The organism is Exiguobacterium sp. s40, from assembly GCF_018617905.1.
GTDB lineage: Bacteria > Bacillota > Bacilli > Exiguobacteriales > Exiguobacteriaceae > Exiguobacterium > Exiguobacterium mexicanum_A.
In genome coordinates, this window is record NZ_JACSLC010000005.1 from 1 (window position 1) to 229,074 (window position 229,074).

The following is a 229,074-nucleotide window of genomic DNA, read 5'->3' on the forward strand; positions in this document are numbered from 1 at the left end:
GAATAGGTTCATTATAGCGATTCGTGCGCACACGAAAAACCCCGAGTGAGGCACTTTTTTCAAGTGTCCATCATTCGGGGTTCAGTTCACAAGTCGCTCCCGGGGGCCTCTTTGTTATAAATCTACTGAGTTATGTCCCAGCCTCTTATTTTTTCTGCTGCTCATCTTCGGTGATGCGGCGGTTAATCTCCTCGTAATCGAGCACGATGTCGTCTTTGTTGTCTTTGTAGGCGTATCCTTTTTGAATGACGACGATCGAGGCAATCAAGACGAGCAAGATAATCAAACCGCTCACTGCAAAAATCCATCCCATGGGCCATTCCTCGCTTTCGTACTTCTAGTATGCCAAAAACGAAAGAGATTCTCCATCTTTCGGGTACTTCGAACTGTCACAGCATTGAAATACCTAATGAGGCGATTAGATATGATACAATAATATGCAGAAGAACACTGACAGAGAAAGTAGGGATGACTATGGCGATTTTGATTGTGGACGACGAACCGGTCAATACGATGGTTCTCGAACAATTATTGCATCAACATGATTATGAGACGATTTCGGTCTCAAGTGGTGAAGATGCGCTCGCGCTCCTGACGGATCCGCAAGCCCCGTCGCTATACGACCTTGTCCTGCTTGATGTCGAGATGCCAGGGATTTCTGGGATTGAGACATGCAAACGGATTCGACAGATGACCGGTTACGAGGAATTGCCCGTGATCATGGTCTCGGGCCGCACCGAAGAAAAGCAGATTGCGGAAGGACTTGACGCTGAGGCGTCCGATTATACGACGAAACCGATTAAAATCACGGAACTGCTCGCACGAATCCGTTCGGCACTTCGCTATAAAGCAGCCGTGGATGAACGGAAGAAATATGAGGCACTTCTTCAATATGACCTCGATCTCGCGCAAAAGATTCAACAGAGTGCCTTGACCCCACCGATCAGTAACGATGAGATTGACGTCCGGGCCTTGTATTTGCCGTCTAAAAAACTGGCCGGTGACATGTATGCCTGGTTCCAGGTCGCACCTGATCGCTACGGCGTCATCATCTTTGATGTGATGGGGCATGGCGTGTCGTCGGCGTTGATTACGATGGGCATTCGTTCGATTTTACCGGGCCTCGTCGGCAACGTCCAATATCCGGTCGATGTGATGAGCGAGTTGAACCGCCAGATGACGTTCTTGTTCTCGGGAGAGGACATGCAGAGCTACTTCACGGCCGTATACTGCTATATCGATACGACGAAGCGTCAAATCGAGTACGTCAACGCCGGACATCCGCCGGTCATCGTGACGTCTGATACAGGCGTCACGCGCCTCGAGACGACCGGAGTGCCGGTCGGTATGTTCGAGGAGCCGAACTATGAGTCAAACGTGATTGACATCGAGCCGGGTATGACGATGCATATGTATACGGATGGGCTGATGGAATGTTACAGCAAAGATATCGATGACGGCATCCGTTGGCTCGAGAAGGACATCGCGTCCTACGGGCTCGACTACGCGCGCCATGTCGCCGAACAGCTCGTTCCTAAAATCGAGATCGACGATGACCTCTGTCTCGTCACGGTCAAATTGATGTAAATAAGAGGGTGTCACCGTAGCCGGCGACACCCTCCTTTTCTTTAGAAATAACGCTTACGCCACAAAATATAAAAGGCGAGGCTTGAGAAGCCGACCATCATCGCGAGTGCGAACACGAAACCGATCGATTGGCCTTCCCATGGGACTTGAACGTTCATCCCGAATATCCCAGAGATCATCGTCGGGATGCTCAGCACGATTGTGATCGAGGCCAAGAACTTCATGACGAAGTTGACGTTGTTCGAGATGATCGAACCGAAGGCGTCCATTTTAATGCTGATGATGTCGTTATAGATCGACGCCATCTCCATCGCCTGGCGGTGCTCGACGAACACGTCTTCGAGCAATTCCTCGTCTTCCTCGTGCTTCTCGAGGCTCGGTGTCTTGACGATGCGGTCGAGGACGCTGTCGTTCGCTTTAAGTGAGGTCATAAAATAGACGAGCGACTTCTGTAAGTTCATCAATTGAAAGATTTCCTGATTTCGCATCGAACGTTGCAACTCTTGCTCGAGCTCGTCCATGCGCCGGTCGATTTGGCGAAGGAAACGCAAGTACGTCATGCTGACTCGATGCAAAATCTGGAAGACGAACCGGCTCCGATAGTTCGTTCGGAACAGCCGGGCTTTTCCGTTGGCGAACAGGTTGAGCACGTCGAGGTCTCGTGAGCAGACGGTGATGAAATGGCGGCCGGTGACGATGATACCGAGTGGAATCGTGTTGTAGGCGCGTCCCGTATCATCTTCTTCCACGTACGGTACGTCGATGATCATGAGGAGCCCCTCATCATCTTTTTCAAATCGTGGTTTTTCTTCAATATCAAGCGGGTCGTAGACGAAGTCTTCAGGAATGCCGGAGGCGGCGATGACTTGATCAGCCTCATCTTTCGTCGGATTGACGAGTTGGATCCAGCTTCCTTTATCAAAGTCGTCGATTTCGTCGACACGCCCAGATGCGTCGGTACGGTAAATCGTTAGCATAATGTTCCTCCTACCTTAGCTCAACCTAATTATAGGTAGGCGATTGAGAGAGTGCAATCGGAAAAGGAGGAGTTTTTTTGTTTTTTCTCGAAAACATGCTACAGTGGGAAAGAATGGCAGTAGGAATGAGTCAAAGGAGGGATGAAGTTGTCACAAACGCCCCAAAATGCTCTGTTTAACGAAGAAAAGTTGGCGGAGCTCCATCAAATCGCTAGCGGAAATAAAGAATTCTTGAAAAAGATTGCCGATACGTACGTGCGTCAATTCGAGGCGAAGTTCCCTGAATTGAAACAGATGGTGCATGAACGAAATCACGAACAAATCGAACAACTTGCCCACTTGTTGAAAGGGGCCTCTTATTCTGTCGGGCTCGACGAGACGGCCGCTCGATTCCATCAGCTTGAAATGGCTGGGGAGACGAACGAGACGTCGAACCTCGAACCGATTCTCGATGAGATTGAAGCCGATATGCATCGCTTCGATCAAGAATGGGACGCCCACTTGAACGAGTTGCCATAGGAAAAACGGGATTCCGCCGCGAGGCGAAATCCCGTTTTTCAAATCAAGCTAAAAATTCGTCGAGTGTGGCGATCAGCATGCCAATCTCTGGTTTTGTGATCTGGGCGTTCGCCCCGACCGCGTCGCCTTTATGCTTCAAATCATCCGAGATGAGTGAAGAGAAGATGACGATCGGCAGGTCGGCGAATTGGTCCATCTCACGGAGTCGTTTCGTCAAATGCAAGCCGTCCATTTGCGGCATCTCGATGTCGGTGATGAGAAGGTCGCAATGAACGTCGCTCTGTTCGAACGCATCGAGCGCTTCCTTTCCATTGTTGAAGATCGTCGTGTTGAAGTAGCCGGCATCGTCGAGCGTGTCGATGATGAGCGTCCGTAACATCTCTGAATCTTCCGCGATCCACACTTGTTTGTTCGACCGTTCCCGGGCACCGAGCCGTTTGACCGATTCGCGGGCCATGATATCCTTTCGTGACAATTCGAGCGCAATCCGCTCGTAATCGAGAAGGATAATCATCTGGTCTCCCGTTTTGACGACCCCGTTCGTGATGCCTTGCATGCCGCGCGCGAGATCGGACGGCGTGTCGATCTGTTCCCATGAGATTCGTTTAATTTCGGTCACTTGGTCGACGCGGAGCACCGACTTTTCTCCGTTGAACTCACAGACGATCAAGCGGTCGTTCTCTCCAACGTCACGCGGGTGACCGATGACCATTGGTAAATCGATGACGGTCATGACCTCGCCGCGAAGCTCGATGAGCCCCATGATCGCTTCCGGGGTACCCGGTAGCGGGGTGAGGGGAAGCATCGTGATGATTTCACGTACTTTCATGACGTTGATCCCGAAAATGAACGGGCCAGATTGGAAAATGACGATTTCTAATTCGTTCGTGCCTGCCTCAAGTAAAATATTATGATCCATGCTCACTGGTGGTCCCTCCTAGTTCACGTACTCTCTTCCTTTCTATCGGTCGATTTGATGAACATCTACAGTTGAAAGTGTCAAAGTCGAGGCGGAATTGACAAAAAATTGACGAGTAACCGTTTACATTACATAAACTGAATCTTTATAGTTGTTCTACCGATTTGATTTTGCATACAATGGGGGTGGCAACGAGATATCAAAGCTTACTCAGGAGGCAGATAGAGATTATGAGTATGAACACGTATCCATATTTAATTAATGGACAATGGCAGGAATCAACAACGAACGAAACAATCGAACTCGTTTCACCTTATACAGAAGAAGTCGTCGGACATGTCCAGGCGATGTCTCGTGATGAAGTCGATGAGGCAATTCACGGCGCGAAAAGCGCACAACAGGAATGGGCGGCGCTTCCTGTCAACAAGCGTGCCGAACTGTTGTACGCTTGGGCGGACAAACTCGAAGAGCGCGTAGATGAGATCGGTCAAATCATCATGCGCGAAGTCGGGAAAAACTTGAGCGATGCGAAGAAAGAAGTCGTCCGGACAGCAGAAATCATTCGCTATACGGCGGAAGAAGGACTTCGCTTCACAGGCGGATTCATGCAAGGCGACTCATTCCCGGGCGGTTCGAAGAACAAGATGGCGATCATCAAGAAAGAAGCACTCGGTGTCGTCCTCGCGATCTCGCCGTTCAACTATCCGGTCAACTTGGCAGCAGCCAAAATCGCACCGGCTCTTATCACTGGTAACGCGGTCGTGTTTAAACCAGCGACACAAGGCGCTATCAGCGGCGTGAAAATGGTCGAGGCGCTTCAAGATGCAGGTCTTCCGAGCGGTCTATTGAACCTCGTCACAGGACGCGGGTCGGTCATCGGTGACTACTTGACGTCACACCCTGGCATCGACATGATCACGTTCACAGGTGGTACCGGGACAGGTCAACACTTGTCACAACAAGCATCGATGGTACCTGTCGTGCTCGAACTCGGCGGGAAAGATCCGGCCCTCGTCCTCGAAGATGCGGACCTCACCCTGGCGGCCGATCAAATCATCAGCGGGGCGTTCTCGTATTCAGGACAACGCTGTACGGCGATCAAGCGCGTGTTCGTGCTCGAACATCAAGCAGACGAACTCGTCGGTATGTTGAAAGAACGTGTCGAGAAGCTCACGGTCGGCTCACCGGTCGATAACAGCTTTATCGTCCCACTCATCGACAAGAAGTCGGCAGATTACGTCCAAGGTTTGATTGACGACGCCGTCAACAAACAAGCGACGGTCGTCCACGGAAACGAGCGCGACGGCAACCTCCTTCATCCGACGCTCCTCGACCACGTCACGCGTGAGATGCGCGTCGCTTGGGAAGAGCCGTTCGGACCGGTGTTGCCGGTCATCCGCGTCAAGTCGCTCGACGAGATGATTGAACTCACGAACGAATCAGAGTTCGGTCTCCAAGCGAGCGTGTTCACACAAAACGTGAACAACGCCTTCACGGTCGCCGACAAGCTCGAAGTCGGTACAGTCCAAGTGAACGGTCGCACAGAACGCGGCCCTGACCACTTCCCGTTCATCGGCGTGAAGCAATCAGGCCTCGGGGTCCAAGGGATTGGACGCAGCCTCGAGACGATGACACGCGATAAAGTTACCGTCATCAACTTATAAGTGATTGGAGAGGAGAAATCCTCTCCTTTTTTTGTGTGATTGAAATCCGTTCTGATCGACAGGTATAATGAGTGAAGATAGGTGGAAGGGGTTGTGGGGACGTGGCGAACTGGATTTCAAGCCAACTGGCAAGACTCGATATACCGACGCCGTTCGAGGTCGGCAACGTGAACGTCTATGTCGTCGAACATATGAACCGTTTCTTCATGGTCGATTGTGGACCAGACACGGAAGAGGCGTGGACTTCATTGACGACACAATTGGCCGAGCTCGAACTGAATCTCGCGGATATTGATTTTTTATTTTTGACGCACCATCATGCCGACCATGCGGGGCAGGCCTGGCGTTTGCGTGACGCCTCGATCCCTGTATATGGACACGAGAAGCTCGTTCGCTATTTGGAACAGACACCGAACTTCATCAAACGGGGCAATCAGTTCTTACACGACCTGGCGCACTGGTTTGGTACACCAGAGTCGATTGTGAACAAACTGCCTGATTATCGGGAAGCGTTGCGTTGGATCGGTCCGACGACCGTCACGATGACGTTCGAGGACGGTCAGGATGTGACGAGTGACGGGGCATGGAAGACGATCCATCTGCCTGGTCATGCGAGTGACCAGCTCGGTCTGCTTGGTCCAGGCGGTGTCTTGATCGCGGGTGATCATTTGATCGATACGGTCGAACCGAACCCGCTCATTGAACAACCGTACGAGGAGGAAGGGTTTGCCTCACCGGTCGTCCTGTATCTCGATTCGCTCCGAAAACTTCAAGACGTCGATTTGAAGCTCGTCGTGAGCGGGCACGGGGAACCGATTCAAAAACCGCGACCGTTGATCGAGACGCGCATCGCCCAGCGTTATGAACGGAGTGAGTTGCTGCTCGCCGATTGGGTCGACGGGTTGAGCGTGTTCGATTGGTCGATGCGCCTCTATGGCCGCAAGATGCGTCGGGCGATGCCGCTCGTCTTCAGTGAGGTGTTCGCGCGCTTGACATTGCTCGAGGAACGTGGCCGCGTCGTCAAACGGTTGACGGACGGGAAATGGATCTATATGAGAGCGGAGGAATTTGTGGAATGAGACATATTGTCATCACGGGTGCGTCGAGCGGCTTTGGGGCCGCGCTGGCGCATTCTTTTTATGAGTCGGGTGCCCGATTGACGTTGATTGCACGAAGTGAGGACCGTTTGCGTGAACTCGGCACGAAACTATCGGCCGATTGGCTCGTCGCCGACGTCTGTACCGAATACGAGACGCTCGTGGCAAACGTCGAACGAACATACGGGCCGATCGACGTCTGGGTGAACAATGCCGGTATCGGTGAGTTCGACCGGGTCGTCGATCAATCGACCGACGTCATCGAGGAGACGATGCGCTTGAACGCGATCGCCCCGATGATGCTCGCACGTGACTGTGCCCGGTCGATGCGCCGCGGCAGCACGATCATCAACGTCTGCTCGCAAGCGGCGAAAGTACCGACGCCGAAGTCGGCCGTCTATGCCGGTTCAAAGGCGGCGTTACTTCAGTTCTCGAACGCGCTTCGGTTGGAACTGAAGCCGGAAGGGATTCATGTGTTGACGGTCAATCCGGGTCCGATCGCGACACCGTTTTTTCTCCGGGCCGACAAGAGCGGACGTTACGAGGCGAGCGTGAAATCGATTATGCTCAATCCCGATCATCTCGCGAAACGTGTCGTCGCGGCGTGTGAGGCGTCGAAACGTGAAGTGAACGCCCCGTGGTGGATGGAACTTGGCGCGAAACTGTACGCAATGTGCCCGGTCATGTTCGAACGGCTCGCAAAACGGGGATTTGACAGAAAGTAAATGCGCCAACATAGAGAAAAAAGGGGGAGACACGATGCGCCGATTGAAACAATTTGGCTTGATGCTGTCACTCATCTTCCTCGCTGCCTGCGGGACGACGCGCGCCGAGATCGCACCGACGTTCGAACAGGCAGCCGAGAAAGCGAAACAGTCGACGGTCAATTTTTATATGTGGGGAGGCGATGACGGCATCAATCGCTACATCGATGAGTATGTCGCGCCCCGCCTGAAACAGACGTATGACGTGGAGTTGAACCGCGTCCCGATGGACACGGCCGAGTTCGTGCGCCAATTGTCGCTCGACAAGCGGGCAAATCGAGAAGAAGGGACGATCGACCTCATGTGGATCAACGGAGACAATTTCCGTAACGCCGCCGAGGCGGAGTTGCTCCAAGGCGACCTGCTCGACAAAATCCCGAACGCCGCGCTGTTGAACGAAGAAGCCCAGGCAACTGATGCGGGCACCCCGACCGACGGGCTCGAGGTCGCCTGGGGGAACGTGCAGTTCGTCATGCACTATGATGCGGACAAAGTGAAAAATCCGCCGACGACGTTCGACGAATTACATCGTTGGACCGAAGAAAATCCGGGCCGTTTCACGTATCCTGAAGTGACAGACTTCACGGGCAACGCGTTCGTCCGCCATCTGCTCTACGCCGAGTATGGGACTGCGGCCGGTGACGGAGAGATTCCAGACGCGTTCTGGGAGAAGCTTGCGACGTGGTCGCCGACCCTTTGGAAACAAGGGTCAACATATCCGAAGTCACTCGCCCAACTCGACCAGTTGTACGCCGCAGGTGACGTCTGGATGACGATGGGCTTCAATGAGCGCCGGGCCGAGGCGGAACGCAACGACGGCGTGTTCCCGAAGGGGACACGGGCACTCGTGCTCGAGCATTCAATCGCCTCGACGCATTTTCTCTCCGTTCCGTTTAACGCCAAAAATCCGAACGGTGCGCTCGTCGTCATCAATGAGTTACTGTCACCAGAAGCCCAGCTCGCCAAACAAGACGCGACGTATTGGGGGGACGGGACATCGCTCGATTTGACGAAACTCGATGCGGCCGACCGTGACGCCTTCTTGAAGCTCGATGACGGTGTCACCTATCCTGATCCGGAACGTCTCGCCGAACGATCGATTCCCGATTATGGGCCGGCCGTGATTGATGCGATTCGTGAGGAGTGGGATCGTGTCGCGAAGTAGTCTATGGCTTAGTTTAATCGTTTTGGCATTGCCATTCACCGGCGTCGCCTTCCTGCTCTATGAGACCGTCGGATTTGACTGGTCTGAGTTGAACGAGGCGGCGTGGCGTGCGAGCCTGACGGTGACGTTGTACGTGACGCTCACATCGACGTTCCTCTCACTCGTGATTGGGACGTGGCTTGCCCGGACGATCTATATGAGGCGTTCGATGTGGCTGGCATCACTCCTCAAATGGCCGATGTTCGTGCCGCACGTCGCGGCCGCGTATTTATTTTATGTCTTGTTCTCGAGTGGCTTCCCGTTCTATGGGGTGGTGGAGGCGAACGAACGTCACCACCTCGTCGTCATTTTGACGTACGTTTGGAAAGAGGTGCCGTTCGTGTTTTTGATGGTAATCGGGACGTATGCCCAACTGAATCGGGGTTACGTCGACATGGCGAAGACGCTTCAACTGACGCCGTTCGAACAATTTAAAGTGGCCGAATGGCCGTTCCTCGTCAAACCGCTCCTCGACTCGTTTTGGGTGCTCGTCGCGTTCATTTCGTTCGCTTATGAAGTGCCGGCCTTATTGGGGGTCACATTCCCCGAACTGCTCGGGGTGCTCGCGTATGAACGGTTGACGACCGGGCTGTTTTTAAATGCATTCGAGTCGTATGCGGTCGCGCTCGCTTGGACATTTTTCATCTTCAGCGGCGTCATCGCATCCTACGCTTTGACGGCTAAGCGGAGACGCCGAATCGAACGGGGGGTGAGACGATGAGTCGACTTTTCGTCGCTTGTTTCGTCGTCTTTCCATTCGTCGGGTTGTTTTTGACGTTCCCGACGTCGCTCACGTGGGACGAGGCGATTTTGAACACGGTCGTCTACGTGGTCGCCGTGGCGCTCATCAACGTTTGGCTCGGCATCGGGACGGCCTGGTGGCTCTTGTTCACCGAGTCGAAATGGAAGGCGTGGGTCGAATGGCTCACGTTTCTGCCATTGTTTATCCCCGTCTTGGCGAGCATGTTCGGCATGTATATCGCCCTCGCCCAAGTCGGACTCATCGGGACGTACACGGGGGTCGGGCTCGTCCTACTCGTCACGACGTTGCCGTATTCGATTCGATTGGCATACAACGCCATGTACGTGATCGGGAGACCGCTCCTCGAACAGTCACTGACGCTCGCGCCGCTCACCCGGATCGGGTTCGTCCTATTCCCGCTCATGAAAGAGTCGGTCCGGACGATCGTCTTGTTCTCGACCGTCATCGTGTTGAGTCAATTCGTGCTCGTCCAATTGATCGGGGCCGGACTCGTCCCGACGGTCACAACGCGACTGTATCAGGCCTACGCAGGCAATGACGTCTCATTGGCGTTACAAAATACATGGGTGCTCGTCTCGTTGCCGGTCTTATTTTATATCGGGCTCGGTGCGATGTTTGGCATCTGGATTAGATTGGTGAAGGGGCGTTTGCAATGAGCTTGGTATTGTCAGGAATACAAAAACGTTTTAAAGACCGCAATGTGTTGTGCGGCATCGATCTCACTATCCCGAACGGAGAAATCCATGCCCTCGTGGGTGTGAGCGGTTCCGGGAAGTCGACACTGCTCCGCATCGTCGCCGGACTTGAGACGCTTGATGCCGGGTCGGTGACGTGGGAGGAGATACCGCTCGATGGGGTACCGCCTCACTTGCGCCGGATTACGATGTTGTCCCAATCCCCGCTCTTGTTCCCGCATCTGACAGTCGGCGAGAACGTGACGCTCGCCACGCCGAACCGGTCACGGGAAGAAGCGGAAGCGTGGCTCACCCGAGTCAAGCTTCCCGGCCGATACGACGCTGAAATTCATGAATTGTCTGGAGGGGAACAGCAACGCGCGAGCTTCGCCCGGGCGCTCGCGGCCGCGCCTCGCCTCATTCTGCTCGATGAGCCGTTCACGAACCTCGACCCCGGTCTCAAATCCGAGTTGCAACGACTGATTCGTGACCTCGTCCGTGAACTCGAGTTGACGGCGCTCCTTGTGACCCACGACCGGGAAGAAGCGATGCTCGTCGCCGACCGGGTGACATTGCTCGAGACGGGCCGGGTTCTGGTGACCGGTACGCCGGGACGTTTATCCGAGACGGAGTCGACGTTCGGTGACTTTGTCGAAGTGAGCGGTACGCTGCTTCCGTCGACCGATATCGACGTGTCGACAGAGCCGACGTCCGATTCGATCGTGCTCGTCCGGACGTTCATTCGCTTCGGGCATCATTTCGGCGAGTATCGACGCCCGACCGGGGAATATGTCATCTTACCGCGGAGCAAATCGTTCAAAGTCGGCGAGACGTATTATTTGCGACAGAAACAAGGAGGAATTTGATGTTAGACACATACGGTAGCCGCTTCGTCCGTCCCGTCATCGAGCGCGGGGCCGATCGGCTTTTGAAATGGAACTTTACCCCGAACGAAGTGACGATCCTCGGAGGCATCATCGGTGTCTCGGTCGGTCTGTTCATTTATAACGATATGTTGTGGACGGCCGTGTTGCTGTTATGGGTGTCGGGTCTCTTCGACGTCCTCGATGGGACGATGGCCCGGCGCTCCCAAAAGACGGGGTTCGGCACGGTGCTCGACCTCGTCTTCGACCGCATCGTCGAGATTGCCGTCGTCATCGCGCTCGCGCTACGACATCCTGAACATATGCCGATCTTCCTGCTCTTGCTCGGGTCGTTCGTCGTGGCGATGACGTTATTCCTCGCCGTCGGGGCGAGCAGCTCACGCCGTTCAGAGAAATCATTTTATTATCAGCCTGGTATTTTGGAGCGGACGGAATGTTTCATCTTGTTCACGCTCATGATTCTTTTCCCGACATGGATCGGCGTCATCGCGACGATTTTCCTCGTGCTTGAAGTGTTCACGATCCTCCAACGTTTGTTTGAAGCAAGGCGGATTCTAAGATGAAGCCGCGCCTTGTCTTGGTCGGGCTCGGTCATGGGCAGCTCGAGATTCTAGAACACCTCGATGCGCTTAACGAAAACTACGAAGTGTCGTATATCGGTGGACGAGAGGCGATTTATACGGGTGCGTTTCCTCAAGTGATCGCTGGCGAGATGGAATCGGCGACGACGCGGTTGCGTCGTGACGTCTCTCCCGTCGCCGAGCGCCTGATCGGTCTCGATCCGGATGCGCGCCTCGTCGAAACCGATCGCGGCCACGTCGCATATGACATCCTCGTGCTCGCGACCGGTGCGAAGAGTCGTGGGATCGGGAACCGGTTAAAACCGATGACGACAAACATGCTGGACGAGATTTTACAGAGTGACGCGATCACGATCGTCGGCGGGGGCAAAGCCGGAGTCGAACTCGCCTTCGCTTGCATCAGACAGAAGCAACGCGTGACGCTCTATGCTCGTGACATCTTACCCGAACTTCCCCGTCATGTCGGGCGACAGATGGCGCGGCGTCTCGTCCGCAGCGGCGTGATGCTCATTCTGACGTCGTTCCAACTAGGGACTCAGACAGAGGGACTCGTCTTAGACGCGACCGGTGTCGTTCCTGATGAGTTTTGGTCTGAGGCCGGACTTGCGGACGATGGGGCGTTCATCGACACGGAAGACGATTTGCGACACCCGGTCTACCGCGAGATTTATATCACCGGGGATATGGCGGCCCGATTGAACGGTGGTGTCGATGCCGTCCGTTCGGGTCGGCATGTCGCCCGTCAACTGCTCGGTACGCCACGCCGGTTCAAATCGCGGACGTCGCTCAATATTTTGTTGACGACCCCAGGACGGGCACTCTTGACGTTCGGGAAGCTGACATGGCACGGTCGTCTGCCGTTTTGGCTAAAGCGGCGCATCGACCGGCGTTATATCGAGCGCTTCAAGTGAACAAAAAAAGACGACCACGACGGCCGTCTTTTTGTTTACGCGTTCAACGTATCCAGGAACGAGCGGATTTGCATCTCCGTCTTGGCGTTCGCCGAGTGGAGGTGTTCTTGTTTGACGCCTTCTTGATAGAAAAGAAGTGAGGGGATGCCTCGGACTTCTTGCGCGTCCGACAGTTCAGGCAACTCGTCGCGGTCGACGACGTACCAGTTGAACTGCGGATAATCTTTGACTAGTTCGTCGACGTACATATCAAGACGACGGCAGTCGGGACACCATGATGTCGTAAAGATGACCATACCTTTATCTTGGATGGCCTCTTGGAATTGTTGATCAGATTGGATCGGTTTCATAAAATCTCTCCCTTCACATATATTGTCTGTGTATTCGCAACGGGCGTCAACCGATTGGCATTCTCGGTCGCATGGCAATATGTGATACACTTATAAAAATAGAACCGCAAGGGATAGGTGATGGTTATGGCGTTACGTCATGCACTACTCGGGTTATTGACCCATCAACCCGCTACCGGCTATGCCTTGAACGCGACGTTCAAAGCGCAAATGATTCATTTTTGGCACGCCCATCATACACAGATATATCGCGAACTGTTAAAGATGGAAGACGAGGCACTCGTCTCCTCTGAGCACGTCGCCCAACATGATTTACCGGATAAAAAGATTTATTCAATCACTGAGGCGGGACGTCAAGAATTGATCGATTGGCTGCGGCAACCGACCTCGTATCAACCGAAGATGAAAGACGAGAACTTGCTCCGGGTCAGCCTGTTGCAGTTGCTCCCACTCGATGAGGCGATCCGTTACGTCGAGGAGACGAAAGCGCACCATGAACAAGTCGCTCACCAGATTCGGGCGTTTCAAACAGCCCATCAGTCCGAGACTGACACGCTCGGTTATTTACTGACGAGCGAGTACGCGATCCGGATGATGGAAAATTACGCCGGTTGGGCCGATTGGGCCATCGAACAGATGAAACAGCGAGACAAACATGCGACCTGACGTTCAGGTCGCATGTTTTGTGTAGGGTTGGAGCGGCAGCCGGTTCAACAGATCGTCGAGTTTGTGCGAATCGACGCCGTATTGATGAGCGGCGATCAAGTCGTTCAATTGGTCGACCGAGGACGCGCCCGGTAGGACGACGGCACATGTCCGCTCCGCGGCTGCGAGGGCGTACGCTTGAATCGGTTCGGGAATCGTCGGCATCAAGTCGCGCAACTCCGCTTCAGTCCAAGATTCAAAGCCCTTCTCTGACAAGCGGGCAGACCATTCGTCGGTCAGTATGCCTTTGGCGAGCGGACCGCGCCCGACGATCGGGATATCGAGTTCGAGCATTTCGATGCGGCGGTCGAGCAGGGAGTACGGGGTCATCAAGACATCGAGCTCCCCGTGCTCGAGCCAGTAGCGGATGACGTTCGGACGAATCGAGGAGAGGCCGATTTGTCGGATGACCCCGGCTTGTTTTTGCCGACGCATGAAATCGATTGTCGCGTCCAGGTCGTCTTCCATCGTACCACCATGAACGTAATATAAGTCCAAATAATCCGTCTGTAAGCGTTCGAGAGAATCGTGTAGGGCCTGTTCTAAATAGGAGGGGGCTGGATTCCAACGCATTCCGTCTCCTGTCCATTCATTCCCGCCTTTACTGGTCAAGAACAGTTCGTTCCGGCGTCCGGCGAACGTCGAGCCGACAAGACGTTCCACTTCGAAATGGTCATAGACGTCGGCCGTATCAAAGTGGCGGATGCCAGTCGCATAGGCGGCCTCTAAAATCTGTCGCGCTTCCGCCTCGCTATGTTTCAAAATCGACATAGTTCCTAATCCTAACTCTGCCATTGATAATTCCTCCTTGTTCCGTCTGTCAATATGAATCATAATTACAGTATATAGGAAAAGGTGAGGGGTACATACAATGGAAGAGAAAACGATTGAACGGGAAGTCATTTACGAAGGAAAGATCTTTAACGTGGAGAAACACGTCGTGTCACTCCCGAACGGAGGGACGTCGGTCCGCGAACTCGTCTATCACAACGGGGCCGTCGCCGTGCTCGTCGTCGATGAAGACGATCGCATCGTCCTCGTCGAACAGTACCGGAAAGCATTCGAATCGATGTCGCTCGAGATTCCGGCCGGAAAACTAGAAGTCGGTGAGGAGCCGCTCGCGAGCGCGAAACGTGAACTTGAAGAAGAGACGGGCTATACGGCCGAGACGCTCGAAAAAATCTTCTCGTTTTACGGTGCGCCAGGCTTTTGTAGCGAACGGGTCGACGTCTACGTCGCGCATGGCTTGACTTCGGGCGCAATGAACCTCGATGAAGACGAATTTTTACAAGTCCAGCGCTTCACGTTCGATGAGGCGGTCGCGTTACTCGCGAGCGGACGCATCACCGACGCGAAGACGATTATGACGATTCAATGGTGGCAATTGTCTAAATTAAAATGATTCTAAACTAGAGTGACATATGTTACACTTACATAGGAATCATTTTAACTAAATTAGGCGAGAATTCTCCCTCCTCTAAGCGTCTCGGGGCGAAGCCCAGCGTAGGTGGGAGATGAATCGCCCGTCTTGGCAGGATTACAATTGTTTGATACGATCAGTGTGACCAATCAAAAGGACTGATAGATCAATGAAAATGGATACAAATAAACATTCAGTCTTCCTTCTGAATTACCACCTCGTCTTGGTAGTCAAATCCAGACGCAAGGTGATTGACGACGCCGTCTCGGAGTTCGCGAGACAGACGTTCGAACGGATCGGCGCGTCATACCATATCACACTGACCGAATGGAATCATGACGGCGATCATATCCATGTGTTGTTCAAGGCCCACCCGAACACAGAGATGTCGAAGTTTCTGAACGCCTACAAGAGCGCCAGTAGCCGACTGATCAAACGAGACTTTCCACACGTCAAGAGACGACTGTGGAAAGAGATGTTCTGGTCTCGAAGCTACTGCCTCGTGACGACCGGCGGTGCGACGACCGACGTCATCAGGCAATACATCGAAAAACAAGGAAGGGAGTGAGCACTTTGCTGAAGGCGTACAAGTTTCGACTATATCCGACAAGGCCACAACGAGAATACTTCGTGAAGACGTTCGGCTGTGTGCGTTTCGTCTACAACAAGATGCTCGAAGAGCGCGTCCGGTTGTATGAGGAGTCGAAACTGAACCCCGACGCGAAGCAGAAGCTCCCGACCCCCGCGAAGTATAAGCCCGAGTTCCCTTTCTTGAAAGAGGTCGACAGTCTGTCCCTTGCCAACGCCCAGATGGACCTGAACGAGGCATACTCCAACTTCTTCCGCGACGAGTCCGTTGGTTTCCCGAAGTTCAAATCGAGGCACAGCGACCGCGCCTCCTACACGACCAACAATCAGAACGGGAGCGTCCGGATCGAGGACGGGAAGGTGAGACTTCCTAAGATCGGCTTCGTGAAGTTCAAACAACATCGCTTTTTCGAGGGTGTCATCAAGTCCGCGACGATCTCGATGACGAGGACGGGCAAGTTCTTCGTCTCCATCCTTGTCAATCAAGACGAGGAAAAGAGGATTCCTGCTCAAAACAAGATCGGGATCGACCTTGGGTTGGAACACTTCGCCATCATGACAAATGACGAGATGGTGTCTGAGAAAATCGACAACCCTCGCTTCCTTCGCAAGTCGGAAGAGAAGGTCAAGAAGGCACAGCGAGCCTTGTCTCGTAAGAAAATCGGAAGCAGGAACAGAGAAAAAGCCAAGCTGATTCTCGCCAAAAAGCATGAGAAGATCGCAAACCAACGTAAAGACTTTCTTCATAAGTTGTCAAAACGGATCGTTGACGAGAACCAAGTCATCGTCGTGGAGACATTGAAATCGAAGAACATGATGAAGAACCACAAGGTGGCGAAATCTATTGGAGACGTAAGTTGGTATGAGTTCGTCCGACAGTTGGAATACAAATGTAAGTTCTACGGACGGAAGCTCATCAAGGCAGACCAGTGGTACGCATCGACACAAATCTGTTCTTCTTGCGGCGAGAAAGGCCAGAAGAAGACGATGGACGTCCGTGAATGGACGTGCACTTGTGGCGCCCATCATGATCGAGATATCAACGCGAGCATCAACCTGTTGATGTTGGCCGACTAAAAAACCTTCAGGGCAGGGACTTGCCCGACGAGCTTGGTCAATAAACGTAGCTAGTAAGAGTACGTTCTTCCCAAGAAGCTCCCACTTCAATTTGCGAAGCAAATAAGTGGTGAGTAGTTCACTTTGAAAAACCGGACAAACTTCGGTATGCTTTGAATAGTGAATTATGTAAAGAGGGGGCGCCTTATGGAAACGCGAATTGAACGGATCAAACAGCAATTGAGCGCCAAAGGATATAAATTGACACCGCAACGAGAATCGACGGTCCGCATCTTACTTGAGAATGAAACGGATCATTTGAGTGCGGAGAACGTGTTCATGCTCGTCAAAAGCATCGCACCGGAAATCGGGCTCGCGACGGTTTATCGGACGCTCGAGCTGTTGACCGAGCTCGGTGTCGTCGACAAAGTCAACTTCGGTGACGGCGTTGCCCGCTTCGACCTCAGACCAGAAGGCGCGAACCATTCGCACCATCACCTCGTCTGTGTCGAGTGCGGTTCGGTCGAGGAAATCATGGAAGACTTACTCGTCGACGTCGAGAAAAAAGTCGAAAGCAAATACGAATTTTTAATCAAAGACCATCGTTTGACGTTTCACGGCATCTGTAAAGTGTGCCAAGCCAAAGGCGTCACGCTCGAGGGTCATAAAGCAGTCATCAACGGATAAACCAAGACGGGCAGCCTCTCAAAGGCTGCCTGTCTTTTGTATGTCGTCACCTCGTCAAGTAACGGGACAAGACGGTGGCGATGCCATCGTGATTGTTCGACAGCGTGATTTCGTTCGCAATAGCCTTGATGTCTTCGACGGCGTTGTCCATCGCGACCCCGATGCCGGCATACTCGATGATGGAGCGGTCGTTATGGCCGTCCCCGAACGCGATGACGTGCTCGCGGTCAATCCCAATCTCCCGGAACACGTGATCGAGTGCCCGGGCCTTGTCGATTCCGAGATCCGTGAACTCATAGTACATGGCTGCCGTGAACATGCCCGTCACGCGGTCCGTGAATGGTCCGGCGAGCAAGTCGGCATGGGCCTGTAGATAGTCCGGCTGTCCGGCGACGAGGATTTTATAGATCGGGAAGGTGATGGCGTCGGCGAGTAGCGGCTCTTCCCGCAATTGGAACCGTCCGCCGCGCGACTCATATTCGATGATATTGAACGGCTTACCATTTAACTCGAGCATGCCGCTGAAGACGTCATTAACGTACATATACGTCTCGTCATTGATCATCGGGATGACGTCGAATCCGGTCAAATGATCCAAGATGGCAATCGCGTCGTCTTGATCGATGGCCTGTTTGAACAGCGTCTCGTTCGTTCTGGCATCGGTCACACATGCCCCGTTCGAGGACACGAGGAGACCGCCATACTCGTGGAGTCGGAGCTCGTCGGCGAACGGTTCGATGCCCCGTTTCGGTCGGCCCGAGGCGAGGACGACTTTGACACCCTCGTCCTGCAAATCGAGGAGCGTCTGTTTCGTTTGGGGTGAGATGAGTTTTTGATCGTTCAATAGCGTTCCGTCGAGGTCTAATAAGATGGCTTTGATCATGGTGTCGTCTCCTCATATGGTCAATTCGAGTTTGTTTTGTTCCGGATCGAGGAAGACGCTCTCGTAATAGCCGTCCCCGGTCGTCCGCGGACCATCGACGAGTGGGTAGCCGTCGGCCTCGAGTCGTCGCGTCAAGCTGTCGACCGCTGCTTTGCTGCCGAGTGCGAACGCGATATGTGCGTAGCCGACCGTTTCACGAGGTGTGCCTTGGATGTCCGGGCGGCGCATCAACTCGAGTCGGCACGTCGAATCAGGGAACGTCAGGAAATACGATTCGAACTGTTTCTGTTCGTTCGTATACTTGTCGTTCGCCGTTGCGCCGAGGTACGTCTCGTAGAAGCGGCGCATTTGTTCAAGGTCGTTCACCCAGAGGGCGACGTGTTCAATCTTCATGTGGATTCCTCCTTTGATTGTTGCTGCATGATGACATTCAAGCGTTCCGTGTTCAAGAGCATCCCGACCATGATCAAAACGGCCACGAGCGGGAATAGACCGAGCGATGTCTGGGACACGACGAGACCGAATAGCGGTGGCAGGAACGTGCTGCCCGTGTAGGCGAACGCCATCTGGAAGCCCATCAAGCGTTTGGCCCGTTCCGCACCGAACCGCTGCGGCGTCTCATGGAGCATGCTCGGGTAAATCGGAGCTAGCCCGAGACCGATACAAATTAAGCCGATCAACATGGTTTCAGTCGTCGGAATGAGAAATACGAGGCTACCGATTAAGGCGAGGGTTTGCCCGAGTCGGATCATCTGTCGATTCGTGAAGCGGAATGACAGGAACCCGCTCAAGAAACGCCCGAGCGTAATGCTGCCGTAATAGATCGATACCCACGTCGCGGCCGTCGCGACCGAAAACTGTTTCATCTGGACGAGGTAACTGCTGGCCCACAGTCCGATGAGCGCTTCAATGCCGCAATAAAGCAGGAACGTGGCTAGTGCATACGAGACGCCTTTCGGCAGTTTTCGATCGAGCGCGGTCACGGCCGTCTCTTGTCGTTCGAGCGAGGAGGGTTCCGTTTTGACTTCGCGCTTCCAGAGCGGGAACGACAGGAGCAAGATGAAGGCGAGCGCGAACTGAATCAACGCGACAATCAAATAGCCATCGCGCCAACCGTTCTCCGTCAAGACGCCGGCCATGACGAGCGGTCCGCCCGTCGCTCCTACGCCCCAAAAACAATGGAGCCAGTTCATATGGTGCGCCTTATAGTTTTCCGCGACGTAATGGTTGAGCGCGGCATCGACCGCGCCGGCGCCAAGTCCGAGCGGAATCGATAGGACAAACAGCCAAATCAAGGACGGGGCCGCGTAAAAACCGAGCAGGCACAGAGCAGTCACGAGCCCGGAGCCGAATGTGACTTGTTTCGTATCGAACCGTTCGAGCAATCGGCCACTGAGCAGGCTCGATAAAATCGTCCCCGCGGCGATGGTCATAAAAATCCATCCGGCCATCGAGATCGGGGCGTTGAACTCGACGTGCATCAACGGCCAACCGACACCGAGCAAGGCGTCGGGCAGACCGAGACTGATAAAAGCGATGTAAATCACGGCCAATAATAAAAATCCTGTCATGGTACACCTCTTCAAATTGATTCAAGCATCAACCCGACGCAACGTCGAGCCAAGCCTGCAAAATAATCTTCCTCCCAGTTGCCAATCAATAAATCTGGCATGTGAGCCACCGGAATGTGACGCTGGCAAGCATGCCTGATTGCCTCCAACTCAGGATCGACGAGATCGACATCCGAAAAAATGATGGCGTTCGGATTCAGCGTCGCGGTGAACGTCGCGACAAGCCGACCGAGCGCACCGAAAGCGGAATCCGAAAGCGGGGCCGCTCGCTCGCTCTCCATCCGATTATGAAACGTCGAGTCGTCGTAAAGGGGTAAAAACGAGATTTCCCCGCTGAATCCCGTCTTGCCGCGGATGAGCTGTCCGTTGATGAGAATCCCGGCACCGGGTCCGTTCTTTCCTAAATAGATGTAGACGATAGATTGGTCACCGGCGAGTTCGTGCGTGTGTCCGTATCCATAGACGGCAGCGTTCATATCGTTCTCGATGACGGCAGGGCGATTGGAACGCGACTCGACCCAACTTTTCAAGTCGAGGTGTGCGAACGTCGGATAGTCCGGGGCGAAGATGACCGTCCCATCTGCGACGGCCGCTGCGACACCGATGGAGATCGCGCTCATATCGGGGGTTCGGTCCAACTGTCGGTCGAGCACCGAGCCGAGCGCACCGAGATGGTCCCCGTTTAGAATCTCCTGCGTCCCGTCGTCAATCGTCGTACCGATGCTATCGATGACACGATAGCGGACGACCGACTTCTCGACGTATAGCGTCAATCCGTGCGTGAACCACTCATTATAGATGTAACGTTTGGCTGGGCGACCACCGCGTGAATCCTCAAAACCTTGTTCAAACACTTCACCGGCCTCCATCAACTGCTCCAACTGCTTCTTGACGGTCGGAAAACTGAGCCGGGTCGCTTCTGAGATGGCGGCGATGGTCGAATGACCGGATAAGACGAGTTGACGTCTGACGGCGACCGTCAGATTAGTAATGGTCTGGTCCATGGACGACTCCTTTCAAACTTTTTAAATCATTTTAATAAGTCGACTTGAGTGTACCAAATCATGATGAGATTTGTAAGCCCTCAATCGAAATATATGCGTGAAAACCTCACCAATTCCTGTCACAAAAAAGCTTTAAAAAAATGAGGTCAGACGTCTTCACAACGGTTTACATAAGTGATATGATGTAAGCGTATTCAGGTGTAGCGAGGAAGGAGGGGGATGTCATGCGTTCGCAAGTCGAGTCATTTTTGCAGTACATGACGGTTGAAAAACGAATGTCCACGAACACGAGACAAGCCTATGCGAGCGATTTGACCCAGTACTTATCGACACTCACCCAACTCGGGGTGACAGAATGGAATGAAGTCACGCGGGCACACATCGTCAAACATATGGAAGAGTTATCGCAAGCCGGTCGGGCTGCTTCATCACTCCGACGGGCCGTCAGTTCGATTCGGACGTTCCATCATCATTTGAAGATGACAGGTGGTGCAACGACTGACCCGGCACTTTATTTGGAGACGCCGAAAGCGGAACGGCATCTGCCGGACACGTGGTCTCAAGATGAAGTTGAACGGTTGCTCGACAGTGTGCCGACGTCAGACCCGCTCGCGCTCCGCGATCGGGCCATGCTCGAACTGCTCTACGGAACGGGCATGCGCGTCAGCGAACTTCTTGGGCTTGATTTGGATGATTTACAGTTCGAATTGGGGTATCTACAGTGTGAAGGCAAAGGCGAGAGCGCCCGGATCATCCCGGTGTCGTCTGTCGCCCAAGGTTTTGTCGAACGCTATATCCAACAGGCCCGTAACGGGCTCGGCGGTCGGGAGACCGAGGCGTTGTTCTTGAACGGGCGCGGCGGAAGGCTCAGCCGTCAAGGGTTCTGGAAGATGATCAAACGACGGGCCAAAGAGGCCGGCATCCAAAAAGAGATCACGCCACACGTGCTCCGTCATTCGTTCGCGACACACTTGCTCGAGAACGGGGCCGATCTTCGGGCCATCCAACAGATGCTTGGGCATGCCGATCTCTCCACGACTCAAATCTACACACATGTCAATAAGGCACGACTCCACGATGTCTATCGAAAACATCATCCGCGTGCGTAAAGACACTAAAGGAGGAACTTTTTGTGAAGAAATTTAAACGTATTTTCTTGGTCGTCATGGACTCGGTCGGGATTGGGGAAGCCCCAGATGCCGACCAGTTCGGAGACGTCGGTTCAGACACGCTCGGGCATATCGCTCGTGAACACGGTGGGTTGAACATGCCGAACATGGGCCGCCTCGGGCTGTCGAACATCAAGCCGATTGACGGCATCGAAGTGTCGACGACACCGAGCGCCTACGGACGCATGGAAGAAATCTCGGCCGGGAAAGACACGATGACTGGCCACTGGGAGATCATGGGCCTTCATATCGATACGCCTTTCCGCGTGTTCGAAGAATTCCCGGACGATTTGATCGACCGGCTCAAAGAGTTCAGCGGCCGTGACATCATCGGCAACAAGCCGGCATCAGGGACAGAGATCTTGGATGAGCTCGGCGAAGAGCATGTCAAAACAGGTGCCTTGATCGTCTATACATCAGCTGACTCGGTGCTCCAAATCGCGGCGCACGAAGAAGTCGTCCCGCTCGACGAGTTGTACCGCATCTGCGAATACGCCCGTGAAATCACGCGCGAAGACCCGTACATGCTCGGCCGCATCATCGCCCGACCGTTCCTCGGAACGCCTGGCGCGTGGGTCCGGACATCTAATCGTCACGACTATGCGCTCAAGCCGTTCGGCAAGACGGTCATGAACACGCTCGAGACGGCAGGGAAAGATGTGATCGCTCTCGGGAAAATCAGCGACATCTATGACGGCGAAGGTGTCACGAAAGCGATTCGGACAAAATCGAACATGGATGGCATGGACAAACTCGTCGAATCGCTCGATGAAGAGTTCGAAGGTCTCTGCTTCTTGAACCTCGTCGACTTCGATGCGCTCTTCGGTCACCGCCGTGACCCAGAAGGCTATGCGATCGCGCTTGAAGAGTATGACGCCCGTCTACCGGAAGTAATGGAGAAGTTGCGTGAAGACGACTTGCTCATCATTACGGCCGACCACGGGAACGACCCGACGGCACCGGGAACGGACCATACGCGTGAATATGTGCCGCTCATCGTCCATCATCACGGTTCGACAGCGGTCGACCTCGGCATCCGCGGAACGTTCGCCGATATCGGCGCCACAGTGGCCGATAACTTCGACGTCGATGCACCAGCACACGGAAAGAGTTTCTTAAACGAAATTTGAGGAGGCATTACTCATGGTAAATTGGAACGAAACAAAGGCATTTTTACAGGAACGCATGAACGGAACACCAGAAATCGGACTCATTCTCGGCTCAGGTCTCGGCGTCCTCGCGGATGAAATCGAGAACGCGGTGAAAATCCCTTATGAGGATATCCCGCACTTCCCGGTATCGACCGTCGAAGGCCACGCCGGCCAACTCGTCTTCGGGGACCTCGAAGGAAAACGCGTCGTCGCGATGCAAGGACGGTTCCACTTCTATGAAGGCTACTCAATGGAACAAGTGACGTTCCCGGTCCGCGTCCTCAAATTGATCGGTGTCGAAACGCTCATCGTCACGAATGCGGCTGGTGCTTGCAACGAGTCGTTCAACCCGGGGGACTTGATGATCATTACGGATCACATCAACTTCTTCGGTACGAGCCCACTCATCGGTAAGAACGCGAGCGACTTCGGAACACGTTTCCCGGACATGTCAGAAGCGTACGATAAGGAGCTCGTCACATTGACGGAAGGCGTCGCCACAAAACTTGGACTTTCTGTTCAAAAAGGCGTCTACTTCGGGAACACGGGTCCGACGTATGAGACACCGGCCGAAGTGAAGATGGCTCGCCTGCTCGGAGGCGACGTTGTCGGCATGTCGACGGTGCCTGAAGTCATCGTGGCCCGTCACTCAGATATGCGAGTGCTCGGCATCTCGTGCGTATCGAACATGGCAGCCGGGATTTTAGATCAACCGCTCAACCATGAAGAAGTCATCGAGACGACAGAACGCGTCCGCCAAGACTTCCTTTCACTCGTACGCGGCACGATTCAAAGCATGTAACCACTACCCAATTAGGAGGACGAAACTTATGCGCATGGTCGATTTGATTTTGAAAAAACGTAACGGTGGCGAATTGAACGAAGAGGAGATTCGCTTCATCATCGAAGGCTTCACGAACGAGACGATTCCTGATTATCAGATGTCGGCCCTTTCGATGGCGATTTACTTTAACGGCATGACAGAGAAAGAGACGGCGGCCTTGACGATGGAGATGGTCAAGTCTGGTGACGTCATCGATTTGTCGAACATTCAAGGTAAAAAAGTTGATAAACACTCGACTGGCGGCGTCGGTGACAAAATCAGCTTAATCGTCGCTCCGCTCGTCGCGTCAATCGGGATTCCGGTCGCGAAGATGAGCGGTCGCGGTCTCGGCCACACGGGCGGGACGATCGATAAGCTTGAATCGTTCCCTGGCTTCAACGTCGAGTTGACGGAAGAACAGTTCACGAAGCAAGTAAACGATATCAAGATGTCAATCATCGGTCAGACGGGCAACTTGACGCCTGCCGACAAACGTCTTTACGCACTCCGTGACGTGACGGCGACGGTCGATTCAATCCCGCTCATCGCGAGCTCGATCATGTCGAAGAAAATCGCGGCCGGTGCCGACAGCATCGTCCTCGACGTCAAGACGGGTTCAGGCGCGTTCATGAAGTCGTTCGACGACGCGAAAGCGCTCGCTGAAGAGATGGTCGCCATCGGTAAGAACGTCGGCCGTAAGACGGTCGCCGTCATCACGGATATGGATCAGCCGCTCGGTTTCGAAATCGGGAACGCCAATGAAGTGAAAGAAGCGATTGAAGTCCTCTCGGGCAAAGACGTGACTGACTTGAAGACGATTGCCCTCACGATTGCCGGTCATATGGCGGTACTCGGCGAGTTCTATCAGACGTTCGAGGAAGCGTACGCTGACCTTGAGAAACGGATGGCCGACGGTCATGCCCTCGAAGTGTTCCGTCAGTTCGTAGCGGCACAAGGTGGCGACGCGTCGCTCGTCGATGACTTGTCGAAACTTCCGCAAGCGAAGTATGAGACGACGTTCGTCGCGAAACAAGCAGGTTACGTCGAGTCGATTATCGCTGACGAAGTCGGTGTGGCAGCGATGCTCCTCGGCGCAGGTCGGGCGACAAAAGATGATCAGCTCGACTTCGCGGCCGGTATCACGCTCGAGAAGAAAGTCGGTGACAAGGTCGAGGCCGGTGACGTGATCGCCGTGCTCCGTTCGAACAAAGAAGACATGACATCTGCGCTCGAGCGGATGGACCACGCGTACACGATCGGTGCGACAGAGCCGACGGCGCGTCCACTCGTCCACGCTGTCATCCAGTAAGCGGCAAGTCAGAACGTCTGTTTCCACAAAATAGTGGAGACAGACGGTTTTTTTTGATAGAATGGGCAATGTGTGAGTGAGAATGACAATATGAACATAAAGGGGTAACTTTTCATGAAAAAAGGATCTATGAAATTAGAGAACGGCGAAATGATCGAATTCGACTTGTTCCACGATGCGGCACCGATCACGGTCGACAACTTCGAGGAGCTCGCGAACAGCGGCTTCTATAACGGTTTGACGTTCCACCGGGTCATCCCAGGTTTCGTCAGCCAAGGCGGTTGCCCAGACGGGACAGGCATGGGTGGTTCAGGCAAGACGATCCCATGTGAGACATCGACATCGTTCCCATACAAACATGATTCGGGTTCGCTTTCAATGGCACACGCCGGACGCAACACGGGCTCGTCACAGTTCTTCATCGTCCATGAGCCACAACCACATCTCGACGGTGTCCACACGGTCTTCGGAAAAGTGACGTCTGGCCTTGAGCACGCGGTCAAACTTCGTCAAGGCACGAAGATGGCCGAAGTTAAAGTTTGGGACGAGAATTGATTTCTGCCTGAACGTTATGGCACAATGAGCCATGTCTCTCACGTGTTCACTTAGTGAAACATGAATGACTAAAGGTGGTGAAACCAGCAATGCTGGTGAAATACAAACAATCGTACGAAAAGACGGCGATGGGCTTGCTCGCGTTCTCATGTAGCGACAAATCTCCGCTCGCCTTGCTCGAACTCGTCCGGTCCTACGAAGAAGACCCTGCCAAATTCCTTTATCTCTGGAGAGTCGGGGAAGACTTCGTCGGGATCATCGGGATGGAGCAACAAGAGACGACGATGTTCATCCATCATATTGCGCTGTCTCCGTCGTTCCGTGGCGAGAAACGTTCCTATGAACTGCTCGATGAGACCCGGAACTTATTGCCGCTCGACTTGAAGCTCGTCGGTCAAGGCAAGACCGGGGACTTGCTCGATAAATGGAATCAAGTCGTCATCTAAAAAAGCTAGGCTCAGCGCCTAGCTTTTTTGCGTGCCTCGAGCGCCCGGAGCCGCTCGGTGACGACCGGTGTCCGGTCTCGATACATATGTTTATGGACGAGCTCGTCAAACGTGAGCGCGGTCGGTTCGAATGTCGGTTTCAAGCGCTCGATTTGTCGGCGCGTCGATTTGTCGAGCGGCAGCGTCTCGGGGAGCGGCCAACACTCCAAATCCTTGGCGAACGTTTCCACATCGATACCGTGCCCCTCGAGCTCGGTCGCGGCCAGCCCAAGCTTCTGTTGTAACGCCGCGATGCTCTTTTTCGCCCCGGCCATATTGCCGCGGCGGGCATGGTAATGGGCGACGGCGTACTGAATCAAGGCGGCGTAACCTAAATCTTGACGGCCTCCGTCTTGCCATGCTTCCTCGAGCACTTCGTGGCATTCGAAATAATCGGCATGACATTCAAATAAGAGCGTATACTGGATTAAAGGCGTTGACATCAAATTTCTCCTTTCGTGGTCACGGTACTACAAAACATGTTATACTAAAGCGCAAAAATGTAAATGGCAGGTGTCTCTATGGAAGCGTACAACGTCAAAATCGATACGTTCGAAGGTCCGCTCGACTTGCTGCTCCACTTGATCGGCAAGATGGAGCTCGACATCGCGGACATCTCTGTCTCCGAGGTCACGGACCAGTATGTCGCCTTTATCCGGACGATGCAAAAATTTGAGCTCGATGTGGCCAGTGAGTATTTGGTCATGGCGGCGACGTTGCTCCAATTGAAGAGCAAGCAACTGTTGCCACCGGTTCCAGTTGAAGAAGATGACATTCCCGACTTTGGGGAAGAACCGACCCGAGAAGGGTTGATTCGACAGTTGATTGAATATAAGGCATATAAAGAAGCGGTCGTATTCATGCGCGAGCAAGAAGAGTCTCGCCTCGAACTGTATAGCCGTCCCGGTGAGGATTTGACGCGCTACATGTCCGATCTCGTCCAGCCGTATGACGGTCCACTCAACTTTGCTGACTTATTGCACGCCTATTCGAAAATGGTCGAACGCAAGCGGTGGAAAGAGCGTCGCAAAAAGACGATCAAACGTGAAGAACGGACGCTTGAAGAACAGATGACACGGTTGCACGATTACGTCTCGGCAAAGCGGACAACATCGTTCTTCTCGTTTTTTGAGGAACGTCCCGATGTGTCGGACCTTGTCGTCACGTTCATGGCGCTACTCGAATTGATCAAGTTGCGCGTCGTTACGACCAAACAGGAAGAGCGAGACATTCAAATCTCGTTCGTCGAATCGTCAAAGGAAAGGGATGAAGCCGTTGCTGTCTTATGAAACGATTATTGAGAGTCTATTGTTCGTCGTCGGCGAAGAAGGAATGGAAGTGCGGGCCCTCGCGGACACGCTCGACATTTCGGAAGCCGCTGCACGCGAACAGTTGAGCAAACTAGAAGCATCGTTCAAAGATTCGGGTCGTCCGTTCCAACTGATTGAATCCGCGGGCGTGTATAAGCTCGTGACGATTCCTGAAGTGTCGGAGTACATTCAACGTTACGTCGGCACGATGGCCGAACAGGCGTTATCACGTGCTGCGATGGAGACGCTCGTCATCATCGCGTACAAGCAACCGGTCACCCGGGCCGATATCGAGGAAGTCCGGGGCGTCAAAGTCGAACGTGTCATCCATACGCTGTTGTCTAAAGGATTGATTGAAGCGGCCGGCCGGGCCAAGACGATTGGCCGGGCCAAGTTATACCGGACGACCGAACATTTCCTGGACCATTTTGGATTCAATTCACTCGATGAATTGCCCCCATTAACGTTTGAAGACGAGCTCTCGGACGAAGGCGATTTGTTCTTCGGCCAGCCGTCTGCGATTACGCAAGATAGATTGGAGAATGAATAAATGGAACGTTTACAAAAAGTGATTGCCCAAGCAGGTGTCGCCTCACGGCGTAAAGCCGAAGAAATGATTTTAGATGGACGGGTGCGCGTCAACGGGAAAGTCGTGCGCGAACTCGGTACGAAAGTCGGTCCAAAGTCTGAAGTCGAGGTCGACGGTGTGAAAATCGAACAAGAAGAGCATGTTTATTATGTGCTCTATAAGCCGAGCGGTTACGTCTCGACGGTCGAAGATGATAAAGGACGGAAAGTCATCACCGATCTCGTACCACCTGGATCGCGTGTCTTCCCGGTCGGACGTCTCGACTATAACACGACGGGACTCATCATTTTAACGAATGACGGTGAGTTCTCGAACATGATGACCCATCCGAAGTTCAAGATCCCAAAACGTTATGTCGCGAAAGTGAAGAACATTCCTTCGTATATCGCGATCAAACAACTCGAGTCGGGTGTCGAACTCGATGATGGCTACAAGACGGGTAGCGCCCAAGTGAAGATGAAGACGGTCGACCATAAGAAAAACTCGGCCATCTTAGAAATCGTCATCTCGGAAGGCCATAACCGTCAAATCCGCCGAATGCTCGAAGCAGTCGGTTCAGAAGTCATCAAACTGAAACGCGAACAGTTCGGTTTCTTGACGCTCGACGGTCTCACGACGGGCGAATGGCGTGAACTGTCACGCAAGGAAGTATCGAAGCTACGTGAGCTTGCCAACCCGACGGTACCACCCGTACAACGGGGCAAGAAAAAGAAAAAATAACAACTAAAAAATCGTCCTGAGATAGGATGATTTTTTAGTTTGTGGAGATTGTGTGACAAAAAGATGAAAAAAGTCTGTTAATGTGCGTTTTTGGTGTTTTTTCAGTACAATAACAACTGAAGGATGGTGTGAACTCATGACGAAAGAAACAAAGTCGGGTGATCGCATGAACCAGGCGATGGCCCATAAGAAAAAACGGTCATTTTGGCGGCTCATGATCATGACGATGGTCCTGTTCGCAGGAGCGGTCGTTATCATGCAATTGTTTGAACAAGCCGGCAACGACGGACGTGTCGAGGCCGGTGACGATGCGCCGAACTTCAAGCTCGTCAGTCTTGACGGGACGACGATGGTCGAGCGAGACACATACGACGGTAAAGGGTTGCTCTTGAACTTCTGGGGCACATTCTGTGAACCGTGTGAGAAAGAGATGCCGGTCGTCCAGGACAACTATGCCGCACTCCAAGACATGGGCGTCGATTTTTGGGCGGTCAACGTCGGCGAGACACCGCTTCGGGTCGATAACTTTGTGAACGACCTCGGCGTCAAGCTCGACTATCCGATTTTGATGGACACGCGCAGCGAAGTCGAGAAGGCGTACGGGATTTATAACTTGCCGGTCACGTTCGTCATCGATGCCGACGGCAAAGTGATTGAAAAGTACGAAGGTGAACTCACGAAAGAGAAACTGATGGAGTTGGCCGAGAAGTCATTGTAAGCGAACGGGGGGCGCACAAATGCTAGATATGAAATACGACGGCGCCGATTTACGATCGAAGCGCCGTCCACGGTCATGGATTGACCGGGTGTGGAGCTTTTTTGCATCGGTCAAGGTCGGTCTATGGCTCATCGGGCTCATCATCGTCGGGTCGGCGATCGGAACGATTTTCCCGCAAGAGATGTATATTCCGCAACAGTTGCCGGCGAGCCAGTATTACACGGACGAGTACGGGACACCGGGTACGATTTACTATACGCTAGGATTCCACAACCTCTATACATCGTGGTGGTACATCACGTTGATCGTGATGCTGACGTTATCGCTCATCGTTGTATCGATTGATCGATTTTTCCCGCTGTATAAAGCGTTGAAATTTCAACCGGTCCGACGAACCGATCGCTTCATGCGCGGTCAACGTTTGATTGGTGAGGGAAAAGGGACGGACGAACAAATCGATGCGTTCGGAGAGGCTTTAAAAGCCAAGCGTTATCAAGTGAAGCGTGACGGGGATGCCTTACTCGCCGAGAAATATCGGTTCGGGCGCTGGGGTCCATACGTCAATCACATCGGGCTCGTCATCTTCTTCATCGGGGCGATGCTTCGCGTTTTCCCGGCATTCCATACGGATACGCTCGAATGGGTGCGCGAAGGCGATACAGTTCCGCTCGAAGCGACGGATGATGAATATTATCTTCGCAACGATCAATTCATCTTAGAGATGTATGATCCGGAAAATAACGCGGAAGATGCGAAATTTGCCGAGGCGATCGAGAAAGCGGGCGCAGTCCCAAAAAACTATGAGACGGAATTGACGCTGTTCAAGAAGACCGGAACGAACGAGGACGGATCGCCGCAACTCGAGGAAGTCGACGCCGGTTCGACGAAAGTGAATCATCCGTTCAAGTTTGAAAAGTACGAAGTATATCAAGAACAGTATTCGAGTCGACCGGAGTTTTTATCGATGTCCTTTAACGTCGCCGATAAAGAGACGGGCGACGTGTATGGACCGTTCACGGTCGATTTGACGAATCCGGAGACGACGTACGACCTCGGTGATGTCACGGTCAAACTGAACGACTTGTATCCAGATTTCGAGGTCAAGGACGGTCAACCGAACACGAAATCGCCTCGGGCGCTCAATCCGGCGTTCTTCATGGCGATCGACACACCGGAAGGCACGACCGAATCGAACTTGATCGGCATTCGTTTAAACGTGGCCGATGAGGAGAATCGCTACGTGATCCAATTCGCGGGGACGGAGATGGCGAGCACGAGCGGTCTTCGCGTCAAGAGTGATTCGACGTATCCGATTTTGATCGTCGGTGGGGTCATCTTCATGGTCGGAATCGTGATGGGCATGTATTGGCCGCATCGTCGTATCTGGATTCGCCGACACAATGAGACGGACGTGATCATTGCCGGTTTCACGAACAAGAACCCGTCATCCCTTAACCGCGAAATCACACCGATCCTAGAGAAACATGGCCTGCCGATCTGGGAAGATCAGGCACGGTTTGAAAAAAAGACGGACGACAACTCAACCAATGAAAGAGGGGAATCATAATGGAGTGGATTCAGTGGAGCAGTCGTTTGCTCTTTATCGCGTTCATCCTGTATGCGGTCGCGACCGTGTTGTTTACGATCGCGGTCAGCGGGATGCGTAAAGACCGCAACGTCAATCGCATTGCCTACGGCAAGTATGCGTTCATTCTGGCGGTCATCGGCTTTATTGCCCAAATGGGATATTTTATTTTACGGTGGGTCGGGGTCGGCTATGCGCCGGTATCGAACCTGTACGAGTACACAACGTTCTTCGGTATGATGATGGTGCTCGGATTCCTCGTCGTGTATGGCATTTATAAAAATGACGTGCTCGGCTTGTTCGCCATGCCGGTGGCGTTGCTCGTCATCGCTTTCGCCTCGATGTTCTCGAGCGAAGTGGCACCGCTCATCCCGGCCTTGAACAGCGTCTGGTTGAAAATCCACGTCACAACGGCCGCGCTCGGCCAAGGGATTCTCGCCATCAGCTTCGCGTCAGGTCTCATTTTCTTATTGAACGAGACGTCGATGCGGGAACAGTCGAAGTCGCGGACGTGGCTTGAAGTCACGATGTTCGTCCTCATATGTACGCTCGGCTTCATCCTCGTCTCGATGCTCTTCAAGGCGATCGGTGCCGGTGGCGTCGTCGAGTTCACGAACGACCGCGGGACACAAGAGTCGTACGAGTACTTCATGCCGATGTTATTCGTACCGGAAGGGGCTCAGCTCCTCTCTGGTGCGAGCGGACTGTCACTCGAGTTGCCAACGTTCATCAATACGTTGAAGTTGAACACGCTCATCTGGTCGGTCATCGCCGGCGTTGTGATTTATGTGGTGCTCCGTTTCGTCATCTTGCGGAAGCGGATCGCCGAGGCGTTACAACCGCTCGCGAAGAAGGTCGACCTCGACCTCGCTGATGAGATCAGTTACCGCTCGATCGCGATCGGCTTGCCGGTGTTCATTCTCGGCGGACTGATTTTCGCAATGATTTGGGCTCAAATCGCCTGGAACCGTTTCTGGGGCTGGGACCCGAAAGAAGTGTGGGCGCTCATCACGATGCTCATCTATATCTACTATTTACACATGCGCATCCAACGTGGTTGGACGGGGACGAAAGCAGCTTGGTTATGTGTCGGCGGCTTCGCCGTCATCATGTTCAACTTGGTGTTCGTCAACCTCGTCATCGCCGGTTTGCATTCATATGCCTAAACAAAGAAGTCACTTCGGTGGCTTCTTTTTTCATGCCGCTGTCAACTGAACGTTGTGAAGCCAAATAATAGAGTGGTATAGTTATGAAAGAGAGCGAAATGTTCACAAATGTGCAACATTCGCTACATCTTGTAATGGTTCTTTAGGAGGTTTAGTGGATGGCTAATAAAACACAAATTTTAGTGGTCGACGACGAGGAAAGAATTCGCCGCCTATTAAAAATGTATTTGGAGCGGGAACAGTACGTGATTGTCGAAGCGACGAACGGGGAAGAGGCGCTTCAACTTGCCCTTGAGCATAACTTTGATGTCATCCTGCTTGATTTGATGATGCCAAAAATGGACGGGGTCGAAGTATGCACCGAGCTTCGGAAATCGAAGGCGACACCGGTCATCATGTTAACGGCGAAAGGCGAAGAAGTCGATCGTGTCCAAGGGTTCGAGGTCGGAGCGGACGATTATATCGTCAAACCGTTCAGTCCGCGCGAAGTCGTCTTGCGCGTCAAGGCGCTCCTTCGACGCTCGGGCTCGACGAAATATTTGCGGACGGCCGAAAAATCAAAAGACTTGATCGTCTTCCCGCATTTGACGATTGACAATGATGCCCACCGCGTCACGGTCGACGGGGAAGAAATCGCACTCACGCCGAAAGAGTATGAGCTCTTGTTCTTTTTGGCCAAGCAAGTCGACAAAGTGTTCTCGCGGGAGCAGCTGTTGAAAGAAGTTTGGAACTATGAATTCTTTGGAGACCTTCGAACGGTCGACACGCACGTGAAACGACTCCGGGAGAAGTTGAACCGGGTCTCTCCAGAAGCCGCGCACATGATTACGACGGTATGGGGTGTCGGTTACAAGTTCGAAGTCGTCAGTGAGTGATGATTCGGCGGAATAGCATCGTCACGAAGCTATGGTTGACGATTCTCGTATTGGTCAGTCTCATCTTGTTCATCGTCTCTGTATTGATGCTCGAGTTTTTCAACTCGTTCCATATCGACCAGGAGCGGGGCCACTTGGCCAAGCTTGGCGGGCAAGTCCAGTCGGTGTTGCTTCAAGAAGGCGACGCGTCACGGACGGTCGACCAAATCATCGAAGTGTACGGCGCGAACTATATATTAGAGAACGGGACGGTCCGTTCGAACTTTGGAACGGAAGTCGACGGACTCATGACGGAGCTCGGACGTCAGGACTGGGAGACGTACCAGGCGGTCGGTGAGACGGCGATTGGAAACTTTTCGTCGTTTGATGATCAGGCGGCACTCGCATACCAGACGACGTTCTCACTCGAGACGGGCGAATACACGCTTTATTTAATCGAACCGCTCGACGCGATCTCAAGTGCGAACGAAGGGGCCCGGACGATCATCTTTTGGACGGTCGCGTCGGCCATCATCGTCACGACCGTGTTCGCCTTCTTCTTATCGACCCGGATTACGGCACCGCTCCGCGAGATGCGTGACGCCGTCAACAAGACGGGAGAAGGTCAGTTCGACTTGCGTCTCGTACAGAAGTCGAATGATGAGATCGGGGAGTTGGCCAGTTCGTTCAATGCGATGAGCAGTCAACTGTCGACGTATGTAAACGCGCTCGATCGGGAACGGCTCCAACTCGCCTCGATCTTAAGGTCGATGGCCGATGGGGTCATCACGCTCGATCGTCATGCGAACGTCATCGTGACGAATCCGCAAGCCCGGCCACTCCTAATCGACGAGCAACCGCATGAAGTCGTCCTGTCTCTCTATGAGGACGTCGTTGCCGGGGCACCGGAGAAGACGATTGAAGTGAAACAAGACGATCATTATTATACGTTGACGGTGACCCCGCTTCTCGGCGAGGACGATTTTGAAGGCGCGGTCGTCGTCATCCGTGACACGACCGAGAGCCATCGACTCGACAAGATGCGAACCGATTTCGTTGCCAACGTCAGCCACGAGCTACGGACCCCGCTCGTGACGCTCCAAGGGTATTCCGAGGCGATTATCGACGGGATGACCGAGAGTGACGACGCGACGAAAGAGTTCGCGTCCATCATCTATGACGAGTCGCTCCGACTCGCCCGTCTCGTCAACGACTTGCTCGACCTGGCACGAATCGAATCAGGCAAAGAGACGATGCAGTTCACGACGTTCGACTTCGGTGAATTTCTTCCGCGCGTCATGCGCAAGTTCAACCAGATGGCGAACGAAAAAGGCATCGAACTCGTGACAGAGGCCCCTCGTCACGCCATCGAGGCAGACGGGGACCGCTTGGAACAAGTGTTCACGAACTTGATCGGCAACGCCATCGCTCATACCGATTCGGGATCGATTCGGCTCGAGGCGAGCGAGGAAGCGGCCGGCTTCGTGATTCGTTTGTCAGACACAGGCGGCGGCATTCCGAAAGAAGATTTGCCGTTCGTATTCGAACGGTTCTACAAAGCGGATAAAGCTCGGACGAGCGGCGGCAAGACGGGTACCGGCATCGGACTCGCCATCGTTAAAAACGTCATCGATGCCCATCACGGAACGGTCGACGTCTCGAGCGCGCTCGGGGAAGGGACGACGTTCACGATTCGTCTCCCTTACACGCAACCGCACACATAACGACAATGGTGACTCCTATGGGTCACCATTTGTGGCATAGAGGAGGAAATGACATGAAGTTGTACACTCGAGGCGGGGACAAAGGCGAGACGTCGCTCATCGGCGGTCGCGTCTTAAAAGTCCATCCGCATATCCAGGCGATGGGGCTGTTAGACGAATTGAACAGCCAAATCGGGCTCGCACTCGCTCATCAGACGGACGAGACGCTCCGGACCCAGTTGACGCGAATCCAGCATGACTTGTTCGACCTTGGCTCGGAGCTGATGTATAAACAAGACCCACCACAACAAGTCGATATGACAATCGTCACCGAGCTCGAGACGTGGATCGACGAACTCGAGGTGAAATGCCCCGAGCTCGTCCGCTTCATCTTGCCTGGGGGCAGTGTCGGTGCGGCGAGCCTGCACGTGGCGCGCACCGTCTGTCGCCGTGTCGAACGGGAACTCGTCAATGTCGATGCGGCCGTCCGTCAATTACCGTACTATAACCGGTTGAGCGATTATTTGTTCACGGCGGCCCGTTACGCCAACGTCGTGGCCGGCGTGCCCGACCAAGAATACGCCCGCGGTGCGGACGTGTTCAAAACGAAAAAGAAAAAGGAGTAGATCAACTTATGAAAGGAATCGAACAATTCCAACAACGACTGCACTATTCGGTCTACCCGACCCAAAAATTCAAGACGACGACATGTCTCGTCTCATTCGCGGCTCCGCTGTCGGCCGAGACGATCGCCGACCGGGCCTTATTGCCGTATGTGATGGAGAAAGCGACAGAAGCCTATCCGTCGATCGAATTGTTTCACACGCCGCTCGAACAATTATATGACGCGAGCCTTTACGCCGGAGCGTCGAAAGTCGGCAAAGAACATGTCATCCAGTTCCAGCTCGAAGTCGTGAGCGATGCGCTCGTCGGCGAACCGGTGCTCAGTGAGGCGATCAAGCTGCTCGAAGAAGTACTCCTTCGTCCGAACGCCTATGACGGGGCGTTCCAACCGCTCATCGTCGAACAGGAGGCCCGTCTCCAGCGTCAGCGCATCGAATCGGTATACGATGACAAGATGCGCTTCGCCCAGCAACGTCTTCAAGAACTGCTCGGCGGCGAACTCGCCATCCAGTCGCTCGGTAAACTCGAACAGTTGGAGCACGTGACGCCTAAGACGCTCTTTGATGCCTATACCTCGATGATCCGTCACGATCGTGTCGACGTCTACGTCGTCGGCGACGTGAGTCGTGAGCAAGTGACTGCCGCGTTCGCGCCGCTCGAAGGGCTCGGGGAACGACTCGTCCGTGAGTATCCACAGCCGGTCGACCGTGAGTTTCAGCGTCTCGAGGAACATCAAACGATCAATCAGAGCAAATTGCACCTCGCCTATCAAGTCGACGTCGACCCGCGCAGTGAAGACGCTGTCCGGATGCAAGTCGTCAATGGACTGTTCGGCGGCTTCCCGCACTCGAAACTGTTCATGAACGTCCGGGAGAAAGAGAGTTTGGCCTACTATGCCGCCTCGCAGTACAGCTCACTCAGCCGGATGTTATTCGTCTATGCCGGGATCGATGCCTCGAACCAGGCGAAGACCGAGGCGATCATCGCCGACCAACTCGCCGACCTCCAGGCCGGGACGTTCGAGGACGAGACACTCGAACAGACGAAAGCGATGCTGTACCATCAACGTCGTCAACTCGGGGATAACCCGCGCCAATTGATCGCTTGGATGAGCGGCTCGGACATCCGTCCGTTCTCGCTCGAGGAAGAGATGGCCATCATCGAACGGACCTCGCGGGATGATGTGGCCGCACTCGCGAACCAATTGACGCTACAGGCCGTCTATTGTTTAAAGGGGGGAACTGTATGAAACTCGATTTTCCAAACGTCGGAGAAACGCTCCATCACACCGTCCTCGAGAACGGATTGACGGTCTATTTATTGAAGAAGACCGGTTATGAGAAGACGTATGCCACGTTCACGACGAAATATGGTTCGATCGACCGTCGCTTTAAAACGGAAGATTGGGTCGACGTGCCGGACGGGATCGCCCATTTCCTTGAGCATAAGATGTTCGAGAAAGAAGACGGCGACGTGTTCCAACAGTTCGGACGCCTCGGCGCGTCGGCGAACGCGTTCACGTCGTTCACCCGGACGGCATACTTGTTCGGTGCGACGTCGAACCTCAGTGAGAACTTGAAGACGTTGATCGACTTTGTCCAAACGCCGTACTTCACGGAGGCCTCGGTCGAGAAAGAGAAAGGGATCATCGGCCAAGAGATTCAAATGTATCAGGACAATCCGGGCTGGCGCCTCTACTTCGGTTTGATTGAGGCGATGTATGCCGAACATCCGGTCAAAATCGATATCGCCGGCACGATCGAATCGATTAGCGCCATCACGGCCGACGATTTATATCGCTGTCACGAGGCGTTTTACCATCCGAGCAATATGGTGCTGTTCGTCGTCGGCAATATCGACCCTGACGCTGTCCTTGCCGAGATTACCGCCAATCAGGCGGCGAAGACGTTTGATGCGCCGCTATTGACGGCGCGTGAGGTGGTCGAGGAGCCCGAGACGGTCCATATGACGGAACGGGTCATCGAGATGGACGTCTCGGTCCCGAAAGTGATGATCGGCTATAAAGATACGCCACGCCCCGGCAAAGAGGGCATGAAGCAAGAGCTCATCGTCGAGCTCCTCATGCACGCCTTGTTCGACACGACGGCACCGCTCTATGCGGAACTGTACGCCGAAGGATTGATTGATGACGCGTTCTCGTTCGACTATACGTCAGAAGAGACGTTCGCCTTCGCCGTCCTGTCAATGGAGACGCCACACGTCGAGACGTTCGTCGACCGGATCACGTCCGCTCTCGAGCGTCCGCTCGAACTCGGCGGCGAGACACTCGATCGCAAGAAGCGCATGATGAAAGGACAGTTTTTGAAGGCGCTCAACTCACCAGAGTTTATCGCCAACCAGTTCTCACGCTACGCACTCAGCGGCGGCAACATGTTCGACATCCCGGACTTGCTCGATGCGATTACGCTTGACGACCTGTATGCGGCGTACGACCGTCTGTTCCAAGCCGATCATCGGACGGTCTGTGTCGTCAAGAAACCGTGACGACGCTCATCACGGGAGCGAGCGGAGCGATTGGCCGTGCCGTCGCGCTAGCGTTTCGAGACGATGCACTCATTTTGCAGGCGCATTCGCAAACGGAGTCGCTTCGTGCGTTCGTTTCACACGAACAGTTGACGGCCGACGTCGTCACGTGTGACCTCGACGATGAAGCCGGACTCGAAGCTTGGCTCGAGACGCTCGGACCGGTCGACCGCCTCATCCATGTCGCCGGTAATCATGCCTACGGTCTGCTCGTCGATCAGTCACTCTTCGAGCTCGACCGGCTGTATCGCATACATGTCCGCTCGATGGTCCGTCTCGTCCAGCACGTTGTCGGGCTGAAACCGTATGACCGCCCGCTCGACATCGTCGTCGTCTCGAGTGTCTGGGGCGAGGTCGGTGCGGCCGGAGAAGTCCTATATTCAACGGTCAAGGCCGCCCAGCTTGGATTCGTCAAGGCGTTCGCGCGTGAGGCCGGACCGTTTCACGTCCGCATCAACGCGGTCACGCCGGGGTGGATTGACACCCCGATGAATGATACGGTAGAAGAGACGAAACAAACGGCACGCGATGAGATTCCGCTCGGCCGGTTAGGGGGGGCCGAGGAAGTGGCGGCGACGATTCGCTTTCTCTGTTCTCCGGCCGCCTCGTACATGACCGGCACCGTGCTCCGAATCGACGGCGGTTGGGTGTAAAACTTTGTCAGCTCGGTTGAAACGAGTTCTTTTCAATTCTTCTAAAATAATTTAGAATGAACAAGGTAGCGAGCACACATCAGAAAGGGTGGACGAGATGGATCATAAGTTCGAAGAATGGTATCTCGAATATGAACTTTGCCAAAATCGACCCGGTATCCTCGGGGATATCGCCTCACTGATGGGGATGCTTCAAATCTCAATCGTGACGATCAACGGCGTCGATCTACAGCGCCGCGGCATGCTGTTAAAGGCACCGGCGGCCGATCACGTCCATCGTTTGGAACATATTTTGCGCAAAATGGAAGCCATCGTCGTCATCAAGCTCCGGCGCCCGAAACTCCGGGACCGGATCGCAATTCGACACGGACGTTACATCGAGCACGATAACGATGACAAGAAGACGTTTCGTTTCGTGCGTGAGGACCTGGGTGTCCTCGTCGATTTCGTCGCCGAACTGATGAAAGAAGAGCGGCATTTGTTGATCGGCGTGCGCGGTAACCCGCGTGTCGGAAAGACCGAGTCGATTGTGGCAGCGAGCGTCTGTGCGAACAAGCGCTGGCTATTCCTGTCCTCGACGCTCATGAAGCAGACGGTGCGGACTTCGCTGTTCGAGGAAGAACGCGAAGGAGACCACGTCTACATCATCGACGGTGCCGTCTCGACGCGGACGATGGATGAACGCCATCGGCAATTGATTCGCGAAGTCATGCGACTTCCGTCTGTCAAAGTCATCGAGCACCCAGATCTTTATGTGCGCAACACCGACTGTGTGTTCGAGGATTTTGATTACATCATCGAACTACGGAACTCACAAGATGAGGAGATCATTATTCCTCAAGAGACACATCGTGAGGCAGAATGGTTTGAATAACTACTTGAATGGAAGGTGTGGACCCCTGTGACAGAATTAGGGACTTTTTTGAAACAAAGGCGTGAGGCGAGCGGTTTGACGCTCGACCAAATCCAGCAGACGACGAAGATTCAAAAACGCTATATCATCGCGATCGAGGAAGGTGATTACAAAAATCTCCCTGGCTCGTTCTATGCACGGGCGTTCATCAAAACGTACGCGGAATCGTTAGGGCTTGATGTCGATGAACTGTACGAGACGTATGCGAAAGACTTGCCGAAAATCGAGCCGCAGCCGACCGTTCAATTGTCGCGAAAACAAACCTACTCGAAAGCCTCGGAAACGTCGAGCCGTGTCTCGCGTTGGGTACCGAAAGTCATGCTTGTGCTCGTCGCCTTCCTCTTGATGACGGCCGTCTATTACGTCGTCCGAAACCTTGATTTTGGTGATCAAAACGCGTCACCGGCCGAGCCGTCGAACTCGGGTGTGACGATTGACCAAAATAAGGATGTCCCGAAAGAGGAACCGGTTGAAGAAGAACCGGTCGAGGAAGAGCCGGTCGAAGAAGAGCCTGCTGAAGAGACGGGGCCGATTGCGGTCGCGTCGACGAGCGGAGCTGATCTCACGTACGAGATTGCGACAGCCGATAAGTTGACGACGGAGATCCATGTGAAAGAATCGCCGGCGACGTATGTCGGCGTCCGAGATACATCACTCGAAGGACCGTTCCTCGCGCCGGAATATCCGAACCAATCGAAACAGAACCCGATTGTCATCGAGGACGCGGAGACGGATACACTTCGCATCCGCATCGGCCTGATCGGTGGGGTCGAGAAAATTGTTGTCAATGGCCGCGAGCTAGAACTTGCCGACTCGCCGGTCACACAAAATATATTTGTAAAGAGAGTCGACGCAGAATAAGTTGACTCTCCTTCTAGAGGAGGAGTTCTCGATGAACCTACCTAACCGCTTGACGATGTTACGGGTGTTGCTCATCCCTGTTTTCGTCGTCTTGCTCGCCGTAGATTTTGATTGGGGAGACATCGCTTTCCTCGGGGCGGACGTACCGCTCCATCAATTCATCGCCGCGGTCATCTTTACGATTGCCGCTATCACTGACTGGCTTGACGGACATCTCGCCCGCAAGCACAACTTGGTCACCAACTTCGGGAAGTTCATGGATCCGCTCGCTGACAAACTACTCGTCACGGCGGCACTTGTCCTGCTCGTCGAGATGGACCTGGTCGCGGCTTGGGTCGTCGTCGTCATCCTATCGCGTGAATTCGCGGTGACGGGGCTGCGTCTTGTGGCTGCCGATGAAGGCATCGTCGTCGCGGCCGGAAAGTCGGGCAAAGCGAAGACATGGGTCCAACTCTTTGCCATCATCTTCCTGTTGTTCGGTAATCCGATTTTCAGCTATGTCGGCATCCCGTTCGGTGAATGGGCCATGTGGCTCGCGCTCGTCTTGACGATTTACTCAGGGGCCGAATATTTTGCACAAAATTACAAGATCATTGTAAAGTCGATGTAACCGTCGGCACAGACGAGTTGTTCAGCTTGGCCGAACAGCTCGTTTTTTTATTTGGGGGGAGGAATTCGGATGAAACGGACCGAAATCATTGCGGTAGGCTCTGAACTGCTCTTAGGGGAAATCACCAACACGAACGCCCGTTACTTGTCAGAACAGTTATCGAAATACGGACTGTCCGTCCTGTATCATGTAGTCGTCGGGGATAACAGGGAGCGCCTGAAAGCGACGCTCGAAGAAGCGAAAGCCCGGAGCGAGCTCGTTATCGTCACTGGCGGACTTGGCCCGACGGCCGATGATATCACGAAGACGACGCTTGCCGACGTGCTCGGCCGCCCACTCGTCCGTGACGAGGCCTCGCTCGAGACAATTCGTCGTTTTGTCGCCTCGCGCGGACGGACGATGAACGAAGGAGATGCTCGTCAGGCCGACGTCTTATCCGGGTCCGAAGTACTTGACAACCCGGTCGGTCTTGCGCCCGGCATGTGGATTGAAGGGGAGACGACATGGCTCTTACTGCCTGGCGTACCGTGGGAAATGAAAGCGATTGTCGAGTCGACGTTCCCGAACAAGTTCACGGGTGCGACGATTCATTCCGAGTCGCTTCGGTTTTATGAAATCGGCGAGTCCGCGTTAGATGAGGCGGTGGTCGATTTAACGACCGGTGCCAATCCGACTGTCGCTCCGTATGCCGAGTCAGGCGAGTCACGGCTTCGGATCAGTGCTCGGGCCGAGACGGAATCCGAGGCGCGGCAAATGGTCAACCGGGTCAAACGCGACATTTTAAATCGGGTCGGCCGGTATTACTTTGGTTCCGATGAGGAGACGCTCGCTAACCATTTGATTCGAGAGTTGCAAGCGCGCAAGGCGACGCTGTCGATTGCCGAGTCGCTTACGGGTGGTCAAGCCCAAGCGATGCTCACGGCCGTCCCGGGGGCGTCCTCGGTGTTCAAGGGCGGGGTCGTCACGTACTCTGACGAGCTAAAAAATAGGTTTTTAGGGGTGTCCCTTGATACAATTGAGTCACACTCGGTCGTCTCAAAAGAAGTCGCCTTTGAAATGATCCTCGGTCTGACGCGTCAGACCGGGACGGATTATGGACTGGCGTTCACCGGCGAGACCGGCCCGACTTCAAGTTCGGGTCAACCGGTCGGCAAAGTGTTTATCGGTATCCGGTCACCGGCCGGGATTGACGTGATTGAACGCAACTATCCACATCAAGAGCGGCATGTCATTCAAGCCCGGGCTACGAAAGACGGAATGTGGGCGCTCCTGCAACAAATGAAAAAAGGCGAATAAACGTTCGCAAAAAACTTGTGTATCGTCTTCGCTTCGCTTATAATGAAAGTATCAATCAAAGGAGGCTCATTAATCTATGAGTGATCGTAAACAAGCGTTAGAAATGGCATTACGCCAAATTGAGAAACAATTCGGTAAAGGCTCAATCATGCGCCTCGGTGAAAATACAGATCAGCAAGTTTCGGTGACCCCGTCAGGCTCAATCGCCCTCGACATCGCCCTCGGTGCAGGTGGTTATCCACGTGGTCGTGTCATCGAAGTGTACGGACCTGAATCGTCAGGTAAGACGACGGTAGCGCTTCATGCCATCGCTGAAGTTCAAAAGCGCGGCGGACAAGCTGCCTTCGTCGACGCTGAGCACGCGCTCGACCCGAAATACGCCCAAAACCTTGGCGTCAACATCGATGAGTTGCTCTTGTCTCAACCGGATACAGGGGAACAAGCCCTTGAGATCGCGGAAGCCCTCGTCCGCTCTGGTGCGGTCGATATCCTCGTCGTCGACTCGGTTGCGGCACTCGTTCCGAAAGCCGAGATTGAAGGGGAGATGGGTGACTCACACGTCGGTCTTCAAGCCCGCCTCATGAGCCAAGCGCTCCGTAAATTGTCTGGTGCGACGAACAAGTCGAAGACGATCGTCATCTTCATCAACCAAATCCGTGAGAAAATCGGAATCATGTTCGGTAACCCGGAAACGACACCTGGTGGTCGTGCCCTCAAGTTCTACTCGTCGGTCCGTCTCGAAGTCCGTCGTGCTGAAACGCTCAAACAAGGCCAAGACATGGTCGGGAACCGGACGAAAATCAAAGTCGTCAAAAACAAGATTGCGCCTCCGTTCAAGACGGCGGAAGTCGATATCATGTACGGCGAAGGCATCTCGCGTGAAGGCGAGCTCATCGACATCGGGGCCGACCTCGATATCGTTCAAAAGAGCGGCGCGTGGTACTCGTACAACGAAGAGCGTCTTGGTCAAGGCCGTGAGAACGCGAAGCAGTATATGAAAGAGAACCCGTCGGTGGCCGCATCGGTCGAAGAACGAATCCGCGACCACTACGGTCTCAACGGTGAAAAGACGGTCACAGTCGAAGCTGACAACGATGACGTCCTCTCACTTTTAGACGAAGAGTAAGCAACGTTTCTCGCCTGACATGGTTCAGGCGAGATTTTTTTAGTATAATTTTTTTGATGAATTGGTAGTTCTATCCTGTCCGTGCATTGCATTCTAACAGGTAAATAAGTACAATAAAGCTATACGCGGGCTCGCTCGCGTTTTCATTCATGAAAAAATAAAATAACCTTGCGAAAGGGAGGTGAACATGATGGAATGGCTATTAGAGCTTATTCTGATCCTCCTTTTGCCGATAGCTTTTGTTGCAGGTTTTTTTGTGCGTAAATCGATCGCCGAAGCGAAGATTCAAGGTGCCGAGACGGAAGCGACCAAGATTGTAGAGCAAGCGCGACAACAATCGGAAGCGATGCAAAAAGAAGCACGGCTTGAAGTAAAAGAAGAGATGATTCAACTTCGCAATGAAACCGAACAAGAATTGCGCGAACGACGTGAAGAGCAGAAAGTGAAAGAAAATCGTTTCGTCCAAAAGGAAGAGCTTCTCGACCGGAAAGCAGACATGCTTGAACGGAAAGAAGACGCCTTGGATGAACGTGAGGCTGCACTCGCGAAACGGAAGCGTGAAGCGGAAACGCTCGAGAGCAAAGTGGAGGAATTATATGAGGAGGCACGCCAAGAACTAGTACGCGTGGCAGCCTTGTCGAAAGAAGAAGCACGGACCATCATCATGGACGAAGCGAAGCAGGAAGCGCTTCACGATGCTGCTCTCCTTCAAAAAGAAATCGAGCAAAAAGCAAAATTAGAAGCTGATAAAAAAGCGAAACACCTCTTGTCTCTCACGATGCAACGGTACGCGGCCGAACACGTCGCCGAGACGACCGTATCAGTCGTCAACTTGCCGAGTGATGAGATGAAAGGACGCATCATCGGACGTGAAGGACGTAACATCCGCACACTCGAGACGCTCACCGGAATCGACCTCATCATCGATGACACACCGGAAGCGGTCATCCTGTCAGGATTCGACCCGGTCCGTCGTGAAATCGCCAAGATGACGCTCGAGAAACTCGTTCAAGACGGCCGGATCCATCCGGCCCGCATCGAAGAGATGGTCGAGAAGTCGCGTCGTGAAGTCGATGAGCGCATCCGTGAATACGGAGAAGAAGCAACATTCTCAGCAGGCATCCACGGTGTCCACCCGGACCTCGTCAAGACGCTCGGTCGAATGCGTTACCGGACGAGTTACGGTCAAAACGTGCTCGCTCACTCGGTCGAAGTGGCCCATCTCGCCGGTATGATGGCCGCCGAGCTCGGGGAAGACGTCACGCTCGCCAAACGAGCGGGTCTCCTCCACGATATCGGGAAAGCCATCGACCATGAAGTCGAAGGCAGCCACGTCGAGATCGGTGTCGAGCTCGCCACGAAGTACAAAGAGCATCCGGTCGTCATCAACTCGATCGCCTCGCACCACGGGGACGTCGAAGCGACCTCGACGATCGCGGTTCTCGTCGCAGCGGCTGACGCCTTGTCAGCGGCGCGTCCAGGAGCCCGTCAAGAGACGCTCGAAAGCTATATCCGACGCCTTGAGCGCCTCGAAGCGATTTGTGAGTCGTTCGAAGGAGTCGAGAAATCATATGCCATCCAAGCGGGACGTGAAGTCCGGATCATCGTCCGCCCAGACGTCGTCGACGACGTCGTGGCGAACAAGATGGCCCGCGACATCTGTAAACGGATTGAAGATGAGCTTAATTATCCAGGCCAAATCAAAGTGACGGTCATTCGCGAAACGCGTGCCGTCGATTATGCGAAGTAACAAGAGCGGAGACATTCTCCGCTTTTTCTATTGGAGGAGGACAAAACTATGAAAATCTTATTTATCGGCGACGTGGTCGGAAAACCGGGTCGCGACATCCTAAGTGCCCAAATCGGACGCTTGAAGAGCAAGTACAGCCCGACGTTCATGCTCGTCAACGGTGAAAACGCAGCCAACGGACGTGGTATCACAAAAAAAATCTACCAACAGTTCCTTGAGCTTGGGTTCCATGGCGTGACGATGGGGAATCATACTTGGGACAACCGTGACATCTTCGACTGGATCGATGATGCTGACCGTATCGTCCGTCCGGCCAATTATCCGGAAGGCACACCTGGTGTCGGCATGATGGTGTTGAAACAAGGTGGGAAGAAGCTCGCCGTCATCAATGCGATGGGGACGGTGTTCCTGCCATCGCTTGACTGTCCGTTCCGCACGGTCGATGCCCTCGTCGAAGAAATCCGTGGCGAGGTCGATGCCATCTTCGTCGATATGCACGCTGAGGCGACGAGTGAGAAGATTGCGATGGGCTATCATCTCGATGGACGCGTTCAAGCCGTCGTCGGCACCCATACGCACGTCCAGACCGCTGACAACCGCGTATTGAACAACGGCACGGCATACATCACCGACGTCGGGATGACCGGCCCGCTCGACGGGGTGCTCGGCATGGATGCCGAGGTCGTCTTGAGAAAATTCATGACACAACTCCCGGTCCGGTTTGAAGTTGCCGAGGGACGGGAACAACTTAATGGAGTTTTAATCACTATCGATGACCAATCGAAACGAGCCACAAAAATCGAACGCATACACCTAGATGATCAGACCGTATGGTTTGATTGAACAACCTACCCGAGGGGGAAACAAGAATGGACGTACTCAAAGTTTCGGCAAAATCGAATCCTAACTCCGTGGCGGGTGCACTCGCTGGCGTACTTCGTGAAAAAGGAACGTGTGAGATTCAAGCAATCGGCGCCGGGGCGCTCAATCAATCCATCAAAGCGGTCGCGATCGCGCGTGGTTTCGTCGCGCCGAGCGGGCTGGATTTGATTTGCATCCCTGCGTTCACCGATATTATGATTGACGGAGAAGAACGAACGGCAATCAAGCTCATCATCGAACCACGATGAGCTTGCGGTCGGGACATAGGTCCTATTCTTGTAAGAGAAGCCATCGGCGCGGATGGCTTCTCTTTTTTGTCTGAGAATATGACGTTCCATCTTCTCAGGTTCGTCATTTTATGACAAGATGAAAGGGAACGTGAAGTTCGATCAAGAGATGAAGAGGGGGACGTTTTCAATGGAACAGCTCGTGTCTATGACAGAGAAGGAAGCAACGACACCTGTGATGAAAGCGATTCAAAAACATACGGCCGGATTCGGGGCGAAGTTGGTCGAAGTGCCAATCCCGACACCAGGAGCCGGACAAGTGTTGATCAAAGTGAAGGCGACATCGATTTGCGGGACCGATGTCCACATCTATGAGTGGGACGACTGGGCGAAGAGCCGAGTTAAACCGCCATACGTGTTCGGTCACGAGTTCGCGGGGGAAGTCGTGGCGCTCGGGGAAGGTACGAAACGCATCCAAATCGGACAGACCGTGTCGGCCGAGACGCATATCGTCTGTCATCAATGCAAACAATGTTTGCGCGGGCAATATCATATCTGTAAGAACACGAAAATCATCGGTGTCGACACGCAAGGCTGCTTCGCCGAGTACGTCGTCATGCCGGAAGAGAACTTGTGGGTCAACCCCGAGTCGATGCCGTCGAAGCTCGCGTCGATTCAAGAACCGCTCGGTAACGCTGTCCATACGGTGCTCGCCAGTGACGTGTCGGCCAAGTCGGTCGCCATCGTCGGTTGTGGGCCGATCGGACTCATGGCCGTCGGTGTCGCCAAAGCAGCGGGCGCGAGCCGGGTCTATGCGATCGATGTCAACCCGTATCGGTTGAAGCTCGCCGAAGACATGGGGGCGGACGTCGTCATCAATAGCCTTGAGCAAAATCCGCTCGAGCTGATCATGGATCAGACGGACGGGGACGGCATCGATGTCGTCTGTGAGATGAGCGGGCATCCGGTCGCCATCGACCAGGCGTTCAAGATGGTCACGGCCGGCGGCGATGTCAACGTGTTGTCACTCCCGGCGAAACCGGTCGCGATCGACCTGACACGTGACGTCGTCTTTAAAGGGGTACGCGTCCAAGGCATCACCGGACGCAAGATGTATGAGACGTGGGGCCAAGTGTCGACGCTTCTCGCGACGGGTCAGCTGAACGTGGAACCGATTATCACGCACGTGTTCAAGCTCGAGGAGTTCGAGCAAGGTTTCGAGCTCATGCGGGCCGGGAAATGTGGAAAGGTCGTCTTATTACCATAAACAGGGGGAATCAATATGGCATTTGAACATATTACAGAAGCAGTCAATGAAATGAAACAAGCGGGCACGTTCCGCTCGCTCGTGCCGCTCGAATCAGCACAAGGGAACGAGGTCACGATCGGTGGCAAGTCGCTCGTCCAGCTATCGTCGAACAACTATCTCGGTCTCGCCAACCATCCGCGCTTGAAGCAAGCGGCAATCGAAGCGGTCGAACAGTTCGGTGCCGGCACTGGGTCGGTGCGGACGATCGCCGGGACGTTCGAGATGCATGAGGCGTTCGAACGCGAGCTCGCCGAGTTCAAACATACGGAAGCGGCGCTTGTGTTCCAGTCGGGCTTCGCGACGAACCTCGGCGTCTTGTCGGCGCTACTTGGTCCAGAAGACGTCGTCATCAGCGACGCGCTCAACCACGCCTCGATTATCGACGGCATCCGGTTGACGAAAGCGGCCCGCCGCATCTATAAACACGTCGATCTCGAGGACTTAGAAGCGGCCTTGAAAGAGACGCAAGATTACCGGACACGTCTCATCGTCACGGACGGCGTCTTCTCGATGGATGGCAATATCGCGCCGCTCCCGGAAATCGTCGAGCTCGCCGAGAAGTATGACGCGGCGGTCATGGTCGACGACGCCCACGCTTCGGGCGTACTCGGGAAGAACGGCCGCGGCACGGTCAACCACTTCGGGCTCGACGGACGGGTCGCGCTCCAAGTCGGGACGCTATCGAAAGCGATCGGCGTCCTCGGCGGGTACGTCGCCTGCTCGAACGACGTGCGCGACTTCTTGATTCAAAAAGGACGTCCGTTCTTGTTCTCGACGTCACACCCGCCAGCGGTCGTTGCGGCGAACCGTGAAGCAATCCGTGTCATGAAGGAAGAAGAGGAACTGTTCGATAAGTTATGGGCGAACACCGAGTTCTTTAAGACAGGACTTCGCGATCTCGGCTTCGATATCGGGCATGCGACGACACCGATCACGCCGGTCATGCTCGGTGAAGAGACGCTCGCACACACGTTCTCGGACAAGTTGAAAGACCACGGCGTGTTCGCACAGAGCATCGCCTTCCCGACGGTCGAGAAAGGTAAGGCTCGGATTCGGACGATCGTGACAGCGGAACATACCCGTGACGACCTCGAACGTGCGCTCGCTGCCTTCAAGGCGGTCGCCGAAGAATTGAATGTCACGCTTCACGCGTAAGGTTGAAACTGCAGACAAATTGATATGCTCCCCAATAGGTAGACAGATGAAATAACAAATCTGTTTATCTGATTGGGGAGTGTTTTTTTATGGTGAGAAGTCGGCATTCGATCGAACAAAAACTGGCTGCGCTGCGCATGATGGAAGAAGAAACCTATACGTGGAAGGAAATCATGGAAGCGCATAACGTCTCTGAGAATACTCTCCGGGTGTGGAAAGTGAAATTCGATACCGGCGGAATCGACGCGTTGAAGGAATCGAGGACATGGAGACATTACACCAAGGAACAAAAGATTGCCGCCGTCCGTGACTATCTCGATGGGGCCACCACGGTGGAAGTCCTCTCCAACCATCAAATCAGTGATGGATCTGTTCTTCGAAAATGGATTAAGAAGTATACTAGTCATAGCGAGTTAACAGATTCGAGAAAAGGGATGAATCGAGCTATGACAAAAGGAAGAAAAACTACATTCGAAGAGCGCTTCGAGATCGTGAAATACTGTTTGGAGAATGGACGCAACTACCAACAGACCGCGGAACAATATCAGGTGTCTTATGGGCAAATCTATGGCTGGGTCAAGAAGTATGACACGGACGGGGCAGAAGCGCTCCTGGACCGCCGTGGGCGTACGAAGCCAGAGGACGAACTAAGTGAAGAGGAGAAGCTGAAACGCCGGATCCGGCAAATGGAGCTTGAGAACGAACTTCTTCGTGCGGACAACCTGTTCCTAAAAAAGTTAGAGGAGATCGAGAGGAGGTCGTGATCAGCCAGGTACGGCTACAGCAACGATATATCGCCATCAAAGAATTATACGAAGAGGAGGCCATCTCGGTCGTCCTCCTCTGTCGAGTCGCCGGCATCTCACGGGCGGCCTATTACAAATGGTTGAACCGCACCATACCGGTGCGTCAAGAAGAGAACGAGAAGCTTCTGGAGGACATTCGTCTACTCTATGACCAGGCGAACGGCACATACGGGTACCGTCGGATCACGATGACAATCAATCGGCTGCGCCGGCAACAGAGCCTGTCCCCATTCAATGAAAAGCGAATCTATCGCTTGATGCATAGCCATGGGATCCAATCGGTCATCCGCCGGAAGCAGAAGAGACATAAGAAGTCAACGCCGCAACATGTGGCCGAGAACCTGATGAACCGAGAATTCAGTGCGTCCCGCCCGGACGAGAAATGGTGCACCGACGTCACCGAGTTCAAGTATGGGACCGGGAAGAAGGCGTATCTGAGCGCGATCATCGACCTGTATGACGGCTCGATCGTCGCCTACCGCATCGGAAGGTCCAACAACAACGGGCTCGTCTTCCAGACGATGATGCCAGCCATCGCGGGGCTCCGTACAGGAGCACGTCCGATGATCCATAGCGACCGAGGGTTCCAATATACCTCAAGAGGGTTCAAACGGATGGTAGAAGACGCGGGAATGACCCGCAGCATGTCCCGGGTCGGGCGTTGCATCGACAACGCCCCGATCGAGAGTTTTTGGGGCACCTTGAAAGTGGAGATGTACTACTTGCGTGAGTTCCAGGCCTATAGCGAACTCACGAGGGCCATCGAGAACTACATATCGTTCTACAACCACGATCGTTTCCAGAAACGACTAAACGGCTTGAGCCCTGTCGAATACAGGTCTCAAGCCGCCTAGGCTGGTTTTCATTATTTGTCCTGTCTACTTGACAGGGAGCACTTCAAATCGTCTGCAGTTTTTTATTAGGGCGATGTGGTCGTGAGATAAACCATCATGCCCATCCGTTCATTCATTTGAAATTTTTGGTAGGTATATAGGAGGTAGGCTTTAAAATTTGAACAGTTAAGACATGATGAATGGTTATCGTTTATTTCAAACACCGTATTTTAATCAAAAAATCTTAAGAAAGATATTAGGAGTAGGCTAACCTTCTTTTGATTGTCTAAACATATTTTTTTCTTGGCTGGGGTCCGTGTGCATCTGGGGAACAAATATTGTTTCAAAATTTAGAGGAGCCAACGCTGATGGGTGACATAGTTCCCAGTCATTTTCTTTTGGCTATCCACATCAAAAAGCAAGGCCCGTGGCCCTGCTCAAAGAATCAACATCCCGCGGAATCCACGGGCCGCATAATACGAATCGGCACCATTATGATAGAGGAAGATATGGTCGTAGCGGCGGTCGCAGAATAAGGCGCCGCCTTTTTGACGAATCGTTTCTGGAGTGACAATCCAGCTCGATGTTTTCAAATCGAACGAACCGAGCGTCTGTAGATGACGATACGTTGCTTCGTCGAGTAGCTCGATTCCCATCTCCTCAGCCAATGCGACGGCGCTCCCATCCGGTTTGTTTTTCTTCCGTGCCGCCAACGCCGAAGCGTCATAGCATAGACTGCGTCGACCACTCGGACTTTCTGAAGAGCAGTCGCAAAAAGCTAAGGCGCCATTCGGAAGTCGAATCGCATCAGGTTCGCCGCCGGTTCGTTCCATCTCGGCAAGCACGACGAGTTTCTGGTCGTCCTCTTGAAGGCGAGTCAAGACGTCGGGCCAAGTGAGATCAGGATGTCGTTCGGGATGGGCGTTAAATCGTACATGTAGAGTTTGCAATATCTCGCCCTTTTCCTGGTTTGATAACGTGTTCATATTTAGATTCCTCCTAACTAGTATTTTCTTTTAGTATACGTGATGCGGAATGAATCTGTTGTAACCAAAGGAATTGTAAATCATATAAGGAGGCGCCTTTTTGTTATGAAGATTGGACCACATCTCCCATCTGGTCGATTTGTCGACCGACCCAGACGAGCGGGACGGTCAAACCTGCCCCAATCAAATAGACGACCGCAATCGGCAATCCGTCCGCGAGTAGTCCGAACGTCAGGCTGCCGATGCTGAAGGCGAGGGTGTAGGCCGTCTGTTGAACGCTATACACGTACGGAAGTTGCGAGGCAGGTGTCATTTCTTGGAGCACCGTGTTCGTCTGGATGATGCGGAGCTGGGTGGCGTATCCTTGAACCGCGAGCGCGATGAGCGCGAACGCGATATGAGATGTCATGCCGAACAATAGGGCCGCTAAGACAGACAAGATGGAGCTGACGGCGAGCGAACTGTTGCGTTGAACGCGATACAGATACGCACTGGCCAGAATCATGCTGACCAAGAAGCTCGCGTTCATCGTACCCCACCAGCCCGTATCGATGTGGAGGTGGCGTTCCAGATAGACGAGCAAGAGCGCCGAGATCCAGAGTGTGCTGACGAACGACTCGAACGTGACGAACACCGTGATTAACCTAGCGAAAGGAGCAGTGCGCACGAAGGCGAGGCTGTCCTTAAGCGATATGTCTGATTCGCCATCTTCTACCGTCACGTCGCGATCGAGTGAACGGACGAAGCGAAGCGTGACGAGCGTCGAGAGCATGAACAACATCAACGCGATCATCAGAGCGAGCTCGCTTGAGAAGGAAGCGACGACCATCGTGCCGAGAGGCCACATCGCCAGCTGAATGAACTGGTTCGACCCTTGGACGAGACTGTTCGCTTGTTGACGATTCGTCGTCAGCCGGGGGATGAACGACGATTGGACCGGACGGGCGAACCCATCCAAGAAGGCGATGAGCACGACGAGGCCGAGGACGAGAATCGACTCCGACCAAATGACGGCTCCGAGCAAGACTGTCTTCAACAGTTGTGTGACGAACAACGTCTGACCGAGGGTGAACCGAGACAAGACGCGGGCAAAGAACAGACCGCTCACGGTCATGCCGAGCGTGACGGCAATCGGGAAACTGGCCGCAGCCAGGGCGGAACCGGTCTGTTGATATAACAAAGCGATTAAGGCGACGATATAAAGCACGTCGCCGATATTGGCCAGCCATTGACTGACCAGCAGCAGGTAAAACGACTTCATCATGACTCTCCTCCAGAACTATTCAATTTTGGGTGGATGACATGAGGTCGAATTACATACTTTCACCGCTTTCAAATTATTTACAAATAGTTTACGATGAAATGATGAAGAACACAATAATTGGTAACTTAACGGGGGAAATGACATGTTACGTTATGACATCAATGATCAGCTTCAACTACGAATGTTCACCATTGACGACGCGGAGGCGTTATTCCAATTGACGATGGCGTCGAAGCCATACCTTCGCGAGTGGCTTGGTTGGTTTGATTATACGGAGACGGCGAGGATTCGCGGCAAAACATCGAAGGACGAATTAAAGGATTGTTGGAAACGGGCGGCTATCCGAAATCGTTCGCGATTGTGTATCAGGACGAGCTCGCCGGGACGATCGGCTTCAATGACATCGACCGGGGCATCAAATGCGGGACGGTCGGCTATTGGCTCGGCCAAGACTTTCAAGGCAAGGGCATCATGAGTCAAGCGCTCGAGACGGTCATCGATTATGGGTTCCGTGATTTGAAACTCGATAAAATCGAGATTCGGGTCGCAACTGGGGACGTGAAGAGCCGGGCGCTTCCGGAACGGCTCGGTTTCCTCGAAGAAGGGGTGCTTCGCAATGCGGAGTGGCTCTATGACCGCTACGTCGACCACGTCGTGTACGGGCTGTTGCGAGATGAATGGGCCCATTAACATACAAAACCCCGTCCTGTTACAAGGTGGGGTTTTCGTTTGGGATTTGTTCGCCGTAGAGTTCGCTACCGAACTCCGCGTACGCCTGTTCGTAGCGCCGGAGAGATGACTCTTTATGCATACATGTCACGTTCATCCGCTCGAGTGACGTCATGTCGGTCGCGTACGTCTTCAAGACGTGGGCATTGCGGAGCATCGATGGTGTGACCGAGCGGGTGAGACCGCTCCGTTCGTTCAATTGGCGCATCATCTTCGTGATCATGACGATCGTCAACTGTTTCGGCTGGTTCTTCGCATACACCCAGCGGAATGTCATTCGGGCGAAATCGAAAGAGACAAATACGGGATCATCCGAGTACCAGCGCGGACGGACCGGCGTCGGGATGTCGGCCAAATAGTTCATGAGAAGTGCCTGGTCCTCTGGACTAAGTTTCAACGTGAACCGGTTGCCGAGCCGGTCATAGACGTCGAACTCGTGGCTCGCGAGGTGCAGGTCGTTCATCCGGAGACGGATGATATGGTGGACCCGGAGACCGTATTTATAGAACAGCGTGACGATCAACTCGTTTCGGTTGACGAGGTATGGATGCGCCTGAAGCTGATTCTCGCTCAGACCGCTTGTTGAGCGGATCGTTCGGACGAGCTTGTTGAACTCAGCGGGCAAGGCGATCTGGTCGACGGTGAGCGTGTGGGCCGGTTGCGCATACGTCAGCATCTTCTTACGGAGCGGGTTCAAGAAGACGGTCAGGCTATTGATGACGGTGACAATCCGGGCGACCGTCGCCTGTTGATATTGCTTCTCCTCGATGAGGAAGTCGTTGACGAACGTCTTCCACGATTCGAGCGGGACGGCGAGCCACGCCTCCGGGGCATCGAGCTCGACGTTATGGTCATGAAAGTATTTGTGCACATCGATCAAATCGTACCGATAGCGTTTCAGCGTCGACGGTTGACGGCCGCTCGCGCCGAGATGGAACAAGTACGCCTCGATATATTCAGGCAATGGATACTCTTTTCTACGTTTCGTCATGGACGTTCCTCCTTCTCCTCATATCGTACCACAAACGGACGTTCTCCATTCGTCGTTTCGTGGTAAGATGGAGGATGAGACTTATAGGAATGAGGGATTTTTATGCAACGAGAGAAAGTCATTATCGTCGGGTGTCAATTACCGACCGTCGACGATTGGACATATGAACAATCGATGGGGGAACTCGTCGAATTGGTCGATACGGCACGAGGTGAGGTCGTCGCCCGTCTCGATCAGAAACGGCAACAAGTCGACCGCCGCACATTCATCGGAAAAGGGAAAGTCGAGGAGCTCGCGGTGCTCATCGAACAGTTCGAGCCGGACATCGTCATCTTCAACGCCGAGCTGTCGCCGGCCCAATCGAAGAATATCCGCATCTCGCTGAACGACCCGGACGAGATGAAACTGATTGACCGGACGCAATTGATTTTAGACATCTTTGCCGGACGGGCCCAATCGAAAGAAGGGAAGCTCCAAGTCGAGCTCGCTCAGATGAACTACCTGCTTCCACGTTTGATTGGACAAGGCACGCAGTTGTCACGTCTCGGTGGCGGAATCGGGACTCGGGGACCGGGTGAGACGAAACTCGAGTCCGACCGTCGTCACATCAAGCGCCGCATCGATGAAATCAAGAAAAATCTCGAAGGCACGGTCGCGCACCGTGACCGTTACCGGGAGCGTCGGAAAGAAAACCGTGTGTTCCAAGTCGCGCTCGTCGGTTACACGAACGCCGGGAAGTCGACAATCTTTAACCGCTTGACGGATGCGGATACGTACGAACAGGACGAACTGTTCGCAACGCTCGACCCGCTCACGCGCGAGCTCGAGTTGCCGCGGGGCGGTAAAGTGCTCATCACGGACACGGTCGGATTCATCCGGGACTTGCCGACGAAACTCGTCGCCGCGTTCCGCTCGACGCTCGAGGAAGTGCTCGGGGCCGACCTCGTCTTGCACGTCATCGACGCATCGAATCCGCATTACATGAACCAAATCGACACGACGAATTCGGTCTTGTCGGAACTCGGGGCGAGTGAGGTACCGCAGCTCGAGGTATACAATAAGAAAGACCGGTTGACCGAAGACTTCGTCGGCGGACCGCTCGTCATCTCGGCGCTCGATTCGACCGATATCGAGACGCTCATCGGCGCGATTGAAGATAAGATTGCGGATGTGTTGACGAAAGTACACGTCGTCTTGCCGGTCCGCTCGTTCGAGCATTACCATCCGGCCAAAGATTCGATGTATCGTCTCGAGGAGAAGTTCCTCGATGACGGTTCGGTCGAACTCGTCGGATATATGAGAGAAGACACGCGTCTATATGCGACGCTGAAACCATTTGAGGTGTGAAACAATGATGTGGCAAGAAAAGATTGCGTACTATGATGAATTGGCCCCGTTCGTGACCGAGGCGGAAGAACGGGTAAAACCATATTTTGAAACGATCGAGGCGACGGCGGAGTTCAACCAATACCGTGTCCTCGAGTCGTTCAAGAAACACAAAGTGTCGGATTTCCATTTCAATCCGACGACCGGGTACGGTTATGACGATATCGGGCGCGACACGCTCGAGTCGATCTACGCCGACGTGTTCGGGGCGGACCTCGCCCTATGCCGTCCGCAAATCATCTCCGGGACACACGCCATCGGGATTGCCTTGTTCGGTGTGTTGTTGCCAGGAGATGAGCTGCTCTATATCACCGGCAAGCCGTACGATACGCTCGAAGAGATCGTCGGGATTCGGGGAGACGGCCGTGGGTCGCTCAAAGAGCTCGGTGTCGGCTACGACACGGTCGAGCTGAAAGAGGACCGAATCGACGTCGAGACCGTCATCGGACGGATTCGTCCTGAGACAAAGCTCGTCGGCATCCAGCGCTCGAAAGGTTACGCCAATCGTCGCAGCATCCCGGTCCAAGAAATCGGTGAGGCGATCAGGAAGATCAAAGCGGCACATCCGCACGTCTTCATCTTCGTCGACAACTGCTACGGCGAGTTCGTCGAGACGATCGAACCGACCCACGTCGGGGCCGATCTCATGGCCGGTTCGCTCATCAAGAACCCGGGTGGCGGCTTGGCGAAGACGGGCGGCTATATCGCCGGGACTAAAGAACTCGTCGAACGCTGTTCGTTCCGCATGACGACGCCAGGCATCGGGAGCGAGGCCGGTCCGTCACTCTACTCGCTCCAAGAGATGTACCAAGGGTTTTACATGGCGCCACATACGGTCGCCCAAGCGTTGAAAGGGGCACACTTGACGGCGAGCCTGCTCGGATTGCTCGGTTTCGAGACCGACCCACACTACACGACGCCACGGACTGATTTGATTCAATCGGTAACGTTCCGCGATCGCGACAAGATGATTGCGTTTTGTCAGAGCATCCAAATGGCATCACCGGTCAATGCCCACGCGTTGCCGGTACCGGCCTATATGCCGGGATACGAGGATGATGTCATCATGGCGGCCGGGACATTCATTCAAGGCTCGTCGATTGAACTGTCGGCCGACGGACCGCTTCGCGCCCCTTACACTGCCTATGTGCAAGGCGGTTTGACTTACGCCCACGTCAAGGTCGCACTCATGCTCGCCTTGAGCCAATTACGCACGAAAGAGCTCGTCACATTTGACCGTGACAAAATCTCACAGAAGTTGTAACCGAAATGTCATGTTAACTTTCTTAACATCTATTGACAGGTAAGTTGTCATGTATTATTCTCACAGTGTGAGACAGAAAAGGAGGGGTAAGAGATGGCCGATCAATTTCGTCGCTCCAACCCGTTGTTTCCGATTGGAATCGTTCAAGATTTGACCCAACTGACAGGTAGACAGATTCGGTACTATGAAGAACAGGGTCTGATTTCGCCTAGTCGGACGGAATCGAAACGACGGCTCTATTCCTTTAATGATGTCGAACGTCTACTCGCGATCAAGGATTTCATCGATCAAGGGTTCAACTTGGCGGCGATTCGTCATATGCTCGACAATGCGGACGCCAAAGAAGTGGAACCAGCAAAAACAACGGTCGAGGAACCACCGAAGATCTCTGAACAAGAGTTACACAAACTATTGAAAACACAGCTTCAAGAAGCTGGCCGTTTCAATAAGACGTCGCTCATTCAAGGTGAGTTGTCACGTTTTTATCGATGACGCCAGTACATTAACCATTACACAATGTGAGAGGGGACATTTTACCATGGCCAGAAAAACGTTCACGAAAGAAGACATCAAACGGATCGCACAAGAAGAGGACGTACGCTTTATTCGTCTTCAATTCACGGATATCCTCGGTACGATTAAAAACGTCGAGGTGCCGATCAGCCAATTGGACAAAGCACTTGATAACAAGATGATGTTCGACGGCTCTTCGATCGAAGGCTTCGTACGCATCGAGGAATCAGACATGTACCTCTATCCAGACCTCGACACATGGGTTGTCTTCCCGTGGACAGACGGCAGCGGTAAAGTCGCTCGCTTGATTTGTGATATTTATAACCCGGACGGCACACCGTTCAGCGGTGACCCGCGCGGTAGCTTGAAGCGTAACCTCGAGCGCATGCAAAAGCTCGGCTTCACAGCGTTCAACGTCGGACCAGAGCCTGAGTTCTTCCTCTTCAAGAAAGACTTGAACGGCAAACCGACACTCGAACTCAATGACCAAGGCGGTTACTTCGACTTGGCACCGGTCGACCTCGGCGAGAACTGTCGTAAAGAGATCGTCATCGAGCTCGAAAACATGGGCTTCGAAATCGAAGCATCACACCACGAAGTCGCTCCAGGTCAGCACGAAATCGACTTCAAATACGCGGATGCAGTCACAACGGCTGATAACATCCAAACGTTCAAACTCGTCGTCAAGACGATTGCAGCGAAATATGGCCTTCACGCGACGTTCATGCCGAAGCCACTCTTCGGTGTCAACGGTTCTGGGATGCACGCCAACATGTCGCTCTTCAAAGGTGACACGAACGTCTTCTACGACCCGAACGGCGACATGGAATTATCAGATACAGCCCGCGCCTTCACGGCAGGAATTCTCGAGCACGCTCGTGCGTTCACGGCTGTCTGTAACCCGACTGTCAACTCGTACAAGCGCCTCGTGCCTGGTTACGAAGCACCTTGCTATGTAGCATGGAGCGCGCGCAACCGTTCACCACTCGTTCGTGTACCGGCGGCCCGTGGCCTCTCGACGCGTATCGAAGTGCGTTCGGTTGACCCAGCGGCGAACCCGTATCTCGCCTTGTCGACGCTCTTGGCTTCTGGCCTCGACGGAATCGAGAAAGACATGACGGCACCGAAGCCGATTGACAGCAACATCTACGTGATGGATAAGCCAGAGCGTGTTGCCAACGGAATCGATGATCTTCCGGCTACACTCTTTGACGCACTCGAAGTACTCCGTGCCGATAAAGTCGTGATGGATGCTCTCGGTGACCACATCGGTGAACACTTCCTCGAGTTGAAAGAAATCGAGTGGGATATGTTCCGTACGCAAGTGACAGAGTGGGAACGCGATCAGTACATGACGCTCTACTAAGTCGACTAATAAGGGATATTCCCTTTAAAATCAGAGTCCTGAACGAGTCTTCGTATGAAGTGCTCATTCAGGACTCTTTTTCTATAATTCGCTTCAACTAATCAATATAATGAGGGAGAATGTATATCACTATAAATGTAATGGAATGGGATAGGGGGACGAGAAGTGGCAACACCATTAAAAGACGTGTATGATGAGACCTTTTTGTTGGAATTTGGACGACGTATTCAAACCGTGTATCCGTCATTTGACGTACAGGCTTTTATCGCATCAATCATAGATGAATCGTGGGAAGCGTTGACACTCAAAGGGCGTACTCGACGTATTTCGATAAAACTAGGTCAGTATTTGCCACAGAATTACGAATCAGCTTTGGACGTATTGGTTGAAATTGCAGATGACTGCGTCGGCTTTCCTTATTTGTTTTTCCCGGACTTTGTAGCGGTGTATGGACAGGCAGAAGAGCATTGGGAACGCTCGATGTCAGCGCTCGAACGCTTCACACAGAAGTCGTCTTCTGAATTTGCGATCAGGTCTTTTTTGTTGCGGGAACCAACGTGTGTGATGCACCAAATGACAGCTTGGGCCATTCATCCGAACGAACATGTTCGGCGTTTGGCGAGTGAGGGTTGTCGTCCTCGCCTTCCGTGGGCGGAATCGTTACTGATGTTCAAAGAAGACCCAGCTCCAGTGTTGGAGATTTTAGAGTTGTTAAAAGAAGATCCATCATTATATGTGAGAAAAAGTGTCGCTAACAACCTCAACGATATCTCGAAAGATCACCCAGAAGCTGTACTCGCAGTCTCGCGACGATGGCAGGGCGAGCATCCTCATACCGATTGGATCATTAGACACGGATGCCGGACACTGATCAAGTCAGCCCATCCTGACGCGTTAACGATATTCGGTTATACGCAGGAAACAAATTTAACCGTCGACTCATCGATTTCTATACATCCGAACGTGATCCGCATAAGGGAGGCGTGCGAGATTCAGTACGATGTGTCCATTCGTCCAGGGGATGCTGCTTATGTTCGTATCGAATACGCGATTGAGTTTATAAAGGCCAACGGGAAAGCGAGTCGTAAAGCATTCTTGCTAGCGAATAGAACCGTCGCTGGGGGCGCGCGACTTGCAGCGACCAGAGTGCACGACTGGTCAGATTTGACGACCCGTCGGCATTATCCAGGGGAGCATCGTGTCGTCTTGTTAGTAAATGGACGAGAAGTGGCTGAAAATCATGTCATGTTGCATAAAAGTTGTTGAACTTCTATATAATAAACGGTTCAAAAAAGGGCAACCCTGTCTATTTAGACGGGTTGCCCTTTTTGGGTGTGTAGCATAACGATCTGGTTAAAACGCACGTTTGAAGAACGTGGACGCATAGTCGAGCGTCGTATGTAGCGTCGTCGCGAAAACGAGTCCGAAGAAGCATGCTGCCCCGTTCAGATCGAGCCACGATTTGGCAGCTTCCTCATACGGCGTGACCGTGAGCAGAAGCGTGAGCGGGAAACCGAGATAGATGACCCGGATCAGATCGCTCAAGAGCGGAAAATGCGAGAATAACGACCGATGGGGCATAATCTTCACATAAGGGAGCCAAAAGCCCCGAAGCGGTCCCCATCGATAATAGGCGTCCGACTTCAAATCGAGATCCGGGGAGAGCCAGAACGTCCCGATGAGGGCGCCAAGCAGGAACACGGTCGGAACATCGATGTCAATAAAAGGCGTGGCAATCGCAAGAGCACCGATTGCCACGAGATTCGTACGGGTATGTGTCTTGCCACTAGCCATTAGCCATTAGTGAATCGTGCGGTATACACCGATGACCTTCCCTAAAATCGACACGTTATCGAAATACATCGCTTCGAGCTCGTCGTTCTCCGGCTGGAGGCGAACTTTCGAAGCTTCTTTATAAATCCGCTTCACGGTCGCTTCACCTTCATCCGTCATGGCGACGACAATCTCTCCATTGTCGGCCGTGTTCTGTTGACGGACGAGGACGCGGTCCCCATCCAAGATCCCCGCGTTAATCATCGAGTCCCCTGAGACAGAGAGCATGTAGACGTTGTCGGAACCGACGACGTGAGCCGGGAGCGGGAAGTGTTCTTCCACGTTCTCGATGGCCGTGATCGGCGTACCGGCTGTGACTTTCCCGATGACCGGCACGTACATGACGGCATCGTGGTCTTCGACGACGGACATCTCTTCATCCAAAATCTCGATGGCGCGTGGCTTCGTCTTATCACGTCGAATCAATCCACGCTTTTCAAGACGGTCCAAGTGACCGTGTACAGTCGAGCTCGATGCGAGCCCGACAGCCTCGCCAATTTCACGGACCGAAGGGGGATACCCTTTCGCCCGGACCTCGGCTTTTATAAAATCAAGAATCTGTTGTTGTCTTGCTGACATTTTTTTCAATGGATTTCACCTCGATTATGTCGAATAACCTGCGAACGCATCCTATTCTTTATGGGTTTAGTTTAACACAAGAACACATGAGCGCACAAACATTCGTTCGTTTTTTTCTGCTTGACCGAACAGAAGTTCTTGTTTTATGATGAGAACAGATAAACGAACAGACGTTCTCGAGAACGTGTATTCTTATTCCCAGGAGGCAATGATTATGAGAGACACAATCAATGGAATCATCTTAGTCGGCATGTTGGCACTCGGTATGTTCGTATTTTTCGCGGTCGGAGAGCTTCGTGACAACGAAGCGGTCGTCGTGACCGAACAAAAAGTCGAACACAGTATTGAAGAAGAAGTCGCCTTGAAAGAGGCGGAGACGCTCGAAGCGCACATTCTCACTAAACGGGATGAGGAAAAAGACGACAAGACGACGTGGTTCGCCGCCGAATAATCGTTTCTGATTGCGAACATCCCTTCATCCTGTGTATCGTAGAGGGCGAATGGAAAGAAAGGAAGTGACGCGATGCGAGTCGTCATTTATTGTCGCGTATCGACGAACAAGTCCACCCAAGAGACGTCGCTCAGTCGTCAGGCGGACGAGTTGAAGCAGATGGCGAGACGTCTTGATGCTGAGGTGGTCGATGTGATCAGTGAACAAGAGAGCGGGTATGAGGTCAATCGGGCGGGACTGCTCGATCTATTGGAGCACGTCTCGACGTCCGATCTCGATGCCGTGCTCGTGAGCGACGACAGTCGTCTCGGACGGGGAAATGCAAAAATCGCTATCTTGCATACGCTCATGAAACATAACGTGCGCTTGTTGACGATGCAGTCGTCCGATGAATATATCGTCTCCGACGCCGAGAAGATGGTGCTCGAGATCGTCAGTGTCGTCGAAGAGTATCAACGTAAGATCCATAACGCTAAAATTTCACGCGGAATGCGTCGGGCGGTCGCGAACGGATTTAATCCGCATCGGAATATCCAGCACCATGACCAGGGAGGCCGGAGCCGAATCGAAGTTCCGATTGAAGAAATCGTCCAATTGCGTGAACGTGGACTCACGTTCGCTGAAATTGCCGCCACCCTCCGCGGTTTTGGTTATGAGGTATCGAAAGCGACCGTGAACCGGCGCTACTTGGAGCACGTGTCGGTACCAGAAACTTGATTCCTGCTCGCTGATTTTGTACAGTAGAAGGACAAATTCAGTAGAGAGGGGGCGAGCCCGATGCTAGCACCTGAACAGTTGGAGCGAATCAATTTCCTCGCCAACAAAGCAAAGACAGATGGTCTGTCACCACAAGAGATGGATGAGCAGCAAGCGCTGCGCCAACAATATTTGCAAGCGTTCCGCCAATCATTCAAATCACAAATGATGGGAATGAAGGTCGTCGATCCGGAAGGAAACGACGTAACGCCAGAAAAATTAAAAGATGAGCAGGAACGTTACCGCTCAGAATGACCATGAATGCACATCCTATTTCATATAGGATGTGCATGTTTGTTATACGCGAACGTTGATCAGGGGGACTCATTGATGCGTTTTCAAACGAAAGGAAGTAAACGATTCCATTTAATGTGTTATACTAATTAATTAGTTGTGACACACGAATGAGTGTGCTAAAATATGACGGGTAGAAACTTTGTTAACAACAGAGAGGATGAAATTAGTGGAAACAACTACTAAAGAATTATTAGCGATTAACTCGATTCGGACACTCTCAATCGATGCGGTCCAAAAAGCGAACTCAGGTCACCCGGGTATGCCGATGGGTGCGGCTCCGATGGCGTTCACACTTTGGACGGACAAAATGCGTCACAACCCGAAAAACCCGAACTGGTTCAACCGTGATCGGTTCGTCCTTTCAGCGGGACACGGTTCGATGCTCTTGTACTCGCTTCTTCACTTATCTGGTTACGATCTCTCAATGGACGACCTCAAATCGTTCCGCCAAATGGATTCGAAAACGCCTGGACATCCAGAGTACCGTCACACGGCAGGTGTCGACGCGACGACTGGACCGCTCGGACAAGGGATCGCCATGGCTGTCGGGATGGCAATGGCAGAGAAACATTTGGAAGCGACGTACAACCGCGATGAGTTCAAAGTGGTTGACCACTTCACATACGCGATTTGCGGAGACGGTGACTTGATGGAAGGCGTATCGGCAGAAGCTGCTTCGCTCGCTGGTCATTTGAAACTCGGCAAACTCGTCGTCCTTTACGATTCAAATGATATCTCGCTTGACGGCGACCTTCACAAATCGTTCTCGGAAAGCGTTGAAGATCGTTTCAACGCCTACGGTTGGCAAGTGATCCGTGTCGAAGATGGTACGGATATCGATACAATCGCGAAAGCGATCGACGAAGCGAAAGCTGAAACGTCGAAACCAACCCTCATCGAAGTGAAGACGGTTATCGGCTTTGGTTCACCGAACAAGTCAGGCAAATCGGCATCACACGGTGCGCCACTCGGCGAAGCTGAAATTGAACTCACGAAGCAGTTCTACAAGTGGGAAGGCGAGAACTTCTACGTACCGAACGAAGTATACGACTTGTTCAACGATAAAGTCGTTGAGCCAGGCGCGAAGCATGAAGCGGACTGGAACGAACTCGTTGAAGCTTACAAGTCAGCACACCCTGAACTTGGTGCCCAGTTCGAACGTGCGATGAACAACGAGCTCCCAGAAGGTTGGGACAGCGAATTGCCGACGTTCGAAATCGGTTCGAAAAAAGCGACTCGTCAAACGAGCGGTGAAGTATTGAACGCGATCGCCAAAGCGGTTCCGACTCTCTTCGGAGGCTCGGCTGACCTCGCCGGCTCAAACAACACGATGATCAAAGGCGCTGCGGACTTCGATGAAGATCCAGCCGGCCGCAACATCTGGTTCGGAGTCCGTGAATTCGCGATGGCAGCAGCCGTCAACGGGATGGCGCTCCACGGTGGGGTCCTCCCATACGGCGCGACGTTCTTCGTCTTCTCGGATTACCTTCGCCCGGCAGTTCGACTTGCTGCGCTCATGGGAATCCCATCAACGTTCGTCTTGACGCACGATTCAATCGCGGTCGGCGAAGATGGCCCGACGCACGAACCGGTCGAGCACTTGATGAGCTTCCGTGCGATGCCAAACTTGTCTGTTCTCCGTCCAGCTGACGGAAAAGAGACGATCGCGGCTTGGAAGCAAGCAATCACGACGAAAACGTCACCATCACTTCTCGTCTTGACGCGTCAAGCATTGCCAGAACTCGAAGGCACGTCGATCGAAGACGCAGCTAAAGGTGGCTATGTCGTCGCGGGCAACTCAAGCGAGGCAGACGTCCTCCTTCTCGGTACAGGTTCTGAAGTACACGTCCTCGTCGAAGCACGCGAAGCACTCGCTGCTGAAGGCGTGAACGCGGCTGTCGTTTCGATGCCTTCGTGGGAATTGTTCGAAGCTCAATCGGCAGAATACAAAGAATCGGTCCTTCCGTCGTCAATCACGAAACGTGTCTCGCTCGAAGCGGGCGCGACGCTCGGTTGGTACAAGTACATCGGTTTCGGCGGAAAAGTCCTCGGCATCGACAAGTTCGGCGCCTCTGCCCCTGGTGATCTCCTCATGAAAGAATATGGCATGTCGGTCGACAACGTCGTCGCTGCTGTCAAATCACTTTAATCGCTTACTATCAGTGGTGGCCCGGAGTTTTGGGTCACCACTTTTTTTACAGACGACTAGCGAATTAGCGTAATATAGTGTATAGTAAAAAACGATGTTTCATATGGTAGAGGAGGTTAAGCCTTGAGTACATTATTCTGGATTCTTCTTGTCGTGGCAGCACTAATCGGGGGTATCGCGATCGGTTTCTTTATCGCTCGTAAATACATGATGAACTACCTCGAACAGAACCCACCGATCAACGAAGATATGATTCGTACATTGATGATGCAAATGGGTCAAAAGCCGTCACAGAAGAAAGTCAACCAAGTGATGCGCGCCATGAACGTTCAAATGAAGAACGAAAAGAAATAAACTCGATGGACCGAAGCACTTTGCGCCCGCAAAGTGCTTTTTTCATCCAGTTTTTGTTAGACAATCAAACAAACTTTCGCTAATCTAATAGAATAGTCTGAATTCAAGACAACATAGGGGGTGTTTCCAATTCGTGTATTCAAACAACTAGCTTGGTTCTTCAAGCTCGAGTGGCGGACGTATGCGCTCGGCATCGTCTTACTCATGTTCGTCGCGTCGCTCGAACTTATACCGCCGCGCATCATCGGCCGAATCGTCGATGAGATCAACCGGGGAACGCTTGGAACAGATTTATTATGGATGTTGCTCGGCGGGCTCGCGGCCGTCGGAATCGGGAACTATGTGGCCCGTTTCTTCTGGCGATACTTCATCTTCGGGGCTTCGATTCGCCTCGGTCGGATGTTGCGGAGTCAACTCTATCGCCATTTCACCGATTTAGATCAACGGTTTTATAAGAAGTCGCGGGTCGGGGATTTGATGGCCCATGCGACAAACGATGTCCAGGCCGTCTCGACGACGGCGGGTGCGGGGATTTTGACACTCGTCGACAGCATAACCATGGGGACGTTCGTCATCATCACGATGGTGACGACCATCAGTTGGAAGTTGACGGTCGTGGCATTGTTGCCGCTGCCGATCATGGTCGCGTTGACGACGCGATACGGCAAGCTCTTACATAATCGGTTCGGGGTCGCCCAAGCGGCGTTCTCTGAACTGAACGATAAAGTCCAAGAGAGCGTCAGCGGTGTCCGGGTGTTGAAGTCGACCGGGGAAGTCGGCCGCGACGTTGACTCGTTCGAGAAGCTATCCGACGAAGTCATGGCGAAAAACGTACGTGTCGCGAAAATCGACGCCTTGTACGACCCGACCATCTTCGGGATTGTAGGCCTCTCGTATATCTTGTCGATCGGTTATGGGGCGTATTTGATTGAACAAGGAGAGCTGACCATCGGACAGATCGTTAGTTTCACCGCCTATCTCGGCTTGCTCACATGGCCGATGCTCGCGTTCGGCTGGCTGTTCAATATCGTCGAACGAGGGCGAGCGTCTTACGACCGGATCGAGCGGATGCTCGCCGTCAAACCTGAGATTCAGGATGACCCGATGGCGGCGACGAAACTCGCCCATTCGGAGATTGAAGCGGATATACGTGCGTTCCGCTATGACGAGACGCCCGTCCTGCAAGACGTCACATTCCGCCTCGAACGCGGACGGACGCTCGGACTCGTCGGCCGTACCGGTTCTGGTAAGACGACGATTGTACGCTTGTTGACACGAGAGTATGACGTACATGATGGGACAATCAAAATCGGTGGTGTCAACATTCGCCAAGTGAAAAAATCACTTCTGCTCGATAAAGTCGCTGTCGTCCCGCAAGATCATTTCTTGTTCAGCGATTCGATTGCGAACAATATCGCATTCGGCAAACCGGAAGCGAAACTCGACGAAATCATGGAGGCGGCCAAAATCGCCGAGGTTCATGATGACATCATGCGGCTGCCGGAAGGATACGCCACGCTCGTCGGGGAACGGGGTGTGACGTTATCGGGTGGTCAGAAGCAACGGATTTCAATCGCACGTGCCCTTATGATTGAGGCGGACGTGTTGATCCTCGACGATGCCCTCTCGGCTGTCGATGCGAAGACGGAAGAAGCGATTATCGAGCATTTCCGGACCGGGAACCCTGACCAGTCCCGCTTGATCGTGGCGCATCGACTGTCTGCGGTCGAGCATGCCGACGAGATTCTCGTCCTTGAGGACGGTCGAATCATCCAACGCGGGCGTCATCAGGACTTGATTCGCGAGCCCGGTTGGTACAAAGACACGTACGATCGCCAACAACTCGAGGCGATTGTCGAAGGAGGTGGCCACCATGAAACATGACGTTCAGGAATGGGCGGTCATTAAACGCCTGTTGGCCTACACGAACCGCTACGCACGTCCGCTCGGACTCGCTTTTGTGTTCTTGCTGCTCGCCACCGGCGCAAAACTCGCAGGACCGTTCTTAATCAAAGTGTTCATCGATGAGTTCGTGACGCCTGGCGTCTATCCGACAAACTGGGTCGTCACCTTGCTCGTTGTTTATTTGGTCTTGCATGTGTCGGCGATCATCTTCGACTACTTGCAGTCGATCTCGTTCCAAAAGATTGCCTTGAAGATCGTGCAAAACATCCGGATGGATATCTTCCGTCACGTGATGGGGACGCGGCTCGCCTACTTTGACCGAACTCCGGCGGGAGTGCTTGTCTCTCGAATCACGAACGACACCGAGGCCGTCAAGGAACTGTACGTCGGGGTAATGAGCACGTTCGTACAGTCAGCGGTTCAATTGGTCGGGACGTACGTGTTCCTTTATATCCTCGAACCGACGCTCGCGACGATGGGGCTCGTCCTTGTTCCGCTGTTCTGGCTCATCATCTGGGCGTATCGCCGCTATTCGACAAAATATTTTGCCCAAGTGCGTGACTTGTTGTCACAACTGAACGGGCAATTGAATGAATCGATCAACGGGATGGGAATCGTTCAACAGTTCCGACAAGAAGAGCGGCTCGTCCGCCAGTTCGAAGAAACGAACGAGGCCCACCAAGAGGCACGCTATCGAAACTTGAAGCTCGACAGCATGTTGCTGCGACCGATCATCGAGCTGTTGCTCGCCTTCTCCATCATTGGACTGCTCGGCTATTACGGCGTCTTGTCGACGACCGAGCAAGTGCAGGTCGGGGTCGTCTATGCCTTCATCAGCTACATCGAGCGCATCTTCCGTCCGGTGCTCGACATCATGCAACGCTTGAGCGAGTTTCAACAGGCGGTCGTCTCGGCGGACCGTGTCTTCAAAATCTTGGACACGGATGAACCGGCTCCAGGAAAGAGTCTTGCTGGTCCTGCCGAAATCGGCTCCGGGGAAGTCCGGTTCGAGAATGTCACGTTCAGCTACGATGGGGAAGTCGATGTATTGAAACAGATATCATTCGTCGCCAAACCAGGCGAGACGGTCGCCCTCGTCGGTCACACGGGTAGCGGAAAGAGTTCAATCATCAACCTGTTGACCCGGTTCTATCCGTATCAATCAGGCCAAATCACGATCGACGGGTATCCGATCGAGCAGTTCGAGGAAGCCGAGCTCCGAGCCAAAGTCGGGCTTGTGCTCCAAGATCCATTTTTGTTCACAGGGACGATCGAGGATAACTTGAAACTGTTCAATCCGACGATCGACTCGGACAAAGTCCGGGAAGCGGCCGAGTTCGTGCAAGCTCATACGTTCGTCGAGAAGCTTGAGGCCGGTTACGGACATACGGTCGGTGAGCGCGGCGCGACATTCTCGAGCGGGGAACGGCAACTGCTCGCCTTCGCCCGGACGGTCGCCCGTGACCCGAAGATTTTGATTTTAGATGAGGCGACGAGTTCGATTGACACCGAGACCGAGGAGCGTGTCCAGCTCGCCCTCGATCGGATGAGACGGGGACGGACGACGATTGCCATCGCTCACCGTCTGTCGACGATTCAAGATGCCGACTTGATTCTCGTCCTTCATCGGGGTGAGATCGTCGAACGAGGTAACCATCAGGCGCTTTTAAAACAGGATGGGCTGTACAAAAAGATGTACGAACTTCAATCTGGCCAACGTCTGATGTCATAAATTACAAAAAAGACACCGTCAAGGTGTCTTTTTTCCATGGAAAAAGCCCGCCACTTCAAGGAAGGACGGGCCCTTTGGTTCGATTAATTTATGTGGTCTGAAGCGTGTATGGCTAGGACGTGACGTGTAATCAGCTTGTCCAATTCTTGGCTGACATGAATCACTTCTGGAGACGTCCAACTGTGCTGCGAGGCGATTTCATACAGTTCATCGCGTTTCTGTTCAATGGCATAATGTAAGTTTTCAGCTGTGATGACCGCCACGGTGTTTCCCCCATCATTGTAAAATCGATACTGACTAATAAGAATATCCAAATCTTAGCATCTAACACTACCGTTTACAAGTTTCATTTCCATTTCAAAGATTACAAATTCAATCATGTAAGGTGCTCGGAAAAAGATGCGAGCATTTTGAAAAGGTTTTCGCTATAATGGGGCTGAAAGGTGGAAGATCGCATGGAAGTCACACTTTGGCTCGCATTTGGGGCGGGCGTCTTATCATTTTTATCACCGTGCACGCTACCGTTGTATCCAGTCTTTTTATCGTATATCACTGGGGTCTCAGTCTCTGATTTAAAGAGCGAGGGACTGCGACAACGCACGGCCTGGTTTCACACATTCTCATTCTTGATTGGTTTCTCGATCGTCTTCCTCGTGCTCGGTCTGTCGACCTCGCTCATTGCCGACGTGTTCATTCAGTATAAGGATAGTTTGCGCATGTTCGGTGCCATCCTCATCTTCGTATTCGGCGTCTTTTTGGCGGGACTTTGGCAACCTAGTTTCATGATGCGCGAGAAAAAGCTCGCTATAGGGGAGCGTAAAAGCGGCTACTTTGGAACGGCATTGATTGGAATTGGATTCGCGGCGGGATGGACCCCGTGTACCGGACCGATTCTTGCCGGTGTCATCGCGCTCGCGGCCTCGAACCCGAGTCAAGGGATGGGCTATATGTTGGCGTACGTCATCGGCTTCGCCATCCCATTCCTCATCATGGCGAGCTATGTCGGGAAAATCAAATACTTGGCGCGCAACAGTGCCAAGGTGGCAAAATTCGGAGGTTATTTGATGATGGCCTTCGGCGTCGTATTATATTTTGATGGCATGAATCGCTTCGCTGCTTGGATGAGCGAATTAGTAGGATTCACCGGATTTTAAAAGGGGTTGACCGAATGTCGATATTTTGGGGATCGACCCTCGTCGCACTAATGATGGGCCTGATTGCGAGCTTCGTTCGCGTCAAAGCATCAGCACGTCCGACGAATGCTAAAAAAATCTTGATTCCGCCCTTGGCGATGTCGACCGGGATGTTGCAATTTCTCGTCCCGGCGTTTCGATTAACTTGGCTCGAGGTCGGAGAAGCTTTAATCGTCGGATTGATTTTCAGTGTATTTCTCATCAAGACATCGAACTTCGAGAAACGTGATGGTGAGGTGTACTTATCCCGCTCGAAGGCGTTCTTTATCGTCGTCTTCGTCTTATTGGCGATTCGGACGGTCATGAAGGCGTTTCTCGGAGACGAAGTCAATATTTTTGCGACGGGCGGACTGTTCTATTTGATTGCCTGGGGCATGATCGTCCCATGGCGCATCGCTATGTACCAAAAATATAAACAAATCGCTTCAACATGAACGGCGTCCCTCGCGAGGGACGCCGTTTTGTCGATTATGAAGATTTTTTCGTCATGGCAGCTTCCGTCTCGGCATCGATCCCGGTGTTGGCTTTGACGAGGATGCGTTCGAAGTTTCCGGCGACTTCGTCCGACTTCGTCACGTACGTCCCCACGATGGCGGCCAGGAAGCCGAGCGGGATCGAGACGATTCCCGGGTTCGTGAGCGGGAATAAGGCCTCACCGATAAAGATTGCCGAGCCATCCGGTGCCCACACGTTCGGGCTGATGGCGACGAGGAAAAGCGACGAGAATAATCCGACGACCATGCCGAACACGGCTCCGTCCGTATTGAACCGTCTCCAATAAATCGTGAACAAAATGACCGGCAAGTTCGCGCTGGCAGCGACAGCGAATGCGAGAGAGACGAGAAATGCGACGTTCATCGATTGGGCGAAGAAGGCGAGTCCCGTCGAGACGAGTGCGACCGCGATTGAAGCGATCCGGGCCGCTGTGACTTGTTCTTTCTCTGTCGCTTCGCCCTTCCGGATGATATGACCATAAAAGTCGTGGGCGAACGCCGAGGCCGCCGATAGGACGAGTCCTGCTACGACGGCAAGGATCGTGGCGAAGGCGATGGCGGCCACGAAAGCGAACAATAAGTCACCGCCGAGCACTTGGGCGAGGAGAGGCGCGGCCATGTTCCCGGCCGGGTTGGCGGCGACGATGGCGTCCGATCCGACGAACGCGGCGGCCCCAAATCCGAGGAAGATCGTCAGTATGTAGAACGCACCGATGACCCATGTCGCATAGACGACGGATTGTCGTGCCGTCGGTGCATCCTTGACCGTGAAGAAGCGGATGAGAATGTGCGGTAGACCGGCCGTCCCAAGGACGAGTGCCAAATTGAGTGAAATCGTATCGAGCGGGAGCTTGAACTTGTTGCCAGGGTTCAAGAAGCTTTCCCCGAGCGGTGTCGCCTTACTGACCTCGGAAAACATGGTGAAGATGGAGAAGTCAAAACGGGCGAACACGAGGAATGAAATGATGGCGGTCCCGATCATCAACAAGACGGCTTTTGTGATCTGTACCCATGATGTCGCGGTCATCCCCCCGAAAACGACATAGACGGTCATTAAGATTCCGACGACGATGACGCTCGTCGTGTAGGGGATGCCGAGCAAGAGCTCGATGAGTGCCCCGGCGCCGACGAGTTGGGCGATCATATAAAAGATGGAGATGACGATGGCATTCATGGCGGCAACCCCACGCACACGCGGCTTGTTGAAGCGTGCCGCAATCATATCGGCCATCGTATACTTTCCAAGGTTACGGAGCGGCTCGGCGACCAAATATAGGACGACGAGGTAGGCAACGAGGAAACCAATCGAGTAAAAGAACCCATCGAACCCGGCGAGGGCAATCATCCCAGCAATCCCGAGGAATGAAGCGGCCGACATATAATCACCGGCGATGGCCAGACCATTTTGGAATCCGGTCAAACCACCGTCGGCCGTATAAAAGTCGCTTGCGGTCTTTGTCTTTCGGGCTGCGAAAAAAGTGATGACGAGCGTGAGTCCAACAATCGCGACGAATAGAAGAATAGCTGTCCAGTTCATCGTCCATCCTCCTCTTGTTTGATGGCTGCGATGAGCTCGTCGAAGCGGCGGGCCCGGCGGCTATACATGACACAAAATGTCCAGGTCATGAAGAATTGAGCGAAGGCGAGCACCCAGGCCCAAGTGATCTCACAGGCGACAGCGATGTTCAAAAACGTGAAGTAGCTCGTGGAGATTGGTAACGTAAAATAAAAGATGAGTGAGAAGATGATGGATGGAACAATGAACCGGTTCTTTTCTTGCATCAACTTGTGGAATGACGAGCTCTCGACGATTGTTTCGGGGGCGCGAGTGCTGTCAGTTCGCGTGACGTGTGTGACATCATGCATCGGAAAACCTCCTTTTGGAATCAGGATACGTACATTATAGAAATGTAAATAAAGGAAAAGCTATCCATTTTTTATTGCTAAAACCCATGCATGTTATACTAATATTGGTCATACCACTTTATTGTAAACGTTTTCAATATTGTCTATATTATGAACGGTATTTAAGAATAATTAATCTGTCGAAAAAAGGTGCTTTGGACCTAGTAGTCGTATGGCACAATTTCAGTTTCGTATAACTTAGTTGAACTGGTGAAGACAAAAAGATGCCAAGCCCAAGGCCGGCATCTCGTTTCATCATTGTTGGAAATAATGTTGATACATTTTCCAGTCGATTTGTTCTTCTTCAAGCGCCTTTTTTAAAAATTTATGGTCTCGTTTCGGTGTCGCGGCGATATACCCTTTGACGACGAGCTCGGTCGTCATTTCACAGGCCCGTGTCTCGAGAGCGAACTGTCCGATTTTGCCCGCAATCTTTCGGATGGCGACGTCGCGGAACAGCTCCGGTACCGGCGTGACGAGACGATCAAGCAATGTACGCGTCTCCGGTGTCCATAAGTGGCGTGTCTTGTCGATGTAATCATCCTCGATGTCGAGGAGTGAGCGCCCGTCTTCTTTCGGCATTCGTTTTAAAAATTTGCGGAACATGAAGTAGCCGCCGATCGACATCAATCCGATCATCACGAATCCCCAGAAGACAATGAAATACATCACCAAGTTTTCTGGCATCGTCTTTCCCCCGTTCTGTCATTTCACGATCATTCAAGCTAAGTATACAAAAAAGGGGGGAGATGCAAAAGCTACAGCTATCCGTTCCTTACTATAAAGATGGACGAAACGCGTGGGCTTCGTTAGAATAGATAGCGTTGCAATGAGCAAGAGCCAGTGTAAATCGTAATGTTCAGAAAGGAAAGAGCCATACATGAACCAATTAAAACAAGAAGTTGAGAAGCGGCGTATTTTCGGCATCATCTCGCACCCGGATGCCGGTAAGACGACGCTCACCGAGAAATTGCTCCTTCACGGGGGAGCCATCCGTGAAGCGGGGACGGTCAAAGCCCGCAAAAACTCTAAACACGCCAAATCTGACTGGATGGAGATCGAGAAACAACGTGGAATCTCGGTCACGTCATCGGTCATGCAGTTCGTCTATCAAGACAAGGTCGTCTCGATCATGGACACACCAGGACACAACGATTTCGGGGAAGACACGTATCGCGTCTTGACGTCGGTCGACAGTGCCGTCATGGTCATCGATGCGGCCAAAGGGATCGAGACGCAGACGAAGAAATTGTTCCAAGTCTGTCGGATGCGCGGGATTCCGATTTTCACGTTCATGAACAAGCTTGACCGACAAGCGAAAGATCCGCTCGAGCTCATGGAAGAACTTGAAGAAGTGCTCGGCATGCCTTCGGTCGCCGTGACTTGGCCGATCGGGAGCGGAATGCAGTTCGAAGGGGTATACGATCGCTTAAAAAACGAAGTGCACTTGTTCCGTGGTGACAAAGCGACGCTCACATTGAACGAAGAAGGGGTCAATGATCCAATCCTCGCCGATCACTTGACGGAAGAGAACTTGACGAACCTTCGAGATGAAATCGATCTTCTCGACGGTGCCGGCAATGAAATCGACGTCGATGCGATCCAGCACGGGAAATTGACGCCGGTCTTCTTCGGGACGGCGCTCGTCGACTTCGGGGTGACGTCATTCTTGAATCACTACCTTGATATGTCACCGGCGCCTGAGGCACGTAAGTCGAACGTCGGTCCAATCGACCCGACGTCAGAGGACTTCAGCGGCTTCGTCTTCAAAATTCAAGCGAACATGAACCCGGCTCACCGCGACCGCATCGCTTTCGTTCGCATCTGTTCGGGCGTCTTTGAGCGCGGCATGGATGTCACGCTCACACGGACGGGCAAAAAAATCAAGTTGAGCCAGTCGACACAGCTCATGGCCAACGACCGGGAGACGGTCGACAAGGCGTTCGCTGGAGACGTGATCGGGATTTATGATTCAGGCACGTACCAAATCGGCGACACGATCACGACATCGAAACAAAAAATCGCGTTCGAGGCGTTGCCGACGTTCCCACCGGAACTCTTTATGCGCGTCTCGCCGGTCAACTCGCTCAAGTCGAAACATTTCCACAAAGGTGTCGAGCAGCTCGCCCAAGAAGGAGCGATCCAAGTGTACCGTAACGAGTACAACGAGATTTACCTCGGTGCGGTCGGTCAACTCCAATTCGAAGTGTTCGAGTATCGATTGAACAACGAGTACGGCGTCGACATCCGCATGGAGCCGGTCTCGTACAGCGTCGCCCGTTGGGTGAAGGACAAGGAATTGAAGGCGCTCAAGCCGTTCCAGGACTCACGCAACATGCTCGTGACAGACCGCTGGGAGCGTCCCGTGTTCTTGTTCGCCAACGAGTTCACGTTCGACCGCTTCAAAGAACGCTATGAAGACGAGCTCACGCTCGTCGACGCCCTCGACGTCAACGTCGAGATCGGCGCAGAATAATAGATGGACGGCTCTTCATAGGGCCGTCCTTTTTTTGTTACAGTGACTTGGTTGATTTTGATAAGTTTTACTTATGGCTAATTTGTGACGGAATGTATTTTACGTCACGCTATAGTTGTATTATGATAAACATGTGATAAGTAAGCGATTACGGCACATGCCGAAGTCGCCGCTTTCAAAAAGGGGGATATCGTATGGAACAGACGAACGTATTAGACGCTTTCAAATCTCGGACGCAGTTCGAGGTCAATGGCAAAGCGTACGATTATTACCGGCTCAAAAAGCTTGAAGAAGAAGGGGTGACGGAACTTAGTCGACTTCCGTACTCGATTCGTGTATTGCTCGAATCTGTGCTTCGTCAACAGGATGGCCGCGCCATCACGAAAGAACATGTCGAGAACTTGGCTAAATGGGGTACTGCCGAAGTCTCGAAAGACATCGATGTTCCGTTCAAACCGGCTCGCGTCGTCCTTCAGGACTTCACGGGTGTACCGACGGTCGTTGACCTCGCTTCACTTCGTAAAGCGATGGCCGACCTCGGCGGAGACCCGAACAAGATTAACCCGGAAATCCCGGTTGACCTCGTCGTCGACCACTCGGTCCAAGTCGATGCGTACGGTTTCGCCGGCGCACTCATGAAAAACATGGACATCGAGTTCGAGCGTAACGAAGAGCGCTACAAGTTCTTACGTTGGGCCCAGACGGCATTCGACAACTATCGTGCCGTCCCGCCAGCAACAGGGATCGTCCACCAAGTCAACTTGGAATACTTGGCTTCGGTCGTGCTCGAAAAGAATGATGGAACGGGCAATGTCGCCTATCCAGACTCGCTCGTCGGAACGGACTCGCACACGACGATGATCAACGGACTCGGTGTCCTCGGCTGGGGTGTCGGTGGAATCGAAGCCGAAGCGAGCATGCTCGGACAACCGTCTTACTTCCCGGTACCAGACGTCGTCGGCGTCAAAATCATCGGTGAAGTCAACCCGGGTGTCACAGCGACAGACGTCGCGCTCGTCGTCACAGAGATGCTCCGTAACGAGAAAGTCGTCGGCAAGTTCGTCGAGTTCTTCGGACCGTCGCTTCACACGATGCCGCTCTCGGACCGGGCGACGATCGCCAACATGGCACCTGAATATGGCGCGACATGTGGCTTCTTCCCAGTCGATACAGAGACGCTCAACTACATGCGCACGACAGGTCGCCCAGAAGAATTGATCGACCTCGTCGAAGCCTACTCGAAAGCGAACGACTTGTTCTATACGCCAGACCAGGCTGACCCGTCGTTCACGAAAACGCTCACGCTCGACTTGTCGAAAGTAGAGCCGTCCCTCGCTGGACCGAAACGTCCACAGGACCGGATCAACTTATCAGACCTTCAGACGGCGTTCGTCGACAGCGTGACAGCACCAGCCGGGCACAGCGGCTTCGGTCTCGAAAAAACCGAGCTTGAGAAGAAAGCAGCTATCAACTATGCAGACGGCGCTGTCGACATGCGCACGGGTGACGTGGCGATCGCAGCGATCACAAGCTGTACGAACACATCAAACCCATACGTCATGGTCGGAGCAGGTCTCGTCGCGAAGAAAGCTGTCGAACGCGGTCTCACGGTTCCAAAATTCGTGAAGACGTCGCTCGCACCGGGCTCGAAAGTCGTTACCGACTACCTCGATAAAGCCGGTCTCACGCCGTACCTCGACCAACTCGGTTTCAACACTGTCGGTTATGGATGTACGACATGTATCGGAAACTCGGGTCCACTCGACCGCGAAGTTGAAGAAGCGATCACATCGAACGATTTGCTCGTCTCATCGGTCCTCTCGGGGAACCGTAACTTCGAAGGCCGCGTCCATCCGCTCGTCAAAGCGAACTTCTTGGCGTCACCGCCACTCGTCGTCGCTTACGCACTCGCTGGATCGGTCAACTTCGACATCATGAACGAGTCGTTCGGAACAGACAAAGATGGCAACGAGGTCTTCTTCAAAGACATCTGGCCATCAAACGATGAGATTAAGATGGTCGTTCAAGATGTCGTCTCACCAGAAGCGTTCCGGAAAGAGTACGACACGGTGTTCACAGGGAATGAGCGTTGGAATGCCCTCGACGTGCCAGAAGGCAACTTGTATGACTTCTCGGACGATTCGACGTATATCCAAAACCCACCGTTCTTCGAAAACCTCGAGCCGGAAGCGGGAGAAGTACATGCGTTGAACGGACTACGCGTCATCGGGAAGTTTGCTGATTCGGTCACGACCGATCACATCTCACCAGCTGGTGCATTCTCGAAAACGACACCAGCCGGCCAGTACCTTCAATCGAAAGGTGTCGCACCGCTCGACTTTAACTCGTATGGCTCACGCCGCGGAAACCACGAAGTCATGATGCGCGGTACGTTCGCGAACATCCGTATCCGTAACCAAGTCGCACCAGGCACTGAAGGTGGCTTCACAACGTACTGGCCGACTGGCGAAATCATGCCGATGTACGATGCGGCCATGAAGTACAAAGAGCAAGGCACAGGCCTCGTCGTCTTCGCAGGAAACGACTACGGTATGGGCTCGTCGCGTGACTGGGCAGCCAAAGGAACGAATCTTCTCGGCATCCGTGCGGTCATCGCACAGAGCTTCGAACGGATTCACCGCTCGAACCTCGTCATGATGGGCGTGTTGCCACTCCAGTTCATGGACGGGGAGTCGGCCGACTCACTCGGACTCACAGGTGAAGAAGCGATCGACATCCAAGTCGACGAATCGGTTCGCCCACGTGATATCCTGAACGTCAAAGCGACTCATGAGAACGGTACGGTGACCGAGTTCCAAGTCGTCGCCCGCTTCGATTCTGAAGTCGAAATCGATTACTACCGTCACGGCGGCATCTTGCAGATGGTCCTCCGTAACAAATTGAAGTAAGCCAACTGACCTTCCTTTGAAAAAAGGAAGGTTTTTTTAGTGAATGTGCGAATATAAGGTGAGACGGTGCACGATATCGGGAAGAGAATGGGGAGAGGGGGGAGTGTATGGAGCGACAAACGAAATCAGGAAAAAACTGGTGGCAACGGCTGACGCAAAAAGAGGAAGTGACGGAACAGGAAGTCGACATCACGCTTCCCCAGTTGCGAGAGGCGATCCACGAGTATGAGCAGACGTTGCCGAAAGGCGTCAATCGGACGGTGCTCCTCGATGAAGCACAGGAAATCGATCTTGCGCGTTTGAAGAAACATTTACCCGGCAAACCGAGGCAGCGATTTTACATGTCGAAAGAGACGTTTCACATCGTTCCCGAAACTGAACGGGAAGTGGTCTATGAGATGGATCAAGTCCAGCGGGCGCTCGATTTATATTTCGAACAAGAGAAAAAATTACCGCTGCGAAAATTCCAACAGACGTTACAACTTGATTTGACACGATTACGTGAAGGCGGGTATTTAAAAGTGTTGCCGAAACGGCCTTATTACGTCGTGGACGAGACATTGATCGTCTCGCTAGAACCGAAGCCGCAAGAGTGACGAAACCGAATCGTCACTCTTTTTGTCAGCGGCGCGATTACACGCCGAGGGGTTGAGTCGGGTTTATAAACTATGTTACGGTGGAAAACGTATATGAAAATAAGAAAATTGAATAGGAGTGAGATTATGGAAAGAAAAAGCCAAGTGACGACCGTTTTCCTCGTTTCAGCCATCATCACGGTCTTGTTCACGATTTGGGGTATCTTCCCTGAGCGCCTCCTCGGTAACGCGAGTCTCTTGAACGTGACGACGAAGTTACAAGGTTGGCTCTCGAACGGGATGGGTTGGTTTTATTTGCTCAGCGCGACTGGGATTTTACTCGTCGCCGTCTTTTTAATTTTTTCGAGATTTGGTTCGATTCGACTCGGCAAAGATACGGACCGACCAGAATTCAGCTATTTGACATGGTTCGCCATGTTGTTCAGTGCCGGAATGGGGATTGGCCTCATCTTCTGGGGGGCGGCAGAACCGTTGTCGCATTTCCATGCACCACCGTTTGAGTCGCCGACGCCGGAAGGCGATGCGCGCACTGCGATGCGTTATTCCTTCTTCCATTGGGGCTTCCACCCGTGGGCGATTTATGCGATGATCGCGCTCGCCATCGCCTACTCGACGTTCCGCAAAGGTCGTCCGGCGACGATCGGAGAGACGATCGGTTCGCTCGTCAATGACCGCTATGAACGTCCGGTCAAACAGAGCGTTGATATTTTGGCCGTCATTGCGACCGCTTTCGGTGTCGCTACTTCGCTCGGTTTCGGGGCCCAGCAAATCGCAGGTGGTTTGCATTACTTGATTCCAGGCGTGCCGAACGCGTTCTCGACACAACTGATCATCATCGCCGTCGTGACGGTGCTCTATATGATCAGTGCTTCGACGGGTCTCGAGAAAGGGATTCGAATCTTGAGTAACACGAACATCTTCCTTGCCATCGTCTTGCTCGGGGCAACACTAGTGGCTGGACCGAGTGCATTCATCCTCGATTTGTTCACACAGACGATTGGAACATACTTGCAACAGTTGCCGACGATGAGCTTCCGTACGGGTGCATTTGAGCCTGTCGAACGGGAGTGGATCAACGACTGGACGATTTTCTATTGGGCATGGTGGATCTCATGGTCACCATTCGTTGGAACGTTCATCGCCCGCGTCTCAAAAGGGCGCACGATTCGTGAGTTCATCATCGGGATTCTACTCGTTCCGACATCGTTCGGTCTACTTTGGTTCTCTGTCTTCGGTGGATCGGCGATCTGGGCTGACTTGTTCGGCGGCGCAGCACTGATCGACCAAGTCAACGAAATCGGGACGGAAGTCGGGTTGTTCGCCTTGTTCGAGACGTTCGGGGGATTTGGGACGGTACTCAGTATCGTGGCCATCTTCCTGATTTCGACATTCTTCATCACGTCAGCGGATTCGGCCACCTACGTGCTCGGAATGCTGACGACGAACGGGAAACTGATCCCGCCGATGCGCATCAAGTTGATTTGGGGCTTCATCCAGTCCTCAATCGCTGCCGTCCTCTTATATGCAGGTGGGCTCGGGGCGCTACAAGCGGTCGCGATTCTCGTCGCCTTCCCGTTCATCTTCGTCTTGATTCTGATGATTGTCGCCTTGTTCAAGGACTTGGCTGACGAACCGGACGAGCGGGACAAGTGGATTGAAGCGTATAAAGACGAAGAAGATAAACTCGGATAAGTTGAAAGGTCTCCATACGGAGGCCTTTTTTTAGTGGTTAATGTTTTGCAGGACCCTCTCGCTAGTGTAGGATAGTAAGTGAAGAAGATTGGGAGGGCATTCTATGAAACAACACGTAAAGAAGCGATTGAGTTGGGTGATTTTTGCCGGTGTTCTCATTGTCGGCGCCCTGCTCGCCTATAACTTTTATTTGGTCACCAATTTAAATGACGACGACGGCCGCACCAATCGGGCCGAGCCGTTCTATACGTCTGTGGTCATCGGCTATGAAGAGAAAAAGTTGCCGGAAGACGGGGAGACGTTAGAAGTTCGTGAATATAAAGTGACATATGACGAAGACGGGCACTTCGTGTCCGAGGTCGTAGAGGGCCCGAACGTCGGCGCCCGTGCCGAGTGGGACGGGACCGTCTATCGTGAGTTCAATCCGGACGGCGATGAGACGAATAGCCAAGAGACGAGTTCAGGCGCGGTCGCCCCGCACCCGTTCTTGTCGCGGGCGACGAACGAACAGATTCGTAAATGGCTAGACGACGGAACACTTGGCTCGAGCGAAGGCGATGTCGATATCATCGGTCGTACGGCACAAGCGTTCGTCAAGAAAGAAACACCGGAAGCCGTCCCAGCGGAATGGGTCGAGAAGTATCCATCGATTTTCAGTGAAGATGAGAATGAAGAAGCGGTGACCTATTACGTCGATGCGAACGAGCGAATCCTGCTCGCCGCCGAGTCGCGTAACAACGGAAAGTTGTTCCATTCGATTCGCATGACTTCTTTTGAATCACGATAATCCGGCGAGGAGCAGACTGAGACGTCGGCTCCTTTGTCGTCTAAAAAGGAGAATATTATGAAACAGATCACCTTGGAGCAAGTCCAAACCGATTTGACGGCTTGGGAAGAAGGTGGGCGCGTCGATGAAGCGGCTCTCCTGTCCTACGCCCATTGGTCACGCGCGACCGGGCATCGTCAAGAATTGATTCGCACACTGACACTACTCACGACGAGACGGTTACAGCACCGTCAGTCGATCGACCCGCTGTTAACTCGTTGGGTGAAAGAGTTGGAGTCGCTCGGTGCTTTGCCGCCAGCCCTTCGTGTCAGTCAATTGTATGATCTTTTGCGGCGCCACAAGCAACAGCTGCATGTCGAGTGGCCGAAGCTGCGTGAGACGGATTACGCATCGATGAAAGTTCAAATATTGACCGAATATGAGTCGAAGACATCCGAGTTGCTCGAACATCTCGAGCAACTTCATGATGAGATTGACCGCGCCAAATCTGATTTACGGGACTCGGAGTTTAAAGAGCAACTCGAACGTCTGTTCATCGTCGTCATCGAAGCGATGCAAGAAGTGGCCGCGCTCGAAGACGACACGGCCTCGCTCTTGGCGTCGATGCAAGGGAATTATTTCAGCCGCGAGGCGTTTCACCGCTTCGGCGAACGAGTCGGTCACGTCAAGGAACGACTCGACGCGATCGTTGCGTTGTTACCAGAACAAACTGAAGCGACACGGTCGAGTGCGATTGAGTCGCTTGAGTCGATGATTGGCTTGTCTGACGTGAAGCAACGTGTCAAAGCATGGTATCGGTTCTTGTTGTTCCAGAAAGAGCGTGAGAAAGCGGGGTTCTCGTCCAAACACCAACCTTCACTCCATCTCGTGTTCACCGGCAATCCAGGGACCGGCAAGACGACGCTCGCGCGTCTCATGGCCGAGATTTATTTCGAGCTCGGTCTGCTCGCACGTCCCGATGTCGTCGAGGCGGACCGGTCGAGTCTCGTGGGTGCGTTCGTCGGTCAAACGGAAGAACAAGTCATGAACAAGGTGAAGGAAGCCGAGGGCGGTGTCTTATTCATCGACGAGGCGTATGCCTTGAAACGTCAAGATGCGAGTGGGAGTGACTATGGACAAGCAGCCATCGACACGCTCGTCGCCGCGATGACGAGCGGGGAGTATGCGGGAAAATTTGTCGTGATTCTCGCCGGTTACCCGGAAGAAATGCGTCATTTTCTGCTCGCGAACCCGGGACTTCGTTCCCGCTTCCCAGAATCCAACCATTACGAGCTCCCGAATTACAGTGATGACGAACTCGTCGCCATCGGTGAAAAAGTGGCGGCGGAGAACAACTACGTCCTGACGGTCGAAGCGAAGCGCGCCTTGATTGCGCGAATCGACCGGGAACGGGTCGACGCGACGTTCGGCAACGCGCGGACGGTGCACAACATTCTACTCGACGCCATGTTCAAGAAAGGGTCGCGATTTGGTGCCGACGCCCCACTCGACGAGATGGCGCTCCTGACAGAAGTCGATTTTGATATGGATGCGACCGAGGATACGTCCGGTCCGACACTCGACGATTTGGTCGGGATGGATGAGGCGAAACGTCAACTGCGCGAGATCGAGGCACTCGTCACGATTCAGAAGCGTCGGCGTGAACTCGGGTTGAAGACGGCACCCGTCCAGCTCCATGCCGCCCTCGTCGGGAACAGCGGGACCGGAAAAACGACGTTCGCCCACCTGTACGCCCAGCTCTTGAAGAAGACGGGCTATTTGAAACGAGGACATTTGAAAGTCGTCAGCCGGGCCGATCTCGTCAGCGGCTATGTCGGGCAAACGGCACAAAAAACGAAAGCCGCGATTCGAGATGCGCTCGGTGGCGTGTTGTTGATCGATGAGGCATACAGCCTGAATGGAGGGCCGAACGACTACGGGCGCGAAGCGATTGATACGCTCGTCGACGAGATGCCAAAGCATGGAGACAACCTCGTCGTCGTGATGGCGGGCTATGAGGCACCAATGCGTCGCCTGATCGACTCAAACCCAGGGCTCAACAGCCGGATCAAACGGACGATTCACTTCGAGGACTACTCGCTTGAACAGCTCGTCGATATCGCCAAGAAGTATGCCGCAAAATTCGGCTATAAGTGTGATGAAGATGTCAGTCAGGCACTCCTTGACCGTCTAAAAGAAATCGATCGACCGAATGCACGGACGGCCCTATCGTTGATCGATGAAGCGATCGCGAGACAATCGTATCGTTTGATCGAAGCATCGTCACAAGACAGTGAATTGAATCGGATTTTAGTAGTAGATATTAATACCAAGTTATAATATAATCAAATTGAAAGTGAGGACGATTCAATGCATACGATTCAGATTCCGGTCCGCTATCAGGAGACCGACATGATGGGCATCGTCTATCATGCAAACTATTTAGTATATCTTGAAATGGCACGCACCGAATTGTTGCGCCAGCTCGGGGTCGAATATAAAGACATGGAGGAAGCGGGATTTGTTTCCCCAGTGACGAACGTCTCGGTCGATTATAAGAAGAGTGTGACGTACGGAGACACAGTCCACGTACGAGTTTGGGTCGATAGTTATTCGAAGGTCCGGACGGTCTATGGCTATGAGTTGACTGATCAAAACGGTCATCTCGTCGGTTCGGCAAAGACGACACATGTCGTCGTCAAACGAGGTGACTTCAAACCGATTCGACTCGACCGTGAGTTTCCTGAGTGGCATGACATGTATATGCGCGTCATGAGTCCCGTCTTATAACAGTGGTTCTTTTGTACCGTCAGTATGGTATCATATCTTGACGGTATTTTTTGTACAATGAAAGGGGAAGATCGCATGCGAAAACCATCTATGCTGATGGTGTGCTGCGCCTTGACGCTCACATTAGTGGGCTGTACCACAAGCGACCAAAGCAAAACGGAAGAAACCGAGAACAAACCGGCCGAAACCGAACAACAAACAGAAACTCCGGCCGAAACGCCGACGGATAAAGAAGACGAGCAAGCAGAACAACCGACTCCGGAAACGGAGGAACCGACAGCGGAAGAGCCTTCCGAGGATCAGCCTGAAGAAGAAGTGCCGGTTGCCGAGGCCCCTCCTGTAGAGGAGCCGACTGAAGCGCCGAGCGAACCGCTTGAACAGAATGGGACGGCGAATTTGAAGCTCGATACACTCATCCTTGTCAATAAGCAAATCGCCTTGCCAGCGGGCTATAAACCAGCCGATCTCGTGACGGCGAATATCGATTTCGTCGAATCGGCGACCGGGGAGCGGAAGATGCTTCGTAAAGAAGCGGCACAGGCCATCGAGAAGCTCATGACGGGCGCGAAAGCGGCCGACATTGAGTTGAAAGGGACGAGTGCGTTCCGTTCCTACGATTATCAAGTGCAACTGTTCAATAACTATGTCGCCCGGGACGGGAAAGAACAGGCGATGAAATATTCGGCACCACCAGGACACTCGGAACATCAGACCGGGCTCGCCATCGATGTTTCGAGCGCCTCGGTCGGCTATCAATTGACACAAAGTCTAGATCAGACGAAAGAGGGCAAGTGGTTGGCCGACAATGCCCACACGTACGGATTCATCGTCCGTTATCAACGTGCATATGAGGCCGAAACCGGTTATATGTACGAACCGTGGCACTTACGCTATATCGGGGTAGAGCATGCGACGGACGTCCACAAGGCGAACGTCCCGCTTGAGCACTATCTCGAGCAATTAATGGATTAAGGGGAATTGCGATGCCTTACATGACAGAAATCATCATCATTTTAATTAGCTATTTACTCGGTGCGATTCCGTTTGCTCTTATCGTCGGAAAACTCGGCTATAAGGTCGACGTCCGGGAGCATGGGAGTGGGAATTTGGGCACGACGAACACGTTCCGTGTGCTCGGCAAAAAAGCCGGCACGCTCGTTCTGCTCGGGGATATGGGTAAAGGGTTGGTCGCAGCGCTATTACCGCTCCTCTTCGGGAACGAGATGAGCTTGCTCCTCGCCGGGATCCCGGCCATCATCGGTCATTCGTATCCGGTGTTTGCCAAGTTCAAAGGCGGAAAATCGGTGGCGACGAGTGCGGGCGTTCTGCTCGCGGCGTTCCCATGGTTTTTCGTCGTCGTCGTCGGGACGTTCCTCGTGACGCTGTTCGTCTCGAAGATGGTATCGCTATCTTCGATGGCTGCCGCAGCCGTGGGGATCGTGACCGTCGTCACGTATGGTGTCATCGCGAAAGATTGGCTACCGCTCATCGTCATCGTTCCGCTCGCCTTGTTCATCATCATCAAACACCGCACGAACTGGCAGCGGATTTGCTCCGGCACTGAACCGAAAGTACCACTGTTCCAAAAACGAAAATGAATGTTTCGATGACCGGCAAGCTCTCGGAGGACACGGAGAGAAGGTCGGTCATTTTCATAAGATGCGCTCGGGATCGAAAGCAAGATGTCAACGTTCGACTGTCTTTTTTGTGGATTTCTGTTGATTTTCGTCGAAATGAGCGAAAAATCTGTTGGATTTGCCCGTTCTTTACTTTCTGTTTACGTTAAATTTACATCCGTTCGCTACACTGAGAAAGGAAGCGATATTTGCGGAGGAGGCAGGGAAGTGTCTTTAATTGGAGAAGAACGTAAGCAAAAGATTGTGGAATGGATTGAACGAGAAGGCAAAGTGAAGACGAGTGAATTGATTGAACGGTTGAACGTCTCTGGGGAGTCGATCCGCCGCTACTTAGAAGAACTTGAAAAAGAACATCTCATCAAACGGGTGTATGGCGGGGCGGTGCTGCATCAAAGCGTATCGTTCCAACCGATGATGATTTCAAACATGGACGGGATTCGTCGCATCGCCTATACGGCGTTTCAGCTCGTCGAGGATGATACCCTCCTTTACATCGGTCATGGGGTCGCCCCGGAACAAGTCGCCGCGAGACTTCGCGGACGAAATTTGACGGTCGTCACACCGTCACTCATGGCGGCAAAGGCGCTCTTCGAGCAACGGGCCAAAGGCGTCTTCACGGGGGACATCCAACTGCTCGGCGGCACGATTGATCCGAAGCATCTCGTCACCGTCGGCGAACACGTCTTGCAGCAGTTAAAGACGTACATGTTTGACATGGCGATTTTCTCTGTCGAGGGGGTCGATCCCTCGCTCGGTTTGACGTGTGATACTCACTGTCTCTCGACCGTGACGCAAGCGGTACTCGACCAAAGTAGACAATGTTTTCTACTGGCCGACCATACCCAGTTCAACCAACAAAAGCGGTATCGGGTCTCCGATTTTTCCAAGGTGACGACAATCATCTCGGATTTCCCGGAGCCCGCAGATTGGAAACGTGCGTTAGCGGAGCACGAGGTCGAATGGCGCTTCGCACCTTAATAAGGAGGCAGAAGACATGATTGAAGTGATCGTGACCACATTGAAAGAAGCGAAACAGGCAGAGCGTTACGGGGCGGACCGTCTCGAATTGATTGCGGATATGCGAGCTGGCGGGACGACACCAAGTTTCGGGACGATTCGAAACGTGCTCGAACAAGCGACGATTCCGGTCCACGTCATGATTCGTCCGCATGCAGACTCATTCGTCTATGATGAAGCGGACGCGGAGACGATTTTGGCAGACGTCGGTCTGTGTCGTGAGCTCGGAGCCGATGGCATCGTGTTCGGTGCTTTGACGAATGACGGGCGCATCGATGAGGTACTGCTCGGGGAAGTGATTAAACATAAGGGCGAGATGGCATTGACGTTCCATCGGGCCATTGATGACGCGGTCGACTTGATGGACGCCATCACCGTGTTGAATGATTTCCCTGAAGTGGACCATGTGCTGACGTCTGGCGGTCAAGCGACGGCATTAGAGGGCTTAGAGCGGTTGAGCGCGATGCACGACGTCGCGGAAATGAACATCCTTCCAGGCGCTGGGATCACGGCGGACAACGTGTCCCAACTCGTCGACCGATTTGGCATTGACTTTGTCCATGTCGGTAGTGGTGTAAGGACCGATGGACAGCTAGATGAGCAGAAGTTCAACGCCATCAAGGAAATGATGACACGCTAAAAACAGTCGGATGACTGTTTTTTTGCTATAATGAAAAAAACGATACAGTAGGTGAAGTCATGCAATCATCAGTATATAAACAATTTGCCCTTCGGATGTTGTCCGGGAACTGGGGCATCTCGCTCCTTGCGGTCGTGGCAACGATGCTCGTTCAAGCGGTCATCACGACGCAGCTCGATTTAGAATCGACCGACCCGAGCATCCTGTTCGTCTCGATCGGTTTGCTATACACCGCGACCGTCTTGCTCGCTCCGCTAGAACTTGGCCGCAACTGGGTATTCCTCGACATCGCGAAAGCCGAGAAACCGTCGTTCGGTCTGCTGTTCGAAGCGTTCGGTTCGCTCAAAGATTACATGCGTGCCGTCACGTATTATGCCGTCTTTTATCTCGGCTTGAACGTGCTCATGCTGTTCTTGATCGTGCCGGGAATCTGGTTCTATTTGACGTATCGGATCGTCCCGTTCGTCCTACGGGACCACCCGGAACTATCCGCTTTCGGCGCGATGTGTGAAAGCCGCCGTCTCATGTTTGGACACAAGCGCACGATGCTTCGTCTATATGCGAGTTTCATCGGTTGGTATGTGCTCGTCTTATTCACCGGCGGATTGGCCTATATCTTCGTGCAACCTTATATCAACACGGCGCTCGCCGGACTGTACGTCGAAATCAAGGCAGAAACAGAAGCAAACGAACAACCGGTCGGCTGAATGAGCCGACCGGTTGTTTTTATGTCCAGTGCCGATCCGACTTTTGTGGGTCGGGAGCGTCACGGAACTCGTCTTTCTCTTCTTTTGAGGCATGTTCATGCCATTTTTTCGCTTGTTCCGTGGCGATCGGAATCGCCTTTTGATCGGAGTAGCCTTGGGCGAGCAAGGCGTTGGCGATATCAATGGCTTTCTTTTTGACGAGCGGGTCGAAGTTTTTCAGTGATTCCGGATAATCTTTCATATTCCATGGCATCTTACATCGCTCCCTTCTGTACTACTAATTCCACGAGCGAGCCGATTCAAACGTCCTGGTGCATGTAGTATTCGATGAGCGCCTGCGTCCCGTTCTCGCCGTAGCCGTTCTCTTCGAGGATCGAGTACAGTTTATGCGCCAACTCGAGGCTAGGCAGTTTGATATTCAACTGGTCTGCGCTCTCGAGGGCAAGTTTCATATCTTTGATGAAATGTTTGATGAAGAAACCAGGAGCGTAGTCCTCGATGATCATCCGCGGGACAAGGTTCTCGAGCGTCCAGCTGCCGGCTGCGCCGCCTCGGATCGTCTGGCGCAGTTGATCGGGATTGAGCCCGGCTTGTTTCGCAAAGGCGAGCATCTCGGCGTTGCCCATCATGATGCCGGCGATTGCGATTTGATTGGCGAGCTTTCCATATTGGCCACTCCCGGCATAGCCCATCCGTTTGATCGATTGGCCCATCGCCTCGAACAGCGGTCGTGCCTTCGTGAAGGCGTATTCGCCGCCACCGACGAGAATCGACAACGTCCCGTTCTTCGCACCGACATCGCCACCCGAGACCGGTGCGTCGAGCGGGAGTAAGCTGCGATCGATTGCCGCCTCAGCGATACGTTCGGCAAGCGTCGGCGAAGACGTCGTCATATCGATGACGAGCGTTCCCGGCTCGGCCGACTGCAAAATCATACCGTCCCCGAAATAAAGGCTCTCGACGTCAGACGGGTAACCGACGATGGTGATGACGGCATCGGCGTTTTGACAGACGGCTTCGACCGAATCACACCAGCGGACACCTTCCGCCAATAAATCAGCCGCCTTCTCTTTCGTCCGCGTATACGCTTGGACTTCGAATCCCGCCTTCATTAAGTTTCTGACCATCGATTGACCCATCACACCGAGTCCGATAAATCCGATTGTCTTCATAATTGATTGCCTCCTAAAAGTTGTTGTTTCACGAGTCGTTCATAGAGTTTGTTGTCCCGAAGCAACTCTTGGTGCGTCCCGAGCCCGCTGATCCCGCCGTCCTCGAGCACGACGATTTGGTCGGCATGTTGGACGGTCGAAAGGCGGTGGGCGATGACGAGCGTCGTCCGGCCTTTCATGAGCCGGTCGAGCGCTTCTTGGACGACACGCTCAGATTCCGAATCGAGACTTGATGTCGCCTCGTCGAGCAATAAGATTTGCGGGTCGCGTAACAGCGCCCGGGCAATGGCGAGTCGTTGTCGTTGACCACCCGACAAGCGGACGCCGCGCTCACCGATCTCTGTATCGAGCCCGTCCGGCATCGACTCGATGAACGACCAGGCGTTGGCCATGTCGCAGGCTCGTCGAATCTCGTCCTCGGTCGCTGTCCGGGTCAAGCCGTACAAGATATTTTGCCGCACCGTCCCGGATAGGACGGGCGAATCTTGGGCGACGTAGCCGATGACTTGCCGCCATTCGTTGCGGCCGTAGGTTGAGATATCCCGGTCCCCGTAATGGATGTGACCGCTCGACGGAAGGTAGAACTGCTCGACGAGGGCGAACAGTGTCGTCTTGCCGGCACCGCTGCGTCCGACGATGGCTGTCGTGGCACCGAACGGGACAATGAGGGACACGTCGTCAATCACAGGTTGGTCGCCATAACGGAACGTCAGGCCCTCGAACGAGAGCGACGACTGTCGAATCGTCGACGGCTCAGCCGTGTATGGTTCCGGCTCGACGGCGAGCAGTTCCGAGATTCTTTCGGTCGCCCCGCGTGCTTTTTGAAGCCGGGTGATAAACTCCGTCATCGTGATGAGCGGCGTGATGATTTGGAACAAGTACAGCATGAACGCGAGCAACGAGCCGGTCGACAGGGCACCGGTCGAGACGCGATAAGCCCCGAAGCCGAGAATAGCGATCAGCATCGCCGTCAACGTGACGTTCAAGAGCGGAATCAAGATCGCTTGAATCCGTCCCTCGCGCACACCGAGGCCGAAGAGACGCTCGATGCGTCGTTTTCCTTCTGCGACCTCGACGGATTCGGTCGCCTGTGATTTCACGAGCCGAATCTCCCCGAGCAGTTCGGCGAAAAACCCGGACAAGTCACCGAGCTCATGTTGGGTCGCCTTGGCGATTTTCCGAAGTTTACGCCCGAGCGGGATGACAATCAAGAGTGTCGTCGGCACCGAGAACAAGATGACGAGCGTCATCTGCCAATCGAGTGTGAACAAGATGCCGACGGCGCCGATGACCGAGACGAACGACGTTAAGAGTCGAACGCTCTGTTCGGACAAGAGCTGCTGCAACGTCGTCGTGTCATTGTTGAGCCGCGAGACGAGATCCCCCGATTTGACGCCGTCATAGAACGGAATCGGAAGCGCGACGAGATGCTCCCATAACGTCGTCCGCAGGTTGGCGACGACGCGTTGTCCGACGATATGTAACCAATAGATCGAAATCGCGCTCGAGACGACTTGAATCAGAAACGCGACGACGAAGATGGCGACGAGACGGGCGTCAAGCGCGGCCTCGCTCCAATTGTCGACGACGCGTTGCAAGATGAGCGGGATGGCGAGTGACGCCATCGCTTGGAGCAACGAAATCAATACAGCGCCGATGAACAGACCTTTCGGTGGTCGAGCGACGCGGAACAAGCGCAGAAAGGCTTGCCATGTGGATGTGGACTCCATGATACGTCCCCCTTTCCTTTTAACTTTCGCTGTTTCGAAAACAAGTGTCAAGACGTCGAATCGTACACCGGAATAATGCTAGAATGGAATCAGAGGTGAAGTCGCATGAAATGGATACATACGGCCGATTGGCATTTAGGTAAAATCGTCCACGGTCGCCACATGACAGAAGAACAACAATATATATTATTTGAATCATTTTTACACATCGTCGACGAGGAGAAGCCTGATGCCATCGTCGTCGCCGGTGATTTATACGACCGGGCCGTGCCGCCCGTCGAGGCCGTCGATCTGCTCGATGAGATGTGGCGTGCGCTCGTCCTTGAGCGGGGCATCCCCGTGCTCGCCATCGCCGGCAATCACGATTCGGCCGAGCGGCTCCAATACAGCTCCAAATTGTTGACGAAAGTCGGTCTCCATATCGTCGGGAAATATGACCCGGGAACAGAGCCGATTGTCGTGAACGACATCCCGTTTTATTTGATGCCGTTCCTCGAGCCGGCGCGCATCCGTTACGCGTTCGGCGACGAGTCGATTCGGACTCACCATGACGCGCTCGCCGCAGTTGTCGATTCTTACGGGACGATCGACCCACGAGCGGTCGCCGTCGGCCACAGTTTCGTCGCCGGCGGACTCGAGACCGACTCCGAACGGCAACTGTCCGTCGGGACGGCCGGGCAAGTCGCCAAAGGACTATACGCGCCGTTCGGCTATACGGCGCTCGGACACCTGCATAACCGTGACGCCATTCGCGACGACCGGATCGCGTACAGTGGGTCGCTCATGAAATATTCGTTCTCCGAGGCGACGCATGTGAAATCGGTCGACATCATCGAATGGGACGGGACGTGGACACGTCGACGTCGTCCACTCCAGGCGCGCCGTGACTTGCGCATCTTGACCGGGACGCTGAACGAGCTGCTCGACCCGTCGTTTTATCAAGACGAGGCCGTCGACGACTATTTAAAAATCGTCTTGACCGATGAACGTGCGTTATTCGACCCGATGGCGAAGTTGCGGACCGTCTATCCGAACATCTTACACCTCGAACTTGAGTTGTTGCGTCGCCAAGACCAGACGTCCCGCTTCGAACGGGAGAAGCTCGAACGGCAATCGGTCGAGGATGTATATATGGACTTCTTTAAAGCCGTCCACGGCCGCGATGCCGATGCGACGGTGCAACGCTTCTTAGAAGGGGAGGAATCGATTTGAGACCGGAACAATTGACCATCAACGCCTTCGGTCCTTACGCCGAGACAGAACAAATCGATTTTACGCAGCTTGAAGGCCGTTCGATGTTCGTCATCAGCGGCCGGACCGGTGCCGGGAAGACGACGATTTTTGACGCGATGACGTTCGCGCTGTACGGACGGGCGAGTGGGACGCTCCGAAACGCGAGTGATTTTAGAAGCCAATATGCGGACCCGGAGCGAAAGACCGAGATCGACTTTTCGTTTACGATCCGTGACGAACGGTATCGGATCGTCCGCCAACCACAACAGCCACATCCGAAAAATAAGACGCCGATTCCGCACGAGGCGGTGCTCTACGAATGGAAAGACGCTTGGAAACCGATTGCGACGAAAGTGAACGACGTTGAACAGACGATTGAATCGTTGTTGCAACTGAGCTATGAGCAGTTCAGCCAAATCTTGTTGTTGCCGCAGAACCAGTTCCGTCAGCTCCTCGATTCCGATTCGACGAAGAAGCAACAAATTCTGCAATCGATTTTCAAGACGGAGGCGTACCGTTCCTTTCAGGAAGATTGGATTGAACGTTACGGCAAATACCGCAAACGAGTCGAATGGGCGGTCGAGACGACGCGTTTAAAACTGTTGGAACTCGAAGACGAGGCCGTCGAGGACATGTCGACCCGTAACTTGCCTGAAATCGTGACGTGGCTCGACGCCCGGGAGGAGCGGCTCTTGGCGGCGAGAGACTCGCTACAGGCACAGCGCCGGACTGGTGAGGAACGGCTCGAGGCGCTGCGTCGAGAAGTGAATCAGGCGACCGTGCTCGCCGAGTTGATGGAAGAGCGGGACGTGCGCGCGACCGCGCTCCAAGCATTCCGCGAAGCGACACAGGAGCGTGAAGAACGCCAAGCGCTCATCCAACGACTTGAACAAGTGGCGAGCGTCAGCCCGCTCTATCAACGTACCGAAACGGTGCGTCACGACATCGAACGGTTGACCCGTGAACGCGATGTATCCCGTCAACGAGACGAAGGCTACACGAGACAGCTGGAAGAGTTGAAGGCAGAAGCAGAAGCCATCACGACCATGCGCCAGGAGGCAGATCAAGCCACAAGTCGCGTCAATGCGATTGACGAGATGTTGCCCTACGTCGACGAATGGCACCGGGCCACGAGACGTCGGGATGACTTGAAACGCCAGTTGGAGCCGCTCAGCCTGTTCTCAGAAGAAGCGCGTCTCAAGGAGCTCCAAGCGACTGAAGGCGAACTTGCGGCTAAGCTGGAACACGCACCGGCCCCAGACCAACTCGTCGAGGCCGAACGGCTGTATAGTCAGCTCCAACATCAGGTTCGGCTCGAGGAGAAAGTGGCAGAGGTCACGGAACGACTCGGTGCCTGTGAACGCAACGGGAAGGAAGTCCAGCGACAATTCACTGCTCAGACGAAACAAGTCGACCAATTCGTCGAGGCCGAGCATGCGCTCATGGCCGACACGCTGCGCGAGCAACTCGAAGCGGGGGAACCTTGTCCGGTCTGCGGTTCATTGACCCACGGACACGTCGAGCGAACGGGGACGTCCATCGACCAAGCCGGTCATCGCTCAGCCATCGAGACACTGAAACGGATCGAGGCCGAGCTCCATGAAGCTCGGGCGGATTATCGGGCGCTCAAACGCCAACTCGATGAGCTGATCCGTGAACGTGATCTTGCTCGACTTGAATTGAAGCTCGATGGTGCGGCTGACGCTGCGATGCAACACCAAGACGCCCGCGTCCGGCAGTTGCGTCAAGAAGCCGAAGAACGACAACGGATAGAGCGTCTCTTGCGCGCGACCACGACCGAATTGAAGCAACTCGAGACGGCGAAGCGTGTGCAGGCAGATGAACGACAAAAGTTGTTCGAACAGCTCCAAACCGTCCAAGAGCAGCTTCAGTCGATGCGTCAACCGGATGGGACGACGTTAGAAATGTTGCAGACCGAGCGGAATCAGCTCGCGACGCGACTCACTCACATCGAACGAAACGTGGGGACGTATGAACGTCGGCTTGAAGAATTGAATCGATTGAAGTGGGGGGAAGCGGAGCGACTCCGTGTCCTTGGTGAACAACTCGAGTTCGAGCATGTTCGTCTTTCCGAAGCGACGGCTGAACTGGAGGCTGCTCTCGAGAAGATTGAGTTGACTGAAGTTGTGTTCAAGGAGTATCGCGCGCGCGTCGAGCAACTGCCCGAGCTGCGCGAACGCCAAGCGACCGAACTGGAGGAAGGTGTCCGGCTCGAACACGCCGTCAAGGCGCTGAACGATAAAATCGGGGACCGTCCGCGACCAGACCTTGAACGACTCCAGGAGAAGTTGCACGAGGAGAACCGTTCGTTCGAAGCGCTGTCCGAACAACTCGTGACGGCGGACGGGCAATTGAAACGTCATCGTCACATCGTAGCCGAATGGAACGCGCTTCGGGAGAAGACGGATGAAGATCAACGGAATCTGGAGACGGTCAAATTGATCGCCGACACCGGTCGAGGACTGAATCCGCAAAAGTTAACGTTCGAGACGTACGTGCAGACGGCATTCTTCGATCAAATTCTCCATGCGGCCAACGTCCATCTCGATCAAATGACGAGCGGACAGTTCCAATTGGAGCGGAAAATCGAGACGGCGAGAGGAAATGCCAAGTCCGGTCTCGAACTATTAGTCTTTGACGCCTATACGGGTCAGTCACGCCGCGTCCAAAACTTGTCGGGTGGGGAAGGGTTCAAAGCATCATTGTCGCTCGCCCTTGGACTCGCCGAAGTCGTCCAGCAACTGAGTGGCGGGGTCAGCCTTGAGACGATGCTCATCGATGAGGGGTTCGGGACACTCGACGCTGAATCGCTCGACCAAGCGATCGAGCTTCTCATGTCGCTCCAATCGAGCGGGCGGCTCGTCGGGGTCATCAGTCACGTTCAGGAATTAAAGGACCGGGTCGACGCCCGGATTGAAGTCAAAAAATCAAGGAGCGGGTCGACGATCCAGCTCATCGTGGAGTGAATCCGATGAAACATATCGAAACGAAAACAAGTTTAGTTGCCCACTTACAGGGTGCCGGCGTCAAGCCGGGGGACACCCTATTCGTCCACACGTCCTTATCAAAGCTCGGATGGGTATGTGGCGGGGCTCAGACCGTCATCGAAGCGCTCCAAGATACGGTCGGTCCGGACGGGCTGATCATGATGGCGACCCAGAGCAGTGATAATTCAGACCCGGCTGAATGGGAAGCCCCACCCGTCCCAGTCGAGTGGTGGCCAACGATCCGGGAGGAAATGCCGGCGTATGACCAGGAAAAGACACCGACTCGAGGCATGGGCCGTGTCCCGGAACTGTTCCGTACGTATCCGAACGTGTTTCGGAGCGATCATCCGATGTGGTCGGTCGCTGCGTGGGGGAATGGTGCCGAGGAGATCGTGGCAGGACATACACTTGAAGTCGGTTTTGGGCCGGGTTCGCCAATCGAACGCATGATCGAGCGTAATGCAAAAATCCTACATCTCGGTTCACCCCTCGATGCGACGACGTTATGGCATTATGCCGAGTATGGAATTGACGGACCGGTGAAGTCGTTTGGGTGCGCGCTTTATGAGGACGGGGCGCGGGTGTGGAAGACATTCGACCATACGGATGTCAACAGTGACCCGTTCGGTCCAATCGGTGAAAATATCGTTCGACGTGCCGATGTGACGACGTTTCACATTGCGGAGGCGACGTGTTACGTCATTCCGTCTGAGACATGGGAACCGGTACAACATGCGTTAATCGCTTTACGGAGTTGGCTCCGATGAGTCAACTGAAAGCAAGTGGACAATGGAGAGGGGCAGTGCGATGAATCGTTGGGTTAAATATATAGGGGTGGCGACCGGTGTGTTGCTTCTCATCGTGTTTCTCGCCGTCGTGGGCATCTCGGCCCACATCGGCGATCAGTTGACGTCGCCCGAACGTGAGACGTTGACGTATACGCCGAAGACGTTAGGTGTCAAATACGAGAATGTGACCATCGAAGCCGAGGATGGTCACGATTTGTACGGGTGGTGGATCCCGCACCCGACACCGCGCGCAACGATCGTGTTCGCACATGGTTATGGGAAGAACCGCGAGCAGTCCGATTTGCCGCTCAAAGAATTGATTCCGGAGTTTCATGAACAAGGATATCAGTTCCTGACGTTCGATTTTCGTGGGTCAGGCATCTCGGAAGGTGACCGTGTGACGGTCGGGGCGAAGGAACAAGCGGACCTCGCTTCCGCGATCGCCTATGCGAAAGAACGCTCGGACGGTCCAATCGTCTTATACGGGGTGTCGATGGGCGCGGCAACGGCGTTGTCTGCGGCTGATGAGACCGACGTGGCCGCTGTGATTGCCGATAGTCCGTTCAGTGACCTCCGGGGCTACCTCGAGACAAACTTGCCTGTATGGAGTGATTTACCGAACTTTCCGTTCACACCGGTCATCATGACGGTGACGCCGTGGTTCACGGGTCTCGATGCCGATGTGGTCAAGCCGATTGACGATATCGCTCAAATCGAGGCGCCGGTGTTGTTGATTCATAGTGAGGGCGATGATGCCATCCCTGTGAGCGAGAGTGAACAATTGGCCGAGGCCGGGGAGGAAGTCGAACTGTGGGTGACCGAGAATGATGGGCACGTGCAGTCGCATCGCTCGTTCCAAACCGAGTATCGTCAAAAAGTATTCGGATTTTTAGAGAAGGTATTATAAACGAGGGGCGCCATAAAGCGCTCCTTTTTTGTTATGATTAGTTATGAAAAGGAAAGAAAGAAGGTTTATTCATGGATGTCACAGCATTACTATCGTTTCTACTGCTCGGAACGCTCATAGGGATTTTGAGCGGGTTCTTCGGCATCGGGGGCGGAATCTTACTCACGCCGCTGCTACTCGTCTTCGGATACGAGGCGAGTGCGGCCATCGCGCTCAGTCTGATGCTCACGCTCGGATCGACCACGGCCGGTACGATCTCCCATCTTAAATTAAAGAACGTTAATCCGAAACATGCCCTCATGATTGGCGCCTTCGGTGTCGTCGGGACGTGGGTGGCGACGCCGCTCGTGTTCTACCTTGAGACGCTCGACGGTGCGAAGCCGGTCATCTCGCTCGCCTACATCGCGCTACTGACGTACTTTGCCGTCTCGTTCTTCCGGTCGAAGCAACATGAAGAAGGAAGTGTCGGCTCGGAGTCGGTCCCACGCCTCGGTTTTATCGGGTTGTTCGGCGGGTTCATCTCGTCACTCATGGGTGTCAGCGGCGGATTCGTATTGACACCGCTTCAAGTCAAACTGCTCAATACCGAGATGAAACGAGCCGTCGGGACGAGTATCGCCGCGGCGTTCCTTATCGTCGTCTCGGGCGTTATCAACTATGCCGTCGCCGGGGCCGATGCAAACTATTGGCATGGTCTCGCGCTCATCGCCGGGGCGATGATTGGGTCACCGATCGGGGCGAAGCAGTTGCAACGGTTCAGTTCGCAACTCGTCAAAAAGGCGCTCGGTGGCTTCTATGTCGCTGTCGCCATCAGCGTCGGACTCAACTTGCTCGGCTTCAACGACATCTCGCTCGGACTACTCGTCGTCCTCGCCCTCTCGTTCATTGTCGCGCTGTTTATCCGGCCGCGTTCGAAGTGATGATCGACCCTCGTCTACAGGACGAGGGTCTTTCTTATAGGGATAGTCGGAGCATGATATATCCTACATATGAACATCACCATCGGTATAACGTGTGCTGAAGCGCATCAAAAAACCCTGTCCGAGGACAGGGTGTTAACGTCTGGCGATATGGTCAATGTTCTCTTGAATCTCTCCGACTTTGCTCTTCGCTTCACGCAACCGTCGTTCGAACGCCTCGGTGTCGAGTTTTTCACGTTGCGGCTCGTCTTTCCCGCGACGCTGTCCTTTCGGGGAGCGATGGATATGGGTCGCTTTCATCAAGCGCTTTTTAAACGTTGAATCGCTCATCAGGACACCCCCTTCCATACTATATACGTTCCACCTCTTCTATCCGATGAAACGTTTGAACCTTCACGAGGCGAGGGTTCTGCGCATTTGCGGGTTCGTTGAGACTTTGTAGGCGATGCCCGCAGCTAACACTGCTTTAATCAAGTCAGCGAGGATGAACGGGATATTCACTTTGAGTGCATCGATGAACGTTAGTCCGAACACGGCTTGGAGACCGAGACTGCCGACTACATAGACGAAGCCGAGTCCGATTAGGATGTTATAAGCGACGAGAGCGGGGAACGTACGATGCCGTTCCGATAACCAACCGATCAAAAAGGCAGCGATCGGGAAGGCGATCAAATAACCGACCGTCGGACCGACGAACGGGGCGAGCCCGCCCGAACCACTTAAGACGGGTAGACCGATCAAGCCGAGCAATAAGTAGACGACGACGGCAAGACCGCCTTTTTTGGCGCCGAGCACGGAAGCGACCGTCATGATGCCGAGCATTTGAAGGGTAATCGGAACGGGGCCGATCGGGATGGCAATGGAGCCGATGCTCGCAAGCAAGGCGGCACCGATGGCAACTTGTGTCAAATCATGAATTTTCAATATGTAAACCCCTTTTCTGTTAACGTTGACTAAAGTTAGGTTAACATCATTTTTTTCGTCTGACAAGTAGAAAAATGAGGACCTGGTCGCAAATTGACCAGGTCCTCATCGTTTACGCATGTGTCGGTAGGGTCTCTTTCGCTTCTGTCAGTTGAATCCGAACTGAGTCAAAGCCCGTCCCGCCGTAACTGTTGCGGCGTTTGACGGCCGTCACCGGCGAGAGTGCCTCGTACACATCCGCTTCAATCAATTCAGAGTGGGCTTGGTACGTCTCGATCGGTAATTCTGATAAATACAGACGCTGGTCGATACAATACCGGACGAGCGTGCCCGTCACTTCATGGGCCTCACGGAACGGCATCCCTTTTGCCGTCAAATAATCGGCGAGTTCGGTCGCGTTCGAGAAATCGCGCTCGGTCGCTTGCTTCATCGTCTCCGTGTGGAACGTCATGTCTTGAATCATACCGGCCATGATGCTGAGACTGCCCTGAACCGTCTTGACGGTGTCGAACATGCCTTCCTTATCTTCTTGCAGGTCCTTGTTATAGGCGAGTGGGAGTCCCTTCATAATCGTCAAAAGTCCCATCAGATTGCCGACGACGCGACCTGACTTTCCGCGGACGAGTTCGGCCATGTCCGGGTTCTTCTTCTGAGGCATCATGCTCGATCCCGTAGAGAACACGTCAGAGATCGTGATGAACCGATACTCTTCGCTGCTCCAAAGGATCAACTCCTCGCAGAACCGTGACAAGTGCATCATGAGCAGCGACGCATTCGACAAGAACTCTAAGATGAAGTCACGGTCGCTGACGGCGTCCAGACTGTTCGGATAGACTTGGGCGAAACCGAGCAACTCGGCCGAGCGATGACGATCGATCGGGAATGTCGTCCCAGCCAGGGCACCCGCTCCGAGCGGGCTCATGTCAATCCGTTTCAAGCTGTCACTGAAACGCTCTTTGTCGCGCTCGAGCATCCAGAAGTAAGCGAGCAAGTGATGGGCGAGTGAGACCGGCTGGGCCCGTTGCAAGTGTGTATAACCCGGCATGATTGACTCGACGTTTTGAGCGGCGTGGTCATAGAGTGCCGTCTGCACGGCTTCAATCCCGTCAATCGTCTCGAGGACACGGCGTTTCAAATACAGGTGCATATCCGTCGCGACTTGGTCGTTCCGGCTCCGCGCCGTGTGCATCTTTCCAGCGACCGGGCCGATTTCTTCATGCAAGAGGGCCTCGAGGTTCATATGGATGTCTTCATGGAAGACGTTGAACGTCAATTCGTCCGCTTGTGCCTTCTTGGCTAGCGTCTTCAACCCCGCGACTATTTGCGCGACTTCGTCCGCCGTCAAAATGTGCTGCTCCCCAAGCATCGTCACGTGGGCGATGCTCCCTTCAATATCTTCTAACACGAGCTGGGCGTCGAAATGAATCGAGGCCCCGAACTCGTCGACCCATTCACTGGCCGTCTGTTCGAACCGGCCGCCCCATAGTTTACTCATGCACCATCGTTCCTTTCTCTGCGAGCACTTCCGCTTGCACTTTCGTCGGCAGTCCCCATAACTTGATGAAACCGACGGCAGCTTGTTGGTCGAACGTGTCGGCCGACGTGTACGTCGCGAGATGTTCGTCATAGAGCGAGATCGGAGACTTCCGTCCGTCGACGATGGCTTGCCCCTTGAACAGTTTCATCCGGACCGTACCGGTCACGGTTTGTTGCGTCTCATCGATGAAGGCGAGGAGCGCTTTCGTCAGTGGCGAGTACCAGAGACCGTTGTAGATTGTCTCCGTCAATTTCTGTTCGACGATCGGTTTGAAGTGGGCGACTTCCCGGACGAGCGTGAGCGCCTCGAGCGCTTGGTGTGCCGTGATGAGCGTCATCGCACCCGGTGCTTCGTACACTTCCCGTGATTTGATCCCGACGACCCGGTTTTCGATATGGTCGATTTTTCCGATGCCGTGTGCCCCGGCGACGATATTCAACTGTTCGAGAATGGCTGTGAACGTCGCTGCTTGTCCATTGATGGCGACTGGTACGCCGGCTTTGAACTCGATTTCGACATACGTCGGTTCGTTCGGAGTGTCTTCGAGCTGTGCCGTCAATTCATAAGCGCTCGCCGGTGGAGCGGCCCATGGATCCTCAAGGATGCCGCATTCGACGGCCCGGCCCCAAATGTTTTGGTCGATCGAGAACGGCTCTTCTTGGACGATCGGAATCGGGATACCGTGCTCGGCCGCATAGGCGATTTCTTCTTCCCGTGACCATTTCCACTCCCGGACCGGCGCGATGATTTCAAGCGACGGGTCGAGAGCATGAATCGACACCTCGAACCGGACTTGGTCATTCCCTTTCCCCGTGCACCCGTGAGCGACGGCGATGGCGCCTTCGGCTTGCGCGACCTCGACTAGCTTCTTCGAGATGAGCGGCCGCGATAGGGCAGAGACGAGTGGATAGACGCCTTCATACATTGTATGTGCCTGCATCGAGTAACGGGCGAAATCGTTGACGAATTCATCGACCGCATCGATGACGACCGATTTGACGGCTCCGACTTTGAGTGCCTTCTGTTGAATGCGCTCCAGGTCTTTCCCTTCTCCCACGTTCAAACAGCAGGCGATGACGTCATATCCCTGTTCATCCAACCATTTGATTGCGACCGATGTGTCAAGTCCACCTGAATAAGCTAATACGAGTTTTTGTTTCATTTCCTTACACTCCTTATACATAATTATTCATCTTTATTTATAAATATACGACTTAGTCTAACGGATGATTTCATGTAAAGCAACCTTTTTTGGCAAAAAAAAGGAATCACTTGTGAAAGTGATCCTTCATTGAACGAGTTCGAGTTCTGGCATCCATTGCGACATATGTTCGCTCGTGGCATCGAACAACTCGGGTTTTGCCGTCTTTAACGGCACGACCTCGAACGGTCCGTCAGCACTAGAGCGCCGGGTGAACGTCGGATAGAACATCGGATTGGCGAGTTCGAACGTCGTCTCATCCGCCTCGACGGTCTTGACGACATCGATGCCGACGATGCCACCCGTATTACGATCGTCTCCTTGTTGGCCGGACAGGAAGTTGCCGAGCGAGTAGGCGACGAACGTTCGGTTGCCTTCAGCGCCGTCCACCCAAGCGACCGGTTGGAGCACGTGGGGATGATGGCCGATGATGAGATCGACCCCGAGGTCAGACAGCTCTTGGACGAGTGTCTGTTGTGCCTCGTTCGGGAGTATCTCATATTCATTCCCGAAATGGAGCGAGACGACGGTGAGGTCGGCTGCTTGTTCGGCCGCTTCAATCTCAGGCTTCATTGCCTCGAGATCGATGTAGTTGACATGGTACGGTTGTTTCGGAACGACCCCGTTCGTGCCGTACGTGTAGGCGAGAAACGCGAACGAGATATCATTCTCGGTCAGCGTCCGAAGCTCGGACTTGTTCGCCTCCGATAAGAATGAACCAGTGTACGGCATGCCGATCTCGTTCCAGTGGGCGATCGAATTCTCGATGGCCGTGACACCTCGATCGAGCGTATGGTTATTCGCCGTCGTCACCAAGTCGATGCCAGCGTCTTGGAGCGCATCACCGACCTCATACGGACTGTTGAAAGCCGGGTAGCTCGATAAGCCGATCTCACTGCCACCGATCATGCTCTCTTGGTTGGCGATGGCAATATCGGCCTCGGTCAAAATCGGGGCGATTGGTTCGAAGGTGGCAGTGAAGTCATAGACGTCCCCGCTCTTGGCGGCATTATATACGCTGTCGTGCAACAAGATATCGCCAATCGCATAGACGGACGTCGTCGTCACGACTGATTCTGGCTCTTCAGGAACAGGTGCCGGGGTCTCTGTTTGCTGGGTAGACGTCTCGACGTCAGCGGTCGCACAGCCGAACAGAAAGAGGAGGGGCAAGATCAATATGACTTGTTTATACGGGATTACTCGTTTCAAGGGACGAGTCACTTCCTTTCTTATGATACAAATTGATCTATATGTACCATTCGCAATTGACTGTCAATTTCCTTGTTAGGCGACAAGAAAAAGTGCCAGGCTATAGTAGCATGGCATTTCGATCGTTAAATCCGTTCTGTCTTCAAGATGTGTTCCATTTCCTCGAACTCGTTCGTGATCGTCGAGCTCGGTGGTGGTGTCATCAGACTGACGACATAAATGGCGAGGCTCGACAAGAAGAACGCTGGAATCATCTCATAGAGCTCACCGACGGTCCCGAACCAATCGGCGGCAAAGTTTTTCCAGACGATGACGATGATGGCCCCGACGAGCATACCGGCGAGCGCCCCTTGTCGCGTCGTCCGTTTCCAGAACAGGCTGAACAGGATGAGTGGCCCGAACGACGAGCCGAAGCCGGCCCAGGCGTAACCGACCAAGTTCAAGATCGTATCATCCGCCCCGAACGCGAGCCAAATCGAGATGAGCGACACGAGGATGACCGTGATCCGGCCGACCATGACGAGCTCACGGTCGCCGGCGTCTCTTCGGAAGAACTTCTGATAGAAGTCGGTCGTCGCAGCACTCGACGAGACGAGGAGCTGTGACGAGATCGTCGACATGATGGCAGCGAGCAACGCCGCAAGCAAGACGCCGGTGATGAGATCGACGAATAATAAATCAGATAAATTAATAAAAATGTTTTCTGGGTTATCGATCTCAAGTCCACGCTGCGTATAATAGGCGAGTCCGAACAGCCCGGTCGCCATCGCGCCGACGACGGTGAACAGCATCCATGAGATGCCGATCCGTCGGGCCTTCTTGATGTCCTGTAACTTCTCGATGGCCATAAAACGGACGATGATGTGCGGTTGCCCGAAGTAACCGACCCCCCAAGCGAATAGCGAGACGATGCCGATGAGCGACTGACCGGTCAGCGGATCAAGCAGCGCCTCATCGATGTCACCGATCGTCTGGAAGGCGGCGCTCACGCCGTCGGTCGCCGTGATGGCGATGGCCGGGACGAGGATGAGGGCGAACAACATGATCAACCCTTGAACGAAATCCGTCCAACTGACCGCCAAAAATCCTCCGATGAACGTATAGATGATAATGATAGAAGCCAAAATCAAGACGCCCGTCCCGAACTCAATTCCGAAGACGGCATTGAATAACCGGCCGCCGGCCACGAATCCGCTCGTGGCATAGAGGGTGAAAAAGATGAGTGTCACAGCCGCCGAGAACGTCCGCAACGTGCCGCGTGAATCTTTAAAACGTTTCTCGAAAAAATCTGGAATCGTGATGGCATCCTCGGACAAATATGAGTACGTCCGCAAGCGAGGTGCGACGAGCAACCAGTTCAAGTACGCGCCGATCGTCAACCCGATGACGATCCATCCGCTCGAGAGCCCGGTCGCGAACATCGCACCCGGTAGTCCCATCAACAGCCAACCACTCATGTCGGAAGCGCCTGCCGACAAGGCGGCGACGGCGGGACCGAGTCCGCGCCCTCCGAGCATATAGTCGCCGATGCTCTCCGTCCGCCGATAGGCGATGACGCCGAGTAGTACCATGAGCGCCATGTAAACGGTGATGGATATTAAAATCCCGTTCATAAGACATCCCCTCAATCATAATGAAAACGCTTTCGATGTTTATGGTATGCACCATATCAAAATTTTGTCACAAAACTGAATCAAGTGTACGATTTTATTGAAGGATTGACCAAATAATCAAATTATTTAGCGAAGCAAGAGGTCAGGTGGTCATTGACGAGTCCCGTCGCCTGCAGATGGGCATAGACGGTCGTCGGTCCTAAAAATTTGAACCCGCGCCGTTTCAAATCCTTGCTGATCTGATGAGACAGTTCGGTCGTGGCGGGGATGGCGTCATTGGCCGCCCATTGGTTATTGATCACCGTATTGTCGACGAACGACCAGATGTAGGCATCGAACGTGCCGAACTCTAGTTGAATCTCGATGAAGCGCTTGGCATTATTGATTGACGCCTCGATTTTCCGGCGGTTCCGGACGATACCGGGATTGACCAGCAACCGTTCAACATCCGTCTCGTCGAACGCAGCAACGGTCTCGACGTCGAAGTTGGCGTAGGCTTCCCGGTAATGGTCGCGCTTTCGTAAAATGGTGATCCAACTGAGTCCCGCCTGGGCGCTCTCAAGGGTCAAACATTCAAAGTGCTTCTGATCGTCGTGGACGGGTTTGCCCCATTCCTCGTCATGATAACGGACGTACGTGGGGTCTGTGCCGCACCAAGGGCAACGTATCGGTTCGGTCATTATTGTTTCCTCGCTTTCGTTCAAGTACTTCATTTTAGCACGTCGGGATGGTTTTTGAAGTGAGGTGACGGGTATAATAGGGGATATTGGAGGTTGAACGATATGAGAGAGTGGATGATCCAGGTCATTGAACAGTTCGGTTATTTCGGTATCGCGTTCATGATCTTTATTGAAAATGTGTTCCCCCCGATTCCATCAGAGGTCGTGCTCTTGTTCGGTGGATTCTTTGCCGTGAAGACTGATTTGAACGTCCCGCTCGTCATTTTCGCTGCGACAGCCGGTGCCATTTTAGGAGCCATTTTGTTATACGGCATCGGTCTCTATCTTGATGTCGAACAGATTGAGAAGTGGACGAAGAAATACGGGAAATGGATTCGACTCGATATCGCGGACGTTCGACGGGCGGATGCTTGGTTCGACAAATATGGGGGCTGGATGGTGTTCTTTGGACGATTGATGCCCGTCGTCCGAAGCTTGATCTCGTTACCGGCAGGCATGTCGAATATGCCGTTTCTGAAGTTCTTGTTGCTCAGTACGGCCGGCACGGTCATTTGGAACACGATTCTCATTTATATCGGCATCCGTGTCGGTGAGAATTGGGAATCGATTTTACGATATTTAGATGTGTATTCGTACGCAATTTATGGATTATTAGCCGTCGGTCTGATTGTCTTTTTCATCTGGCGCAAGAAACGCAAGAAAAAACAGTCGAAACAAGCATCATCATTTTGACGAACAAAGGAGGACCTTCGCGTGAAGGTCCTCCTTTTGTGTTCTATCATTGATCTTCTTTATTTTTTGTCTCATCGGGAAGTACTTTCTCAAGTTTTTCCTCCGTCTTGTTAGCAAGAATCTCAGAGAAGCGGAACAAGACGATGCCGACGATGGCCGAGACGAAAATATAGAGACCGACAAATAAGTTGATCGCTCCGTTCGATAGGGCGGTGTACAAAATCGAGAACTCGCCACGCGGGGCGAGTGAGAAGCCGGCCTCGTTCGCCTGCACCCGCGTCAAGCCATACATGCGACCCCCGACGCGTCCGACGATCCACTTCGACAATACACCCCAAACGATCAGGACGAAGAAGAGGGCATTGACGATGACCCTTGATCGAGATTGATGGAGATCCCGAACGAGATGAAGAAAATCGGCAAAAACAAGTCGCGAACGGGTACCGTCAATCGTTTCAACGGCCGCACATCGTGGATGCCCGCAAGGATGATTCCGGCGATGAATGCCCCGAGGATCTCGGACAGGCCGTACACCATGCCAATCCCGGCGAAAAAATAGAATCAATCCAATCAAACCGATACTCGCATCATCTTGTCGCAACAAATGTTTGACGAACCGCTGTCGGTTCAAAACGAAACGAGACCCGATGAAGAGGAGCACTCCAAAAAATCAGAAATCCGGCGAACACTTTCCCGATGTCCGTGAAAGCGATCGGTTCGTCTTGGATGATGAACGGGGCAACGGTCAAAATGAGCGGGGCGAAAATGTCTTCGAAGATGAGGAGCGCCAGTACGAACTCTTTCACATCTTCATGTTTCTCAGAATGTCGCTCGAGAAGTTTCGCCGAAATCGACGAACTCGTCGCATAGAGGACGGCACCGATCAAAAATGCTTGTGAGAAGTCGAGACCAAACAACAAAGCGATTCCAATCGTGACCCCGAAGGCGAGAAGGACATCTAGGACGCCTGCTTTCCACACTTGTTTCATTCGCTTGACGAGCTCGCTCAGCGGAAACTTTAAACCGAGTAGAAAGAATAAGAGAATAATCCCGATCTCCCCGGCGATTTTGAAGACCTCATTCCCATCCCGAAAGAAACCGACCGCAACGCCGACGGCAATGAAGGCGAGGATACTAGGAACGAACAACCGCTCGATGATCAAACTGAGCACCGAGATTACGGTGAGTGCCAATCCGAGGAATACGATTACATTGAATACGTCCATACGTCCCCCCCTAAAAAAGGGAAGGATTGCTTCACCATCAGTTTTCACTCCATTGATATTCCATCCCGACCGATTCGGGACGAGAATAGTCAAATCCGAACTGGCGATACAGGCCGTCTGCCGGAATGTCAGCGATCAGACTAATGATGGCCGTCTCGTCGGCTTCCTGTAAAATCCAATCCATCAATCGTTCCATGATCAATTTACCAAGCCCAAGGCCTTGACACTCGGGATCGACGACGATATCGACGAGATGAAACACCATGCCGCCGTCCCCGACGACACGTCCCATCCCGACCATCGTGTCGTCTTTATATAAACAAACGCCGTATAACGTGTTAGCGAGCCCTTTTACCGTGCCTGAGTCGGAACGCTTCGGCATGCCTGCTTTGACGCGAAGGCGTTGATGCTCCTCCGGTGTCGGTGTCTCAATCCGTACATCTACTTCATTCACCATGTCACTACTCCCTCTCTGCGCATAGGTTAAAATTATTTTCCCGCTATATTGAATCGGTAAACCTTGATTTCCAGATGACGTTGTACAGATAATGAGAGAAACTGGAATGGAGAAAGGTTGTGTGGGAATGATTGAAGGTCAAACGATTTTGCCTGCTCTCCGAGACATGAGAGACCTCGAGACATTTGTGAAAGGGTCATTCAAAGTTGGCGTCTTGCTTGAAGTCCATGTGGCCCGGCTTGATGCCGTGTTTCAGTTACTAGCGGCCCATGACAAGCAAGTGTTCGTCCATCTCGATTTGATTCAAGGTCTGAAGGCGGATGAATATGCGGCCGAATATGTGTGTCAGACGTTTCGACCGTATGGAATCATCTCGACGAAAGGCAGTGTCATTTTAAAAGCGAAACAAAAGCAAATTAAAACGGTGCAACGTCTATTTTTAATCGATTCGAGTTCGCTCGAGAAGAGTTATCGCCTCATCAACCGCACTCAACCGGATTATATTGAGGTATTACCAGGTCTCGTCCCGAAATATATCCGGTGCGTGAAAGCAGCGACAAATATTCCAGTCTTCGCTGGCGGCTTGATCTCGTCGTCTGAAGAAATCGAGGCTGCCCTTGAGGCAGGTGCGACCGTCGTGACGACGTCAGACCAAACACTTTGGTCGAACTGATAGGACTCATTTTCATGCAATCAGGGTATTCTACTGTCCAGGAGGGGTGACAATGAAACAGACGATGATTATAACCGGTGTCAGCCAAGGAATCGGGCGGGAACTGGCCCGCCATTTTAGCACGACATATCGTGTTGTCGGACTCGATATCGGGCAAGACCCACAACTTGAAGGAGTGACGTTCCATCAGATGGATCTGGGAGATCATGAGGATGTGAACCGCGTATTCAAAGTTATTCATCAAGAAATCGGCACCGCCCATGTGCTTATCAATAACGGTGGCGTATCCTCGCTCGTCAAGCCGATAACCGAACTCGACGTCGAGACGTTCAAACGCGTAATCGATGTCAACCTCGTCGGGACGTTCGCTTGCTCGAAAGCTTTCTTGACGTTGAACGAAGGGGCTGATTTCGGCCGCATCATCAACGTGGCCTCGACCCGCGCGCTTCAGAACGAGGCTGATTGGGAAGCGTACGGTGCCTCAAAAGGCGTGATCGTTTCGTTGACCCAGTCGATGGCGGTCTCTTTGGCTGAACGACCAATCACGGTGAATGCGGTCAGTCCCGGATGGATCCATACCTCGGATGATGCCCTTCGTGATATCGATCACGCGCAGCATCCGTCAGGACGTGTCGGGACACCGGAGGATATCGTCCGCGCCGTCTCTTATTTGATTGACGAGAAAAACGATTTCGTCAACGGGCATAATTTGATCGTTGATGGGGGCATGACGAAAAAGATGATTTACGAAGCTTGAATCAAGAAACTGGGACCATTACCCTATATTTTAACAACCGATATGCGTGTAAAGGCCTAGTGACGGGTATAGGATGGGGAGTACATTGAAACTAGCGAAGGAGGAAACGTCGTGCATCAAATCATCGAGGAGGCACTCCGTTTCGCGGCCGTCCGTCACGACGGACAGTTTCGAAAAGGAACGAATATTCCTTACTTGACCCATCCTGTTGCCGTCTCCATGTTGCTCGTCGAAGATCGGCAACCCGTCCCGGTCGTCGTGGCGGGTCTGCTCCACGACTTGCTCGAAGATACGTTGACGACACCTGATGAACTGAGTGAACGATTTGGATATGAAGTGACACGTCTAGTCAAGGCTGTGTCCGAGCCGGGGAAACACCAGTCGTGGGAAGAACGCAAACGGATGACGATTCAGCATGTGCGGACGATGCAGTATGATGAAGTCGCACTCTTGGCCGCGGACAAGCTACATAATCTGCGTTCGATTCGTCTCGACGTCGAGTCTGCCGGCAAACAAGTATGGGACCGTTTCAATCGGCCGCTCCGCGACCAATCCTGGTATTATCATGAACTGCTCCATGCGTTGAAGCCGTTCGCGCAGACGACGACGCTCATCGAAGCGTTCGAGACGGAAATGAACTTGTTGTTTTACGGAGTCGAAGAAGGGCGGACCGAGAAGTTAGAGAAATTGTTCGGTGTCATCAAACATGGGTTCCGTGAAGAGGAGTGGCTTCAAGAGACGACGACGCTTTGTCAGACCGCTTTTGAGCTGAACGAGACGATGCGCGAAGGATATCGTCACGGGACCGAGGTCAACCAACCCGAGCTCGACGCCTTGTCGGCTCAATTGAAAGAAGCAGGACTGTGGGAACGCTTGTCGCTCCCGTCACTCCAAGCAATCGATGAATTATCGTATCGAATGGCATTGCAGTCGGACGAGATCGTCACGTGGCTTGAGTGAAATGATTGTCAAGTAACCTTAAACGTGATATATTCATCGTGAACATAAGAAGGGGAGTAGCGACCACGAATGTGGTCGATGGATCGTCACTACGGTGCAACGCACTCGGTCCATCGAGCTTCTGATCCAAGTCCGCGAGACCTTTTTATGGATGCTTCTTCGGCGTCCATAAAGAGGTCTTTTTTGATTTTTTGAAAAAAGGGGAGACACAGGAAAATGGTATTTATTTACTTCATCTTGGCCGCAGCACTCACCGTGTATGCCGCCATGAAACTCTCGACTTACGCTGACGTCATCAGTGAGAAGTCGACGATGAGCGGAATGCTCGTCGGGACGGTATTGCTAGCCGGTGCCACATCGTTGCCGGAAGTGACGACGAGCGTCTCGGCCGTCATGATCAATAACCCGGATATCGCCATCGGGAACATGCTCGGATCGAACTTGTTCAACATCTTCATCTTGGCGATGTTCGATCTGTTCTATCGTCAGAAACGCTTGTTCAATGAGGCGAGCCGAGACCATCTCTATACGGCCGGTCTCGGTCTCATGTTGACGCTCGTCACGATGATCGCCCTCATCGTCCGCATCGATTTCACGATTCTCGGTATCGGGATTGACGCCTTGTTGATCGCGGTATTGTACGGGATCGGGATTTACTATATCGGCAAGCGCCCGCAACAACCTGCCGTCGAGCGGGAAGCTGCACATGAGGCCGTACAAGAAATCGGCGCGAGTGCGACGAGTTCGATCACGGTCAAACGTGCGGTCATCGGCTTCATCATCGCCGCACTCGTCATCATGGGGGCGGGGACAGCACTATCGGTATTGGGCGATCAGATCGCCGTCGTCACGGGTCTCGGTTCGAGCTTCGTCGGTAGCTTCTTGATTGCCGCGACGACCTCGCTCCCGGAGGCTGTATCGGTATTTGTCGCCTTGAAACTTCGTAACGTCAACTTGGCGTTCGGTTCGATTTTGGGAAGCAACATCTTCAACATGCTCATCATCGCGATGTCGGATGTCTTCTACCGAGACGGCTCGATTCTGGCCGACGTGGCTGCGTCTCACTTAGTGACGGCGATCGGCATCACGATTTTGTCGGTGTTGGTCATGTATACGCTCCTTCGTAAAGACGTGACGTCGAAGTTCCGCTATGTCTTGCCGTCAGTGCTCGTCGTACTCGTCTACTTCGCTTCGTCTTACTTCATCTTCATCGGTTAATCTGGCACGGTGTCCTCCGAGGCACCGTGTTTTTTATTTGCCGCGGACCGAGGAATCACTTTTCATCGTCTTGGGTATAGAAGGAGGGAAGGAGGGGTGGCGATGCAAATGCATTCCGTGGAACGTCTAGATGAGTATGTCGTCGTGATTCCGGCCTATAATCCGGATCAAGCGCTTCTCACACTTGTCCGCGAGCTGAAAGAGACAGGGTTTGTCCATGTGATCGTCGTGAACGATGGAAGTGCCGAGACGTCCCGGCCGGTGTTTGAAGAGGTCAGGAAGTGGGTGACGACCGTCCTCGTCCATGAACGGAATCAAGGCAAGGGCGCGGCGTTGAAGACGGGGCTTCGTCACGTCGTCGAACAGTTCCCGGGCACGCATGGCGTCATCACCGTCGATGCGGATGGGCAACACCTGCCGGAAGATGTAAGACATGTATATGAGGCGGGTATTCAGCGGCCGCATCATCTGGTCATGGGTTGCCGTGATTTCTCGGGCGCACACATTCCGTTCCGGAGCCGATTCGGAAATCAGATGACGCGCGGCGTCATGTTGCTCGGCAGCGGTCTTCGTCTGAAGGACACCCAGACCGGCCTTCGGGCGATTCCGCTGCGGTATGCGGAACAATTGCTTGATGTGCCGGGGAACCGTTATGAGTTCGAGATGAACATGTTGACGTTCACGAAACGATTGCAAGTCCCGATTCATCAGACACCAATTCAAACCGTCTATGTGGCAGAAAACGCCTCGTCCCATTTCCGGCCGGTGATCGACTCGATTCTTATCTATCGCATGTTTTTGGCCTATTCATTATCATCGGTCGCATCATTTCTGTTAGACATCGGGTTCTATGCCTTGTTCGTCTATTTGTTGAATCCGTGGTTCGAGACGACGCACGTCTTGATTGCGACGGTCGTGGCCCGTATCCTGTCATCGCTGTTCAATTATTTCGTCAATCGGAAAATTGTGTTCCATTCGAAGGCGAAGCGGGCGATGCCGAAATACTTCGGTCTCGTCGGATTGCAGATGGCGCTGTCGGCCGGTCTCGTCTATGCGCTGTTCTATGTCATCCGCGACGGTGAGGTGTGGATCAAAGTGTTCGTCGACAGCTTCTTGTTCGTCGTCAGTTATTATGTCCAGAAAAAATGGATCTTTAAACGCTAACAGGCCAAGACGTGTGTCTTGGCCTGTCTGGCATGCATATCGTTCAATAAGCGAGTTTTCCGAGCTTGACCGATGTGTACCGGTGCAGTTCACGCGGATCATGGATCCCGGTCTTCTGCATCATGTCGCGCATGAGCAGGGCACAGACGCGAGCATCTTCAGCCGCATCGTGGTGGATGAACGGGACGTTCAAATATTCCGCCATCGTGTTCAGCTTGTGATTCGGCAGACCTGGATACAGTTTTCTCGACAACTTGACGGTACAGCCGTACTCGATCGTCGGAAACGTATATAAATCGTATTTGGCGATCGCTTTCTTGAACGCGCCCATATCGAACGAAGCGTTGTGTGCCATGACGAGGTCGACATCCCGCAGCGTCGGATAGAGCTGTTCGAGCACCTCGGGTAACGCTGGGGCGTCCCAGACATCGCTCGGCCGGATGCCGTGGACCCGGATATTGCCGGCATCGAAGTCTTCCTCCGGATTGACGAGCAGTTGGTTCGTTTCGATGATTTCACCGTCGACGAGCAGGCTCCAGCCGACAGAGCAGATGCTGCGACTATCGCGGTTCGCCGTCTCGACGTCGATGGCAAGAATTGAATGTGGCATAATTGATCCCTTTCTCGTAAAAACAAGTATAAAAAAAGTCTAACATATCGTTAGACTAAAAAGCGATTATGCGGCCACGAGGTTGCGGCATGCTTCGGCACAGCGGAGACATGCTTCGGCACAGCGTTGGCAATGATCGTGCAAGTGGCGGCCACATTCGACGGCGCACGTGTCACACACCTGGGCGCAGAGTGCACCAATCGGTTTGGTGAAAGCCGAATCGGTCTCGAGCGCGTTCAAGGCGAGTGCACACACTTCCGAACATTCTTTCGTCAGCCGGATACACTCGGCGACCATCAACAAGTCTTCTTCTTGTAAGCATTTTGAGAAACAATGATTGCTTGCCCGCATACAGTCGATGACGGCTAAAATGGTCTCTTCGACAGAGGCTCGGTCCATGATAAGTCCCCCTTTAGAATAATGATGTCTTACAATCATTACCCGCTAGCGGATGAGTTAAACCGAGCGGCGACGCAAAAAAGTCACCCCTCAAATGAGTGGTGACTTCAATAATGGAGCATAGCGGGCTCGAACCGCTGACCTCCACGCTGCCAGCGTGGCGCTCTCCCAGCTGAGCTAATGCCCCGTTCGAAAATTATTATATCATCCTAGTAAAACATTTGGCAATGGCTATTTTTAATTTTTTTGAACAAAGTTTAATCAGCACTGAACTTGGGAAAATCACAAATGATGTTATATTACGAAAGCAGGTGTCATGTATGGAAATGATTTTACTCGCACTCTTACCTGCCTTGATGTGGGGGAGCATCCCGCTCATCGTCTCAAAGGTCGGCGGGAAGCCGATTCAACAGTTGATCGGGACGACAATCGGGGCGATGGTGATGGCGGTCATCATCGCACTCGTGTTCAATCCCGGGTTCACGACGCTCGCGATCGTGACCGGATTCATCTCCGGCGCATTCTGGGCACTCGGACAATATTTACAGTTCCAATCGTTTCAAATTTTAAGTGTCTCGAAGGCGATGCCGATCAGCACCGGCATGCAGCTTCTCGGTACATCGTTGTTCGGTGTCATCGTCCTCGGAGACTGGAAAACGACGACCGAACTATGGCTCGGATTTTCGGCGCTCGTTCTCATCGTGATTGGGGCTGCGTTGACGTCGTATCAGCAGAACAAAGACGGCGACAGCAGCGGCGCCTTGAAGAAAGGCTTGCTCGTTCTGCTCGTGTCGAGTATCGGTTACGTGACGTACGCCGTCCTGACGAACTATTTCGAGGTCGACGGGATCACGGCCATCTTGCCACAGTCGGTCGGGATGTTCGTCGCGGCGATGTTGTTCAGCCTGCGTGAGAAAGACGTGAAGACGTTCGACGCGAAGACGTTCAAAAACATCTTGGCCGGTCTCGCCTGGGGGATCGGGAACTTCGGGCTGTTCGTGTCGAGCGGTGAAGTCGGGATCGCGACCTCGTTCGCCTTGTCGCAATTGAACGTCGTCGTGGCGACGCTCGGCGGAATCTATCTATTGAAAGAAGAGAAGACGACGAAAGAACGTGTCTTCGTCTTTATGGGAATCGGGCTCATCGTCGTGGCCGGGTTCATGCTCGGAATCGCTAAAAGCTAAAAGACGGGTCAGACGACCCGTCTTTCGCTTACCAGGCTTGTTCAATGAATGCGTCACGCCCAGATTTTTTCCGGTCCTCTTTATAGTGGGCCGGATTTTTTTTATGGAAGTCTTGATGGTACTCCTCGGCCGGATAGAACGTGTCGGCCGGTAAGATTTTCGTGACGATCGGCTGTTGGAAACGTCCGCTCGCCGCGAGCGCATCGCGACTCTGTTCTGCCTGCACGCGTTGTTCTTCTGTATGATAGAAGATGGCCGGCGCATATTGACTGCCTCGGTCTTGGAATTGACCGCCGTCATCGGTCGGATCGGTCTGAATCCAATACAGTTCGAGCAGTCGCTCGTAAGCGAACAGCGTCGGGTCGAACGTGATCTCGACGACCTCATAGTGTCCTGTCGTCCCTGTCTTCACTTGTTCATACGTCGGATCGTCGACGTGACCTCCCGTATAACCTGATACGATCGACTCGATGCCAGGTTGTTCCTCGAACGGTGTTACCATGCACCAAAAGCAGCCGCCTGCGAATGTTGCTTTTTCCATTAATAAGTCCCCCTCATGTTCATTCCCAAAAAAAGCGCCCATGTCATCGACATGAGCGCTCTGTCATATCGGCCAAGGCAATCGCCTTGCTGGTAGTAGCACCTTGCCGTAGCAGGTTGCTGTGAAGTCATAGAGCCAGGTCTCTCGTTCACTCAAGATATCGATATGTAGTTGGTGACAGCATCATACCATCAGATTTGAAGCGGCGTCAACGGTTTGGCTTGCGCCGTAGTTGGAGCAAGGTGGCACCGAGGATCAGGATGACGAGTACGATGGAGAACGGTAGCGTATACGGGGCCTCCCCTGCATATAACTGTAAGAAGAACAAGGCAAAGACGGACAATAAGACAAGTACGTACGAACGGTTCATAGTAACCTCCCTTTTCTTTCAGTGTACCAAGTTACACATTCGTTGGCGAACGAAAACAGGAAATCAAATGTCGATAGCGAATACCATCGAGTGACCAAAGGAGGAATCAATATGACTGACACATTTGATTTTATGGAACTCGATATCGAATCTGCCCATCGCGGATATAAAGAAGGAACGTTCACGGCGCGTGACGTGACGGCCTATTATTTGACCCGGATTGCCCAGTTCAACGACAAACTGAAGGCGGTCATTCAAGTGAACCCGGACGCCTTGTTCGAGGCCGAGTCGGCTGACCGGGCATTTCGACGAGGTGACCGCTTGCCGTTGCTCGGCATCCCTGTCTTGATCAAAGACAATGTCGAGACAGACGGACTCATGAAGACGACGGCCGGGGCCGTCGCCCTCGAATATCACTTCGCAGGCCGGGACGCCCATCTCGTCCAAAACCTGCGAGCGAGCGGGGCCATCATCCTCGGGAAAGCGAACTTGTCCGAATGGGCCAACTTTTTGACCGAGGGCATGCCGAACGGCTGGAGCGGCGTCGGTGGGCAGACGCTCAATCCATATGGGGATAAGCTCGATGTCGGAGGTTCGAGCTCAGGTTCGGCCTCTGCGGTCGCAGCGAACCTGACACTGCTCGCTGTCGGTAGCGAGACGAGCGGCTCGATCATCCATCCGAGCGTGCACAACGGCATCGTCGGCATCAAACCGACCGTCGGCCTCATCAGTCGGAGTGGCATCATCCCGATCTCCCGGTCGCAAGACACGGCGGGACCGATGGCACGAACGCTCGAAGACGCGGTAAGGGCACTTGAGGCGATGGTAGGGGAAGACCCGGCGGACCCGGCGACACTCAACCTCCCGGCCGGTCCGCCGTATCGGACGTGCCTCGACGAGCGCCAAGCGGTCGGGATGCGTGTCGGAATCGTCAAAGCTGATTTATCAGCAGAAGAACAAGCATTATACGGTGAGGCGACCGAGCTGTTGAAACAGAGCGGCATCGACCTTGTCGAAGTCGAACTGCCCGCCCATGATACGCTCGACCAAGGCGATATTTTGTACCACGAGTTCAAACTCGGGATCGAGGCGTACTTGGCCACGACGACACTCCCATACGAGACGTTGTCTGATTTGATGGACTGGAACAACAGACATCCTGAGACGATCCCGCACGGACAAAAGACGTTCGAGAAGGCGGAAAGATTGTCGGGACGTCTCATCGAGGCGGCCTATTTGACGCGCCGGCTCGATGACGTGCGTGACGCCAAGACGGACGGACTCGACCGCCTATTAAACGAACAACAGTTGCACGCGCTCGTCTTGCCTCACGATTTGAACTATGACATGGCGGCAAAAGCCGGGCATCCGACCATCACGATCCCATATCGCTTGAAAGCGAGTGGGGCGCCGTTCGGCCTATCGTTCACCGGGACGAGTTATGCCGAACGTGACTTGATCCGTCTGGCGTATGCGTTCGAGCGACATAATTCGCGTCCCGTTCCACCGTTATAAGAACGTTGCACCCGTCGTCCACGTCCGCTACAATGGTACGTATGCGGATTGAAGAAAGGACAGATAGCAATGAAACCATCTATATACGGGCTGACGTTCGATCAGCTGACAGAAGCGTGTGTCTCTTGGGGATACAGCGCCTTCCATGCGAGACAAATCTGGGACTCGCTCTATATCGATCGAGTGAAACAAATCGAGGACATCTCGGTACGGGCCGAGGTGCGTGAGGCGCTCGCCGCCGAATACGTCATCTCGACGCAAGACCTGTTCGTCAAACAAGAGGCGGGCGACGGGACGGTCAAATTTTTACTTAAACTACACGACGGGCACTATATCGAGACTGTGCTCATGCGACATAAGTACGGCCGTTCGGTCTGTGTGACAACGCAGGTCGGGTGCAATATCGGCTGCAGCTTCTGTGCGAGCGGTCTCTTGAAGAAGACACGTGATTTGACGGCGGGCGAAGTCGTCGAACAAATTATGACCGTGCAACATTACTTGGACGAAGTCGGCGAAGGGGCCCGGGTCAGCCATATCGTCGTCATGGGAATCGGCGAACCGTTCGATAACTTTGACAACTTGGTCGACTTCCTGCGTGTCGTCAAGGACGAGCGCGGTCTCGCGATCGCCCCGCGTAAAATCAACGTCTCGACGAGCGGACTTGCCGACAAGATTTACAAGTTCGCGGACCTCGATTTGCGCATCAACTTGGCGTTGTCGCTCCATGCTCCGAACGACGCGCTTCGGACGCAAATCATGAAAATCAACCGGGCGTTCCCGCTCGACAAGCTCATGCCGGCCATCCGGTATTACGTCGAGAAGACGAACAAACGAATCACGTTCGAATATATTCTCCTGTCGAAAGTGAACGATTTGCCGGAGCACGCCGAGGAATTGGCGGACCTCATCGACGATATCAAGGACAAGTCGTACGTCAACTTGATCCCGTATAATCCGGTCAACGAGCATATCCAATACGAGCGCAGTACCTCGGAGGACATCATGGCGTTTTATGACATCTTGAAAAAGCGTGGCATCAACACCGGTGTCCGCCTCGAGCACGGGACTGACATCGATGCGGCATGCGGCCAGTTGCGCAGTAAACATATGAACGTCGAAGGTGCGAAATAAGTGGACTCCTTGAATCGAATGATTCAAGGAGTTTTTTTCGTACAGCCGCTCCGGTGAAGGAAAGACGGACATCGCCTCTAACTCTGCGGAACGATTTTGAAAAATCTTGAATAGACCTCGTCCGCTCAGGGAATAGTCAGTTGAAATCAATGTAGAGAGTGGAGGCAATTCAATGGAGACAGTAAACGCTGCGTTATGGATTCGAGTCAGAAATACACTTGGGGAAGGCCCGTGTTGGGATGCTGAACTGAAACGGTTCTATTGGGTCGACATCGAAGGACACACACTTTGGTGGTACGACGAAAAGGAAGACGAGCTGTCATCGTTCGATATGGGACAACAGATCGGATTTGCGGTCCCGAAAGTGACAGACGGCGTCGTCGTCGGCTTGAAAGACGGCATCTATGAATGGGACGAGGGATCGAAGCGACTCGATAAACTCGTCGAACTCGATGACCCGGAAGGGGATCTTCGCTTCAACGACGGAAAGGCCGACCCGTACGGACGAATCTTTGCCGGGACACTTCATCTCAACGACGAGGAGAACGAGGCGACGCTCTATCGCTTGAACCGTGACGGCACGACCGAGATCATGCTCAGTGAATTGACGCTGTCGAACGGTCTGACATGGTCTCCGGACCACTCGACGTTCTACCATATCGATACACCGACCGAGACGGTCCGCAAATACCCGTTCGACTTGAAAACAGGAACACTCGGGGATGGGGAAGTCGTCATCGATTTCAAAGATGAGGAAGGATTCCCGGACGGTATGACATCCGATGAAGACGGCTTTTTATGGATTGCCCACTTCGCGGGCGGACGCGTCTCGCGCTGGAACCCGAAGACGGGTGAAAAAGTGCTCGAGGTGCTCGTGCCGGCCCCGAACGTCACGTCATGCTGTTTCGTCGGTGATGACTTGAAACAACTTGCCATCACGACGGCGCGCGAAGGAATGGATGACGCGGCGCTCGAGGCCCATCCGGACGCAGGTTCGGTCTTTAAAATTGATACAGATGTGAAAGGGATGCCGCTCTATCGGTTTGGTCGATAAGGAGGTACGAAGATGGTAAAACGATTGCTCGTTCGTGCGGGAATCGGTTTGGCGCTCGCGGCGGTCGCCCGGGTCGGGATTCAAAAGCTGTTGGAAGCGAACCGGGAAGACGATCATACGTATTTGAATCCGCGGTGGGATGAGACGCCGAGTGTGGATGCCGATAAGGACGCGGATGAGGTCGGTCTGACCCAGCTCGACTCGATTTATCGAGCCGAGTGGCAGGCGAACGCCTATCCACGCTCAGAGGCCGAACGCAAGGCGTTAGAAGAATAGGCAGGAGAACACGTCCGGAAACGGGCGTGTTTTTTTCTTGACAGACGTCACCGACCCGTCATCATCTAAAAAGTAATCATTACGATTTAGGAGTGGGTAGAATGAGACGAATCCCGATCACCGTGCTGTCCGGTTATTTAGGAAGCGGTAAGACGACACTATTAAACCACATATTGAACAATCGGACGGGCAAGAAATACGCCGTCATCGTCAATGACATGAGCGAGTTGAATATCGATGAGCGATTGATTGAACAGGGCGGTTTTTCAAGGACGGACGAAAAGTTGGTCGAACTATCGAACGGCTGCATCTGTTGCACGCTCCGTGAGGACCTGCTCGAGGCGGTAGCAGAGCTTGCGAACGACCGGGACCTCGACGGAATCATCATCGAGTCGTCCGGTATCTCAGAGCCGATCCCGGTCGCCCAAACGTTTACATATGCCGATGACGCCCTCGGCATCGATTTGACGAGCCGAGTCTATATCGATGCGATGGTGAGCGTCGTCGATGCGTTTCGGTTCTTAAAAGATTTCAACTCAGGCGAGTCGCTCCATGAACGCAAGCAGGCGATTGAGGCGACAGACGTCCGCGAAGTCGTCGACCTGCTCGTCGACCAAGTCGAATTCGCCGATATCATCGTCTTGAACAAGGCGGATCGCGTGAACGAGACCGAACTCGGCGAGATGACCAGACTGTTGAAGGCGCTCAACCCGACCGCGAAGCTGTTGACGTCTGTCCATGCGAACGTGGAATTGACCGAGCTGTTGGATGTCAATTTGTTCGATTTCGAACAGGCGATGCATGCGGCCGGGTGGATTCAAGAACTTGAGACAGATGTGCACACGCCGGAGACGGAAGAATACGGCATCAGTTCATTCGTCTATCGTCGGCGTCGGCCGTTCCACCCGGAGCGTCTCCATGCCTGGATCGAGGCGTTTCCGGAAGAAATCGTCCGCGCGAAAGGGTTCTTATGGATTGCTTCCCGGAACGACCTCGCCTGTCTGTTTTCACAAGCGGGCTACGCCTCGACGCTCGAACATGCCGGGCGCTGGCTCGCGACGCTTCCGGAAGATGAGCGTCGTCACATGTTCGCGGCCGAACCGGAACTCGCCGCCGACTATGTCGAACCGTACGGGGACCGACAGACGGAGCTCGTCTTGATCGGGCAGCGGATGGATCGAGCCATCATCGAACAAGAGCTCGATCACTGTCTGCTGACAGATGAGGAGATGGCGCTGGATTGGTCGACGCTCCGGGACACACTTCCGGGGAACGAGGTCGTCACGTTCTCATAAGACCGTTTACAAAATGAAAGCGGTCGTCTATACTGATTCTTGCATGAACAACCGCATACATTGGACTACACTAGGGGTGCTTCGGCTGAGATGTGAGCATGGCTCCAATCCCTTATGACTCGATCCGGGTAATACCGGCGTGAGGAAGTGTGGCACTTTTTCTAATGGATTAAAATTGGACGAGTGGCCGCATTCTCATGGATGCGGCTTTTTTGTGTACACATAATAAGGGGGAATAGAACATGAACAAACAATGTGGAACGAGCCCGATCGTCGGGTTCCGCGTTACACTGAGCCCGATGACGACTGATTTCGTGAGCATCATCAAAGGGGCGTTGAAGGAGACGGATTTACAAAACGTCTGGCGACATACCGATGACGTGTCGACGGTCATCCGTGGACGAAGTGAGCATGTATTCGATGTGGCTAAGGCCGTGCTGTCACACGCGACAAAGACAGGGGAACATGTGTCGATGAGCGGGACGTTCTCGGTCGGGTGTCCAGGGGATACGGCCGGAGATGAAGTGCTCGTTGTGTCGAGCGAACCGCTTAATGGTCCCGTCAGTCCGCAATATGTCTCCTCACAGTTCGCGCTCTATCCGCTCGGTGATGACGACTATATGGACATCATCTACGAAGAAATCGCTTTTGCGAAAGAGCGAAGTGTCTTCAATGACTCGATGCATTACGCCTCAGGTATACATGGGGACATCGAGCCGGTGTTCGCTTTCTATGAGGCGACGTTTGAACGCGTCCGACAGAAGACAAGCCACGTCGTCATGACGGTGACGTTCAGCGTGAACAGTCCGTCACATGAGGGACGTATGGATGCTTAAATCGTGGAAGTTAAAAGAGATCGTCTTGTTGTCGATTTTATCGGTCGTATTCGCGGTGGTCTATTTGGCGTTCGTCCATGCTGGGAACTTGTGGGCCGGTCTGATTGGACCAATCGCCTACGAATGGATTTTTGGGATATGGTTCATCGTCTCGATTATCGCAGCTTATATCATTCGCAAGCCTGGGGCTGCATTCTTGTCCGAAGTGCTTGCGGCGACGATTGAGATGATGATTGGCAACGCCATCGGACCGCGCATCATTTTAGTCGGGATCGTTCAAGGGATCGGCGCCGAAGCGGCGTTCGCTTTGACGGGTTATAAACGCTATGATCTTTGGGTGCTCATGCTCGCCGGATTCAGTGCTGCTGTGACAAGTTTCGCATATACGTACGTCATGGGAGGGCTCAATGCCCTCAGTCCGACATATGTAGCTACGATGTTCGCACTACGCGCAACGAGCGGGATGTTGATTGCTGGTCTGGGCGGTAAGATTTTGAGCGACTTGTTGCTTCGGACGGGCGCGCTTGATGGGTATGCTCTCGCGCGACAGGACCGTATGCATGGTTGAGGCAGAACATCTGACATTTCGTTATCCGAACAAGAAATGCGATGTCTTGACGGATATCACACTACGTCTAACAAAAGGGAGAACGGTCATTACAGGGGCAAGTGGGTCGGGAAAATCAACATTGCTCGCTTTGATGAATCGTCTCTATCCGGACAATTGTGATGGCATCGTGACGGGCAGATTGCACTTGTTCGATCGCTCTTATGATACGTATGAAGCTGGCGAAGTGAACCGGCGCGTCGGAACGGTCTTTCAGGACCCGGACAGTCAGTTCGTCATGCAGACGGTCGAAGAAGAATTGATTTTCACGCTCGAAAACTTTGCCGTCGCGAGAGACGAGATGATGGCCCGTGTCACCACAATGTTAGAGGCGTTGCATTTGACCGATTATCGTTACCGTACCATTCATGACCTATCGGGGGGTGAGAAGCAACAAATTGCCGTCGCTTGTGCCTTGATTGGCCGTCCCGAGTGGCTCCTCCTCGATGAGCCGCTCGCTCACCTCGATCCTGAGACCGCCCATCATTTCGTTCGTTGGCTCGACGGCGTCGCACAGACCGTAAACGTTGTCGTCATCGAGCATCGGCCATACATATGGGGTGATTTTTTTGACCGACAAATAAAGCTCGTGAGTGGGCGCATCGACTATGATGGACCGTTCATCGTCCGACCAGATTATGCGTTCTCTCCAATTAAAGTTGAACAAGGAGAGAAAATATTATTTCACATACCGGAATTAAAACGAAAAACATTTCAATTAGCAGCGAGCGAGTTAAAGGTCGCTGAAGGTGATCTCATTGCGGTGCTCGGTCGAAATGGTAGCGGAAAGTCGACATGGCTGCGAAGCCTAGCCCGGAAACATCGTGAAGTCGGCCTCGTCCCGCAATCACCGGCGCATCTATTCGTTACGAATGATGTGACCCGAGAACTCGCATATGGCCATAATCGCCCGATTGAGGACGTCTTAACGCGGCTCGGGCTCGAATCAGTGCGTGACCACCATCCACTCTCCCTTAGTCACGGTCAAAAACGAAGGCTCGCCATCGGAGTGATGATGCTGTCTAATAAACAACTGATTGCGTTTGATGAACCGACTGCCGGACAAGACGAGGTATCGCTTCGTGCGCTCTATGACTTAATGGTCGAACGAACACGATCCGGCCAGACGATTTTGTTTGTGACGCACGACCTCAGCTTCGCGCGGATTGCGAACACATATTATTTGATGTGTGACGGCGACTTGAGTGGGCCATATGACGCTTCACTCTGGGATGAAAAAGAATTACTACGCACCCACGGCTTATTGATGGAGGAATCGCGATGACATTTCATGAGATGAACCCGACGATTAAATTTCTGACCGTGGCATGTCTCATGTTCGGTCTCGCCTTCATGTATAACCCTTGGACTCCGCTTGCTTTTTTTCTCGGTACAGTTACACTTCAAACGCTATTCTCTGCAGTGAGCTGGAGAAGATGGGGGTTGTTCATGATCCCATTTTTATTGACCGCGCTCGGGACATTGTGGACGACGCTCGTCTTTGGAAAGCAATCAAGCGGAGATGTCGTGTTCAAGCTGTTTGGCAATGATGTGACCGACGAGAATGTGATGCTAGCAGCGACGCTCTCCTTGCGTGTGTTGGCATTCACAGCCTTGTCGCTTCTGTTCACGCTGACGACGGACCCGAAACGGTTCGTCTACAGTTTGATGCAACAAGGAAAGCTGTCACCAAAAATCGCATATAGTGTCTTCGTCGGTTTTCGTTTCTTTCCGATTCTAAAAAAAGAACTGATGCAGCTGTATGAAACGCATGCGTTACGAGGCGTGCGTTTGGAGACGAGACTCGATCACATCCGCCACGTCCCCAAATTAATCGTTCCGCTTCTTGCTGGATCGATCCGCCAAGCGGAACGAATCGCGTTCTCGATGGAAGCACGTGGGTTTACGGGGGAACTTCGAGCGACGTACGAGGTTGTCCCCGTCACCAGGAACGACTTTCTGTTGGCGTCGCTTTTGCTCCTATTGTTTGGAGTGAGCGTGTGGCTTGGCATACGTTAAAACAAGACGACTCACTCGGAGTCGTCTTGTTTCGTCTCTTTCACGATTCTAAATTTCGGTTTGATCGATTCGTTATTGAACGCCTCGAGCACGGTGTTCTCGTTGGCCATACGAATCTGTTGCGGCTCGCCTTTGGAAGTCGTGCCGATACAGAACATATGCGCCTCATGATCGGCAAAGAGCGCCTTATACGGGGTGGCATGATGCATCAAGCGTCCCGGAGAGCCCCAGCCGACGATAATCATACCTCCGCTCGCCTCGACCTCGTCGAGCGTTTCCTCAACGTAATGAAAGTTGACTTCGTCGAGTTGCGATTCGACGTACGGCAGATTGTCATTGATGGCGAGTGTCGGGACGAGGCTGATGACGCGCATCTCACGGATCGGTTGATCGAGATGGTTCCGCATGAGCATATACGCCCGCTGCGTTGTCGTACCGGACAAGAAAGCATCGCTCATCCGGGGCGAGTAGATGATGACGGCACAGATGACGCCGTCGACGACATCTGTGAATTCGTACGAACGCAAATAGCGCTTCGTCTTGTCCTCATTGAAGACCGACTTGACACGAATCGTCACTTCCTCGATATGGGTGTTCATAAGGTTTCCTCACTTTTAATCAAATAGTGCCGGGTCAGACCCAGCCTGCGAACCATTCCAAGTAGCGGATTGTGTAGCGCGCGACACTTTGGGTTGCCGACGCCTTGTCATCCGGTAAATAAGACACATCAGTTTGATATGACTCATAAAACGACATCACATCATTGACATACTGTTCACTGCGGTTGTACTCGAAGATGGCGTTTCGAATCGAGTCCGTCGTGTCTGTCTTCGTCCCGCCGTGCTCGCTCAAATAGTAAGCGGCCGTATGGGCCGAGTCGACGAGACTGTGCGGGTCGGCTTTGCCATCATTGTTGCCATCGCGTCCGAGACCGCCGTACTGTTCGATGAGCGCGAGATCAGTCAAATCGACTTCGTCCTCAGGGACATCGCCTTTTTGATCGTCCGTGTCATATTGCCAACCGAGCCACGTCCGCGGCATGAATTGGAACGGTCCGATCGCCCCGACCGATGAACGCATCGATGAACTGTGGGAGAAAATCGTCTCGACGCGATGGACGGCGGCAAGTAAGCGCCAATCGACGTCATACGTGGCCGCGGCATCCTCATACACATCGCGATGGACGGACGGGACGCCATGGTCCCCGTAATAGGCCCGGTACAGGGCGTTGTTCACTTTATCATGTTGACCAAACCAGCCGATTGCGCCGAGGCACAGCACGATCACAAGCATGAGACCGGTCAGTCGCAAAATCAATCGTTTCAAGATTCCGCCTCCTAGCTTTCTAGACAATACCCGAATAGTGTAGCATATAGCTAACAGGAAGGACAGGAGTGGATATAGATGCTCGAACAGGCCGTCTTTACCATCATTCTCATGTATTTGTTGATCGTTCAATTGTTCAACGCCCGGTTGATGAAGCCGATGATCGAAACGCTCGGTCGTGGACGTGTCTATGAACAGACAGTCAAGTCGTCGTGGGGGCTCAGTCTGCTTTTGCTCGCCCTCGTCTTCTTGTTCGGCGTCCCGCCAGACATGGTCGGTCTCGGATTCGCCCCGGTCGAAGGGGACATGTCCGCTTGGAAGTTTTTCTTTTTCACGACCATCCTCATCTCCGTGCTGCTGGCGTTTTACTTGCTCGTCAAAACCTCGTCTCGGTTACGGCGGCGGTTACGACCGTACTATGAGCTCGAAATCGAGCGGTTGCTCTTGCCGCGGACGGATATTGAGGCGAAGGCGTGGAGCGCTGTCTCGTGGACGGCAGGTGTGACCGAGGAATTCATCTTCCGTGGTGTGCTCCTCTACACCGTCAGTCTCTATCTTGACGTCTCATCCTTGACACTCGCCTTCATCGGCGGCGCCTTGTTCGGGTTGGCCCATGCTTATCAAGGCGTCAGGGGCGTTCTGGTCACCGGGATCGTCGGCTGGGGACTCGGCTATTTGTACTTGGCGATGGGGGTATTATGGCCAGTGATGGTCGTCCATGCCTTGCTCGACCTTATCGCTGGACCGATTCACGTCGTCGATTCAGAAACTGACTGACGGCCGCCTCATAGGCGGGTTGATCTTTCAAGATACAGTTTGTGTGCTCGGCCCCATGGATGAGGGCTAACTCGTTTTGCCGGTTGAGCGCGTTCATCTCGACCGACATCCACGTCGGCACGAAATCATCTTTCGTCCCGTGGATGAACAAGACGGGCGCGTCAATCGCGGCGAGGTCGTATTTGGGCCGGACTTGATGCATCCGGAAACCGGCCCGCGTCCACAAGAAATAGTTGATCCCTGGCAAGAGCAGGTCCCCGGGCAACCGGTGTAACACGTTCAACTGATGGCGCATGAGCTGTCTCATGTCGTCAAACGGACATTCGGCGATCAAGAAGTCGACGTCGGTTAACGGTCCGGCCTGTAAGATCGAGGCAGCTCCCATCGAGACACCGTGCAATCCGACTTCCGTGACCACTTCATTGGCCCGCAACCAGTCGACCCAATCGGTGATGTCATGCTTTTCGTGGTAACCATAAGAGGCGTATACGCCCTCGGACTCACCGTGCGATCTCAAGTCGACAGCGAGGAGGTTGTACCCGAGGCGATGGAACATCGCCAAATGTGGGGCCATGAAACTGTGAGAGGCGGTATAGCCGTGAACGAACACGATCCATTTCGTCGACCCTTCATTGCGGTAGACGCGTCCATACAGCCGATAGCCATCCTGAGAACGGAGCGAGACGTGCTCGAACGGCACGTCATGATAAAACGATTGATCTTCTTTCGTATACGGGGCCAAGAGCATCTCTGGTGTCTTGCGTTTGCCTCGCGTCATGCGCTTGAACGCATAATAACTGATGGCATAGTAGCCGGTGAATAGTGTTGCAAGTCCAACTTTCCATCTCTTCTGCATCTGAACCGCTCCTTTCTCCATTATTGTACCCGAAAACGTGACGATAGTTCACGCGCAGTGTCAGTTTGACGGCGGGTTCATGCCGTTAAGCAAGGGACTTACCGATGATTGTCCCGTTCGTTTGAGCAGTATCGTCTTGCTATGATGGAACCAGACAATCATCAAGGTGAAGCGGGAGGAGACGAAGCGATGGGGCGAGAGGTGATGGATCAGTTGCTGCACGCGTGCTTGACGGGGCAGGTGGATTACAAGACCGCCGAAGGGGTGACCTTCTATCGTGCCCCGGTCAACGGCCATCGTCAGCATGCGATGGTACTCGATGTGCTGATTGACCGCTATGTGCTTGAGCCGGCACGACCGATCGAACTGTCCGTGTCGGACGTGGCGCAAGCGATTGAGTCATCGGCGGACGAGGTCTTCCAATCAGTCCTAGCGCTCGCCCGCATCACTCTCGTCTCGCAACATATCGAGGAAAGACTAATCCGGGTCGATTCGGCCGGAATCGACGAGCATGGGAACATGACACTCATCATCGGTTTCAACGCCTGGTTGACGCATCATTTAGGAAAACTCGTAAGTGCATCGATTGAGGAGCCACTTCACGCGCACGTCATCTGACAAACAACAGGGAAGGCCGCCTCAATCGCGGTCTTCCCTGTTTTGATGTCGGGGCGACGGTTGGAGCAGGCCGTCCTGAAGCATGAGGACCCGGTCACAGACGTCGAGCATCCGTTCGTCATGGGTGATAACGATGACCCGTCGCGCACTCATCCGTGCCTCAGTAACGAGCAACTCCATCACCCGTCGGCCATTCTCATAATCGAGGCTCGCCGTCGGCTCATCGGCCAAAATCAGTCGGGGGCGATTGACCAAGGCCCGAGCGACCGCGACACGTTGACGTTCGCCTCCGGACAGTTGCCCTGGTAACTGGTCGAGACGATGCCCCAAACCGAGCGCGTCGAGCAGCCGAATCGGATCTTGTTTCGACTCGCTCTCGGCCTGGACGAGCTCGAGTTGTTCCCGGACCGTCAAGTAAGGGACGAGATGTGCTTGCTGGAACACAAATCCGATTTCGTTCAGCCTCAAGAAGCGTCGCTCTTCTTCAGTGGCACAGAGCAAGTCTCGTCCTTCGAGCTCGACCTGTCCCGAGACCGGTCGTTTCAATAGTCCGAGAATTTGGAGCAAGGTACTTTTCCCGCTGCCGCTCGGTCCGATGATGCCGATACATTCCCCGGCATCGACCTGCAAATCGATTCCACGCAACACAGATTGTCCGTCATAGGCGTGGCTGATGTTCATCAATTTCATTGTAATGTCCCTCCTAAAGCGTCGGCGGCGTCAAGGTGACGCAGTTTCCAAAGCGGTAACAACGTACCGATGAGTGAGAGCCCGAACATGATCACACTGTAGAGCAGCACATGTCCCGCATCGAAACGGAATGGGATATCAGTTGGGACGAACGAGGCGACGAGGGCCGTCAAGGCGGCTGCCGACAGGCTCGCGACGAGCACCGTTGCCATGACTTGCGTGACGAGCGCCGTGCCGATCACACGAGGGCGAATCCCGATCGCTTTCAAAATTCCGAGTTCTGGCAGTTTCTGGAGCGTCAACATATAAAAGAATGCGGTCAAGATGAACGCACCGATGAACAATAAGAAGCCGCGCATCATCGTGAACGTGCCTTGTTCGGCTGTATAGCCCGGGACGGCCTCGACGACGTCTTGTTTGGAGAGCGTTGCGAGCGACGTCTCAGTTTCTCCGAGCCAGGCCGAGACGTATTCGGGTTGTCCGCTGTCTGCTTGGAACGCCTCCCACGTCTCCATCGATGCCCACATGACGGGTGCATGACTGTAACGTCCGTCCGTCGTCCCCGCGATGGTGAATGAGTAGCCGGTCGTGAAATCTTGAATCGTGTCCCCGAGTTTAAAGTCCCCGAGAAAGCTTGGATCGACGAGGACTTCGCCGACGGCGAGATCGAGGGCGGGTCCGATGTCAGAATCCCGCGGTAACGTAAATAGCGTGGCGTCCTGTTTCACGGTCCCATCGACGAGTGTCAACGGTTTGACCCCGAGCGGTGTAAGTGTTTCTGGCGTCGGCAGTTCGATGAACGAGCGGGTCAGTTGCCCGTCCGCATCCTCAGCCAACTGAAACGTCTCGGTGTCGAGTTCACGCAAACTGGCCCCGTTGTCATAGGCGAGCCCATCGGCAAGCCCGGTGATCAACGTCGACAATAAGACGATGAGTAGGGTGATGACAAAAATTAATGAAAATTTTCGTTTTTGCCGCCACATTTCTTTAAATGCTAAATTCATACAAAAAAGCCTCCTTCATAGCGATGGAGGAAGCATAACTGACGGATATGAACAGAATATGAACGGGACTAAAACCGGACGTAAAAGGTGCTCCCTGTCCCGAGACGGGATTCGACCGTCATCTCACCGCCATGCAGGCGGACGATGTCTTGGGCAATAGCAAGTCCGAGACCGGTGCCCCGCCCGGTCCGAGAGATATCTCCTTTATAGAAACGTTCGAACAGGCGTGCCTGCGTCGCCTCATCCATTCCGACGCCGGCATCTTGAATCGAGACGGTCGGACGATCGGCTGCATACGCTTTGATGGTGATCAGCCCCCCGTCATGAGAGGCGTGAATCGCGTTCGTCAACAAGTTGGTCCAGACTTGGGCCAATAAGAGCGGGTCGCCGGTCACGACAAGCGATGTGTCAAGCTCTGTCGCAACGGCGATCCCTTTCTCATCCAGCTGGAACGCATGGCGACGAATGACGTCCTCGATCGATGCGATCACATCAACTTGTTCGGAGAGCGACACGTTCGACTCGTCGAGCCGGGCGAGCAGGAGCAACTGTTTTGTCAAATCCGAGAGGCGATCCGTCTCGTCACGAATGATCCCGGCATACATCAAGGCGTCCCCTTCGGTTCGGGCGGCCAGTTCCGAGGCGTAGCCTTTGATTGAGGTGAGCGGTGTTTGGAATTCGTGCGAGACGCTTGAGACGAAGCGACGCCGTTCACCCTCGGATTTCTCCAGTGAGTCGACCATGTCAGAGAAACGACGGGCGAGGGTTCCAATCTCATCGTTGCGCTCGGTCGGGAGATCGAGCGGACGGGCCCCGGATGCGACGGAGCGGGTCGCATCTGTCAATGTGCGCACCGGTCGGACGATCAGGCTTGTCGATAGGGCGATCAAGATGAAGGCGAGGCCGGTCAGGAGTGCAAAGAACAAGCCGACGAACAAGTGCAATTCTCGGATTTGGGCGCCAAGGTCGGGGCGGATGAAGACGGCATCTTCCCCGTCCAGGCTGAAGCCATACGTGTTGACGACTTCATGGTCGAACAAGCCGAGCCAAAACAAGTGGAACGGATAAGCGCGCATCCCGTCGTAGCGTTCGCCGGACCGGACCGAGGCGATGACGGCTTCGTCGAGTTGCTCGTCCCGGAACGAACCTCCATAGCGGTCGACCTCACCGTCAGGACGCACGACGAGGAGTTGATAGCCCGTCTGAGCGAGCAATCGATAAAAGGCCGATGCCTCACTGTCCGTATGCGTCTCGAAGTAGTCAAGGGCGGCTTGTGCCGTCTGTTCGGTCTTTTCGCTGTAGGACGGCTGCCACCAGACGTAATAGGCGACATTGCTGACGAGAAGGGCGATGGCGCCGGACAAGAGCAAAATCATGAACACGGTCAGGACGATCCGGGTATAGAGCGTCTTCATGGCGAGACCTCGAGCGTATAGCCGACGCCCCGAACCGTTCGAATCGTGATCGTGTCGTCATGCAAGCGGCCTCGGAGTCGTTTGATGTGCACGTCGACGGTCCGGTCGTCGCCCTCAAAGTCAAGGCCCCATACTTGTTCGATCAGTTCATCCCGGGTGAACACCCGGCCCGGGAACGCCGCCAGCTGATAGAGCAGCTCGAACTCCTTTTTCGGCAGGTGGATCGTCTCACTGTTCAGTTCAAGGCGATGATCGCGCAAGTCGAGCTTGAGCGGTCCGACTGTGACGAGTGTGGCCGCATTTTTGGCGTAACGTTTTGCGACGGCTTGAAGGCGGAACAGCAGCTCTTCCGGGATGAACGGTTTTGTCATATAATCATCGGCCCCGTGTTCGAAGCCGCTTCGTTTTTCTTCCCATTCCCCGAGAGCGGTCAATAAAATGACGGGAATGTCCGTCATTTGCTTCAGACGTGAGCAGAGCGTCCGTCCGTCGAGGCCGGGTAGCAAGATGTCGATGATCGCGGCATCGGCAGGGTTCGCCATAAACAGTCGCTCGGCGTCGGCCCCATCCATGACAGCTGTCACCGTATGTCCGGCTCGCTGTAGCGTGGTCTCAACGAGGTGAAGGATAGCCAAATCGTCCTCTACAATCAGTACGTGCATCGCTCTCTTCCTTTCTATCACGACACCGAAAACAGGTGACCCGTGGCAGGTCACCTGCATGTTATGTCGTTTTGGTCAGTTCTTTATGCAAGGCTCGAAGCGCCCGCAAGAAGGCATCTTTGAAATACTTGTCTTCTTGCGCCTCGAGTGTCTCAAGAGCAGAAGCGTCGCCGGCGCTCGCCTTGACGAGCAGGTTGACGACTGTGCCCCACCGCTTGACGTGCTCGGGCTTCGGATGGTTCATCGCGACAGTCAACGTGAACCAGTACGGTTGGTCACGGCGTTGGAGCGTGGCAATCATCTGTTTGGCCGTCATCGCTTCATCCTCGGTTGGTAACGTGGCGGTGGCGAACCAGCCGAGCAGCGCGGCGCTCATCGCCTCGAGCCGGACTTTGGCGTCCGAGTCGATCGGTTCGCGCCCGAACTCGGAAATGTTGACAAAGACGAGTCGGTCTTTCCGGTCGAGGTGGGTGATCCATCCTTTGACCGATTTGAGTTTTTCTTTATCTTTCGACTGGGCTTTCACCGTGTAGCCGTTCAGTTTACCGATGTAAATCCGGAACTGACCGCGATCGAGCTGTTTATCGACCTTGAACTCGATATCTTGGCCCACAGTGAACGGTTGATCCTTTTTGCTGAGCGTCTCGCCTTTCTTCAGCTCAGGCCGGCGCACGATATAGCGGAGTGCCTCCTGCTCGGTCCGATCGTCAAGCGTCCAAAGGTTGTTCGGCGTGACGTTTTTGAAACGGTGTCGTCGGACATAGATGTATTGGTCGAGCGCCTCGACGGCGTCGGCGACGGAATTTTTTCCACTCAAATAGTCGTCTGCGATATCCCGGAGCGTGATCGACTCGAGCCGGTCGATGTGCCCGGCGTATGGGACGTGTCCGACGACGAACAAGGCCGTGGCGATCAATTCACTCTCGCGAGGGGTCAAAGGGCGTTTGGCCATACTGCACTTCCTCTCTTCATGTCATCTCATTCAGTATACCAAAAACAGATTTCGTCATGTTATATGAATCGACTAGATGGAAAATTTTACAGGCAAACAGGATTTCATGGATTGATTGCGAATACTTGAATATGATAGAGCTACGCGGATGTTGAGATGAGGTGATGAGATGAAGTTATCGATCGAACCGGGGGATTACGTAGTATTGATTGAAATCAGCAAGGAAGTATTGAAATGTACGTCCCTCGACCAGGCCGACTATGTCGACCGAGACCGCTATGAATTGGTCGGCCGGATGAGTGAACGGCTCCCGGCCGAGGTGATCGTCCCTTCTATCATCGACTATATTCGGTTCGGTAGTGGATATATCGGCGACAATATCGTCTGGGACACACAGACGGAATCGTTTTTCTGTCAACAGTTCGAGACGATTGATGGATCTCCGCTCGGTGAGGACCTCGACGGATTCACACCCGATCCGTATCGGACGGAACTGGCGCGTTATTATACGTATTTGACCATCGGAAAGATTGTCGACTATGAGATGGATGAGCCTGACGAACCGAGCTATTGGTGAGCGTCGAAAAAATGTCACAATCTATTTTTAGAAAAAAAGGGAAATTGATTCCGTAATTTGAGATAATGGTGGTATCTTAGGAAGTTTGGAATGGAGCGGTAGGCGATGAAGAAAATGATGCTTATAGCGGCGCTTGCGCTGCTCGTGCCGACGTCGGTGGACGCGGCGAAACCGGTCGTGTTGGAGAAACATGGTTACGTCGTGGCCGAGCCGAGGGTTGGGAACCAATATTATATCAAGCAAACAGGCACCGATTTGGCGTGGAACACGACGCGTGGTGCTTCAGACATCGTAATCGCTCTGATTGACTCGTCGGCAGACCGTAGTCATAAAGAACTTTATAATGTCCCTCGCGTCGTCAATTCGATGAAAGGGCCATACAGCGTCGATTATCATGGGACGCATACGGCCGGCATCATGGCGGGTCGTCATAACAAGTTTGGGATGGCCGGACTTGCTCCGAACGTACGCTATCATTTTTATAACGTCTTCTATGGGAAAAACTCGGAGTACACGGATTCTTGGACCGTCGCCAAAGCGGTTGATACGGCCGTGGCGAAGGGGGCGAACATCATCAACCTGTCGCTCGGCGGACAAGATTACGATCAAGTCCTTGCCGATTCGATTCGCCGGGCCCGAGCTAAAGGAGTCATCATCGTCGCGTCGGCCGGAAACGATGGGAAGAAGACCGTCTCGTTCCCGGCCAATATGAAGGAAGTCATCGCGGTCGGGGCGATTGATGCGAACCATCGCGTCGCTAACTTCAGCAATATGAGTAGCCAAGTCAAAATCGTTGCACCAGGCGTGAATGTCCTCTCACTCGGAGTGAAAAATAGTTTTGTTTATATGGACGGCACGTCAATGGCCGCGCCGATGGTATCGTCGGGTCTCGCGCTTGTCAAGTCGGTCAATCCGTTCTTGACACCGGCCGAAGTGGAAGGCTTGATTCAAAAGATGCCAAAGGCTAGTGGTAAGACATATACGGAGTTGAACACGAAGCGGCTCCTCGATCACACACCGAGACCGATTACCATTACGGCACCTTTAGTAATTAAAAGTAACTACGTTAAGGAAGCAAGAATGACGACTATGAAGAAACAGAACTTAAAATCAACGTATGCACTTTATCAGGGAACTCGAAAAGTTAAGACTCTTTCAATTTCAGATTCACCGTTTACAATGTATGCAGCTGGTGACTGGTTACCTTCTGGAAAGTATACCTTGCAAGGTGCAGTAACCGATGGAAAGTATAAACGCTCTTTTACTCGCTCATTTTCTTATATTAGTCCGGTTAAGACAATGGTTTCGATTAAAGCTACAGAAGTCGGTATGTTCGAATTGGCGACAACTCGAAAAGGGATCGTCACCGTGCTCGATGCGAACAAAAAAATCGTTTATGAGGCGCTTCACGTACCGGGCAAGTTCCCGGTCCGGAGCGACACGGGAGCTACGTACACGGTCGTCTTGAAACCGACCGACGTCTCTGAGAAAGTGGTGACGGTCAAGTATACGCCGCAACCGGTCCAAGCCGAGACGGACAAATCGGCGGAATCGACATGAAAAACACCCGGAGCCAGCGCTTGGCTCCGGGTGTTGATTTATGCTTTCGTGATGGCTTCACCGCTCCAACGAATGTTCGCTTCTAAGACGTTGCCGTTGTCGTCGATATGTTCAAAACTCAGTTTCCCGTCGACGATGATCTCGCAGAGGCCGACGCGGACGTCGTCGCTCCAGGCGCGACGTGTCTGTGTCGACGCGTCGAACGTCGGGATTGATTCAGGAAAACGTTCCTGTAAGTGGGCCAAGTTATGATGGTCGAAGTGATACGAACGTTTGGACAATTCATTTGGTGCTTTGATGTCAAACGGCTCGAATCCTCGAACGAGTCGATTATTCCGGTAGAAGGCGAACACGCCGTTGTTCGGGTGGAGCGCTTTAATGTCATCGATTTCAATCACATAGGTCAGTCGTTGAATCCAACCGTTTTTTGCATCTTGACGCATCAAAATCCCTCCTTGTTCAATGGAACACGCCTTATTTTAGCGCTGACGCCCATGAAAATCAAGTTCAGGTTCTCGGTTGTCATTTCGCGGGTTATCCGCTACAATGGGTAAAGTGACTATGAGGTCTGGGCAATCGCGGGACGCAAGTCTTGAGGAAAGTCCATGCTCGCACAGCCTGTGATGGCTGTAGTGATCGTGCTACACGAAAAGATAAGTGTAGGCAACGCAAGTTGACGGCAGAAGAAGCACCTAAGTCCTCGGATATGGTGCAAGCTTCTTGAAAGTGCCACAGTGACGGAGTCTGATCGGAAACGTTCAGAGTGGAACGAGGTAAACCCCACGAGCGAGAAACCCAAACTATGGTAGGGGAACTTCCTGACTGGAACCGAACGGAACGGAAGGCGCCAATCGGCGCAGATAGATGATTGTCACTCCATCGTGCCAGGGAGACCGTTATGAGCACCGGAGTACAGAACATGGCTTACAGGGCAGCATAGTCTCTCATTTAACATTGACCAGGAGTTCAAGCAATCCTACTTGAGCTCCTTTTTACATGACCATTTTAGGAGTTACACTATAGAAAGAAGGGATAGTATGGCAAAACGTAAACTGATCGCCACCGCGGCGATGGGCATCGAGGCTCTCGTCGCCAAAGAAGTACGTGACCTCGGCTACACGTGTGAGGTCGAGAACGGACGCGTCTATATCGACGCGGAGATGGAGGACATTCCACGTCTCAACCTTTGGCTCCGGACGGCCGACCGCGTCAAACTCGTCGTCGCCGAGTTCAAAGCGACGACGTTCACGGAACTGTTCGACGGTGTGGTCGAACTGCCTTGGACGGATCTCATGCCGTGGGACGCCCGGTTCATCGTCGACGGCCGCTCGGTCAAGTCGAAGTTGTTCTCGATCCGCGACTGTCAGAAAATCACGGAGAAGGCGATTGTCGACGCGATGCAACGCGGATACGACAAGCCGGGCGAGTGGCTTCCGAAGACAGGGGCGTACTATCCAATCGAAGTCGCCTTGTTGAAAGATGTGGCGACAATCACGATCGACACGTCAGGTGACGCGCTTCACCGTCGTGGCTACCGTGAGCTCCACTCACAGGCGCCGCTCAAAGAGACGATGGCGGCGGCGATGATTCAGCTGACGAACTGGAAGCCGGACATGCCGTTCTACGACGTCTTCACCGGTTCGGGGACGCTCGCCATCGAGGCGGCGCTCATCGGCCGCAACATCGCGCCGGGTCTCAACCGTGAGTTCTGTTCACAAGACTGGCCGTGCGTGCCGAAGAAGGCCTGGTATGATGCCATCAATGAAGCAAACGATACAGCCGAGTGGGACAAACCGCTTAAAATCTACGGCATCGACCTCGACCCACGCATGGTCAAGCTCGCCAAGGATAACGCCGAGCTCGCCGACGTCCGTGACGCGATCACGTTCGTCCACAGTGACGCGGCTGCCTTGAAGCCGAAAGAAGAGTACGGCGTCATCATCGGGAACCCGCCATATGGGGAACGGTTGCAGACCGAAGAAGAGATTATCGACCTGTACGAGCGGATCGGGCAACAGTTCGCCAAGTATCCGGGTTACAGCGTCTATATGTTGACGAGCTATGAGGACTTCGAGAAAGCGTACGGCCGTCCAGCGACGAAACGCCGTAAGCTGTACAACGGAAATATTGAGACGCAATACTACCAGTATTATGGTTTACGTCCAAAAAGACGCTCAACAGAGACGTTTGTAGAGGGTAAGTAATCACCCATTGCACACTAATTGCACACTTTTTGTTTTTTTCTGCCGCAGACACACGAAAACCGCTCCCTAGAGCGGTTTTTTTACGTCCTCGATCATGGTGGAGAAGAGCTCGGCCGTATCTCCCTGAGTAGTGTGCAATACGTGAGCGTAGATATCCATCGTCGTCTTGGCATCGGCATGCCCCAGACGTTCTTGGATGACCTTCGCATGGACACCGGCCTTGATGAGCAGCGTCGCATGGGTATGTCGTAACTCACGCATCGTGATCTCAGGAATCTCGGCCGTTTTGACGGTCAGGGTATGGCGTCGTCGCAATCCGGAATACCAGACATGGGCGCCCTTGATGCCGAGGCAGACAAGGTCCTCGTCGTTGCGCCATCCGAACTTGACCATGTCATACTTCTGACGAAGCCGCGACTTCTCGAGGAAGCGGATCAACTGGTCGGGGATGGTGACGACCCGCACCTTTTTCCCTTTGGTCTGCTCGAACGAATAGCCGCCCTTCGTCTCGATGGCGGTACGGGCAATCGTGATCTGTTTCCGGTCGAAGTCGATGTCGGACCAACGGAGGGACGTCGCCTCGCGGGCACGCATGCCGGTATAGGCGATCAGGTGGACCGCTGTACGATAACCATTCGCCATCGTCTCATCCGCCGTCTCGAGGTAACGTCTCAGCTCATCAGGCGTGAGCGTCTTGTATTCTTTCAAGCCCTCCGACAGTTTCTCGACGGCAGCCATCGGGTTGTCACCTTTATAATAGCCCAGACGGCGCGCCCAGGAGAAGAAGCCGACATAGACGCTCCGGCGAATGTTGACGGTGTTCGGCTGTAAGCCAGAGTCGAGGTATTCACGGAGTAAACGTAGGCAGTGCTGCGGTTTCACGTTGTCCATGTTCAGGCGCTTGAACCAACCCGGCACGTTCTCGACGAAACTCGTGTATGAGTGGTACGTCGTCTTGGTCATCGTCGTCTTGATGTAAAACTCGAGCCAGTCATCGAGCACCTCGCCGACCCGTCCTTTCGGACGTACCTTGACGAACTCGCCTTCCTTCTGCGCTCGGATTTGGTCGGCGACCTAATATTCGACCGTCTTCTTTCGCTCGTCGGAGAAGTAGCGCTGCACGCGCTTGCCTTCCTCGTTGAACCCCAGAGAGAGTCGAACCTCCCATTTGCCGGTCTTCTCGTTCTTCTTGCTGTTTGCCATGATGTTCACTCCTTTGGAATAAGGGGTCTTCGGAATATATAGTGGAATTACTTTCTTAATAGTTTAAAAACAACTGGTGTTTAAATCGGATTTTCTGGTGGGATGTTAGGATAATCAATAATATTATATAAAAGTATCAATCACATACGAGTGATACTTTGGGAAAAAAATAAAATAGTCCAATTTACTTGACCGTGTACTATGGTACACGGTTTATAATATTCATGGGGTGAAATAAGATGATTTATCGCATTAGTGAGTTTGCAGATAAATGTGGAGTTAATAAAGAAACGATCAGATATTACGAGCGAAAAAATTTATTACAAGAACCTCACCGAACGGAAGCTGGTTATCGGATATATTCATATGATGACGTTAAGCGTGTTGGGTTTATTAAACGAATACAGGAACTTGGTTTTTCTTTAAGCGAGATTTATAAATTACTTGGTGTTGTAGATAAAGATGAAGTTCGTTGTCAAGATATGTTCGAATTTGTTTCTAAAAAACAAAAGGAAGTGCAAAAACAAATAGAGGATTTAAAACGAATTGAAACTATGTTAGACGACTTAAAACAACGATGTCCAGATGAAAAGCAATTACATTCGTGTCCAATAATAGAAACATTAACATGAGAGATTAATTAACGAAAGGAGCTTTTTTATGAATAAATTTAAGGTAAACATTTCAGGAATGACTTGTACGGGTTGTGAAAAACACGTAGAATCAGCACTTGAAAAGATAGGTGCTAAAAATATTGAGTCTAGTTATCGTCGTGGTGAAGCAGTATTTGAACTGCCCGATGATATTGAGGTTGAAAGTGCAATAAAGGCGATTGATGAAGCAAATTACCAAGCCGGAGAAATTGAAGAAGCATCATCACTAGAAAACGTGGCGTTAATTAATGAAGACAATTATGACCTTCTTATTATTGGTTCTGGTGCTGCTGCCTTTTCTTCGGCAATTAAAGCTATAGAATACGGTGCAAAAGTTGGAATGATTGAGCGTGGAACGGTTGGGGGAACCTGTGTGAATATTGGCTGTGTTCCGTCAAAAACTCTTCTTAGGGCAGGGGAAATCAATCATTTATCAAAAGACAATCCGTTTATAGGTTTACAAACATCCGCTGGAGAAGTGGATTTAGCTAGTTTAATCACGCAAAAGGATAAATTGGTGAGCGAACTTCGGAATCAAAAATATATGGATTTAATTGATGAATATAATTTTGATTTAATTAAAGGTGAAGCAAAATTCGTTGATGCTAGTACGGTTGAGGTCAATGGGGCAAAGTTATCTGCAAAACGCTTTTTAATTGCAACAGGTGCATCGCCTTCGTTGCCCCAAATTTCAGGACTTGAAAAAATGGACTATTTAACTAGTACAACACTTCTTGAGTTAAAGAAAATACCAAAACGATTAACTGTAATTGGTTCAGGATACATTGGAATGGAGCTTGGACAACTATTTCATCATTTAGGTTCAGAAATAACGCTTATGCAAAGAAGTGAGCGACTTTTAAAGGAGTATGATCCTGAGATTTCAGAGTCAGTTGAAAAAGCGTTAATTGAACAGGGTATAAACCTTGTCAAAGGGGCAACTTTTGAGCGTGTTGAACAAAGTGGAGAGATAAAAAGGGTTTACGTAACAGTAAATGGCAGTAGAGAAGTCATTGAATCAGATCAGTTACTTGTTGCTACTGGAAGAAAACCAAATACGGATTCTTTAAATTTAAGTGCAGCAGGTGTTGAAACTGGAAAAAATAATGAAATCCTGATCAATGATTTTGGTCAAACAAGTAATGAAAAGATTTATGCAGCAGGAGATGTGACGTTAGGACCACAATTTGTATATGTAGCAGCCTATGAAGGTGGAATTATTACTGATAATGCTATTGGTGGATTAAACAAAAAAATAGATTTATCGGTAGTTCCTGCTGTTACGTTTACGAATCCGACGGTTGCAACGGTTGGTTTAACAGAAGAACAAGCAAAAGAGAAAGGGTATGATGTGAAGACATCTGTATTACCTTTAGATGCTGTTCCAAGAGCAATTGTAAACCGTGAAACAACCGGTGTATTTAAACTAGTAGCAGATGCAGAAACACTAAAAGTATTAGGGGTTCATATTGTATCTGAGAATGCAGGAGATGTCATCTATGCAGCATCATTAGCTGTTAAATTTGGCTTAACGATAGAAGATTTAACAGAAACCCTAGCACCATATTTAACAATGGCTGAAGGGCTAAAATTAGCTGCACTTACGTTCGATAAAGATATTTCGAAATTATCTTGTTGTGCAGGCTAAGGGAACTTTTTTACAACTCCCTATTCAAGTGAACCAGCTAATGCTTTAAGGGATTTTCTAAGTGCATTTGTGGTCACAAAAATAATTTAACACTGATGATTTCGACATCAAATCTATAATTGATACCTTAACACCGCAGAGTAATAAAGGATGAATAATATGTCAGACTTATTATCCCTACCAGACATTAAAACAATAGAACCGCCACAAGAAAATGAAACCGATATGATGTTTAAAGTTGAAGCAGTCGGACCACCTGAACGTTGTCCTGAATGTGGTTTTGACAAGTTGTACAAACACAGTTCAAGAAATCAACTAATTATGGATTTGCCCATTCGTTAAAAGCGAGTGGGCTTACAATTGAACCGTAGACGATACAAGTGTCGTGAATGCGGATCTACCTTCTGGGAACGCCTAATATCTGTAGATGAAAAGCGTAGTATGACCAAAAGGCTTTTAAAGTCCATTCAAGAGCAATCCATGTCTAAGACCTTTGTAGAAGTCGCAGAAAGCGTTGGTGTTGACGAGAAAACCATTAGGAACGTTTTTAAGGACTATGTGGCACTCAAAGAACGTGAATACCAGTTTGAAACTCCTAAGTGGCTTGGGATAGACGAGATACATATTATCCGTAGACCTCGGCTTGTATTGACTAATATTGAACGCAGGACTATTTATGACATCAAGCCTAACCGTAACAAGGAAACAGTCATCCAACGTCTTTCAGAAATCAGTGACAGGACTTACATTGAGTACGTCACAATGGATATGTGGAAGCCCTACAAAGACGCAGTGAACAATCCTTCCACACGCTAAAGTTGTCGTAGATAAGTTTCATGTAGTTAGAATGGCTAATCAAGCCTTAGATAACGTCAGAAAGTCTTTGAAAGCCCATATGAGCCAAAAAGAAAGACGTACCCTTATGCGTGAAAGGTTTATCCTTCTAAAGCGTAAACACGATCTAAATGAACGTGAATCATTCCTCTTAGATACTTGGTTAGGTAATCTTCCTGCTTTAAAAGAAGCCTATGAACTCAAAGAAGAGTTTTACTGGATATGGGATACTCCTGATCCAGATGAAGGTCATCTTCGTTATAGTCAATGGAGACACCGTTGTATGTCCAGCAACTCTAAAGACGCATATAAAGACCTCGTGAGAGCCGTAGACAACTGGCATGTCGAAATATTCAACTACTTTGATAAAAGGCTCACTAATGCTTATACGGAGTCAATTAACAGCATTATTAGGCAGGTAGAGCGAATGGGTAGAGGTTACTCGTTTGATGCCTTACGAGCCAAAATCCTTTTCAATGAGAAGCTCCATAAAAAGCGTAAGCCACGATTTAATTCAAGTGCTTTCAATAAAGCTATGTTATACGATACTTTCAATTGGTATGAAGTGAATGATCACGACATTACAGACAACTTTGGTGTCGATTTTTCCACACTTATTAAGAATTTGGAGAAGGGTGATTTATAAGCCCTTTTCCACCATGAAATCCGAATACCCAAGATATTTAGCGTTTATGTATAAAGGCATCGTTTAAGTATAGAGTTACTATTATAAGACAGGATAATGATTTGTTTTATTAAATTATATAAACCATATTGCACAGAATCGTATTTATATTGCATTGCACACTGCATTGCAGACTAGGTGGATAATTAATGGTGTCAACCCAATCATTTTACTTCGTATGGATATCAAGAGATGGTGATTGATAACGGATGGAATGTTATAAACAGTACTACCAGTTTTTCGGCAAGCGTCCGCCGAGACGTCCTGTTGAGTCGGCTGACTCAAAATAACAATTGGTCGAAGGATCGTAGACACTCGTCTATGGTCCTTTTTTTGCTTGATTTTATGTTTTACAATATCGAAGGGCCGACAATTCAATCTCATATCGACGCGCCATAAAAAAACGCTCTCCCTTTGATCAGGAAGAGCGTGACGTCGATGATTCTTTCATATCGTTGTGGGTGATCCCGATAGCTTATTCTCCGACCATCCCGTCGCCATCATTGTCATGCATGTAAGGATAGAGCCAATGATCGCTTGTGATCGGCATGCTGAACCCGGCATCTTTTGCTTCTTGGATCGTCACTTGGCCGTTCCCATTCATATCGATGCTCGCGACGTCACCGTCTTCAGACACGGACTCGGCTTCAGTCGCACTCTCGGTCAGCCCGAGCGACTCGTTCACCTCGTCCGGGTTCACGTTGTCGAACGAATCGGTAATGACATTTCCTTTGACAGTGTATGTGTACTCATAGTGTGAAGGGATTTGCGTCTCCGTATCCGGATAGGTGATGATGGCCTCGAAGTCGGTCGCGCCGCCTGCGCTCCGGATCACGCTCTCCATGTACGCCTGGTCCCCGTGGCGGTTGAGCGTGCTGTCTTGCGGAGTGATGTTGAAGGCGTTCGAGACGCCGCCGAGCGAATCGGCGATGACGTGCCCTTCGTCGAGGTCGCGATGCTCGACACCAGGCACTTTCGCCTCGTCTGAATAATAGCGACCCGAAGACGTGACGTCCTCGAGCTCATCATCTTGCAAGACGATCTCGTCGGCGAGCACTTTCACGAGTTGTCCGTGCTCGTTCGTGAACGCCCAGTACTCGCGTTCCCCGTATCCGATATCGACGACGACATTATGCTCGCGGTCGCCTGACAAATCTCCACCCTCGACTTCAATCAAGTCGTAGCCCGTGAAGTGATCGTTCGTTTCGGTCTGGTCAGGGGGCTCCGTCTCAACGGTAACCTGTTCCTGAGGTTCCGTCTTCGACTCGGGATTCGGTTCTGTCTCGTTCGTGCAACCGGCCAACAACAGCATGGCCAGCGGGAAGGCAAGATAAGTAAGATTGTTTTTCATGTTAAAACTCCTATGTCTTTGATGCATACTTGTCCATTCTAGGAATCTTCGCCCACATTTTCAAGCAAACGGATTGGAGGCGGTTTTAATCGTGCTTCCGACAAACGAGACAGATTTTGTCACAGATGGGGGAGGCGTCGCCCTAGGTAAGAATGGTACAATGGGGGAGAACGGGTCGAACAGGGGGCTCTCGAGCGATTTGAGTCGCACACCCGAGGCGTTTCAATCATTTCGTTTCAGGCTATACATACGTATACATCGCTTGAGAGGAGACATATCATGCAGACATATACGATTGAATATGCGTTTCAAGATAAGGAACAGACGACACGAACGTGTGAAGTCGAGCTCGACCGGACGCCAGATTTAAAGGATAATGAGCAACTCGCCGACCTATATCAAATCGTGTCGGATGCGATTCGCAAGCCGATCACGAGTTTTGAGATTCTTGCCGTCCATTAAGTGAACCATCGACCCCGGGCGTACGCCATGGGGTTTTGTTCAGTCCATCGAAGAGGAGAGAAGTTGAAATGAAGATCGTGGTTGTTGGGTTAGGGGATGTCGTGAAAAAAGCGTATTTACCGGTTTATGCCGGATTAGAAGGGGTGGACGTCTATCTCGTCTCGAGAGATGAGGCGAAAGCGGGGCAGCTCGTCGACAAATACCGATTCAGCGGCCATTACCGGTCGTTACAAGACGTGCCGCTCGATGAGGTGGATGGCGTGTTGATCCATTCGACGACGTCGGCCCACGCGGACCAGGTCGGCTACGTGCTCGAGCGGGGCGTCCATGTGTTCATCGATAAGCCGGTCACGTTCTCGCTCGACGAGACGGAGCGGCTCGTGCGGCTCGCGGCAGACAACGGGGTCGAACTCGTCACCGGCTTCAATCGTCGTTTCGCGACGGCGACGGCGGCCTTGAAGGAAGTCACGGACCAAAACCTCGTCCTCATTCAAAAGAATCGCACGTATCAACCGGCGACGCTCCGAGAGTTCATCATCGAGGATTTCGTCCACGTCGTCGACACGCTCCGTTACTTGACGAGGCTCGCACCGGTTGAGAATTTGTCGGTGCGGACGCGCTATGAAGGAGAGACGCTGAAACAGTTGCAGATTCAATTCACGGCGGGTGGGATCGAAGCGCTCGGGATCATGAACCGCGACAACGGTTGTACGGAAGAAGTGATGGAAGTGATGTCTCCGCGTCTGAAGCGGGTGTCCCGCGACGTCGAGCGCGTGTATGACTTCACGCGCGACGGCATGCTCGAGCGGGCTCTGAGTCCGTGGGAGTCGAACCTTATGCGTCGCGGCTTCACGACGATGATCGATGCGTTCATCAAGTTACTGAACGGCGAACCGAACGAGTCGGTGCTCGCTGCTGATAGTCTGACGACGCATGCGCTCTGTGAACGCATACTAGAAGAGGCTTCGCGCTGACCGTCTCGTTTCTGCGGTCCGTCGAGCGGGTAATAACTCCGTAAAAGGAGGGGATGCGCATGGACATTCGCGAGCTCGTCATGCAGGCGAATGATTTGTTATGGACGTACGTACTCATTTTTGTATTGATTGCCGGTGGGCTTTATTTCACGATTCGGATGGGGTTCGTCCAGTTCCGGATGCTGCCCGAGATGTTCAAGCTGTTATTCGTCAAAGGGATCAAGCACGAAAAAGGACAAGTATCGTCGTTTCAGGCGTTCGCCATCGGGACGGCAGCACGGGTCGGGACCGGGAATATCGCCGGCGTCTCGACCGCGATCGCACTCGGGGGACCGGGTGCCGTGTTTTGGATGTGGCTCATCGCGTTGATCGGTTCGGCGTCAGCGTTCGTCGAGAGCACGCTCGCCCAAGTGTACAAAGTGCATGACGGCAAGGCGTGGCGCGGCGGACCGGCCTACTATATCGAACGGGCGCTCGGCCAGCGATGGCTCGGCGTCGTTTTCGCCATTCTGATCACGTTCGCGTTTGGATTTGCATTCAACTCGGTCCAGGCCAACACGATCGCCTTGTCGGTCAACAACGTCTTCGAGATCGATACGCTTTGGATCGGAATTATTTTGGCCGTCGTGACGGGGATCGTCATCTTCGGTGGGATCCGGTCCATCTCGACGCTGTCAGGGATTATCGTCCCAATCATGGCTGGCGGTTATATCTTGCTCGCCCTGTGGGTCGTCTTGACGAATTTGGAGGTCGTCCCGGCCGTATTCTCGGCCATTTTCTCAGAAGGTGTGCTCGGGTTCCGACAACTGCTTGGCGGAGCGGTCGGTGCGGCCGTCTTGCAAGGGATTCGCCGAGGCTTGTTCTCGAACGAGGCGGGGATGGGGTCGGCCCCGAACGCGGCTGCGACCGCCGAGGTCAGTCACCCGGTCAAGCAAGGTCTCATTCAGTCACTCAGCGTGTTCGTCGATACGCTCTTTATCTGTACGGCGACGGCGATGATCGTCCTCATCTCCGGCGTGCCGGGTTCAGAAGATTTCCAAGGCATCGAACTTGCCCAAGAGGCGCTCCTCACCGAGATCGGGCCGGTCGCGACATCGCTCATGACGATCGCGATTTTATTGTTCGCCTTCAGCTCGATCTTGGCAAACTATTATTACGGGGAGACGAACATCGAGTTCATCTCGGAACGGAAAGTGTATCTCGTCATTTACCGGATCGCCGTCATCGGGATGGTGTTGTTCGGTTCGGTCCGTTCGGCCGGGCTTGTCTGGTCGATCGCCGACATCTTCATGGGTCTGATGGCACTCGTCAACATGTACGCCATCTTCCGGCTCAGTAAAGTCGCAAAACTGTTGCTTGATGATTACGTGGCCCAGAAACGAGCAGGGCGCGATCCGGTGTTCAATCGGGACGACGTCGAGCTACCAGGGAAAGAGCACGTCGAAGCATGGGAAGCGAAACGAGAGAATATTAGTTGAGCGTAAGGCAAGGATTGACGTACAGCGCCAGCCTTGCCTTTGCTTGTTAAATCTTTTTATTTCACGTACCGCATTTATATAATAAAAATAGAAAAGAGCGCACGACATGATACAACCCTTTCTTCACACATTCAAACGATTTTTTGCCGAACGATTCTTCGATCAAGCCGCGATGTTGGCTTACTATTTCATCCTGTCCACATTCCCATTTCTATTGTTCGTCCTCGGTATCGTCGGGTGGCTGCCGTTCTCGAGCGGAGACGTCATCTCGGCGTTGTCTTTGGTGATGCCCGAGGCGAGTTATCGATTGTTACAAGGGAACATCGAGGCCATTTTTGATGATTCGAGACTACGCTTGGCCTCGCTCAGCATCTTACCGGCACTTTGGATCTCTTCGATGGCCGTCCAATCGCTCGTTCGCTCCTTAAACGACGCCTATCGACTGATCCGAAACAAAGCGTTCTGGCGCGGGGTGTTGCAAGACATCGCCGTGACGCTCGCGCTCATGTTCGTTTTGCCGTTCTCGTTGCTCGTCCCGGTCATCGAGACGGCGCTACGAGAGTTGGCGACCCATATCATCTTTATCGATGACATCGTCGCCCGATATGCCCAGATTTGGTTCTACTTCCGTTGGATCATCGGGACACTCATCCTGTTCAGTGTCTTCCTGCTCGTCTATAAGTGGTTGCCGAGCCATCGCGGTACATTCCGAGACAGCTGGGCCGGGGCGGCTTTTGCGACAATCGGCATCTTGACAGTTTCGAACGTATTCAGCTACTATTCACAGTATGCAAACTATGAACAGTTTTACGGTCAGCTCGGTGCCTTTATCATCTTGTTGATCTGGTTTTACCTGGCGGCCTCGGTCATCCTTCTCGGGGGACTCCTGAACGCCACGCTCATCGAACAAAAAGAAATATCCGGTTGACGTGTAAATCGTTGTTATCAATCTTTGATTCAGGGAATGATATCGATAAGATCACATCTTTTAATCGGAGGTGGGAAACATGGATATGCAACGGCTCGTACACAATCGTCGTTTCATCGATCAAACATTGTTTTACCTCGCCTTACAATTATGGAAGTGGGTCATGTTACTGCCGATCTTGTTCTATTTGGACGTTGAGATGAGTAGCGCTCCGTTCACCCAGTATGTGATGGTCAGTCTGTTACTGTACGTTGCCTTCCGCGTCATGCAGTACGTGATTGCCGGTCGAGCCTCTTTGATGGAGCTCCTTGAGTTCGGTTATGCGGTCTTATCGCTTCTGCTCGTCCTCTCGTTACTGCTTGAAGTGGCCGCCTCACCGGGAGCCATCGCTTTGATCATTGGTGTGTTCTTGGTTCATCCGTCGCTCGCCTTGCATCATTACCGTGACTTCTCGGAGCGGAAATGGTTGAACAAACAGTTTCAACTGTTTAGCCCGATGTTACGAAAAGGTGAGATTCCAGTCCATGTGCTCGTATTGACAGAGGATGAAATCATCATCACGGCAGAGAGTGGTAAAGAATACACGTATCGACATATTTACTGGGGCGGGTTCTATATTGAAAATGTCTCATGAAGGTGGTCTAGTCATTGAATAGTATCATTGTGATGGTGTTTTGGATCGTGACGTTTATCGTATTCTTCAAAGGGGCGTTCGACATGTGGCGCGAATGGCGCACCACGAAACAACGCTCTGTGTTATATTTTTTTATCGTCTTGATGCTCACCTGGTTCTGGTTCAACCCATATCAGCTGACGGCGCTACATCCGTTCGTCTTGATGGCGTACTATTGGAACCGTAACCGATGGATGCGCAATGCAATGCTCGTCCTTGTGTTGGTACCATTTTTCATTCAATTATGGTTCATGGCGAGAGCGATGTAATCGAGTCTCAAGCCCGCAGATATGATATCTGCGGGCTTTTCTTTAATGCATTGATCACAATGTTCTATAAAACAAGCCGCGTTAGAGTAAAGATACGTGACCGTGCGCAACAAAAAAAACGCGAGCCGTTCGGCCCGCGTTTTTGATTGATGTTATTCTTTTTTCGCAACGGCGAGCTCAGCTTCCATTTCACTGAATTCACGGTTGATTCGTTTTTGTTCACGTTGGCTCGTGAACGTGCTGACGAGAACGATGGCAAGCATACTGAGGAAGAAGCCTGGCACCATCTCATAAATCACGCTCGAGAGTCCAGTCACGATCCAAAGGATGACCGTAATGGCACCGACAAGGATTCCGGCGAGGGCACCTTGACGCGTCATCTTGTTCCAATAGAGCGACAACAGAATCGCTGGACCAAAGGCTGAACCGAAGCCTGCCCATGCATAGCCGACGAGCGTCAAAATCGTGTTCGACGGGCTGAGCGACATGAGAGTCGCGACAACTCCGACCGTTAAGACACCGATTCGACCGGCGAGAACCATCGTCTTCTCACTTGCTTCTTTATTGAAGAACTTGCGATAGAAGTCTTCTGTCAACGCTGACGATGTCACGAGAAGCTGTGACGATACGGTCGACATGACCGCTGCTAGAATCGCAGCGAGCAAGAATCCAGTGATGAACGGGTGGAACAATACTTCTGAGAAGCGGATGAACACCGTTTCCGGGTCAGCCAGGGCATTTCCTTGACCACGGAAGTAGGCGATTCCGACGAGACCTGTCATAACGGCACCGATGATCGAGACTGTCATCCAGCCCATACCGATACGGCGTGCCGTCTTCAATGATTTCACATCACGGATCGCCATAAAGCGGACGATGATGTGCGGTTGACCGAAGTAACCAAGTCCCCAAGCGAGGAGACCGATAATCCCGAGCGTCGACGTCCCTTTAAAGAGGTCGAACAAATCCGTGTTGAGCGTCGTGGCCGTGTTGACGGCGTTAGAAACACCACCGACGTCTGTCAAAGCGACGATTGGGACGAGGACGAGCGCAAGAAACATGATGACACCTTGTGCAAAGTCCGTCCAACTAACGGCTGTAAAACCACCGAAGAGCGTATAAAGAATGACGACGCTAATCGTCACGATGACGCCCATCTGATAGTCAAGCCCGAACGAGCTTGCGAACAACTTCCCACCAGACACAAGTCCGGCTGACGTGTAGAACGTGAAGAAGATGATGATAACGGATGCAGACAGGATCCGTAGCCAGTTCGAGTGATCTCGGAACCGATTCTCTAAAAAGTCAGGAATCGTGATCGAGTCATTTGCCATCTCCGTGAAGACGCGTAGACGGGGAGCGACTAACAAGTAGTTCAAGTAAGCTCCGATGACCAATCCAACGGCTAACCAAATCGCTGATAATCCCGTAGCGTACATTGCGCCCGGAAGTCCCATTAACATCCAACCACTCATATCCGAAGCTCCGGCTGACATGGCGGTAACACCTGGCCCCATTTTACGGCCACCTAACATATAATCTGATGAATCGGTCGTTCGCTTATAGGCGACGTATCCGATGAGGAGCATCATCACGAGATAAAGCGCGATGGATACCCATTCTTGCCATAACATTTGATTACCTCCTGTACGTGTTCAATTGTTGTCGTTTTATCAATCGTAGTCCAACCATGTGTGAATCTCACACAAATGCGTCAAACTTGAATGACTCGGCGAACTTGTGACTAACCATAACGGACCTACTCAATCATTGCAAACTGTCATCTTTTCATAAAAATGGCTCTAAAGCGCATTGTATCAATGGATAAGGCCGATATTTTTCACGGTTAAAGCTTAAATATTCTGACAATTAGTCATATAGGTGTTATCCCTGTGTCATCTGATTGTCATATAACTCGTCTATTTTCTGATGTTTTAACACAACCACCCGCTCTTCCCTGTACAGGGAAGAGCGGGTGGTTGATGTCCATTTATTCATAAGTAATGCCGAAAGCAATCTGTTCAACCGTACGCATCGTCGGGAACGTCTGTCCTGACTTGGCCTGCATGGTTACCAAAGCGTATTGTTTGCCGTCGCGTTCCATCAAGAACACCATCGTGTAGCCTGATTCGTCCGTATATCCGGTTTTCGTTGCGGTGACAAGCTTCGAATAGTGGATGCTCCGCTTGTTGATGGCTGATCCGAGATGATACCACCAACGTCGTTTCAAATCTCCGTCCTGATCGACAAACTTCGCCTCGTATTCGTACGTCCCGGCGATGTCGACTAGCTCTGGATACGTGCCGAACGCGTAAGTGATTTTAGCCATGTCGAGTGCAGTCGTAAAGTGTTCCGGGTCGGAGTAGCCGTGCGCATTCCGAAATTGGGTCCCGGTCAACCCGAGTACTTTCGAACGGGCGTTCATCAAGTCGACGAACTCGGATGTCGAACCGCTTACGTATTCTGCGAGGCTATTGGCGGCGTCATTCCCCGACTCGAGTAACGTCGCATAGAGCGCCTGGCGGACAGTGAGTCGGTCACCGACTGCGAGATGGACGATGTGACTGTCCCACGGGATATCGAGTGTCGACTGTTTCACGGTGACCACGTCTTTGTCGAGCTCGTCTTTGTCGACTGCCGTCTCATAAGCGAGGAGGGCGGTCATCAGTTTTGTCGTACTAGCGGGAAAGACGCGTTCCGATGCGTTCTTATCCACTAAAATCTGACCGTCCGTCAAATTGACGAACGCCATCGACCCGACGAGCAGATCCGGTGTATCGGCTGCTGCAATCGGTTGATGTGTCCATTCCTTGATTGGAATCTCCGGGAAAGTTGGTCCGGATTTGACGGGGACGGCTACCGGAGCGGATGGTTCTGCTTTTGGTTCTGAGTCTTGCTTGAAGCCGATTAGGGCAGGGATGATGGGGAGTAGTCCGATCAAGGCGAGGCCGACGGTCAATCGCCTCATGATGTACGTCTTTCTACGGTGTCTTCGGTTTCGTTTCACTATGTAATCGCTCCTTCATTGTTTACTTTTCTACCATAATGGATGGAGCCTATTGAAATCGTCATCAAAATAAAGAATCAGGTCAATAATTGACGCGTATGAAATGAAGTGTAATGGGTATACACAATAACAGACACTCAACCTACTAAAGGAGGCACCTTCATGCATCGTTATCCATTCACCAATTCCCTGTGGCGTCAACACGACGAGACCGTCCCGTATCCAAAGTTAGAAAGCTCGGTCTCATGTGACGTCGTCGTCATTGGAGCGGGCATCGCCGGGCTCGTGACAGCCTACGAACTACAGCGACGCGGTAAACAAGTCGTCCTGCTCGAGGCGGCCGAGGTCGGACGGGGGACGACCGGTCATACGACGGCGAAATGTTCCGTGCAGCACGGGACCGTTTACTCCAAATTGATTCGAACGTTCAATCATGAGACGGCCCGGCTTTATTATGAGTTCAATCAAGAGGCCCTTCGCTATTTGCAGGGCCAGGTCGCGGACGGTTTCGACATCGATTACGAGACGAAAGATTCTTACTTATATTCTATCGACGGATCGAGCCAACTCGTCGCCGAACGGGAGGCGTATGAGCAGCTCGACCTCGCAGGCGGGGACGCGAAGGAGGAAGTGAATGCCGCGCTCCCGCTCCAAGTGAAACAGGCCCTTGTCATCCGGGACCAAGGCCAATTCCACCCGGTCAAGTACTTGAACGAGCTAGCCGATCGTTTCGTTGAGGCGGGCGGTCGACTCCATGAGAAGACGCGGGCGACTGAGATCAGCTCCGGGCCCCGACCGATCGTCACGACATCGACGGAGCGGCGGGTCCAGGCGAACCAAGTCGTCGTCGCCACCCATTACCCGTTCAATGATATCCGGGGACTTTATTTCTCGAAGTTCGAGGTCGAACGCTCTTATATCGTCGCTTGCGAGACCGAGCAAAGCGTGCCTGAGGGGATGTATTTGAGCGTCGATTCACCGAGTCGGTCGTTCCGTACGTTTCAGGAAGGGGAGAAGACGTACATGCTCGTCGGAGGGGAGGGTCACTTGAGTGGTCACGTGACGGAGACACGCTCGCGTTATGACCGGCTCGAGCGGTTCGCCCATGACGTGTTCGAAACGAAAAAGGCCAGCTTCCGTTGGTCCTCACAAGACTTGATCACACTGGACCATCTCCCCTATGTCGGACAGATGTTTAGCCGGGAGCCGGATGTGTTCGTCGCGACGGGATTCGCCAAGTGGGGGATGACGAACGGGATCGCCTCGGGGCTCCTCTTGGCTGATCTGTTGACCGGTCAGGACAATCGCTTCCGAGAACTATTAAATCCACTCCGTTCCAAGTTCAAGCCGGCGGATGTCGGTCAGTTCTTGAAAACGAACCTCGACACGGCGACCCAGTTCGTCAAAGGTTCACTCGAGAAACCCGGTTCGCTCGACGACCTGCAACTGGACGAAGGAGGCATCGTCCAAGTCGACGGAAAGAAGGTCGGTGCCTATCGAGACCTCGACAACGAATGCCATCTCGTCTCGACACGGTGCACGCATATGGGCTGTACGGTCAATTGGAACGACGCCGAACGCTCGTGGGATTGCCCTTGCCACGGGTCACGATTCGATACGAAAGGGAACGTATTGGAGGGGCCGGCGACGAAGCCGCTCTCATATGAACGGAAAACCGATGTGTCGAAAGAATAGGCAACTTCCTTCGTCTATATTAAAGTAAAGAAGTAACGATATAACTGTCATAGGGGTGGAATCAGAATGGAACTAACAAAGCAGTGGCGTGACCATTTCAAACAATTGCGTGCCTTCGATGAGGCGATTTCTTTACTATACTGGGACATGCGCACCCAGATGCCGGAACAATCGGCACCGCTTCGGGCCGAGACGATCGGCTATCTGTCGACCGAGGCGTTCAAGCGTCAGACGAGCGAGTCGTTCAAAGACTTGCTCGCGCAAATGACCGAGACCGAGGAATTGACGCCGATTGAAGTCCGGTCGGTCGCCGTCGCCAAGACACAGTATGAGCGGAACGCTAAAATTCCTTCATCGGAATATCAGGCGTACGTGACGCTCGTCTCTGAAGCCGAGACGGCATGGGAGAAAGCGAAGGACCAGGATGACTGGCACATGTTCGCCCCATATCTCGAGAAGATCATCGGGTTCCAACGCAAGTTCGCGGAGTATTTCGGCTACGAGTCTCACCCGTATGATGCTTTGCTGTACGACTATGAACCTGGCATGACGGTCGAACAGCTCGATGCATTGTTCCAGACGCTCCGGGACGAACTTGTCCCGCTCATCCGCGAATTGCCGGAACCTGTACAAGGACTCGACTGGGCGATGGACAAGTCGGTCCAACAGCGGTTGTGCGAGGATTGGATGCGTGTCGTCGACTACGATTTGACACGGGGCCGACTCGACGCGACGGTCCATCCGTTCGAGATCACGATCAACCGGCGTGACGTGCGCATTACGACAAAATATGACGAGGCCGACTTCCGTAACGCCTTGTTCGGGACGATGCATGAGGCGGGCCATGCCACGTATGAGCAACAAATCGACTCGGAACTCGACGAGCTCGGACTCGGGGGCGGGGCCTCGATGGGAATCCATGAATCACAGTCGCTCTTCTTCGAGAATTTTGTCGGGCGAAGCGAAGCGTTCCTGAAGAGCGTCTATCCGCGTCTTCAAACAGAACACCCTGCGCTTCAAGACGTTTCTTTCGAGACGTTTTATGCCGGGGTGAACGAGGCAAAACCCTCTCTCATTCGAATCGAAGCGGACGAGTTGACGTATAGTCTGCATATCATCATCCGCTATGAGCTCGAAAAGAAACTGATTCAAGGCGATCTTTCGGTCGAGGAATTACCAGAGGCATGGAACGCGCTCTATAAAGAATATCTTGGTGTCGATGTCCCGAATGATGCGAAAGGCGTCCTGCAAGACGTGCACTGGGCCGGCGGTTCATTCGGTTACTTCCCAAGCTATGCACTCGGCTTGGTCTATGCCGCCCAATTGACAGAGGCGCTCCGCCATGCCCATCCAGAGTTTGAATCGCTCGTCAGCAGTGGCGAGTTCGGCCCGATCAAACAGTGGCTCGAAGACAATGTCCATCGTCATGGGAAGGCGCTCACCCCGAACGAATTGATCAAACAAGTGACCGGGGAAGACATCTCGGTACGTCCGCTCGTCCGCTACTTGACGAGCAAATATAAAACGAACTGAGGCGAATACAGATGAGATTCTTCGCGCATCGAGGAGTGATGGCCCGCCATCCCGAAAACACGATGACAGCGTTCCGGGCTGCACTCGAGGCCGGGGCAGATGGGATTGAAGCGGACGTTCATCTGACGAAAGATGGACGTCTCGTTCTCATCCATGACGAGACGATCGATCGGACGACAGATGGTCAAGGGCGGATCGCCGATATGACGCTATCAGAACTGCGAGCGGTCAATGCGGGCGTCACGTTCGCGGTCCACGAGCAGATTCCGACGTTAGATGAACTGTTCGATTTGTGTCAAGGGACGTCGGTGGTACTGAACCTCGAGGTCAAGACCGATATCGAACGGTATGCCGGGATTGAGCAGCGACTGGTCGACACGATCCGGAACCGACGTGTCCCCGTTGAACAAATCGTGTTCTCTTCATTCAATCATGCGACGCTCAAACGTTTGAAGCGGTTGGCGCCAGATATCGAGTGTGCGGTGCTCTTGGCCCAACCGCTCTATGACCTTGTGGCGTACTGTGCGAAGGTCGGGGCGACCGCCGTGCATCCGAACGTCCGGACGATGACCGATGAGGAAATCCTACAGCTGCAAGCAAAAGGGCTCGCCGTGCGTCCCTATACCGTCAAGACGGTGCATGACCTCGAACGGTTTCGCCGGCTCGGGGTCGATGCGGTGTTCGTAAACGACATCGACTGGGCCAAAGCACATTCAACCCCGTAACGTTACGCGTTGCGGGGTTTTTACATTAAGGTGAAGGGGAAGTGCAGGTAATGTAAAGAAAGCGGTTTCTTCTCGATGTGCCCAGCGGCATATTCAGAGCACACCGTCACCTTTACGCCATTGCTCCGTTGTCTTAGATTTAAGATGTCACCAGCTACATAGCAATCAGATGTAGCACACTTTGTAGCACGTATCAAACTTGTCGTACGCAGTCAATCGGTCAACCCAAGCAGAAAAAGGAGGAAATTTCACATGAAGAAATTGATGTCTTTACTTGGTACACTCGCCTTGGCGTTCGCACTCATCGTACCGGTCAGTGCGGATGGACACGAGAACGCGATGGTACGTGTACTCCATGCTTCACCTGATGCACCGGCGGTAGATGTCTACGTCAACGGTGAAGTCGCAGTCGAAGGCGCAGAGTTCAAAGCGCTCACCGACTATTTGACACTCCCGGCTGGAGATTACAATGTTGAGATCAAGCCGGCAGGTGATGCCGAGACGGTCGTCGTTGCGGCAGACCTCTCGATCGAAGCAGGCAAGTTCTACACAGCGGCAGCAATCGGCCAACTTGAAAACATCGAGATCGCAGCAATGGAAGACGATGCGAACTTTGAAGACGGTAAATCGAAAGTCCGTGTCGCTCACTTCTCACCTGACGCACCGGCAGTCGATGTAGCCCCTAAAGGTGGCGACCCGCTCTTCTCGAACCTTGAGTTCAAAGCAGTCAGCGACTATGGCACACTCGACGCTGGCACGTATGACCTCGAAGTTCGTCCGGCCGGCGCGACTGACGTCGTGAAGGCACTTGACGGTGTTGCCCTCGAAGGCGGCAAAAACTATACGGCGTTCGCCATCGGACTCCTTGAAGGCGAACCAGCGTTTGAAGTCCTCCTTGCAGCAGACGGCGGTGAAATGGCCGGAGCTCCAGAAACAGGACAAGGCGGTCTCGCTCAGACAGCATCGATGAACTGGTTGCTCGCAGCAGCGGTCCTTGGTGCAGCAGCAGCTGGCTTCTACGTCTTTCGTCGTCAGAAGCAAGACGCTTAAGCTTCTCTTGATTGGAACGTTATCGTTCCTCATGATTGCACCGGTCGCAGATGCACCGGATGCGGACTCGAAGCTGACGACCGTCGGCTTCGCTGAACCGCTCGTCCTTGCAGCGACCGAGATCGACCGTCAATCTTTTCACACAGAGACATTCGTCCCGAAACGACTGAAGATTCCGTCAATTGATGTCGATGCCGTCATCCAACCGGTCGGGAAAGACCGACTCGACCGGATGGATACGCCGACAGACGCTGATGAGGTCGGATGGTATCGTTACGGGGCCAAAGCGGGTGCGACGGGTAACGTCGTACTATCCGGTCATCTCGATGACCTTCGCGGACCGGCCATCTTCGCAAACCTTGGCGAACTGCGCCTCGGAGAATCGGTGACGCTCCAGCGTAGCAAAAAGGTGATCGAATATGAAGTCGTCTCCGTCGAACGGTACCGACTCGAAGACGTTCCGCTCGCCTCGATCTTTGCGGCGACCCAAGCGACACGGCTTCAGCTCATCACATGTGCGGGCCCGTATGACCCGGAACACGGATATCGTGACCGGATCGTCGTCACGGCAATCGCCAAAGCATAAACGAAGAACCCTCGAACAAGGCAACTGCCCTGACCGAGGGTTTTTTCGTTTGTAGGACGACACAAGAAAAACGACTGTGGCCGAAATGAATCGGGCCCAGTCGTTTTTATGCGTCCATTCGATCAAGCAATTTGGACAGAAGAATCAATTCGTCATCTGAAAAGTCTTCGAACACGTCCATCAAGTACTCGATTTTCATATCTTCTAACGTCTCGAACAAGGCACGACCTTCCTCGGTCGCCTGTAACTCGACGACGCGACGGTCGCGTTCGCTACGTTCGCGTGAGATCAACCCTTTTTTCGTGAGCTCATCTGCGAGGGCCGTAATCATCGAAGCCGAGAACTGAAACTCGTTCGATAAGGCCGAGGCGATTTGAGGACTATTTTGACAAAGCGAACGAAGGATGAAGAATTCGTTGCGCGTCAAGTATTGTGAGAACATCGACCGGAGGTTTTTCTTCACTCCGCGATAGTTCATGCGAATCCCTCGCTCAGCATCAGCGACGAGCTGACGGCGGGATGCTGTTTGTACAGGTGTTGTCATCCTCAAGCGTACCTCCTAGGTAAATATCATTATTTGCATATATTTCAGAACATAAAAACATTCTACAACAAAAACATGAAGTCTGTAAAGTTATGATGGCTCTTCACGGATGCGAAGTTCTTGGATGACTTCATCGTAATGTTTCAAGTCCGGATAGAAGCGGCGGAAGAAGAACTCGATCTGCTGGTCATCCCCTTCGGCGAGCAGCTTGGCGAGGACTGCGTAGACGACGCCCATCCCTTGCCGCGGCAATAATGACGACGGTAAGAGCGTCGCACATTGGATGGCCCGGTTGAAGTAACGATCGAGCGTGTCACTCAAGTCCTGGAACGTGCGAATCTCGGCGTAATGGAACATGCGCGTCAATTCGATGATCGTCGACAGGTCGGTGTCGAGCAACCAGTCGCTCTGGAAGATGGCGTTATCGAGCTTCTCGACAGTGACGTCATTGGCGATATAATAGTTCAAGTTGTCCCGGGTGATGCTCACTTTGTCCGGTGACTCGACGATCCGTTCGACTGTCTCCTGCTCGAACATCCGCAGCTGCTTGCGGATGTTGACGAACTCGGAATCAGCGATTTCGAGCAGTCCCGCGACACGGCTGAAGCTGCGTTTGATCTCCGGCGGGACGGCGTTCGGGTTTTTATAGCCTAGGTCGTGCTCAATCTCGGCCCAAGCGTGTTGCAAGATGGACCGGACTTGAATCTCGGCCTCTTTCTCCTCGAAGCGGCGATACTCTCCGAGGGCGAGCCGCTTGTCACTCAAACCGACGACGTAATGGACCGAGAGGTAGCCGAACTCGTTCGGGTCGAGCAGGGTGGATTTATCAATCGACTGTTCACGGTCGATTCGGAACTCGTCCTCAAGGATTTGGGCCACGGCCCGGACGTCGTCATGGAAATAGGTCACGATCCGAATCCCCGCCAAGTCTTGGACGTCGCGCAATGACCGGTATTGGTACGGTTTGCGGGACAGTTTGGCATATAGACTCTCCGCTTCCTTGGCCCGGGCGACGATCGAGTGGAACTGAATCCCGGCGTCATTCAATAGTTCACTGAGAAGCGACTTCAGTTTGGCGGCGAACGCCTCGTAATCCTCTTTCTCATTCATATAGTCGAGCATGATCGTATTCATATCCTGTCTCGGCATCTACATCACTCCTTGTCTCATTATAAGTAGTATAGCATCATTGAAATCGCTGTCGCACCTGTCTGCCGTCCCTATGATACAATACGGCTTGGAACGGGAAGGAGTGTCGCATGTGAGAGTGAGCCATACATTGAAATCGATGGAGCGCGAGAAGCTCGAGATCGTCGCCGGCCTGTTGCAACAGGGCGGTTATCGGGCGGGGAAGATCGATTGGCAGACCGGGATCAATATCGTCCGTCTCAGCCGTGAAGGGGTCTCGTCTGAGCCGGATGAACGGGCACGAATCCAAGGCATCGTCGATCATTTTGGAATCGATGACTGGACCGCCACGTTTTCTTGAGTCCCTCTTTTTCAAATCGCTGACGGAAAATGGGTTTTACGACTCATTTTTCGGGAATAGTATATTATTCGATTTTAGAACAGCGGACGTTTAGGAGGATGAATATGTTAGAAACAAGAATCGTACGGGATATGACCTCGGTCGACCATGAAGTGAATGGAATGGTGTCAGGCGGATGTGTCAACGAGAACATTTACTTATTTGCCAAAGATGAAGAATTGACGGTGCGTCTTGCCGCAGAAGCAGGTGTACAACCATACCGCATCACTGAAAAAGGATTGTGGGAATCGCTCATGTCGAAGTTCACGAAAAACTCGGATGACCGCATCGATCAGCTTGAGAGCCTCGGTCTGACGAAAGAGATGGTCGAGTCCCTCGAAGGTGAAATCCAAGCCGGGAAGATCGTCCTCGTTTGCGACAAATCATAAAAACAGCCGGAACTGATACGGATCAGTCCCGGCTGTTGTCATTTCGTCTCGTAATAGGCGTTCACGATCCGGCGCAGCGAGCGCTCATTCAAATCGAGCGGTTTGAACCCGGCGTCCTGCAACAGGCGTTTTGTGTTCGCATCCTGGAATGAGATGTTGCGGTTCAAGTACGGGTTGAACACTTTTACCATCTCGTTGAACGTCTGCTCGACGTTGCTCAACGAGGACGTCGCCGTCTCGGTGATTTTCAAATGCGGGAACTCGAGCGCCTGCTTCATATATTCGAGCATCGTCTCGTTGCGCGGCGGGGCATCGTTCGTCACGTTATAGATGGTATCCGGCTTGGCGTGTTCGATGGCCGCGAGCAGCACGTCGGCGACGTAGTCGACCGGGACGAGGTTCGACGTGCCCGTCTCGGAGCCTAGGAGTCGGATCGGACCGACAGGCGCGCCTTTGCGTTCGAGTCGACGCTTAAACACTTCCAGGGCCCGCATATAGCCGTACATCGTGAACTTCGAATCGGCCTCGCCGGTCTTCGAGTCGCCGACGATGATGGCGGGCCGGAAAATGGAGACGGCCAGGTCATGCCGGGCTTCCCAGACGGCTTGTTCGGCATGGGCCTTGCTCTCCTCGTACGGGTTATGGAACGTCTGATCGGTCGCATACAGCGACTCATCTCCGATCTCGCGTGCGCCGAGCGTATAGGCCGTACTGACGTGGAAGAAGCGGGGGCAGTGCAAAGCTTTCGCGAGGTTAAGCGCTTGCTGCGTCCCCGTCAAGTTCGTCTCGAACAGCTCATCGCGGAGCTCCTCGTCAAATTTGACGAGCGCGGCCATGTGGAGCACCAAGTCGAAGCTCCGCTCATGTTTTTTGATAAACTCATCGTCCGCTCCAAGGAACGGGGCGGTCAAATCCCCGGCCAGCACTGTCATCGAGCGGCGTTCGTCCTGCGAGAACATCGCCTCCACTTTTTCAGGCGTGCGGGCGAGGACACATAACGTGTGGCCTCGATGAATCAACTCGCGGGCGAGCCGTCCTCCTAAAAATCCGGTCGCACCGGTCATAAAAATGTTCACAGCGTTCTTCCTCTCTTTTCAGTCTCTCCCCATCATAACAAGCGACGGCGGAATGAGCCACTTTCAGCCTGATGTTTCAAATTAGGGGTTTAACATTTTTTAAAGTGGGTTATGACTTAAGGAGAAGCGTACGCAAGGTACGTCATGACAGTGTTGATCTGTCAAATAACTTAAGTGAGGTTTTTTAGAATCATGGCTAATCTATTCGGAACTGACAAGGATGGCAACAGGAAGAGGCAAGAAGAGATTGAGAAAACGGTTCAGGAGAAAGGGATCACTCAAATCCATATGTACTTCTCCGACGTGCTTGGAGACTTGAAGCTATTGACTCTCTCTGCAAAATTGTTGCCGGAAGTTTTTGAAGGGAAGACGATGTTTGACGGTTCATCCATCGCTGGTTTTTCTTCCATCAAAAACTCAGACCTATTCTTGAGACCGGATTTAGATCGTCCACGCTACGAACAGGACGGGGACGAGAGCATCCTCGCGTTCTTCTGTGACGTCTGCACGCCAGACGGGGAACGGTATGAGTTCGACCCGCGCAACGTCTTGAAGGATGCCCTCGAGCGCGCTGCTCGTGACGGATACTCGATCTTCGTCGGTGCCGAGCCGGAATTCTTCATCTTCGACGAAAACGGAGAGTTCTATGACGAGGCCGGATACTTCTCGACACGTTCAGAAGACAAAGGCTATGAGGTACGTCAACATATCGCCAACCGGTTGAGCGATGTCGGCTTCAACATCGAAGCGGTCCACCATGAAGTGGCACCAGCCCAGCACGAGATCGGCATCAAGTACGATGACGCGTTGCATACGGCCGACAACATCCAGTTCTTCAAAGAAATCGTCACGTTGGCAGCCCAAGAGAAAAACGCGAAAGTGTCGTTCTTGCCGAAACCGCTCCGCGACGTGAACGGTTCGGGAATGCACCTCAACATCTCGGTCTGGAAGAACGACAAGGACGGCAATCCGACGGTCAACGCGTTCGAAGAGCCGGAGTCGGATTACGGCCTGTCGGTCACAGCCCGTCATTTCATCGAAGGCATCTTGAAGCATGCCCGTGCGACGGCCATCTTCACGAACCCGCTCCCGGAATCATATGAACGTCTCGTTCCAGGCTTCGAGGCACCGGTCAACATCTGTTGGAGCCCGTCGAACCGCAGTTCGATGATTCGAATCCCGGCGTCACGCGGCAGTGCGACACGCGTCGAAGTCCGTAACCCAGACCCGAGCGCCAACCCATATCTCGCCCTCGCGGCCCTGATTTACGCTGGACTCGAAGGGATCGAGCAACAGCTTGAGCCGTCATCACCGAACGAGGACGACTTGTTTGAGTACTCGGCCAAACAAATCGAGAGCCAAGGTATCTCGTCACTCCCGGCGACGTTCCATGAGTCGATCCAATCGCTCAAGTCGGACCGGTTCCACGATTACTTCAACCATGACTTGATTGACCGCTACTTGTCGCTCATCCAAGTCCGTAAATAAGCAAAGCATACAAAAGCCCATTCCTCGGCCGAGGAATGGGCTTTTACCCTTAATGAATGCCGCGCATATACTTTTTGATGACCGGGGCGAGTGCGAACAGGATCAGACTGAGGACGATGGCCGCGCCACCGATAATCCCAAAGTAGAGCATCTCGTTCTCCGGTGAATAGAAACGGACGAGCTGAGCGTTGATCCCTTGCGCCGCCGCGTTCGACAAGAACCAGAGCGACATCGTCTGGGCCGAGAAAGCGGCCGGGGCGAGTTTCGTCGTCGCCGACAGACCGACCGGCGACAGGCTGAGCTCACCGAGCACGACGATGAAGTAGCTAAGGACGAGCCAGAGCGGGTTGACGAGCGTGTCCGGGCCTCCAAAATAGGCCGGGAGCAAGATCACCAAGAAACTTAACCCTGCGAACAAGATTCCGAACGCGAACTTCGTCGGGATGCTCGGCTCACGGTCACCGAGTCGAACCCAAAGCCATGCGAACACCGGTGCGAGCATGATAATGAACAGCGGGTTGAGCGACTGGAACCAGGCCGGTGAGAGCGTGATCCCTAAAAATTCAAGATCGGTCCGCTTATCGGCATAGCTGGCCAAAATCGTCGCCCCTTGCTCTTGAATCGCCCAGAACATGACCGAGGCGATGAAGAGCGGGATGTAGGCGATGATCCGTGACCGTTCGACTTCCGTCGTTTTCGGACTGCGATACATGATAATGAAGTAAATCGTCGGAATGGCGATCCCGAACACACCGACGAGGCCGATGAACGTGTTGATCGTGAACAAACCTTGCGGGATGAGCACGGCCAACAGGCCACCGATGAGGACGACCGCGATCGTCGTATACTTGATCGCGTTTCTCTTCTCAGACGGCGTCAACGGGTTCGGCACATATGAACCGGCAAGACCGAGGTTGCCTTTCTTCGTGACGAGGAAGACGACGAGACCGATGAACATCCCGACCGCGGCGAGTGCGAAGCCCCAATGGAAGCCGTAGCTCTTTTGGACTCCACCGACAATCAAAGGTGAAATGAAGGCACCGAGGTTGATCCCCATATAGAAGATGCTGAACCCGGCGTCACGACGACGGTCCGTCTCGTGATACAGGTCACCGACGATGCTTGAAACGTTCGGTTTCAACAAGCCCGTACCGATGACGATCAACGCCATCGAGATGAACAAGAACGTCAGGCTGCCTGGAATCGACAAGACGATATGACCGAGCATGATGAACACGCCGCCGAAGAAGACGGCCCGAGACGTCCCGAAGACACGGTCGGCGAGCCATCCCCCAATGACCCCCGACATGTAGACGAGTGCGCCGTATACCGACATGATTGACAAGGCGACATTCTGGTCGAGACCGAGACCGCCCTCAGATACCTCGTAGTACATGTAGAACACGAGGATGGCGCGCATCCCGTAATACGAGAACCGTTCCCAAAACTCAGTGAAGAATAGCGTGAACAAGCCTTTAGGCTGTCCGAAAAAACCTTTTTGTGGCACGCTGTCCACAATTTTCTGTTTATCGATCCTTTCCATGAAAGATCCCTCCTTAACCGTATTATCATAAAAAAGAATCATTATGTTTGTAAAGAATAAACGAATGAAAAATTCAAAATTTAATGATATTCGAACGAAATCAAAAACCACACTAAACGACTAGGTTCAGTGTGGTTTTATAAGTCAAGCTGTCTTTTGTTTCGCTTCGGCTGCGCTGACGCGGCGTCCAAGTTGCCAATAGATGAGTCCCGACACGCAACTGGCCGCCCCGACGAGGATCAACGCGATATGTCCGGCGCGTTGGTCGAAGAACAGGCTTGCCATGATCGGTGCGGTCACCCCGCCGATCAACCATTGGATGCTGGCGGCCCCGTTGTAGGCACCGCGCATATTCTCCGGAGCGATCAAGGCGATGAACGTCTGTTGGACCGGGGACATGATCATCTCGCCGAGCGTATAGAAGGCGTACACCGCGAGCAAGACGCTGACGAGAACGAGGTACGGTGTCCCGAGTGAATAGAGGAGACGCGGCATGACGGCGATCAGAATCATGCCGACCCCGAAGATGGTCGCCCCGGCGAGCATGACGTTGCCGAACGACTTGCGGCCGAGTTTCGAAGCGATCGGGAACTGGAACAACACGACCATGATGCCGTTCAAGGCGAGCATATAGGCGAACGGGTTCTCACGATCGGTGTACGATGGCATCGACTCTCTCAAGAAGAGGGGCAGCATGCTCTCGATGAGCGAGAAGCCCATCGAGATGAAGACACCGGCAAAGATGAACACGAGGAACACCTTGTCATTGTAAAACACGCGCAGGACATCCCGGTTCGACGGCGTGTCGACATCGGTCGTCTCTGGGAGTGACTCCCGGATGAAGCGACCGAGGACGAGTGCGTACAAGACGAAGACGAGAGCGGCCGAGTAGAAGATATACTGCCGGTCGATAAAGAGGACGGCACTCCCGAGGAGCGGGCCGAATGCAGCTCCGATATTGTGCCCCATCCGCAACAGCCCGAACGCCTCGTTCATCTGTTCGGGCTCGGTCACATCGGCTACCATCGCGCTTGCGGCCGGGTGGAACAATGAGTTCGTCAAACCGAGCATGGCGTTCAAGAGAAGGAGCGGCCAAAACGTTTCGGCGAAGGCGAAACCGACGAGGGCGAGGGCGTCGCCAAGAATGGCAGCCATCATGATCGGTTTGCGGCCATACAGGTCTGCGAGCCGTCCACCGACGACCGATCCGATGAGCGCCATGATCGGTCCGGTCGCCATGATGACCCCGACCTGGATATAACTGTCGAGCTTGTCGCTATAGTAGAGGACGAGGAACGGTGCGATCATGAACATCATGACACCCGTGATCGTCTCTCCGAGGAAGCGGATCCAAATGTTACGGTCGAGCTGTTTGAGTGATTGAATCATTAAGGTCACCTGCTTTAGTTGATAGAATAAGAAAAGGGACGCAGCATGCTCAAAGGCATACGCGTCCCTAAGATCTTAGGCATGCCTCGGAAGGCAGGCGACATCACGGATTCAAATCACGGAGAGGCGCCTGCCGGTCAATATGGACTTGGACGTGCGAGCGTTGAATGACTGACATCGGTACCTCTCCTCTCTGCATTGGACTGTCTTCTCTTCAAGATTATGATATTTCCGTGAAATGTGTCAACCTAAATCGTCAATGTGTCATAATAATTCGTTCAAATTCTTTCGGCTGAGCCGGTAGTCGATCAACCGAGAGAACACGACTTGAATCATCGCCGTGACCGGGACACTGATGAACATCCCGACGAGACCGAACAGGCTACCCCCGATGATGATCGACGTGATGACCCAAAACGGGGTGATGCCAACGCTGTCGCCGAGAATCTTCGGGCCGAGCCAGAGTCCGTCGAATTGTTGCAACAAGAAGATGAACAAGAGGACGATGAGCTCCGTGAACGGGTCATTGAAGTAGGTAATGATGAACGCCGGAATCATCCCGAGCAGCGGACCGACGTACGGGATAAAATTCAAGACGCCGACGATGATGCCGAGTAGAAGCGCGTAAGGTGCCCCGATGATCAACAGACCGGCGACGGCCAGCACCCCGATGATGAGGCAGTCGAGCGACTTCCCGATGATATAGCGTTTGAAGATGTAATCCATCTCTTGAAAAATGTCGATCGTCGTCTTAGCCGACGCGACCGGGAACATCGCATACAACAGACGCTTGAACATGCGGGCAAAAATCTCTTTGTCTTTCAACAGATAGATCGAGATGACGATCCCAATCAAGAAGTTGATGAGGGTCATCGTGAAGCTCGACACGTAGCTGACCGACGACAAGACGGCGGTCTCGACCCAGCCCGAGTAACGTTCCTCGAAGCGGCTGAAATCGATAGCTTGGGCGATCGTCGCGTTGTACTCTTTCAAGTACGTGTTCAACTGGGCGAGGAACCCGTCGATCTGTCGGATGTAGAACGGGAGCTCTTCGATGAGTGAGGCGAGGCTCGAATAAATGCGTGGGAACAGCGTCACCGCAGAGATGACGAGAATCCCGATAAAGATGATATAGACGATCAGCAAGCCTTGATATCGTTTTAGTTGAAACCGTTCTTCTATATAGGACAGGACGGTATTCAGGAGCAGCGCGATGGCGATTCCCATAATAATCGGCGTCAGCAACTGGAACGTATAATGCATCATCTGCGAAATCGTATCCGGTTCGCTGATGACTTTCCAGAGCACGAGCAGGATCAGGCCGATCACGCTCAACTTCCAAATCAATTGACGGTTTTAATTCCAAAGGTCCATCCCCTCATGTTTTAAATTTTGTAAAATAACGTTTACTTTCACTATGAACGTTTTTTTATCGGGATTCAAGAGGACATGCTCATTTCAAAAAAGGATTGACAAGATTGGTAACGTTTGGTTAACTAAGTGACATATTACAAAAAGACAAATCGCATATAAAACACTTTCTATCAAGAGAAGCGGAGGGACTGGCCCGATGAAGCTTCAGCAACAGATTGATTCAATACTGTGCTAATTCCAGCAAGGTGACCTTGAGAGATGGAAAGGTGGTTGTTTGAATACGTCCGTATCTCGACACCCCTTTCCGCGGAAAGGGGTGTTTTTTGCATAGGAGGACTATTCATGACTGACAGACGCTCACATCTACTTAAAACGTTACCATCTCAACATTTCGTCGGACTCGCGAACGAGGTGGCCGAACTCGAACAAGCCGGCCGCGACATCATCCGACTCGGACAAGGGACGCCTGACCTGCCTACGCCTGAGCCAATCTGTGACGCGCTTCAGACGGCGCTCCTCGACGCCTCGACCCATCAATACGGTCCGTTCCGCGGTCAGGCCCGCCTGAAGCAAGCAGTGGCGACGTTCTATTTGAATGAGTATGGAGTCGAACTTGATCCCGAGACAGAAGTAGCGATTCTCATCGGCTCAAAATCTGGTCTCATCACGTTGCCGCAATGCGTACTCGAACCTGGCGACGGGATTTTGCTACCGAATCCCGGCTATCCTGATTACATCTCGGGGGCACGCCTCGCCGGTGCCGTCGTCCGTGACCTCGTCCTCCGGGAAGAGAACGGCTTCTTGCCAGACTATGAGACGCTCGATACGCAAGATGCAAGACTCATGTATTTGAACTACCCGAGCAATCCGACCGGAGCCGTCGCCTCACCCGCTTTCTTTGACGATACCGTCCGTTTCGCCCGGGAGCGGGACTTGATGGTCGTCCACGATTTCGCATACGGCAGCATCGGATTCGATGGCCACGTCCCGCCTAGCTTTCTGCAGGCGGAAGGGGCGAAAGAAGTCGGCATCGAGGTATATACGATGTCGAAAGCGTTCAACATGTCCGGTTGGCGCGTCGCCTTCGCCGTCGGGAACGCGGACATCATCGAGGCGATCAACACGTATCAGGACCACGTCCACGTCAGCGTGTTCTCGGCCATCCAGGCGGCGGCTGTCGCTGCGCTCGAGGCGCCCCGTACCATTCGCGATGACTTGGCACGACTGTACGAGGCACGGCGTGATCGCCTGATCGACGGGTTGAACCGGGCCGGCTGGGCCGTCGAACCGCCGGAAGGCTCGTTCTTCGTCTGGGCAAAAGTGCCTGAGGGTGATGCCAAGTCGTTCTCGCGGAAACTGCTGCATGAAGCCGGTGTCGCCGTCACCCCGGGCTATTTCTTCGGTTCGGAAGGGAACGGATACGTCCGCTTCGGTCTCGTCTCACCGGAACCGAAGATTGACGAGGCCGTCGAACGAATCGAGCGGTTGTTTGCCGCCTATGAGGAGGTGCGCGCATGATTCGTCAGGCCGTCCTTGAATATGACCACGCCGATGACGCGCTTGACCGTCTTGATGACTTAGTCGACGGCCGACGTGCCCACGTCCTGCGCGGTCAGAACGGGTATGACGTCGTCCGAGCCATCTTTCCGGCCATCGCGGACTATCCGGCAACAAGGTTCAGCGGGGAGTGCACGGACTCGGAAGTCAAACGGCTCAAACCGTTGGACGCCGACGTGTTAATCGCCGTCGGAGGCGGCAAGCTCGTCGATACGGCCAAACTCGTCGCCTATCAACGGAACGTCCCGCTCATCGTCGTCCCAACGCTCGCCTCGAACTGTGCGGCGTTCACACCGCTCAGCGTCGTCTATCAGGAGGACGGGAGCTACGACCGCTACGACATGTTCCGCGTCGTCATCGAACGGGTCATCGTTGACTCACGGGTCATCTCGCGCTCACCATATGAATACTTTCGGGCCGGTGTCATCGACACGGTCGCGAAGTTTTACGAGGCCCGTTATTTGAGTGGTGACAGCTCAGCTGACGCCGGCGTCAACACCGGACTCGTCTTGGCCGAGCAGTGCGGGCGTCTCGTCGAACTTGAATTGAGCGAGCACGCTTTTGAGTCGTATAGTGACGACGTCCGCTTCGCGGTCGATCACGTGCTCGCCATCGGCGGCGCCGTCGGTGGATTTGGTGACGCCGGGACACGCGTCGCCGTGGGCCATGCGGTCCATAATGCGCTCAGCCGCTTCGAGTCGACCCACTCTTTCTTGCATGGAGACAAGGTCGGCTTCGGCCTAATCGTCCAGGAGCGGTTGCGTCGCTCGGCCGATGCTCCGTATTTGGAGGCCTGGTTGAAACGGTTCGGTGCACCGACGACGCTCGAGGCGCTCGGGGTCGGGTCGGGCGACATCCCGGTACTGGTCGACTCCGTCATGACGGAAACCGAACTGCAACAGTTGCCGGAACCACTCGATAAAGACTTTTTGAAAATAATTTTTGAAAATTTACAATTTGCTATTTACAATTAAAAGAATTAAAAGTAAGATGATAACAATTTAATAGACCGATTGCTTATTAAGAGTGGTGGAGGGACTGGCCCTGTGAAACCCGGCAACCAGATCGTAATGATCATGGTGCTAATTCCAACAGACGATATCGTCTGGGAGATGAGCGTGTCCGACTTTGACTTGTCGTGCCCGCCACTCTGAATGAGTAGCGGGCTTTCATTTTGGAGGAGGAAAACAAATGAACATCAAACAGAAAACAGTACTTGCAGGGACGTCACTACTCGCCGCCATCTCGCTCTCGGCATGCGGACAATCGGACGCGAGCGAGGCGCTCAGTACGGAGTCGCTCACGATCGGCGTCACGGGCGGGCCGCACCAACAGATCGCCGAGAAAGTGAAAGAACTCGCGGCCGAAGACGGCCTCGAACTCGATATCAAAGTGTTCAATGACTATAATACGCCGAACACGGCGCTCGCCGAGGGTAGCCTCGACGTGAACAGTTATCAGACGCTCTCATTCCTAGAACTGCAAAAGTCCGACAAAGGCTATAAGATCGACGACGTGTTCAAGACCGTCGCGTTCCCGATGGGTCTTTACTCGGAAAAGTTGACCGACATTGAGGACTTGAAAGAAGGCGACAAGGTCGCCGTCCCGAACGACCCGGCGAACGAGCTGCGCGCACTCCGTCTGTATGAGACAGCGGGCCTCATCACGCTGAAGGAAGGCTTGACGGACAAGGCGACGAAACGCGACATCGCCGAGAACCCGCTCAACCTCGAATTCATCGAGCTCGAGGCGTCTCAGCTCCCGACCCAGCTCCCGGAAGTCGCACTCGCGGCCATCAACACGAACTTCGCGATGGGTGCCGGCCTGTCGATCAACGAGGACGCCTTGTTCCACGAAGACACGGTCGACAACCCGTATCCGAACTACGTCGTCGTCCGTACCGACAACAAGGATGACGAAGTCGTCGAGACACTCAAATCGTACTATCACTCGGACGAGGTCCGGACGTTCATCGAAGAGACGTTCAACGGCTCAATCGTCCCGGCGTTTTAAGGAGGGCCTATGATCGCACTTAAAGGAATCACGAAGACGTTCACGGTGAACAAAGGTGCCGTCACCGCACTCGACGACGTCTCGCTCACGATCGAGAAAGGCGAGATCTTCGGCATCATCGGTCGAAGCGGGGCCGGCAAGAGCACGCTCATCCGCATGATCAACCTGCTCGAACGCCCGACGTCGGGCCAGGTCGAGATCGAAGGACAGGACATCACGAAGCTCGACAAACGTGGGCTCTCAAAACTCCGCCATCGAATCGGAATGATCTTCCAACACTACAACCTGCTCAAGACGGCGACCGTCGAAGAGAACGTCGCCATCCCACTTCGTCTCGAAGGACTCGATAAGCGGATAATCCGCGAACGCGTCGACAAATACCTCGACATCGTCGGATTGACGGATCATCGGAAACATTATCCCGAGCAACTCTCGGGCGGACAGAAGCAACGTGTCGCCATCGCCCGGGCCCTCGCGCATGAGCCGGACATCCTGCTTAGCGACGAGGCGACGAGCGCGCTCGACCCGGAGACGACCGAGTCGATCCTCGACCTCTTGCTCGACATCAACCGCGAGCTCGGACTGACGATCTTTTTGATCACGCACGAGATGGAAGTCATCGAGCGCATCTGTGACCGGGTCGCGGTCATCGAGGCCGGCCGGATCATCGAGGAAGGGGACGTGCTCAACGTGTTCTCGGACCCGCAGCATGCGACGACACGCAAGTTCTTGAAGACGAACCTCGATGTCCCGAAAGAGGTCGTCGTTGAGTTGAGCACGCACGGGATGCTCGTCAACTTGTCGTTCATCGGTCATCAGAGTGAACAGGCCGTGCTCGCCCAGTTGACGAAACGGTTCGGCTTGCTCCCGAATATCATCGGGGGCGGCATCAAAAAGCTAAAAGGCGGTCTCGTTGGCAATTTGCTCGTCCATTTGGACGGCGATAAGGCCCAGACCGATCAAGCCATCCGCTTCTTAGAGGCGAGCGGTGTGAAAGTGAAGGAGGTGACGAACCATGCTTCAGTTTTGGGAAAATTGGGGTGACTTGATTTGGACGGGGACGATCCAGACGCTCACGATGACCGGCATCGCGCTCGTCATCTCGACGTTGATCGGACTGCCGCTCGGGACGCTCCTCGTCTTGACGCGACCGAACGGGCGGCTCGCCAACCGTTATTTCTACGGCATCTTGTCGAGCGTCATCAACGTCGTCCGTTCGATCCCGTTCATCATTCTCTTATTCTTCATCCTCCCGTTAACCCGTTTCATCATGGGAACGACGATCGGCGTCCAAGGCGTCCTGTTGCCGCTCATCGTGTTCACGGCGCCGTATATCGCGCGGCTCATGGAGTCGGCGCTGCTCGAGGTCGACCGCGGGGTCGTCGAGGCGTATGAAGCGATGGGCATCTCGACCCGGAAAATCATCTGGTACGTGTTGATCCGGGAGGCCCGCTCATCGATCGTGCTCGGTCTGACGATTGCGACGATCGGTTTGATCGGGGCGACCGCGATGGCAGGACTCGTCGGGGCAGGCGGACTCGGCGATATCGCCTATCAATACGGGCATCTCCGATTCGAGCCGGAGGTCATGTACGTGACCATCTTCGTCTTGATCCTGCTCGTCCAATCGATTCAATCGTTCGGTAACCGCTTGGCGGCCCGACTCAAGAAGGCATAAGAAAAGAGCTCTGCTTCGGCAGGGCTCTTACTTGTTGTCGAGCAATCGTTTCAATTCGGCGATTCGGTCATGGCGCGGGATGAACGTACGAATCTCTTTCTCGCTGAACCCGATTTGAATCCGATTGTCGTCGACGACGATCGGACTCTTCAAGATCTGGGGGTGTGACGCAACAAAGCTGTACAGCTCACGGAGCGACATCTCGTCAAGTTGGTCCGCCGCTTGTTTGTACACGCTCTTTTGGACGGACAACAGGTCGGTCGTCCCGTTCTCGGTGAGGCGGAGCATGTCTTTGAACTCGGTGAACGACATCCCTTGATCGGTCAATTTTTTCTCGATGAATGGGATGTTCTGTTCGCGTAACCAATCAATCGTCTTACGGGAAGAACTGCAGCTTGTATGTGTGAATACGGTGACCGTCACGGCAACCACTTCTCCTTTACGTAAGTATGGACTTCTTTATTTTCTCTCATACATACGTGACGGACATCGAATATGTTTCAAATCACATATACTTTTTATCGCCATCGGACGATTTGTCGTCAGTCAGTTCGGGTACATGGCGAAAGAGAGCAAAACCGAGGATGGATTTACATGTTTGATTACACGGTCAAGACAGACCAGACGGTCGAAGCGGTCGTCGAGAAGCTGAAAGCGACGCTCAAGGAAGAAGAGTTCGGAGTGCTCTGGGACTTTGATTTGAGCGAGACGCTCGAAGAGAAAGGCCAAGCGATCGACGGGGACTATCGCATCCTTGAAGTATGTAATCCGAAAGAAGCGAAGAAAGTCATCACGGCACATCGGGAAGGCGGCTATTTCCTGCCTTGTAAGCTCGCTGTCTTCACGAAAGACGGGGCGACCCATGTCGGGATGCCGAAGCCGACGAAACTGATCGAGCTGATTGAGGATGAGTCGCTTCAATCGATCGCCCACGACGTCGAGACGCGACTGACGCGTGCGATTGATCAAGCCATATAATTGAATGAGCGAACCCGTCCATGAGAGTGGACGGGTTTTTTCTTGTTCCTCCTTAAAGTCATATAATGGTAAAATTGGTACAAATAGATTTTAAGGGGCGGATGATTTGAAAAAGTTAGCCAGTGCACTCGTATTATCCTTGGGCTTATTGGCCAGTTGCGGTGGGGAAAAGTCAGACGTCGTGAACTTGTCGTATGTCGATGCGCATTGGACCGTTAACAAGTGTTCCTTAGAGCAACCGGAAGCCCTCGAATCGGTCGATGAGACGTTACAGGCCTGTACCGGGGAATTGACGACTGAATTGAAGGGAGACTTGACGGTTTACGATACGGTCATCGCGAATCGCCATCAGATGACCGATACGGGAGATGAATATGCATATAAATCGGTGACGTACATCAAAGGCGATGAGCATTATGCACTTTGTCGCGATATGCTCTCGGAACGCTTTCAAGCCGAGGTCATTGAGTCATTCCCCCCATTCGTTGATACACAGAACGGGAAGCGAATTCAACGAAACCCTTTCATCGAACCTGCCGACGAAACTACTCAAGCAGAATTCCTCGATGCGGATGGATTATTGGAGCCGAATAATGCTGTCGAACCTTTTCCTGATACCATCGTCACGTTCATACCGGCCTTCCACGGCGAGGTGGAATTGACCATTGGAGATCGACAACTCGCATTCCCAGTGCTTATGTTCGACCCGATGATGGCACACATAGATGAGGTAAAAGTCGCAATCGGATATCATCCCGATGAAAAGAAACCCTATGTTTTATTGATGCTCGCGGACCTCTATTTCACAATGAGTCCGCTAGATGAAATTATCGACCCGGTAAAAGGAGAACAGTCGTATGAAGAGTTGACAGTCAAACGACTGCCACTTCGTTCGGAACTATTACCCGACAAATCCTATCCATTGTATGAGTTCAATTATACCCGTGACGGGAAAGCGGTGACCGAAATCGCGACCATTACATATCGTGCCTCTGAACTGTTAACGATTTCTGAACAAAAGGCGCTCAAAGACAATCCGGAAGAGCGGTATATGCCGATTGTGAGCGGTCCTCTGATTTATCTCCACCAACAACCGTTCAATCACGAGTCAACCTTGACGTATCCGACCGTTTTGCGTGCGGTAGGTAACGAGATGGACGACCTGATTCAAGCAATCGATTCGGCTGAGCCGACAAAGCGCACAGGCAATCAAGGAGACTATCGTTACCTCACAATCGTCGACGGACACAAAGGCCAAGAGTTCGAGGTGACGTATAAACAGCGATCGAAGAAGCTGGATATCTACGTGACCGACCGATCAACCGAAGGGACATATAAACTGACGAGCGAAGGGGCCGAGACGTTCTTGTCCTACTTCCCTGACTTGAAGAAGAAATGAGTGGGTTGAACATGAAGAAACGAGCGTTGATGGCATTGTCACTGTTATGGTTGACGGCAGGCTGCTCGGAAGATATTGACGTCGTCCGTTATGGTCACATCGAGGAGCACTGGCAAGCCGAACGGGTTACGATGAACAGTCAAGAGCCTGTAGTGGATGCCGAAACAATTTTGAACCAATGTGAAGACAAAGAACGATTGGCCGAACTAGACGAAGAGACGTTCTCGGTGCTCGGGATGGCGTATGCGACTCGGGCCCCGTTTATAACTGAAGATTATGATGGATATGCCTTCGACGAAGTCACATATGTTGAAGGAGATGCGGTCTATGCGCTCTGTAGGTCGCATCAAATGGATGGGATACCAGGGTATCAAGCCGTCGAGCTCGAGGCACGGCCGTCTTTCTTAAAAGACGAAGTTGGTACTGAAGTCTCGTTCCTTCCGACCGTCCATGTCGCGACGGAGAACGAGCGGGCCTCGCTACATGAGCTGGACGCCTTCTACGAGAATGGACAAGATATCGAGCCGTATCCGGTCACGCTCATGAGGATGTCCCCCGGATTTAACGGCAAGGTCGAGATTGGGATTGGAGAATGGGGCTTCTTTAGCCCATCCTTCGACTTTTTGCCGAACCTTAGACCGTTCGATGTGTTCATCGCACTAGGGCGGGATACGGAGACGAACCTGCCTCATCTGCTCATGTCCTATGGCGGGGACGGGGCTCGCTACTCTTCATCCATTCTTCAAGATACCGACCTGCTCAATGGGGCAGACAGTCTGACCTTCCGTCGGGTATTCGAAGGTGGAACGATGGAACCGTCGAAACAAATTCCGCTTTACGATATTACGGTCGAGGTGGACGGACAGATGGTGACGAAGACCTTGTGGATGCGCTATCGACCAAGTTCGTTGCTTACGGATGTATCCGATTCAGACGAGATAGCGGTCGCTTATCTCCATAAGTATCCGTATCATCGGGAAGTCCCGCTCCCTTACCCTGATGCGGTGAACGTGAGTGGAAAAGCATATGACGGATTGGTCGAAGCCATCGAGACCGCGCGCCCTACGACGAAAAGTGGTGAAACGAAAGATTATAAATATTTGACGCTGTTGCATGGGAATCTCGGGCAACAGTTCGAGGTCAGTTACCAGCAACGGTCGAAAAAAGTCGATGTTTATGTGAAAGACGTGAAGACCGGGGAAGTGTTCAAACTCTCAAGCACAGGGGCGGAGACGTTCCAAGAGTTGTTCCCGCAGGCGTTCGAATGAACGGATGGGTTGGTGATTGAGGAGGAATGTTCTGTTGAAGCGTACGTTGAACGGATGATCGGCGGTATCGAGCTGAAGGACAGCCGAGGCGAACTCACGGCCGAACAGGTCACGCTGTTCCAAGCCATCTTCGATAAATCAGAATGATCAAGGGCTCGTGCATGGCACGGGTTCTTTTTGATGGTCATAATCAGTGAGAACGGTTGGAAAACACTTCAAATTCAAGATATTGACTCAATTTCAAAAACCGGCGCTATTCAAGACATTTCGCACAGGGTACACTAGAATTCCGCTACATTCCAGGAAGGAAGCGCTACTGGACATCGATTAAAGAAAGTAGGAATCATCGAAATGGAACTGACAACAATCGCTAGCCTCTCATCCCCTGACGTGCTCCGCGCCCTCGAGGCGAACGTGGCGATGATTCGATTCGACCGCCAACGACGCGTCGTCGATGTGAACGACCTGTTCGCCAAGGCGATGAAATACAAACGTGATGAAATGATGGGGATGCACCATCACTTGTTCTGCACGCCAAGTTTTGTCAGCAGCCCGGATTATCAAGCGTTTTGGAACAAACTGTTCGACGGCTTCAGCTCGGCCGACAAGATCGAGCGGATCGACGCCCGCGGCGATTCGATTTGGCTCGAGGCGACGTATATGCCGATTTATGAACAGGACGAGGTCGTCGGTGTCGTCAAAATCGCATCCGACATCACGAGTCGCCAACAGACAATTGAGGAATACGCCCGCTCGTTCCGTGTCATGGCTGAAAATCTCGACACCCGGGCCCGTCTCGGCATGGACGAGAGTCAACAGTTAAAGCAGACGATTGAACGGCTCGATGCAGACTCGAATCAGAATTTGAAGACGCTCGCGAACTTGCAGGAGCAGGCTGCCGAGATCACGAAGATTGCCAGTACGATCAAAGAAATCGCCGCCCAGACGAACCTGTTGTCGCTCAACGCCGCCATCGAGGCCGCACGGGCAGGTGAGCACGGTCTCGGCTTCAACGTCGTCGCGACCGAGGTCCGGAACTTGTCACGTCTCGTCGAACGCGCCGTCATCGAAGTGCGCGCAAACACGGACGGGATGAACAAGGAACTCGTCTCGATCGTCGACGGTGTCTCCCGCTCGAGTGCAGACATTCAAGAGAGTGTGCGCATCATGGAACAGACGCTCGAACGGTTCGAGCATATCGAACAGTCGGCCGAATCGCTGAACGGGACAGCCGAGCGGTTCACGTCCGCCATCTAAAAAAACCAATCGGACATGACCCTTGACTAGGGACACGTTCAATTGGTTTTTTTGATTTGTAACGTATGGCCATGTTGCTTCAACCAGGCCATCGCGCCCGCGACGTCCGGATAGACCGATGCCAGCGTCGCCCAGAACGCTTTCGAGTGGTCGAAATGAACAAGATGGGCCCATTCGTGGGCGATGACATAGTCCATGACGTCCCGCGGGGCGAGCATGAGCCGAACGTTGATCGAGATCGTCCCGGTCGAATTGCATGACCCCCAGCGCGTCTTTTGGTGACCGATGCGGATTCGGCTCGCCTTCACACCGAGCTGAAGTTCATAGTGGGGCGCCCGATTCGTGACGTAGGCGAGAGCCCGCTCGCGGAGCCAAGCCTCGTGCGCTTTCCGAAGCGATGACTCGTCCCATGCAGCGGGACAGTGAAAGTTTTCGCCGTCGAAACGGAACCTTGTCTCGGTATCACGTTTGACGAGCGGGAACGTCTCCCCGTGCAAAAGCAGTCTGTCGGCTGGTAAGATGTCACGCTTCGGCAATGCGGCGAGGCGATCTTCGATCCAGCCGGCATGCTCCGTTAAAATCGTCTCGACGACCCGGTCCGGGAGCCTAGCTGGAATCCGCAGCTCGATTCCGTCCGGCGTCACGAAGAAGACCGCCCGCTTCCGGCGTTTATGGCGGATGACGGTCACGTCCATCAGGTTCACCTCCTTGTAGTATCTCGGTCGATTATAGCCGACGTGCCCCGAATCCGCCATCGTTTTGCGGACTCGGACGTCCGTTTTTTTGTTACAGTAGGAGTAGGAGGGATGAACATGAAATCAATCTTACATCAATCGCTTGAACGGACCGGAACAGATTCGGTGAAATGGGACGGGCTCGACCGCTGGTTCCATTTAAAAGATGACGTCTTGCCGCTTTGGGTGGCGGACATCGATATCCGCACGGCCCCGTCCATCTCAGAGGCGCTCACGGCGCGGGCCGCGACAGGAGAGTTCGGATACACATTGTTCTCTAGAGAGGCGCAAGCGGCCGTGAGTTCATGGTACGACCGCCGTCACGGGCTCAATGTCGATGCCAATCACGTCTTGTTCTCGAGTGGAGTCGTACCGGGATTGACGCATATCGTCAAGGCGTTGACGGAGGAAGGGGATGGGGTCGTCATCCAGTCGCCCGTCTATCCGCCATTTCATGAACTGGTCTCCGGGTTGAAACGGGAGTTGCTCGACGCCCCGCTTCGTCAAGTCGATGGTCGCTACGTGATGGACTTTGATGCGCTCGAGACACAGATGCGCAAGGCGAAGCTGTTCTTGCTCTGCTCGCCGCACAACCCGGTCGGACGGGTATGGACCGAGTCCGAGCTGAAACAAGTCGTCGAGCTGGCACGTCGCCATGACGTCATCCTCGTCGCTGATGAGATCCATGCCGATTTGACGTACCCGTCACAACGGCACACCGCCCTCAATCGACTCGATGACTCGGTCATCACGGTGAGTGCGCCGTCGAAGGCGTTTAATATCGCTGGACTGTTCGCTTCTTACATCATCTGTCCGGACGATGCGATGCGCAAACGAATCATCCAAGTCCAGAACAAACATCACGTCCTGCCGACACCGTTCGCGAACACGGCCATCATTGCCGCCTATACGGATTCGCGCGCCGAGCGTTGGCTTGACCAATTGACGGCCGAACTCGAGGAGCAGGCGACGTACCTCGTCGAGCGGCTTCAGGAAGAACTACCACAATTGAAGACGTTCATGCCCGAGGCGAGTTATCTCCTCTGGATCGACTTCGCGGGGCTCGGTCTTGAAGCGGAAGCGCGGAAGAAGTGGCTGCACGAGCAAGTCCGTCTGTTCTTGTCACCAGGCCTCCCGTTCGGTGCGTCAGGGACGACGTTCGAACGGCTCAATTTCGGGACGGCACGACCAGTGCTTGACGAGGCACTCAAGCGTCTGACAGAACACGCCGGTGGAAAGGCGTTTGTATGAATCAAGAAACGGGAAAAATTTCACAATGAGCCACAAAGCTGACATGGCAACAGAAAGCGAGTGAATGCGATGGAGACGATCAATTGGAAAAAGAAGATGGAAGAACAACTGAGGCGTAGCGGATTCACGTTACAGGTCGAGAACATGGCCAACCTTGGTCTGACGGAGATTCATGCATCTTCGTCCCCGTTGATCTCGTATCCGCTCCGGATTCGACTGTACGTGCGTATGGGATGGCTCATGTGCACCGTCGATGCGACCTCGGTCGACCGGAACGAGGACCATCCGCTGTTCGAGCGCATGATCGCCGCCGTGTTCGAGCGCATCGTCCGCCATCTGTATCACGCCTATGACTTCCATGTCTTGACGTACATCGGTAACACGGGCAACTATATCGCACCGAAGGACTCGGAGACCGGAGAAATCGTCCGCTTGCTCGCACAACTGTGGACCGACCGCTCTTACCTGCACCTAGAGACGTATGAAGAGTATCCGGCATTATACGTGACGCCGCCATGGGCGCACCAAGCCTACGCGTTTGAGAGCACCGAAGACGAATGGATTGTCTATGCGGGCCGGAGCGGCCGTCCGGCGACGGACTATCGCGCCGACGGGACCGAACTCAAACCGCATCGCCTGGCGGAGGGGGACTTGTTCTTCCCGGTGCACCGGATTCAGAAAGACCGAGGCACGCTCGCGCTCGCCGAATGGTTACGGCTCGAGCGTCGGGAGGTTGAGGATTTCATGCTCGCCTTCATGAAAACGATCCAAAAGTTCGATCCAGCCTTCGGATTTTCTTGGGGTGGGGTGGACACGTTCTTTCACGGGGTACCGGTCGAGCCATACGCGCAAGTACTCCGGCTGGAGAGCGGGAAGCGACGTTATCGGGTCATGAACAACTCGGCGAAGCGATTGTTCGCGGTGGCTGACGATCCGCTCGAATGTTTGAAAGAAGTCGAGCAGACGCTCCGGACGGTACGCTTGCCGGAGCAACGGGTCTCGGCACTCGGACAGCTCGTCATGGGTATTTGGCAACAATTTGAAGTCGATGAGGCAACGTATATCCAAGAAGTCGCCTATCGCGGTATCTCCCAGTTCCAAATCGAAGAAAAGATTGGTCATGCCTTGGCGAACCGGCAACGAATTCGCTGGGTCGAGAAGGCCAACCCTCGCCAGTCCGTCATCGAATTCGCCCATCTGCGGATTTCATTCCCGAAACGACCACCCGGTATCGTCACCGTCGAGCCGGTCGAATCTTCTTATGAGAGAGGTGCGCTATGAGAATCGTTGATGCACGTGCCATGTCAATCAGCCATGAGGACTTGATCGCGGTCACCGAGACGTCCGTCTATTACCGCGAAAAGTCGGGTGAGACAAGTTTCTCGATCTTCCGCTATGACGAAGCAGTCGGGGTCGTCACACAGGTGGGCTGGCGTGTCTACGAAGACTACGGGATTTCGAAGCTGTTCGTCAGTGGCGATCGGGTCTATTTCTTGAACGAGATTCCAGACCGGACCGGCGTCGTCCAGACTGAACTGATCGCTTTTGAGTATCACACAGGTCAAGAGATTGTAATGATGACCTTCGAGAAGCGAGGCAACAGCACGCTCTATTGGGTTCTCGCAGATCGTTACTTCCTCTTCTTGACGAGTTTCGGGGATGCGGACGAGGCATGGTTGTATGATGCCGAGACGTCGTTCCAAGAACGGATCCGTGATGAACGGCTCGTCGGCCATGCCGGTAAGTTCCGCGAGCTGTATCTGTTCACGACCGAGCTGGACGGGGTTCCTTATATCGTATGTAACGCCCGATTGGACGAGTTCGCCTATTACGAGGCGCTCGAGGACGGACGGGTCTCGCCAGACGATGCGATCGACCACTCCGAAGCGATCCTCATCTGTTCGCTCGACGAGGCGGTCGAGGCTATCCGGGACCGAAAAGGGGAGATTCCGTTCGAGGACTTGATTCGGCTCCATGGGGAAGGGGACACGGTCCAATATCTCGGGGAACGGGACGCGAAACTGCGGTTCTCTGCGTTCGTCGATGCAGCGAATGAGGAGACGATTTATGAGTTGGCGGCACCGGACGTGCTCCGGGAGGTCACGGTCGTCGACTGGGGGGCCTATGAACCGATCGACTTCATGTATGATGATGTCAGTTCGACGGTCTTTATCAAAGTCGAGGAATCAGAAGATCACACCGAACTGATTGACGCGACGACCGGTGCCCGCTTCCTCGATACGGCTCCGTTCGAGCGCGTACTCGCTTCGACCTATTTCATCCATGAATCGGCTGAAGGAGGGAGCGGCGTGAGCATCTTCAACCTCGAGACGAACGAACGTCAAACGTTCGAGGACGCCTACTATACAGTGCTCGATGAGACGATTGTCATCCTCTCGACAAAACAGTTATGACAAAAATACCCGAGCCTATCCTGTTGATAGATTCGGGTGTTTTAGCTTGGTTTACATAATAAGTTATCGTAAACCGGTTAGCGCTTGTTTTTTCTTCTCGTCACCGATATGGGCATATACTTGCGTCGTCGCCACCGACTCGTGTCCGAGCAGTTGTTGGATCGTTAAGACGTCGACCCCGCTCATGGCGAGACGAGAGGCGAACGTGTGTCGCAATTTATGCGGCGTGACCTGCTTGTGCGTCAAAAATGGCAGATATGGCTTCAGGCGGTCGATGTGCCCTTTCAACGCATGCTGCACCGTGCGGACCGAGATTCGTTTGCCTTTCTCGGAGCAGAACAAGGGACCTGCGCCTTGACCACGATATCCGTCAAGGAGCGGCTCGAGCGGGGAGGCGATCGGGATGACGCGTTCCTTGTTCCCTTTCCCGATGACACGGATTGTCCCGTTTTCTCGGTCGATGTCGTTCCAATCAAGGCCGACAAGTTCAGAGACACGCATCCCGGTCAACCCGAGCAGTTGGATCATCAGGAAGTCCCGGTCCCGATTGCGTTCGTACCAGCTCGCTTCGCGGTCGGACATGCCGACGTTGCTGCGGACGAGCGTCGAGAAGTCGAGCCATTCCTGTTCGGTCAAATAGACCGGGTTGCGCTTGGCGCGCTTCGGTCGCTCGACGGCCTGGAACGGGTTGTGCGCCGTGATGCCCGTCTCGATCAGATGGTTGAACAACGACTGCATCGATGACAGTTTGCGGTTGATCACGCTCGGTGCGTTGTCGAGCTCAAGGGCGAGGTACGACGCGTACGCCTCGGCCCCGGCATGGTCGAACTCGACGAACGATTCGATTTCGACCGATGTCGGGTCGAAATCGGATGCACTCGCGGTCTCGACCCAGCGGAAGAAATCCAAAAAATCATACAGATAGCGCTGCGCGGTCTGCTCCGAGTAGTGTTTGGCGGCCAAGTGGTTCAAGAACCGTTGGATGAAGCCCGGCATGCGTTCATAGCCGCTCAAGTTGAAACGTCTCGCGTCGACTTTCGTCGGTGATTGGCCGAGCTGGCGGAATATACTCAAAAAATCGCTCCTCGCTTAATGATGGATTGACGTGACGATGCGGTCTTTCCCGGCCTGTTTCCCGGCCCGGAGCCGGTCGTCCGCCTCTTTGACGAGCGTGTCGACAGGCTTGAACCCACGGTGTGTCGTGACACCGAATGTCATTGTCACGCTGAGCCGTCGTCCCTCATAAATCGTCTCGAGAGATTTGATTTGCTGTCTCAGGTGGTCGATCGCTTGCGCCGCCTCGTCCTCTGACTGGTCCGTCAAGAACAAAAGAAATTCCTCGCCGCCCCAACGGACGGCAACGCCGTCGGTCCGCGTGAGTGCAGAGGCGACTTGTTTGAGCACAAGGTCGCCGCAGTCGTGGCCATGCCGTTCATTGAACGACTTGAAATGGTCGATGTCGGCCAAGACGACCGCATACGGGCGTCCCGACAAGACCGCTTCACGGATCGCCTCTTCGATTAAACGGTATCCGGTCGTACGATTATAGAGACCGGTCAGACCGTCCCGCGAGGCGAGGGTATGTAGCCGTTCGTTCGTCTGTTCGAGTTCGGACGTCACCTCGACGACCGCCCCTTCGAAGATGAATGACAGCCCGGCGATCAAGGCGATGGTCGCGAGTAAACACGTCACCCCGATGACTTGCTCGAGGGTCGGGCCGAGCGGCGATGTCCCGTCCGTCACGTTCACATATAAATAGCCATAGATTCCCATGGCGAGCATCGTCGAGGCGATTCGGATGGCCCGGCTCACGTTCGGCATGAAGAACACGCCATAGGCGACCGTGAGGATGAAGTAGTGGACGTTCGCGCCCCAGCCGAGGACGATTGTCGAGATGATGGCGTTATAGACGACCTCGACGAAGAGACCAATGAAGAACGTCCGATAATATCGTTTATGTACAAAATAAAAAGACAATGTGTAATAAAGAACGCTGAGTACGTTCGACCAGGCAAGGACGGTTACGTCAAGTCGCCAAAACGTGATCAAGAACACGACATGGATGAGCCAAGCGAACACGTTCCCATAAAAAGTGATGCGGTAATTATATAGTGTACCGCGACGTTCCTTATAGGCTGTTCCCACGCGAACACCTCCTTTTTTTCAGTATACCGAACCCATCCTCATTTGCCCATGCCTATCCAACAATCGATTAAAACCGACACGCACAAACGCCTCAACAATCGATTAAAACCGACGCGCACAAACGCCTTTAAATAGTGCATATAATTGCGTGAAATAGATATTTCACGCAACGTTCGTTCACACGTCATTTCCATCCGAGACACACATCGACCTGCGAACCAGAAAAATAATTTCATATATAACGGTTTACATAATAAGTTATGGTGAACCAATTGATTTGTTTTAAAAATTTGAAAGAGTTACAGTTATATGATAAAAGAAAATAAAGCTTGAAACGGTGATTCAGGTAAAGGTACACTGAGAACGTAAACAAAAGGGGGATTTCAGGATGGACGATCAACGTTTGAAACAATGGCTCACCGAAGCGAAGACGATCGCTGTCGTCGGCGTGTCAGCGAACCCGAACAAGACCGCGAACCAAATCGCAGACTATCTGCTGTTGCAAGGTTACACGGTCATCCCTGTCAATCCGACGCTCGAGACGTGGAACGGACGCAAAGTCTATCCGACGGTCGAGAGCATCCCGGGGCGCGTCGATATCGTCGACGTCTTCCGACGCAATGAGTATTTGGCCGGTGTGGCCGAAGATGCCGTCCGACATGGGGATGTCGGTCTCGTCTTCAACCAGCTCGGGCTCACCAGCCCGGACGCCGAGCGGATCGCTCGCGATGCCGGACTCGACTACATCGAAAATCGATGCATCTATGTCGAGCACGCCCGCCTTCTCGGTTAAGACCTACCTCCTTGGTAGGTCTCCTTTTTTTCACGAGCCCCGCTCGCGGAGGGAGGCTTGCCAGAATCCAAAAACAGCTATACAATAGGATAGAAAAACGAACGTGTGTTCGAAATTGAGGTGACGAAGATGTCAACAGACTTATTTAATTACAATGAAGACGCCATCCAGGTGCTCGAAGGACTGACTGCTGTCCGGAAACGTCCGGGGATGTATATCGGTTCGACCGACCATCGCGGCTTGCACCATCTCGTCTATGAGATCGTCGATAACGCGATCGATGAGGCGCTCGCCGGATTCGGTGGCCAAATCGACGTGACCATCCATAAAGATGACGCGATCACGGTACGCGACTACGGGCGTGGTATGCCGACCGGGATGCACGCCTCCGGGAAACCAACGCCAGAGGTCATCTTCACGGTCCTCCACGCCGGCGGTAAGTTCGGCCAAGGTGGCTACAAGACGTCAGGTGGACTCCACGGGGTCGGCGCCTCGGTCGTGAACGCACTCTCGAGCAAGGTCCTCGTCACGATTTATCGCGACGGCAAAGTGTTCGAGCAGACGTTTGCCGACGGTGGGATTCCGCAGACGACGCTCCTTGAGACCGGAAAGACGCGTCAGACGGGGACGAGCGTCTACTTCAAACCGGACGCCTCGATCTTCTCGACGACGACATATAACTACGACACGCTCGCCGAACGGCTCCGTGAATCGGCATTCCTGTTAAAAGGATTGACGATCACGTTGACGGACGAGCGTTCGGATAAAGAAGAGACGTTCCATTACGAGGAAGGGATTGCCGAGTTCGTCCAATATTTGAACGACGACAAGGCGACGCTCCATCCGATCGTCTACTTCGAAGGGACGGAGAACGATATCGAGCTAGAGCTCGCCTTCCAGTTCACGGACGCCTATTCTGAGAACGTCCTCTCGTTCGTCAACAACGTCCGGACTCGTGACGGCGGCACACACGAGGTCGGCGCCAAGACGGCGATGACCCGCATCGTGAATGAATACGCCCGTAAGAACGGATTGTTGAAAGAAAAAGACAAGAACCTCGACGGCGGTGACGTCCGCGAAGGCTTGACGCTCATCGTCTCGGTACGGATCCCGGAAGAATTCCTCCAGTTCGAGGGGCAGACGAAATCGAAACTCGGTTCGCCCGAGGCACGTACGAGCGCTGATGGTGTCATGGCCAAACAACTGACGATTTTCCTCGAGGAGAACCCGCAGATGGCGACGATGCTCATCAAGAAGGCGATCCGCGCCGCCCAGGCCCGCGAAGCCGCCCGGAAAGCCCGGGAAGAGGCGCGCAACGGCAAGAAGAAGAAACGTTCGAGCATCTTGAACGGAAAACTGACGCCGGCGACGTCGAAAAACGCCGCCAAGAACGAACTGTTCCTCGTCGAGGGTGACTCGGCCGGCGGTTCGGCTAAACAGGGTCGTGACCGGACATTCCAGGCCATCCTGCCGCTGCGCGGGAAGGTCATCAACTCGGAGAAGTCGAAACTCCAGGACATCATGAAGAATGAGGAAATCAATACGATCATCCACGCGATCGGTGCCGGGGTCGGCCATGACTTCGACCTTGAGGACTGCAATTTCGACAAAATCATCATCATGACTGATGCCGATACGGACGGGGCCCACATCCAAGTGCTCCTGTTGACGTTCTTCTTCCGTTATATGCGCCCGCTCGTCGAGGCCGGCAAAGTGTTCGTCGCCTTGCCACCGCTTTATCGCATCTCGAAAGGGAAAGGCAAGTCGGAACAGTTCGAGTACGCTTGGGACGAAGAGGCGCTCGAAAAACTTGTCAAAGTGTACAAGAAGGGCTATATCCTCCAGCGCTATAAAGGTCTCGGTGAGATGAACGCCGACCAGCTATGGGAGACGACGATGAACCCGGATACACGGACGCTCATCCGTGTCACGGTCGACGACGCTGCCGTCGCCGACAAGCGCGTCTCGGTGCTCATGGGAGACAATGTCGCCCATCGTAGGGAGTGGATCGAGGAGAACGTCGCCTTCGGCCTCCAGGAAGATGATTCAATCATCGCCAATGAACACGTGACTAAAGCGATTGAGGAAGTGATGTAACGATGTCGACGATTCAACACATTTTAAACTTGTCGCTCGAGCAGGTCGTCGGTGACCGCTTCGGGCGTTACTCGAAATATATCATCCAGGACCGGGCCCTCCCGGACGCGCGCGACGGGCTCAAACCCGTTCAGCGCCGAATCCTGTATGCGATGCACCATGAAGGCAACACGAACGAGAAACCGTACCGCAAATCGGCCAAGACGGTCGGTAACGTCATCGGTAACTATCACCCGCACGGTGACAGTTCCGTCTATGAGGCGATGGTACGCCTATCGCAGGACTGGAAGTTGCGTTACCCGCTCATCGACATGCACGGGAACAACGGCTCGATGGACGGCGACTCGGCCGCCGCGATGCGGTATACCGAGGCCCGTCTGTCGAAGATTGCCGGCGTCATGCTGACGTCGATCTCGAAGAACACGGTCGACTATACGCCGAACTTCGACGATTCGACCGAAGAGCCGCTCGTCTTACCGTCACTCCTCCCGAATTTGCTCATGAACGGGACGACGGGAATCTCTGCCGGTTATGCGACCGAGATTCCGCCGCATAACTTGACCGAGGTGCTCAATCTCGCCATCGCCCGCCTGAAAGGTGAGGTCGAGACGACGAATGACGCATTCCGTTATATGCAAGGGCCGGACTTCCCGTCTGGCGGGATCGTCATGGGCAAAGACGGCATCTTGAAGGCGTTCGAGACCGGCAAAGGCAAGGTCATCATCCGTGCCAAATCGGTCATCGAGCCACTTAAGGGCGGCCGTGAACAAATCACCATCACCGAACTCCCGTATGAGGTGAACAAGGCGAACCTCGTCAAGAAGATGGAAGAGCTCCGTCTCGACCGCAAAGTCGAAGGTGTCGCCGAAGTCCGTGACGAGACCGACCGGACCGGCGTCCGCGTCGTCATCGAATTGAAGAAGGAAGCCGATGCGGAAGGTGTGCTCCATTTCTTCTTGAAGCATACCGATCTGCAGCTCGCCTACAACTACAACATGGTCTCCATCGTCAACCGGACACCGAAACAGATGGGACTCTTGTCGATCATCGACGCGTACTTGAAGCACGTCGAAGAAGTCGTCACCCGTCGCACGACGTTCGAGCTCGATCAGGCAAAGAAACGCGCCGAGATTGTCGACGCGCTCGAACAGGCCATCTCGGTCCTTGACGAGACGCTCGAACTCATTCGTTCGGCCAAAGACAAGTCCGAGGCGAAACAGAAGCTCATGGAGCGGTTCTCGTTCACGGACCGTCAAGCCGAAGCGGTCGTCATGCTCCAACTGTATCGGTTGACGAACACGGATATCGTCGAGCTCCAAAAAGAGGCGAAGGCGCTCCAAAAAGAGATTGCTCGCCTCGCCAACATCTTGAACGTCGACGCGACGAAACGGAAGCTCATCTCGAAAGAGTTGACCGCACTCCGTGACGAGTTCGGCGACGTACGGCGCTCGGTCATCGAGTCCGAGGTCGAAGAGTTGAAACTGAAGACAGAGGTCATGATCGCCGTCGAAGAGACGATGGTGTTCGTCAGCCGCGACGGTTACGTCAAACGTTCATCGATGCGCTCATATGGCGCCTCGAGCGACGAGATGCCGGAGATGAAGCAGAAAGACCGTCCCGTCCTCGTCACCCAGGCGATGACGACGGACCACTTGCTCGTCTGGACGAACAAAGGCAGTTACTTGCTCATCCCGGTCCATCAGATTCCAGAGTCGAAATGGAAAGACGCCGGTCAGCATGTCGCCAACCTTGTGCCGATTGAAGGCGAACAAGTCGTCTCGGCCGATGTCGTCTCGACGTTCGAGACCGACGCGCATTGCCTGTTCGTCACGCGTGAAGGCATGGTCAAACGGACGCCGCTCCGTGACTATGACGCCCAACGCAAGTCGAAAGCGCTCATGGCGCTCAAGTTAAAAGGTGACGACGAGGTCGTCTTCGCGGGCATCAGTGACGGTCCAGGACAACTGTTCCTCGTCTCTGAGCGCGGCTATGGCCTCTGGTTCAAAGAAGACGACGTTCCGGTCGTCGGCCAACGTGCCGCCGGCGTCAAAGCGATGAACTTGAAAGATGGCGATGTGGTCGCCGATGCCTTTGCCTTCTTCACACCGCCGCTGTTCGTCCTCGTGACGCAACGTGGAGCGGTCAAGAAGATGAAGCTCGAGGATCAGTTCGACTGCACGAACCGCAACTTGCGCGGGACGATGCTCATCCGCGAAGTCAAATCGAAACCGCACCAGATTCGTCGTGTGCTCCCGGTGCATGACGATGAAACGCTCCACATCATTGGGAAAGAGAAAGCGAAGACGGTCAAGACGAAGCAATTGACGCTCTTGGACCGCTACGCCAACGGCTCATTCGTGTTTGATGAAGAGACGTTCGGTGAGATTGAGGACGTGTACCTCGATTGAGATCGAACTAAAGAAAACCCTGTACCAGAGACGATTGTCTTTGATACAGGGTTTTTCTTATGGATTCAAAGCTCCGCCTTTATCAGATAGCGCTCCAAATCGGCCTGTTGGCGCAAATGATGACAGCTATGCATCTCGATGAGGTCGTACCATTCCTGGGCGTTCAGCCAACCGAAACCGCCATGTCGGGCTTTGACGTCAGGGTTTGCCGCGCGGGCGAGCGGTTCAAGGCGGTTCAAGCGTGCAGATAACTCGTCGATTCGTCCTTCGAGCGTCTCGCGCTTGTCCGTGTTGTTCGGGGGTTGGTTCATCTCATCAGGTAAGCGGATTTTGACCGGTGGGAAACCACCCATCCGGAACAATCGTTCACCGAACTCGGTCTTCCCGAGCGGTTGTTCTTCAGTGGAAGCGAGACACCGGTCAATCTCGTCCGCATATTCCTCGGCCACCACGATGATATGGTCGTACATCTGTCCGATTGACCAGACGTCTGCTGCTGCCTGATAACGGAGCTGCCGCTCGGTATAGCCGTCCAAGTCTGCTTTGAACTGGGATAACAGTGAAATCGGCATGTCCAACCTCCTTCGATTTGATTCTCTATCCAGTATAACACGGGGGCATCAGCTGATTTTTTCAACTCCATGTCACATTAGTTTCTCTTAGGAGCGGGTATTTCTAAAAGGAACAACGATCCCTTTTGGCGAATGGGACAGGAGGACAAATCATGGGGGGATACGTATGTCACAGTGGCTCGATTGGGCCAAGCGGCTACAGGCGCTGTCACAGGCTGGCTTGACGTTTACGAAAGACGAGTTCGATCGAGAACGTTACCTCGAACTCCAACGAATCGCGACCGAGATGTTCGAGCAACAATCTAATCTTGCTTTGCATGAAATCACCGAATTGACCCACGTCGATGGTTATCCGACACCGAAGCTCGACGTCCGAGGCGTCGTCTTCAAGGATGACGCAGTGTTACTCGTCAAGGAAAGGTCAGACGGACTTTGGACGCTTCCGGGTGGCTTTTGTGAGATCGGACTGTCCCCGGCAGAGAACATCATCAAAGAGATCGAGGAAGAGGCCGGTTTCGACGTCGCACCGATTCGGCTGCTTGCCTTGTTCGATATGCATCATCACGACCATCCGCCGTTGTCGCAGCATTACTATAAACTGTTTATCGAATGCGAGTTGATTGGTGGAGAGGCGCAAATTAGTCATGAGACGAGCGAGGTTGCGTTCTTTACACGAGACACCTTACCACCTTTGTCACTTGCGCGGAACACGCGAGAGCAACTCTATATGTGTTTTGAGGCCCGTTGGCAAGAAGATTGGACCACGTTATTCGATTAAGGGGAGGGGATTCCATGAAAGTCACACGTTTTGATCACGTCCATCAACTGACGTTTTTCGCACCCATCTTACCAATCAACGTCCAACTGATTGAACGTGAGCTCGGGCTTGTCTTGATCGATACAGGGCTCGCGCAGAACGCGGAATCGATTTTAGCGTATATCGAGACGTTCGAACGCCCGCTTCTCGCTATCTTGTTGACGCATGCCCATGGAGATCATGTCGGCGGTGTCGATACGATTTTGAAAGCCCATCCTCATGCCGAGCTGTACGTCTCGAGGCGCGACGCCCGTCTCCTTGAAGGGGACCGGACGACTGACTCGGACGAGCGGGCTCTCAAACTGAAGGGTTCTCTCCCGAAAATCCACTCCTTGCCGGATAAATTGCTTGACCCAGGTGAGCGGCTGTTCGGCTTACGGGTCTATCCGGCAGCGGGTCATACCCCTGGTTCGATTGCTTTTTTCGATGAGAAAGAGCGGATTTTGTTTGCGGGAGATGCATTTCAGACGCGTGGGGGAGTCGCCGTGGCAGGGGACGTCCGTCCGTTGTTCCCGCTGCCGGGTATCGCGACATGGGATAAGCGTGCAGCGTTAGAGCATGCGGAGAAGTTGCTCGATCTCGCACCGCAACGTACGTTCGTCGGCCATGGACAACCAGTCGCCGGGACACATCGGCTCTATTTGGCACTGAAGCGGGCCAAACGCAAACAAGCACGTCTATTTTTACGATAATCCGGGGGTGCTCACAGGTGGAATTGCACGAGATTCAGACGACAGATTATCAACTGGCCGAGCAAATGCTCGAGATTCAACGAAACGCTTATGCGGTCGAGGCCGAGCTGATCGGCTTCGATGAGATCCCAGCGCGTTATGAGACGGTCGAGGTGATCCAGAATCTGCCCGGTACGAGCTACGGTTTGTATAACGACGGGCGGTTGATTGGCTTTATCACGATTGAAGCGGCTGAGAACACGGTCGAGGTCACAAAACTGTGCATCGATCCTAGATATTTCAGGGCGAGACTTGCGACGACGTTGCTCGAACACGTGCTCAGCTTGCACGAAGACAAACTCGTCTATGTGCACACCGGCAAACATAATGGACCGGCCAAGAAACTGTACACGAAGCTCGGGTTCGAACCGAGTGCCGAGTTTGAACCCGAACCGGGCGTCACATTGATCCGTTTTACGCGAACTTGAATCCCTTTCGTCAAATTTCACATTCCGTCTCACTACTTTAAGTATACTAAAGAATTGAGACGGAGTTTTATTTTTACTGATAATATATGTTATGTTAACTAATAGAAAAATAAAGAAAATTGATGTCAGATATGACATCTCTCCTCTCGATAAAAATCAGAAAATCTTGTACCAATACAACGTCATATCGATGTTCGGATTGCCGGTCTGTTTGAGCGTATCGACACCGCCGAGCGCGAACCCTTCTTTCGCATAAAAGCGACACGCGATCACGTTATCGTTCTGCGCTTCGAGTGACAATCCAAGCAACGATTGCTTTTTTGCCCACGCCTCCGCAACTTCTATCAGCAAATGGCCAATCCCGCTGTGTCGATCGCTATTACGGACCGCGATGTTCTCGATATACGCAAAACGGTTCCAGTCTTTCACCACACGGATTTGTCCGATACATGTCGTCTCGTCGAACGCCAAGAATACTTGTTTGTCTTCACTGTTGATGTATTCATGCCAGTCCAGCAAATCGTCTGGAAAGCTTGTCACACGGGCTTTCTCATATAACTGTTCCTCATACGTCCAAACTCCGTCACAAAAGCTCGGAATGATTTTCCCGATGATTGGAAACGGATTATTGGCTTCGTTCACGACCCTGATGGAATACTCATCTAACGGTTTGATCGAGATGTTCGGGGCTTCTTCCATTGCATCTTTCTCCCTTCATATGTAATGACCGCTCCATCCCAGAACCAAATGGTCTCACTAGACTAGCCATAAAGTGGCGATCATGAAATCAAAGTCGGTGGTTCTGTCGACAACACTTCAATTACATCATTTGATGTCAGGAACACGTAATGCTGAATATTATAAACCGTTTCGTAAATGTTTGTTGATTCTTCAGCTAACCATTTTAAATAGCTGGAATCGGTCACTTTAAAGAGTGTCCAGTCGCCAAAAAAATCAGGGTCATGATGTTTGTATAAATGTTCTAGCGTTCTAATAAGCGTTCCTTCGTCTGTATTTCGATACGACAATACAAGTCCGTCAAACAAGAATGTATGTGTGTTTTCATGCGCATCGGTAAACACGAGTCTTAATCCGTCTTTATCATCAATTAGCGCCTGCAGATATAGTTTATCCGGTATCTCTGGATTGGCGGTCCATCTTTCCCATTTCTCCATGTGTGCCCTCCTCTCCTCATTTTGATATGTTCCAAATAAGCCTTCACTATCTATCATACATTAATTAATGACGTTCACATGCGTGGGAGTCGGCTGATCAACACGATGATATCTTCGCTTAAACCGTATTGTTCAAACCGACATCCATTCATCTGTTTCATCACAATTAATAAACTGTGTCATTCGATTGAATCCTTCATTCATCAACATGTTAGCGCTTAATGGATTAATGTTTCAAATATAACATTAAGACTGTTTATCCGCTCTTAGGAGTTGCCTGTAAGCGTATGTCATGCTATTTTTAGACAGATGATAACTTAAGGAGGAACTTGAATGAAACGTATGACAAAAGGTTTGGCAGCATCCCTATTATTGGCTGTCCCGCTCGCGGCGTGTGGTGATTCTAACACCGATCAGGCCGAAACTTCGCGCTGGGACGAAATCAAAGAAGACGGTACGCTCACGGTCGGTACGGCCGGTACACTCTATCCCGCCTCGTTCCGTGAAGAAGATAGCGATACATTGACTGGGTTTGACGTCGAGCTCATGAAAGAGGTCGGGAAACGTCTTGACCTTGAGGTCCAATTCAAAGAGATGGCGTTCGACAACATGTTGACGAGCGTCCAAAACGGACAAGTTGACGTCGCAGCGAACGATATCTCGGTCACAGAGGACCGGAAAGAGAAGTTCGCCTTCTCAACACCGTACAAGTACACGTACGGGACGGCCATCGTTCGCAAGAGCGATTTGTCTGGCATCGAGTCAATTGAGGATTTGAAAGGCAAAAAGGCCGCTGGTGAAGCGACGACCGTCTTTATGGACGTGGCACGTCAATACGGAGCCGAGGAAGTCATCTATGACAACGCGACGAACGACCAGTACCTCCGTGACGTCTCGACAGGACGGACCGACGTCATCTTGAACGACTACTATCTTCAGACACTCGCCCTCGCCTTCTTCCCGGACTTCGATATCACGATCCACCCGGATATCGCCTATAACCCACAGGAAGTCGCGTTCTTGATGGACAAAGAGAATGCAGAGCTCCAAGAGAACATCGACCGCGTCCTTGGCGAGATGCTTGAAGACGGTACGGTGAAAGAATTGTCGGAAACGTTCTATAACGGAGCCGATGTCTCGGTAGAACCGGACGTCGACGCGACGATCGTCGAATTGGACTAAGCGGTCATGTTCGAAGGTGTGAAATGGGAAGCAATCTTTGACGTCGACCTGGCTGTGCGCTCGTTCCCTTATCTGCTAGGCGGTTTGCCGAACACGCTTTGGATCTCATTCGTCAGCATGCTCTTCGGCTTGTTGCTCGGTCTCGTGCTTGCCCTTGGGAAACTGTCACCGTCCCGGATGCTGCGGTTCCCGTCGACGTTCTATATCTCGTTCATGCGGGGCGTGCCGATTTTGATTATCCTGTTCATCTTATATTCAGGGTTTCCATTCATCGGCATCGAGTTCGCGGCGCTGACGGCGGCGGTCATCGGGTTCAGTCTGAACTCGGCGGCCTATATCGCTGAGATTATCCGGTCGGCGATCCGTGCCGTCGATCCGGGACAGGTCGAGGCGGCCCGCTCGCTCGGGATGAACAAGTGGCTGACGCTCAAAGGGGTCATCTTGCCGCAGGCGACGCGAATCGCGCTCCCCCCGCTTTCGAACGTGTTCCTCGATTTGATTAAAGCGAGTTCGCTCGCCGCCATGATTACCGTCCCTGAAATTTTCAACAAGGCGAAGATCGTCGGGGGCCGGGAGTTCGACTATATGACCGTCTATCTGGTCGTCGCCCTCATCTACTGGGGCATCTGTACGTTCATGTCGTTCTTCCAAGATTGGCTCGAACGGCATTTTGAACGCTATTTGGATACACCGAAGCGATGACTGACTTGCCTCATACAGGCAGGTCAGTTTTTTTGTCGGGCGGTTATTGCAAAAGTGACATGGTATAGTCAACTTATTCTATATTTCGTTTCAAAGGAGACACATCACCTATGTTCTCAAAGCTATTATTCGTCGCATCCGGCCTCATCACACTCACGTATATTTTGTTCGATGGACCGGCATGGGTCAGTGCCTTAAACCCATACACGAGTATGATTGTCCTTTATTACTTGGTTTTTTAAGTTCCCGAGCCGGAAAAGAGCGAAGACGGCCTCTTCGGATTGACCACACGTGACGTACATATTTTGAAGCGCTGGTCTTTAGCGTTCCATCTCGGACCGCGAGTGTGCTATGATTTTCTTAATTATCAGAAAATAGACGGGGGAATTTTATTATGGTGCAACAATGGACAACACATTTAAACGATCAAGTGATCGGGCAGTCAAAGGCGATCAAGCTGGCGACGATCGCCCTCCTCTCCGGGGGACACGTCCTGCTCGAGGACCGACCGGGGACAGGAAAGACGACGCTCGCACGTAGCCTGGCCACCTCGGTCTCGGCCGCATTCCAACGGGTACAGTGTACGCCGGACACGTTGCCGAGTGACATTTTAGGGATGGAACTGTTCAATCCGACGACAGGCACGTTCGAACGGAGAACGGGCCCAATCTTCACGTCGATTTTACTCGTCGATGAGATTAACCGGACGACACCACGGACGCAGTCCGCACTGTTAGAGGCGATGCAGGAGCGGCAAGTGACGCTCGGTGAGGTGTCACTTCGTTTACCGGACCCGTTCTTCGTCATCGCGACGCAAAACCCGTTCGACGGGCAAGGGACGTTCCCGCTGCCTCAGGCGCAGCTTGACCGCTTCTTATTCAAACTGTCACTCGCCCCGCTGTCACGAGAGTCGGAACGCCGGTTGCTGCGGAATGAGCATTTGAGTGCGGCTCCGTTCACGTTGCAACAGACCGAGCTTGTCGAGATGCAGCAAGCCGTCCGTGACGTCTTGTTTCACGAGGCGATGGAAGACTACCTTCTCGATTTCGTCGAGGCACTCCGTCATCACCGGGACATCGAGGTCGGACCGAGCCCACGGGCGACACTCGCCTATACGATGGCAGCCCGGGCGCACGCCTATATGGACGGACGGGATTACGTCACGCCGGAAGACATTCGCGCGCTCGCCCTGCCCATCCTCGGCCACCGGATCGTGTTGACGGTGGAGGCGTCGCTCAAGACGAAGCCGTCCAAATTGATCAAGTCCGTTTTGGAGACCATCCCGGTCCCATCAGAGGTGTGACATGCAACTCGTCAGCCCTCGCTACCTCGAGTCCGGGTATATGTGGCTCTTGTTCGTCGTCGGGGTGTTCACCGCCCTATACGGGAACGTCTTCCTCGCGAGTGTGATTATCGGGTTCAGCCTGTATGCGCTCATCATGCCGGAGTTGTTGTTCCGGCTCGCTGAATACGTACATGTCGAAGTGACCGACGAACTGAAGCTGTTCCCGAACGATGAAGAGACGTATACGCTCAAATTGATTTCGACGGCGCCCGTGCCCCTTGGCGTCGTCCGATTGTCGGGTTATCTCCATCCGACCGTCGATTCGGAGGCGCACGCCTTCTGGCGCCAAGAGAACTTTGTCGGTCGTGAGGCGGCCGTCGCCTATACGCTCCCACTCAAGGCAATCAAGCGTGGTCCGATCCGCATGGAGGCGATCGGCATGGAGATCCGGGACCCGCTCCGTATGTTTTCGCTCTATAAAGAAGATCCGCTCGACCGCATCGGGTATGTCTTCCCCGAATTCCTGCCTTATCCGATCCCGAAACGTCCTCCGACGTTACCAGGCGAAGAGATGGTCCGTCATAGCGCCTACCGTGACCCGGAGACGTTCCAGTCGGTGGCCCCGTATCACGGACAGCCGATGCGGCAACTGTATTGGTCGGCCTACGCGAAAACAGGTGAACTGCTCGCCCGCACCGAGCAACCCGTCCAGGCGAACGAATATGTCGTCGTGCTCGACTTGTTGACGAAAGACGGGCGCGCCCTCACCCATCAGATGGAACGGTTGATCTCGCAGGCGGCGGCGCTATGCCGCGACTTCGAGAAAGAGAACGCGAGCTATGGGCTGATCGTCCCGACCCTGACGAAGGAAGGCATCACCTATGACCTCGCCCCGGGGAGCGGTGAGACGCATTTCCGCAAGGTCATGACGACACTCGCCTGTCTGTCGGAACGGGATTTCCCGCTCGCCCGGTCACTGTTCGAACGGAAGGTCGCCAAATACGGCGGCAGCCAGTCCATTTTACGACTGGGAGGTGACGGACGATGAGACTACTCTGGTGGGTGTTCGCCGCGTTCTATGTCGGTCACGTGTTTCCGCTCGTCTTTCTGCTGACGCTCCGTTTGCCGCGCAACTGGCAGCTCGGGGTGCAGACGGCCCTGAGCATCGCCGCGCTCTTGTTCTCGTATGAGATGAGCATCACGCTACTGTTGTTCACGTACGTCCACGCCTTTATCCGTACGCTCGATTGGACGGACCGTTACGCGATCGCAAGTGTGCTCTTCCTCATTGTCGATTGGTTGTTCCCGCCGGCGTCGCAGCCGCTGGCGATGATCGTCTTCCCGTTCTTGTTCTTGTTTTGGCAACGGAGCCTGTATTATCGCCGTGACTATAAACGGATGTTGTCCACGCTCGTCGTCGCCCTAGGGGTCGGCCTCGGTTTGGCGATAATCATCCGGACCATCAAAGAGCTATTGTTCGGCAACATCGTCGCCTGGATTCAGCCCATCCTGATTTGGATCGGCGGTTGGTTCGACGGAGTCAATCTCGATCCGACCGATCGCGTCAACCGTATCCTCGTCCCGGACAATCCGAACATCGATGCCGAGACGATTTCAAACGAGACGTTACTCGAATCGGCGACGAATCAATCGCTATTCTTGGTCGTCGCGTTTCTCGTCGTTCTCGTCAGCGTCATCGCTTTATTCATCTATGTGCAACGCCGAAAAGAAGTCCATGAGGATGTGACGGTGCCGAAGCAACGCCATCAAGCGGCCGCTTCGGTTCGCCGCTCGACACGGGCCCCACGGCACGGCCGTCTGCTTGATGCCGGGAGACGTCTCGAACAGGCCCATCCCCGCCAGCGCGAAGAGACTGTTTCGGAATGGTTCGAACGAATCGGATTTACCGAAGGGAATCGCTTTGCCACATGGCTGGAGGCGGCCGAGTACGGAGAGAAAGAAGCGCCGGCTCCAATCGTCGAGGCGTTCGAACGACATGTCACCCAGACGCTCAAAAAATAAGAGACCAGTCAGTTCGCCGGGCACTCCCGGACGGTCTGACTGGTCTTTTTTAAAGAATTGGGCTGAGCAAGCGTGACACGCTCTCTTTGAAACGGATCCATTTCGTTCGTGTCTCATAACGCTCAACCGTTAACCTGTCAGCACATGCGAGGTCTCGATCGAATGCATCGATGACAGACTGGGCCACGACCTCATCATAGACGAGCGCTGAGATCTCGAAATTGAGACGGAAACTGCGCGCGTCGATGTTCGTCGTGCCGATCGAGGCGACCTCGCCATCGATGACGAGCGTCTTCGCGTGCAAAAAGCCGCCTTCATACGTATATACTTCGGCACCGTAGCGGACGAGCTCGGCCGCATTCGTATACGTCGCCCAGTAGACAAACATGTGATCCGGCTTGTTCGGGATCATCAGGCGGATTTTCGTCCCGGACATGAGCGCGTTGCGGCAGGCGTCGAGGAAGCTGGCGTCAGGGATGAAATAAGGGGTCTGGATGTAAATCGTCTCTTTCGCCTCGGTGATCATCTTGACGAGCATGTTTTTCAAATGCTCGGTCGACGAGTTCGGGCCCGATGTGACGATTTGTACCGGTGACCGAGACGTCTCGAGTAAAGAAGTCGGCCAACGGAAGTCCTCTTTCTCGGCCCGGTGTTTCGTCGGTACGGCACGGTTCCAATCGAGGAGGAAACGCTCGAGCAATTCTCGGACCGCCTCCCCTCTCATCCGTAGATGCACGTCGCGCCAATAACCGAACTGACGGTTCGTCCCGAGGTATTCATTCCCGACGTTGAAACCACCGATATAGCCGATCTCCCCATCGATGATACATAGCTTTCGGTGATTCCGGTTATTGACGCGGAAGTTGATACCGAGGCGTGACGGGAAGAACGATTTGACCTCGCCGCCGTGCGCGAGCAGTTGTTTGAAATGGGAACGTCGCAATCCGCGGGAGCCGACGGCGTCATAGAGCAGACGGACCTTGACCCCTTCCTTGGCCCGTCGCGTCAAGGCCGAGATGAGCGCCTGACCGAGCGAGTCGTTTTGGATGATATAGTATTGGATGTTGATTTCCTTTATTGCCACCTCGATGTCATGGAACAACGCCTCGAACTTCTGCTCGCCGTCATAGATGACTTGAATTGCATTATGATACGTCACGAGCGCATTCGTAGAGGATAAGTTCAAGCGGGCGAGGCGACGATACTTGGATAAGAGCGGATCACTGGCGAACAAGCCGCCATGGGCGTCGAGCTCAGTTAACTGGTTATGGACGTGTTCCGCGTATTCATGCCGTCGTTCCTCGTCGACTTGGTAGAAGTTATTCGATTTGATCAAGCGTCCGAAGAAGATATAGATGAAGAATCCGAGCAGCGGCACGAAGAATAGAACAAGTAGCCAGGCCCACGTCGACCCGATATCGCGCCGTTCGAAGAAGATGATGGTGACCGCAAACGTCACGTTGAGGATGACCAATACGATACCGAGTATGCCTAGAATGAATTCTGTCGTGACCATCTCGATTTCCTCCTTTTGTCTCTTGTTTACCCATTCTTCGTAAGAATGAAATACTCGTTTGCAGGTAAAGGGATAGACACACAAAAAAAACACCGCGCCTGCGGTGTTTTTAGGGTAAACCGATTAGTTTAAGACTTTGATTGTGATTGATTTACGACCGAAGTTGAGCGCTTGCTCTCGTGTCGGCATCAAGATATCGATTTTGTTACCTTTGATGGCGCCACCAGTATCTCCAGCGATTGCTTCGCCGTAGCCTTCAACCCATACTTTAGAGCCGAGTGGGATGACTGAAGGGTCAACCGCGATGACTTTTTGGTTCGGGTTCGAGCGGACGTCGATTCCTGTTGCCGTGATTCCTGAGCATCCTGCACAGTATGGCGTGTAAGCCGTTGCTTCCACAGTCATCGTCTTACCTGAAGCCGGAGCTTGGGTTTGCGTTGTAGACGTAGACTGTTTCGTCACTGGTGCAGATGTTGATGCTTTTGGTTTAGCGGCTGGTGCGCTGTTCGCAACCGATGCTGCTTTAGCACCTTTTACAGAGAATTGTTGACCAGGGAAAATGAGATCTGAATTAAGACCGTTCCATGTCATCAACTGTTTGACAGATACGCCGTTGTTTGTCGCGATGCGATACAACGTGTCACCTGATTTTACTGTATACGTTTTTGAAGCGCTTGAAGCTTTAGCTTCTGACTTCGCAAGCTTCAATACTTGGTTTGGATAAATCATATTAGAGTTTAAGCCGTTCGCTTGTTTGATGTCATTAACTGATACACCGTTGTTCACAGCGATACGGTAAAGTGTATCTCCAGACTGAACTGTGTGTGTTGATGCTGCCGAAGCTGGAGCAGCGACTCCTAAACTAAGGCCAGCGAGTGCCGTTAGTGTCAATAGTGGTTTTTTCATAAGAATATTCCTCCCTTTTCTAACGCCCCCTTACTGTAACACCTGTATATTTCACTGCCGTTACAGGCTGATATGAGAGTGATATCAGTTCAGTTACAGAAGCTTTCAGCGAGATGAGAGGAATCTGAATTTTTACAATCCAAATACAAATGGCTTAGTTGAGCCATTTTCAGCTATACTAAAGAGAAGAGAAAGGAGGTTTTAGTCTTTGGAACTATTACTGCTATATTACATTGTGACTAATTTCCTAGCGTTTATGTCATTTTACCTCGATAAACGTCGTGCTAAATCTGGGGAATGGCGCATTTCGGAACAAACGTTACTCATTCTCGTTTGGATCGGCGGCGCATTCGGGGCCTATCTCGCGATGCGGTTCTTCCGTCATAAGACATTGAAGCCGAAATTCCGCATTGGTGTTCCAATCGCCATCTTAGTGCATGCGGGTGTCACCGGTTGGTTCATTTTTTGACGCCATTATATAGAAGGAACTTGTTCAATCGCCACGTAGAAAATTCCGATAAAATGTCTTGATAGACGCTTCGTGGTGAAAAATAAGTGTGTCCATCCGGTGTTAAAACGAAATAAATGTTCAATTATTGAGGTGTTCGGATGAAGGTTGAAGGAAATCTGATTGATATCCAAGAGTGGACTGAAACGACGATTGAGACGACGATCAAAGTGAATCCGCTGTTTCAAATCTGGTTAATCACGAACGGACAACTCGACCTGCTCGTCAATGGGACACGGTCTCGGCTCCGCTCCGGGATGGCGTTGATCTTAGACCGTGGACAAATCGTGAAAGTTGAACCGAAAGGAGAGCCATTTCGTTTGGTCGTGCTCTCCGTCGAGCCGTTTGACCTATTCTCTCCGTCGCTTGCGGAGTTGTACGTGACACCGCACGCCGAGACGTCGCGTAGTAAAGTGTTGCATCCCGGTGAACCAGGAGATAAGCCCGTCCTCGACATAATCGACAAAGTGATTCGCAGCCTGAAGAAGAAGTCTTCGTTCGCATTGCTCGATGCGAGCTTACAGCTCGCAGTCATTTGGCGCTATTGGATTCAACAGCCGCAAAGCGGAACGAAACATCATGTTCAGGAACGGATGCGTCTCATGCTCGCCTACATACATGACCATGACACGATGAAACTGACGCTCGAAGACATCGCAGCAACGGGTGGTCTGAGCCGGGCGGAATGTTGCCGCTACTTTACAAAATGGGGCGACACATCGCCGCTCGCCTACGTCCAGAACGTCCGCATGCATCGTGCGGCGCGCCTCGTCGAGGAGTCGAAGGAACCGATCGCCGATCTAGCGCATCGTCTCGGCTACACGAGCGTGAGCCATTTCGTGCAATCGTTTAAAAAAGTCCATGCGGTGACACCATTGGCGTACCGAAAGCGACAGACATAACAAAAGCCGACAATCGTGTCGGCTTTTTCTCGTTAACGGGCGGTCCAACCGCCGTCTGCTTTCAAGACGTCTCCATTGACGAAACTCGAATCGTCGGAGGCGAGGAACAACGCGACCTTGGCAATTTGCTCCGGTTCACCCATCGGGGCATCCCCTGCCCTTGGATGGCCCGCATCCCGAGCTCGCTCGGCGCGGTGATGGTGGCGCCGATATTCGTATTGACGCCGCCCGTTTCTTGCTTGTCCATGATGTTGATCGCGGCCCGGGCCAGTTTCATCGGTCCGGTCAAATTGACGGCGATGACGCGGTCCCACACCTCTTCGGTCACTTCGCCGACGGTCAAAAAGTTGTCCATGATGCCCGCGTTGTTGACCAAGATGTCGAGCGAGCCGAACGTGCTCGTCGCCGTCTCGACCATCTTGTCGATATCTTCTTGTTTCGTGACGTTCCCCGAGACGCCGACGGCTTCCCCGCCGCTCGCTTTAATCTCTGAGGCGACCGCTTCGACCGAGTCCCCGTTCATGTCGATGGCGACGACGCGTGCCCCTTCCTCGGCAAACAGTTTGGCGATGGCCCGACCCATCCCTGACCCGGCCCCGGTGACGAGTGCCGTTTTACCCGATAATTTCACACCGCATTCCTCCTTGTTGAGACAACTCAAGAGCGACAGAGAAAACGACAAGTGCAACCTGCTCACGTGTCATTAGTCTATACCTGGATTTGGGTGAAAACGTATCTCCGTTTGAAAGAATCTGCTTCTGTTCCAATCACTAGTCACGTACAATGGAAAGATACAGATATTGGGAGTTGGAAGGTGGGATTCAATTGAATCGTTATCATGCAGAAGTGATGGGAAGCGGGACACCCGTTATATTTTTACCGGCTGGAGGATTCACCGGAGAAGAAGGTCGTTCACTCGCTGAGGTGCTATGCGACGACTTCGAGGTGCATTTGCTAGATTTGCCAGGGTTCGGGCGAAGTGAAGGGATTAAGCAGGTCGTGACGTCCGAACAGTTGGCGGATTGGGTCAACGACTACGTCGTCACACATCGAATCGGACCCATCCATGTGATCGCGCATTCACTTGGAGGTGCGATCGCTCTCGCTTTCGCCACGCATTATCCCGAGCACGTGGAGCGGCTCGTCTTGCTCGATCAAGGCCATAAGGCGTTCCCTCGCGTTCCGTTGAGAGAGTATGGCGTGTTCGGCCTTGCCGTCCCGCTCCTGAGCGGACTTTATCGTCTGTTCGGACCTCGACTCGTCCCGAAAATCGAGACGAAGGTCATTTCAGATGAAGGTACATCTCCAGTTACAGAGGAACAGGTTAAGACTTTCTGCGCACAGACAGGCCTCTCTGAACGAAACGAGATTCGGCGCGCGTTGAACGACCCGGCTAAGCTCGGACGAGGCGGATTGAATCTGCTGTTCGGCTTCTATCACCTTGACGTGCCGCAGCTTATGCGTTCACTTCAAGTCCCGACGTTACTTATTTACGGCGATTTTGTCGGACTGGACGACAAAGAAGCCCGATTGACGAAGTCAGCCATTCTGGACCTGCAACGGCATGAGCTGCCGATCACTTACATACGAATGACAGGCGGCCACTTCGTCCATTGGAACCCGGCGTTCCCGCTTGAACAGGTACGACAGTTTTTACAAGTTGAGAAAGTGAGCGGTCTGTTATGAAGCGTCAGCAAAAGATTGTCCTCATTCTTGTGTGCTTATTGTTGGTATCAGCCGGAGTGGCCTGGGCATTTGATTCGACGAAGCAGCCACAATTGCCCGAGGGAGCGGAACCGATTCTCACCTACCCTGTTGATGACCGTGACATGAGTCTCCGCTTTTTCATGAACAGTTACATCGTCGAGGAATGGAGTGAAGAGCCGGTTGCGCAAGGCATAGGTCTTGAACTTACTGTCGACAATCAGGTTCAGTCGATTACATCTGAATCGCTGTCCGAGGAAGGTCTCACGTGGTCGACTTTCGGCCAATCGTGCGGAGATACGTCATCATGTTCCCCGTACGATATCCTTTACGGGATGAACCACGGCGAGACGACAAGAGTCATCGTCGAGTTGAACGGGGAACGGTTCGAACCGGAACTGTTGAAGACGAAGGCCGGGAATGATGTCTGGTTCGTGCTCGTCGACCAAATCGAGTCGATTGAGTCGATCACCGGTTACGATGCTGCGGGGGACATATCCTACCGCTTCAACAACTAAAAAAGAGACGGAGGACGGCTGTCCTCTCACCTCTTAGCGCTCGCAGGCGATACCGTCCTTATCACGGTCTTTTGATTTGTTCGCTTCGTATAACGAACTGTTGGCGTAAGGCTTGTACTTTGTCTTACCACCTTTGTTTTTCGTCGTCTTCGTTTTGGCGACACCGCCTTTGTACGTCTTATTCAGTTCGGTGCAATTCTTAAATTTTTTCGGTGCGGCGTCCACGGTTTCTGACGGTGCGACGCTCAGCGTGAACAACGCGATGCCCGCGATGGTCGCACGAAGTAGCTTTTTCATAGTTTTCTTCCTAGGTAACAAACGATATGCGTGCTAATTCTTGATTATTATAAGGGGAGTTATGACGAATACCCTGATTTTTAAAATAGTTAAAGGAAGGTAACCATCTATGGACTTGCTTATATTGATGCAGGACCGGGCCCTCCCGTTACTGCTGCTCGCACTATTTCTCATTTTGAACGTGATGTTCGTCATCGGGATTTGGAAACGACGACACCACTTCTCCAAAGCATTTCTCGTGTTCGCGAGCTCGCTTACGTTCCTACTCATGACGTCATCGGTCATCTTGTTCATGTTCACGATGTTTATCGGCTACAACCAGTGATGTCTTCTATCCGATGATATCCGTATTAAAATCATCGAGTGCCCCTACGATGTTCGAAGTATGATGAATGCAGAAAGGAGGGAATGTAGATGCTTGAATCACTGAACCGATTGATGGACCACATCGATCAAAATTTAACAGAAGACATCACGAGTGAGGATATCACACGCATCGTCGGGGTGTCCGACTATCATTTTCGACGCATGTTTTCCTACATGGCCGGGATGACGCTCAATGAATACATTCGAAACCGTCGGCTGTCAGAAGCGAACAAGGACTTGATTCATGGGAAATCGGTCACGGACGTGGCCTATACGTATGGATACCAATCCGTCGACGGATTCTCGCGAGCGTTTCGAGACTGGTGTGGCTTTTTACCGTCAGAAGTCATCAAGAACAAGATTCAAAAGTCATTCCCGAAATTCACTTTCTTCATTGACATCAAAGGGGGAATCTCGATGGAATTCAAATTAGAACACAAATCTTCATTTAACGTCGTCGGCGTGTCTAAACGCGTCCCGATTCAGTTCGAAGGCGTGAATCATGACATCGTCGAGTTGGCGCAGTCAATCACGGCGCAACAGCGAAGCGAGATGCATCAATTGGCGGACCTTTATCCAAATCAAGTGCTCAACGTGTCGTACGACTTCGATGAAGGCTATTTGGACGAAACGGGTTCACTCACGCACATGATTGGCTTCGCGACGACGCAAGATAATCCGTACGAGGATCTTGAACAAATCACGATTGCGTCGAACCTGTGGGCCGTCTTCCCGAATACCGGCCCGTTCCCGAAGACGCTCCAGGAGACGATGGCCAAGACGTATGCCGAATGGCTGCCGACGTCGGGCTACGAACTGGCAGACTTGCCAAGCATCTCGTTCACGAAACATGACGGACCGTCTGAAAACGTCTATAGCGAAGTGTGGGTGGCTGTCAAACTGAAAACGACATAAGCACAGAAAAATACCTCTTGAAAACAATTGTCTTCAAGAGGTATTTTCGTTTACTTCGAAGGCTCGTACGCGAGCGCTTCCCCGTTCGTTTCAATCACATGCTTATACCAATCGAACGAGTCTTTCTTCATCCGCTCCATCGAGCCGTTGCCCTCATTGTCACGGTCGACATAAATCATGCCGTACCGTTTCTTCATCTCGCCCGTCGTGAACGAGACGATGTCGATGATGCCCCACGGCGTGTAGCCGATCAAGTCGACGCCGTCATAGACGACCGCTTGTTTCAACTGTTCGATATGCGCCTTCAAGTAGTCGATGCGTGCCGCATCATGGATTTTCCCGTCGACGATCTCATCGACAGCACCGAATCCGTTCTCGACGATGAAGAGCGGGATTTGATAGCGGTCGTACAACCGGTTGAGTACATAGCGGAGACCGACCGGGTCGATCGACCAGCCCCAGTCGCTCGACTTGATATACGGATTCTCGACGCCGTTCGGTAGACCACCGTTGACGATGTCGCCACTGTTATCGGCGACGACATCACTCTTCACGGTCGTCGACATATAGTAACTGAAACCGAGGTAATCGACGGTCCCATTTTTCAAGATCTCCTCGTCCCCGTCAAGGAACGGGATGGAATAGCCTTCACGCTCGAATTCGTTCAAGGCGTAGCTCGGATAGATCCCGCGCACTTGCACGTCCGGGAAGAAGTAACGTTGGCGCATCATCTCTTCAGCAAGCATGACGTCGTCCGGGTTTGACGAGAACGGATAAATCGGCACGTGTGATACCATCGCCCCAATCTCGAAGTCCGGGTTGATGGCTTTCCCTTTCGCGACGGCGAGGGCGCTCGCGATCAACTCATGGTGCCCCGTCTGATACATCACTTCAAGGGCGTTCTCCCCGTCTTCGACGATGACGCCAGAGTTCGTCCATAAGAAGAGCGGGTTGTTGACGTCCATCTTGTTGTTGATCTCGTTGAACGTCATCCAGTATTTGACCTTGTCTTTATAGCGGTCGAAACACACCTCGGCGAAGCGGACGAAATGGTCGACGACGGCACGGTTGCGGAACCCGCCGTACTCACGTGCGAGGTGGAGCGGCATCTCGAAGTGGGACAACGTGATGATCGGCTCGATGTCGTGCTTCAACAGCTCGTCGAACAAGTCGTCATAAAATTGGAGTCCTGCCTCGTTCGGTTCCGCATCGTCCCCGTTCGGGAAGATCCGGCTCCAACCGATCGACGTGCGGAGACACTTCAAGCCCATCTCGGCAAAGAGCGCGACGTCCTCTTTATAACGGTGATAGAAGTCGATCGCCTCATGGTTCGGATAAAATTCGTCCGGCTCGACCTTGTCCGTGATGCGACGCGCGACGCCGTGAGCGCCGGCCGTCAACACGTCGACGACGCTCGGCCCTTTGCCGTCGGCGTCCCAGCCGCCTTCAAATTGGTGGGCGGCAAGCGCGCCGCCCCATAGAAAGTCTTTCGGTAATGTCTTCATAGTAGTTCCTCCTTATCAACTTTGAATCTCCAATACTGGATCATACATGCCAAGTATAATTGTACCGGTACAATTATACAAGTGCGATACATTTTGTATTCTCGACGAAATGGTGACGTGGTACAATCAAAGCAGATCATACGAGGTGAGGATACCACATGCTAAAATACCAACAGATTGCAACAGAGGTTGAACAATACATCAATCAACATGATTTGAAGCAAGGCGATAAACTGCCCGTGCTCGAGCAGTTGATGAGCCAATATGCCGTCAGCAAGAGTACGATCACGAAAGCGCTCGAGTTGCTGGAACGGAAAGGCGTCATCTTTCAATTGCGGGGGAGCGGCATCTTCGTCCGGCGTCACAACCGTCCGGGCTATATGAGTCTGTTCTCGACGCAAGGGTTCAAGAGCAACCTTGGTGACCGGGTGTTGACGTCGGACGTGCTCGACGTCTCGGTCACGAAACCGGACGCGACGGTCGCACAGAACCTTGGCATTGACGTGACGGATGACGTCTATCGTGTCGAGCGGGTCCGCTTCGTCGACGGAGAGGTGTTCTGTTACGAGGAGTCGTACTATGTAAAGGCGATCGTCCCGTATTTGAACCGAGAGATTGTCGCCGACTCGATCTTCGATTACGTACAGGGAGCCCTCGGCGTCACAATCGGCTTCTCTGACATGTATATGCAGGTCGGACGATTGGACGATGAGGAAGCCGGATATCTCGGTTTGCAGACGAACGACCCGACGCTTCGCATTGAGACAATCTTTCATCTCTCGAACGGGAAACCATTCGACTACTCATGCATCACGTACCATTACGAGCATTCGCAGTTCGTCGTCCAAGCGAACGGGCCGTACATGTGAAAACACCGCTCTACGCGATGGCGTAGAGCGGTGTTTTTGTGTGGCTCAGACGAGCGGTTTACGTTTCAAATCCAGTAACGCATCATCCGTTTTGTAAAGCAATTCGTTGAATCGTTCTGAACCATGCGCTTCGATGAACGCTTCTTCGGATGGGAAGATGGGAATGAACCAGACCGGTAACACGGTTTGTTCGTCTCCTTCATAGGCGAGAAACGATTCATCAAAGTAAAACGGCGTCGCCACATAAGTCGAGGAAAAGTTCAATCGTTTGAAGACGTTCGAGGGAAGTTCGAAATATTCGCCGAGTTTGAAGGCGTGATGTGTATCGAGTGCATGCGTCGTTAATTGCCATAACAACTCAAGTACGTCTTCATACGCACGTTTTTGTTTAAAACTCAACAGTAACTCTTGATATGTATGAGTGCCCTCTTCGTTTTGTAGCGTATGCCAATGAAGTCCTAACGTCGAAATGGTGAACTTATCGGTTTCAGGGCTGTCATCGAACTGCAAGAACTGTATGGCCTGTTCTATTAAATCCTCTGTTTCGAATTGATTCGTGAATTCTCCACAGTGGGATTCTAAATGCTCTAAATAATTCATTATGTTTCCAACTTTCTTGATGGATTCTTACTTTACTATAGGCACTTGTTCTTGATTCACCCAATCCATAATAAACCACTCTTGGTGGCTGTTTAATGTTGGAAGTTCATGGCGTGAGAAAAAACGATGCTCGTGACTCTCTTGTCCTTCCTGCGCAAGTTCTCCGGAGAATCCCGTCGCATGAAAGATGACTTGTACACTAAAGACTTGATCTCCATTTTTATAAGAAGCAAATCCTTCTTTTCCTGAATATAGCCCAAACAAGCTTAGTTGACTGACTGTAAGACCTGTTTCTTCAAACGTTTCGCGTTGTGCTGCGCTCTCGAATGTTTCACCAGGTTCCATGACACCACCCGGGATTCCCCAAACGTCATGATCTTTACGATGTTGAAGCAAAATTTTATTATTGTGCTCGATTATGACGCCGCAACCGACCGTCATTAATAAGTTAGTTCCAATGAGGTTCCGCATGTCCTGTATGTAGTTCAACCCATTTCCTCTTTTCATTTAAATTTCAAAACCGCTTGATTGAACCGTTCACATGATCAAGAAAGTGATACACATCGTCCGCATCATGCGCCAGTACGAAGTTTCCGAAGAGGTTAGGATGAAATTCTCCGATGAACGTCTCGACTGTCTGTACAGGTGTAGTTGAGAAAAAAGACTGCCAAAACTTTTTTGCTTTCGGAATCTCTAGTTGAGTCAACAACCTGTCTTCAATCAACTTCTCCCATGCTGCGTCATGTAGCATCAATCGATATAATTTCTCCCTCGGGCCGAACGTTCCTCCGAGACAGAACGTCAATTCAATCGGATACGCACCACGTGTCACGTGACGAAAAAACGTCTCGTAATCCGCTGTATCGATCGATTCAACGGATTCAATATTCGTCCCTTGGAGTGTCAGCCCCTCACGGTAATAGCTTACCAACCAATCCGTCTCATTTGAGAACGTGACGACGTCTTGGCAATGTTCGTCACGGGAAAGTGTCAGCCATGGGGCAATCGACTCATGGTTATGAACGATTCCGGATGTGACAGACTCCTCTTTTAAGCGTTTAAACGCGAAACGATGTCGCTTCGGCAACCGTACCGACGTTTTTCGTTCCACGCGTAACGGGAAAGCTTCTCCGGTGAGATGTCGGTAGATCAGGCGATTTGCTTCTCCCTTTTTGAATGCATGCCGCGGTAAAATAAGCATCTCATTCTTTTGATAGATGATACGACACGGTTTCAAGTCCGGCTCGTTCTCATAGTCAGTAAAACATGTCGCGAGCGTGTTCGCCGCCTCAGGCAAACGTTGCTCAAACTCTGTCCAACCGTATAGCTCAACGATGTCCGGCAACCCGTTCTCATCGGTGATGGCGTCCCAAAATGCGTTCCAGTTCATGCCATAGTGAGCAGGAAAATGGAACTGTTCTTTTAACAGGTGATGCAACTCGGTTTCCGCCACGATGTTCGAGACGTCTAGCGTCACACGAGTGATTTGGTCCCTTTGTTTCCACTCCTCAATCGGATGCATCCAGACATACACCGTCTCAACGACCCCAGCTGGTGTGACCTCGACATAGACGGCTCTTGTGAACGGATGCAAGACGAGGGATCGCAATATCGTCTTATTTGTAAAGCGTTCATCGATTTGTAAGCCATCCGGATGAAACGAGAAGATGTCAGCGGCTTGTCGACGAATCGAGCGATACGTGTCCTCAAGCGCTTGGTCATAGACTGGGTCGAATTCGTAACGGTCCGCTTTCCATAACGTCCCACCATTCGAACGTGATAAACTCTCCGTCTTTTGTTCTAATTCATCCGTGTGCACCGCATGTCGACGCACAAATAAAGCCGTGGCCGCATCGACTTCATGCAACCACGGACGTTTCAAATTCATCTTTTTCCTCGCCTCCGGTACAAAATATAACCGAGCGGGAGCCCCGCCAACAACGCGAGGCCAAGCATCCAATAGGATGTCGGCTCTTTCGTCTGAACATCACTAGAACCACTAGTAAGGGCATCCTCCGCGGAACTTTGAGTGTTTGAACGTGTCTCGACCAAGAGTTTCTGATACATCTCGAGCGTGATCGTGTCTCCGCCGATGAACCGTTTCGCATCGGTCGTCAAGGCGGTCAACGTCTTTCCATCATAGTCAAACCAGGCATTCTCTCGCGCGGAATGGACCAATGTACCGGACACATCAGCTAAGGCAATGGCCAACTCGTCGCCATACCCGAACGTGGAGAAGGCGAAGAGGCCCGGTTCCTGCTCGTACGTGCCGATGACATTTCTCGGCTCCCCATCTTGTAGGACGGCTGATACGTACTCCTTGCTCGAGACAAACGTACACATTTCGTCCGACGAATAACAGGATTGCGCGGCAATCATCACTTCATGGAGCGAACCGAATGAGATGGCGCGACTTTCCGTCAAATGATAGTTACTCGGGTCGTCACCTTCGATATGGTCGAGGACGATTGACTCGAAATGTTTTTCAGCAAAACGCTCCGCGGATCGTTCTGTCGGCGCGGCAACTGATGACGTAGCACCGAGCGTGAAGATCCCGGCTAAAGCGAATGTTTTGATCAGGCGGAACATATCTTTACTCCTTTCAACCGACAGACATCTGCTTGAGCAGTGACGCGTCAATCCGAATCATTTCCGCATGCGGATGCATGTGTCGCTCGATGATTTGGGTAAATCGTTTCGTGGCGACGAATCGATCGGATTCATGAATCCAGGCGAGGCGCACAAGCGCAAGCCGCAACTGCTTGCGACCGTCACTCATCCGTAGGTGGTCGATATGATTATCAGCATCGAGTCGATTAATGAACAGTTCGACTTTACAATCTTCCTTCACTAAATAGGATACCAGATATGCGGCTTGTTGAATCAACTCTTCGTAACGGGCATGGAGGCCATTCCCTAGCGGACCGCTCAAGTCGAGCACGAGCGTGAACGTATCGAGGTTTTGGCGTTGATACACTTTCGCCTGAAGTTTTCCTGTCTTGGCTGTCGCGACCCACTCAATCTGTTTGACCGGCTCTTGCTCATACCGTTTTGTGCTTTGAATCATCAACGGGTCGTTGAGCGGTGAATGTTTGACGAGTCGGTCCCCCATCCGTACCAGGCGTGAGTCAAATCTGTTCTGTCTCGTGATGGATGGGAGTATGATCCAGGATGGAAGCGTATGATCTGTGACGAAGATGGTGCCAAGCCAAAATGGGAGTCTGAACTGAAGTGTACATTCATTGACTTGGACGGGCCCGCGCTGTTTCGCATGAATTGGAAGCGAATAGGTCGATTCCTCACGAAGTTGAATGACATGTACGCGCTGATCTTCGTCAAACGTCAAGCCGTGTCCCGTGACCAGGCGGACCGATGTCGGGATTCCGAGTTCTTGGAGACGTTCTACACCTGTCACCTCCATTCTTAGCGAGACACGATCATTTACGAACAACAACTGCTCTTTCTGGTGGAACGATAAACGTGTCCCTTCGACAATTTTCTGCGTCAGCCATTTCCGAATCAGCATCAATCCTAGAATTGCGCCAGACAGATAAGCGAGCGGCCACACATATGGGAACCATATGAACAGAAGTAGGATTCCGGTATAGGCCGGCCATAGCTTGTCGTCTAAAAGTGACGGTGTGCTCACTTCGACTTGTCGCATCTTCACACCTTCTCGACCGGTACATCGACTCGCTCCAAAATATCAGCGAGAACTTCCCGTTTCGTCGATTTCACGTCCCCTTCGAGCGTGAGCGTCAAGCGGTGTGCCAGAACATGCGTCGCGACGGCTTGGACATCTTCCGGGGTCACGAATTGACGGTCTTCGATATAAGCGTAAGCTTGAGACGCCTTGACGAGGGCGAGCGTCGCGCGAGGACTGGCTCCGACTTCGACGAGCGGATGTTTCCGTGTCTCTTGGATGAGGGCGAGCAGATAGGTGACGACGTCGTCATGGATACGGACCTCCTCAACTGCTCGCTGCGCTGCTAAAAACGTTTCGGACGACATGAGGGCATGAACGATGTGGCGTGTCTTAGAAATTGTCTGAAGAATCAACTGTCGCTCCTCCCCTGCTTCAGGATATCCGACTTGAAGGGACATCAAGAAACGGTCGAGTTGAGCGTCGGGCAAGGCGAACGTCCCGGCCGATTCGATCGGGTTTTGCGTCGCAATGACGAAGAACGGTTCCGGCAGTTGATACGTGACTCCGCCGATCGAGACTTGCCGCTCTTCCATCGCCTCGAGCAAGGCGGATTGTGTCCGGGGGACGGCTCGGTTCACTTCATCAATCAATAAGATGTTGGTAAAGATCGGTCCCGTCCGATTTTCGAACGTCTGTGTCTGCATGTTGAAGAAGTCAGAACCGATGATATCGGTCGGAAGCAAATCGGCCGTGAATTGGATGCGCGTGAAATCAGCTTCAAAACTCTTGGCGATACTTTTGGCGAGTAGCGTCTTCCCGGTACCCGGGACGTCCTCTAACAAGATGTGCCCGTTCGCGAGTAGCGCCGTGCAGCAGAGGCGCGTGATTTCAGGTTTTCCGAGATAGATTTGGTCCAATTGTTCCAATACACGTTTGATGGTCATGAGGGTGTCTCCTTTTCTAAACGAAGTAAATAGGCATCAAGCTGTTGCTTGAACGCTTCTTCCCGATGTGGCGTGACCTTGACTTGGTCGTAACGGGTCTCTAAATAGCTCAGCAGTGAAGCATCGAGTTGGATACGGCGCGCCCACGCGGATAACGTCTCGAACGGCCGTCTTCGTTGTTGTGGCGGCAGCGCTTGTTCGAATTGAATCAAATGTTGCCGCAACGGGGAATCTGGTAGCGGATGAGCGGAGCATTTTGCCTGTTCGAACGTTTCGCCTGTCTCTTGCCTTGAGTGAATCCTCTCGTCTATCGGAACGGCTTCCCGCCCCTTTTTGTGGAAGCGTCTACGCCACATCCATACACCAATCAAAAGAAGGAGGATGGTGCTGACAATGTAAGGCAACAGGGAAAGGCGATCGGATTCGCTTGTAGATGGTGTACCATATGACGGAGACAAGTCATTCTCATCTTCCCTTGGTGTGCCGCCTTCATCATCTGATGGCCCAACAATCGCCCCTACTTCAGAAATACCGGGTCCGGGATCTGCATCACTACCATCTCCACACCAAACATCCGTATCGACGACCTCAATAATCCCAAATAACTTTCGCTTGTCATGACAGTCCGTGACCCAGTTCGTGATGGGGCTCCCTGAGATGTCCAACCCTTTGAAGTAGGTATAAGCAAGTTGACCTGACAATGAAATGAGTGCAACAACCAGTAACGAAATCAAAACCGTGGATAGAAAAAGAGTTTTGGCCTTTCTCATGGAACAATCCGTCTGTGAATTTGTTGATTCGACCTCATCCAATCTCACGGCTCCCTTCATTCATCGATTTCATTTAATCCTTATTTTGGAAAATGGATTTGAAAGGATTATAGCATATGGTTTGATAGAATATTCAGTTTTTTCATAAAAAAGTCGCCCGCTTATTGAACGAGCAACCATACTTCCCCGCTATGTGTATAATCCTCGTCTTGAATCAGCTCATGGAAGCAATATACCTCGACGTTCGCCGGAAGTATGAATCGCTGTAGGCACACAGAGCCCACTGGCAAGCGCGTCCATGTCTGCTTAGACGTATCGCGTTCCATGAACGCCATTAGTCGTGCGTCGCTTTCAAACACGAGAAGTTCGGACTGCCAGAGCGACGGCAGGTCGATCAAGACGACGACCTGGAACCGCTCCTCTTCTCGGAGACGTACGAGACGTGAAGAACCCTCTACCATCGCCTCGATGACGGCGTGCTGGATTCGGCTATTCTTCTTTATCGATAGTAAGAACGGTTGATCGATTGGAATTTTGTTATGCCAATACCCGTCGTGAAACGTCGTCGGGAACGAATAGGTCTGTTCGTCGACATCCATGCGCAACCGTTTCAGTCTTCGTCTAACACCGCGTACTTTCGCTCGTCTCTTCAAGACGTTTTCCCCAAGATGCTGCCGACTTGTTGCTGATGGTGCCGGTCGTGTTCGATGAACTCGGTGACGATATAGGCAAGTGTGTACGGAACACCGTCATGCGGAGAATGGGTCGTTCCGTTTGCCATCGTGTGAGAAGTCAGCGTCTCTTGACGTAATGACCGAAGCGTTTCTATAAGCGAGCTCCGACTCGTTTTGGCTAACTGGAACACGTTTTCTCCCGAAAGACGTTTCGCTTTTTGGGTCGCTCGCGCGTTAAATGAGTCGAATTCAGGGAAAATCATGGTTGAGGTGATTGAGCCTCACTTATGCATATAACGGGATAGACCTCTTCATATTGGTTTGAGGAGTCATCCCGTCGATTGAAATTGAACCGTAAGTTACCATCACGCCTTGTGGTGACGGGACCATAAAAAGAGGGAACGCATCCAACCAGTCCGCTGATGTCGGAAACGCATCAGGTGCCCAGTCGAGCTCAAGTTCGTGCCCGGCAAGCGCGTACGAGAATGGCATATGGCGATACACGTCAACGAGCAGTCGTTCGATTTTCTGTGTGAACACGGGTCTCGATGCAGGGTGTGAGACGATATCATTCCACTTTATATCGATGAGAATCCCGACATAGGTGTCCATCTCTTGAAGGGACACGGTCATCGTCATGTCCACGTCTCCAAAATAGTTGCTTCGTAAATGGATAGATCCGTATTGCCCAACCTGAGCAAAGTCGGTACCTGTCGTTGTCGTCCAACTAGTGCCCGCCTTATCCTGACTGTATGTCACGTTTATGATTTCGCCACCGCTACTTAACAGTTCCGCACATACATTTTGAGCAAGTTCAGGTAACGGATAATGGCTCGGATAAGCCATCCCGATGGAAATGAATCCGCCTGCTTGATCCATTCAAACACCTCCTTTGTTTCATCATACAAAAAAAGCGGCACCGTATACACGGTACCGCCCTATCTTATAGCCAGACTGGTAAAGAAAAGAACACCAGAAACAATACGGTCAAGACACCAACGACCGGACTGAGCGACCGATAGCCCTTCTTGAACAAGACGATCATCGTATAGGCGATGAATCCGAGCCCGATGCCATCGACGATGGAATACGTGAACGGAATCATGATGATGACGAGAATCGCCGGGAAGGCATGCTCCCAATTGTCGAGCGGGAGATGCTTCACGTTCTGGAACATCATCATGCCGATGATGATCAACACCGGCGCGATCGCCGTCACCGGAATGATCGCGAACAGCGGCAGCAACAAGAGCGAGACGACGTAAAGTCCTGACGTCACGAACGATGCGATGCCACCTCGTGCGCCGACCGAGATGCCGGCCGCGACCTCGACCGTCGAAACGGTCGGGCTCGAGCCGAACATGGCACCGGCCATCGTCGACAAGCCTTGGGCGACGAGCCCTTTCGGTGCGTCCGCATCCTTGCCGATGGCGCGCGTCTGATTTTGGATCAGGCTGATGTTCTCAATCAGCAAGACGAGCGTCAACACGCCGACGGCGACTAGGAAGATCGGTGACGCCGACTCGGCGAACGAGACGTTGCCGAACACGGTGCCGAACGACTCGAAGAATGGTGTGAGCGCGAACTCACCAGTCCAGTCGAGCGTGCCCATGACGGCGCTCAAACCGACCCCGAACGCAATCGTCCATAGGAAACTGCTCGGTCCCATCTTCAAGAAGAGAAGGATGGCCACAAAGAGCGACAGGAACGCGACCTGTACCGGCCGTTCCCCGAGGTCTCCGATGTGAAGCAGTGCCCCGCCACCGCCCGAGACGATCCCCGCCGCCTCGAGTCCGATCAAGATAAGGAACAGGCCGAGCCCGACCGTCAATCCGTCATGAATGATCGGCGGAAAAGCGTTTGCCAGTTTCCTCGCCACTTTCGTTACCGTCAATAGGACGACGAGCGCTCCTGAGACGAACGAGACGGCGAGCGCGCCTTGCCAGCTCAGCCCCATCTGCAGGACGAGCGTGTACGTGAACAGCGCGTTTATGCCCATCCCTGGTAACAGGAGCAGCGGCAAGTTGAACAGCCCTGCGATGAACGTTCCGATGATGCTTGTCAAAATCGCTCCGACGAGCGCTCCCTCGAACGGGAGTCCGGCTTGTGTCAAGATTGCCGCGTGAACGGCCGGGATGTATGCTGTCGCCAGAAAGTTCAGCACGCCCCCGTATGTTTCTGTTTTCCATTCTGTTTGTTTTGCCATAGGAATCAATCCTTTATTGGCACCCTCACCCACCCATGTGGTTATACACACGAGATTGATTATATCCTGTCTGACCTCTGACATACAAGCTATTATTGGTTCAAATCCATCTTTGGACCCAGTCATGAGACCCATTCGGACGAAAGGTTCATTTTATAAAATAAGAACAAACGTTCCTGTTTTTAGCATCCTTTTTGACAAGAATCTGCTATAATGAAGAGGCAGGTTAACGCAGCAATAGTGGGGTCAGCCGCCAAGTCCACAATGGAGGAAGGCGGTGGTGCGGATGGAACAACTATGGACCTGGGTCGGCGATTATGTGATCGTCCCGATCCTCGCTCCGATTATCGTTCACTTGGTGTTACACCAAACATCCGATCGTGCAACGTCTGAACGCACAAAAAAATGACCCCCTCGGCGCAATGAGATGGGTCACTTTCTGATTCACTAACCATTGTGGCGGCTGGGCCACTCTTGAAGTGGTAGCCTGTGAGCCAGAGGCCGGTGTGTCCAGCACCGGTCTCTTTCTACTTGCATCATACCATACTTGTTCCCATTTTTCAGCAACAGAAACGCGAAAACGGTGAAGTTGACGTGACGAATGATATCTGGGCGCCAGACATCGATCCGAGAGCAAGCTTCTTGATTGATTGTTCAACAGTTCGAGGCAGAGCAAAGCGCTTTGCCTTTTTTAGATTTCATTTATGACTCCTTTAAGAATTCTTTAAATCTGCCATCTACACTGAAGACAGTTCAAATTCTTAGGAGGTTTATTCCCATGTATAATCAGAATTATTCAGTTATGTTCACAATCGAATCAGGAGTCGTTCTCATCCCACTCGCCATCCTCGGACTCATCACGTTACTCGTCTGGTCGTTTCGCAAGAAACATGTAAAAGCCGCACAAACTATTTTGCTTCTATCATTCGGGATATACTTATTAGGTGTCCTTCACTTCGTGTTTTTCCCGGTTGACGTCAATTTAGGAAAGTATGCGAATCAAGTTCCGTGGTGGAGAACGATTAATTTCATTCCGATTTTGACCATCGATGTGTATTCATTTGTGCTGAATGTCGTGATGTTCCTCCCGTTCGGCTGTTATCTTCCATTTTTGAAACCGTCGATCACGAAAAAAGAAGTACTTAAATTAGGATTTCAGTTTAGTCTGATCCTTGAACTGATTCAATTATTGGTGCGCACGACACTAGGCAGTGGACGAAGCACGGATGTGAATGATTTATTGGCAAATGCGTTCGGGGCGCTCTTAGGGTTCTTACTCGTTCGCTTCGTCGTCCAATACGCCCCGTTCCGACGTTTGTATCAGAATTTCCAACTTTAATTCGCGAGGGAGTTTCAAGCATGACAAAAATCTTGTTAGTGGATGATGATGTCCAAATCGCAGAACTGATTGATGTGTATGTAAAAAATGACGGGTATCACACGACGATGGCAACCGACGGGGAAATGGCGCTTGACTTGTTCAACCAAGAATCGTTTGACTTAATCATTTTAGATTGGATGATGCCTCGGATGGATGGGCTTGAATTTTGTAAGCGGGTGCGCCAGACGAGCCAAATTCCGATCTTAATGGTCAGTGCCAAAGTGGGTGATATGGATAAGATATTGGGATTGACGACGGGAGTCGATGACTACATCATCAAACCGTTCAATCCGCTCGAGTTGATGGCACGTATTAAAGCATTGCTGCGCCGTTCAAACTATAACCGACCAAGCGAGTCCTCAAGTGTACAAGCTGGCCCTTTCCTCATCGATCGAGCCAGCCACACCGTCATGATGCAAGAGCTGATGATTCGATTGACGGCACGTGAATTTGAGATTTTGTATTTACTAGCGAAACATAAAGGCCGGGTGTATAGCTCTGAAGAGATATTCGAGGCTGTCTGGCAAGAGCATGGCGTCGGGTCGAATCAGACGGTGATGGTTCATATCAGTAACATCCGCGAGAAATTACATGCCGTTGTGCCACATGAGGTCATCATTCATACGGTGTGGGGAGTGGGATATAAAATTGAGACATAATATATGGCGCGTCATAACGTTCATCCCGATGTGGAAACGTCTGCTGTATGTGGTGATTGCTTTTGGAGTCGCTACCCTGAGCGGTGTTCTGTTACTGCCTGCCGTCTGGTACTTTGAGGAGTCTTCACGATTTGTGGAGAGTCTGATCATCGTATTGTCGTATTTCCGGGAAGGTGTCATCGTCATGTTTTACAGTCTGATGGTCATCGTTTGTCTTGTGTTGATCTATCAATATGAGCGTAAACGGTATTTACAGGTTCACATTGAGCGGATGACATCACTTGTCGAAGAACTTCATGCCAATCGTGATTCGGTTGAACCATCGGTCCCGCCAGAGCTAGAGCGGTTGATGGCGACCGTTCGCGCCATCTCGGACAGTGCGGCAAAAGCGGAGCAGGAATTGGTTCAAGCTGATCGTTTGAAGCACGAGCTCGTGACGAACGTCGCGCACGACTTACGCTCCCCGCTCACGTCGATCACGGGTTATCTTGACTTGATTCACAGCGACCGTTACCGGGACGAGGTGGAATTGCGTCATTACATCCAAGTCATTCATGAGAATGCGATCCATCTGAAAGGCTTGATTAACGATATCTTTGACTATACATTTCTACAAAACGACCAAATCGCGCTGCAAACAAGTGAGGTCCGTCTCGATGAATTGCTCAATCAGCTCATCATGCAGTCGACGTTACGTCTCTCGGAAGTTGAAATGGAAGCTCGATTCAGTTCCTCAGCCAAGCGACCCATCGTTGAAGGTGATGCGTTGAAGCTCGTCCGTGTGTTTGAGAATATACTCGAGAATGCGATTCGTTACGGGCGTGACGGAACGTATATCGATACGTTCATTGAAGATACGGATGAAGTGGTTCTTATCAACATGACGAATTACGGCGAGGAGGCCATTCCATCACGTGACATCCCATACGTGTTTGAACGATTTTTTAGAGTGGAAAAGTCACGCGCACATTACACTGGCGGATCAGGTCTCGGTCTCGCCATCGCCAAGTCCATCATCGATTTACACGAGGGCGAGATTCACGTGACGAGTCAACCAAGAAAAACGACGTTCACAATCATTCTCCCAAAAGTCTCTTCCAATGCTGTTCATGAACAATCATGGCACGTGTGACCTACACGTGCCATGATTGTTGCATTCACACCAAACAGGATCAACTTCAAGCTTATGTCGGAGCGAGCCCCTCAAGCCGATTAAAAAAGACGAGCCACTCGCAACACGCAAGGGGGCTCGTCGATCACCTGACCGGGCTATCCGTTAGCCCGGTGTTTTCATATCTTCCTGTACCGTATAGCGGGAGAACCAGTTCAGCATGGCTTCTGCCTCTTGTTTCGGGATATCCTCGATCATCTCATTCGATAGCAAGCCACCCCGTGTCGAGAACAGGACGTTACATACATCGAAACGGCGTTGGAGCGGCGTCTGAGTCACTTGGACCTGTTCGATTCGCGGCTTGTCCGTCAAGAATGAACTGACGTTGAAGGCCCCGGTCCGCAGCTCGATGAACTGACCGTTGCGAGCGTAGCGCGTCGTCATATAGCTCAATAGGCGACCGCCGATAATGATGGCCCACAATAGGACGAGCCACCAGGCGTAATCGCGGAAGAAATACAAAACGACACCCGAGACGATGAGTCCGACCCAGCTGATGCGTAGCAGTTTGACCCAGAGCGAACGTTTTGGCAAGCGATGAAGCGTGTCAGACCAGACGAACTGGTCGAAGTGCTCGTTCAACACGGTCATCGCCCGCTCCCGTTTCACGAACGGGAGGATGGTTGACGATTCGTCTTTCAACTCGTCCATCGTCCCGGCCGCGACGAGTTCGACACCGACGATGTTGAACCAGCGCCGAATGAACGTCTCTTTGACCCGGACCGCTTGAATCTTCTCGTATGGGATCTCTTTAGCGGAACGGTTGATCAGTCCTTTCTCAACGCGGATGCGGTCCCCGCGCCGTTCGAGCCGGAAGTTCCCGTATTTCAAGAAGTTGATGACCATGCCGATGACGACCGACAATATCAGGACTGTCAGGACGAGCAGGCCAATCGCGATAATCGACGCGTGGACGACCCAATCGCCGATCGTATCGAACGTCCCGTCGAGATTGATGAAGTCATCGATGGACGAGATGATTGTCGAGGCGACCGGGAAGATCGCGAACACCGACAATGATGTCAGCGAGGCGATGATGATCTCTCGGGTCGAGAGGGCGTACAGCAAACGGCTCGCCGGTTTTTCAATCATCACCGGTGTAGCTGTCGTGTCCGTCTCTCCTTCTACTGGTATATCGGACTCGGTCTTGCGGTGACGGACCTGGTCAAGGATGTCCTCGAGCCGCTTCGCCTCGTTCGGGAAGACGCCGGCCAGTTTGAACGAGGCGTCGTCGCTGTTCGCGTTTGTATCGAACGTCAATTCGACGACCCCGAGCAACCTGTACAAGAACGGGCTGTTCGAGTGGACGCTCTGAATCTTATAGAGCGGGAGCGACTTCTCTTTCTTGATCCAGTTGCCGTCGATGACATATACCGTCTTCTCATCGAGCGCATAGCGGAAGTTGAGCCAACCGAAGAACTTCTGCAAGATGTCGAGTCCGAGGAACAGCAAGATCCCGACGCGCAGGATGATGCCGAACGTCGACTCCCAGTCGTTGTTCAAGACGAACAAGAGCACGAGCGGGATGGCGAACGACTTGATGACCTCTAACACTCGAAGCATAAGGACGCGACTCGGCAGTCGATGCCACGTGAGGGCGGCTTCCGTCATACGACATCCTCCTCCTCGATGCGGGCGTAGACCGCGATTTGTTCCCGGAGCGACTTCGCGAACGATTCCTCGATCGCATAGATGTCATGTGACCCGGCGGCCGTCCCGATTGTGATTGTCTGCAAGCCGTACTTTCGAAGTAACGGTCCTTGCTGGGCGTGGACGTATTGTACTTTCGTCATCGGGATCAACACGTCGTTTGTCGTGATGACGCCATGATGCAAGCGAATCTCGAGTGGTTTCACATCATACGTGAACCGCTCTTGCTTCCATTTTTGGAAGACGACAATATCAATCACACTATAGATGAGGTCGATGGCGAGTAAGACGTACATCGTATATTGCAGCCATGTCGGCCAGTCAAAATAAAGCGCTGCGGCGACGAGGCCCCCTGTGATGACGAGCCCAATGAGATAAAAGATGGCGCTCGACAGTCGGAAGACGGTACGTGCCTCGATTGGCAATGTGCCGCTGAATGATGTCGGTGTTGTTTCTATGTCTGACATTGGTGTTTCCCCCTATTCGTTCGGACGTTTGTCCTTCTCTCTCTTTAGTATACGCCGTTTTTCTGAAAAAGTTTCATTTCGACACGGGGAAAGTGGCGAGCTGTTCGTTGATTAGCTGAAACCGATGCGTATCCTCAGGCTCGACTTCCTCGACGATTGTGGTTAACGCTTCATGGGCAGAACGTTTCAAGGCATCCGTGATTCGTCCGGTCAGTTTGATTGAAGCGAACGCGCTCGCGAGGATGACGACGTCACACACGAAACGATCTCCGTTCAACATCCAGTCGTCCGGTGTCGAGATGTCTTCCTCGAGCCAGTCAGACAGGACGGCATACGCCCCTTCCAGAAAATCGAAGTCCTGCTCTTTTCGAAGCGCTTCTCCGAACATGTCGAGGACGTCGGCCCCTTCATCGCTCCCGAACGGCGCGTACTCGTCCGTACAGTCTAAATAAAAGTCTTCCTGGAAATGTTGCATAAACGCCGGGTTGGCCGTCAACGGATGCGGGCCGATCTCTGGGTCATCTAAGTAAAGATGGTTGTCCCAGTCGTACTCGACCTCAACGTACCCTTTCTTTAGTTTTTGACGGACGAGTTTGTCGGCTTCTTTCTTACACTCTTCTGCCGTATCAAAAGACTTTAGTTGGACTTTACCGACCGTACCGAGCTTTCCATACTGGACGACGAACTCGTCTGTGCCGACGCGGATGTTCCAAAATTTTGTAGTGTGCAGTAAATGGACCTTCATTTGCCACTCCCCAATAATATTTATTATGTTTTCATTATACGGTGAATTAGCCAATCTGGTGATTCGCTTTTTAATGTATTATTTTTCAATTGTTAACATTTTTTTATTATAAAGGAATATATAAGTATACATTGAATTCCTTTAAGAAGACTAAGTTATCATAGAGACTAATCGATGAAGGAGGGCTTATGCAGAAAAGAAAAATGTATTATTTCATCATATCGACCTTAATCATCGTCGCTTTATTTAAAATCGGGGGTACTTTCCTTTATACAATGATTGTAGATCGCCCGACCCAACAAGACATGTCGGGAAATCCAAGGTACATCGACGGTGAATTGGCAACCTTTAAAGATAAAACAGAGAATCTAGAGGATACTAATGATATACCGAAGTGGTATGATCTTTTGTCAAAAGAACGGTTTGAAAAGAAGACGTCTGGCGAAGATCAAGGGGATACTTCAGACGTCCTGAAATGGGCCGTTATAGCTTTCTTGCTCATTTTATTTCTCAAGAACTACAAGCGCGTACACGATTGGTGGGATAAACGGCGACGCAAAGCGACATCGTCCTCAGCTGACAAGAGACCATTATCATCTCGAGCCAACATGAACACGGTGACCAATACAACACCAACCTTTCTCTATGCCTCTGATACTGAGCTTGGGAAACTACTCGTGGAGTTGAATGACACCTTGAGCGACACTCAAAAACGAAAACCTCACGAGACCGTCTCAGAGTGGTTTGCACGCATTCGATTCGAACAATCTGTGAAACCTTATGCCGATGTGCGATATGGAGAACTGAACGTGATCGACGAGCGCTCACTTCATGATTTCAAAGTATCTGTCAGACAGTATATACAACACTACAAAGGAGAGAAATCTTGATGAACATTCGTACGATGATTGAGGAAATCAACCAAGTCTATTTGGGCAACCCGACAGTAGTAGAGTTGTGTGTGACGTCGCTGTTGGCAAACGGACATGTGCTCTTAGAAGATGTACCGGGCACCGGGAAAACGATGTTGGCCAAGACGTTAGCGACGAGTTTCCACGGCGACTTTTCAAGAATTCAGTTCACAGCCGACTTATTACCGTCAGATATTGTCGGTTCAGATTTTTTCAATCTAAAGACGCAAGAGTTTGAAAACAAGCAAGGCCCGATTTTCGCCAACATCGTGCTCATCGATGAAATTAACCGGGCCGTCCCACGTACCCAGTCCGCATTGCTCGAAGCGATGGAAGAACGACAGGTGACGGTCGGGGGCAAGACCTATCAACTTCCTACCCCATTCTTCGTCATCGCGACGCAAAACCCGATTGAATCATCTGGTACCTTCTCTTTGCCTGATGCGCAGCTTGACCGGTTCATGATGTGTCTACATACAGGGTATCCGACCGAAGAATTCGAACTTCAATTGCTGGAGGAATCCGTCACCGAGACCCGTAAGGCGGTATTGGCGAATGTCGATTTCGAGCAACTCCTGCAATATCGAGCCGATGCCATGAAAATCCACATCTCGAAAGACGTGTTACGCTATATTGTCTCGATCGCGACCGCGTCACGTAGTCACCGGAACGTTCAGACGGGGATTAGTCCACGTGCGACGATCGCGCTCTCGAAAGCCGCTCAAAGTTATGCCTATATCCAAAATCGTGACTATGTCACACCAGAGGACATCAAGTTCTTGGCCCCATACGTTTTCGCTCATCGGTTGACACTAACGCTCGAGGGCGAGATCAAGTCCTCGAAGGCCATGGTCATGGAAGAAATCTTGTCGACCGTCCCGGTCCCGGTCGAGATGGGCATGTGACTCCGATGAACATCACAACCAATGTATTTTTCTTGCTTGAAAAACGAATCCAAATCGTCTTATTTTCAGTGATGATCATCTTGTTGTTCGTGCCGTACCTCTCGATTCTTTCATTCGTTCTCGCTGTTTTTTTGGCGGCAAGTCTTTATATCGAGCGTTACACGAAACGACTGACTGCACAAATGGACGTCACGTGGAGACAGTTCGACTCGATTCTGTTCAAGAACGAAAGTTGTAAGTTCACCCTTGAACTGACGAACGTGCACCTCTTAAACGACATGAGCACGAAAACATATATACGTACGCCAAAGGATGGACCTTACGTCGTGAACTTAGAGGGGCACACGGAATCCATCATCGAATTGGACGAGCTGCCATCTGATTTCGTCTTCGAACTTACAGGTAATCGAAGGGGGCCCATCGAAATAGCTGAAATCTCCATCACGATTAGCTTGCCTCTATCGTTAGGGACGCTGACACTCTATTTGCCTCCCCCTTTACGTTGGACGGTCTATCCATCGATTTCAAGTACTCCTGCGCAGCGTATCCGATCACACCTGAAGCTTGGTGAGCGCGTCTCTAAATATTCTCCAATTAAGGATCGGTTACTACAAATCTCCTCGAAACCCTATGAGGATGAACCGTCTAGACAAATCGACTGGTATGCGACGGCGAAGAAATCGACTTTGCAAACGAAACTGTACCAGCCGGTCAATCAAGACATGTTCACGGTGTACCTCGATTTGTCAGCTTCGAACGGGATCGGCCTTCATCATCAGTTCGAAGAATTGATAGAGGATACGGCATTGGTCAGTCGGGAATTGATTGAAAGCGGCGGGAAGGTCGAGCTATTTGTGAACCGATTAGATCAAAAGGGACATGTCAATCACTTGAGCATCCAAGAAGGGGCGAAGCAGCTTAAAAACATCCTCGCTTTACTCTCTAGTCTATCGGAGCAAGATCACTATATGGGTTCAACCCGTTTCTCGCCTTACGTGACGAAAATAAAAAACAAGCAAGCTCAGCTCATAAAAATAGCATCACCTAACTGACTTTTTAAAAGCCCAGTTAGGTGATGCTATTTTTTTACCTTTTTTAGTCTTCAAAGAACCACTTCTTACGCGGTTCCACTTTCAGGTTGTCCCCGTGCTTCTTCATCTCGGTGATGAGGTAGCGTTCGAGCTCATTCATCGCCTTGACCCAATCTGTCATCGTCGCGACGAGCGGGACGACGGTCAGGATGAGGTCCTCCTCCTCCTCACGCATTCTCTCAATCATTAGCTTGGCGAAGTCGAAGTTCTCGTGAATCAAGTCCTCTTCCCGGTCGATGATGTGCTCGTTCTCTAATTCATAAGCCGAGAATAGACGCTCATGCCGTCTGAGCAAGTGCCTCATATGACGCATCAGTTCGTCCTCGAGCTGGGGCGGTAGATGTTCGAGTGTCAGAAAATCGTCATGCAGCTTGTCGAGCACGTGGATAGCGGCACTGTTCGTATCAATCATCTTCGACTTCAAGACGGCCCGGCGATAAATCGGCGTCTTCTTCTCGAGCCAGCGGTTGGCTTTAATCTCTTCTTCAAAGAAGTCGTACGTCGTCTTTGAGGCTCGATGTTTCTTTTTCGTCTCATCGAGTGACTCAAATGACGAGCGTCCTCCCTCTGTTTCCGAGAACAGTCGCGCGATGCGGACGGCCATTTGGGAGACGGTCGCGATCTCGTCCTCAAGCTTCCGCTCATAGCGCGGCGGGAACAAGAGCGCATTGACGACAAGCGCCACGGTGATCCCCATCATGATGAGCAAGTAACGTTCACCGGCGAACATCCAGACGGGCATGTCCGACTGGCTCGCCCCTTCCATAATCAGAATCGTCGTCAAGATGACGGTCCGGGTCGTCGACTCGAGGTTCAAGAAGAGAAGGATCGAGATGGCGATGATGATGACGACTCCGATGGCGATCGGTGTCGGGTTCGGCGTCAACATTAATGAGAAGACGGCGAGCAAAGCCCCGATCAAGTTCCCTTTTAGTTCTTCTAATAGCCGGACACCCGTCTGATAAACGGACGGCAATAATGCGAGCGAAGCCGCGAGTGCCGGTACGACAATCTGTTGAAATTGAAATGCCTCGGCGATGAGCAATACCAAGGCGACGGATATCCCGGTCTTGATGGTTCTAGCTCCAAATCTCATGCGGTGTCGACAACGAAGTGTCTTCCTCCCTTATACACGTCTTAACTTTTTGTATCCCACTTACCCTGCCCTGAAACCTCACAACTTCAAGCCGTTGTCTCCTGTTTCGATAGCGCTTCCGTGGTATGATGGCGTTGGATATTTTCTTTAATCTTGATTGGGAGGGGTTTACTTGTCAACCATTGCTTTATTTGGAGGGAGCGGCCGCACGGGGATGCGGTTGCTTGAACGTTTGTTAAAAGACGGCCACGACGTCCGACTCTTGTCACGTCGCGAGGTCGAACCGAGGGATCGTCTCACGGTCATCATCGGTGACGCGACCGATGCGGATGCCATCGCAGAAACGGTGAAATCGGCCGACGTCGTCATGTCGGCGCTCGGTACGGATAAGCAGGACGTCTTGTCCCGCTTCACACCGCTCATCATCTCAGCGATGCAAGCAGCCGGGATTACGCGCATCCTGACAGTCGGGACGGCCGGCATCTTGCAGGCACACGATTCTGACAACTATCGTTTCGAGACCCGCGAGTCGAAACGTTCGATGACGACCGCGGCCGAGGATCACGCCTGGGCATATGAACTGCTCGATGCATCAACGCTCGATTATACAATCGTCTGCCCGACCCAATTGATTGAAGACGCGTCCGTCGGGAACATCGTCATCACAGCTGACGTGCTCGGGACGCAAAACTCGGGACCAATCTCGCGTGACGATGTGGCCGAGCTCGTCATTCAAGCCTGGGAAAATAACTCATATCGTAGACACCGCGTCGGCATCACGACGGAATCATAAGTAGGGGATGGGGATTTATGAATGAACAACGCATGCGCCTCGCGCAATTGACCGACGTATTTGACATGCAAGCTGAGACCGAGTCAGCTCGTCTCGCCAAGACCGCGCTCCGAAAAGTGACACAAAATGAGATTTGGATTGCCGTCTGTGGCCATTTCTCGGCCGGGAAGTCGACGCTCCTCAACAATTGGCTCGGGGACGGTGTGTTACCGACGAGTCCGATTCCGACGAGTGCGAATATCGTGACGCTTCGACATGGGGAAATCGGGGCATCCGTCGCCGTCAACGATACAGATTGGATTCGACTCGCACCGGATGAGCTCGACCGTTTGAGCGACTACTGCAAAATCGAAGAGATTAAAGAAGTCGAGTACGCCCTGCCCCGCTTCCCGTTTGGAAGCGACGTCGTCCTTATGGACACGCCTGGGATCGACTCGACCGATGAACGGCACCGTCAAGCGACAGAACGCTCGCTCTTTCTCGCCGACCATCTGTTCTTCATGATGGACTACAATCACGTCCAGTCCGAACAAAACATCAAACTGATGAAACAGTTCAGCGCCGAAGGACGTCCCTACTCGATCATCATCAACCAAATCGATAAGCACGATGAAGGAGAGCTTCCATTCAGCACGTTCAAGCGTTCGCTCGAGACCGCCTTCACCCGTCACGCCATCAATCCGGACGATAAGTTCTACATCTCGCTCCGTGAGCTCGATCACCCGGAAAATGAGGTCGAACGCCTCCGGACGTACGTCCAAACCGTCATCGACGCCGCGCGGGAACATGCGGAAGCGCGCGCCGACTTGCTCGTTGACACGTTGCTCGCCCGGTCCACTGGTGCGCACGACGCGCTCCTGAACGAGTTGCCGGTCATCGAGAAGCAGCCGACGGAGATTCAAGCCCGCCTGCAACGTCTCGACAAAAAATCGATATGGCTCACCGCGTTCCGCCGCGAGTTCTTCAAACACCAGACACCGATTGTCGCGAGCGCGCCGATCATGAACTACGAGTTCCGCGAACTGTTGCGGGACTATCTCGAGAGTTGTGCGCCGGAGTTCAAGGTCGGCCTGTTCTTCTCAAAAGACAAGACGCGCCAGGAACGGCTGCGTCGCGAAGACATCGCCGTCAAGGAATTCAACCGGTTGATTGATACGAACCTTCGCCCCCACTTGATCAAGTACGCCGAAGACATCGTCCGCGATTTGAAACTGCCCGAGGCGATTTTGTCCCGTCCGGATACGTTACCGACTGCACCGAGCACGCTCATCAGTGACCAAGTGAAGTCCGACGCATCGCTCAGCGGTGACACGGTGCTTCAATTCAGCCGCGACATCGAGTCGGCTCTCGCCTCTTGGGTGACGAAAGTGTCCGAACCGTGGGTCACGTCCGTCGAAACGTATCTTGAGGCCGAAGGTAAAGACCGAATCCATGCCATCGAGACCGAGCAAGACGAATTGTATGACATGCTCGACACGTTGGCGCTACAACGTCAGCTGGCCGAACAGAGAGACGAGCTCACCCATTACACGACACGTGACCTCTCGGATTCGCGTTTGACGGACCTTGAAACCCGTCACTACGTCACGGCCGACCAATTACCGCAGAAACAAGTCGAACATCAGCAACAAGAAGTTGCTTCGACCTCGCTTTTTGTGGATGATATCACCGCTTTGTCGTTTGATTTTTCTTATGAATATGCGGTATGTGAAATATTAGAGAACCATCCGTTATTCAAGTCACGCGTCAAATCGCTCCGTCATAAATTGGCCCGGGCCGAATCCGAGACGTACACGCTCGCCATCTTCGGGGCGTTCTCGTCCGGCAAATCGTCGACGTTGAACGCGTTGCTCGGTGAGACGGTGCTCCCGACGTCACCGAACCCACTGACGGCGTCGATCACGAAAATCGTGCCGCCGAACGGCCGTGCCAACAAGAGCGCGTTGATCACGTTCAAGACACGTGCCGAACTCGAGGCCGAGCTGAACGGTTACGGGGCGTCACTCGACGCACTCCATCTCGACCACCCGTTCGTAAACGCCGTCAAGAACGCTCCCCTGTCCTATCTCGGTAGCCAGGAGACGGTCGACTATGACACGTTCTGCTCGTTCGTCACGGAGGAAGAGAAGAGCTGTATCGTCAAAGAGATCGAGCTCGCCATCGACTCCCCTTGGGCCGAGCGCGGCATCATCTTCGTCGACACGCCGGGTGCCGACTCGCAGTTCAACCGTCATAGCGAGGTGCAGTTCGGCTATATGCGTGACGCCGATGCTGTTTTATTTGTGACGTACTACAATCACGCTTTCACCGAGGCCGACCGTGAACTCGTCATCCAGCTCGGACGTGTGCAAGGGACAGGTGACCATCACATGTTCTTCCTCGTCAACGCGTCCGATTTGGCGGCGGATGAGGCGGAACAGCTTGCCGTCACCGATTATGTGTCGAACCAGTTGACGAAGCTCGGAGTCCGTCATCCGACGGTGCTGCCAATCTCGAGTCGAAACGCCATCCAAAGCACGGACGCAGGATTCGAACGATTTTCGGCCAAGCTTGAGCAATTCGTCGACCACGATTTGCGTCAGGCGAACGCGGTCCGCATCAAAGACGAGACAGAAGCCCTCGTCGCCGCGTTCGAGGACGTCGTCCGCGAGGCCGAAGTGGATGCGAGCGTCAAGGCGGCCCGCCGTGACAAGCTCGAACAAGTACGCACGTCTGACAATCGTCTCAACGTCACGACGCTCGAAGACCCGTTCAAGCGCGAGACGGACGAGCTGCTCGCTCACCTCGAGACTCGCTCGCTCCTCCGGCTGTCGGACTTCGCCAAAGAAACGTTCCACCCGGTCGAGGTCGATGGGTCGAAAGCGAGCCTC

The 229,074-nt window shown here is 52.9% G+C and carries 238 protein-coding genes, 1 tRNA gene, 1 other RNA gene, 2 pseudogenes and 4 riboswitches (1 of these 246 only partly in view); of the genes and pseudogenes, 157 read left to right on the forward strand and 85 right to left on the reverse strand.

What is annotated here, in order from left to right; translation table 11 throughout:
- Positions 1-145 precede the first annotated feature (145 nt).
- Positions 146-313 carry a YtzI protein gene (ytzI, locus tag KNP02_RS05860; protein ID WP_131436521.1) on the reverse strand — a complete coding sequence of 56 codons (168 nt, stop codon included), beginning with the start codon at positions 311-313 and terminating at the stop codon, positions 146-148.
- A gap of 161 nt (positions 314-474) precedes the next feature.
- Between ytzI and KNP02_RS05865 the strand changes: the two genes are divergently transcribed.
- The gene (locus KNP02_RS05865) at positions 475-1,587 is read left to right on the forward strand and encodes a PP2C family protein-serine/threonine phosphatase (protein WP_214707543.1); all 1,113 of its coding nucleotides are present in this window, start codon (positions 475-477) and stop codon (positions 1,585-1,587) included.
- Positions 1,588-1,628: 41 nt separating this feature from the next.
- Here KNP02_RS05865 and KNP02_RS05870 read toward each other — a convergent pair whose 3' ends face one another.
- Positions 1,629-2,564 (reverse strand): magnesium transporter CorA family protein, encoded by a 936-nt coding sequence (locus KNP02_RS05870; protein WP_034777898.1) that lies wholly within the window; start codon positions 2,562-2,564, stop codon positions 1,629-1,631.
- A gap of 141 nt (positions 2,565-2,705) precedes the next feature.
- Here KNP02_RS05870 and KNP02_RS05875 point away from each other — a divergent pair, with 141 nt between their 5' ends.
- Positions 2,706-3,083 (forward strand): Hpt domain-containing protein, encoded by a 378-nt coding sequence (locus tag KNP02_RS05875; RefSeq protein ID WP_214707546.1) that lies wholly within the window; start codon positions 2,706-2,708, stop codon positions 3,081-3,083.
- A gap of 43 nt (positions 3,084-3,126) precedes the next feature.
- Here the strand turns inward: KNP02_RS05875 and KNP02_RS05880 are convergent, their stop codons facing one another.
- Positions 3,127-4,002 carry a chemotaxis protein CheV gene (locus KNP02_RS05880; RefSeq protein WP_034777893.1) on the reverse strand — a complete coding sequence of 292 codons (876 nt, stop codon included), beginning with the start codon at positions 4,000-4,002 and terminating at the stop codon, positions 3,127-3,129.
- Positions 4,003-4,229: 227 nt separating this feature from the next.
- On the opposite strand from KNP02_RS05880, the gene KNP02_RS05885 reads away from it, so the two are divergent.
- The 9 genes from KNP02_RS05885 to KNP02_RS05925 all read left to right on the forward strand — a co-directional run bounded on the left by KNP02_RS05885 (position 4,230) and on the right by KNP02_RS05925 (position 12,544).
- Positions 4,230-5,666, forward strand: coding sequence for an NADP-dependent glyceraldehyde-3-phosphate dehydrogenase (locus KNP02_RS05885; protein WP_138860294.1), 1,437 nt, complete (start codon positions 4,230-4,232; stop codon positions 5,664-5,666).
- Between the two features lie 101 nt (positions 5,667-5,767).
- A complete protein-coding gene (locus KNP02_RS05890; RefSeq protein WP_214707548.1) occupies positions 5,768-6,745 on the forward strand; it encodes an MBL fold metallo-hydrolase in 978 nt (325 codons plus the stop codon).
- Positions 6,742-7,488 carry an SDR family NAD(P)-dependent oxidoreductase gene (locus KNP02_RS05895; protein ID WP_214707550.1) on the forward strand — a complete coding sequence of 249 codons (747 nt, stop codon included), beginning with the start codon at positions 6,742-6,744 and terminating at the stop codon, positions 7,486-7,488. The genes KNP02_RS05890 and KNP02_RS05895 overlap by 4 nt, the downstream gene beginning before the upstream one ends.
- A 34-nt stretch (positions 7,489-7,522) precedes the next feature.
- A complete protein-coding gene (locus tag KNP02_RS05900; RefSeq protein WP_214707552.1) occupies positions 7,523-8,692 on the forward strand; it encodes an ABC transporter substrate-binding protein in 1,170 nt (389 codons plus the stop codon).
- On the forward strand, positions 8,679-9,452 hold the full coding sequence (locus KNP02_RS05905; RefSeq protein WP_214707555.1) for an ABC transporter permease family protein: 774 nt from the start codon (positions 8,679-8,681) through the stop codon (positions 9,450-9,452). Before KNP02_RS05900 ends, KNP02_RS05905 begins: the two co-directional genes overlap by 14 nt.
- Positions 9,449-10,150, forward strand: a complete 702-nt coding sequence (locus KNP02_RS05910) for an ABC transporter permease (protein WP_214707557.1) — start codon at positions 9,449-9,451, stop codon at positions 10,148-10,150. The genes KNP02_RS05905 and KNP02_RS05910 overlap by 4 nt, the downstream gene beginning before the upstream one ends.
- Positions 10,147-11,034 carry an ABC transporter ATP-binding protein gene (locus KNP02_RS05915; protein WP_214707558.1) on the forward strand — a complete coding sequence of 296 codons (888 nt, stop codon included), beginning with the start codon at positions 10,147-10,149 and terminating at the stop codon, positions 11,032-11,034. Before KNP02_RS05910 ends, KNP02_RS05915 begins: the two co-directional genes overlap by 4 nt.
- Positions 11,034-11,615 carry a CDP-alcohol phosphatidyltransferase family protein gene (locus tag KNP02_RS05920; protein WP_138859314.1) on the forward strand — a complete coding sequence of 194 codons (582 nt, stop codon included), beginning with the start codon at positions 11,034-11,036 and terminating at the stop codon, positions 11,613-11,615. Before KNP02_RS05915 ends, KNP02_RS05920 begins: the two co-directional genes overlap by 1 nt.
- The gene (locus KNP02_RS05925) at positions 11,612-12,544 is read left to right on the forward strand and encodes an NAD(P)/FAD-dependent oxidoreductase (protein ID WP_214707560.1); all 933 of its coding nucleotides are present in this window, start codon (positions 11,612-11,614) and stop codon (positions 12,542-12,544) included. Before KNP02_RS05920 ends, KNP02_RS05925 begins: the two co-directional genes overlap by 4 nt.
- 35 nt (positions 12,545-12,579) lie before the next feature.
- On the opposite strand, the gene KNP02_RS05930 is transcribed toward KNP02_RS05925, so the two are convergent.
- Complete coding sequence (locus tag KNP02_RS05930) at positions 12,580-12,894, reverse strand: thioredoxin family protein (RefSeq protein WP_214707562.1); 315 nt, start codon at positions 12,892-12,894, stop codon at positions 12,580-12,582.
- 126 nt (positions 12,895-13,020) lie between these two features.
- Here KNP02_RS05930 and KNP02_RS05935 point away from each other — a divergent pair, with 126 nt between their 5' ends.
- Positions 13,021-13,560 carry a PadR family transcriptional regulator gene (locus KNP02_RS05935; protein ID WP_214707564.1) on the forward strand — a complete coding sequence of 180 codons (540 nt, stop codon included), beginning with the start codon at positions 13,021-13,023 and terminating at the stop codon, positions 13,558-13,560.
- Positions 13,561-13,563: 3 nt separating this feature from the next.
- Here KNP02_RS05935 and KNP02_RS05940 read toward each other — a convergent pair whose 3' ends face one another.
- Entirely contained in the window at positions 13,564-14,394 is an 831-nt protein-coding gene (locus KNP02_RS05940) for an aldo/keto reductase (RefSeq protein WP_251129147.1), read from the reverse strand.
- A 76-nt stretch (positions 14,395-14,470) separates the two neighbouring features.
- Between KNP02_RS05940 and KNP02_RS05945 the strand changes: the two genes are divergently transcribed.
- The 4 genes from KNP02_RS05945 (at position 14,471) to fur (ending at position 17,350) form a co-directional block, all read left to right on the forward strand.
- The gene (locus tag KNP02_RS05945; RefSeq protein WP_214707568.1) at positions 14,471-15,001 is read left to right on the forward strand and encodes an NUDIX domain-containing protein; all 531 of its coding nucleotides are present in this window, start codon (positions 14,471-14,473) and stop codon (positions 14,999-15,001) included.
- A gap of 187 nt (positions 15,002-15,188) precedes the next feature.
- Positions 15,189-15,587 (forward strand): IS200/IS605 family transposase, encoded by a 399-nt coding sequence (gene tnpA, locus KNP02_RS05950; RefSeq protein ID WP_214707570.1) that lies wholly within the window; start codon positions 15,189-15,191, stop codon positions 15,585-15,587.
- Positions 15,588-15,592: 5 nt separating this feature from the next.
- On the forward strand, positions 15,593-16,684 hold the full coding sequence (tnpB, locus tag KNP02_RS05955; RefSeq protein WP_214707571.1) for an IS200/IS605 family element RNA-guided endonuclease TnpB: 1,092 nt from the start codon (positions 15,593-15,595) through the stop codon (positions 16,682-16,684).
- Positions 16,685-16,870: 186 nt separating this feature from the next.
- Positions 16,871-17,350 (forward strand): ferric iron uptake transcriptional regulator, encoded by a 480-nt coding sequence (fur, locus tag KNP02_RS05960; protein WP_016509373.1) that lies wholly within the window; start codon positions 16,871-16,873, stop codon positions 17,348-17,350.
- A 46-nt stretch (positions 17,351-17,396) separates the two neighbouring features.
- Here the strand turns inward: fur and KNP02_RS05965 are convergent, their stop codons facing one another.
- The 4 genes from KNP02_RS05965 to KNP02_RS05980 are packed head-to-tail and all read right to left on the reverse strand — an operon-like array spanning position 17,397 to position 20,808.
- Positions 17,397-18,233 carry a Cof-type HAD-IIB family hydrolase gene (locus KNP02_RS05965; protein WP_214707573.1) on the reverse strand — a complete coding sequence of 279 codons (837 nt, stop codon included), beginning with the start codon at positions 18,231-18,233 and terminating at the stop codon, positions 17,397-17,399.
- Positions 18,234-18,245: 12 nt separating this feature from the next.
- Positions 18,246-18,626, reverse strand: coding sequence for a VOC family protein (locus KNP02_RS05970; RefSeq protein WP_214707576.1), 381 nt, complete (start codon positions 18,624-18,626; stop codon positions 18,246-18,248).
- On the reverse strand, positions 18,623-19,804 hold the full coding sequence (locus tag KNP02_RS05975) for an MFS transporter (protein ID WP_214707577.1): 1,182 nt from the start codon (positions 19,802-19,804) through the stop codon (positions 18,623-18,625). The genes KNP02_RS05970 and KNP02_RS05975 overlap by 4 nt, the downstream gene beginning before the upstream one ends.
- An 11-nt stretch (positions 19,805-19,815) precedes the next feature.
- Positions 19,816-20,808, reverse strand: a complete 993-nt coding sequence (locus KNP02_RS05980; RefSeq protein ID WP_214707579.1) for an ROK family transcriptional regulator — start codon at positions 20,806-20,808, stop codon at positions 19,816-19,818.
- 224 nt (positions 20,809-21,032) lie between these two features.
- Between KNP02_RS05980 and xerD the strand changes: the two genes are divergently transcribed.
- The 6 genes from xerD to KNP02_RS06010 all read left to right on the forward strand — a co-directional run bounded on the left by xerD (position 21,033) and on the right by KNP02_RS06010 (position 26,261).
- Positions 21,033-21,917, forward strand: a complete 885-nt coding sequence (gene xerD / locus KNP02_RS05985) for a site-specific tyrosine recombinase XerD (RefSeq protein WP_034777856.1) — start codon at positions 21,033-21,035, stop codon at positions 21,915-21,917.
- Positions 21,918-21,940: 23 nt separating this feature from the next.
- Entirely contained in the window at positions 21,941-23,107 is a 1,167-nt protein-coding gene (deoB, locus tag KNP02_RS05990; protein WP_131471227.1) for a phosphopentomutase, read from the forward strand.
- A 13-nt stretch (positions 23,108-23,120) separates the two neighbouring features.
- Positions 23,121-23,930, forward strand: a complete 810-nt coding sequence (locus KNP02_RS05995; RefSeq protein WP_034777854.1) for a purine-nucleoside phosphorylase — start codon at positions 23,121-23,123, stop codon at positions 23,928-23,930.
- Positions 23,931-23,958: 28 nt separating this feature from the next.
- The gene (locus tag KNP02_RS06000) at positions 23,959-25,260 is read left to right on the forward strand and encodes a pyrimidine-nucleoside phosphorylase (RefSeq protein ID WP_131471226.1); all 1,302 of its coding nucleotides are present in this window, start codon (positions 23,959-23,961) and stop codon (positions 25,258-25,260) included.
- A gap of 114 nt (positions 25,261-25,374) precedes the next feature.
- Positions 25,375-25,815, forward strand: a complete 441-nt coding sequence (locus tag KNP02_RS06005) for a peptidylprolyl isomerase (RefSeq protein ID WP_214707581.1) — start codon at positions 25,375-25,377, stop codon at positions 25,813-25,815.
- Positions 25,816-25,904: 89 nt separating this feature from the next.
- Complete coding sequence (locus KNP02_RS06010) at positions 25,905-26,261, forward strand: GNAT family N-acetyltransferase (protein ID WP_021067630.1); 357 nt, start codon at positions 25,905-25,907, stop codon at positions 26,259-26,261.
- 11 nt (positions 26,262-26,272) lie between these two features.
- On the opposite strand, the gene KNP02_RS06015 is transcribed toward KNP02_RS06010, so the two are convergent.
- Entirely contained in the window at positions 26,273-26,743 is a 471-nt protein-coding gene (locus KNP02_RS06015) for a DUF309 domain-containing protein (protein WP_214707583.1), read from the reverse strand.
- 78 nt (positions 26,744-26,821) lie between these two features.
- On the opposite strand from KNP02_RS06015, the gene KNP02_RS06020 reads away from it, so the two are divergent.
- The 23 genes from KNP02_RS06020 to KNP02_RS06130 all read left to right on the forward strand — a co-directional run bounded on the left by KNP02_RS06020 (position 26,822) and on the right by KNP02_RS06130 (position 50,555).
- Positions 26,822-27,589 carry a segregation and condensation protein A gene (locus KNP02_RS06020; RefSeq protein WP_214707585.1) on the forward strand — a complete coding sequence of 256 codons (768 nt, stop codon included), beginning with the start codon at positions 26,822-26,824 and terminating at the stop codon, positions 27,587-27,589.
- Positions 27,567-28,160, forward strand: coding sequence for an SMC-Scp complex subunit ScpB (scpB, locus tag KNP02_RS06025; RefSeq protein WP_029595325.1), 594 nt, complete (start codon positions 27,567-27,569; stop codon positions 28,158-28,160). The genes KNP02_RS06020 and scpB overlap by 23 nt, the downstream gene beginning before the upstream one ends.
- Positions 28,161-28,919: a pseudouridine synthase gene (locus KNP02_RS06030; RefSeq protein ID WP_029595326.1), complete on the forward strand. Its 759-nt coding sequence runs from the start codon at positions 28,161-28,163 to the stop codon at positions 28,917-28,919.
- A gap of 136 nt (positions 28,920-29,055) precedes the next feature.
- Entirely contained in the window at positions 29,056-29,637 is a 582-nt protein-coding gene (locus KNP02_RS06035) for a redoxin domain-containing protein (protein WP_034777847.1), read from the forward strand.
- Positions 29,638-29,656: 19 nt separating this feature from the next.
- Positions 29,657-31,204 (forward strand): cytochrome c biogenesis protein ResB, encoded by a 1,548-nt coding sequence (gene resB, locus KNP02_RS06040; protein ID WP_251129148.1) that lies wholly within the window; start codon positions 29,657-29,659, stop codon positions 31,202-31,204.
- Positions 31,204-32,388, forward strand: a complete 1,185-nt coding sequence (gene ccsB, locus KNP02_RS06045) for a c-type cytochrome biogenesis protein CcsB (protein ID WP_214707587.1) — start codon at positions 31,204-31,206, stop codon at positions 32,386-32,388. The genes resB and ccsB overlap by 1 nt, the downstream gene beginning before the upstream one ends.
- Positions 32,389-32,546: 158 nt before the next feature.
- On the forward strand, positions 32,547-33,263 hold the full coding sequence (locus tag KNP02_RS06050) for a response regulator transcription factor (protein WP_114166061.1): 717 nt from the start codon (positions 32,547-32,549) through the stop codon (positions 33,261-33,263).
- Positions 33,263-34,966, forward strand: coding sequence for an ATP-binding protein (locus tag KNP02_RS06055; RefSeq protein WP_214707589.1), 1,704 nt, complete (start codon positions 33,263-33,265; stop codon positions 34,964-34,966). The genes KNP02_RS06050 and KNP02_RS06055 overlap by 1 nt, the downstream gene beginning before the upstream one ends.
- 53 nt (positions 34,967-35,019) lie before the next feature.
- Complete coding sequence (locus tag KNP02_RS06060; RefSeq protein ID WP_114166063.1) at positions 35,020-35,571, forward strand: cob(I)yrinic acid a,c-diamide adenosyltransferase; 552 nt, start codon at positions 35,020-35,022, stop codon at positions 35,569-35,571.
- Positions 35,572-35,579: 8 nt separating this feature from the next.
- Positions 35,580-36,818, forward strand: a complete 1,239-nt coding sequence (yfmF, locus tag KNP02_RS06065; RefSeq protein ID WP_214707591.1) for an EF-P 5-aminopentanol modification-associated protein YfmF — start codon at positions 35,580-35,582, stop codon at positions 36,816-36,818.
- On the forward strand, positions 36,815-38,074 hold the full coding sequence (gene yfmH / locus KNP02_RS06070) for an EF-P 5-aminopentanol modification-associated protein YfmH (protein WP_214707593.1): 1,260 nt from the start codon (positions 36,815-36,817) through the stop codon (positions 38,072-38,074). Before yfmF ends, yfmH begins: the two co-directional genes overlap by 4 nt.
- The gene (ymfI, locus tag KNP02_RS06075; RefSeq protein ID WP_214707595.1) at positions 38,071-38,766 is read left to right on the forward strand and encodes an elongation factor P 5-aminopentanone reductase; all 696 of its coding nucleotides are present in this window, start codon (positions 38,071-38,073) and stop codon (positions 38,764-38,766) included. The genes yfmH and ymfI overlap by 4 nt, the downstream gene beginning before the upstream one ends.
- Positions 38,767-38,863: 97 nt before the next feature.
- Complete coding sequence (locus KNP02_RS06080) at positions 38,864-39,640, forward strand: YmfK family protein (RefSeq protein ID WP_034777827.1); 777 nt, start codon at positions 38,864-38,866, stop codon at positions 39,638-39,640.
- A gap of 48 nt (positions 39,641-39,688) precedes the next feature.
- The gene (locus KNP02_RS06085; RefSeq protein WP_233004332.1) at positions 39,689-40,540 is read left to right on the forward strand and encodes a helix-turn-helix domain-containing protein; all 852 of its coding nucleotides are present in this window, start codon (positions 39,689-39,691) and stop codon (positions 40,538-40,540) included.
- Positions 40,541-40,571: 31 nt separating this feature from the next.
- Positions 40,572-41,150: a CDP-diacylglycerol--glycerol-3-phosphate 3-phosphatidyltransferase gene (gene pgsA / locus KNP02_RS06090; RefSeq protein WP_021067614.1), complete on the forward strand. Its 579-nt coding sequence runs from the start codon at positions 40,572-40,574 to the stop codon at positions 41,148-41,150.
- Between the two features lie 69 nt (positions 41,151-41,219).
- A complete protein-coding gene (locus KNP02_RS06095; RefSeq protein WP_214707597.1) occupies positions 41,220-42,446 on the forward strand; it encodes a competence/damage-inducible protein A in 1,227 nt (408 codons plus the stop codon).
- Between the two features lie 76 nt (positions 42,447-42,522).
- The gene (gene recA, locus KNP02_RS06100) at positions 42,523-43,572 is read left to right on the forward strand and encodes a recombinase RecA (protein ID WP_021067612.1); all 1,050 of its coding nucleotides are present in this window, start codon (positions 42,523-42,525) and stop codon (positions 43,570-43,572) included.
- 187 nt (positions 43,573-43,759) lie between these two features.
- On the forward strand, positions 43,760-45,322 hold the full coding sequence (gene rny / locus KNP02_RS06105) for a ribonuclease Y (RefSeq protein ID WP_214707599.1): 1,563 nt from the start codon (positions 43,760-43,762) through the stop codon (positions 45,320-45,322).
- Between the two features lie 48 nt (positions 45,323-45,370).
- On the forward strand, positions 45,371-46,165 hold the full coding sequence (locus tag KNP02_RS06110; protein ID WP_034777819.1) for a TIGR00282 family metallophosphoesterase: 795 nt from the start codon (positions 45,371-45,373) through the stop codon (positions 46,163-46,165).
- A 26-nt stretch (positions 46,166-46,191) separates the two neighbouring features.
- The gene (locus KNP02_RS06115; protein WP_012726477.1) at positions 46,192-46,452 is read left to right on the forward strand and encodes a stage V sporulation protein S; all 261 of its coding nucleotides are present in this window, start codon (positions 46,192-46,194) and stop codon (positions 46,450-46,452) included.
- A 169-nt stretch (positions 46,453-46,621) separates the two neighbouring features.
- On the forward strand, positions 46,622-47,698 hold the full coding sequence (gene tdh, locus KNP02_RS06120; RefSeq protein ID WP_052090133.1) for an L-threonine 3-dehydrogenase: 1,077 nt from the start codon (positions 46,622-46,624) through the stop codon (positions 47,696-47,698).
- Between the two features lie 15 nt (positions 47,699-47,713).
- Positions 47,714-48,895: a glycine C-acetyltransferase gene (locus KNP02_RS06125; RefSeq protein ID WP_214707601.1), complete on the forward strand. Its 1,182-nt coding sequence runs from the start codon at positions 47,714-47,716 to the stop codon at positions 48,893-48,895.
- Between the two features lie 89 nt (positions 48,896-48,984).
- Positions 48,985-50,555, forward strand: a protein-coding gene (locus KNP02_RS06130) for an IS3 family transposase (RefSeq protein WP_156111487.1) whose coding sequence is annotated in 2 segments (ribosomal slippage) — positions 48,985-49,624 and positions 49,624-50,555 — 1,572 coding nt in all. Because the reading frame shifts where the segments join, the coding sequence is not laid out codon by codon here.
- Between the two features lie 416 nt (positions 50,556-50,971).
- Here KNP02_RS06130 and KNP02_RS06135 read toward each other — a convergent pair.
- Entirely contained in the window at positions 50,972-51,520 is a 549-nt protein-coding gene (locus KNP02_RS06135) for a DUF4256 domain-containing protein (protein WP_214707603.1), read from the reverse strand.
- 103 nt (positions 51,521-51,623) lie between these two features.
- Entirely contained in the window at positions 51,624-52,784 is a 1,161-nt protein-coding gene (locus KNP02_RS06140; protein WP_214751472.1) for an MFS transporter, read from the reverse strand.
- 321 nt (positions 52,785-53,105) lie between these two features.
- Between KNP02_RS06140 and KNP02_RS06145 the strand changes: the two genes are divergently transcribed.
- Positions 53,106-53,474 carry a GNAT family N-acetyltransferase gene (locus KNP02_RS06145; RefSeq protein WP_353047335.1) on the forward strand — a complete coding sequence of 123 codons (369 nt, stop codon included), beginning with the start codon at positions 53,106-53,108 and terminating at the stop codon, positions 53,472-53,474.
- 19 nt (positions 53,475-53,493) lie between these two features.
- Here the strand turns inward: KNP02_RS06145 and KNP02_RS06150 are convergent, their stop codons facing one another.
- Positions 53,494-54,504: a tyrosine-type recombinase/integrase gene (locus KNP02_RS06150; protein WP_214707607.1), complete on the reverse strand. Its 1,011-nt coding sequence runs from the start codon at positions 54,502-54,504 to the stop codon at positions 53,494-53,496.
- Between the two features lie 102 nt (positions 54,505-54,606).
- Here KNP02_RS06150 and hflX point away from each other — a divergent pair, with 102 nt between their 5' ends.
- The 5 genes from hflX (at position 54,607) to KNP02_RS06175 (ending at position 60,299) form a co-directional block, all read left to right on the forward strand.
- On the forward strand, positions 54,607-55,851 hold the full coding sequence (hflX, locus tag KNP02_RS06155) for a GTPase HflX (RefSeq protein WP_138859333.1): 1,245 nt from the start codon (positions 54,607-54,609) through the stop codon (positions 55,849-55,851).
- A gap of 7 nt (positions 55,852-55,858) precedes the next feature.
- Positions 55,859-57,154: a methionine gamma-lyase family protein gene (locus KNP02_RS06160; RefSeq protein ID WP_214707869.1), complete on the forward strand. Its 1,296-nt coding sequence runs from the start codon at positions 55,859-55,861 to the stop codon at positions 57,152-57,154.
- Positions 57,155-57,247: 93 nt separating this feature from the next.
- The gene (locus KNP02_RS06165) at positions 57,248-57,646 is read left to right on the forward strand and encodes a MerR family transcriptional regulator (RefSeq protein WP_128122378.1); all 399 of its coding nucleotides are present in this window, start codon (positions 57,248-57,250) and stop codon (positions 57,644-57,646) included.
- 46 nt (positions 57,647-57,692) lie between these two features.
- The gene (gene glnA / locus KNP02_RS06170) at positions 57,693-59,033 is read left to right on the forward strand and encodes a type I glutamate--ammonia ligase (RefSeq protein ID WP_214707608.1); all 1,341 of its coding nucleotides are present in this window, start codon (positions 57,693-57,695) and stop codon (positions 59,031-59,033) included.
- Positions 59,034-59,198: 165 nt separating this feature from the next.
- Positions 59,199-60,299, forward strand: coding sequence for a DNA alkylation repair protein (locus KNP02_RS06175; RefSeq protein ID WP_214707610.1), 1,101 nt, complete (start codon positions 59,199-59,201; stop codon positions 60,297-60,299).
- A gap of 87 nt (positions 60,300-60,386) precedes the next feature.
- On the opposite strand, the gene KNP02_RS06180 is transcribed toward KNP02_RS06175, so the two are convergent.
- Both KNP02_RS06180 and lexA read right to left on the reverse strand, forming a co-directional pair.
- A complete protein-coding gene (locus KNP02_RS06180; protein ID WP_214707612.1) occupies positions 60,387-60,827 on the reverse strand; it encodes a metal-binding protein in 441 nt (146 codons plus the stop codon).
- Between the two features lie 6 nt (positions 60,828-60,833).
- Positions 60,834-61,454, reverse strand: a complete 621-nt coding sequence (lexA, locus tag KNP02_RS06185; protein ID WP_021067589.1) for a transcriptional repressor LexA — start codon at positions 61,452-61,454, stop codon at positions 60,834-60,836.
- A gap of 205 nt (positions 61,455-61,659) precedes the next feature.
- On the opposite strand from lexA, the gene KNP02_RS06190 reads away from it, so the two are divergent.
- The 7 genes from KNP02_RS06190 to KNP02_RS06220 all read left to right on the forward strand — a co-directional run bounded on the left by KNP02_RS06190 (position 61,660) and on the right by KNP02_RS06220 (position 69,089).
- Complete coding sequence (locus tag KNP02_RS06190; protein WP_214707614.1) at positions 61,660-61,896, forward strand: hypothetical protein; 237 nt, start codon at positions 61,660-61,662, stop codon at positions 61,894-61,896.
- A gap of 72 nt (positions 61,897-61,968) precedes the next feature.
- Positions 61,969-62,613 (forward strand): YneB family resolvase-like protein, encoded by a 645-nt coding sequence (locus KNP02_RS06195; protein ID WP_034777790.1) that lies wholly within the window; start codon positions 61,969-61,971, stop codon positions 62,611-62,613.
- 60 nt (positions 62,614-62,673) lie between these two features.
- On the forward strand, positions 62,674-62,907 hold the full coding sequence (locus KNP02_RS06200) for a DUF896 domain-containing protein (RefSeq protein ID WP_034777788.1): 234 nt from the start codon (positions 62,674-62,676) through the stop codon (positions 62,905-62,907).
- A 199-nt stretch (positions 62,908-63,106) separates the two neighbouring features.
- Positions 63,107-65,098: a transketolase gene (gene tkt / locus KNP02_RS06205; RefSeq protein WP_214707616.1), complete on the forward strand. Its 1,992-nt coding sequence runs from the start codon at positions 63,107-63,109 to the stop codon at positions 65,096-65,098.
- A 123-nt stretch (positions 65,099-65,221) separates the two neighbouring features.
- Positions 65,222-65,452, forward strand: coding sequence for a YneF family protein (locus KNP02_RS06210; protein WP_138859339.1), 231 nt, complete (start codon positions 65,222-65,224; stop codon positions 65,450-65,452).
- Between the two features lie 129 nt (positions 65,453-65,581).
- Positions 65,582-67,336 (forward strand): ABC transporter transmembrane domain-containing protein, encoded by a 1,755-nt coding sequence (locus KNP02_RS06215; protein ID WP_214707871.1) that lies wholly within the window; start codon positions 65,582-65,584, stop codon positions 67,334-67,336.
- Complete coding sequence (locus tag KNP02_RS06220) at positions 67,326-69,089, forward strand: ABC transporter ATP-binding protein (protein WP_128122384.1); 1,764 nt, start codon at positions 67,326-67,328, stop codon at positions 69,087-69,089. Before KNP02_RS06215 ends, KNP02_RS06220 begins: the two co-directional genes overlap by 11 nt.
- Positions 69,090-69,172: 83 nt before the next feature.
- Here KNP02_RS06220 and KNP02_RS06225 read toward each other — a convergent pair whose 3' ends face one another.
- Positions 69,173-69,352 carry an aspartyl-phosphate phosphatase Spo0E family protein gene (locus KNP02_RS06225; RefSeq protein WP_034777785.1) on the reverse strand — a complete coding sequence of 60 codons (180 nt, stop codon included), beginning with the start codon at positions 69,350-69,352 and terminating at the stop codon, positions 69,173-69,175.
- Positions 69,353-69,544: 192 nt separating this feature from the next.
- Between KNP02_RS06225 and KNP02_RS06230 the strand changes: the two genes are divergently transcribed.
- Both KNP02_RS06230 and KNP02_RS06235 read left to right on the forward strand, forming a co-directional pair.
- Complete coding sequence (locus KNP02_RS06230; RefSeq protein ID WP_214707618.1) at positions 69,545-70,243, forward strand: cytochrome c biogenesis CcdA family protein; 699 nt, start codon at positions 69,545-69,547, stop codon at positions 70,241-70,243.
- Positions 70,244-70,263: 20 nt separating this feature from the next.
- A complete protein-coding gene (locus KNP02_RS06235) occupies positions 70,264-70,716 on the forward strand; it encodes a CcdC family protein (RefSeq protein ID WP_034779932.1) in 453 nt (150 codons plus the stop codon).
- Positions 70,717-70,750: 34 nt separating this feature from the next.
- Here KNP02_RS06235 and KNP02_RS06240 read toward each other — a convergent pair whose 3' ends face one another.
- The 3 genes from KNP02_RS06240 to KNP02_RS06250 all read right to left on the reverse strand — a co-directional run bounded on the left by KNP02_RS06240 (position 70,751) and on the right by KNP02_RS06250 (position 73,368).
- Complete coding sequence (locus tag KNP02_RS06240; protein WP_214707620.1) at positions 70,751-72,313, reverse strand: solute symporter family protein; 1,563 nt, start codon at positions 72,311-72,313, stop codon at positions 70,751-70,753.
- Complete coding sequence (locus tag KNP02_RS06245) at positions 72,310-72,642, reverse strand: DUF485 domain-containing protein (RefSeq protein ID WP_214707622.1); 333 nt, start codon at positions 72,640-72,642, stop codon at positions 72,310-72,312. The genes KNP02_RS06240 and KNP02_RS06245 overlap by 4 nt, the downstream gene beginning before the upstream one ends.
- Positions 72,643-72,936: 294 nt before the next feature.
- On the reverse strand, positions 72,937-73,368 hold the full coding sequence (locus KNP02_RS06250; RefSeq protein WP_214707624.1) for a DUF2621 domain-containing protein: 432 nt from the start codon (positions 73,366-73,368) through the stop codon (positions 72,937-72,939).
- 193 nt (positions 73,369-73,561) lie between these two features.
- Here KNP02_RS06250 and KNP02_RS06255 point away from each other — a divergent pair, with 193 nt between their 5' ends.
- From KNP02_RS06255 to KNP02_RS06310, 12 genes are all read left to right on the forward strand, one after another.
- Complete coding sequence (locus KNP02_RS06255) at positions 73,562-75,157, forward strand: peptide chain release factor 3 (RefSeq protein ID WP_214707626.1); 1,596 nt, start codon at positions 73,562-73,564, stop codon at positions 75,155-75,157.
- 194 nt (positions 75,158-75,351) lie between these two features.
- Positions 75,352-78,066 carry an aconitate hydratase AcnA gene (gene acnA / locus KNP02_RS06260; protein WP_214707628.1) on the forward strand — a complete coding sequence of 905 codons (2,715 nt, stop codon included), beginning with the start codon at positions 75,352-75,354 and terminating at the stop codon, positions 78,064-78,066.
- A gap of 107 nt (positions 78,067-78,173) precedes the next feature.
- On the forward strand, positions 78,174-78,662 hold the full coding sequence (locus KNP02_RS06265) for a DUF3939 domain-containing protein (protein WP_084592824.1): 489 nt from the start codon (positions 78,174-78,176) through the stop codon (positions 78,660-78,662).
- Positions 78,663-78,788: 126 nt separating this feature from the next.
- Entirely contained in the window at positions 78,789-80,354 is a 1,566-nt protein-coding gene (locus tag KNP02_RS06270; RefSeq protein WP_214707630.1) for a BCCT family transporter, read from the forward strand.
- Between the two features lie 103 nt (positions 80,355-80,457).
- Positions 80,458-81,141 carry a hypothetical protein gene (locus tag KNP02_RS06275; RefSeq protein ID WP_214707632.1) on the forward strand — a complete coding sequence of 228 codons (684 nt, stop codon included), beginning with the start codon at positions 80,458-80,460 and terminating at the stop codon, positions 81,139-81,141.
- 57 nt (positions 81,142-81,198) lie between these two features.
- On the forward strand, positions 81,199-83,460 hold the full coding sequence (locus KNP02_RS06280; RefSeq protein ID WP_214707634.1) for an AAA family ATPase: 2,262 nt from the start codon (positions 81,199-81,201) through the stop codon (positions 83,458-83,460).
- 30 nt (positions 83,461-83,490) lie between these two features.
- On the forward strand, positions 83,491-83,910 hold the full coding sequence (locus tag KNP02_RS06285) for an acyl-CoA thioesterase (RefSeq protein WP_034777763.1): 420 nt from the start codon (positions 83,491-83,493) through the stop codon (positions 83,908-83,910).
- Between the two features lie 75 nt (positions 83,911-83,985).
- The gene (locus KNP02_RS06290; RefSeq protein ID WP_138859347.1) at positions 83,986-84,882 is read left to right on the forward strand and encodes a M15 family metallopeptidase; all 897 of its coding nucleotides are present in this window, start codon (positions 83,986-83,988) and stop codon (positions 84,880-84,882) included.
- Positions 84,883-84,893: 11 nt separating this feature from the next.
- A complete protein-coding gene (plsY, locus tag KNP02_RS06295) occupies positions 84,894-85,508 on the forward strand; it encodes a glycerol-3-phosphate 1-O-acyltransferase PlsY (protein WP_371819439.1) in 615 nt (204 codons plus the stop codon).
- 246 nt (positions 85,509-85,754) lie between these two features.
- Positions 85,755-86,525, forward strand: a complete 771-nt coding sequence (locus KNP02_RS06300; RefSeq protein ID WP_214707636.1) for a DeoR/GlpR family DNA-binding transcription regulator — start codon at positions 85,755-85,757, stop codon at positions 86,523-86,525.
- Between the two features lie 16 nt (positions 86,526-86,541).
- Positions 86,542-87,204, forward strand: coding sequence for a copper homeostasis protein CutC (locus tag KNP02_RS06305; protein ID WP_214707638.1), 663 nt, complete (start codon positions 86,542-86,544; stop codon positions 87,202-87,204).
- Positions 87,205-87,263: 59 nt separating this feature from the next.
- Positions 87,264-87,911, forward strand: coding sequence for a DUF975 family protein (locus tag KNP02_RS06310; RefSeq protein WP_214707640.1), 648 nt, complete (start codon positions 87,264-87,266; stop codon positions 87,909-87,911).
- A gap of 19 nt (positions 87,912-87,930) precedes the next feature.
- Here KNP02_RS06310 and KNP02_RS06315 read toward each other — a convergent pair whose 3' ends face one another.
- Genes KNP02_RS06315 through KNP02_RS06325 form a run of 3 tightly spaced genes read right to left on the reverse strand, consistent with a single transcriptional unit; the run spans position 87,931 to position 90,813 of the window.
- Positions 87,931-88,164, reverse strand: coding sequence for a DUF2188 domain-containing protein (locus tag KNP02_RS06315; RefSeq protein WP_214707642.1), 234 nt, complete (start codon positions 88,162-88,164; stop codon positions 87,931-87,933).
- A gap of 46 nt (positions 88,165-88,210) precedes the next feature.
- Positions 88,211-89,083: an NAD(P)-dependent oxidoreductase gene (locus tag KNP02_RS06320; RefSeq protein WP_214707644.1), complete on the reverse strand. Its 873-nt coding sequence runs from the start codon at positions 89,081-89,083 to the stop codon at positions 88,211-88,213.
- Positions 89,080-90,813: an ABC transporter ATP-binding protein gene (locus KNP02_RS06325; RefSeq protein WP_214707647.1), complete on the reverse strand. Its 1,734-nt coding sequence runs from the start codon at positions 90,811-90,813 to the stop codon at positions 89,080-89,082. Before KNP02_RS06325 ends, KNP02_RS06320 begins: the two co-directional genes overlap by 4 nt.
- A 105-nt stretch (positions 90,814-90,918) precedes the next feature.
- Here KNP02_RS06325 and KNP02_RS06330 point away from each other — a divergent pair, with 105 nt between their 5' ends.
- From KNP02_RS06330 to KNP02_RS06350, 5 genes are all read left to right on the forward strand, one after another.
- A complete protein-coding gene (locus tag KNP02_RS06330) occupies positions 90,919-92,025 on the forward strand; it encodes an exonuclease SbcCD subunit D (RefSeq protein ID WP_214707649.1) in 1,107 nt (368 codons plus the stop codon).
- The gene (locus KNP02_RS06335) at positions 92,022-95,033 is read left to right on the forward strand and encodes an AAA family ATPase (protein WP_214707651.1); all 3,012 of its coding nucleotides are present in this window, start codon (positions 92,022-92,024) and stop codon (positions 95,031-95,033) included. Before KNP02_RS06330 ends, KNP02_RS06335 begins: the two co-directional genes overlap by 4 nt.
- A gap of 5 nt (positions 95,034-95,038) precedes the next feature.
- Positions 95,039-95,821 carry an AAC(3) family N-acetyltransferase gene (locus KNP02_RS06340; RefSeq protein ID WP_034777745.1) on the forward strand — a complete coding sequence of 261 codons (783 nt, stop codon included), beginning with the start codon at positions 95,039-95,041 and terminating at the stop codon, positions 95,819-95,821.
- Between the two features lie 40 nt (positions 95,822-95,861).
- The gene (locus KNP02_RS06345) at positions 95,862-96,749 is read left to right on the forward strand and encodes an alpha/beta hydrolase (RefSeq protein ID WP_138859355.1); all 888 of its coding nucleotides are present in this window, start codon (positions 95,862-95,864) and stop codon (positions 96,747-96,749) included.
- A 71-nt stretch (positions 96,750-96,820) separates the two neighbouring features.
- The gene (locus KNP02_RS06350) at positions 96,821-97,669 is read left to right on the forward strand and encodes a sulfite exporter TauE/SafE family protein (protein ID WP_131435199.1); all 849 of its coding nucleotides are present in this window, start codon (positions 96,821-96,823) and stop codon (positions 97,667-97,669) included.
- Between the two features lie 135 nt (positions 97,670-97,804).
- On the opposite strand, the gene KNP02_RS06355 is transcribed toward KNP02_RS06350, so the two are convergent.
- From KNP02_RS06355 to KNP02_RS06385, 7 genes are all read right to left on the reverse strand, one after another.
- Positions 97,805-97,999 carry a hypothetical protein gene (locus KNP02_RS06355; RefSeq protein ID WP_138859357.1) on the reverse strand — a complete coding sequence of 65 codons (195 nt, stop codon included), beginning with the start codon at positions 97,997-97,999 and terminating at the stop codon, positions 97,805-97,807.
- A gap of 63 nt (positions 98,000-98,062) precedes the next feature.
- The gene (locus tag KNP02_RS06360) at positions 98,063-98,593 is read right to left on the reverse strand and encodes a biotin transporter BioY (RefSeq protein WP_214707653.1); all 531 of its coding nucleotides are present in this window, start codon (positions 98,591-98,593) and stop codon (positions 98,063-98,065) included.
- A 112-nt stretch (positions 98,594-98,705) separates the two neighbouring features.
- Positions 98,706-100,088 (reverse strand): argininosuccinate lyase, encoded by a 1,383-nt coding sequence (argH, locus tag KNP02_RS06365; RefSeq protein ID WP_214707655.1) that lies wholly within the window; start codon positions 100,086-100,088, stop codon positions 98,706-98,708.
- Complete coding sequence (locus KNP02_RS06370; RefSeq protein WP_138859360.1) at positions 100,081-101,292, reverse strand: argininosuccinate synthase; 1,212 nt, start codon at positions 101,290-101,292, stop codon at positions 100,081-100,083. Before KNP02_RS06370 ends, argH begins: the two co-directional genes overlap by 8 nt.
- Positions 101,293-101,418: 126 nt before the next feature.
- Complete coding sequence (locus tag KNP02_RS06375; protein ID WP_251129151.1) at positions 101,419-102,540, reverse strand: CapA family protein; 1,122 nt, start codon at positions 102,538-102,540, stop codon at positions 101,419-101,421.
- 125 nt (positions 102,541-102,665) lie between these two features.
- Positions 102,666-104,153: a sodium/proline symporter PutP gene (putP, locus tag KNP02_RS06380; RefSeq protein ID WP_214707657.1), complete on the reverse strand. Its 1,488-nt coding sequence runs from the start codon at positions 104,151-104,153 to the stop codon at positions 102,666-102,668.
- A gap of 122 nt (positions 104,154-104,275) precedes the next feature.
- Entirely contained in the window at positions 104,276-104,833 is a 558-nt protein-coding gene (locus KNP02_RS06385) for a DNA-3-methyladenine glycosylase I (RefSeq protein ID WP_214707659.1), read from the reverse strand.
- 102 nt (positions 104,834-104,935) lie between these two features.
- Between KNP02_RS06385 and KNP02_RS06390 the strand changes: the two genes are divergently transcribed.
- Positions 104,936-105,565, forward strand: coding sequence for a DedA family protein (locus KNP02_RS06390; protein WP_138859363.1), 630 nt, complete (start codon positions 104,936-104,938; stop codon positions 105,563-105,565).
- Between the two features lie 46 nt (positions 105,566-105,611).
- On the opposite strand, the gene KNP02_RS14855 is transcribed toward KNP02_RS06390, so the two are convergent.
- The 4 genes from KNP02_RS14855 to KNP02_RS06400 are packed head-to-tail and all read right to left on the reverse strand — an operon-like array spanning position 105,612 to position 107,248.
- A complete protein-coding gene (locus KNP02_RS14855) occupies positions 105,612-105,893 on the reverse strand; it encodes a hypothetical protein (RefSeq protein WP_240731323.1) in 282 nt (93 codons plus the stop codon).
- A 14-nt stretch (positions 105,894-105,907) separates the two neighbouring features.
- Positions 105,908-106,102 carry a cation:proton antiporter domain-containing protein gene (locus tag KNP02_RS14860; protein ID WP_251129152.1) on the reverse strand — a complete coding sequence of 65 codons (195 nt, stop codon included), beginning with the start codon at positions 106,100-106,102 and terminating at the stop codon, positions 105,908-105,910.
- A gap of 50 nt (positions 106,103-106,152) precedes the next feature.
- The gene (locus tag KNP02_RS14865) at positions 106,153-106,791 is read right to left on the reverse strand and encodes a cation:proton antiporter domain-containing protein (protein ID WP_251129153.1); all 639 of its coding nucleotides are present in this window, start codon (positions 106,789-106,791) and stop codon (positions 106,153-106,155) included.
- Between the two features lie 37 nt (positions 106,792-106,828).
- A complete protein-coding gene (locus tag KNP02_RS06400; RefSeq protein WP_034777729.1) occupies positions 106,829-107,248 on the reverse strand; it encodes a GNAT family N-acetyltransferase in 420 nt (139 codons plus the stop codon).
- Positions 107,249-107,375: 127 nt separating this feature from the next.
- Here KNP02_RS06400 and KNP02_RS06405 point away from each other — a divergent pair, with 127 nt between their 5' ends.
- The 5 genes from KNP02_RS06405 (at position 107,376) to KNP02_RS06425 (ending at position 112,020) form a co-directional block, all read left to right on the forward strand.
- Entirely contained in the window at positions 107,376-107,921 is a 546-nt protein-coding gene (locus KNP02_RS06405; protein WP_138860298.1) for a glycerol-3-phosphate responsive antiterminator, read from the forward strand.
- Between the two features lie 52 nt (positions 107,922-107,973).
- Positions 107,974-108,678, forward strand: coding sequence for an SDR family NAD(P)-dependent oxidoreductase (locus KNP02_RS06410; RefSeq protein WP_214707662.1), 705 nt, complete (start codon positions 107,974-107,976; stop codon positions 108,676-108,678).
- Positions 108,679-108,789: 111 nt separating this feature from the next.
- On the forward strand, positions 108,790-109,638 hold the full coding sequence (locus tag KNP02_RS06415; RefSeq protein ID WP_353047336.1) for an HD domain-containing protein: 849 nt from the start codon (positions 108,790-108,792) through the stop codon (positions 109,636-109,638).
- A 216-nt stretch (positions 109,639-109,854) separates the two neighbouring features.
- Positions 109,855-110,856, forward strand: a complete 1,002-nt coding sequence (locus tag KNP02_RS06420; RefSeq protein WP_138859366.1) for a sodium:calcium antiporter — start codon at positions 109,855-109,857, stop codon at positions 110,854-110,856.
- A gap of 102 nt (positions 110,857-110,958) precedes the next feature.
- Positions 110,959-112,020 carry a bifunctional glycosyltransferase family 2/GtrA family protein gene (locus KNP02_RS06425; RefSeq protein WP_138859367.1) on the forward strand — a complete coding sequence of 354 codons (1,062 nt, stop codon included), beginning with the start codon at positions 110,959-110,961 and terminating at the stop codon, positions 112,018-112,020.
- A 43-nt stretch (positions 112,021-112,063) separates the two neighbouring features.
- Here the strand turns inward: KNP02_RS06425 and KNP02_RS06430 are convergent, their stop codons facing one another.
- From KNP02_RS06430 to KNP02_RS06440, 3 genes are all read right to left on the reverse strand, one after another.
- Entirely contained in the window at positions 112,064-112,630 is a 567-nt protein-coding gene (locus tag KNP02_RS06430) for a 3'-5' exonuclease (RefSeq protein ID WP_214707664.1), read from the reverse strand.
- Between the two features lie 66 nt (positions 112,631-112,696).
- Positions 112,697-113,029, reverse strand: coding sequence for a four-helix bundle copper-binding protein (locus tag KNP02_RS06435; RefSeq protein ID WP_034777716.1), 333 nt, complete (start codon positions 113,027-113,029; stop codon positions 112,697-112,699).
- Between the two features lie 114 nt (positions 113,030-113,143).
- Positions 113,144-113,216: transfer RNA gene (locus KNP02_RS06440), tRNA-Ala, on the reverse strand.
- Between the two features lie 133 nt (positions 113,217-113,349).
- Between KNP02_RS06440 and KNP02_RS06445 the strand changes: the two genes are divergently transcribed.
- Positions 113,350-114,213, forward strand: a complete 864-nt coding sequence (locus tag KNP02_RS06445) for a GRP family sugar transporter (protein ID WP_214707666.1) — start codon at positions 113,350-113,352, stop codon at positions 114,211-114,213.
- A 28-nt stretch (positions 114,214-114,241) separates the two neighbouring features.
- On the opposite strand, the gene msrA is transcribed toward KNP02_RS06445, so the two are convergent.
- On the reverse strand, positions 114,242-114,754 hold the full coding sequence (gene msrA, locus KNP02_RS06450) for a peptide-methionine (S)-S-oxide reductase MsrA (protein WP_214707668.1): 513 nt from the start codon (positions 114,752-114,754) through the stop codon (positions 114,242-114,244).
- Between the two features lie 63 nt (positions 114,755-114,817).
- Positions 114,818-114,918, reverse strand: a riboswitch (SAM riboswitch).
- A 44-nt stretch (positions 114,919-114,962) separates the two neighbouring features.
- Positions 114,963-115,124: a hypothetical protein gene (locus KNP02_RS06455; RefSeq protein ID WP_214707670.1), complete on the reverse strand. Its 162-nt coding sequence runs from the start codon at positions 115,122-115,124 to the stop codon at positions 114,963-114,965.
- Positions 115,125-115,235: 111 nt separating this feature from the next.
- Here KNP02_RS06455 and KNP02_RS06460 point away from each other — a divergent pair, with 111 nt between their 5' ends.
- From KNP02_RS06460 to KNP02_RS06500, 9 genes are all read left to right on the forward strand, one after another.
- The gene (locus KNP02_RS06460) at positions 115,236-116,639 is read left to right on the forward strand and encodes an amidase family protein (RefSeq protein ID WP_214707672.1); all 1,404 of its coding nucleotides are present in this window, start codon (positions 115,236-115,238) and stop codon (positions 116,637-116,639) included.
- A 69-nt stretch (positions 116,640-116,708) separates the two neighbouring features.
- Positions 116,709-117,770, forward strand: coding sequence for a dual-specificity RNA methyltransferase RlmN (gene rlmN, locus KNP02_RS06465; RefSeq protein ID WP_214707674.1), 1,062 nt, complete (start codon positions 116,709-116,711; stop codon positions 117,768-117,770).
- A 172-nt stretch (positions 117,771-117,942) separates the two neighbouring features.
- Positions 117,943-118,824 (forward strand): SMP-30/gluconolactonase/LRE family protein, encoded by an 882-nt coding sequence (locus tag KNP02_RS06470; protein WP_214707676.1) that lies wholly within the window; start codon positions 117,943-117,945, stop codon positions 118,822-118,824.
- A gap of 12 nt (positions 118,825-118,836) precedes the next feature.
- Positions 118,837-119,100, forward strand: coding sequence for a hypothetical protein (locus tag KNP02_RS06475; RefSeq protein WP_034777704.1), 264 nt, complete (start codon positions 118,837-118,839; stop codon positions 119,098-119,100).
- A gap of 101 nt (positions 119,101-119,201) precedes the next feature.
- On the forward strand, positions 119,202-120,395 hold the full coding sequence (locus tag KNP02_RS06480; RefSeq protein ID WP_214707678.1) for a GTP-binding protein: 1,194 nt from the start codon (positions 119,202-119,204) through the stop codon (positions 120,393-120,395).
- 62 nt (positions 120,396-120,457) lie between these two features.
- Positions 120,458-120,558: riboswitch (TPP riboswitch) on the forward strand.
- Between the two features lie 79 nt (positions 120,559-120,637).
- Positions 120,638-121,231, forward strand: coding sequence for a YkoF family thiamine/hydroxymethylpyrimidine-binding protein (locus tag KNP02_RS06485; RefSeq protein ID WP_214707680.1), 594 nt, complete (start codon positions 120,638-120,640; stop codon positions 121,229-121,231).
- On the forward strand, positions 121,224-121,799 hold the full coding sequence (locus KNP02_RS06490; RefSeq protein WP_034777699.1) for an ECF transporter S component: 576 nt from the start codon (positions 121,224-121,226) through the stop codon (positions 121,797-121,799). Before KNP02_RS06485 ends, KNP02_RS06490 begins: the two co-directional genes overlap by 8 nt.
- Positions 121,792-123,123, forward strand: a complete 1,332-nt coding sequence (locus tag KNP02_RS06495) for an ABC transporter ATP-binding protein (RefSeq protein WP_214707683.1) — start codon at positions 121,792-121,794, stop codon at positions 123,121-123,123. The genes KNP02_RS06490 and KNP02_RS06495 overlap by 8 nt, the downstream gene beginning before the upstream one ends.
- Positions 123,120-123,857 (forward strand): energy-coupling factor transporter transmembrane component T family protein, encoded by a 738-nt coding sequence (locus KNP02_RS06500; RefSeq protein WP_214707685.1) that lies wholly within the window; start codon positions 123,120-123,122, stop codon positions 123,855-123,857. The genes KNP02_RS06495 and KNP02_RS06500 overlap by 4 nt, the downstream gene beginning before the upstream one ends.
- An 11-nt stretch (positions 123,858-123,868) precedes the next feature.
- On the opposite strand, the gene KNP02_RS06505 is transcribed toward KNP02_RS06500, so the two are convergent.
- Both KNP02_RS06505 and KNP02_RS06510 read right to left on the reverse strand, forming a co-directional pair.
- Entirely contained in the window at positions 123,869-124,456 is a 588-nt protein-coding gene (locus KNP02_RS06505) for a DUF1643 domain-containing protein (protein ID WP_034777694.1), read from the reverse strand.
- Positions 124,457-124,490: 34 nt separating this feature from the next.
- Entirely contained in the window at positions 124,491-125,183 is a 693-nt protein-coding gene (locus KNP02_RS06510) for a lytic transglycosylase domain-containing protein (protein WP_251126290.1), read from the reverse strand.
- Positions 125,184-125,261: 78 nt separating this feature from the next.
- Between KNP02_RS06510 and KNP02_RS06515 the strand changes: the two genes are divergently transcribed.
- Entirely contained in the window at positions 125,262-125,960 is a 699-nt protein-coding gene (locus KNP02_RS06515) for a CPBP family intramembrane glutamic endopeptidase (protein ID WP_034777692.1), read from the forward strand.
- Here KNP02_RS06515 and KNP02_RS06520 read toward each other — a convergent pair.
- Positions 125,917-126,816, reverse strand: a complete 900-nt coding sequence (locus tag KNP02_RS06520; RefSeq protein WP_034777690.1) for an alpha/beta hydrolase — start codon at positions 126,814-126,816, stop codon at positions 125,917-125,919. The two genes, KNP02_RS06515 and KNP02_RS06520, sit on opposite strands and share 44 nt — an antisense overlap.
- A gap of 189 nt (positions 126,817-127,005) precedes the next feature.
- Between KNP02_RS06520 and KNP02_RS06525 the strand changes: the two genes are divergently transcribed.
- The gene (locus tag KNP02_RS06525; protein ID WP_214751475.1) at positions 127,006-127,434 is read left to right on the forward strand and encodes a hypothetical protein; all 429 of its coding nucleotides are present in this window, start codon (positions 127,006-127,008) and stop codon (positions 127,432-127,434) included.
- Positions 127,435-127,455: 21 nt separating this feature from the next.
- Here the strand turns inward: KNP02_RS06525 and KNP02_RS06530 are convergent, their stop codons facing one another.
- The 5 genes from KNP02_RS06530 to KNP02_RS06550 all read right to left on the reverse strand — a co-directional run bounded on the left by KNP02_RS06530 (position 127,456) and on the right by KNP02_RS06550 (position 132,157).
- Entirely contained in the window at positions 127,456-128,124 is a 669-nt protein-coding gene (locus KNP02_RS06530) for an ABC transporter ATP-binding protein (RefSeq protein WP_214707690.1), read from the reverse strand.
- On the reverse strand, positions 128,121-129,128 hold the full coding sequence (locus KNP02_RS06535; protein ID WP_138859379.1) for an ABC transporter permease: 1,008 nt from the start codon (positions 129,126-129,128) through the stop codon (positions 128,121-128,123). Before KNP02_RS06535 ends, KNP02_RS06530 begins: the two co-directional genes overlap by 4 nt.
- Positions 129,129-129,196: 68 nt before the next feature.
- Positions 129,197-130,543: a sensor histidine kinase gene (locus KNP02_RS06540; RefSeq protein ID WP_214707692.1), complete on the reverse strand. Its 1,347-nt coding sequence runs from the start codon at positions 130,541-130,543 to the stop codon at positions 129,197-129,199.
- A complete protein-coding gene (locus tag KNP02_RS06545) occupies positions 130,540-131,205 on the reverse strand; it encodes a response regulator transcription factor (RefSeq protein WP_214707694.1) in 666 nt (221 codons plus the stop codon). The genes KNP02_RS06540 and KNP02_RS06545 overlap by 4 nt, the downstream gene beginning before the upstream one ends.
- 61 nt (positions 131,206-131,266) lie before the next feature.
- A complete protein-coding gene (locus KNP02_RS06550; RefSeq protein ID WP_214707696.1) occupies positions 131,267-132,157 on the reverse strand; it encodes a hypothetical protein in 891 nt (296 codons plus the stop codon).
- Positions 132,158-132,326: 169 nt separating this feature from the next.
- On the opposite strand from KNP02_RS06550, the gene KNP02_RS06555 reads away from it, so the two are divergent.
- Together KNP02_RS06555 and KNP02_RS06560 are read left to right on the forward strand one after the other, a co-directional pair.
- Entirely contained in the window at positions 132,327-132,734 is a 408-nt protein-coding gene (locus KNP02_RS06555) for a hypothetical protein (RefSeq protein WP_214707699.1), read from the forward strand.
- Between the two features lie 105 nt (positions 132,735-132,839).
- The gene (locus KNP02_RS06560; RefSeq protein WP_214707701.1) at positions 132,840-134,294 is read left to right on the forward strand and encodes a S8 family peptidase; all 1,455 of its coding nucleotides are present in this window, start codon (positions 132,840-132,842) and stop codon (positions 134,292-134,294) included.
- A gap of 38 nt (positions 134,295-134,332) precedes the next feature.
- Here the strand turns inward: KNP02_RS06560 and KNP02_RS06565 are convergent, their stop codons facing one another.
- A complete protein-coding gene (locus tag KNP02_RS06565; protein ID WP_034777681.1) occupies positions 134,333-134,737 on the reverse strand; it encodes a hypothetical protein in 405 nt (134 codons plus the stop codon).
- Positions 134,738-134,858: 121 nt separating this feature from the next.
- Here KNP02_RS06565 and rnpB point away from each other — a divergent pair.
- Positions 134,859-135,226: RNase P RNA component class B (gene rnpB / locus KNP02_RS06570), an RNA gene on the forward strand.
- Positions 135,227-135,331: 105 nt separating this feature from the next.
- Positions 135,332-136,498, forward strand: a complete 1,167-nt coding sequence (locus KNP02_RS06575) for a THUMP domain-containing class I SAM-dependent RNA methyltransferase (RefSeq protein ID WP_214707703.1) — start codon at positions 135,332-135,334, stop codon at positions 136,496-136,498.
- Between the two features lie 66 nt (positions 136,499-136,564).
- Here the strand turns inward: KNP02_RS06575 and KNP02_RS06580 are convergent, their stop codons facing one another.
- Entirely contained in the window at positions 136,565-137,500 is a 936-nt protein-coding gene (locus tag KNP02_RS06580) for a tyrosine-type recombinase/integrase (protein ID WP_214707705.1), read from the reverse strand.
- Between the two features lie 72 nt (positions 137,501-137,572).
- A complete protein-coding gene (locus KNP02_RS14985) occupies positions 137,573-137,701 on the reverse strand; it encodes a hypothetical protein (RefSeq protein ID WP_256441032.1) in 129 nt (42 codons plus the stop codon).
- Between the two features lie 239 nt (positions 137,702-137,940).
- Here KNP02_RS14985 and merR point away from each other — a divergent pair, with 239 nt between their 5' ends.
- The 3 genes and pseudogenes from merR to KNP02_RS06595 all read left to right on the forward strand — a co-directional run bounded on the left by merR (position 137,941) and on the right by KNP02_RS06595 (position 141,482).
- Entirely contained in the window at positions 137,941-138,333 is a 393-nt protein-coding gene (gene merR / locus KNP02_RS06585; RefSeq protein ID WP_001863748.1) for a mercury resistance transcriptional regulator MerR, read from the forward strand.
- Positions 138,334-138,361: 28 nt separating this feature from the next.
- Positions 138,362-140,002 carry a mercury(II) reductase gene (gene merA, locus KNP02_RS06590; RefSeq protein ID WP_214707707.1) on the forward strand — a complete coding sequence of 547 codons (1,641 nt, stop codon included), beginning with the start codon at positions 138,362-138,364 and terminating at the stop codon, positions 140,000-140,002.
- 159 nt (positions 140,003-140,161) lie between these two features.
- Positions 140,162-141,482 (forward strand): annotated as a pseudogene (locus KNP02_RS06595) (ISL3 family transposase).
- A 514-nt stretch (positions 141,483-141,996) separates the two neighbouring features.
- Here KNP02_RS06595 and KNP02_RS06600 read toward each other — a convergent pair.
- Positions 141,997-142,872: a DNA/RNA non-specific endonuclease gene (locus KNP02_RS06600; RefSeq protein ID WP_214707710.1), complete on the reverse strand. Its 876-nt coding sequence runs from the start codon at positions 142,870-142,872 to the stop codon at positions 141,997-141,999.
- A gap of 279 nt (positions 142,873-143,151) precedes the next feature.
- Here KNP02_RS06600 and KNP02_RS06605 point away from each other — a divergent pair, with 279 nt between their 5' ends.
- The 6 genes from KNP02_RS06605 (at position 143,152) to KNP02_RS06630 (ending at position 147,656) form a co-directional block, all read left to right on the forward strand.
- Positions 143,152-143,334: a hypothetical protein gene (locus KNP02_RS06605; RefSeq protein WP_034777673.1), complete on the forward strand. Its 183-nt coding sequence runs from the start codon at positions 143,152-143,154 to the stop codon at positions 143,332-143,334.
- 68 nt (positions 143,335-143,402) lie between these two features.
- Positions 143,403-144,308, forward strand: a complete 906-nt coding sequence (locus KNP02_RS06610; protein WP_214707712.1) for a Gfo/Idh/MocA family protein — start codon at positions 143,403-143,405, stop codon at positions 144,306-144,308.
- A 59-nt stretch (positions 144,309-144,367) separates the two neighbouring features.
- Positions 144,368-145,786 carry an alanine/glycine:cation symporter family protein gene (locus tag KNP02_RS06615; protein WP_205729363.1) on the forward strand — a complete coding sequence of 473 codons (1,419 nt, stop codon included), beginning with the start codon at positions 144,368-144,370 and terminating at the stop codon, positions 145,784-145,786.
- Positions 145,787-145,892: 106 nt separating this feature from the next.
- Positions 145,893-146,714, forward strand: a complete 822-nt coding sequence (locus KNP02_RS06620) for a YihY/virulence factor BrkB family protein (RefSeq protein ID WP_034777670.1) — start codon at positions 145,893-145,895, stop codon at positions 146,712-146,714.
- A 79-nt stretch (positions 146,715-146,793) separates the two neighbouring features.
- Positions 146,794-147,348 carry a hypothetical protein gene (locus KNP02_RS06625; RefSeq protein WP_138859391.1) on the forward strand — a complete coding sequence of 185 codons (555 nt, stop codon included), beginning with the start codon at positions 146,794-146,796 and terminating at the stop codon, positions 147,346-147,348.
- Between the two features lie 14 nt (positions 147,349-147,362).
- Positions 147,363-147,656: a hypothetical protein gene (locus KNP02_RS06630; RefSeq protein WP_233004283.1), complete on the forward strand. Its 294-nt coding sequence runs from the start codon at positions 147,363-147,365 to the stop codon at positions 147,654-147,656.
- Between the two features lie 152 nt (positions 147,657-147,808).
- Here the strand turns inward: KNP02_RS06630 and putP (KNP02_RS06635) are convergent, their stop codons facing one another.
- Complete coding sequence (gene putP, locus KNP02_RS06635; RefSeq protein ID WP_138859392.1) at positions 147,809-149,290, reverse strand: sodium/proline symporter PutP; 1,482 nt, start codon at positions 149,288-149,290, stop codon at positions 147,809-147,811.
- Between the two features lie 356 nt (positions 149,291-149,646).
- Positions 149,647-150,624 (reverse strand): D-alanyl-D-alanine carboxypeptidase family protein, encoded by a 978-nt coding sequence (locus tag KNP02_RS06640; protein ID WP_214707714.1) that lies wholly within the window; start codon positions 150,622-150,624, stop codon positions 149,647-149,649.
- Between the two features lie 201 nt (positions 150,625-150,825).
- Here KNP02_RS06640 and KNP02_RS06645 point away from each other — a divergent pair, with 201 nt between their 5' ends.
- From KNP02_RS06645 to KNP02_RS06665, 5 genes are all read left to right on the forward strand, one after another.
- The gene (locus tag KNP02_RS06645; protein ID WP_138859394.1) at positions 150,826-152,358 is read left to right on the forward strand and encodes an FAD-dependent oxidoreductase; all 1,533 of its coding nucleotides are present in this window, start codon (positions 150,826-150,828) and stop codon (positions 152,356-152,358) included.
- Positions 152,359-152,424: 66 nt separating this feature from the next.
- The gene (locus tag KNP02_RS06650; protein ID WP_214707716.1) at positions 152,425-153,891 is read left to right on the forward strand and encodes a carboxypeptidase M32; all 1,467 of its coding nucleotides are present in this window, start codon (positions 152,425-152,427) and stop codon (positions 153,889-153,891) included.
- Positions 153,892-153,902: 11 nt separating this feature from the next.
- The gene (locus KNP02_RS06655) at positions 153,903-154,616 is read left to right on the forward strand and encodes a glycerophosphodiester phosphodiesterase (protein WP_214707718.1); all 714 of its coding nucleotides are present in this window, start codon (positions 153,903-153,905) and stop codon (positions 154,614-154,616) included.
- Positions 154,617-154,868: 252 nt separating this feature from the next.
- Positions 154,869-155,666, forward strand: coding sequence for a DUF4397 domain-containing protein (locus KNP02_RS06660; RefSeq protein WP_034777661.1), 798 nt, complete (start codon positions 154,869-154,871; stop codon positions 155,664-155,666).
- Entirely contained in the window at positions 155,614-156,252 is a 639-nt protein-coding gene (locus KNP02_RS06665; RefSeq protein ID WP_353047337.1) for a class F sortase, read from the forward strand. Before KNP02_RS06660 ends, KNP02_RS06665 begins: the two co-directional genes overlap by 53 nt.
- A 106-nt stretch (positions 156,253-156,358) precedes the next feature.
- On the opposite strand, the gene KNP02_RS06670 is transcribed toward KNP02_RS06665, so the two are convergent.
- Together KNP02_RS06670 and KNP02_RS06675 are read right to left on the reverse strand one after the other, a co-directional pair.
- Positions 156,359-156,796 (reverse strand): MarR family winged helix-turn-helix transcriptional regulator, encoded by a 438-nt coding sequence (locus tag KNP02_RS06670; RefSeq protein ID WP_034777659.1) that lies wholly within the window; start codon positions 156,794-156,796, stop codon positions 156,359-156,361.
- A gap of 90 nt (positions 156,797-156,886) precedes the next feature.
- Positions 156,887-157,945: a GTP pyrophosphokinase gene (locus KNP02_RS06675; protein WP_205729364.1), complete on the reverse strand. Its 1,059-nt coding sequence runs from the start codon at positions 157,943-157,945 to the stop codon at positions 156,887-156,889.
- Between the two features lie 112 nt (positions 157,946-158,057).
- Between KNP02_RS06675 and KNP02_RS06680 the strand changes: the two genes are divergently transcribed.
- Positions 158,058-158,285: a hypothetical protein gene (locus KNP02_RS06680; RefSeq protein WP_138859398.1), complete on the forward strand. Its 228-nt coding sequence runs from the start codon at positions 158,058-158,060 to the stop codon at positions 158,283-158,285.
- A 104-nt stretch (positions 158,286-158,389) separates the two neighbouring features.
- On the forward strand, positions 158,390-158,713 hold the full coding sequence (locus tag KNP02_RS06685) for a YflT domain-containing protein (RefSeq protein WP_232819557.1): 324 nt from the start codon (positions 158,390-158,392) through the stop codon (positions 158,711-158,713).
- A gap of 38 nt (positions 158,714-158,751) precedes the next feature.
- On the opposite strand, the gene KNP02_RS06690 is transcribed toward KNP02_RS06685, so the two are convergent.
- Entirely contained in the window at positions 158,752-159,789 is a 1,038-nt protein-coding gene (locus tag KNP02_RS06690) for an SDR family oxidoreductase (RefSeq protein WP_214707720.1), read from the reverse strand.
- Between the two features lie 192 nt (positions 159,790-159,981).
- Between KNP02_RS06690 and KNP02_RS06695 the strand changes: the two genes are divergently transcribed.
- Positions 159,982-161,277 carry a glutamine synthetase family protein gene (locus KNP02_RS06695; protein WP_214707722.1) on the forward strand — a complete coding sequence of 432 codons (1,296 nt, stop codon included), beginning with the start codon at positions 159,982-159,984 and terminating at the stop codon, positions 161,275-161,277.
- A gap of 49 nt (positions 161,278-161,326) precedes the next feature.
- On the opposite strand, the gene KNP02_RS06700 is transcribed toward KNP02_RS06695, so the two are convergent.
- From KNP02_RS06700 to KNP02_RS06710, 3 genes are all read right to left on the reverse strand, one after another.
- Entirely contained in the window at positions 161,327-162,820 is a 1,494-nt protein-coding gene (locus KNP02_RS06700) for a peptide MFS transporter (protein WP_214707724.1), read from the reverse strand.
- Between the two features lie 144 nt (positions 162,821-162,964).
- A complete protein-coding gene (locus KNP02_RS06705; protein WP_138859402.1) occupies positions 162,965-164,209 on the reverse strand; it encodes an MDR family MFS transporter in 1,245 nt (414 codons plus the stop codon).
- 264 nt (positions 164,210-164,473) lie between these two features.
- Positions 164,474-165,538: an AI-2E family transporter gene (locus tag KNP02_RS06710; protein WP_353047338.1), complete on the reverse strand. Its 1,065-nt coding sequence runs from the start codon at positions 165,536-165,538 to the stop codon at positions 164,474-164,476.
- 209 nt (positions 165,539-165,747) lie between these two features.
- Positions 165,748-165,848, forward strand: a riboswitch (SAM riboswitch).
- Positions 165,849-165,925: 77 nt separating this feature from the next.
- Here KNP02_RS06710 and KNP02_RS06715 point away from each other — a divergent pair.
- From KNP02_RS06715 to KNP02_RS06735, 5 genes are all read left to right on the forward strand, one after another.
- Positions 165,926-167,101 carry an aminotransferase class I/II-fold pyridoxal phosphate-dependent enzyme gene (locus KNP02_RS06715; RefSeq protein ID WP_214707726.1) on the forward strand — a complete coding sequence of 392 codons (1,176 nt, stop codon included), beginning with the start codon at positions 165,926-165,928 and terminating at the stop codon, positions 167,099-167,101.
- On the forward strand, positions 167,098-168,114 hold the full coding sequence (locus KNP02_RS06720; protein WP_214707729.1) for an iron-containing alcohol dehydrogenase family protein: 1,017 nt from the start codon (positions 167,098-167,100) through the stop codon (positions 168,112-168,114). Before KNP02_RS06715 ends, KNP02_RS06720 begins: the two co-directional genes overlap by 4 nt.
- Positions 168,115-168,154: 40 nt before the next feature.
- Positions 168,155-168,259: riboswitch (SAM riboswitch) on the forward strand.
- A gap of 72 nt (positions 168,260-168,331) precedes the next feature.
- Positions 168,332-169,153, forward strand: a complete 822-nt coding sequence (locus KNP02_RS06725; RefSeq protein WP_138859406.1) for a MetQ/NlpA family ABC transporter substrate-binding protein — start codon at positions 168,332-168,334, stop codon at positions 169,151-169,153.
- 9 nt (positions 169,154-169,162) lie between these two features.
- The gene (locus tag KNP02_RS06730; RefSeq protein ID WP_214707731.1) at positions 169,163-170,197 is read left to right on the forward strand and encodes a methionine ABC transporter ATP-binding protein; all 1,035 of its coding nucleotides are present in this window, start codon (positions 169,163-169,165) and stop codon (positions 170,195-170,197) included.
- Complete coding sequence (locus KNP02_RS06735) at positions 170,169-170,831, forward strand: methionine ABC transporter permease (RefSeq protein ID WP_214707733.1); 663 nt, start codon at positions 170,169-170,171, stop codon at positions 170,829-170,831. Before KNP02_RS06730 ends, KNP02_RS06735 begins: the two co-directional genes overlap by 29 nt.
- Positions 170,832-170,858: 27 nt before the next feature.
- Here the strand turns inward: KNP02_RS06735 and KNP02_RS06740 are convergent, their stop codons facing one another.
- Entirely contained in the window at positions 170,859-171,254 is a 396-nt protein-coding gene (locus KNP02_RS06740) for a Spx/MgsR family RNA polymerase-binding regulatory protein (protein ID WP_021067479.1), read from the reverse strand.
- Positions 171,255-171,425: 171 nt separating this feature from the next.
- Here KNP02_RS06740 and KNP02_RS06745 point away from each other — a divergent pair, with 171 nt between their 5' ends.
- From KNP02_RS06745 to KNP02_RS15020, 5 genes are all read left to right on the forward strand, one after another.
- The gene (locus KNP02_RS06745) at positions 171,426-171,809 is read left to right on the forward strand and encodes a DUF302 domain-containing protein (RefSeq protein ID WP_214707735.1); all 384 of its coding nucleotides are present in this window, start codon (positions 171,426-171,428) and stop codon (positions 171,807-171,809) included.
- Between the two features lie 106 nt (positions 171,810-171,915).
- Positions 171,916-173,208, forward strand: coding sequence for a hypothetical protein (locus tag KNP02_RS06750; protein WP_214707737.1), 1,293 nt, complete (start codon positions 171,916-171,918; stop codon positions 173,206-173,208).
- A gap of 11 nt (positions 173,209-173,219) precedes the next feature.
- Positions 173,220-174,476 carry a hypothetical protein gene (locus tag KNP02_RS06755; RefSeq protein WP_214707739.1) on the forward strand — a complete coding sequence of 419 codons (1,257 nt, stop codon included), beginning with the start codon at positions 173,220-173,222 and terminating at the stop codon, positions 174,474-174,476.
- 12 nt (positions 174,477-174,488) lie between these two features.
- Positions 174,489-174,623: a hypothetical protein gene (locus KNP02_RS14990; protein ID WP_256441033.1), complete on the forward strand. Its 135-nt coding sequence runs from the start codon at positions 174,489-174,491 to the stop codon at positions 174,621-174,623.
- A gap of 204 nt (positions 174,624-174,827) precedes the next feature.
- Positions 174,828-175,733, forward strand: a complete 906-nt coding sequence (locus KNP02_RS15020) for a methyl-accepting chemotaxis protein (protein ID WP_214707741.1) — start codon at positions 174,828-174,830, stop codon at positions 175,731-175,733.
- A gap of 38 nt (positions 175,734-175,771) precedes the next feature.
- On the opposite strand, the gene KNP02_RS06765 is transcribed toward KNP02_RS15020, so the two are convergent.
- Positions 175,772-176,428, reverse strand: coding sequence for a M48 family metallopeptidase (locus KNP02_RS06765; protein ID WP_214707742.1), 657 nt, complete (start codon positions 176,426-176,428; stop codon positions 175,772-175,774).
- Positions 176,429-176,545: 117 nt separating this feature from the next.
- Here KNP02_RS06765 and KNP02_RS06770 point away from each other — a divergent pair, with 117 nt between their 5' ends.
- The 3 genes from KNP02_RS06770 to KNP02_RS06780 all read left to right on the forward strand — a co-directional run bounded on the left by KNP02_RS06770 (position 176,546) and on the right by KNP02_RS06780 (position 180,132).
- Positions 176,546-177,718 (forward strand): MalY/PatB family protein, encoded by a 1,173-nt coding sequence (locus KNP02_RS06770; protein ID WP_214707744.1) that lies wholly within the window; start codon positions 176,546-176,548, stop codon positions 177,716-177,718.
- Positions 177,719-177,787: 69 nt separating this feature from the next.
- Positions 177,788-178,999: a hypothetical protein gene (locus KNP02_RS06775; protein WP_214707746.1), complete on the forward strand. Its 1,212-nt coding sequence runs from the start codon at positions 177,788-177,790 to the stop codon at positions 178,997-178,999.
- Positions 178,996-180,132: a hypothetical protein gene (locus tag KNP02_RS06780; RefSeq protein ID WP_214707748.1), complete on the forward strand. Its 1,137-nt coding sequence runs from the start codon at positions 178,996-178,998 to the stop codon at positions 180,130-180,132. The genes KNP02_RS06775 and KNP02_RS06780 overlap by 4 nt, the downstream gene beginning before the upstream one ends.
- 63 nt (positions 180,133-180,195) lie before the next feature.
- On the opposite strand, the gene KNP02_RS06785 is transcribed toward KNP02_RS06780, so the two are convergent.
- Both KNP02_RS06785 and KNP02_RS15080 read right to left on the reverse strand, forming a co-directional pair.
- Positions 180,196-181,206: a tyrosine-type recombinase/integrase gene (locus tag KNP02_RS06785; RefSeq protein WP_214707750.1), complete on the reverse strand. Its 1,011-nt coding sequence runs from the start codon at positions 181,204-181,206 to the stop codon at positions 180,196-180,198.
- A 15-nt stretch (positions 181,207-181,221) separates the two neighbouring features.
- On the reverse strand, positions 181,222-182,277 hold the full coding sequence (locus KNP02_RS15080; protein WP_214707752.1) for a GGDEF domain-containing protein: 1,056 nt from the start codon (positions 182,275-182,277) through the stop codon (positions 181,222-181,224).
- A gap of 388 nt (positions 182,278-182,665) precedes the next feature.
- On the opposite strand from KNP02_RS15080, the gene KNP02_RS06795 reads away from it, so the two are divergent.
- From KNP02_RS06795 to parC, 3 genes are all read left to right on the forward strand, one after another.
- A complete protein-coding gene (locus KNP02_RS06795; RefSeq protein WP_138859418.1) occupies positions 182,666-183,070 on the forward strand; it encodes a CoA-binding protein in 405 nt (134 codons plus the stop codon).
- A 129-nt stretch (positions 183,071-183,199) separates the two neighbouring features.
- Complete coding sequence (parE, locus tag KNP02_RS06800) at positions 183,200-185,167, forward strand: DNA topoisomerase IV subunit B (protein ID WP_214707754.1); 1,968 nt, start codon at positions 183,200-183,202, stop codon at positions 185,165-185,167.
- Positions 185,168-185,169: 2 nt separating this feature from the next.
- Entirely contained in the window at positions 185,170-187,575 is a 2,406-nt protein-coding gene (parC, locus tag KNP02_RS06805; RefSeq protein WP_214707756.1) for a DNA topoisomerase IV subunit A, read from the forward strand.
- A gap of 65 nt (positions 187,576-187,640) precedes the next feature.
- On the opposite strand, the gene KNP02_RS06810 is transcribed toward parC, so the two are convergent.
- A complete protein-coding gene (locus tag KNP02_RS06810) occupies positions 187,641-188,147 on the reverse strand; it encodes a DinB family protein (protein WP_214707758.1) in 507 nt (168 codons plus the stop codon).
- A 166-nt stretch (positions 188,148-188,313) separates the two neighbouring features.
- Here KNP02_RS06810 and KNP02_RS06815 point away from each other — a divergent pair, with 166 nt between their 5' ends.
- From KNP02_RS06815 to KNP02_RS06825, 3 genes are read left to right on the forward strand one after another with little or no spacing between them, the layout of a single operon-like run.
- Positions 188,314-188,925 (forward strand): NUDIX hydrolase, encoded by a 612-nt coding sequence (locus KNP02_RS06815; RefSeq protein WP_214707760.1) that lies wholly within the window; start codon positions 188,314-188,316, stop codon positions 188,923-188,925.
- Positions 188,926-188,939: 14 nt separating this feature from the next.
- A complete protein-coding gene (locus KNP02_RS06820; RefSeq protein ID WP_214707763.1) occupies positions 188,940-189,656 on the forward strand; it encodes an MBL fold metallo-hydrolase in 717 nt (238 codons plus the stop codon).
- 17 nt (positions 189,657-189,673) lie between these two features.
- Positions 189,674-190,123: a GNAT family N-acetyltransferase gene (locus KNP02_RS06825; protein ID WP_214707764.1), complete on the forward strand. Its 450-nt coding sequence runs from the start codon at positions 189,674-189,676 to the stop codon at positions 190,121-190,123.
- A gap of 156 nt (positions 190,124-190,279) precedes the next feature.
- Here KNP02_RS06825 and KNP02_RS06830 read toward each other — a convergent pair whose 3' ends face one another.
- Positions 190,280-190,822, reverse strand: coding sequence for a GNAT family N-acetyltransferase (locus KNP02_RS06830; RefSeq protein WP_214707766.1), 543 nt, complete (start codon positions 190,820-190,822; stop codon positions 190,280-190,282).
- An 80-nt stretch (positions 190,823-190,902) separates the two neighbouring features.
- Complete coding sequence (locus KNP02_RS06835) at positions 190,903-191,298, reverse strand: hypothetical protein (RefSeq protein ID WP_214707768.1); 396 nt, start codon at positions 191,296-191,298, stop codon at positions 190,903-190,905.
- A 333-nt stretch (positions 191,299-191,631) separates the two neighbouring features.
- On the opposite strand from KNP02_RS06835, the gene KNP02_RS06840 reads away from it, so the two are divergent.
- From KNP02_RS06840 to KNP02_RS06860, 6 genes are all read left to right on the forward strand, one after another.
- Complete coding sequence (locus KNP02_RS06840; RefSeq protein ID WP_214707770.1) at positions 191,632-192,480, forward strand: transporter substrate-binding domain-containing protein; 849 nt, start codon at positions 191,632-191,634, stop codon at positions 192,478-192,480.
- A 6-nt stretch (positions 192,481-192,486) separates the two neighbouring features.
- On the forward strand, positions 192,487-193,182 hold the full coding sequence (locus tag KNP02_RS06845) for an amino acid ABC transporter permease (protein ID WP_214707772.1): 696 nt from the start codon (positions 192,487-192,489) through the stop codon (positions 193,180-193,182).
- A 110-nt stretch (positions 193,183-193,292) separates the two neighbouring features.
- Positions 193,293-193,424 carry a hypothetical protein gene (locus KNP02_RS14995; RefSeq protein WP_256441034.1) on the forward strand — a complete coding sequence of 44 codons (132 nt, stop codon included), beginning with the start codon at positions 193,293-193,295 and terminating at the stop codon, positions 193,422-193,424.
- 152 nt (positions 193,425-193,576) lie between these two features.
- Positions 193,577-194,485 (forward strand): AAA family ATPase, encoded by a 909-nt coding sequence (locus tag KNP02_RS06850; RefSeq protein ID WP_214707774.1) that lies wholly within the window; start codon positions 193,577-193,579, stop codon positions 194,483-194,485.
- 1 nt (position 194,486) lies between these two features.
- Positions 194,487-195,515 carry a DUF58 domain-containing protein gene (locus KNP02_RS06855; RefSeq protein ID WP_214707776.1) on the forward strand — a complete coding sequence of 343 codons (1,029 nt, stop codon included), beginning with the start codon at positions 194,487-194,489 and terminating at the stop codon, positions 195,513-195,515.
- A complete protein-coding gene (locus tag KNP02_RS06860) occupies positions 195,512-196,489 on the forward strand; it encodes a hypothetical protein (protein WP_214707777.1) in 978 nt (325 codons plus the stop codon). Before KNP02_RS06855 ends, KNP02_RS06860 begins: the two co-directional genes overlap by 4 nt.
- Before the next feature lie 49 nt (positions 196,490-196,538).
- Here the strand turns inward: KNP02_RS06860 and cls are convergent, their stop codons facing one another.
- Both cls and KNP02_RS06870 read right to left on the reverse strand, forming a co-directional pair.
- On the reverse strand, positions 196,539-198,005 hold the full coding sequence (cls, locus tag KNP02_RS06865; RefSeq protein WP_214707779.1) for a cardiolipin synthase: 1,467 nt from the start codon (positions 198,003-198,005) through the stop codon (positions 196,539-196,541).
- A 123-nt stretch (positions 198,006-198,128) separates the two neighbouring features.
- Entirely contained in the window at positions 198,129-198,911 is a 783-nt protein-coding gene (locus KNP02_RS06870; protein ID WP_034777617.1) for a LysM peptidoglycan-binding and 3D domain-containing protein, read from the reverse strand.
- Between the two features lie 208 nt (positions 198,912-199,119).
- Here KNP02_RS06870 and KNP02_RS06875 point away from each other — a divergent pair, with 208 nt between their 5' ends.
- Both KNP02_RS06875 and KNP02_RS06880 read left to right on the forward strand, forming a co-directional pair.
- Entirely contained in the window at positions 199,120-199,380 is a 261-nt protein-coding gene (locus KNP02_RS06875; protein ID WP_232939616.1) for a DUF1294 domain-containing protein, read from the forward strand.
- A gap of 140 nt (positions 199,381-199,520) precedes the next feature.
- Positions 199,521-200,321 (forward strand): helix-turn-helix transcriptional regulator, encoded by an 801-nt coding sequence (locus KNP02_RS06880; RefSeq protein ID WP_214707781.1) that lies wholly within the window; start codon positions 199,521-199,523, stop codon positions 200,319-200,321.
- A 32-nt stretch (positions 200,322-200,353) separates the two neighbouring features.
- Here KNP02_RS06880 and KNP02_RS06885 read toward each other — a convergent pair.
- Positions 200,354-200,904: pseudogene (locus tag KNP02_RS06885) on the reverse strand (SDR family oxidoreductase).
- A 242-nt stretch (positions 200,905-201,146) separates the two neighbouring features.
- Here KNP02_RS06885 and KNP02_RS06890 point away from each other — a divergent pair.
- Together KNP02_RS06890 and KNP02_RS06895 are read left to right on the forward strand one after the other, a co-directional pair.
- Positions 201,147-202,007, forward strand: coding sequence for an alpha/beta fold hydrolase (locus tag KNP02_RS06890; RefSeq protein ID WP_214707782.1), 861 nt, complete (start codon positions 201,147-201,149; stop codon positions 202,005-202,007).
- Complete coding sequence (locus KNP02_RS06895) at positions 202,004-202,543, forward strand: hypothetical protein (RefSeq protein WP_214751479.1); 540 nt, start codon at positions 202,004-202,006, stop codon at positions 202,541-202,543. Before KNP02_RS06890 ends, KNP02_RS06895 begins: the two co-directional genes overlap by 4 nt.
- 33 nt (positions 202,544-202,576) lie before the next feature.
- Here the strand turns inward: KNP02_RS06895 and KNP02_RS06900 are convergent, their stop codons facing one another.
- Entirely contained in the window at positions 202,577-202,840 is a 264-nt protein-coding gene (locus tag KNP02_RS06900) for an excalibur calcium-binding domain-containing protein (protein ID WP_138859434.1), read from the reverse strand.
- Positions 202,841-202,949: 109 nt separating this feature from the next.
- Here KNP02_RS06900 and KNP02_RS06905 point away from each other — a divergent pair, with 109 nt between their 5' ends.
- The gene (locus KNP02_RS06905; RefSeq protein WP_214707786.1) at positions 202,950-203,165 is read left to right on the forward strand and encodes a hypothetical protein; all 216 of its coding nucleotides are present in this window, start codon (positions 202,950-202,952) and stop codon (positions 203,163-203,165) included.
- 89 nt (positions 203,166-203,254) lie between these two features.
- A complete protein-coding gene (locus KNP02_RS06910) occupies positions 203,255-204,121 on the forward strand; it encodes an AraC family transcriptional regulator (RefSeq protein ID WP_214707788.1) in 867 nt (288 codons plus the stop codon).
- A gap of 50 nt (positions 204,122-204,171) precedes the next feature.
- Here the strand turns inward: KNP02_RS06910 and bglA are convergent, their stop codons facing one another.
- A complete protein-coding gene (bglA, locus tag KNP02_RS06915; protein ID WP_214707791.1) occupies positions 204,172-205,626 on the reverse strand; it encodes a 6-phospho-beta-glucosidase in 1,455 nt (484 codons plus the stop codon).
- 158 nt (positions 205,627-205,784) lie between these two features.
- Here bglA and KNP02_RS06920 point away from each other — a divergent pair, with 158 nt between their 5' ends.
- Positions 205,785-206,495, forward strand: coding sequence for a GntR family transcriptional regulator (locus KNP02_RS06920; RefSeq protein ID WP_214707793.1), 711 nt, complete (start codon positions 205,785-205,787; stop codon positions 206,493-206,495).
- A 45-nt stretch (positions 206,496-206,540) separates the two neighbouring features.
- Here KNP02_RS06920 and KNP02_RS06925 read toward each other — a convergent pair whose 3' ends face one another.
- The 11 genes from KNP02_RS06925 to KNP02_RS06975 all read right to left on the reverse strand — a co-directional run bounded on the left by KNP02_RS06925 (position 206,541) and on the right by KNP02_RS06975 (position 215,335).
- Positions 206,541-207,095, reverse strand: a complete 555-nt coding sequence (locus KNP02_RS06925; RefSeq protein ID WP_214751482.1) for a suppressor of fused domain protein — start codon at positions 207,093-207,095, stop codon at positions 206,541-206,543.
- A 27-nt stretch (positions 207,096-207,122) separates the two neighbouring features.
- Positions 207,123-207,584, reverse strand: coding sequence for an NUDIX hydrolase (locus tag KNP02_RS06930; protein WP_214707797.1), 462 nt, complete (start codon positions 207,582-207,584; stop codon positions 207,123-207,125).
- Between the two features lie 25 nt (positions 207,585-207,609).
- Complete coding sequence (locus KNP02_RS06935; protein ID WP_214707799.1) at positions 207,610-208,983, reverse strand: barstar family protein; 1,374 nt, start codon at positions 208,981-208,983, stop codon at positions 207,610-207,612.
- A complete protein-coding gene (locus KNP02_RS06940; RefSeq protein ID WP_214707801.1) occupies positions 208,980-209,684 on the reverse strand; it encodes a hypothetical protein in 705 nt (234 codons plus the stop codon). The genes KNP02_RS06935 and KNP02_RS06940 overlap by 4 nt, the downstream gene beginning before the upstream one ends.
- 13 nt (positions 209,685-209,697) lie before the next feature.
- Positions 209,698-210,759, reverse strand: coding sequence for a DUF58 domain-containing protein (locus KNP02_RS06945; protein WP_251129155.1), 1,062 nt, complete (start codon positions 210,757-210,759; stop codon positions 209,698-209,700).
- A 2-nt stretch (positions 210,760-210,761) separates the two neighbouring features.
- Entirely contained in the window at positions 210,762-211,685 is a 924-nt protein-coding gene (locus KNP02_RS06950; protein ID WP_214707803.1) for an AAA family ATPase, read from the reverse strand.
- Positions 211,682-212,497: a hypothetical protein gene (locus KNP02_RS06955; RefSeq protein ID WP_251129156.1), complete on the reverse strand. Its 816-nt coding sequence runs from the start codon at positions 212,495-212,497 to the stop codon at positions 211,682-211,684. The genes KNP02_RS06950 and KNP02_RS06955 overlap by 4 nt, the downstream gene beginning before the upstream one ends.
- Positions 212,498-212,616: 119 nt before the next feature.
- On the reverse strand, positions 212,617-213,108 hold the full coding sequence (locus tag KNP02_RS06960) for a DUF3916 domain-containing protein (protein WP_214707805.1): 492 nt from the start codon (positions 213,106-213,108) through the stop codon (positions 212,617-212,619).
- Complete coding sequence (locus KNP02_RS06965) at positions 213,105-213,320, reverse strand: hypothetical protein (RefSeq protein ID WP_214751484.1); 216 nt, start codon at positions 213,318-213,320, stop codon at positions 213,105-213,107. The genes KNP02_RS06960 and KNP02_RS06965 overlap by 4 nt, the downstream gene beginning before the upstream one ends.
- A gap of 94 nt (positions 213,321-213,414) precedes the next feature.
- On the reverse strand, positions 213,415-214,008 hold the full coding sequence (locus KNP02_RS06970) for an Imm64 family immunity protein (RefSeq protein ID WP_214707807.1): 594 nt from the start codon (positions 214,006-214,008) through the stop codon (positions 213,415-213,417).
- A gap of 64 nt (positions 214,009-214,072) precedes the next feature.
- On the reverse strand, positions 214,073-215,335 hold the full coding sequence (locus KNP02_RS06975; RefSeq protein WP_214707809.1) for an NCS2 family permease: 1,263 nt from the start codon (positions 215,333-215,335) through the stop codon (positions 214,073-214,075).
- Between the two features lie 286 nt (positions 215,336-215,621).
- Here KNP02_RS06975 and KNP02_RS15000 point away from each other — a divergent pair, with 286 nt between their 5' ends.
- The 4 genes from KNP02_RS15000 (at position 215,622) to KNP02_RS06990 (ending at position 218,507) form a co-directional block, all read left to right on the forward strand.
- A complete protein-coding gene (locus tag KNP02_RS15000; protein ID WP_255417482.1) occupies positions 215,622-215,744 on the forward strand; it encodes a hypothetical protein in 123 nt (40 codons plus the stop codon).
- A 369-nt stretch (positions 215,745-216,113) separates the two neighbouring features.
- Complete coding sequence (locus KNP02_RS06980; RefSeq protein WP_214707811.1) at positions 216,114-216,674, forward strand: VanZ family protein; 561 nt, start codon at positions 216,114-216,116, stop codon at positions 216,672-216,674.
- A 20-nt stretch (positions 216,675-216,694) separates the two neighbouring features.
- The gene (locus KNP02_RS06985) at positions 216,695-217,375 is read left to right on the forward strand and encodes a response regulator transcription factor (RefSeq protein WP_214707813.1); all 681 of its coding nucleotides are present in this window, start codon (positions 216,695-216,697) and stop codon (positions 217,373-217,375) included.
- The gene (locus KNP02_RS06990; protein WP_251130732.1) at positions 217,365-218,507 is read left to right on the forward strand and encodes a sensor histidine kinase; all 1,143 of its coding nucleotides are present in this window, start codon (positions 217,365-217,367) and stop codon (positions 218,505-218,507) included. The genes KNP02_RS06985 and KNP02_RS06990 overlap by 11 nt, the downstream gene beginning before the upstream one ends.
- Before the next feature lie 144 nt (positions 218,508-218,651).
- On the opposite strand, the gene KNP02_RS06995 is transcribed toward KNP02_RS06990, so the two are convergent.
- The 3 genes from KNP02_RS06995 to KNP02_RS07005 all read right to left on the reverse strand — a co-directional run bounded on the left by KNP02_RS06995 (position 218,652) and on the right by KNP02_RS07005 (position 221,408).
- Positions 218,652-220,157: a PH domain-containing protein gene (locus KNP02_RS06995; protein WP_214707817.1), complete on the reverse strand. Its 1,506-nt coding sequence runs from the start codon at positions 220,155-220,157 to the stop codon at positions 218,652-218,654.
- Positions 220,154-220,663 (reverse strand): PH domain-containing protein, encoded by a 510-nt coding sequence (locus KNP02_RS07000; protein ID WP_214707820.1) that lies wholly within the window; start codon positions 220,661-220,663, stop codon positions 220,154-220,156. The genes KNP02_RS06995 and KNP02_RS07000 overlap by 4 nt, the downstream gene beginning before the upstream one ends.
- 73 nt (positions 220,664-220,736) lie before the next feature.
- Positions 220,737-221,408 (reverse strand): WGR domain-containing protein, encoded by a 672-nt coding sequence (locus KNP02_RS07005; protein ID WP_214707822.1) that lies wholly within the window; start codon positions 221,406-221,408, stop codon positions 220,737-220,739.
- Between the two features lie 188 nt (positions 221,409-221,596).
- Between KNP02_RS07005 and KNP02_RS07010 the strand changes: the two genes are divergently transcribed.
- The 3 genes from KNP02_RS07010 to KNP02_RS07020 are packed head-to-tail and all read left to right on the forward strand — an operon-like array spanning position 221,597 to position 224,276.
- Entirely contained in the window at positions 221,597-222,298 is a 702-nt protein-coding gene (locus KNP02_RS07010) for a hypothetical protein (protein ID WP_214707824.1), read from the forward strand.
- Positions 222,298-223,224 carry an AAA family ATPase gene (locus tag KNP02_RS07015; protein ID WP_214707826.1) on the forward strand — a complete coding sequence of 309 codons (927 nt, stop codon included), beginning with the start codon at positions 222,298-222,300 and terminating at the stop codon, positions 223,222-223,224. Before KNP02_RS07010 ends, KNP02_RS07015 begins: the two co-directional genes overlap by 1 nt.
- A gap of 5 nt (positions 223,225-223,229) precedes the next feature.
- Positions 223,230-224,276 (forward strand): DUF58 domain-containing protein, encoded by a 1,047-nt coding sequence (locus tag KNP02_RS07020; RefSeq protein ID WP_214707828.1) that lies wholly within the window; start codon positions 223,230-223,232, stop codon positions 224,274-224,276.
- Between the two features lie 43 nt (positions 224,277-224,319).
- Here the strand turns inward: KNP02_RS07020 and KNP02_RS07025 are convergent, their stop codons facing one another.
- On the reverse strand, positions 224,320-225,411 hold the full coding sequence (locus KNP02_RS07025) for an FUSC family protein (protein ID WP_214707830.1): 1,092 nt from the start codon (positions 225,409-225,411) through the stop codon (positions 224,320-224,322).
- Between the two features lie 172 nt (positions 225,412-225,583).
- On the opposite strand from KNP02_RS07025, the gene KNP02_RS07030 reads away from it, so the two are divergent.
- Positions 225,584-226,204 (forward strand): NAD(P)-dependent oxidoreductase, encoded by a 621-nt coding sequence (locus KNP02_RS07030; RefSeq protein ID WP_214707833.1) that lies wholly within the window; start codon positions 225,584-225,586, stop codon positions 226,202-226,204.
- Positions 226,205-226,221: 17 nt separating this feature from the next.
- Positions 226,222-229,074, forward strand: partial view of a dynamin family protein gene (locus KNP02_RS07035; protein WP_214707835.1) — the 5' portion only. Its footprint extends 528 nt past the window's final position; 2,853 of the gene's 3,381 nt are visible here — the first part of the coding sequence; the start codon lies at positions 226,222-226,224; its stop codon lies beyond the right edge, outside the window.

Coding starts and splice junctions, on each gene's coding strand:
- KNP02_RS06230 (WP_214707618.1), top strand. CDS start 69,545: ATGGAAGTCACACTTTGGCTCGCATTTGGGGCGGGCGTCTTATCATTT.
- KNP02_RS07015 (WP_214707826.1), top strand. CDS start 222,298: ATGAACATTCGTACGATGATTGAGGAAATCAACCAAGTCTATTTGGGC.
- KNP02_RS06435 (WP_034777716.1), bottom strand. CDS start 113,029: ATGGACCGAGCCTCTGTCGAAGAGACCATTTTAGCCGTCATCGACTGT.
- KNP02_RS06240 (WP_214707620.1), bottom strand. CDS start 72,313: ATGAACTGGACAGCTATTCTTCTATTCGTCGCGATTGTTGGACTCACG.
- KNP02_RS06200 (WP_034777788.1), top strand. CDS start 62,674: ATGCTAGCACCTGAACAGTTGGAGCGAATCAATTTCCTCGCCAACAAA.
- KNP02_RS06970 (WP_214707807.1), bottom strand. CDS start 214,008: ATGGATCAAGCAGGCGGATTCATTTCCATCGGGATGGCTTATCCGAGC.
- KNP02_RS05865 (WP_214707543.1), top strand. CDS start 475: ATGGCGATTTTGATTGTGGACGACGAACCGGTCAATACGATGGTTCTC.
- KNP02_RS06610 (WP_214707712.1), top strand. CDS start 143,403: ATGAAGATCGTGGTTGTTGGGTTAGGGGATGTCGTGAAAAAAGCGTAT.
- KNP02_RS06370 (WP_138859360.1), bottom strand. CDS start 101,292: ATGAAACAAAAACTCGTATTAGCTTATTCAGGTGGACTTGACACATCG.
- KNP02_RS06180 (WP_214707612.1), bottom strand. CDS start 60,827: ATGGCTAGTGGCAAGACACATACCCGTACGAATCTCGTGGCAATCGGT.
- KNP02_RS05980 (WP_214707579.1), bottom strand. CDS start 20,808: ATGGACCAGACCATTACTAATCTGACGGTCGCCGTCAGACGTCAACTC.
- bglA (WP_214707791.1), bottom strand. CDS start 205,626: ATGAAGACATTACCGAAAGACTTTCTATGGGGCGGCGCGCTTGCCGCC.
- KNP02_RS06095 (WP_214707597.1), top strand. CDS start 41,220: ATGAAACGGACCGAAATCATTGCGGTAGGCTCTGAACTGCTCTTAGGG.
- KNP02_RS06330 (WP_214707649.1), top strand. CDS start 90,919: ATGAAATGGATACATACGGCCGATTGGCATTTAGGTAAAATCGTCCAC.
- KNP02_RS14995 (WP_256441034.1), top strand. CDS start 193,293: ATGTTCTCAAAGCTATTATTCGTCGCATCCGGCCTCATCACACTCACG.
- KNP02_RS06320 (WP_214707644.1), bottom strand. CDS start 89,083: ATGAAGACAATCGGATTTATCGGACTCGGTGTGATGGGTCAATCGATG.
- tdh (WP_052090133.1), top strand. CDS start 46,622: ATGGAACAGCTCGTGTCTATGACAGAGAAGGAAGCAACGACACCTGTG.
- KNP02_RS06920 (WP_214707793.1), top strand. CDS start 205,785: ATGCTAAAATACCAACAGATTGCAACAGAGGTTGAACAATACATCAAT.
- KNP02_RS05900 (WP_214707552.1), top strand. CDS start 7,523: ATGCGCCGATTGAAACAATTTGGCTTGATGCTGTCACTCATCTTCCTC.
- KNP02_RS06350 (WP_131435199.1), top strand. CDS start 96,821: ATGGATGTCACAGCATTACTATCGTTTCTACTGCTCGGAACGCTCATA.
- KNP02_RS06015 (WP_214707583.1), bottom strand. CDS start 26,743: ATGTCAACGCCTTTAATCCAGTATACGCTCTTATTTGAATGTCATGCC.
- recA (WP_021067612.1), top strand. CDS start 42,523: ATGAGTGATCGTAAACAAGCGTTAGAAATGGCATTACGCCAAATTGAG.
- KNP02_RS06870 (WP_034777617.1), bottom strand. CDS start 198,911: ATGAAAAAACCACTATTGACACTAACGGCACTCGCTGGCCTTAGTTTA.
- KNP02_RS06725 (WP_138859406.1), top strand. CDS start 168,332: ATGAACATCAAACAGAAAACAGTACTTGCAGGGACGTCACTACTCGCC.
- msrA (WP_214707668.1), bottom strand. CDS start 114,754: ATGGAAAAAGCAACATTCGCAGGCGGCTGCTTTTGGTGCATGGTAACA.
- KNP02_RS06895 (WP_214751479.1), top strand. CDS start 202,004: ATGAAGCGTCAGCAAAAGATTGTCCTCATTCTTGTGTGCTTATTGTTG.
- KNP02_RS06245 (WP_214707622.1), bottom strand. CDS start 72,642: ATGCATGATGTCACACACGTCACGCGAACTGACAGCACTCGCGCCCCC.
- KNP02_RS06165 (WP_128122378.1), top strand. CDS start 57,248: ATGGCCGATCAATTTCGTCGCTCCAACCCGTTGTTTCCGATTGGAATC.
- KNP02_RS05880 (WP_034777893.1), bottom strand. CDS start 4,002: ATGGATCATAATATTTTACTTGAGGCAGGCACGAACGAATTAGAAATC.
- KNP02_RS06195 (WP_034777790.1), top strand. CDS start 61,969: ATGCGAGTCGTCATTTATTGTCGCGTATCGACGAACAAGTCCACCCAA.
- KNP02_RS06505 (WP_034777694.1), bottom strand. CDS start 124,456: ATGAACACCCATATCGAGGAAGTGACGATTCGTGTCAAGTCGGTCTTC.
- KNP02_RS06700 (WP_214707724.1), bottom strand. CDS start 162,820: ATGGAAAGGATCGATAAACAGAAAATTGTGGACAGCGTGCCACAAAAA.
- KNP02_RS06140 (WP_214751472.1), bottom strand. CDS start 52,784: ATGATGAAGTCGTTTTACCTGCTGCTGGTCAGTCAATGGCTGGCCAAT.
- KNP02_RS06535 (WP_138859379.1), bottom strand. CDS start 129,128: ATGAATTTAGCATTTAAAGAAATGTGGCGGCAAAAACGAAAATTTTCA.
- KNP02_RS06940 (WP_214707801.1), bottom strand. CDS start 209,684: ATGTTCCGCCTGATCAAAACATTCGCTTTAGCCGGGATCTTCACGCTC.
- KNP02_RS06765 (WP_214707742.1), bottom strand. CDS start 176,428: ATGGACGTGACCGTCATCCGCCATAAACGCCGGAAGCGGGCGGTCTTC.
- KNP02_RS06900 (WP_138859434.1), bottom strand. CDS start 202,840: ATGAAAAAGCTACTTCGTGCGACCATCGCGGGCATCGCGTTGTTCACG.
- KNP02_RS06525 (WP_214751475.1), top strand. CDS start 127,006: ATGGGGCGAGAGGTGATGGATCAGTTGCTGCACGCGTGCTTGACGGGG.
- KNP02_RS14865 (WP_251129153.1), bottom strand. CDS start 106,791: ATGGACGTATTCAATGTAATCGTATTCCTCGGATTGGCACTCACCGTA.
- KNP02_RS06835 (WP_214707768.1), bottom strand. CDS start 191,298: ATGGAGAAATGGGAAAGATGGACCGCCAATCCAGAGATACCGGATAAA.
- KNP02_RS07025 (WP_214707830.1), bottom strand. CDS start 225,411: ATGAGATTTGGAGCTAGAACCATCAAGACCGGGATATCCGTCGCCTTG.
- KNP02_RS06695 (WP_214707722.1), top strand. CDS start 159,982: ATGGCTAATCTATTCGGAACTGACAAGGATGGCAACAGGAAGAGGCAA.
- KNP02_RS06020 (WP_214707585.1), top strand. CDS start 26,822: ATGGAAGCGTACAACGTCAAAATCGATACGTTCGAAGGTCCGCTCGAC.
- KNP02_RS07005 (WP_214707822.1), bottom strand. CDS start 221,408: ATGAAGGTCCATTTACTGCACACTACAAAATTTTGGAACATCCGCGTC.
- KNP02_RS06980 (WP_214707811.1), top strand. CDS start 216,114: ATGTATAATCAGAATTATTCAGTTATGTTCACAATCGAATCAGGAGTC.
- KNP02_RS06220 (WP_128122384.1), top strand. CDS start 67,326: ATGAAACATGACGTTCAGGAATGGGCGGTCATTAAACGCCTGTTGGCC.
- KNP02_RS06600 (WP_214707710.1), bottom strand. CDS start 142,872: ATGAAAAACAATCTTACTTATCTTGCCTTCCCGCTGGCCATGCTGTTG.
- KNP02_RS06945 (WP_251129155.1), bottom strand. CDS start 210,759: ATGCGACAAGTCGAAGTGAGCACACCGTCACTTTTAGACGACAAGCTA.
- KNP02_RS06530 (WP_214707690.1), bottom strand. CDS start 128,124: ATGAAATTGATGAACATCAGCCACGCCTATGACGGACAATCTGTGTTG.
- KNP02_RS06455 (WP_214707670.1), bottom strand. CDS start 115,124: ATGAACCGTTCGTACGTACTTGTCTTATTGTCCGTCTTTGCCTTGTTC.
- argH (WP_214707655.1), bottom strand. CDS start 100,088: ATGAGTAAACTATGGGGCGGCCGGTTCGAACAGACGGCCAGTGAATGG.
- KNP02_RS06345 (WP_138859355.1), top strand. CDS start 95,862: ATGAATCGTTGGGTTAAATATATAGGGGTGGCGACCGGTGTGTTGCTT.
- KNP02_RS06840 (WP_214707770.1), top strand. CDS start 191,632: ATGAAACGTATGACAAAAGGTTTGGCAGCATCCCTATTATTGGCTGTC.
- rlmN (WP_214707674.1), top strand. CDS start 116,709: ATGAAACCATCTATATACGGGCTGACGTTCGATCAGCTGACAGAAGCG.
- KNP02_RS06310 (WP_214707640.1), top strand. CDS start 87,264: ATGCAATCATCAGTATATAAACAATTTGCCCTTCGGATGTTGTCCGGG.
- KNP02_RS05895 (WP_214707550.1), top strand. CDS start 6,742: ATGAGACATATTGTCATCACGGGTGCGTCGAGCGGCTTTGGGGCCGCG.
- KNP02_RS06545 (WP_214707694.1), bottom strand. CDS start 131,205: ATGCACGTACTGATTGTAGAGGACGATTTGGCTATCCTTCACCTCGTT.
- yfmH (WP_214707593.1), top strand. CDS start 36,815: ATGAAACTCGATTTTCCAAACGTCGGAGAAACGCTCCATCACACCGTC.
- KNP02_RS06640 (WP_214707714.1), bottom strand. CDS start 150,624: ATGAGGCGATTGACCGTCGGCCTCGCCTTGATCGGACTACTCCCCATC.
- KNP02_RS06880 (WP_214707781.1), top strand. CDS start 199,521: ATGAAGGTTGAAGGAAATCTGATTGATATCCAAGAGTGGACTGAAACG.
- KNP02_RS07000 (WP_214707820.1), bottom strand. CDS start 220,663: ATGTCAGACATAGAAACAACACCGACATCATTCAGCGGCACATTGCCA.
- KNP02_RS05870 (WP_034777898.1), bottom strand. CDS start 2,564: ATGCTAACGATTTACCGTACCGACGCATCTGGGCGTGTCGACGAAATC.
- KNP02_RS06050 (WP_114166061.1), top strand. CDS start 32,547: ATGGCTAATAAAACACAAATTTTAGTGGTCGACGACGAGGAAAGAATT.
- KNP02_RS06325 (WP_214707647.1), bottom strand. CDS start 90,813: ATGGAGTCCACATCCACATGGCAAGCCTTTCTGCGCTTGTTCCGCGTC.
- KNP02_RS06620 (WP_034777670.1), top strand. CDS start 145,893: ATGATACAACCCTTTCTTCACACATTCAAACGATTTTTTGCCGAACGA.
- KNP02_RS06830 (WP_214707766.1), bottom strand. CDS start 190,822: ATGGAAGAAGCCCCGAACATCTCGATCAAACCGTTAGATGAGTATTCC.
- KNP02_RS06405 (WP_138860298.1), top strand. CDS start 107,376: ATGATTGAAGGTCAAACGATTTTGCCTGCTCTCCGAGACATGAGAGAC.
- KNP02_RS06770 (WP_214707744.1), top strand. CDS start 176,546: ATGAAATCAATCTTACATCAATCGCTTGAACGGACCGGAACAGATTCG.
- KNP02_RS06905 (WP_214707786.1), top strand. CDS start 202,950: ATGGACTTGCTTATATTGATGCAGGACCGGGCCCTCCCGTTACTGCTG.
- KNP02_RS06550 (WP_214707696.1), bottom strand. CDS start 132,157: ATGGCCAAACGCCCTTTGACCCCTCGCGAGAGTGAATTGATCGCCACG.
- cls (WP_214707779.1), bottom strand. CDS start 198,005: ATGGTCACGACAGAATTCATTCTAGGCATACTCGGTATCGTATTGGTC.
- KNP02_RS06780 (WP_214707748.1), top strand. CDS start 178,996: ATGAGAATCGTTGATGCACGTGCCATGTCAATCAGCCATGAGGACTTG.
- KNP02_RS06190 (WP_214707614.1), top strand. CDS start 61,660: ATGAGAGACACAATCAATGGAATCATCTTAGTCGGCATGTTGGCACTC.
- merR (WP_001863748.1), top strand. CDS start 137,941: ATGATTTATCGCATTAGTGAGTTTGCAGATAAATGTGGAGTTAATAAA.
- KNP02_RS06650 (WP_214707716.1), top strand. CDS start 152,425: ATGGAACTAACAAAGCAGTGGCGTGACCATTTCAAACAATTGCGTGCC.
- hflX (WP_138859333.1), top strand. CDS start 54,607: ATGCAACGAGAGAAAGTCATTATCGTCGGGTGTCAATTACCGACCGTC.
- KNP02_RS06845 (WP_214707772.1), top strand. CDS start 192,487: ATGTTCGAAGGTGTGAAATGGGAAGCAATCTTTGACGTCGACCTGGCT.
- KNP02_RS05910 (WP_214707557.1), top strand. CDS start 9,449: ATGAGTCGACTTTTCGTCGCTTGTTTCGTCGTCTTTCCATTCGTCGGG.
- KNP02_RS06985 (WP_214707813.1), top strand. CDS start 216,695: ATGACAAAAATCTTGTTAGTGGATGATGATGTCCAAATCGCAGAACTG.
- resB (WP_251129148.1), top strand. CDS start 29,657: ATGCTAGATATGAAATACGACGGCGCCGATTTACGATCGAAGCGCCGT.
- acnA (WP_214707628.1), top strand. CDS start 75,352: ATGGAACAGACGAACGTATTAGACGCTTTCAAATCTCGGACGCAGTTC.
- KNP02_RS06995 (WP_214707817.1), bottom strand. CDS start 220,157: ATGACGGAAGCCGCCCTCACGTGGCATCGACTGCCGAGTCGCGTCCTT.
- KNP02_RS06555 (WP_214707699.1), top strand. CDS start 132,327: ATGAAGTTATCGATCGAACCGGGGGATTACGTAGTATTGATTGAAATC.
- plsY (WP_371819439.1), top strand. CDS start 84,894: ATGCCTTACATGACAGAAATCATCATCATTTTAATTAGCTATTTACTC.
- KNP02_RS06670 (WP_034777659.1), bottom strand. CDS start 156,796: ATGACAACACCTGTACAAACAGCATCCCGCCGTCAGCTCGTCGCTGAT.
- KNP02_RS05940 (WP_251129147.1), bottom strand. CDS start 14,394: ATGGCAGAGTTAGGATTAGGAACTATGTCGATTTTGAAACATAGCGAG.
- KNP02_RS06565 (WP_034777681.1), bottom strand. CDS start 134,737: ATGCGTCAAGATGCAAAAAACGGTTGGATTCAACGACTGACCTATGTG.
- fur (WP_016509373.1), top strand. CDS start 16,871: ATGGAAACGCGAATTGAACGGATCAAACAGCAATTGAGCGCCAAAGGA.
- KNP02_RS06005 (WP_214707581.1), top strand. CDS start 25,375: ATGAAAAAAGGATCTATGAAATTAGAGAACGGCGAAATGATCGAATTC.
- KNP02_RS06815 (WP_214707760.1), top strand. CDS start 188,314: ATGTCACAGTGGCTCGATTGGGCCAAGCGGCTACAGGCGCTGTCACAG.
- KNP02_RS06135 (WP_214707603.1), bottom strand. CDS start 51,520: ATGAACACGTTATCAAACCAGGAAAAGGGCGAGATATTGCAAACTCTA.
- KNP02_RS06810 (WP_214707758.1), bottom strand. CDS start 188,147: ATGCCGATTTCACTGTTATCCCAGTTCAAAGCAGACTTGGACGGCTAT.
- KNP02_RS06475 (WP_034777704.1), top strand. CDS start 118,837: ATGGTAAAACGATTGCTCGTTCGTGCGGGAATCGGTTTGGCGCTCGCG.
- KNP02_RS05875 (WP_214707546.1), top strand. CDS start 2,706: ATGAAGTTGTCACAAACGCCCCAAAATGCTCTGTTTAACGAAGAAAAG.
- KNP02_RS14860 (WP_251129152.1), bottom strand. CDS start 106,102: ATGGTGTACGGCCTGTCCGAGATCCTCGGGGCATTCATCGCCGGAATC.
- KNP02_RS06290 (WP_138859347.1), top strand. CDS start 83,986: ATGCGAAAACCATCTATGCTGATGGTGTGCTGCGCCTTGACGCTCACA.
- KNP02_RS06060 (WP_114166063.1), top strand. CDS start 35,020: ATGAAGTTGTACACTCGAGGCGGGGACAAAGGCGAGACGTCGCTCATC.
- KNP02_RS06460 (WP_214707672.1), top strand. CDS start 115,236: ATGACTGACACATTTGATTTTATGGAACTCGATATCGAATCTGCCCAT.
- KNP02_RS06080 (WP_034777827.1), top strand. CDS start 38,864: ATGGATCATAAGTTCGAAGAATGGTATCTCGAATATGAACTTTGCCAA.
- KNP02_RS06250 (WP_214707624.1), bottom strand. CDS start 73,368: ATGCCAGAAAACTTGGTGATGTATTTCATTGTCTTCTGGGGATTCGTG.
- KNP02_RS06860 (WP_214707777.1), top strand. CDS start 195,512: ATGAGACTACTCTGGTGGGTGTTCGCCGCGTTCTATGTCGGTCACGTG.
- KNP02_RS06500 (WP_214707685.1), top strand. CDS start 123,120: ATGACATTTCATGAGATGAACCCGACGATTAAATTTCTGACCGTGGCA.
- KNP02_RS06485 (WP_214707680.1), top strand. CDS start 120,638: ATGAACAAACAATGTGGAACGAGCCCGATCGTCGGGTTCCGCGTTACA.
- tkt (WP_214707616.1), top strand. CDS start 63,107: ATGAAATTAGTGGAAACAACTACTAAAGAATTATTAGCGATTAACTCG.
- KNP02_RS06935 (WP_214707799.1), bottom strand. CDS start 208,983: ATGAATTTGAAACGTCCGTGGTTGCATGAAGTCGATGCGGCCACGGCT.
- KNP02_RS06125 (WP_214707601.1), top strand. CDS start 47,714: ATGGCATTTGAACATATTACAGAAGCAGTCAATGAAATGAAACAAGCG.
- KNP02_RS06655 (WP_214707718.1), top strand. CDS start 153,903: ATGAGATTCTTCGCGCATCGAGGAGTGATGGCCCGCCATCCCGAAAAC.
- KNP02_RS06520 (WP_034777690.1), bottom strand. CDS start 126,816: ATGCAGAAGAGATGGAAAGTTGGACTTGCAACACTATTCACCGGCTAC.
- KNP02_RS06160 (WP_214707869.1), top strand. CDS start 55,859: ATGTGGCAAGAAAAGATTGCGTACTATGATGAATTGGCCCCGTTCGTG.
- KNP02_RS06675 (WP_205729364.1), bottom strand. CDS start 157,945: ATGCCGAGACAGGATATGAATACGATCATGCTCGACTATATGAATGAG.
- KNP02_RS05925 (WP_214707560.1), top strand. CDS start 11,612: ATGAAGCCGCGCCTTGTCTTGGTCGGGCTCGGTCATGGGCAGCTCGAG.
- KNP02_RS07020 (WP_214707828.1), top strand. CDS start 223,230: ATGAACATCACAACCAATGTATTTTTCTTGCTTGAAAAACGAATCCAA.
- KNP02_RS06660 (WP_034777661.1), top strand. CDS start 154,869: ATGAAGAAATTGATGTCTTTACTTGGTACACTCGCCTTGGCGTTCGCA.
- KNP02_RS06315 (WP_214707642.1), bottom strand. CDS start 88,164: ATGCCATGGAATATGAAAGATTATCCGGAATCACTGAAAAACTTCGAC.
- KNP02_RS06605 (WP_034777673.1), top strand. CDS start 143,152: ATGCAGACATATACGATTGAATATGCGTTTCAAGATAAGGAACAGACG.
- KNP02_RS06400 (WP_034777729.1), bottom strand. CDS start 107,248: ATGGTGAATGAAGTAGATGTACGGATTGAGACACCGACACCGGAGGAG.
- KNP02_RS06470 (WP_214707676.1), top strand. CDS start 117,943: ATGGAGACAGTAAACGCTGCGTTATGGATTCGAGTCAGAAATACACTT.
- tnpA (WP_214707570.1), top strand. CDS start 15,189: ATGAAAATGGATACAAATAAACATTCAGTCTTCCTTCTGAATTACCAC.
- KNP02_RS06285 (WP_034777763.1), top strand. CDS start 83,491: ATGCATACGATTCAGATTCCGGTCCGCTATCAGGAGACCGACATGATG.
- KNP02_RS06855 (WP_214707776.1), top strand. CDS start 194,487: ATGCAACTCGTCAGCCCTCGCTACCTCGAGTCCGGGTATATGTGGCTC.
- KNP02_RS06150 (WP_214707607.1), bottom strand. CDS start 54,504: ATGACGAAACGTAGAAAAGAGTATCCATTGCCTGAATATATCGAGGCG.
- KNP02_RS06390 (WP_138859363.1), top strand. CDS start 104,936: ATGAGAGAGTGGATGATCCAGGTCATTGAACAGTTCGGTTATTTCGGT.
- KNP02_RS05945 (WP_214707568.1), top strand. CDS start 14,471: ATGGAAGAGAAAACGATTGAACGGGAAGTCATTTACGAAGGAAAGATC.
- KNP02_RS06950 (WP_214707803.1), bottom strand. CDS start 211,685: ATGACCATCAAACGTGTATTGGAACAATTGGACCAAATCTATCTCGGA.
- KNP02_RS06280 (WP_214707634.1), top strand. CDS start 81,199: ATGAAACAGATCACCTTGGAGCAAGTCCAAACCGATTTGACGGCTTGG.
- KNP02_RS05915 (WP_214707558.1), top strand. CDS start 10,147: ATGAGCTTGGTATTGTCAGGAATACAAAAACGTTTTAAAGACCGCAAT.
- KNP02_RS06270 (WP_214707630.1), top strand. CDS start 78,789: ATGGAAAGAAAAAGCCAAGTGACGACCGTTTTCCTCGTTTCAGCCATC.
- KNP02_RS06480 (WP_214707678.1), top strand. CDS start 119,202: ATGAGACGAATCCCGATCACCGTGCTGTCCGGTTATTTAGGAAGCGGT.
- scpB (WP_029595325.1), top strand. CDS start 27,567: ATGAAGCCGTTGCTGTCTTATGAAACGATTATTGAGAGTCTATTGTTC.
- parC (WP_214707756.1), top strand. CDS start 185,170: ATGTCGACGATTCAACACATTTTAAACTTGTCGCTCGAGCAGGTCGTC.
- KNP02_RS06305 (WP_214707638.1), top strand. CDS start 86,542: ATGATTGAAGTGATCGTGACCACATTGAAAGAAGCGAAACAGGCAGAG.
- KNP02_RS06030 (WP_029595326.1), top strand. CDS start 28,161: ATGGAACGTTTACAAAAAGTGATTGCCCAAGCAGGTGTCGCCTCACGG.
- KNP02_RS06705 (WP_138859402.1), bottom strand. CDS start 164,209: ATGATTCAATCACTCAAACAGCTCGACCGTAACATTTGGATCCGCTTC.
- ccsB (WP_214707587.1), top strand. CDS start 31,204: ATGGAGTGGATTCAGTGGAGCAGTCGTTTGCTCTTTATCGCGTTCATC.
- KNP02_RS06265 (WP_084592824.1), top strand. CDS start 78,174: ATGGAGCGACAAACGAAATCAGGAAAAAACTGGTGGCAACGGCTGACG.
- KNP02_RS05935 (WP_214707564.1), top strand. CDS start 13,021: ATGGCGTTACGTCATGCACTACTCGGGTTATTGACCCATCAACCCGCT.
- KNP02_RS06255 (WP_214707626.1), top strand. CDS start 73,562: ATGAACCAATTAAAACAAGAAGTTGAGAAGCGGCGTATTTTCGGCATC.
- putP (WP_214707657.1), bottom strand. CDS start 104,153: ATGAACGGGATTTTAATATCCATCACCGTTTACATGGCGCTCATGGTA.
- KNP02_RS06410 (WP_214707662.1), top strand. CDS start 107,974: ATGAAACAGACGATGATTATAACCGGTGTCAGCCAAGGAATCGGGCGG.
- KNP02_RS15020 (WP_214707741.1), top strand. CDS start 174,828: ATGGAACTGACAACAATCGCTAGCCTCTCATCCCCTGACGTGCTCCGC.
- putP (WP_138859392.1), bottom strand. CDS start 149,290: ATGTTATGGCAAGAATGGGTATCCATCGCGCTTTATCTCGTGATGATG.
- KNP02_RS06490 (WP_034777699.1), top strand. CDS start 121,224: ATGCTTAAATCGTGGAAGTTAAAAGAGATCGTCTTGTTGTCGATTTTA.
- KNP02_RS06035 (WP_034777847.1), top strand. CDS start 29,056: ATGACGAAAGAAACAAAGTCGGGTGATCGCATGAACCAGGCGATGGCC.
- rny (WP_214707599.1), top strand. CDS start 43,760: ATGATGGAATGGCTATTAGAGCTTATTCTGATCCTCCTTTTGCCGATA.
- KNP02_RS06275 (WP_214707632.1), top strand. CDS start 80,458: ATGAAACAACACGTAAAGAAGCGATTGAGTTGGGTGATTTTTGCCGGT.
- KNP02_RS06850 (WP_214707774.1), top strand. CDS start 193,577: ATGGTGCAACAATGGACAACACATTTAAACGATCAAGTGATCGGGCAG.
- KNP02_RS06010 (WP_021067630.1), top strand. CDS start 25,905: ATGCTGGTGAAATACAAACAATCGTACGAAAAGACGGCGATGGGCTTG.
- glnA (WP_214707608.1), top strand. CDS start 57,693: ATGGCCAGAAAAACGTTCACGAAAGAAGACATCAAACGGATCGCACAA.
- KNP02_RS05970 (WP_214707576.1), bottom strand. CDS start 18,626: ATGAAGATTGAACACGTCGCCCTCTGGGTGAACGACCTTGAACAAATG.
- KNP02_RS14985 (WP_256441032.1), bottom strand. CDS start 137,701: ATGGCAAACAGCAAGAAGAACGAGAAGACCGGCAAATGGGAGGTTCGA.
- KNP02_RS06720 (WP_214707729.1), top strand. CDS start 167,098: ATGATTCGTCAGGCCGTCCTTGAATATGACCACGCCGATGACGCGCTT.
- KNP02_RS06000 (WP_131471226.1), top strand. CDS start 23,959: ATGCGCATGGTCGATTTGATTTTGAAAAAACGTAACGGTGGCGAATTG.
- KNP02_RS05995 (WP_034777854.1), top strand. CDS start 23,121: ATGGTAAATTGGAACGAAACAAAGGCATTTTTACAGGAACGCATGAAC.
- KNP02_RS06355 (WP_138859357.1), bottom strand. CDS start 97,999: ATGAGCGATTCAACGTTTAAAAAGCGCTTGATGAAAGCGACCCATATC.
- xerD (WP_034777856.1), top strand. CDS start 21,033: ATGCGTTCGCAAGTCGAGTCATTTTTGCAGTACATGACGGTTGAAAAA.
- KNP02_RS06975 (WP_214707809.1), bottom strand. CDS start 215,335: ATGGCAAAACAAACAGAATGGAAAACAGAAACATACGGGGGCGTGCTG.
- KNP02_RS06755 (WP_214707739.1), top strand. CDS start 173,220: ATGAAGAAACGAGCGTTGATGGCATTGTCACTGTTATGGTTGACGGCA.
- KNP02_RS06615 (WP_205729363.1), top strand. CDS start 144,368: ATGGACATTCGCGAGCTCGTCATGCAGGCGAATGATTTGTTATGGACG.
- KNP02_RS06685 (WP_232819557.1), top strand. CDS start 158,390: ATGTTAGAAACAAGAATCGTACGGGATATGACCTCGGTCGACCATGAA.
- KNP02_RS06540 (WP_214707692.1), bottom strand. CDS start 130,543: ATGAAGACGCTCTATACCCGGATCGTCCTGACCGTGTTCATGATTTTG.
- KNP02_RS06420 (WP_138859366.1), top strand. CDS start 109,855: ATGGTATTTATTTACTTCATCTTGGCCGCAGCACTCACCGTGTATGCC.
- KNP02_RS06625 (WP_138859391.1), top strand. CDS start 146,794: ATGGATATGCAACGGCTCGTACACAATCGTCGTTTCATCGATCAAACA.
- merA (WP_214707707.1), top strand. CDS start 138,362: ATGAATAAATTTAAGGTAAACATTTCAGGAATGACTTGTACGGGTTGT.
- yfmF (WP_214707591.1), top strand. CDS start 35,580: ATGAAAGGAATCGAACAATTCCAACAACGACTGCACTATTCGGTCTAC.
- KNP02_RS06730 (WP_214707731.1), top strand. CDS start 169,163: ATGATCGCACTTAAAGGAATCACGAAGACGTTCACGGTGAACAAAGGT.
- KNP02_RS06385 (WP_214707659.1), bottom strand. CDS start 104,833: ATGACCGAACCGATACGTTGCCCTTGGTGCGGCACAGACCCCACGTAC.
- KNP02_RS06055 (WP_214707589.1), top strand. CDS start 33,263: ATGATTCGGCGGAATAGCATCGTCACGAAGCTATGGTTGACGATTCTC.
- KNP02_RS05930 (WP_214707562.1), bottom strand. CDS start 12,894: ATGAAACCGATCCAATCTGATCAACAATTCCAAGAGGCCATCCAAGAT.
- KNP02_RS06795 (WP_138859418.1), top strand. CDS start 182,666: ATGGACGATCAACGTTTGAAACAATGGCTCACCGAAGCGAAGACGATC.
- KNP02_RS06560 (WP_214707701.1), top strand. CDS start 132,840: ATGAAGAAAATGATGCTTATAGCGGCGCTTGCGCTGCTCGTGCCGACG.
- KNP02_RS06745 (WP_214707735.1), top strand. CDS start 171,426: ATGTTTGATTACACGGTCAAGACAGACCAGACGGTCGAAGCGGTCGTC.
- KNP02_RS05920 (WP_138859314.1), top strand. CDS start 11,034: ATGTTAGACACATACGGTAGCCGCTTCGTCCGTCCCGTCATCGAGCGC.
- parE (WP_214707754.1), top strand. CDS start 183,200: ATGTCAACAGACTTATTTAATTACAATGAAGACGCCATCCAGGTGCTC.
- KNP02_RS06495 (WP_214707683.1), top strand. CDS start 121,792: ATGGTTGAGGCAGAACATCTGACATTTCGTTATCCGAACAAGAAATGC.
- KNP02_RS06115 (WP_012726477.1), top strand. CDS start 46,192: ATGGACGTACTCAAAGTTTCGGCAAAATCGAATCCTAACTCCGTGGCG.
- KNP02_RS05965 (WP_214707573.1), bottom strand. CDS start 18,233: ATGATCAAAGCCATCTTATTAGACCTCGACGGAACGCTATTGAACGAT.
- KNP02_RS15000 (WP_255417482.1), top strand. CDS start 215,622: ATGGAACAACTATGGACCTGGGTCGGCGATTATGTGATCGTCCCGATC.
- KNP02_RS06110 (WP_034777819.1), top strand. CDS start 45,371: ATGAAAATCTTATTTATCGGCGACGTGGTCGGAAAACCGGGTCGCGAC.
- KNP02_RS06645 (WP_138859394.1), top strand. CDS start 150,826: ATGCATCGTTATCCATTCACCAATTCCCTGTGGCGTCAACACGACGAG.
- ytzI (WP_131436521.1), bottom strand. CDS start 313: ATGGGATGGATTTTTGCAGTGAGCGGTTTGATTATCTTGCTCGTCTTG.
- KNP02_RS06430 (WP_214707664.1), bottom strand. CDS start 112,630: ATGCCACATTCAATTCTTGCCATCGACGTCGAGACGGCGAACCGCGAT.
- KNP02_RS07010 (WP_214707824.1), top strand. CDS start 221,597: ATGCAGAAAAGAAAAATGTATTATTTCATCATATCGACCTTAATCATC.
- KNP02_RS06735 (WP_214707733.1), top strand. CDS start 170,169: ATGCTTCAGTTTTGGGAAAATTGGGGTGACTTGATTTGGACGGGGACG.
- KNP02_RS06445 (WP_214707666.1), top strand. CDS start 113,350: ATGGAAATGATTTTACTCGCACTCTTACCTGCCTTGATGTGGGGGAGC.
- KNP02_RS06425 (WP_138859367.1), top strand. CDS start 110,959: ATGCAAATGCATTCCGTGGAACGTCTAGATGAGTATGTCGTCGTGATT.
- KNP02_RS06340 (WP_034777745.1), top strand. CDS start 95,039: ATGAAACATATCGAAACGAAAACAAGTTTAGTTGCCCACTTACAGGGT.
- KNP02_RS06715 (WP_214707726.1), top strand. CDS start 165,926: ATGACTGACAGACGCTCACATCTACTTAAAACGTTACCATCTCAACAT.
- KNP02_RS06775 (WP_214707746.1), top strand. CDS start 177,788: ATGGAGACGATCAATTGGAAAAAGAAGATGGAAGAACAACTGAGGCGT.
- pgsA (WP_021067614.1), top strand. CDS start 40,572: ATGAACCTACCTAACCGCTTGACGATGTTACGGGTGTTGCTCATCCCT.
- KNP02_RS06820 (WP_214707763.1), top strand. CDS start 188,940: ATGAAAGTCACACGTTTTGATCACGTCCATCAACTGACGTTTTTCGCA.
- KNP02_RS05975 (WP_214707577.1), bottom strand. CDS start 19,804: ATGACAGGATTTTTATTATTGGCCGTGATTTACATCGCTTTTATCAGT.
- KNP02_RS06910 (WP_214707788.1), top strand. CDS start 203,255: ATGCTTGAATCACTGAACCGATTGATGGACCACATCGATCAAAATTTA.
- KNP02_RS06925 (WP_214751482.1), bottom strand. CDS start 207,095: ATGAATTATTTAGAGCATTTAGAATCCCACTGTGGAGAATTCACGAAT.
- KNP02_RS06575 (WP_214707703.1), top strand. CDS start 135,332: ATGGCAAAACGTAAACTGATCGCCACCGCGGCGATGGGCATCGAGGCT.
- KNP02_RS06515 (WP_034777692.1), top strand. CDS start 125,262: ATGCTCGAACAGGCCGTCTTTACCATCATTCTCATGTATTTGTTGATC.